Source organism: Bacillus sp. NEAU-CP5 (assembly GCF_026420705.1).
In the GTDB taxonomy this organism is placed as follows: Bacteria; Bacillota; Bacilli; order Bacillales; family Bacillaceae; genus Bacillus; species Bacillus velezensis.
This window is the reverse complement of the sequence record NZ_JAPMOV010000004.1, coordinates 173,014-403,699: the sequence shown is the minus strand read 5'-3', so window position 1 is coordinate 403,699 and position 230,686 is coordinate 173,014. Positions and strand designations below refer to the sequence as shown.

Genomic DNA, 230,686 nt, shown 5'->3' with positions numbered 1-230,686 from the left:
TGCCAAACAGGAAAACATAAGGGTGCGGCAAACGGATGCAACCGGTTTGCCGCCCTTTTCACCCTTATTTATTCCAGTCTGCCAAGAATTGCTCGATGCCTTTATCCGTTAACGGATGTTTCGCCAGCTGGTGAATGACTTTAAGCGGCATCGTACCGATATGCGCACCGCGTAAAGCGGCTTCAGTCACGTGCTGCGCATGACGGATGGAAGCTGCGATGATTTGTGTATCAATATCATGAATGTCAAAAATCTGTCTTATTTCTGAAATCAGTTCAAGACCGTTATGGCCGATGTCATCCAGACGGCCTAAGAACGGAGATACATAAGTCGCTCCGGCTCTTGCCGCCAAAAGCGCCTGGTTGGCACTGAAGATGAGCGTTACGTTTGTTTTAATGTTCAGGTCGCTCAGCGCTTTTACGGCTTTTAACCCTTCAGACGTCATCGGGATTTTCACCGTGATATTCGGCGCGATTTTCGCAAGTTCTTTACCTTCTTCAATCATCTCTTCAGCATTCAGGGAAATGACTTCCGCGCTTACTGATCCGCTCACGACTTCCGTAATCTCACGAAGTCTGTCATGGAAAGACACGTCAGCTTCTTTCGCCACTAAACTAGGGTTTGTCGTAACTCCGGCAAGAACGCCAAGTTCATAAGCTTCTTTAATCTCGTCAATGTTTGCTGTATCAATGAAAAATAACATAAGGAAAGCCTCCCCAGTAATAAATTTTCAGAACTGTAAAACATGATTGCGCTTTCTAAAGGTAAGACATAAAACCGCCTGTCAATGCTGTCAGGCGGTTTATGGATGTTACATTGGATTAAGCTTGGTTTGAAGAACCGAACTCACGCATTTTGCCGATAACCGTTTCTTTGATCGCTTCACGAGCAGGTCCAAGATATTTACGAGGATCGTATTCGTTCGGCTTAGCTGCCAATGTTTCGCGGACAGCTTTTGCAGAAGAAATTTGGTTTTCAGTGTTTACGTTGATTTTAGCCGTACCAAGTGAGATTGATTTTTTAATGTCGGCAGTCGGAATTCCTGTACCGCCGTGAAGTACTAACGGAAGGCCGGTTGATTTGCCGATATCTTCCATTTCTTTGAAACCGAGGTTCGGTTCGCCTTTGTAAGGACCGTGAACAGAACCCAGTGCAGGTGCAAGGCAGTCGATGCCAGTGCGCTCTACAAGTTCTTGACACTCTTTAGGGTCAGCATAGATTACGCCTTCAGCGATCACGTCATCTTCCTGTCCGCCTACAGTTCCAAGCTCAGCTTCAACTGAAACGCCGTGGAAATGAGCAAGCTCAACCACTTTAGCTGTAGTTGCTACGTTTTCCTCAAACGGGTGGTGAGATGCGTCGATCATTACAGAAGTGAAACCTGCATGAATCGCTTTCGCACAAGATTCAAAGCTTGAACCGTGGTCTAAGTGAATGGCGACAGGAACTGTCACTTTGTATTCTTCCATAAGAGCTTTAACCATGGCAACCACTGTTTTGAAGCCGCCCATGTAGCGTCCCGCGCCTTCTGAAACACCAAGAATAACCGGGGATTTTTCCTCTTCTGCTGCTTGTAAAATAGCTTGAGTGAACTCAAGGTTATTTAAGTTAAATTGTCCAACAGCATATCCTTTTTCTTTAGCTGTATTCAACATTTCCGTCATTGAAACTAAAGGCATGTCGAAAGTCCTCCTTATGTAGCCTGATTTGCTTCTTCTCGAAAAAAGCTTTCCACCTATAGCATGACCATAAAAACCTGTCATATGTAAAACAACAGATCGCTTTTTCTCCATCTCTAGGATACCAACTTTTCGACAAATCGGCAACACAATGACATAATTGTTTCTAATTTTATTAATTCGATTTTAGAGGTAAATATTTTTTTACCGCGTCTCTGATCTCATCAATGTCAAAAGGTTTCGCAAAATGGGTCAGCGCTCCGAGCTCTTTTGATTCCTTAATCATATCGAGTTCTCCGTAAGCGGTCATGATAATGACGCGGATGGATTCGTCGATCATCTTCATGCGCTTGAGAATTTCGATTCCGTCCATGCCGGGGATTTTCATATCTAAAAGCACGAGATCGGGCCGTTCTTTCGTTACGATGTCCAGCGCCTGTATGCCGTTGGCGGCCTGAAACGTCTGGTACCCTTCTTTATGAAACACTTCATTGAGCAATATGCGTATACCGTATTGGTCATCTACGATTAAAATCTTTTCATTCATCATTTTACACCCCAATATTATCATTTTCGTCAAAAGGAAGCAGTTGTTTATGTATTCTGTTTGATTTTCACATTTCCTTTAATTATAATAGTCTACTTTCCGACATTTTCTGAGCATTTTCTCTTTTGTTGTATACTGTTCTTGTATGTGTAAAGGAGGTTTCACTCATGTTAAAGATATTTACGACGCAGCTTGCAGGCATTTTTTCCCGCATTCAGGATAAGGAATCCGAAGCAATAGAAGACGGCGCGCGCCTGCTGGCGCAGGCAGCCGTCAGCGGTCATACCATTTATTTATACGGCGCAAATGAGATGCAGGGCATTTTGTGCGAGGCGGAACTCGGCTCAGAACCGATGCCTTCCGTCAAAGCGTTTCCGGATACAGCTGATTCGATTACAGAAAGCGACAGGGTGCTGATGTTTTGTTCAGGTCCGGGCACGGCTGAAGAACAGGCGCTGGCTCAAAGGCTTTATGAAAAAGGGATCGGCCTCGTTGGCGTATCTCCTGTCATCAAAGATCAAACCGGGATTGAGGCATTTTGTGATGTTCATATTGACAGCAAATTAAAAATGCCGCTTCTGCCTGATGAAGACGGGACAAGATACGGCTTTCCTTCATTAATGACAGGCCTGTATGTCTATCACGCACTGTCCTTTACGTTAAAGGAAATGATGCAGGAATATGCCTGATGCAGAAAAAAGACTTGCCGCTTTTAAAGGAGGCAAGTCTTTTTTTATTACTTCTGTTCTGCAGCTTGTACGGAAGCGCCGATAAAGTCTTTGAATAAAGGCTGAGGTCTTGTCGGTCTTGATTTGAACTCAGGGTGGAACTGGCAAGCGACATACCAAGGATGGTCTTTCAGCTCGATGATTTCCACAAGACGGCCGTCAGGGCTTGTTCCTGAGAACACAAAACCGTTCTCTTCCATTTGCTGTCTGTATTCGTTGTTGAATTCATAACGGTGGCGGTGGCGTTCGTATACCACTTCATCCGCATACGCTTCGAAGGCTTTCGTGGCTTCCTGAAGCTTACAAGGGTACAGTCCAAGACGAAGCGTTCCTCCAAGATCCTCGACATCTTTTTGTTCTGGCAGAAGGTCGATGATCGGATAAGGAGTGGACGGATCGATCTCCGCAGAGTGAGCCCCTTCCAGACCTAATACGTTTCGCGCATATTCAATGGATGCAATCTGCATACCGAGGCAGATGCCGAAGAACGGAATTTTATTCTCACGCGCATACTTGGCGGCGATGATTTTCCCTTCTACGCCGCGGTCTCCGAAACCGCCGGGCACGATGATTCCGTCTGTGCCGCCAGTCAGCTCTTGAATATTGCTTTCTGTCACTTCTTCGGCGTTAATCCATTTGATCTTCACATCAGCGTCAAACGCATAGCCGGCGTGGCGCAGTGATTCAACGACTGAGATGTAAGCGTCCTGAAGCTCGACGTATTTACCGACGAGGCTGATTGTAATGGTTTTAGACAAGTTTTTCACTTTCGTGACAAGGTCTTTCCATTCCGTCATATCCGGGTCTTTGCATTCTAATTTCATATGATCGCAGACAAGCTTATCGAGTCCCTGCTCCTGAAGGTTAAGCGGGATGGAGTAAAGGTTGTCCGCATCTTCGCACTCGATGACCGCTTTCGTGTCAATATCGCAGAAGAGCGCGATTTTATCTTTCATATCTTGAGAAATCGGCATTTCCGTGCGCACGACGATGATATTAGGCTGAATACCGAGGCTTCTCAGCTCTTTTACACTGTGCTGCGTCGGTTTTGTTTTCAGCTCGCCCGCCGCTTTGATGTACGGAACAAGCGTACAGTGAATATACATCACGTTTTCATGGCCGATGTCGCTTTTCATTTGACGGATGGCTTCAAGAAACGGAAGGGATTCGATGTCTCCCACTGTTCCGCCGATCTCAGTAATGACTACATCTGCGTTTGTTTCTTTGCCTGCACGGTACACGCGGTCTTTCAGTTCATTTGTGATATGCGGAATAACCTGAACCGTTCCGCCGAGGTAGTCCCCGCGGCGCTCTTTTTTCAATACGGCGGAATAAATTTTGCCGGTCGTCACGTTGCTGAATCTGTTCAGATTAATGTCAATGAAACGCTCATAATGCCCTAAGTCAAGGTCAGTCTCAGCGCCGTCATCGGTAACGAATACCTCACCGTGCTGGTACGGGCTCATCGTTCCCGGGTCAACGTTGATATAAGGGTCAAATTTTTGGATAGTGACGCTCATGCCTCTGTTTTTCAAAAGGCGGCCAAGTGACGCAGCCACAATTCCTTTTCCGAGTGATGATACAACTCCCCCGGTTACAAAAATATATTTCGTCATTTCGTTTGCTCCTCTCTTCGGTCTGCGCTACATTCCTTAAAATGTGCCGTTTTATAGAAAATCATTTCACTAAAAACAAATGATGTGTAAAAGAATTTGGGAGATGAAAATAAGAAAGCTCCCTTTCAATTTCTTGAAAGGGAGCGTAGCACTCTTATGAATTCTCTTCTTTTTGAAGAGCCCAAAATACATACTACATAGTTCGACAATGAAAGTCAAGATCGTTTTGCTGATATAAAATCAGTCTTTGCGTTCCTCTTCCTCATCATCATAATCTTCCTCATCTTCTTCAATCATCTCTTCTTCGATCTCAAGCTCGTCGTCATCTTCTTCATCGATATCTTCGTCGTCGAAGCTGTCTGCGCCAAGGTCAATATCTTCTTCTATTTCATCGAGATCGATGTCATCTTCATCAACTTCCTCGAATTCATCAAGGTCGAGATCTTCCTCAACGACTTTTTTCGCTTTTTTCTTTTTCGCTTTTACAGTCGGCTGTGTTTCTTCGTCCAGCTGATCGTACGGATACCAGCTGCGAAGCCCCCACGTCTGGTCTGACAGAGCAATAAAGCGGCCGTCAATGTTCAGGTCTGTATAAAATTGGGCGATACGGTCGCCCAGTTCCTCTTTCGTAACACCGAGCAAGGAGATCATTTCATTCAGCAGCTCCTGGAACGGAACCGGTTTTTTATGTTCTGAGAAAATTTCGTGAGCGATTTCAACTAAAGCCATCTGCTTCAGCTGTTCCTGAGAATATTGTTTGATACTCAAGGTCGGACACTCCCTTTCTATTACTTATATGTATCTGTTTCTATCCTATAATAAGAACGAATTTGTATTGTTTTGTTCATAAACCATACCTCTCATTATAAACAAATTAAAACAGAATATGCTACCCTTAACAGCGTAATTTAAGAAATTTTAGAGCCGTCCCTTCATAAATCGGCTAATGTGCGAAAACAAAGCCGCCGGCATATGCGCCGGCGGCCCGCTTCTTTCTATAAAGACTCTTGTTTTTCAGCGCCGAATACAGACATGGCGAGCAATTCACTGACATCATAAGTGCCGACCGCGTCTTCGGCTTCTTTCGCTTTCGTACCGTCACCGAGCATGGTCAGACAGTAAGGACATCCGGAGCTGATGACCGTCGGACTGACAGAAAGCGCCTGCTCAGTCCGGGCCGTGTTGATCCTCGCTCCCGTTTCTTCTTCCATCCACATGAGCCCTCCCCCGGCGCCGCAGCACATCCCGTTTTCGCGGCTGCGCTCCATTTCCTTCAATTGAACGCCCGGAATGGCTTTTAAGATCGCTCTCGGCGGCTCATACACTTCATTGTATCTTCCTAAATAGCACGAGTCATGGAAGGTAATCGTTTCATTCACCGGGTGAAGCGGTTTTAGTCTCCCCTGTGACACAAGCTCGGCTAATAATTCAGTATGATGATAGACTTCAGCCCGGAATCCGAAATCAGGATATTCATTTTTGAACATATTATAGGCGTGCGGATCAATCGTGACGATTTTTTTGATCCCGTGTTTTTCAAATTCGCCGATGTTGTGTTCCGCCAGCTCTTGGAACAGAAACTCGTTGCCCAAACGGCGCGGCGTATCGCCTGAGTTTTTTTCCTTATTGCCGAGAATCGCAAAGGATACGCCCGCTTCATTAAGCAGCTTTGCAAATGAGACGGCAATCTTTTGGCTCCTGTTGTCGTAGGAACCCATTGAGCCGACCCAAAACAAATAGTCGAACTCTTTGTCTTGTTTTTTCATTTCTTTCACTGTCGGAATCTCTGTATCAGCCTGCTCCCGCCAGTTCTCCCGCTCTTTCCGGTTTAAGCCCCACGGGTTTCCCTGTCTTTCAATGCTTGTCATGGCCCGCTGCGCGTCGCTGTCCATCTTCCCTTCCGTAAGCACAAGATAGCGGCGCAGATCGATAATTTTATCAACGTGTTCATTCATGACCGGACATTGATCTTCACAGTTGCGGCAAGTGGTGCATGCCCAAATCTCCTCTTCCGTGATGACCTCGCCGATTAAGCTCGGGTTGTAATCAATGGCTGCCGCCGCTTCACGCGATCCTCCCCCTGAGGAAGCCGCGGCGAGCTGATTCGCCTTCGTGTGCTGAAAAACGGGCGCGGGCACCCACGGAGATTTTGACGTCACGGCAGCGCCTTTCTCCGTCAAATGGTCTCTGAGCTTTAAAATGAGGTCCATCGGCGAGAGCATCTTGCCCGTACCGGAGGCCGGACACATATTTGTACAGCGGCCGCATTCGACGCAGGCGTAAAGGTCGACAAGCTGAGAGCGGCGGAAGTCTTCAATCTTTCCGACGCCGTAGCTTTCTTTCGTCTCATCGGTGAAATCGATTTTTTCCAGCTTTCCTTTTGAATCCAGCCTGCTGAGGAACACATTCGCCGGACCCGCAATTAAGTGCGCATGCTTTGATTGCGGCACGTACACTAAAAAGCTGAGCAAAAACAACAGATGAAGCCACCATGAAACATAAAACACGGCGGCGGCCGCCGGCGCTGAAAGACCGCCGAGCACAAACGCAATGGAGGAAGCGATCGGTTCCGTCCAAGACAGAGAATGATCGTGCCATAAAAGGTTCATGGCGTTCCCGAGAAGCACCGTCACCATCAGTCCGCCGATAAACAGCAGGACAAGCCCCGCTTTAAACCCGCGTTTCAGTCTGACGAGTTTTTCAATGTAGCGCCGGTAAAACGCCCAGACTACGGCGATTAAAATCAGAAACGTGACGATTTCCTGAAAAAAGGTAAACGCCGGATAAAGCGGACCGAACGGCAGATGGCGGTCAGGAAGCAGCCCTTTCAGAATAAAATCAATTGCGCCGAACTGAACGAGTATAAAACCATAAAAAAACAGAACGTGGATGATGCCGCTTTTTTTATCTTTCAGCAGTTTTTTCTGTCCGAACACATTCACCCATATCTTCTGAAGACGTTCTTTCAGGCGTTTATCAAATTCTTCCCTTTGGCCGAGCTTAATATAAGCGATCCTCGTTCTGATCAGGTAAACGAATAAATAAACGGCGTAAGCGGTTACAGCTGAAAACAGCAGCGCGTTTACCATGAGAAATGCGTTCATCTTGTCTCCCCCTTTGTTCTGATACCCCTCTTCATTGTCATATCTTTACTTTATCATAAATAATGAATGAGTGTTCAGTCAATAATTAAATTCACATTCTCAGGGCACACTACGAATACTTCGGAAAGGAGCGTCGGTATGAAGGTCATTTTTGTGTTGCTTGTCATTTTTATCATATTGATCGCACTTATGCTGCTTGATATGCTGCTTGGCCGGGCGGCGTACAAAAAACAGGCGTATGAGCCCGTTTTTGACCCGAAAAAGAGTGATATCACACTCATTCACTGCGGCAGCGAGCTTGTGCGGCAGATGACGGCCGATATCCGCCAAGCCGTCTCTTCTATTCATATGATGTTTTTTATTATGAAGAACGACCAAGTCAGCCATGAGGTGTTTGATTTATTGAAAGAAAAGGCCCAGGCCGGCGTCTCCGTATATCTGCTGCTCGATTGGGCGGGCAGCCGCCAAGTGAAAAAGCCTTCCATTCAAACGATGAAAAAAGCCGGCGTTCACGTTCATTTTCTAAATAAACCGGCATTTCCGTTTCTTTTTTTCAGGCTGCAAAAACGGAATCACCGGAAAGTGACCGTCATTGACGGCAAAATCGGGTATGTCGGCGGTTTTAATATCGCTGAAGAGTACCTCGGCAAAAAAGCGAAGTTCGGAAACTGGGAGGATTATCACCTGCGGATGACCGGCGAAGGCACGGCGGATCTTCAGACTCTTTTTGTAAGCGATCTGAAACGAAACACCGGAAAAGCACCCGGATCACCCGGGGTTTATCCGGCATTATCCGAAGGGAATATCTCTCATAGGACATATGCATCTGACGGGTTTTCTCTTGAATCGCATTATGAAAACTGCATCCATAAGGCGGAGAAAAAAATCATTATCGGCACGCCTTATTATGTACCGAGCAAAAAGCTTCAGGAAGCGCTTATTTCAGCCTGCCGAAAAGGCGTCAAAGTCATCTTGATCGTTCCGATGAAATCAGACCACCCGCTCGTTCGGGAAACAGCTTTTACCTATTATCCCGAGCTTCTGAAGGCCGGCTGCCTCATCTATCGGTATTATCAAGGCTTTTATCATGTCAAAGCCTTCATTATAGATGACCGCATCAGCATTATCGGCACGCCGAATTTTGATAAACGGAGCCTGTTCTGGAATGAAGAGGTGAATGTCATCATTCATGATGAAGCCTTTACAAAGGAAGTGCTTTCAACCATAAAGCAGGACATCGAAAAATCCGAGCTTCTCACATTAGAAAAAGTGAAACAGCGCTCCGTCAGACAGCTTCCTGCAGAATGGCTGGGAAAGGCCATATCTTACTTTTTATAAAGGAGAAACCATATGCTGTTCAGATTCGGATTCGTCGCAAACGCCATGTGCCTTTGGGACGTGTCACCCGCAAAAACCTTAACATATGCGCGCTATACCAAGCTTTCCCGCAGTGAGCGGAAAGAGGCCCTGCTTTCTGTGACGAAAGCCAATCTCACCAATACGCTGCGCACCATCCACTATGTGATCAGCCACGGCATCCCGCTGTACAGGTTCTCAAGCTCGATTGTGCCGCTGGCCACCCATCCGGATGTGCTGTGGGATTTTGTCACGCCGTTTCGCCAGGAGTTCCGTGAGATCGGCGAGCTGGTCAGAAAATATGACCTAAGAACGAGCTTTCATCCGAACCAATTCACGCTTTTTACAAGCCCGAAACAGGAGATCACCGCCAATGCGGTCAAGGATATGGCCTATCATTATGACATGCTGGACGCAATGGGCATCGCGGACCGTTCCGTCATCAACATCCATGTCGGAGGCGCTTACGGTGACAAACAAAGCGCCCTTTGCCGTTTCCGCGTGAATCTGAAAGAACTTCCCGATGTCATCAAACAGCGGATGACTTTAGAAAACGATGATAAAACATATACGTCCGAGGAAACACTCAGTGTATGTGAACAAGAAGGCATTCCGTTTGTGTTTGATTATCACCATTTTTACGCCAATCCGACCGATGACGCTGATTTAGATGACATTCTTCCGCGGATGATCAAAACATGGCAGCGGATCGGCTTAAAGCCGAAGGTCCATCTCTCCTCGCCAAAATCGGAATCAGCCGTACGCAGTCATGCGGACTATGTGGATGCGAATTTTATTCTGCCGGTGCTGGAGCGGTTCAGACAATGGGATACGGACATCGACTTTATGATTGAGGCGAAAGAGAAAGACCGGGCGCTGCTCCGGCTCGTCGAAGAATTAAGCGCCATCCGCGGAGTCAAACGCCTGGCGGGCGGAGTGCTGAAGTGGAAGGCATAACCAGGTTTATCACCCGTTTATATGGGGAATTTCCGAAATAACAGACCATCAGACGGAGGAGAAAACATATGAAAAACATTACATCTTTGAAAATAGCCGCTAAGAAGTTCACTTTACGAAACATGCTTCAGCTTTATCAGCTTTGCCACACGGGAGGCCACGAGCTGTATATCTACTCTAAAAAAACGATGTGCAAAATCAAAGATATCATTGAGCTGGAAACGTTCAGAATGGCCCATAAAGAACAAGAATATTTAATTGTAGTGGAAGGAAAGAAAGCGGTGCAGCTTGTTGACCGTTTCAAACATATCATCGAACCTGCGCAAAAAGAAGCCCATTAAATACGGACTACATAAAAAAGGATAGACAGGAGGCTGCCCGGCCCCTTTTGTCTATCCTCTTTCTTTTATTGATGTATCAGCTCGCCGAATTGGGCCTGATGGAGTCTCTGGTACATGCCGCCGGATGCCAGCAGTTCCTTATGATGACCTTGTTCAGCAATGCCTTCTTTCGTGACGACGACGATCCGGTCCGCATCCTTAATCGTAGCCAGCCGATGGGCGATCACAAGCGTTGTGCGTCCTTCAGACAGCTCTTGCAGCGATTTTTGAATGGCGGCTTCCGTTTCTGTATCGAGGGCTGATGTAGCCTCGTCTAAAATTAAGATCGACGGGTTTTTCAAAAACATTCTGGCGATGGAAAGCCGCTGCTTCTGCCCGCCTGACAGCTTCACGCCGCGCTCGCCGATCACCGTGTTTAAACCGTCGGGATACCCGTTTACCAAATCCTCTAAATGCGCCCGGCGGACGGCCTGCCAGATTTCTTCCTCAGACGCGTCCAGCCGCCCGTAAGCAATGTTTTCCCGCAATGTGCCGGAAAACAGAAAGACATCCTGCTGGACGACGCCGATTTGTCCGCGCAGAGATGACAGCGTCATGTCCTTAATATCGATTCCGTCGATGGAAATCACGCCTTCAGACGGCTCATAAAAGCGCGGCAGCAGACTTGTCAGCGTTGATTTTCCTGCTCCCGAAGGCCCGACGAATGCGACTGTCTCCCCGGCATGAATGGACAAATTTATTCCCGACAGAACCGGACTGTTTTCTTCGTAACCGAATGACACACGATCATAACGGATATTCCCTTTTAAACCGGACACATGTCTCGCGTTCGGGGCGTCCTTGATATCAGGCTCCGTTTCCAGTATTTCTATAAAGCTTTTAAAACCGGCAATGCCTCTCGGATACATCTCAATAATCGCGTTGATTTTATCAATCGGACGGAACAGAACGTTCGTCAGCAGCACAAAAGCAACGAATTCCCCGTAAGATAGCGATCCGCGGATCACGAACCATGTCCCGCACAACAGGACGAACAGCGTGACGAATCTTGTCAGCATGTAACTGATCGAGCCGTTTTTCGCCATGATTTTATATGACGTCAGCTTTGTTTTGCGGAAACGCTGATTGTTCACGTCAAACCGCTGCGTTTCAAACGCTTCATTGCTGAAAGCCTGAACAAGACGGATGCCGCCAATATTGTTTTCAACCCTCGCGCTGAAGTCCCCGACGTCTTTGTTCAGTTTTGTAAACGCAGAGGTCATTTTTTTATTAAAATACAAAGCAAGCCAAATGACGACCGGCATAATGATAAAAGTCAACAGCGCAAGCTGCCAGTTAATAAACAGCATCACACCGAACGCGCCCAAAATCGTCATAATCGCGATAAACAGGTCTTCAGGCCCGTGGTGGGCGGTTTCTCCGATATACATCAAATCATTGGTGAGCTTGGACATTAAACTGCCCGTTTTGTTGTTATCGTAAAATTTGAACGAAAGCTTTTGCAGATGGTCGAAAAGCTTTTTCCGCATATCGGTTTCAATGTTAATGCCGAGCATATGGCCCCAATACGTCACAACATACTGAAGCGCCGAGCTGAGGGCGTAGACCCCGAATAAAGCCGCTGAAGTCAAAATAATCAGACTCCAATCCCGCCCCGGGAGCAATGTATCGATAAAGTAATTGACAATCAGAGGAAAACTCAGCTCCATCAATCCGCCGGCGATGGCAGAAAAGAAGTCGAGAAAAAACAGCTTTTTGTACGGTTTATAATAAGAAAAAAATTGTCGCAGCACGATTCCGTCCTCCTTGTGCCTCGTTCTTAATGATAATATTTCTCAATTATACTATACACAAGGAGTTTTAAAAGCGTTTTTTATAAAACGCCGGAAAATAACCGTGCGAAGGATTCCTTCGTTCTTTCCCATAATGTGCGCTTATAGAAACGGACGGGGCTGATTTTTTCAGACTCCTTCATATCCTCCAGATAATGCGCTTCAAGATCTTCGATCGCCTCTTGATCTGTAAAAAAGACATTGACTTCAAAGTTCAGCTGAAAACTTCTCATGTCCATATTCGCCGTCCCGACAGAGGCGAGGTTTCCGTCAGTGATGAGCACCTTTTGATGCATAAAGCCTTTTTGATAAGAATAGACTTCGATTCCTTCGCGAAGAAGCTCGGGGAAATACGATCTCGTCGCGTACTGGGTTAAAAACCCGTCATTGGTTTCCGGCACCATGACACGCACCCGGACGCCTCTGGCAGCAGCCTCCTTTAGCGCTGTGCGGATCGGCTCATTCGGCACGAAATAAGGCGTCGCGATCCATACAGACGATTCGGCCGCCGCTATCATGGCGTAATACAGATCGCTCATCCGCTCCTTCATATCGGGGCCCGTCGGAACGACCTGATAGACGCCGCCGCTTTCTGCCGCAACCGGGCGGGTGTATGCTTTCTGATCAATCAGCACCTCATCCGAAACGTATTCCCAATCAAGCATAAAAATGCTGTGGAGCGTCTGAACGATTTCTCCTTCGACTTTCATATGGGTGTCCCGCCAAAAGCCGACATCTTGGTCTTTGCCGATATACTCCTTGCCGACATTCAGCCCGCCGACAAAACCGACTTTCCCGTCAACGATGACGATCTTGCGGTGATTTCTGAAATTGAATTTTTGGTTGAAAAAACCGTATTTCAGCGGCAGAAACGGGACGATGTTCACCCCCGCGCGTTTCAGTTTTTTAATATCTTTTCCGGCCAGCTTCAGGCTGCCGGCCGCGTCGAACAAAAACCGCACTTCCACGCCTTGACGCGCCTTTTCCATCATAATGTCCATCATCTTGTGCCCAAGCATGTCTGATTTGAACATGTAATACTCAATATGTATAAATGACGCGGCCTCCCGGAGCGCCTCAAACAGCTCAGGAAATGTTTCGTCCCCGTTTTTGAGCACCTTCAGCCTGCTTTTTGTATTGATATTCATATGGGACGCCTTGATTGAATATTGAAAGAAACGCTTCTGATTTCCTTTCAGCCCGGTCAGATCGGGAGTCTGTTCCATATCAAATATCGTTCTCAGCTTTTCCCGGTTGTATGTCCGTTTCGACCTGAACAGCTTGCCTTTTTCATAAAGCTGGCCGGAAAAAAGGTAAAATAAGTACCCGGCGATCGGAAAAAACACAAGAATATGAATCCATAACAGCGTGTGCTGCGAGGTGCGGTTTTCAAGAATTAACGAATAGATGCTGAACAAAATAATGCTTGCATAGCAAAGCACCCCTCCGTAAAACTCAAGCCTGGAAACCGGAAAAAACCATATAACATATGCTCCGATAAGCATCATATATAAAAAGCAAAATTCCAGTCTCCTTTTCAGCATCCCGACTCTCTCCCATCTGATCCGATATCTCTGTATACCCTCTGTTTTCCGGCTTGTAAACATATGAAAAAGCCTCTCCGCACGAGCGGAAAGGCTTATGATGAAGCTTCCTGTGATTGGCCGGGTGTGATGTTCTGAAGCAATGCCGGATTGAGCGAGCAGCTGCCTTTGATTTTATTTTTGAAGATGCCGATGATCAGACCGGTGACCGCTATCGACACTAAGGAGAAGAGCCCTTTCAGCAATCCGACGGAGAAAATGCCGGCCAGCACGACGCCAAAATCGAAGAGAAAATTAACGGCACCCGGATTCCATCCGCAGCGCTTTTGCAGAAATAAAGCGAGGATATTGGCGCCGCCGAGCGATGCCTGATGATAAAACATGAGCGACAAGCCCAACCCGATCAGCGCCCCGCCGCAAATCGCCCCGGCAAACGGTGAAACAGAGACCGGCGGCAGCCAGTGATCCGCGCCTGTAAACAGAGTCAGCACTGTGACTGCAAAAACGGTGGATAGAGTGAATTTGATTCCCATTCTGATGAGAGAAAATATATAAAACGGGATATTAATCAGAAAGAAGATAATCGCAAACGAGGAATGAAACACGTATGACAGGCTTAGTGACAGTCCCGCTGTGCCGCCGGTTAATACATGAGAATGTCTGAGTGTCAGGACGCCGGCGCTTGTCATCAGACAGGCGGCTAAAATGAGGAAAATCCGCTTCATTCTTCACTCTCCTTTCGTTGATGTTATTTCTAAATAAAACATAACAGGAATCCCCGTCGCCCAGCCATTACCTTGGCAGAAAATATCTTATGTTTTTATTTTTTCACCATAAAAAATCCCCCTCTTGCAGGGGGGATTTTTACGTGCGTTTCCGATAGACAACATAGCTGCGGGTCAAATACTTGAGCGGCAGGCTGAACACGTGAACCAATCTTGTAAACGGCCAGAGGATAAAAACGACGTACCCTATGATGATATGAAACTTAAACCATAGCGGGACACTTTCCATCAAAGAAGCGGCAGGCCGGAACAAAACGATTTCCCTGAACCACGGCCCGACTGTTGCCCTGTAATCAAATCCTTTCGAGTCAATGTTGAGGAACGTGGCCGCAACGCCCGACAGCATCATAAAAAGCAGCAGGATGAGCGTCAGGATATCCGATGGCGAGCTGGATTTGCGGATTCTTTTGTCAAACAGCCTTCTGTACGTCAGGATGACAAGTCCGGTACATGCCGCGATCCCCGCCGGCAGGCCTGCGCCAATCGCCATTTTGTGATACATATGCTCGGAAATGCCAAGAGAAGCATACACGCCTTCAGGGATCAAAATTCCCATGACATGTCCGCCGACAACGCATAGTAAGCCCCAGTGAAAAAGTGTGCTGCCAGCGGCGAGTTTTTTCTTTTCTAACAGCTCGCTTGATTTCGCCGTCCAGCCGAATTGGTCATGCTGATAGCGGTAAATATGCCCGCTGATAAAGATCGTCAATACAATGTATGGCATAACGCCCCACAGGATCTGCCCGCTCATGCCTGAACAGCCCCTTCTTCAATGCTTTCACGCACACCGATGTTTTCCAGCGCGGCCTGCAGCACGTGCAGCAGCTCAGCATAGATGCTGTCATTTTTTTCGAGGCGGGAAGCCAGCTCCCTCACATTGGACAGGTATTTCTCAAACACGCTTCTCGCCGCTTCAATCTCCGCAACCGCGGCGAATTCCAGCATCAGCGGCAGGTAATCTGGCAGTTCTTTATCTGTCGGCAGGAAACCGGATTGCTGGTAGGTGTTTTTTAAATGCAGCAATTCGATGCCGCGTTCCCTCTGCTCGCCTGAGTTAAAGTAGGTGACGTACATATTCGTTTTTTTTCCGAAATCGAACGTATACACATAGTGTTCAATCAGCGCTTGCGGAGAAAAGCCGGCTGCCGCCTCTAAAAAGTGCAGCAATTTCTCCCGGATTTGCTGATTGGTGATGTCATGGATAAGAGCCTTCCAATCGGGAAGCCCGGCTCTCCACTCTTCATCCGGATATGAGAGAAGAACGGAAAGAGCGGAGAACGTCATTTGCCGGTCTGTGGTGTTCATGTTATTACACCTCATTTATGAAAAATTAGAAACAAGAGCCCGGGCCGCCTGAAAATGATAAGCCGCAGCTCCCTTGTTCAGCGTATAAATCAGACACTTCTTCACGATGACTGCTCGGGATCACAAAGCGGTCATCATATTTGGCGATTGCCAGCAGCCGGTACATGTCTTCAATTTGCTGTTCTGTTAAGCCGACACTGGAGACCAATGCCGGGTCGATGGATTTATTCGTCTGCACCGCCCTCATATACTGGCGCATGACAGACATTTTCTTTAACGTGGACCGAATATGATCCGTATCCCCCGCCGTTAATAACTGCGCCAAATAGTCAATCGGAATTCTCATTTGGTCGATAGCCGGAAAAATCGCTTCCGCCGTTTGCCGGCTGCCTTTTCCTTCAAAGAGATTCATAATCGGGCTGAGCGGCGGAATGTACCAAACCATCGGCAGTGTACGGTACTCAGGGTGAAGCGGAAGCGCAATCTTCCAGTCAATGATCATTTTATAGATCGGCGATCGCTGCGCAGCCTCTATCCATTCAGCCGGGATGCCTTGTTCTTTTGCCAGTTTGGCAATCTCAGGATCATTCGGATCAAGAAAAACGTCCAGTTGGGAATGGTAGAGATCTTTTTCATTTTCAACCGATGCCGCTTCCTCCACTTTGTCCGCGTCATACAGCATGACGCCGAGATAGCGGATTCTGCCCACACACGTTTCAGAGCAGATAGTCGGCAGCCCCGCCTCCAATCGCGGGAAGCAGAGTGTGCATTTTTCCGCTTTGTTCGTTTGCCAGTTAAAATAGACTTTTTTATAAGGACAGGATGACACGCAATACCTCCATGAACGGCATGCGTTTTGATCAACGAGAACGATGCCGTCTTCATCGCGTTTGTACATGGCGCCGGACGGGCAGGAGGACACGCACGCCGGATTGATGCAGTGTTCGCAAATACGCGGCAGATACATCATAAAAACCTCATCGAATTCTGTTTTGATCGATTCCTCCATCTTTTGCACGTTTGGATCTTCAAGACCCGTAATATGCCCGCCCGCGAGATCATCTTCCCAGTTCGGGCCCCATTCGATATTCATGAAATCCCCCGTCAAGGACGATTTCGGCCGTGCCACCGGCTGGTGTTTTTTCTGCGGGCTGTTTGTTAACGTTTCATAATCATAGTTCCAAGGTTCATAGTAGTCATCAATCGTCGGCTGGTTCGGGTTATAGAAAAGGCCTGCAAGCCGGTTTGTTTTCGAGCCTGATTTCAGTTCAAGCTTTCCTTTTTTCAACGTCCAGCCGCCTTTATATTTGTCCTGGTCCTCCCATTGCTTCGGGTAGCCGATGCCAGGCTTTGTTTCTACATTATTGAAGTACATATATTCCGCACCGGAACGGTTTGTCCACGTGTTTTTGCAGGTGACGCTGCACGTGTGGCAGCCGATGCATTTATCCAAGTTCATGACCATCCCGATTTGCGCTTTAATCTTCAAGCCAATCGACCTCCTTCAGCTTGCGGATGACGACATTCAGATCGCGCTGATTCCCCGTCGGACCGTAATAGTTAAAGCCGTAACTGAGCTGGGCATAGCCCCCGATCATCTGGGTCGGCTTGACGTGGATCCTTGTCGGGCTGTTATGGGTGCCTCCGCGGTTATTCGTCAGTTTTGTGCCGGGCACGTTGATGTGACGGTCCTGGGCATGGTGCATAAACGCCATTCCTTTAGGAATCCGATGAGACAAAACCGCTCTCGCGACGACAACACCGTTTCGGTTGAAGCATTCAATCCAATCGTTGTCTTTGATATCCGTATCCGCAGCATCATCTTTATTCATCCACACGGTCGGCCCGCCGCGGAACAGCGTCAGCATCGGCAGAGAATCAAAATACATGCTGTGGACGGACCATTTATTATGCGGCGTCAAATAATTAAGAACGATCTCTTTGCCCTCTTGATCAGGCCGCTTGCTTAGGAACGGACGGTGCTGGAGGATCGGTTTAAATGTCGCCATCGTTTCACCGAATTCCATCATCAGTTCATGATCGACATAATAGGATTGTCTGCCTGTCAGCGTCCGCCACGGAATTAATTTTTCCACATTCGTCGTAAACGGCGAATACCTGCGCCCTCCTTTTTCTGAGCCGGTAAAGGCCGGAGAGGTGATGACCGTTTTCGGCTGGGCTGTAATTTGCTCGAACGTAAAGCATTCTTCCTCGCGCTCTTCCGCCAGGTCTTTCAGCTTCAGGTTTGTGATGTTTTCAAGTGATTCCCATGCTTTCACGGCGACTTTTCCATTGGAGGTGGACGACAGGGTTAAAATCGCTTCCGCCGCCTGCTTCGCTTCACTTATATTCGGGCATCCTTTGGCAACGCTGTTTGAATCGGTTTCTCCCAGTCTCTGTTTGAGTGATTCATATTCATCCGCAATCGACCAGCTCATCCCTTTTGTCCCGCTCGGTTTTAAAGCCGTATGAGGGCCAAGCGCGGTCATTTTATGAAAAATGTGTTTGTAATCCCGTTCAACGACATGGATGTTCGGCATCGTTTTTCCCGGAATGGCTTCACATTCACCCTTGCTCCAGTCATTGATTTTGCCGAACGGCTGGGCCAATTCCTGCATCGTGTCGTGGAGGAGCGGCGTGGCGACTACCTCTTTCACCGGCTCCATATCGACTTCTTCCGCCAGATCGGAAACGGCTTTTGACAGCGCCTTGAAAATATCCCAGTCTGACTTCGATTCCCACGGCGCCGAGATGGCCGGAGCAAATGGATGAATAAACGGATGCATATCCGTGCTGCTGAGATCGTGTTTTTCATACCATGTCGCCGCCGGCAGCACGATATCGGAATACAGCGCCGTACCCGCCATTCGAAAATCAAGATTGATTAACAAGTCGAGCTTTCCTTCCGGCGCCTGCTCCCGCCATTTGATTTCTTCAGGGCGGATGCTGTCGCTGTCGTCATTCATCAAACCGTTCGTCGTCCCCAGCAGATGCTTAAGAAAGTATTCATGCCCTTTTCCTGAGCTTGAGATCAGATTTGCCCGCCATACGAAGAGATTCCTTGGGAAATTCACTTCATTGTCAGGGTCTTCAATCGCGAATTTCAGCTTTTTCTCTTGAAGCCGTGAGGCCACGTACGCACCTACGTCTTCAGGTGTCGCCGCCCCCGCCTTCTCAGCTTCTTTGTACAGATCAATGCCGTTTTGATTGAATGTCGGGTAAGACGGAAGCCACCCTAATCGCGCCGCCAGCACATTGTAATCGGCGTGATGCTTGTAGCGGGATGAAGAAGCGATCGGTGAAGCCAAGTCACTGATTGGCTGGTCTTCATAACGCCACTGGTCTGTCGCAAAGTAGAAAAACGAGGTGCCATTTTGCAGCTTAGGCACGCCTTCCCAGTCCTTTGCGGTTGCAATCGTCTGCCACCCTTCAGCGGGACGGAGCTTTTCCTGCCCCACGTAATGGGCCCAGCCTCCGCCGTTTACGCCTTGGGCGCCTACGAGTAAAACAAGATTTAACACCGCGCGGTAAATCGTGTCGGAGTTGAACCAATGGTTAATGCCGGCCCCTACGATAATCATGGACCGGCCGTCTGTATCGATCGCATTTTGGGCAAACTCCCTGGCAATCTGTATAACGGCTTCTCTTTTAATTCCCGTGATCTGTTCCTGCCAGGCAGGTGTGAACGGACGGGGATCATCATAAGATGCGGCTGATTGTCCGCCGATGCCCCGGTTCACGCCGTAGTTGGCCAATATCAAGTCAAACACGGTCGTGACGTACGTCTCCTCACCATTCAGATCCAATTTTTTAATAGGAAGATTCCGCTCAAGCACTTTGTTTCCGTCATTTGAAAAATACGGAATGCGCACCATGCCGATTTCGTCCTCTATTCCGAGCACGGAGAGACGGGGCTTAATCTGTTCCCCGGTGTCTTCGTCGATCATGTGCAGATTCCATTTCTGCTGCCCGTCCCAGCGGGAGCCCATTGTTCCTTGCGGTATGGCAAATTCGTTTGTCTGTTCATTCCAGACCGCAGGCTTCCATTGATCATGCTTTGTCTGCCGCCCGATGTCTTTCGCATGCAGAAACCGCCCGGCTGTATACACGCCGTTCTCTTTTGACAGAGTGACGAAGAATGGAAAATCGGTGTATTGCTTCGCGTACTCAATAAAACGTTCAGTTTCTTGGTTCACGTAAAATTCCTGCAAAATGACGTGACCCATCGCCATCGCAAGCGCCCCGTCAGTCCCCTGGCGGATACTCAGCCAGTCATCCGCAAACTTTGAGGATTCCGCAAAATCGGGACTGATCGAAATAACCTTGGCGCCTTTATAGCGGGCTTCCGCCAGAAAATGCGCATCAGGCGTTCTCGTTAACGGAACGTTGGAGCCCCATGTGATGATATAGCCTGAATTGTACCAATCACTGCTCTCCGGAACGTCCGTCTGGTCGCCCCAAATTTGCGGGGACGCCGGCGGAAGATCCGCATACCAGTCATAAAAACTGAGCATTGGGCCGCCGATTAACGACATGAATCGCGAACCTGATGCGTGGCTGATCATGGACATGGCCGGAATCGGAGAAAAACCGACGTTTCGGTCAGGCCCGTATTTCATCACTGTATACAGCAGAGAGGCTGAAATCAGCTTCAGCACCTCCGGCCATTCCGCGCGGACAAACCCGCCTTTCCCTCTTGCCTGTTTATAAGACTTCGCTTTTTCGGGGTTTTCAACGATCGATTTCCAGGCATCCAGCGGATTTTGATGCGCCTGCAATGCTTCCCGCCACAAATTGATCAGCACACCGCGTACATATGGATATTTCACACGGAGCGGGCTGTAGATGTACCAAGAAAAACTGGCCCCCCGCGGACAGCCTCTCGGTTCGAAATCAGGCATATCCGGGCCTGTTGATGGATAATTCAAGTTTTGTCCTTCCCACGTGACAATTCCGTTTTTCACATAAATATTCCAGCTGCAAGAACCTGTGCAGTTGACGCCGTGGGTGGAGCGAACGACTTTGTCGTACTGCCATCTGTTTCTGTATACATTCTCCCAATCACGATCTTCGCTTGTCGTTTGGCTATGGTTATTTGAATGATGTTCGATAGGAGAAAAATAGTTTAATCTCCTGAGCAACGGACTCATTTTCTTTTTCTTCATGATCGTTCACTCCTTCCGAGTCAGGTGATGCTATGTACACTATAAACAGAGACGGCGCATCACCTTGTGAACTATGTCACACACTCTGCTTTTTTCACAAAACGTTCACACAGAGCAGCAGGAAGGATTTTCAAACGATATGGGGACGCCCGGCGTCATCAAAAAAAACCGGTTCTGTTTAAGAACCGGGTTCGGCGTTTTCATCCCGTGATGTATGCAGATACCGCAAAAACAACTGATAGGAACAGAAGACATTTTGCTGAAGCATCGCCAAAAAGTTCATTTGCAGCCGCGGATGGTAAGACATCATTTGCTTAAATACGGAATATGGAATATGGAGTACCAGAATATCCGGTGAGGCATTGACTGAGATAAAAGGCGATAAAGAGAGCCCGCCTTTTTCATCAATCGGAAACACATCGCCTTTTTCCCACAGCGCAACGGTTTGCGACCCTTCAGGGAGTCTGCTGTCCGTAAAACAGATATTTCCTTTTAATACAATATAAACGGATTGTGAATGAAGAAAGGATGGAGATTGGTCAGATGAGCCGCGGATAAACGTCCCGTTTTTCAGCAAGGTTTCGACAATGGACAGAGGCACTTCATTAAACATAGGAAGTTGTTTCAGAAATAATAAATAGTCACACTGATTCATAGGAAAGCCTCCTGTGCTAAGGATAGCTTTAGTGTAGCCCGATTGAGCTCGCGCGGCAGTGACGTATTTCACAGCTTGTATGATAAAAGTCACTTATCAGGAGAGTGTTTGCACTTATAATGAAATAAAGAGGAGGGTTTCGATGAAGGCGATGATTCCGAAGCAGCACGGCGCATGGGCGATGCTGCTGATTCCATTTTTACTCGGCATGGTCAAGGGAGGCCCGGTTTTCTGGCATATTCCGCTCTTTTTGGGCTGGCTGTTCCTTTACTTGACGGTTTATCCCGTTTCGCTCGCTTTGAAAAAGAAACAGCTTCAGCCCTATCAAAAGTGGATATGGTATTACGGTTTTCCGGCCTGCTGCTTTTTGATCATTTCTGTCTTTCATAAGCCGCAGCTCGTCTGGATCGGCGTTTTTTTATTGCCGCTGTTTCTCATACATACGCATTATGCCCGCCGAAAAAACGAGCGGGCGCTCACGAATGATATTGCAGGTGTTCTGTTCTTTTGTTCAGGCGGGCTTGCGAGCTGCTGGCTGGGAACGGGAACCCTTGACGGCTGGGCTTGGTTTCTATTCTTGCAATCCGCTTTATTTTTTGTCGGGAGTTCTTTTTACGTGAAATCGGTCATACGGGAGAGAAAAAACAGAACCTTTGCATACTGGTCGTGGGGATATCACCTCTTGCTCCCCTTTTTATCGGCTCTTCTCGGGGCAGGCTGGGCGTTTCTCGCTTTTATCCCAAGCAGTCTGCGGGCCTGGTTTTTTCACGGAAGAGACTGGCCGGTGAAAACGATCGGCATTCTGGAAATCGTAAATGCCGGCTTCTTTCTTGCCGTCATGTGCCTGTTTATCACAAGGTAAAAAAAACAAGGACACCGCTGTCCTTGTTTTTTTCAGTCAATATTGCAGATCTCCAGCGGACAATTTTCACACTCGATCTCGCATCGTAAATAGTCCCGCTTGTGCAAAATAATTTTTCCGGTTTCGTCTATCGAAATAACCCCTTGTTTGCGGAGGTCTCCCAGCATGCGGTTGACGCTCTCCCTTGCCGCCGCGCAAAACTTAGCCAAATCCTGATTTGTCAGCACAATGTTAATCAGAATCCCGTCGCTTCGTTCCACCCCGTAGCTGTTTGATAAGCGGATAAGGGTGGAATAGAGCGCCCCCTTTTTGCCGTGAAGAAGCAGGTCCCTGATCTTGGACTGGATTTTTCGAAGATGGGTGCTCATCCATTTCATAAATTCAAACGTCAAAACACCGTTTTGGATCAATTCCTTTTCCAGCTTGTTTTTATTAATGACGAGCACCTCGCCATCCTCTAACACTTTCGCACTGAGCATATATCTCGGCTCATCTGTGAATAGCGTCAATTCCCCGACAATATCGTTTTTTTGGCAGATTCTAAGCGTCAGATCTTTTCCGTCAGACGTCAGCTTGCCGATTTCAATGAGTCCTGATTGAATCAGATAAAGCTCTTTTGCATCCATTCCTTCTTGAAACAAATACGTGTGTTTTTTCATTTTCCTTTTCGTACTGATCGATTCCAGCAATTCATGCAGTTCGCGGGAAAGAAGTTCTTTATCAGATTTTCGGACAGAGAGAATATTCATGAGCTCACCTCGAAGAAAGTCACGTTGCGTATGTATATTGTAACGTGACTTGATTTGCACTCACCCAGAAAAAACTAACAATCTTGTGAATGGATCATTATGAATTGAGGCTCTGACTGTTTCTCTCCGTATGTGTTTTCATTTTTTCCTGCCAATACATCCAGATCACAAGGACAAAGCTGGCTAACGCGACCTCTGAAAGCGCCATAAACCCGATCGCGTATTGGCCTGTTGCCTGAAATACACTTGCCAGAATCAGCGGAGGGAAAAAACCGCCCAGTCCGCCCATAGCTGACACAATACCGTTGGCAATCCCCGCTTGCTTCGAAAAGTAGAAAGGCACCAGTTTAAATACAGTCCCGTTTCCAATCCCTGAGCAGACTGCCACCGTCAGCGATCCGAACGCATAAAGGCCGATCGTCGGGGAGAATGACAGCATGACGCCTGACAGCGTAAGCCCTGCGAAAACGAACATCAGAATACGGAGCGGGCTCAGTTTATCTGCAAGAAACCCTCCCACAGGCCTGAGCAGTGTAGAGACCGCAATAAAGCCGGCCGTCCGCAGACCGGCGTCCGCAGGGCTCAGCCCAAAATGCTCAACCAAAAAATTCGGAAGATAGATGGTAAAGGCGACAAAGGCGCCGAACGTAATAAAATAAAACAGGCTCAACATCCACAGCACATGATTTCGGTAAACGGCTTTCATTTGTGTCTTTATGGAAACTTTGACTTTCTTCTCATGCCGGTCGCCGAACAAAACGTGCAGTAATGCGAAAACAGCCAGCAAAACAAGATACATCTGCACGGTTGCTTTCCATCCCGCGGCTTGAGCGATAACCGGCGCCGCAAAGGTAGTAACGGCGGTCCCGATGTTTCCGGCACCGTAAATCCCATTGACGACACCGTGCTTTTCTTTCGGATAATATTTCGGAAGGGACGTCACTCCGATGGAGAATACCGCTCCCCCGATCCCTAAGAAAAAGCCGCCCGCGATTAAATCAAATAAAGAATCCGCGATACTGATCCAAAATACAGGAAACAAAAGCAGGATGAAGCTGATCATAAACATCAGCCGCGCGCCATACCTGTTCGTTAAATATCCTAAAGGAATACGGAGAAGCGATCCGAGAATAACGGGAATCGCCGTCACCAATGAAATCTCGCCTTTGCTTAAATGAATATCTGATGTCATTTGAGAAATGAGCGATGAAATCAGCACCCACACCATAAACCCTGCCACTAAGCTTAATGACTGCAACGATAATTGAATATGTTGACGATTGATCATTCGGCTTGCCCCTTTCACTGATTCAATATCAGTCTTATCATACAAAAACTCAGTGTGCGGGATTGTGAATTACATCACACGCTTTATATACAAAAAAAGAACAAAGCCCGAAGACTTTGTCCTTTGATCATCATTACATTTTTTCCGGAGCGGATACGCCGATCAGCTGAAGCGCATTGTTCAGCGTAATTTGCGTCGCTTTCATTAAAGCGAGACGCGCGCGGCTCTTCTCTTTATTTTCCGGATCGATGACTTTCTCCGCATTGTAGAAGCTGTGCAGAGCGGAAGCCAGATCATAAATATAGTTTGTGACACGGTGAGGAATACGTTTTTCCGCCGCTTCTGCCACTGCCTCAGGGAAGCCGCCGATTGTTTTCAGCAGGTCATATTCTTTTTCTGATTGAATATGGCTGAAATCAAGATCTGCCGCCGGTTTAAGTCCCTGCTCCTCCCCTTGGCGAAGCATGCTGCAAATACGTGCATGTGCGTATTGCGCATAATACACAGGGTTTTCGTTAGATGTGGATACGGCAAGATCCAAGTCAAAATCCATGTGCGTATCAGCGCTGCGCATCGCGAAGAAATAACGGACCGCGTCAAGGCCGACCTCTTCAATCAGGTCGCGCATCGTTACGGCTTTCCCCGTACGTTTGCTCATCTTCATTTTTTCGCCGTTTTTGTATAAATGAACGAGCTGAATGATCTCAACTTCCAATGTGCCTTTCTTGTAACCGAGCGCTTCAATTGCCGCTTTCATACGCGGAATATACCCGTGGTGATCCGCGCCCCATACATTGATGAGCTTGTCGAATCCGCGGTCAAGTTTGTCTTTATGGTATGCGATATCCGGCAGCAAATAAGTGTATGAGCCGTCTTTTTTGATCAGCACACGGTCTTTATCGTCGCCGAACGTTGTGGAACGGAACCATGTCGCGCCGTCCTCTTCGTATACATGGCCCTTTTCGCGAAGCGCCTCGAGCGCCTGATCAATTTTTCCGTTTTCGTACAGTGACGTTTCAGAATACCATACGTCAAACGGCACGCGGAAATTTTCCAGATCGGAGCGAAGTTTATCAAGCTCGTACTTTAAGCCGTATTCACGGAAAAACGCCTGACGTTCGCTCTCCTCTTCATGTACGAAACGGTCGCCGAAATCTTCGGCAAGCTTTTTCCCGATGGCGATAATATCCTCGCCGCGGTAGCCGTCTTCCGGCATCGGTTTCTCGAGACCGAGCGCTTCAAAATAACGGACTTCAACGGAAAGCGCCAGGTTGTTAATCTGGTTGCCCGCATCATTAATATAGTATTCGCGGCTCACATCATAGCCCGCTTTAGAAAGCACGCTGCACAGCGCGTCACCTACCGCCGCGCCGCGCGCATGGCCTAAGTGAAGATCTCCCGTAGGGTTGGCTGATACGAATTCGACCTGAATCTTTTCGCCTTGTCCAATGTTTGTCTCTCCGTAGTGTTCACCCGCTTCAAGCACGGACGGAATCAGTTTTGTTAAGTAGCTGTTGTTCATGTAAAAGTTGATAAAGCCGGGTCCCGCAATATCCATCTTTTCAATGGAAGCTTTGCCTTTATCAAATGACGCCACGATCTCCTCAGCGATTTGGCGCGGCGCTTTTTTTGCGATTCTCGCCAGCTGCATCGCCATGTTTGTGGAATAATCACCGTGTGTTTTTTCTTTCGGCGTTTCTAACAGTACGCTTGGAATCTGGCTTTCGTCCGCCAGGCCCGCTTTCAGAACGGCCGCTTTGATCTCTTCCTTCAGCACGTCCTTCATTTGTTCCGCAATATTCATGCGTGAGTTCCTCCCTCATACGTGATCGTCATATTATGTAAATGCTGCTGCTCGTCTCCGACATGCATGTCATATGCGATGCTGATTCGGCCTTTTTCTTCACCGAGATCAGATTGAATCGATTTTGTGCTTGTTTGCAGCTCAAGCTCACCAAATGACATTTTATATTTCGCAATTGTGGAAGCTCCCGTTATGAAACGCTGATTCATTTTAACAGCGCCTGACCTCATGATCAGGACTTCGCCTTCGCTCACCTTCACAATCGTTTTTACTTTGCCCAGGTCGTGTTCTTCATAATAAGATAGATACACTTTTTGTTGTTTTACATAGTAAAATCCGGTAGTACGGAATTCGATGACTTCCTCATTTCCGTCATCCTCGATCACAGACTTCACATGGAGTGTTATCGGTGTCTCTTGTTTCATTTTGACACGTCCTTTTCATCATTCCGCTTTGACTTGAATAGTATAATCCTTCAGTTTGTAAACTTCAACTGCTTCTATCTTACCATCATTGCTCATTAGATTTGAAGATAAACCTCATAAAAAGCAGTTCCTTATGAGAAGAGAAAATCATATCACTATGTCACCCAATCCGTGAAAAACATGACAGCAGCTTTTCAGAAACCCAAACAGTCTCATCGAAGCTGCTGCGACTTCCAGCAGCATAGATTGTGCAGCAGAAATGCCAACGATGTCAAAGCGCTGCGTGACAGCTATAAAAACGTCCGCCAAACACACGTGATGGCTGCTGTATTATGCCAAGTCATCATATTCGGCTGCGTGTTCGAAATCGTCAAAGCCGTCCCTTTCCGCTTTCACACGCCCCTTGCCATATCAATGGGACTCGCGGTGTTACTGATTTTGTATTTATTGTATTTTATGCGGACGTACTTGCTGCAGCTTTTCCAGCATGGCAGCCTGTTCAAAAAAGGGCTTGCGGGAGCGCTGGCAGCAGCCGGGATTTGGTGGATGCTCAGTTTCTCTATAAGTGAACTGCTGTTTCTGATTATCCTGGCTGCCATCCAGCAGATCGGCTCATTTATAAACGATTTTTTTATCGCAGCTCTGCTTCTCTCAACCTGTGAAATAAGCTACATCGCAATCGCTGACGGACCAGTCCCAACCGGAATCACCGTCATGGCTGTATAATCACTCGTGCGGTACACGGTTACGGTATTGTCGTCGGGCTGTGCTGCATAAATGTACTGATTATCAGGTGTTACGGCGAGGTCAAAGGCGCCGGGCAGAGACACGTTTGCAATGATACTCTGTCCAGCCGTATTAACTACGTATAAGTTATTAATGAGAAACGGTTCACTATATGGCTCTAGAAAATAAGCCCTAGTGCTATCGCGAGAAAATACAATCGTCCTCAGAGTTTCAAATAAACGGTTGAAGTCGCCTCCCCTGCTTAATGGTGACAAACTGATCTCCGTTACACCTTTCGGCAGCAGCTCACCATTCAACACATACGCAAAATTTCCAGCGTAAGGAGTGGCAATTAAACTGGGAAATTCAAATGTATCTATGATACTTTCTACCAACTGCCCAGTATTTACATCATATTTATCAACCGACCAACTGCTTCCATTAGCGGTATAGACATACTGTCCATTCGGATCAAGAGCAAAGTCTAAAGCGCCGGGTATCGGAATGACATCAATGACCGATTGAGAGGCCATGTTGATCATATATATAGATCCGGCGGCCATCACGTACGCGAACTCATCTGTTGAATCAAATTCAACCTTTCTCGGCCCTCCTCCAACAGTAATGGTATTTATGATGGTTAATGTTTTATTATCAATCACTGAGACAAGGTTGGTATTCCCATGGAGAACATACGTGAATGCTTTATCGAAAGTAACGCCTAGATTAGTTGGCACGTCAGAAAAAGGGATTGTTTTTACAACAGTGTTTAAATCTGAATCAATAACCGAAACCGTGCTGTCTCCTGAATTGGCTGTAAACACATACGATTGAGGGTCTGGCGATGGCGGTAAAACAAGTGTCCCGGTCACCGTAAGCGGACTGCCGTAGAAAGGCGGTACAATGAGAAGATCTTCCACTGTTATCTGACTGAAATCAGGACAGCGGCCAGACTGCGCTGCATAATAAACAACTTGATCAATCTCTTCAGTATGAATCACAGAAACAGACCCGTCCCCTTGTCCATATTGATTTCGTACAGGCGACACACTGACAAGAAGCGTAACGGTCCCTTTAACTCTCACAGCATATCGAACACCGATATCTTCTGGTTCCGGCCCAGTCTGGATTAAGCAAGGCTCACTGATACATAATAAATGACCAGTACTCCATGTAACCGTCGCAGCTGCTTCGGCAGAATCAATGGTGAACCCCTCGGGAATGTCAATCGGCACTTGAAATGGTGCTTCTCTGCTAATTTCCTCATCACAAAAACAGAAACAATTTTCCTGTAAAGCAGACAGATCATTCTTTTTCATGAATTCACGTCCTTTTAGAAATGTACAGCATGCAGTTGGTTAAATCACAATCTCTCCCGGTGAAACCCCAAGAGATATCACAGTTTCCACAGAATAATCATCCGTGTTGTAAACAGTGATGTTCTGCTCTAAAAAATGAGCAGCATACAGAAATTCGCCATTCGGAGTAAACGCAAAGTCTCTTGCCGATTGCGGAACATTACCTATAACGCCTGCACCATTCGGACTGACAGCATATAAATTGCCAGTGAAGCTGTCATATAAATACACCTCTGATCCACTCGCAAACATTACATATTGGCCATCAGGCTCCAGCTCTTGGGTAATGCTGATCGTAAACGTATTTAAGTCAATAACCGTCAAATAATTGAATAAGAATTCTTGTTCTAAGACATACGCATACCGCTCCGGCCAATTTGTTTCTATGGATGATACGATAAGCTCTCGTTCAATCGTTCGTGTGACTTCACCGGTGAATAGGTCCACTTTTTGCACTAAACCAAAATCAAGAACATAGGCGAATAACCCATTGGGATCAATTGCAAAATCAAATCCTTCCACAGGAATCGACCTATCCACAGTTAACGTATCAATTCCAATCACATAAATCGCAGTATCGCCGAGAACATAAGCAAACTCATGATTTGGGATACATTTTATCGATCCAGGCGGCTGATCCAGCAGTATGGATGCTGTCACTGTTAAAGTGTCATAATCGATGACAGAAATCACGTTATTGTTGAAGTGCAAAACAAACACTGCGCTTTTATCCGGAGTTATTTCAATACCTGTCGGCCGGTACGGAAGAGCAATTTTTGACACAACGGTGTGAGTGTTTGTAACTATCACAGAAACCGATTGATCGTTTGGATTCGCTGTAAACGCATAAACGGGTTCCGGTTCGGGCACAAGCACAATCGTGCCCGTCACCGATAAAGGACTGCCATAGAATGGCGGAACGACAATAAGGTTCTCGATCGTAATGTCACTGACATCCGGGCAATCATCAGGCTCATCGGAATAATAGACGACTTGGTCAATCTCTGCATTGCGGATGACAGAAACAGACCCGTTCCCTTGTCCATATTGATTTCGCACTGGTGAGACACTGACGAGAAGCGTAACAGTTCCCTGCAGGCGCACTGCGAATTGAACACCGATTTCATCAGGCTCTGGCCCCGTCTCAATGAAACAGCGTTCAATGACACAAGAAAGGCTGTCTGCATTCCACGTCACGTTTGCAACAGCTTCAGCCGGATCAACGACAAACCCCTCAGGCAATTCAATCGGCGCTTGAAACATCGCTTCACGGCTTGCTTCTTCCTCGCAAAAACATAAACATTCTTCTTGTGCGGCTCCTGCTTTTTCTTTAAAGGAAAGTTTGTTATTTCTCATATCTTCACTTCCTTTTCAGACATACACTGCTCACGCAGATACAACAGAATATGGGAAGGTGTATTTGTTTGCTTGTACAAATTGTGGGGATAATAGTGGATTTTTGAAATGATATCCGCAGACATGCGGTTTTAACGAAAGAAAACATTGCGGTATTTTTGCGCTATCCTTCCGAATGAAAATGATAAAATATGTCATATACATAACGTGGAAGGGAGGGATTGGGAATAGTGGCGAGTGTTTTATCATCTTCAGCGGTTGGAGAAAAAATCAACGAATGGTATATGTACATTCGAAGGTTCAGCATCCCGGACGCCGAGTACTTGCGGAGAGAAATCAAAGAAGAACTTGCAGGTCTGGAAGATGATCAGGATCTTCATCTATACTTTTCTCTCATGGAATTCCGCCACAATCTGATGCTCGAATACCTCGAACCGCTGGAATCGCAGCGGATAGAAGAACAGCCGAGACTATCGGATCTGCTCGCGGATATTGATAAAAAGCAGGCCCGGCTGACCGGACGTCTTGATTATTATTTTAATTTTTTCCGGGGGATGTATGAGCTGGAATGCCGTGAATATCTTTCAGCGATTCAGTTTTTTAAGAAAGCTGAATATAAGCTTGATTTTGTCAAAGATTGTATCGAGAAAGCTGAATTTTATTTTAAGATGTCAGAGTCCTACTATTATATGAAACAGACTTATTTTTCTATGGATTATGCCCGGCAGGCTTATAAAATTTATCATAAGCAGGAGGCATATAATATAAGGGTGCTTCAGTGCCATTCATTGTTCGCTACCAACTTTCTTGACTTAAAGCAATATGATGAAGCAATTCAGCATTTTAAAAAGGCTTATGCCATGGCAGAGGCAGAACAGCAGCCTCAATTAATGGGCCGGACTCTATATAATATCGGACTTTGTTTTAACAGCCAAGAAAATTACAAACCAGCCATTGATTACATAAAACGGGCAATAGCTGTTTTTGAAGATGGGAACATCATCACTTCTCTCCCGCAAGCCTATTTCTTAATCACACAAATACATTATAAAATCGGAAATATGGCCATAGCCAGACAATATCATGACAATGGGGTATCTTATGCAGAGGAGGCAGAAGATTCCCTATATATCGCCGAGTATGAATTTTTAGAATCTTTATATGTCGGTGAGCCTGATGAAGAAGCAATCATGGAATGTTTTGACTTTCTCAGAGATAAATCGATGTATGCTGATCTTGAAGATTTTGCCTTAGATGTGGCAAAATATTATCATGAAAGAGAAAATTTCGAGAAGGCTTCCGCATATTTTTTAAAGGTGGAAGAAACAAGACAGCAGATTCAAGGAGGTGTGAAGTTGTATGAAATTGAAGTATAAATTAGCACTTACTTGCTTAGCGATAGGCACTATTTTTGTTTCAGCCGACATTGCAAGTGCACCGGAACATCAATTTGAAGTTGCTCAGCGCGGAATGATTTAAATGATGATTACTTTTAGGCTTGCAGGTTAAACTGCAAGCCGTTTTTTATATAAACAACTAATTTGCAAAAACAAAAAGTATACCTTAAAATTCAAATGTGTAAAAAGTATTTGACACATATACATATATTATTTAAAATAAATATATATAAATTTGAAAATTTAAAATAAAAACAAAAATATTTAAGGAGGGTTTTAGTGGATAACAATATAAAAAAACTTAGAACAGCAGCTGATATTTCACAAAATGATCTGGCTAAGCTCTGCAATGTGACCAGACAAACCATCAATGCAATTGAAAATAATAAATATGACCCAACTTTAAGTCTGGCATTTTCGATAGCTCACGCATTAAATACGGGAATAGATAAAGTATTCAACTATAACGCCAAAAAAAATTAAGGGAGCGGTTCTTATGAAGAAAATGGATGAGATGCAAAAACACCAATCGGGTATAGCCGCCAGAATAGCATTTAGTTTTTATACTGTCGCTTTACTGATATGGTCATTAATAGATTATTTTAAAAACGGAAATACAGGATGGCAATTTCCAATACTTTTAATAGGCTGCGCGCTCTATTTATGGATTCAAGTTTATCATAATCGAAAAACAAGGTAACAATTCCAATACACTTCCGGAGGATTTTACAGCAATGTACGAATATAAGTTCATAAAAGTAGAAGTAAACCGATGGAAAGGAAAGCCTAAAGAAGACTATAAAGAAATTATTGAAAAGTATTCGCAGCAAGGGTGGAAGCTGGTTCAAATATTTGCTCCTCCTATTTCAGGTTATGGGGCAGCCGATTATTTTGATATTATTTTTGAAAAAAAAGTATAAATGTTTCAGTACAAAGAAAGCCGGATCATACATATGGTCCGGCTTTCTTTGTACTGAAATAAGTCAGCAGATACCTTAACGGATTTCACCTCTAAATATTTTTTTCGGAAATCCGCAATTCAAATAGCTTCCAATATATTTTATTATTTAACTTGCTGGGGATATTGAAAAAATTGGAGGAAAAAATGAGTCTACTTTTAAAAACACAAAATAGTAAAGCGATTTTTACATTAGTAGCATCAGGTATCATTGTTCTCGCTCTTTTCAGTATAAAACATAATCATTTAAGCATGGATGTCATCGATATTTTAAACAGAGCTGGAATAATAGCTCCTAGTTGGATTGTCAGTGCTATCACCGCAACGGGTTCAGTCCTGGCTATCATTACTGTTTTAGGATCTCTTGGTGCAGGCTTGCCATTAGCCGTTTTAGAACAATTGGCTGCAGCAAGTACAGCAGCAGCTTAACATAAAACATTAAATTCAATATCCCTGGCAGTCCCTTAAACGAATGGATGAAAATACTTTGTTTAAAAAGAACGTTTTAGTCAAATTGTACATAATCTGTCTGATCTTATTTTTAATTGCTTTATTTACAGCATATTTTTATACAGCTCCCGCTTCAAATGTAAATAATCTAAATCGAAATATCCGTCCGGATTTTTTTCAGATTTTCTTTAATAATATTAAAGTAGCGAGTCTGCTTGTTTTTTTAGGCCCGTTGACGCTGTCACTTGGCACGATTGCAGTTTTAATTATTAATGGATTAATTTTAGGAAATGCCATAGGAAGCATCAAAGACAATTTAAACCTTTTACTGCTTGTTATACCCCATGGAATAATTGAAGTCCCGGTATTGCTTCTTGCAGCTTCTGTAGGAATGAAATTAACTTTGGATTTATTACTCCTCAAAATAAATTTAAAATTCACTTTTAAATATATTGGTATTATATTTCTCGGTTTAATTATAGCAGCTATGTTAGAAACATTTATTACACCTATCTTTATAAAAGGAGTCTCTTAGGATTATGCAAATTGAATTATCTTCATTTAAGGACCGAAACATTAATTTTTTGTCCTCATTTTTGTTTTATATTATCGGGTTAGCTTTTTATTTAAGTTCCCTATTACCTTTTATGAAAAGTTTAATTCCCAAAAACATCCCTATACAAGTTGTTGAGCAAGTAAAACATTTAGATTATATCATTGCGATAGCCGCACTGTTACTTTTAATGTTCGGGGTGATTTTTGAAGGATTTGTATTATTTCTCATTATAAATTTTCTTGGCGCTCAAATTAAGATTAAAACCTTTTATTCCCTATTTATGTTTTCTAACATCCCGGTCGCAATTAAGTTTTTTCTTATATCATTCAAAAACATTTTCGCAGAACATCCAAACACTAGTTTATTTTTCACAAGTAATCATTTGATTTTTTCTATCTTTGATTTGTTCAATATTGCATACTTATTTCTTTTGTTTATTCTTCTGAAATGGAGAACAAATTTGAACTACCTGACAATCTCAGTTTTTATTTTCACGGCATTCCTGTATAGAATGTTTTTTTAGCATATATAAATAAACCCCCTCAATAGGGGTTTTTCTTTCATTTCGTTCACTGTATACAATTCCTTTTATATGCTTCCGAAACAATACCCACTCTAGTACTCACATTCCACTTTTTACAGAGACCGGCTATGATATATTCGACATTACGCTGCGAGTAGTTTAATGACTTAGCGATCTCTTTATTAGGTTTTTCAGCAATTATCAGTTTAATTACAGAAATTTCAATCTTTTTTAATTCCAATTCATTTTCTACTGCTGTTTTCATTCTAACTTCCTTTCTAAAGATGTATTTACTAAATAATACCCTATTATATAATTTTTATCAATAACATCAATTATTAATGGTAAAATAATATGTTGCTTTTACTAACTTCTAAGTAGTTTATATACAATATAAAAATCCCCCGCCATGTTTCAAGCGGGGGAAATTCTTTTATTTCACAAACCCAAGCAGCATTTCACGAATCATCTTGCTTGCCGTGTTTGCGGTTTGTTCTGAGTGGTCATAGACCGGCGCGACTTCTACGAGGTCAGCGCCTTTTACGTTGACTTCTGAGCGCGCGATTTCATGGATGGACGCGAGTAATTCTTTAGACGTGATGCCTCCTGCGTCAACCGTGCCCGTTCCCGGCGCATGAGCGGGATCAAGAACGTCGATATCGATCGTGACATAAACAGGGCGTCCCGCAAGCTGCGGCAGCACTTTTTTCAGCGGCTCAAGCACTTCAAACTTAGAAATGTGCATGCCGTTTTCTTTCGCCCATTCAAATTCTTCCTTCATTCCGGAGCGGATGCCGAATGAAAATACGTTTTGCGGCCCGATGAGCTCGGCCGCTTTGCGGATCGGAGTAGAGTGGGAAAGCGGTTCGCCTTCATAATCCGTGCGCAGGTCGGTGTGCGCGTCAAAATGAATGATGGCAAGGTCCGGAAACTTCTTATACATGGCTTTTATGACAGGCCATGATACAAGGTGCTCCCCTCCCATGCCGAGCGGGAACTTTCCTTTTTCTAAAATGCTGTCCACGTATTCTTCAATCATATCAAGGCTTCTTTGCGGATTGCCGAACGGAAGCGGAATGTCTCCGGCGTCAAAGAAATTCAAATCAGCCAAGTCACGGTCGAGATACGGGCTGTATTCTTCAAGACCGATAGACACCTCGCGGATTCTCCCCGGGCCGAATCGTGAACCCGGACGGTAGCTGACCGTCCAATCCATCGGCATGCCGTAAAGGATGGCGTCCGCCTCTTTCCAGTCGGGGTTGCTTGCGATAAATACTTTTCCTGAATATGCTTCCTCAAACCTCATGATAAAACCCTCGCTTTCCTGTAAAAAAGCGCAAGATTCGCTCCTGCGCCGTACGTTTTTATTTGATTAAGTCGCTCACAAATTTCGGAAGAACAAATGCCGCTTTGTGAAGCTCTTTCGTGTAATATTTCGTGTCGATGTCAAAGAAACGGCTGTCCTCCACTTCAAGCGGATCGTACTTTTTAGAACCGATCGTAAATGTCCACAGGCCGCTCGGATACGTCGGGATATTAGCCGTATACAGACGGGTGATCGGGAAGATTTCTTTCACGTCACGCTGTACGTTTGTAATCAGCTCCGGTGTAAACCACGGGTTGTCCGTCTGCGCGACGAAGATGCCGTCTTCTTTTAACGCCTTGGAAATTCCGGCATAGAAGCCTTTTGAGAACAGATTGACGGCCGGTCCGACCGGTTCTGTTGAATCAACCATGATGACGTCATACTCATTTTCTGATTTCGCGATGTGCATGAAACCGTCATCGACTCTCACGTCGACGCGCGGATCATCAAGCTTGCCCGCAATGGACGGAAGGAATTTTTTAGAGTATTCAATAACCTTGCCGTCAATGTCGACAAGCGTCGCTTTTTTTACGCTTGGGTGCTTCAGAATCTCTCTGATGACACCGCCGTCTCCGCCGCCGACAACGAGGACGTTTTCCGGATTCGGGTGCGTAAATAACGGGACGTGCGCAACCATTTCATGATAGACGAATTCATCTTTTTCAGAAGTCATGACCATTCCGTCTAAGAACAGCATGTTGCCGAATTCTTCTGTCTCCACCATTTCCAGATGCTGAAATTCCGTCTGTTCCGTATGTAATGTTTGTTTCACCTTTAATGTAATGCCGAAATTCTTCGTCTGCTTCTCCGTATACCAAAGCTCGCTCAATTGTCATCTCCCTTTCAAGGCTTATTTCATTTATTGTAAGCGTCTGTATCGCTTTTATTCCGGTTAAAATCTCATTTTCACCTAAGGAAAAAGTATAGAGGATGGAGGGAAAAAAGTAAAGAAGTGTCCGGTTTGATATGTTTAAAAAACCCCCTTTTTTCACATAATAATAGAATCATGAAAAAGGGGGTTCCCAAAAGTGGATAAAGTATCTGGAAAACAGCTCAGAATCACATTCAAAATCATCCGCGCCTGCATCTTTCTGACACTGATCGGCGGAATGCTGGCCGGCGTCTGCTTCACATCCGTTCTTCTTGCAGCGAAATGGCAGGGGGCCCCCTCCGTCCGGGTTCCTCAGTCTACGATTCTTTATGCAAATGACGGCTCAAAGCTAGGTGAGACCGATTTCGGGGAAAAGCGCTACTGGGTCCGGTTAAAAGATATCAATCCGATAGCGGTGCAGGCCGCCATTGCGGTGGAGGATCAAAACTTTTACAATCACCACGGTTTTGATTACCGGCGGATGGCCGCCGCCGCGCTGGCTGACATAAAGGCAATGGCCAAGGTTCAGGGCGCAAGCACCATCACCCAGCAATACGCGAGAAATCTCTACCTTGAGCATGATAAGACATGGAAACGAAAATGGAACGAAGCATTTTACACGATCCGCCTTGAACAGAACTATTCTAAAAACGAGATTTTAGAAGGTTATGTAAATACGATATATTACGGACACGGCGCATATGGAATTGAAGCCGCCTCCCGCCTGTATTTCGGCAAACACGCCAAAGATCTGAACGATGCGGAAGCCGTGCTTCTGGCGGGCATACCGAAAGGCCCGTCCGGCTATTCGCCATATGTCAGCGAAAAGAAGGCCAAACAGCGCCAGGAAACCATTCTCCGACTGATGGCCGGACAAAAAATGATCTCAAACGAAAAGGCGGAAAGGCTTAAGAAAATGCCGCTTGCCTATCAGCCGCTGAAAAACAGAACCGCAGCGAAAACGGCGCCTTATTTTTACGATGACGCGATGAAAGAACTCGAGAAAAAGCTCGGCATGACGCGCGAACAGCTCGCAACGAGCGGATTGCGTGTTTATACGACGCTTGATAAGCGCATGCAGCGGATTGCGGAAAACACTGTGGCACATACGATCCGTACCGGCTCTGACATTCAGGTCGGCTTTTCCGCGATTGATCCGGCAACAGGGCGCGTGCTTGCGCTTCTCGGCGGACGTGACTACGAAAAAAGCCCGTTTGACCGGGCGACACAGGCGAAACGGCAGCCGGCTTCCACGATCAAGCCGCTTTTGTACTACAAAGCGATTCAAAGCGGCTTTACACCGGTCACGCTGATGAAAAGCGAAGCCACAGAGTTCCAGATTGACGACAACGGAGATACTTATTCTCCAAGCAATTACAACGGCTACTACGCCAATAAACCGATTACGCTGCTTCAGGCGCTTGCGTTGTCAGACAACATTTATGCCGTGAAGACCCATCTCTTTCTCGGCATGAATAAGCTCGTGTCGGCGGCAAAGGAATTCGGCATCAGCGAACATTTAAAGCCCCTTCCGTCTCTGGCGCTCGGAACTGAGCCCGTGCGCCCGATTGAGATGGTTAATGCCTACGCGATGCTCGCAAACGGGGGAAAACAAATCACCCCTTCCTTTATCACAAAAGTGACGGATACCGCCGGCAACGTCTTGTATGAACAGCCGCGCGGACATCAGCAGACGCTTGATAAAAAAGCCGCTTTTGTGACGGCGAGCATGATGACAGGCATGTTTGATCAGGATTTAAACGGCTATACTTCCGTCACGGGACGCACCATTTCTGACCGGTTGACCCGAACCTATGGCGGTAAATCAGGCACGACCAGCGCAGACAGCTGGATGATCGGCTTTAACCCGGCTCTTGCCGCCGGTGTATGGACAGGCTATGACAAAAGCAGCACGATTGATTCAGTAGAAGAAAAAAGCTATGCGAAGACGATTTGGGCGGACTTTATGGAGAAGGCGCTCGAAGGAGAACCGGAAATAGCGCTTAAACCGCCGAAGGGCGTCACGGGCGTCTATATCGATCCCGCTTCCGGCTACACTTCGGGACCCGGCTGCGCCGCAAAGCATTATACGTATTTCATCGCAGGCACTGAGCCCGCGGATGTGTGCTACGGAGCGGAACCGTCTAAAAAAGAAAAGGAACACGCCCCCGCCCGCAAAGAAGCTCCGCGCAAAAAATGGTGGGATAAGTGGCTCGGCAAAAAAGACTGAGCCCGGTGCATTGCGCGCCGGGCTTTAATCCGCGTCTTCCTCAAGCACCCATGGGAGCAAGAGTGAAAAGTCGAGATGGATAATAGGGTCAGGAAAACCCTTCGGTATAAAAAATGTTGTACTCGGCAATGAAAACGAAAAGCGGATATCTCCCGCCCTCTCGATATGAAACTTCGGCCAGCCTTCCCTAAACCTGCCGACAATCGGATAGCTGCCCGCATAATGATGCAGGCCGTTTTCCTTTCCATGCTCCCCCAAGTCGTGACAGACAGCCGGACGAATCCCAAACTGCGTAAACAGCCTTGTTTTCTCGGCAGGAAGGAGATTCACCGCCTCGGAAAAGTTCCGGCAGTGCCCGCAATTGCAAGGATCAGGCCATGATTTTTCGTATTGTTTTCTCGTTTCCGCCGCATCTGCTTCAATGACCCTAGGCCCGATTTCAAAGACGGTGAACATGATGAAACCTCCGCGTAAACATGAAAAACCCCGAGTCTTGGTTCGGCTCGGGACTTTCCATGTCCTGATTCTGTATCAACAGTTTACTCAGTACAATTGCAAAATAGTGCAAATATTTATAAAGTTCACAAAAAGTTCACAAATTATTTTTCTTCCGGAAGCAGACCTTTTTTCAATTCATCGGATGAACGTTCCCATAGCCCTTGGTCATGCTTCTGCAGAAATTCAGCAAGCACCTGCTTTGAGCTGGCGTCCATTTTGTCCACGATAATGCAGCGCTTCATTGATTTATCCATTAAATTCACATGCTCCGGCAATGACTTATAGCCTCTGCGGATACTTCTGTCCACGGTCATTTCACAAGCCGTCACACCCGCGTAATAAGGGCCTTCTTCTTTTCTGTCGATGGTGACCCACACGAGCCAGTACGGTTTTCCGTTCGGCACTTCATCTTTGTTCGGCAGGAATTTGATGCCTTTTTCAACGACACTGCGGGCATGCATTGCGCCGATGTCAACGAAGGCTTCCTTCTCTTCCACATCGACAAATACCGGAGAAATATTGTCAAGGCTCAGCGCCCCGGCGCCAAAACCGCCATGTCCGTCGGTCGGATCACTTTTAATAATATTAAATCCGATTGTTTTCTTCTTTTTTTCTTCCATGAAAATACCCTCCTACAAAAGCGGTTGAAATATAATGGCAAATACCTTGAGAATCCAGTCTCTCCCCTCGCTTAACAGCGGCCACACGACATAGGAGCCGACCGGTGTCACAAACAGCACGAGAAACACGATAATCCCGTAGCTCTCAAACTGAGTCATTTTGGCGCGCACCCGCGGCGGCACGAGATCCTCAATAATCCGGTAGCCGTCAAGCGGAGGAAGCGGCAGCAGGTTGAATAAACACAGCGCGAGATTCAGCTGAATCCAAATAGAGAAAAAGCGGTCAAGGCCCATGCTGAATGCAGAAAGCAGCTCCATTCCGTAAGCATGCATCAACACTAGCAAAAAGAAACCGATAAAGGCAAGAAGCAGGTTGCTTACAGGCCCGGCGACGGAAACCAGCACTCCCGCCAGCCGCGGTCTTTTAAAGGCGCGGCGGTTCACCGGCACCGGACGGGCCCAGCCGAAACCCGCGACCAAAATTAGAATCGTTCCGAAAACATCAAGATGTTTAATCGGATTGAGCGTTAATCTGCCCTGTCTCGCCGCGGTATCGTCTCCGAACCGATACGCGACATACGCGTGCGCCAGTTCATGCATCGTAAATGCCACGATAAGCGTAATCACGACATAGGGCATAAGCTCCAGCGGATAATATAAAAATCTGTCCAAATGTAAAAATCCCCTTTTTTAAAAAATGCAAGATTGTCCTTCATTCAGTATACTATAAGTGACCTCTCTTCCAAAGAGAGGAAACGATAAAGGAGGATCAGCACCATGCCGCTCGTAACCGTTAAAATGCTTGAAGGCCGCACAGATGAACAAAAACGGAATCTGGTTGAAAAAGTGACAGAAGCCGTAAAAGAAACGACAGGCGCAGCCGAAGAAAAGATCATTGTCATGATTGAAGAAATGAGAAAGGATCATTACGCCGTCGCCGGCAAACGGATCAGCGATACGGAGTAATCCTTGATAACGGCCGGCGCTGCTATGTCAGGCCGGCTTATTTCATTACTTTTTCAACGAGGCTGAAAAAGGTGTTCTTTTCTTCCTCTGTCAATGCTTCAAACAGCTCGTCAATGAGCATCTGCCGGTTTTCAATCATTTGCATGGCAGCCATTTTTCCCGATTCGGAAAGCGTCATCCATACCGTGCGCCGGTCTTCGTTATTTCTCGACCTTTCCACGAAACCCTCTTTTTCTAAATGATTCAGAGCGGTTGTCGTGGCCGAAGGCGATAATGTGACTTCCTGCAATATATCTTTAATCGTGCACGTGCCGTGCCGGTAAATAATCCTGAGAATAAATCCTCTGATATTGTTTATACTCTTCGGAATTGTCGCCTCATCAAGCTTTTTAGTGCTCTTTAAATATTTCGTGAGCGCGTAATCCAGTACATTTGCTTGCAATATATCGTGCTCCATGCAGAAACTCCCCATTTCAAGATGCATCCATCATCATTTGATTGTTTTTTATTACATTTTACTGATACCTCGCGGGGAAAGTCAAAATTTCGGCCGGAAAGCCCGCAACTTTTATCCTGCCCTATACAGACTATTATCTCCTACTTTTTCACCTATCCCTTTTATGCAATGCTGGTTTTATAGACATGATTCAGGTAAAATCATTAAGGGTGACTGCGTTTGACGGAAAGGATAATCTGATCGGATGCGGCAGACAATATGACTGGAAAAGAAACGGAACAGACGGGGAAACAGAACACAGGATTGTCGATTACACAGAAGATGTGACACGGGTAAAAGCCAAAGAGCCCCTCTTGGCTTTTGCTTTTGGATGGAGGGATGCGTGTTGCGGAATATCCTACAAAAAAAAGACATCACCCAGCTGCTTGAACAAAGCAGAAACAGGCAGACTGCCAAAACGATGGGTGGATTTGATTTAACTTTACTGGGCATCGGCGCCGTCATCGGGACGGGCGTCATGGTTCTTACAGGCATTACGGCCGCGAAAAATGCCGGGCCTTCCGTAATCTTTTCTTTTATCATTGCAGCCGTTGTCTGCAGCCTTGCAGCATTATGTTACGCCGAAATCGCTTCTGTTCTCCCGGTTTACGGAAGCGCCTATATTTACTCTTATACCACCATGGGAGAAATTGTCGGCCATTTAATGGGCTGGACGCTCTTATCCGTTTATATGGTGACGGCGTCGGCGGTGGCAAGCGGCTGGTCAAGTTATTTTAATAATCTGTTAGCCGAAATCGGCATGCCTTTGCCGGACAGTCTGCTGCACGTGCCGAGCCAGGGGGGCATCGTCAACCTTCCTGCCATCATCATTACTCTATTAATTGCCGTCGTTCTGTCACGCGGCTCCAAAGAGAGCAAAACCTTTAATAATATAATGGTTCTCGTAAAAATCGGAATTGTTTTGCTGTTTATCATCACAGGAAGCTTTTTTGTAAAGCCGGGCAATTGGCATCCTTTTATGCCTTTTGGAATCAAAGGCGTCATTACAGGGGCTTCTGCCGTCTTTTTTGCGTTTCTCGGATTTGACGCGATTTCCGCTTCGGCTGAAGAAGTCAAAAAACCGCAGCGCAACCTGCCGATCGGTATTATCGGTTCACTGGTGATCTGTACATTTGTATACGTCATCGTCTGTCTCGTCATGACGGGTATGGTTCCGTATTCACAGCTTAATGTGCCGGAAGCCATGTCATATGTGTTACAGACTGTAGGACAAAACGCGGTGGCGGGCGTTATCGCTGCCGGTGCGGTGATCGGACTGATGGCCGTCGTTCTCGCCCATACCTATGCGGCGACCCGTATATCTTTTGCGATGGCAAGAGACGGAATGCTGCCGAAAGTCTTTACCATTGTCGGAAAGAAATCGGGAGCTCCGATCTTTAATACGTGGCTGATCGGACTGATCAGCGCCTGCATCGCGGGTTTTGTTGATCTGAAAGAGCTGTCAGATCTCTCAAACATCGGCGCGCTATTGACATTTGCCATGGTCAGTCTGTCCGTGCTGATTCTGCGCCGCACCCATAAGGATCTGCCGCGGGGATTTAAAGTGCCTTTTGTACCAGTACTGCCGATTTTGGCCATTATCTGCTGTTTGTTTTTAATGGTCAATCTGCCGCTGAAAACGTGGCTTTATTTTGCCGTCTGGCTGATCATCGGCGTCATCGTTTACTTTTTATATTCGTACAAGCACAGCAAATTGAGACAATAAACAAAACCAGGCCCGCTTTATCGCGGCCTGGTTTTTTCATCAAAAAAGACGAAAGCCATCGCCTTTAACAAATGTGTTTCAGCTCTTCTATGTAGTGAAGCGCCTCATCATATTCTTCATCTGTATATTTCTGTTTGCTTTTTATCGTAAACACTTTCTCTTTCTTTTCCTCAGCTTCAAGGCCGTCAAAATACAAAATCGTAGACACCAGCTCCAGAAACCGCGATGAGCGGCTGTTGACGCTGTCGATGTACTTCTTCATATCCGGCATCGTAAGCTCCGCATGATGTAAAAACTCGGCTCCCGTCTCCGTCAGCGAGTACCGGTATTGAAAGTAGCCGCCCTTTTTTTCCTTCACCTCATCCAGAAACCCAAGATTGCACAGCTCTTCAATTCGAAGCGTCAGTTCTTCGGAATACGGGCCGTAAAAATGAAAATCATATTTTTCGTAGAAAGGATACTGCATTTTCTTCGCGATATAAATGATTTTCTGCAGCTTTTTCCGCCCGATGATTTCTCCAGAATCCGAGAACACCTTCATCAGTTTTGCATGTTCTTTCAACAAATTCCCGACATCTCCTTTTCCTTCTTTACCAAAATCCTTCTATGTCAGTCCCAGCAGCTGCCGGATTTTTAATTTTGCTTCAGGGTTTTCTGAATCGTCACAAATGAGGTCCATCGGATAGTAGAGCTTATGGTCCGTCCGGCGTTTGCCCGAAATGGATTCGACAATGGCGGACTGCCTGGACAGCTCTTTGATCTGGCCGTTCTGCGTTAACAGGTGAATCGGCAGACGCTCCTCCTCTTCACCCGGCCGGTAAAAATCATACGGCAGATCCGATGAAGAATCGACCACTAAATAGTAATTGGGATCAATTCCCGCCTCTTTAAACAGAGCGGTCAGTTCAAAATAAGCCGACATTTCCTCATTGGGGTTAAATTCGGCATATTGAAACAGCTGGCGGTTAATGAAGCGGCGGCACAAGTCGGACAGAATCGGGTCCTCTTCTTCCTCCCAAGCCTGGAAATAATATAAAATGATGGCTTCATCAAGCTTCAGATAATCCGCAAGCGTCAGCTTCCCTTCAAAAATGGAATAAAAATGAACGGGAGCATGAGTGAATATATACCCTTCTTCATGGAGCTGCTTCGCACGGTGGAGAATTTTCGTCAAAATGACTTCAGCACTTCTCGTCACGGGATGAAAATACACCTGCCAGTACATTTGATAGCGGCTCATAATATAGTCTTCGACGGCGTGCATGCCGCTTTGCTTAATGACGATCTGGTCCTCACGCGGACGCATCACCCTTAAAATCCGTTCCATATCAAAATGTCCGTAGCTGACGCCCGTATAGTACGCGTCCCGCTGAAGGTAATCCATCCGGTCGGCGTCAATCTGACTCGAAATCAGGCTGACCACCTGCTTGTTTTTGTATGTTTTGGCAATGACTTCGGCAACATCCTGCGGGAATCCCGGCCCCGCCTTTCTGAGAACCTGATTCACCTCAGTATCGCCGAGGATGATTTCCCTCGTAAAGTCTTCATGATCCAGATGAAAAACCTTTTCAAAGGAATGTGAAAACGGCCCATGTCCCAAATCGTGCAAAAGCGCAGCGCTGAGACAGAGTTCGCGTTCATTGTCATCCCATTCAGGACGCCCTTTAAAAACATCATCAACCATTCGTCTGACAATCTCATAGACGCCGAGAGAATGGTTAAAACGGCTGTGTTCCGCGCCGTGAAACGTCAAATACGTCGTACCGAGCTGTTTGATCCGGCGCAGCCGCTGAAATTCACGGGTGCCGATCAAATCCCAGATCAGCTTGTCCCGCACATGAACATAGCGGTGAACGGGATCTTTAAACACTTTTTCTTCTGATAATTTTCCGTTTGGATACGCCATCGTCATTCCCTCTTTTTTTTAGCCGTGATTCTATTATATCGGCTCTGTAATTTGAAAACATCCTTGAATTTGTCCGGCGTTTTGTTCCAGTTTTCCGACATTGATTTTTTGAAGCAAAAAAGCCTGACCCATCGGGCGAGGCTGTCGTAAAATACACATTTACTTTTTGATCTTCTTTTTCACTTTCTCAATCAGCTCGTCCTCAGTCGGCGCCGACAGCGGGCGGTTGTTTACGAAAGCAAACGATTTTTTGCGTCCGGGCCCGCAATATGACTGACATCCGACCTCCACTTTTGCATCCGGGTCAGCTTCTTTCAAACGCGGCAGCAAAGTCTTAATATTGGTGGCCTGGCAATCATCACACACTCGGAATTCATTAGCCATGATGTACGCTTCCCTTCATTCAATGTTCCTCTATGTTAAAACTTAATTTTAAAAACGAAAAAAATCACATCACATCTCATTGTACAAGGATTCATCTTATCCTGCAAGGCTCTGCGTATCTCTCATTCTTTCAGCCAATTTGTATAAATATTTTCCAATCTGGACATTCTAATACCATCAAAGATATTGGGGGTTGAGAACATTGACAAAACAAAGACAGGACGCCTGGTCGGAGGAAAACGACCTGCTGCTTGCGGAAACCGTGCTCCGGCACGTCCGGGAAGGAAGCACGCAGCTGAACGCCTTTGAAGAGGTAGGCGATAAATTAAACAGAACGTCGGCAGCGTGCGGATTCAGGTGGAATGCCGTCGTGCGCCATCAATACGAAAAAGCGCTTCAGCTCGCCAAAAAACAGCGGAAACAGCGGATGCGCGCGCTCGGAAACGGCCAGCCGGCCAAGAAGAAACTATTATATCAGCCGCCTGCGCCGGATGCGGACATCATGCAGGAAACCGCAGCCGAAGAGACGGTTCAAACGGAAGCGCCAAAAGAGGATCGGCAAGCCGTCATGTCCGGCGAACATATGCCTTATGTCGATGAAAGCTTCAAGGAAGAGTTAGCTAGTTTATCACATTTGCTGGCGCCTCAGCAGCCGAGCCAAAAGGCGGAGCTCACAATGGCAGACGTCATTCAATTTCTGAAGAGCTATGAAGGCAGCGGAAAGCAAACTTCCGCCCTGCAAATGGAAAATGACCGTTTAAAACGGGAAAACCAAGAACTTCAGTCTAAAACCGAGCAGCTGGAAGCGGCCGTCGAAAAGCTTGAAAAAGATCAAAAAACCATTCAGGAAGACTACGAAACCTTGGTGAAAATTATGAACAGAGCCAGAAAACTAGTTTTATTTGAAGACGACGAACATGCTTCTCCGTCCTTCAAAATGGACCGGAACGGCAATTTAGAAAAAATGGCCGAATAACGGAAAAACCCCTTTCCTTGTCATGGAAAAAGGGGTTTTTGCCATTTGTCAATGACGCGCATCCTGATCTATATTAATGTAAACATTGTTCAGGAGGCCTTCTTCCCGCAAGGGCTGCGCATCTCGGTCCCCGCCCGCACATAAGCATAAAGATTCAATTCCTCATCCCAAATGGTTCTTGGGAATTATTGATCGATTAGCTACTGTGCAATACACTGTATAGAGAATACAATTATTAGATATGATGGGAATGATAGTAAATGAGTAGCCAATTACGAAAAGGAGCGTTGGAACTTTGTGTGTTGTCCCTGCTTCTTTATGAAGATTTATATGGTTATGAATTAATCAAGATCATAAGTGAAACGTTCCCTGTATCGGAGGGCACCATCTACCCCATATTACGAAGACTCACAAAAAATAACTACCTAAAAACGTATACAGCAGCTTCCGATCAAGGCCCATCACGCAAATATTACAAAGTAACAGAAGAAGGCGCCTTATATCATCAAACATTAAAATCGGAATGGCTTGACCTGTCCGAAAAAGTGAACAGCATCATTAAGGAGGGAAAATGAATGTGTAAAGACCAATATTTAAAACATCTCCGGCGGGAAATAAAAGATCTGCCGGAACTTGAGCAAAAAGAGATACTCGCCGATATCGGCGAAATATTCCAAATGGGCGGCGCTGAAGGAAAAAGCGATGAACAAATCGCCGACAATTTAGGAAACCCCAAAACACTTGCGCGCGCCTTAAAAGCGGATATTTTCATTAGTGATGCCGAGGAGCAGAAAACATGGCGCTCCTTTTTCAAAGCATTCGGCCTGATGCTGGGGATGGGCATGTTCAACTTCATGTTTATGCTGACACCGTTTCTTTTTGCCTCTGTTGCGGTGTTAAGTTTGATGGCGATCGGCCTGATGCTGATGACCGGATCATTCTTTCTCCTCGTAAAAGTGCCGATTGCAACAGCCATTTTTAACGGATGTATGGTTCTTGGAGCGGGTATGGCGGTGTTTATGGCCGGATTTGATCTTTCGAAACTGATATTCCGCATCTTTTTGCGCTATTTCAAATGGAATGTCAGCGTTGTAAGGAGGGAAACCATTGAATCGAAAAATGTGGTATAGCATTGCTCTCATTTTAATCGTTGCCGGCCTGATCGGAAGCATGTTCTTCGGTTTTGACGGCTTTTACCCTAAATCATAAGGAAGGTGTGCAAATATCATGACTGAACCAGCCCTGATATTAAAAGATGTCTCTAAAACAATCAATCATACCCCTATTGTACAGTCAATTTCTTTCGATGTGAGAAAAGGCGAGATTTTCGGCCTTTTAGGGCCGAACGGCTCAGGAAAAACCACTATTTTCAGAATGATCGTACAGCTTATTAAAAAAACAGAAGGAGCCATTTCATTCAGAGGCAGACCGGACAGCGACTTTGAATATTTTATGAGACATATCGGGGTTATCATTGAAGGCCCGGATATGTATCCGAATATGACCGCTTTGCAAAACCTAAAATATTTTACTAAACTGCGCAGCACCTCGCTGCGAACGGATGACCTTATGAATACCCTTGCAAAAGTCGGGCTAGAGCAGGCTGCCCGCAAAAAAGTGAAACATTTCTCATTAGGTATGAAACAGCGCTTGGGGCTCGCTTATTCTCTTCTTCACAATCCCGGATTATTAATTCTGGATGAACCGATGAACGGCCTCGATCCTAAAGGAATGAAAGAATTGCGCACCATTCTTTCCGATTTAGCGAAGCAAGGGGTTTCCATTTTATTATCAAGCCATTTATTGTCGGAAATGGAGGAGATTTGCGATAGGGTTGCCTATATTAAAAAGGGACGGATTTTAGGAATTGAAGACATGAAGAACAGACATGACCTTGGTCAGAAAAAACTGTTTACCGTCACGGTAGATCATCCGGCAAGGGCGAAAGAAATATTAGAGCAGGACGGTATTCTTCAAGTACAGCAAAAAGACAGCCGCATCATTGAATTGGAAGCGGAAGAAGATACCATCCCGTATGTCATTAAATCTTTGGCAGAGAAAGAGATTCTGATTTCCCGCGTTTCTGCAAGAACTTTATCATTGGAAGAGAAATACATGATGATTACAGATCAGGAGGACGCGGTATGAGCATATTTCATCTGGCGCAGAACGAATTCATAAAAATAACCCGAAAAAAAGGCACACTTTTATCTCTTTTTTTCCTGTTTCTCATCGTTTTGCTGGCCGGCCTTATTATGAATCATGAGTTAGATGCTTCCTCGGATAACAATTGGAAAGAACGGCTTCTCGCCGAAAAAAAACAGGAAGAAATTGATAAACCCGCTGAAACGACAGGCGTTTATTATTCTGCTGATGTTAAGAATAAAGACTATTATTTGGAGCATAACATCAACCCCTATGAATGGAACGGCTGGAGGTTTTTCGGCACGGTTACTTCAAACGGGCTTGAGATTTTCGTAAGCTTAACCGCGATTTTAACCGTCAGCGGGATTGTTTCTAAAGAGTTTGCCCTTGGAACGATTAAGTTTATCGCTACAAGCCCGAACCGAAGATGGCGGATTTTAACATCGAAATTTCTGGCCTCCCTTCTGTTTACCGGTATGATTTACTTATTTTACTGTGTGAGCTGTTTGCTGATCGGCGGCGTGTTATTCGGTTTTTCCAATGCTTCATATCCGCTCGTCTATACTCATTTAAATGACAGTCTGTATACCATCAGTTCAATCAAAGCATCCGGAATCATTCTGCTTTTGCGTTTCATATCAATTATAAGCATTGTCACCATTGCGTTCACTTTGTCAGTATTGTGCAAAAGCCAGGCGCTCTCCCTTTGCTTATCGATTTTACTGCTGTTTGCCGGCAGTATATTGGGCGGAACTGATTTGCTTGCCCAATTTACGTGGTATAAATTTACGCTCTTTCCGCATTTAAATCTCGTTGCTTATGTAAATAAAAGTGCGGGTGATGCGATTTCAACGTTAAACATCCCCTATTCCATGACGGTTATAGCGATCTACTTTCTTATTTGTTTATTGATTTCTTTTTCCGTCTTTCAAAAGAGAGACATTACAGCATAGACAGAGAGGCGGCGGCATAATGAGCGGACGGCAGGAAATATTGACGGTCCAGCAATTTGCCGCTGACCGCCCCTTGGTCCATCGCTAATGGATTCAAATAACCGAAGCTCCCGCTGCTTCGCTGCTGAAAGCGTAGAAATTCCCGCCCTTCCCGTATAAAAAGCGCCTCATCGAATTGGAGAAATTTCATAATGGCTGTGTATTTTGCAACGGCGTCAATGTGATACTTTCTGCACTCGGCTAACATTAAACCTGAAAAAGCAAAGTCTGATGTTTTGTACCATTCCGTGAGAAAAGGCTGCAATTCTTTCATTTGCAAATAAGTGACGGCATAAAGGGCATCCGCCTGTTCTTCCTGCATGCCGCCCGGTGCCATGAGCAAATCGGCCTCACGTTTCATCCCGGTTTCTAAGAACACGATCAGTTCTTCCGGAGTCACCGCCCCAAAATAAGCTCCTAACACCATGAGGATCATAGAGGACGGCTCTGATTTCAGTTCCTCTTGTAAACCGCGGACCATTTGTTCAAGTCCGTTATGAAAAAAGATGCTTTTTGCGGCATCTATCCTGCGGTACACATGATACGCATACGCGAACAGGACCGGATGGCATTCGTGCGTTTTTTCTCCAAAATAACGATCTAAGAATAGAATGACTTCTTCTGTATCCTTTCTTTTTTCAAAGTGATGACATGCCGCTAAACCGCAAAACAGGTGCATGAGATCATCTGCTTCCATTTCTTCCGGCTGCAGCTGAATGTTCTTCCAAAAACCCAGCAGCCATTCTTCTGTTTTTTTTATATTAAAATGTTCCTTGACTATCTGCATGTTCCACACTCCAGATTCAGAATCTCAATCGCCGGCAGAAGAGCCGGAGCACAATGAATGGATGGATTCTCGTTATTTATATGATGAAGAGCCGCTTGACAGCCATAAAAAAATGGATCGATACACGATTGGATAAATAACATATTGCACAGCTGTTTCATTTTTCGGCTGCCGAGACAAAACACAAGCCATTTTTGAATGGACGCCTTCAAGCCGGGATGAAGCAGATGCTCTCCCTCATTCAAATGAAGAAGACAGTACTCGACAAACTCCAGCTCGTTTTCAGCTGTTCTTTTCCATGCGTCATGGAGCAAAGGCTGAAACATCGAATTCTTGTAAAAGCGCACTTTTTCATGGTCAGTTGACATTCCCAGCTCGCTCAGCAAACCGACGAATTCGGCGTATTTAAAATAAGGCCATTCTTTTTTTATAAGATAGCCGTTTTGCAATCCGTGACGTATGACCTGATCATCCGAATCCATTCCCTGCTTCTTTTTATAAGCTTTTGCCGTTAAATAGATATGAATCAACTCATTGACAATGGCCGTGTTACAGTGAAACAGATCTTCCCAGCATGACTTATCAACGAAAGCGGAGGCAATCCTTTCAGTATGTTCTTTTACAGCGGAAGAATGGCTCGTCTTCCTGTAGTACTTGCAGAAGCCGGCAAACAGCTGAATGCTCTTTTGATCCGGAAGCGATTGTTCAGCAAAAGATAATAAAAATTGATCTGTCTCTTCAGCTAATCTATTCAAGTTAATCGTTCCTTTCTGCTCTAAGACAGGCATGCGCGGCACCAGCGGCGACAAGTGTTGTATGATAGCAATGTTTGAACACATCTTCTCTTCGCTGTTCACCTGTCAAACCGGGTTTATGTTGATAGGTGATGCTCGGGACATTCCCCTCTTTCATTCGGCCCTGATAGATTTTATTCCAGGCTGCTTCATAGAGCGGTTTATGGTTGTCCTTATCCATGTTGATATGTAAAAAAGAGCTGCACATCAATAATTCACTGGTAATATCTAAATTCTCAAGACAGATATAGATCCCGAGAAATTTCAGGACCTTTTCTTTTAAGGACGGCAGATGATACTCTTTATCCGTAAGCGAAGAACATCCCATGTCTGTTATATAAAAAATCGTATGAGTGATGCTGTACGCATCATGATCCGTCATATATGTATTTGGGATATCCTGACCAGCTGCTGTGTAGTGATATAAGTCAGAAAAATCCGTTATTTCCGAGGTTACACCTGCTCTTTGCAGACTGTACTTCAGATCCATTTTCCGAAAGGGAACTTTAGCAAGGCTGCAATCAAAACGCGCTGCCGTGAATTTTTCCAGCTCCCATATCACCGAAGCCCGTGACGGATGATCAGTCAAGGTAAGAAATTCACCCGCAATAGCCAATCCGGCGAGACCGTCCGGATCAAAATGAATAAATTCTTCAAGCTGATCATTACGGAGCCTTTCTGTAATAAACTCCGTTATAACAGCAACTTCCTTATCATCTGCCTGATTTCTGATCAGGTAATTGGTAAGAAAAATGAGTTCTATAAATGTTTTAAGGCGCCATCTGAAATCATTCGCTACTTTATGATTCATATCAAAATAATGGATATTTTTAACAATCCATGACAGTGCTCCCCGCTTAATTTCTCTTATATACTCTTGTGTCAAACTCTCACCGCCTCGTCTCAGATGTGTAGGCTCCAAACAGTGATTATCCTACTTTTGAGCGGCTAAATCAGAGAAATTCAAATTCGGGTTTTGATTGTCTTCTTGGCTCGGCACTACAAGCACCCAGCCGCTCCAAGCGAAAGAATTGCCTGATTGTTCCGCATCTCCGGCTAACAAATGTGTCGGGATCGTGATTCTTTTTTCTTCTTTTATTTTTTTAAAGTTCATATCTCCATCTCCTTCAGTTTATAGAATTATTTGGAACCTACATAAATATATTAATCAAATAAGGTATATAATGTAAACTAGTTTTGATATAACGATTCTTTTTCACTATAACTAAATAGTATATAATTACCAAAAACAAAAAAGCCCGGACTTAGTCCAAGCTTTCCTGCGTGCCGAACACCTTCTCATTCCGTTCCAGCATTCGGGTCAGATTTTTTTCAAATACCATTTCCTCTTCCGGCGATAATCCGGCTGCATACAGGCGTCCGCTGAGTTCCTTCAGTTCAGTCAAAAGCGCCAGCATTAAGTCTTGCACGGTAATGTCCGTTTGCAGCAATTCGCTTAATGAAGCCATCGTTTCGGGCCGGATATCGGGATATACGCCTTTTGTATCGTTGCTTTTGTCTTTTAAAGCGGCTTGATAGAAACGTCTGATCAGATCGGCGCGTTCGCTTCCGCTTTTATCGGCGCAAAGGTAAATCTGAACCGCGGTTCCGCCCCGCAGGCGTCTTTGTGAGATTCCCGCGAATTTTCGTCCGCCGATGCTGAGATCATAGCTGCCCGGACAGTACGATCCTTTAATTTCATATGCTTCAATTTCGGCATGGTGTGGACGCAGCATCCGCCGCACCAGCTCTGTCATCGCCTCGTAGCCTCTGTCGATGTCGATGCCTTTTTTTTCGTCTTCAAAAATAAGGGAGATATTCAATACGCCTTCGTCCAGTACGACGGCGAGGCCTCCGGAATTGCGGACAATAACACGGTAGCCTTCGTCCTCCAGCAATTTCACGCCGTCCTCTAAAAACGGCAGGCGCGTGTCCTGAATGCCGAGCACGATCGTCCGGTGGTGCACCCAAGAGCGTGCCGTCGCAGGCGATTCCCCTTTGCCTACGGAGGCGCACAGCGTATCATCCATTGCGAATGACTGCTTCGCATCAAAATAAGGGCCGAGGCTGGATTGGTCAATGATTCTCCAGCTCGGCTGCATCAGTAAATCAATCGGTTGCTTTCCCATCTATATTAAATCCCTTTCGTCATAGGCTTTCCATGCATTTATTATATCACTCCGCTTGTGATGATTGAAATTGGCTTTTCAATAGAGCGATGAAGATTTCTTTGTTTTTTGTGTTCTCCATAATGGAAGATTGGATGATAGACAGTTTCCGTTTTAAGGAGAACCCTTTTACCTCAAGCACGGAAATGCTGCCGTGAAGCAGATCCTTTTGCAGCACGCTTTTTGACAGAACGGAAAGACCCATTCCGCTGATCACGGCTTCTTTGACGCCCTGGTTGCTGCTGATCGTCATCATGGATTTCGGCCGCAGTCCGTTTGATTGAAGGACATGGTCTAAATATTCCCTCGTTCCCGAACCCTTCTCCCTCGTCACCCACGCTTGATTTTGCAATTCGGCAGCCGGGATGTTTTTTCTGCCGGCGAGCGGGTGTCCGTTCGGTGCGGCAATGCACAATTCATCCTCCATAAACGGCTGAATGTCCAGCTCGTTTTTCCCCGTATGCCCTTCAATTAATCCGATATCGGCTTGAAGCATCCGAACCGCTTCGCTGACCTCCTCCGTGTTTCCGATCATGACGTCCAGGTTCAGCTCGGGATACTCGTTATGAAGCTTTGCGAGAAGCGGCGGCAGAATATATTCGCCGATGGTAAAGCTCGCGGCGATTTTGAGCTTCCCTTTGACATAATGATGATGGGCGTAAATTTCGGATTTCGCCTGTTCGTACAAAAAGACCATCTGCTTGGCGCGCTGATAGAGAATGTCCCCCGTCGGCGTAGTCGTAAAGTGCTTCGGAGAGCGGTTCAGCAAGGCGGTTTGAAATTCTTTCTCCAGGTTTTTAATGTGAAGGCTGACGCTCGGCTGAGAAATCATCAGCTTCTGCGCCGCCTTTGTAAAGTTTTTTTCTTCCACGACGGCAATGAATGTTTTCAGTTCCCCATAATACAAAAAGCATCGCCCCTAATCATTATTTTTCCTAATCGTTTAGATCATATAAATATATTTTACTAATGATTAAGACCGCAGTAAAGTGGAGTTATCAAGATAATGGGAAGTGACTGAGATGAAGATGGTAAAAGGTGTTTCAGTTACCGCAGGAATTGCGTTTGCGGCTTTCTATGTCAGCCGCCTGCCGTTTTTGCATATGTTCGGAATGCTTGTCCTTGCAATGCTGATCGGCATGCTCTGGCGCGCCGTATTCGGACAGCGGGCGGCATTAGAGCCGGGGATCGCGTTCTCAAGCAAATACTTGCTGAAAGCAGGCATCATCCTGCTTGGTATGAGACTGAATCTGGCGGATATCTATCATGCGGGCTGGCACGTATTTGCAATTGCCGTCTGCTGTATGATGTTTGCGGGTGCCGTTGTATACGGACTGTCCCGGCTGTTCCGTATAGATCAGACACTCAGCACGCTGACAGCCTGCGGCACAGCGATCTGCGGGGCGGCTGCCATTGCCGCGATCGCGCCGCAGATCAGATCAAATGAAAATGCAGCCGCCATCAGCGCGGCCGCCGTTTCGTTATTAGGAACCGTTTTTACTGTTGTATATTCTCTTGCTTATCATGGATTGGGCTTTTCTCCTGCGGCTTACGGAGCCTTTTGCGGGGCAACGCTTCACGAGGTGGCGCATGCGGCGGCGGCCGGCAGCGCCGGAGGAAAAGCAGCCGTCGAGATGGCGGTGATCGTCAAACTGACCCGGGTCGCGCTGCTCGTCCCGGCCGCATTCATGCTCGGAATGCGGGCGCGCCGCAGCGGAAAGTCAAAGACGGCTTCTGCCGCTTCGCTCCCCATCCCTTGGTTTATCTTCGGATTTCTCGGAATGAGCGCCATCCATACATCAGGCGTTATTTCAGCTTCGTTTCTTGTTCAAGTGTCTTATGTTTTAATCGGCATGGCGATGGCGGGTCTCGGTTTGAAAGTCCATATATCGGCGTTTCGCCATAACGGCTGGCGGGCGCTCGCAGCAGGCTTGATCGGTTCTCTCTGTTTGTCCCTGTTCGGCTGGGCCGCAGTGACGTTCTTTCTATAAAAAAATGCCGGCCCTCGTAAAGGCCGGCTTTTGCGGATTACAGCGCTTGAGCAGCCGTAATTAACGCAAGATTGTAGACGTCTTCCGCATTACATCCTCTGGAAAGATCGTTTACAGGCATATTCAATCCTTGCAGAATCGGTCCGACCGCTTCAAAGCCGCCTAAGCGCTGAGCGATTTTGTAGCCGATGTTTCCTGCTTCAAGGCTTGGGAATACAAATACATTCGCGTCTCCTTTAATGTCGGAGTCCGGCGCTTTTTTCTCCGCGACAGACGGCACAAATGCAGCGTCGAATTGGAATTCGCCGTCAAGCGTAAGCTCAGGCGCTTTTTCCTTCGCAATTTTCACGGCTTCAGCCACTTTGTCCGTCTCGTCTGATTTCGCCGATCCTTTTGTAGAGAAGCTGAGCATGGCAACGCGCGGGTCAATGTCAAACATTTGAGCCGTATTGGCGCTTTCAATGGCGATTTCGGCAAGGTCCTGGCTGTCAGGAGCAATGTTGATCGCGCAATCAGCGAACACATACTGCTCGTCACCGCGGGCCATGATGAAGACGCCTGATGTTTTTTTCACGCCTTCTTTTGTTTTGATGATTTGCAGTGCAGGGCGCACCGTATCGGCTGTAGAATGTGCAGCTCCGCTGACAAGTCCGTCTGCGAGACCTTTGTACACAAGCATCGTGCCGAAATAGTTTTCGTCCAGCAAAGCTTTGCGGGCCTGTTCTTCCGTCGCTTTGCCTTTGCGGCGTTCTACGAAAGCCTGAACGAGTTCTTCCATGCCTTCATATGTATGCGGGTCAAAAATGTCCACGCCGTCAAGCGTAAGATTTAATTCTTTCGCTTTTGCTTGAATGTCTTCTTTATTGCCGACTACGATCGGCTTTAATACCTTGTTGCCCGCCAAGTTGTTGACCGCAACCAGGATACGTTCGTCCAACCCTTCAGGAAATACGATTTTCACATCTTTTCCTGCGACTTTTTCTTGTACTTTTGTAAATAAATCTGCCACGATATACCCTCCTCTATGTTGACAAAAAACGCTTACTTTTACAGCATACTCTTCTTCCAGCTAAATTCAAATAACCAACTTCTATTATAGCGCTTTCAAAAAGAAATCTTATTTTTCTAACTAATTTAATTGACCGTTTGTTCACGGCATAGTTTCTGACACAAGGCTTCGGATTATTCAAGGTTTCTCCACAGCCGAAACGGTTAAACTGTGATATAGTGAAGGCATCAATGTAATGAAAAGATATAGGAGTGAAGATACATGAGTGAGCAGCAAAAAACGAACGAAGCCGCCCAAACGCTTGACGGCTGGTACGCGCTTCACGATTTCCGCACAATGGACTGGACGTCATGGAAGATGTTATCCAGCGATGAGCGCCTGTCGATTATTCACGAATTTACGGGACTGCTTGAAAAATGGGGTGTCGCCCAAAAAGAAGGCAAAGGCTCGCAAACCATCTACAGCATCGTCGGACAGAAAGCTGATTTTATGCTGATGATTCTTCGCCCGACAATGGAAGAGCTGAACGAAATCGAGCTTGAATTTAACAAATCAAAGCTTGCTGAATTTACAATCCCGGCTTATTCTTACGTGTCCGTGGTTGAGCTGAGCAACTACCTCGCAAGCGGAGAAGGCGATCCGTATGAAAATCCGCATGTCCGTGCCCGCCTGTATCCTGAGCTGCCCGAAGCGAAATACGTCTGCTTCTATCCGATGGATAAAAGAAGAAGCGGCAATGACAACTGGTACATGCTTTCTATGGATGAACGCAGAAACCTGATGAGAAGCCACGGCTTGATCGGACGGAGCTATGCCGGCAAAGTCAAACAGATTATCACGGGATCTGTCGGTTTTGACGATTACGAATGGGGCGTCACGCTCTTCAGCGATGATGTGCTTCAGTTCAAAAAACTTGTTTACGAAATGCGCTTTGATGAAGTCAGCGCGCGCTACGGCGAATTCGGTTCATTTTTTGTCGGAAACCGCTTGTCTCTTGACACGCTTCCGAAGTTTTTGCACGTGTAACAACCACCCGCCTGTCCGGCGGGTTTTTCCTTTGTCAGAATTTAAATAAAATTTGCTATTTTTATCATTTTTTTTTACGATGTAAAGGAGATTCCATTTTGGTAAAGGGGTGCAGACAGTTGTCAAAACGAACCGCGTTTATTATGGGAGCCAGTCAGGGGATCGGCAAAGCGATCGCTCTGAAACTGGCGGACAATGGCTTTCATACCGTCATTAATTCTCGAGTTCCCGAAAATATCGAATCGGTAAAAGAAGAGATCCTCGCCAAACATCCGGATGCGGGCGTCACCGTTCTGGCCGGGGATATGTCGGATCAGAAGACAAGAGCCGGCATTTTTGAAGAGATCAGATCACAATGCGGACGGCTTGATGTATTGATCAACAACATTCCGGGCGGCTCGCCGGATACCTTTGAAAACTGCGATATAGAGGATATGACAAATACCTTTACGAATAAAACAATCGCTTATATCGACTCTATGAAAACGGCCGCAGCAATCATGAAACAGCACGAATTCGGCAGAATCATTAATATCGTCGGAAACCTATGGAAAGAACCCGGCGCCAATATGTTTACCAACAGCATGATGAACGCCGCTTTAATTAATGCCAGCAAAAACATCGCCATTCAGCTTGCGCCTTTTCACATTACTGTCAACTGTCTGAATCCCGGGTTTATCGCCACAGACCGTTATCACCAATTCGTGAAGAATGTCATGAAGCAAAACGGCATTTCTAAAGCGGAAGCGGAAGAACGGATTGCATCAGGCGTCCCGATGAAGCGTGTCGGAACTCCGGAAGAAACCGCGGCGCTGGCTGCCTTTCTTGCCTCTGAAGAAGCCTCCTATATTACCGGACAGCAAGTGTCAGCCGACGGCGGCAGCATGAAAAGCATATAATAAAAACATCCCGCTCTCAGCGGGATGTTTCTTGTAATGAAGGAAAGGACAAACCGAGCTTTTGAATCCGCAGCACGAATTCCCTTAAATCACCCTGTTTTGCCACCATTGATATTCTGACATAACGCTTTCCGCCGCTGCCGAAAATCTCGCCGGGCGTCACGACAACATGGGCATGCTCCAGCAGATAGTCCGAAAACTGGTGTGAAGACTCGAATTCATTCGGAATTTCAGCCCATACATAAAAAGTCCCTTTCGGTTTTTCAATGCTCCAGCCTAATTCCTTTTCACATAACGCCGTGAAAAAGTCAATCCGTTCTTTATATGTGCGCTTCAGACGCTCCGTATGCTCAGGACTTCCTGACAGCGCCGCCGCTGCCGCCTGCTGAAGACCGCCGAACATGCCGACGAAGACGTGATCCTGAAACTCATTGACCGCCTGAATGATTTTCTCATTCCCCACGGCAAATGCCATTCTCCAGCCTGCCATATTGAAGGTTTTCGAAAATGAATAAAGCTCCGCGCCGACCGTTTTCGCTTCTTTCGCCTGAAGAAAGCTGGCCGGGTTCTGATCAAATTCGAACGCGCCGTATGCAAAATCGTGAATAAGGTGGATGTCATGTTTTTTTGCAAACGCTGCCGCTTTTTCATAAAACGCCTGATCCGCAGTCGCGCCAGTCGGGTTATTCGGGTAATTCAAAAACATCAGCTTGGCTTTTTTCAGGACGGCGGGATCAATCCGCTCAAAATCCGGCAAATAGCCGTTTTCCGGATGAAGCGGCATCTCATGCAGCTCCGCTCTGGCCATTGTAATTCCCGATAAATACTCAGGGTAGCCGGGGTTCGGGACTAAGGCGATATCGCCGGGATTCAGCAGGCATTGCGTCAAAACGTACAAACCAGCTTTCCCTCCGCCGAACAGCGCGACTTCTGTCTCCGGATTGACCGATACCCCGTACTCTCTCTCATAAAATTCCGCGATGGCTTCTTTCAGAAACGGATAGCCTCTGAACGGGCCGTATCCGTGATACGAAGGATTCAGCGCAGCCTCCCGCAATGTTTCAACGATATGCGGCGGTGTGGGGAGATCGGGATTCCCCTGCCCGAGGTTAATGATCTGAGCTCCCGTTTTCTCCATCTCTTTTACCTTTTGAAAAACGAGCGAAAATTCCTGTTTCGGAAGTGTCTTGATGACGTCGGACGGTATGATTTCCATCTGAAAGGCTCCTTATAAATGAATTTGCTCTGATTCGTTATTCCGTTCTGAAAAGGATTTATTGACCAGTTTTGTATGCAGAAACAGCCCGCTGACCAAAAGGACGATAAACGCCATGATGACTGCCGCGTCTACAATATTGATCAGCATGGAACCGACAGCGATGCACAATCCGATGGACGCCTCCGCCACCGAAAAGATCCGGCCCTGAATCTGGTTCGCCGCGTTCTCCTGAACTTTGACCTTCGCCAGCACTTCACCGTATTCCATTGCGATAAAGAAAAGAATAGCGGCAATGACTGACACGGCGAAAATCGGGGTAAACAAAAACAGCGCAAGCGAGACGATCGATAACACTGTAAAATACATCAGCCCTTTATTGTTGTTAAAGCCCCATTTGCTGACAAGAGCGGCGCCGATAAAGCCGCCGAAGCCGATGCAGAACGTCAGGATGAAATTGCCGATTTCCCCGTCGCCTAAAAAGCGGCTGACAATCGGGAAATAGCTGTAGACGACACCCCACAAAAGCGCCATCGTAATCATCGTGAACATGGCGTTTAACACAAAAGCATTTGTTTTGATTTCCTTCAGGCCTTCTTTAAACGACTGAAAAGCTTCCCTTACGTTTTCTGACTGAATCGGCACGTATTGAAGCTTAATGCGGCTGATGAAAAACGCGGAGACAAGATAGGTCACCCCGTTAAACGCGACGGCAAGCTCCACAGAACCGCCTAACAGAAAAAGTCCGCCGGCTGCAGCGCCGACAATAATCGAAATCGTCGTGGCTTTTGCAAACAAAGTGTTGATATTTTTAATATCCGCTTCTAAAGACGACATGACCGCGAGACGTGCCGGGTTAAAAAACACGCCGCTTCCGTAAGAAACAAACAGCAGCGCCAGAAAAAGCAGCGGATATTCGCCTTTCGGGAGAAATGTCAGCCCCAAAAAGATGACGCCTCTGATCACATCCGTCCACAGCATGATTTTCACCCTGTCGAGCCGGTCCACGAGCACGCCTAAAAACGGCTGAAACACCATCGGAATACTGCGGACCGCGATGACGCCGGACGTCACCCAGTAGTCGTGATAGTATGTAGACAAAATGAGCAGAGCCGGGAGAACGCAATAGTCTCCCATAAACGAAAGCGCCTGCCCGAAAAGCAAATACTTAGAGTTCGGTTTCAGCTGTTTCATACCGGTAACGCATACTTTGCAGTCAGCTTCGCCTGCTGCTGAATTTGTTTGATTGATTCGGCCACGTCACCCGAATTGCTTCCTTTCAGCTCGAACGCCGCAATGCTGTTGAACGCTTCGAACAGCCGCAGATCCACGGATGTACCCGCCTCGGCCGCCGAGAAAGAAACGATTTCGGTGTCTCCCTTTAAGACGCCGCCGGGAATGTCAATGCTTTCAATGACGAAATCGACAGCCGTCTCAGGCAGCTGGCCGTTTTCTTTGAAATGCTGAGGATACAAGTGGCAGTCGGCGACATAGCATGGCTCCTGCTCCAATAATCCTTTCGGCAGATCGGCTTCTTTTCCGAAACAGAGAACATCCAATAACAGCTGCGCCATATCGACGCCGAAGACCTTTTTAATATTCGGAATCATGTTCCAGCCCGCAAATCGTGCCGCTGATTCAATCAGTCCGGCTTCCCGGTTTTTCATTAATTTAATCTCTGTATGTGTTGCGCAGTTTTCGAGGCCGAGTCCTTCATTCGCCTTTTTGGCTGCTTCGACGATTTTCCGCTTCGCGTCATCATCCAGGATGGACGGCGTAATATGCGATGTCTCCGTGAATCCGATTTGCGGTGTTTTATCATGAATTGCGACAGGGAAGTATTCTCCGTCGGCCATGATGCCTTCTATGCTGATATAGTCGGAATAACCGCTTGTTTCGTACCAGTCGTCATACTCGCCCTGCAAAAATTCTTCCGCGATAAACGGCGCTTCAAACGTGACCGCTTTCGGTACGTTAATCGACTTCAGATATTCATTGACTCTGTTAAACTCGGCTTCGGCCGTTTCCATCTCTTTGATAAGCGTCACGCCGATGGAGCTCGCCAGATATGTAGGCTTCAGAATGAGCGGCGTTCCGATTTCCTGAAGCGCGGCGCGGAAATCTTCCAGCGTCGTCACCCGTTTGTTTTTGATAGACTTGACGCCGGCCCGGTTGAAGGCGGCTCTCATTTTGTTTTTATCTCTGGCATTTTCAGCGGCCTGTACGCCCGCTCCCCGCAGGCCGAGACGTTCACACGCTTTTGCCATCGGAGCGATAAACAGTTCATTGTTGGTCGTAATGGCGTCAACCGCGAACATGCCGGCCACCTTGACGATTTCTTCGACGACTTCTTCCTCAGGTTTATCATGATCTTCATGAGCCCAGTAAATCGAATCGGGATGCTCAAAATCAGCCAGACTCTTAAAATAGTCTTTATCTTTAATGACCGCGACCGAGTATTTTTCAATCAAAGCTGCATGAGAGGCTGTAATTGCAAAAGGTCTCGGAATAAAGCTGACGAGGTTGTATTTTTCGGCTGCGCTTTTGTAAAACATATGCGGCGGGCATCCCCCAAGGTCAGCGATAACCAATACTGTTTTTCTCTCCATATGTAAACACTCCTTCTCTATTGTGCGGTGTATCCACCGTCTGCGGTGATCGCGCTTCCGGTCATATAGCTGGATAAATCCGACGCGAGAAACAGCATGACGTTCGCTATTTCTTCAGGCTTGCCGAGTCTCAGCAGCGGATTGACTTTCGCTTTTTCTTTTTTGATTTCTTCAAGCGTGCCTTCGTTGTTTTCAAGGAACGACTTTTCATTCAAAGGTGTGTCAATGATTCCCGGGCACACGCAATTGACGCGGATGTTGTGTTTGGCGTAATCGACGGCCATCGAACGCGTCAGCTGCAATACGCCGCCTTTAGAGGCGTTATACGCGGGAATGTCGGGCCATGCAACGACTCCTCCGACGGAGCACGTGTTAATGATATTGCCCTTGCCGCTTTTGAGCATATACTTGAGCGCGTGCTTGCTCATAAGAAACATACCCGTCAGATTGACGTTGAGCACCTTGTTCCAATCGCTCAGCTCCATCTCATGAATCGGGGCGACAATTTCGATGCCGGCGTTATTGATTAACACGTCCAATCCGCCGAACTTGTCCGCCGCTGACCGGATGGCGTTTTGACATGCCGGTTCATCTGTAATATCCGTCCGGACAAAATGCAGCCTGTCATTGTTTTCTTTCCGGATCATCGCTTCTCCCTGCGCCTCATCAATATCCGCGACGACCACATTCGCCTGCTGATTCAGAAACGCCTGAACCGCGGCATAACCGATGCCTGATGCGCCCCCTGTGATGAGGACGGTTTTATCCGTCAGGTTCATGACTTTTTCGCCTCTAATTTTTTCGCTTTTGCTCTGTTATAGCGCGGAGGGAAAAAGATATTGACTGATTTTGAATCTTTTTCAAATCTGTTGATGGCGCCGTGATCTTCTCTCGGATCGCAGAAATAAGCTGTGCCGAATGTCATATCCACTTTGCAGCCTTCAATGGTCATATCATAGCCGCCGCCGATGCAGATGCCGATCTGTTCATTGCGGTGTTTATGGAACGGCATTTCTCCCCCGTTGCCCGGAATGTTGGCAAGCATGATTTCCACCCAGTCTTCCACGAAGAACGTGACTTCCATCCCAGGCAATAAGTCTCTCGTTTTAAAAATATTCAAAAAATAGTCCTCGGGGCTTGTGTAGGTTTCACCGGCTTTCAGGCGTTTAATATCAATGGCGATCACTTCTTGATCCGTCTCATTTCTTGCGCCGTGAGGCACGTTAGGAGGCGCGATATAGGCTGATTCCAGCGCTGTCATCTTTCTTGTGACATCTCCGACAGTCATGGACAGCTCGCCGGAAACGACAAGGCCGATTTGGACTTCCTTATGCTGATGCGGTTCCACGTTTGTATGCGGCGGAACGTAAGAAAGCAGAACTTCCGTATCCCCTCTGACGGACGAATATTGTCTTACTCCGTTATCCCATTCTATTAATTTAGGCGTCGGGAAATAAAGTTCCTGCAAATCTTGTTCAGTTTTCATCATGAATCTCTCCTTTTCCGAATAATGACCAGCTCATGGGAATGCTTTTAAATGTTTTGACAAAGTGAAGGCCGTACTTTTGTCTGGCCAGCTCATTTGTCAGCGCGATGTCGGACAAACCGTCCTTCACTCTTTTCGCGGCTGCGCTCGTCGAGTTCACCAGATCAAACGTGACATCTTTACGGGTAAAATACTTAATCAAATTGATAGGAGACGGGTGGGATACGATGACAGTCTTATCAAGCATGTCATCCGTATATTTAAAACCGGGCCGGACAGCCAGGCCGTACATCGGGGTGTCGCACCTGAAAATTTGCAGAAGCTGCAGATCCGGTCTCATGTAGAAGTGCTTAATGCCGTCATACGCGTGAGGCACAATTGTGTATTCCAGCGGACTTTGAAGCGTTTTTTCAATGCACGATTCAAATGTATCATGCAGTGATAATTTGCTGTTCACCCCTTGGAGAAGGGTAAAATTGGTGATGAAGTTTTTTGCTGCGTACTCACTGCTTGTCCCTTCAGGACCGAGCGTGTTGATCGTAATCAGTTTAGATATTGAATAAGCCTTGCTTTTTGTTTGAATGCTATTATCCAATATAATCATGAGCACCAACCAATCTGTTAAATTTTAAGTAAATATTATCCATAGATGTTCAAGCTGTCAATATTATTTGAAAATATTGATAATTATTCCTATATATTAGAAAACACCTTAAGATATAAGGTGTTAAAAATTAACATTTATAAAATTATAGAAACTTTATTTTACCGATACAATGATTGGTCGGCCTGATGCTCATATTTCCCATACCTTCTGTATGCGAAAACGCTGAGGACAAAGCCGATGAGGGTGACGGCCGCACAGATAAATCCGACAGCTGCATATCCGTATCCGACATAGACCGGACCCATGACAGCAGAACCCAAGGTGACGGCCAAATTGGACGCCAGGCTGTAAAATGCCATGATTTTGCCCCGGCGGCTCTGTGAGCAATCACTTAAAATGGTGCTGAGCAAAGTCACCGTCAGGCTTTGCATCAATCCCCAGACGAATAACCCGATGACCAAAAACGGCATTGATGACGGCGCATAGGCGAGACAGGAAAGCCATATGCTGATCACGGCCAATGCCGCGATCAAAGAGCGCATTTTCCCCGCCTTATCTGCGATTTTTCCGGTGAACACGCTCATGGAAAAACCGATTCCGTACACCATGATCAGCAGCCCTGAAGCTGTATTTCCCCCCGGCAGCACGCGGTGAAGATAGGTGCCGAGAAATGAATACATGCCGTAAAAACCGATCATGTTGCAAAAAGTGATCGTGAGGTATACAGGGACACGTGGCACCTTCAGCGCATCCCGGAAAGTGCCTCCCTGCCGTCCGTTTTCCTCTTCTGTTTTATCCCCATCCGCCGTGCTGCGGCGCGCCTCAATGAAAATGAGCGAAGCAACGAGGACAGACATCAGGGCGAAAATCCAAAACGTCCACCGCCAATTCAAAACGCCGCCGATAAAAGAGCCGATCGGAACGCCGAAAATCAAAGCGAGCGACCAGCTTGACACGATCAGACCCATCACCTTGCCGCGGTACGCATAAGGCACACGGTCGCCGACCACCGCATAAGCTGTCGGCACAAACGCACCCGCCGCAAGCCCGGAAAGCGCCCTGCCCAGAAAGAAGAAAAAGAGATTGTGCGCCAGCGCGCAGATCACCGTGCCGGCCGTAAATATAAGCAGCCCCGCCATCAGGCTGAGCTCCCGGGAATATTTATCTCCCAGCGGAACGAGAAGCGGCGCCCCGATAAAAATCATCACTCCGTAAATACTGATGGAAAGCGCCAGCACACTGACATCCGAGCTGAAAGCCCGCGCTAAATCCGGAAGCAGCGGAGAAATCACCAGCTCTTCAGAACCCGCGGCAAATACGCCTAATGTCAAAGCAAGCGCGAGACAGATCGGAAATCGGCGTTTCGTTTCGATGTGATCGGTTTGTTTGCTGTTCATGCTCTTTGAACACCTCTTCCGTAGAACTTTTCTATCTTTTGTTGTTTTATAGTTTAGCATCCTTATGTTTCATTTTACATTTCACATGAAAACTAATTCTTACTTTTTATTTACATTCAGATTTTAAATAAAATATTTAGTTTGTATTTAATAAATGATATAAAATACGCCGTCCGGTTATGCTATAGTGATAGAATCATTTGTTAAGGTGGGGGTCATGGAATGAATAACGCTGATTCAAAGGCCGCCCGCGCAGGCCTTGGCATGGTACTGATTCTCGGGACGCTCGCTTCATTCGGGCCGCTTTCGCTCGATATGTATCTGCCCGCTTTGCCTGAAGTGGCGGCCGATCTTCATACGACAGCGTCACTTGCGCAGCTGAGCCTGACGTTTTGTCTTTTGGGGCTGGCGATCGGGCAGATCGTTGTCGGGCCGCTCAGTGATATGATCGGGCGCCGGAAGCCGCTGATTCTGTCATTGCTGCTTTATACGCTGTCTTCTTTATTATGCGCCTTCAGCCCTTCTGTTTCGTTTTTAATTGTTATGAGGTTTATTCAAGGATTCACCGGGGCGGCCGGAATCGTCATCGCACGGGCTTCCGCGCGCGATATGTATTCCGGAAAAGAATTAACGGCTTTTTTCTCATTACTGATGCTCGTCAATGGGGCGGCGCCGATTTTAGCGCCGATTACAGGGGGATTTATCCTTCAGTTCGCCGGCTGGAAAATCGTATTTGTCGTGCTGGCGGTGATCGGCTGTATCATTTCCGCCGCCGTGCTTACGGCGTTGCCTGAATCACTCCCGCCGGAAAAGCGGACAAGCGGCGGACTCCGGGAGACGCTGATGACGTTTCGCGGCCTGCTTGGCGACCGGATGTTTATGGGATTTGCGCTCAGCCAGGCATTTGTGATGACCGGCATGTTCGCATATATTGCCGGGTCGCCGTTTGTACTGCAAAACATCTACGGCGTATCAGCGCAAATGTTCAGCCTGCTGTTCGCCGTAAACGGTGCGGGAATCATATGCGCCACCCAAATCACCGGACGGATGGCTAAAACACATGATGAACGGAAGCTGTTTGTCTCCGGTCTGTTGATCGCCGTCATCGGAAGCATCGCTTTGCTTTTATCACTTGCGTTTGTTTTAGGCCTGACGGCGGTCTGCATTTCTTTATTCATCATTGTTTCTTCTGTCGGGATCGTCACGACGACGGGATTTTCTTTGGCTATGCAGAAACAAGAGAAAGGCGCGGGAAGCGCTGCGGCTCTTCTCGGACTTCTGCCCTTTATCGGGGGTGCGGCTGCCGCTCCCCTTGTCGGTATTGCCGGAGAAGAAAATGCCTGGCCGATGGCCGTCAGCATTTTCGGTTTTCAGTTCTGTGCCGTTCTATCCTATGTGCTGTCGGCCAAACGAAAAACAAAGTAAAGCCCGCCGCTTTTTGCGGAGGGCTTTTTTTCTTATCCGGCAGCGCCTTTTTCCGAAGAAGCCGCCTCACGCTTCAGGCGTTTTTTGATACCGAAGTGATAATACGCGTAACAGATGATCATCAGCGGGACGCCGCAGTACAGACCGATACGCTGGTCGGGGATAAAGATGAGACTGATCAAGATAAGCCCGTAAACCGAAAATCCGAGAATCGGCACGATCGGATAAAAAGGCGTTTTAAATGCCAGGTCTTTCAGATTTCCTCCTTCAGCGAGAAAGCGCCTCCGGAAAACGAATTGTGAAGCGCAGATTGACATCCACGCGACGACGGTAATCATACCGGAGATGGAAATGAGCCACACATACACCGTTTCAGCCGCGAATACACTTGTCAGCAGGGATAAACCGGAGATGGCGATGGTGATGGAAAGAGCTTTCAGAGGCACGCCTTTTTTCGTCAGTTTCGTTAAGGAAGCGGGACCCATCTTAGTTTTTGATAGGGACCACATCATTCTGGACGAAGCGTACAGCCCGGAATTCGCCACCGACAGCATGGCGGTCAGAATGACAAAGTTCATGATATCAGCCGCATAGGGAACGCCGATTTTATCCAGCACAGCCACAAACGGGCTTTCGATGACGCCTGCCGTTTGGTACGGCAAAATGGACACGAGAACAAACATCGCCAGCACGAAGAAAAACAGCGTCCGCCATATGACGTTTCGGATTGAGCGGGGAAGCGTCTTTTCCGGATTTTCGCTTTCTCCCGAGGCGATTCCGACCAGCTCGGTGCCCTGGAATGAAAAATTCACCATGACAAGGGTAAACAGCACGGCTTGGGCGCCGTTCGGGAAAAGCCCTTTGTCCGTCGTAAAGTTTGACAGATACGGAGCCGTCTGCCCGCCGTTAAAACCGACAAAGCCGAATACCGCAGCGCAGCCGAGAATAATAAACAATACAATGGCCATGACCTTAATGCTGGAAAACCAAAATTCCATTTCCGCAAAACTCCGCGCAGACAGCGCGTTAATGGAAAAAATGACGACGCCGAATACAAGGCACCACACCCAAATCGGAACGGCCGGAAACCACCGCTGCATTAAAATCCCCGCCGACGTCAGTTCAAGCCCCACTGTATTGGCCCAGCTGAATGCGTACATCCATCCGATCGTAAATCCTGTCGACGGCCCGAGAAACTTTGCGGCATACGCCTGAAATGATCCTGCGACCGGCATGGCGACCGCGAGCTCCCCCAAACAAAGCATCACCAGATACATTAAAACTCCGCCGATCACATAAGCCAATATCGCGCCGATCGGTCCCGCTTCACTGATCGTAAAACCGGAGCCCAGAAAAAGCCCCGTCCCGATCACGCCACCGAGGGCGATCATAAACAAATGCCGGCCCTTCATCGTGCGCTGCAATTCAGTTTGATTGGTATCTCCCTGCATATACATCCCCCTTATTCCGTTATGTCAGCCATTTGTGCGTATGTCTAATCGGTAGCTGTGCAAAAGGTGCATTGTCGTCTGCTGAATGAGTTCCGGCAGCACATGGAATGTGTACGGCTTGTACACGCGTTCCGTCCATTTATGGCCGTCCTTTCCGTATACCCCTATATTGACCGACGGAATATTCAATTCCCTGATTTCTTTAAAAGGAATCGTCCCAATGACATCCCAGCCCGGAAAATTATCGGTAAAGGCGGAGACCTCCTCGTCTGTTTCATGCAGCGATAAAAAGCTTCCGTCCGCTAAATAAGGAAAAAACTTTTTAAAGACGAATGTTTCTCCGGTTGATGCCGCTGTTTTATCGACCGCTTCTTGAATGACATGCTGCAAAAGCCGGTCCCGTGTGCTCTCTTCTTTCAGATAATTGTGCGGAAGGTAAGGCGGCGCATAGAAAATAATGACCTTGGCTCCCTGCTCAGGATCGAGTTTTTGCAGTTCCTCGACGGCTTTAAAGCATCTCATCCGCAGTTCAAGATGTTCATATGTTTTAAATGTCTGCTCGATACACTGTGCAGGGTCTATCCCGCGGTTTCTCAGCCTTTTCAGGTAATCTTCCAGACTGTACACTTGAACGTTCCATGACATCTCTTTTTTCGGCAGGCTCGTTCTCTCGCAGTATTCGTCATAATAATCAGATAATTTTCGCTCTGTCTCTCTGCAGGCCTCGTCAGCCACGGCAGTCAGCTGATCCATGACTTCTTTGGCGGTTTTCTCGTAAATAAAATAATTAAAATAGACATAGCTGCTGACGGCGGTCTGCACGTTATACGCTTCCTTATTGTCACGCTGGTACAGGCAGGTCGGCGGAAGCACAAGCTCCCCTTCAATGTTTTCCGCCATATGAATATTGTTGTGAATTCTTCTGGTGATTTCTGATGCGATCAAATTCGGGTCGATGCCGGACAGCGTATCACCGACATGCACCTCCCGTCCGTAAATCGCAAAGCAAGGCAAAAGCTTCCCTGCCGCGCCCGTGTAGATGTACCTTGTCGTGTCACCCTCATACAGCGGCGTGATAAAATCGTTATTAATCGCTGCTAAATAACGAAGATGCTTTTCTTGTTTCAGCCGTTTTAATTCAGAAATGCTGGTTAAAATGCCGGAATGCTGGCTTTCTTCATCCGGGTTTGCCATGAACAGAATATGGCCCGGCAGCTGATCGCGCCGTTCAGAAAAGTGAAGCAGATTGGCGAGATGAACGGCAATACCGCTCTGCATATCAACCGAACCCCTTCCGAACATCCACTCGCCTGAGCGGGCGTCCCGCTGCACATCCCGATCAAATTCATAGTTTGAGAAATACTCCGCGAGACGGTCGGAATCAAAAGCGATATCTTTTAAAGGGCCGAAATCCTCGATGCCGACCGTATCAAGATGAGCGTGATAAATGACCGTATTCAGGCTTTCGCCGTTTCCCTCAATAAATGCGAAAATATTTTTGCGGCCGTAAGGGTCCTCAGGAATCGCCTGCTCCCACACATGTAACGGATTCTCCTGAAAGTAGGGAAAGCTCTTGATCATATCTTTGATATAGTCGGCTTTTTTTCCTTCTCCCAATGTGCCGTTGATGCTGTTTAACGCCACCAGTGATTTCGTAATGGCTTCTATTTTCTCCTCCGGAAGCATTTTGCTGAGCTGCTGATACATATTCCATCCTCCTTACCCTCATATAGAGAAAATAGCGCGACTCTCTTTTTCATCGCGCTATTTCCGAAAGATTAATAGGCTTCAGACGTTGTTTTTGCCTGCATATGAAGAATCAGATAGTCAGGACCTCCGGCTTTTGAATCGGTTCCTGACATATTGAAGCCGCCGAACGGCTGGTATCCGACAATCGCTCCCGTACAGCCGCGGTTGAAGTATAGATTCCCGACGTGAAAATCTTCGCGGGCGCGTTCAATGTGCGCGCGGGTTTTCGATAACAGAGCGCCCGTCAGTCCGTAATCGGTATTATTGGCAATCTCAAGCATATGGTCGAAATCACGGGCTTTTGAGATCGCGACGACCGGCCCGAAAATTTCCTCCTGCATCAGGCGGGCGTTTTCATCAACATCCGCAAAAATGGTCGGCTGAATAAAGTATCCTTTTGAATCATCACCTTCGCCTCCCGTCAGGAGTTTTCCTTCTGTTTTGCCGATTTCGATATAACTCATGACTTTATTATAAGATGCTTCGTGGATGACTGGCCCCATGTATGTATCAAAATCTTCCGGACTTCCGACGGTGAGTGATTTTGTTAAAGCGACGGCTTTTTCAACAACTTCATCATAGACGTCCTGATGAATGACCGCACGGGAACCGGCTGAACATTTTTGGCCTGAGAATCCGAAGGCGGAATACACGATTGAGGAAGCGGCAAGATCAAGATCAGCATCTCTGTCTACAAGCACCGTATCTTTCCCTCCCATTTCGGCGATGACCCGTTTCAGCCACTTTTGGCCCGGCTGTACTTTTGCGGCGCGTTCATAGATGCGGCATCCGACCGCGCGGGAGCCTGTAAACGACACAAATCTCGTCTTTGGATGCTCAACCAGATAGTCGCCGATTTCTCCTCCGTCGCCCGGTATGAATTGGAGTACGCCGTCCGGCAGGCCCGCTTCTTTCATCACTTCAACGAATTTCGCCGCCACGACAGGCGCCGCATCCGCCGGTTTCAGCAGTATCGTGTTGCCTGTTACGATGGCTGCCGCCGCCGTTCCCGCCATGATCGCAAGCGGGAAGTTGAATGGAGAAATGACGATTCCCACCCCAAGCGGCTCATAGTGATACTGATTATATTCTCCGTCACGGCTCTTTACAGGGGAACCGTCGTTCAGTTTCAGCATCTGACGGGCGTAATACTCTAAAAAGTCGATCGCTTCCGCCGTATCAGCATCCGCTTCCTTCCACGGTTTTCCCGCTTCTTTCACTAGATACGCGGAGAATTCGTGCTTTCTTCTGCGGATGATCGCCGCCGCTTTAAACAGCACATTCGCGCGGTGTTCCGGCCGTACTTTTTTCCATGTTTGAAATGCCTGCAGCGCAGCCTGCATGGCCTTTTCCGCAAGTTCTTTTCCGGCGGCCGATACAGAACCGATCACTTCTTTTTTATCTGCCGGATTGACGGAAATGATCTTTTTATCCGTTTCAATCGCTTCACCGTTGATGATAAGCGGATAATGCTTGCCGAGCTGTGAATTCACATAAGCCAGCGCTTCCTGAAACGATTGTTTATTTGTCTCTTCCTGAAAATTTGTAAATGGTTCGTGTGCGTATGAAACTGTCATTAGAATTCCTCCCCGTATTTTGTAATGTGTGCTCACGCTTTATGAAGATGCAAGAAGCATACCAGCATAGCAATTTGTGATAAAAATAAGAAAATCTTTGCCGAAAGCGGACGAAGCTTGTCCGAATCTGTCAGCTGCAATCTGAAAACGCAAAGAAATTTTGCGATCTGCTATATAACTGATGCAAAATCTCTTTGCGGATAACACTTATACCCAGCCGCGGAACCGGGCCGCTTCAGCCGACTTTCTGATGCCCGTCATATAGGCGGCCAAACGCATATCGACTTTGTGGGTATGCGCTGTCTGATAAATGGATTCAAACGAATTCACCATGACGCTGCGCAGTTTTCCGGCGACTTCCTCCTCAGACCAGTAAAAGCCTTGATTATTTTGCACCCATTCAAAATAAGACACCGTCACGCCGCCGGCGCTTGCCAAAATATCCGGCACGAGAAGCACGCCTCTTTCATTCAGGATTTTCGTGGCGTCTATCGTTGTCGGCCCGTTCGCCGCCTCCACAATGATTGAGGCTTTAATGTGATGGGCGTTTTCAGCCGTAATCTGATTGGAGATTGCGGCAGGCACGAGAATATCACAGTCCTTTTCCAGCAGCTCCCGGTTCGTTATGACATCCGAGAAGAGATTCGTCACCGTGCCGAAGCTGTCCCGCTTATCCAGCAGGTAATCAATGTCAAGGCCGTCAGGGTCATACAAAGCGCCGTGGGCGTCTGAGATGCCGATCACCTTGGCGCCGGCGTCATGCATAAATTTAGCGAGAAAGCTCCCCGCATTTCCGAACCCCTGAATGATGATCCGTGCATTTTCCAATGGAATCCCTTTTTTCTTAACGGCTTCCTCAATACAAATCGTGACACCTTGCGCGGTCGCTGTCTCCCGCCCATGTGAACCGCCGAGAACAATCGGTTTGCCCGTAATGAATCCCGGTGAATCAAATTCTCTCAGGCGGCTGTATTCGTCCATCATCCATGCCATAATCTGTGAGTTGGTATATACGTCAGGAGCCGGAATATCCTTTGTCGGACCGACGATCTGGCTGATCGCGCGCACATATCCGCGGCTCAGCCGTTCCAGCTCTCCGAATGACATCGTCCGCGGATCACAGATGATGCCGCCTTTTCCGCCCCCGTAAGGAAGATTTGTGATGCCGCATTTTAAAGTCATCCAGATGGAAAGCGCCTTGACCTCTTCTTCACTGACTTCCGGATGAAACCGCACGCCCCCTTTTGTCGGGCCGACTGCGTCATTATGCTGTGAGCGGTAGCCCGTGAAAACCTGTACTGAGCCATTGTCCATTTTGACAGGGATGCGGACGGTTAAAAGCCGCATCGGCTCTTTCATCAGTTCATACATATTGTCAGGATAGCCCAGTTTGCGCAGGGCTTCTTTTATGATCGATTGTGTTGACAAGAACAAATTAAGAACTTCTTTTTCTTCATCTTTCTGATTGCTTTTAGAAAGCGGGTTGGCTGACATGTTTTATCACCTCATCGTATTTTACGTGTAAGCTTCAATTACCGGCAGAACAAAATGTAAGCGCTTTTACACCAAAACCCATCAATCCCTTTCACATTGTCGTTACGCCCTTTTTATATGCAAGATTCATGCCAGCCTTTTGCGTATAAAAAAAAGAGACTGTTGTCAGCCTCTCAGATTAAAGAGAAAGGGGATTTGAAGCCGTATACAGAAGAAACCTTACTGCTTTTATTAAAATTTAATACGTCTTAAACGTACAGAAAACGTTGTTTCTTTGAAGGGGACACTATTTAGAGATATACTTCCTTCCATTTGCTCTACTAATCTCTTAGTAATCGTCAGCCCCAATCCGCTTCCCTGATAATTGGTATTTCTCGAGTCCTCCAATGTGTACATTCGTTCAAAGACACGGTCTTTATGCATTTCATTTATTCCTTTTCCTTTATCTGATATTTCTACAAAAACATCATTATCAGTTATTCTGATCTTTAAACCCACCATCTTACCATCGGAACCATATTGAATTGCATTCGTAATTAAATTATTCAGAACCCTCTCAATTGCCTCTTCATCTCCGCTAACAAAGACAGAATCATCGGGTATATCAATCACTACTTCAAATTCTTTGCTGATTAAAATTTCGTAGTAATCCAAAATTATTTTTCGGCTGACTTCACATATGTCAATTCGTGAAGAATTTAATTTTTTATCTCCTGACTCTAATTTTACAAGTTCAAAAAAACGGTTTATTAACGCTAATACCTCGACCGTTTTTAAATTAACTGTTTTTAGTAAACTCATAACCTTTTCCGAAGTCAGACTTTTATCGTTATTTATAATTTCAATATAACCTAGTATAACTGTTAAAGGCGTCTTTAAATCGTGTGAAATATTTGATAACATTTTTCGCATGGACAGTTCAATACTATTGCAGTTTCCTTTGATCTTTTGATTATGGTCTAAAAGACGGTTTATTTGAATTAACAAGGATTTTATATATTTATCTTCCGTGTTAAGCAATAATCTTTCGCCTGTCTCTTCATTAACAACTTTTCGAAGTTTATTTCTTATATATTTAATCTCAGTCCTTAGATTTAATCGGCTTCGGAAAAGAAATATATTTACTGCTGCAGAGCATATGAATAAAATAACCAACATATAAAACAATTTAAAAATCTCCCAACTTATAACCGATTCCCCACAACGTTTTTATGTACATTGGATGAGATGGATCGTCCTCAATTTTCTCTCTAAGCCGTCTAATATGAACATTAATTACATTCTCATCTCCATGATACTCATCTTCCCATACGGATTTATAAAGTTGAGACTTAGTATATACTTGTGAAGGATTAGAAATAAAGAGTTTTAAAATATTAAATTCTTTTGCCGTGAGATTAATCTTTTCATTGAATTTTTTAACAGAAAAGCCATGCAGGTCAACACTTAAATCACCTATTTTAATGATTTTTTCTTCCTTTGAAGACAGGGAGCTCTTATAGTGTCTTTCTCTTCTAATGGTTGCTTTAATTCTGGCTATTACCTCCAGCATAGAAAAAGGTTTAGAAATATAATCATCAGCCCCGAGACCGAGACCAAGTGCCTTATCTACATCTTCATCTTTTGCAGACATGATAAGAACGGGAACCATACTTTTGGAACGAATCATTCTTAAACATTCCATCCCATCTATCTTCGGAAGCATTAAATCCAACAATATAACCTCAAACTTTTGGGTGTTCAATATGTCTAAAGCTTCTTCACCATCAAAAGCTGCTGTTACTTCAAATCCTTCTTTCGTTAAGCTTTCGCTTACCATATCGCTTATGAATTGGTCGTCTTCTACAATTAATATTTTGTAACCCAAGCTTTCCGCTCCTTAAATATAAAACTGATATTCTTAATTCACTGTTTATTTCAATCATTATACAGATAATTAATCTCATTATAATTATTTTTTATACAAAAGGAGATAAATATTCCAAAACATTTTAAATACAAACAAATAAGACAACCATTCTTCAATAGCGGGAATTGTTGTCTTGTGTTTTTCTCTTTTTATCTCACCTTTATCGAACCATCTTCACTAGATAGACTTACTTTATTACTTCCCGCGCCAATTTCATCTTTTTTCAGTTTTACGCCATCATGGCTCTTATTAAGCCCATCTAGATCAAACGTTACATCAGAATTACTCTGAGCAAAAACAGCAAGTGAAGTTGGCGCTTTTTTATAAGATACACCTATATCTCCTGATTTCGTATTTACTGATAAAGATTTTCCTTCTGTTATGTCCTTGATTGAAACCGCTCCATCTTTAGAAGTAACCTTTACATTGGAACTATGTATTTCCTTCATCTCATTATCGCCGCTTGCAGATGTTATATTTAATTTCTCAAAAGAACTATTTTCAACGCTTAACGCCCCATCCTTGGATGAAAACTTTCCAGTATGAGCCGAAACATTATTGATTTTTTCATCACCGGAATGATTATCAACGACAATATTTTCAGCTGAAATTTCACTTAATTGTATATTCCCATCTTTATTGGTTATTTCAATATTGTTCATACCTGAATCGGGAACATTAATATAGATTGTGCCGCCCTGCTTCCCAAAAGTAAATCCATCCAAAAAGCCGCCATTCTTTTGTTCTTTTTGACTAACGACCAAATCCCCCCCATCTCCTTGAAATGTAACTGGAGCCTTATCTTTCTGCTTCCCCTCAGCAGATATTGTTGCCTTATTTGAATTACTCTTTTTAAACTTCACATCCCATGAGTCAGTATATACTTTGTATCTGTCTTATAAAGGCTTAAAACAATTCCGCCGATTACGATTAACACTGCACATGATGCTATAACCTTCTTCATTGTATAATTTCTCCTTTTATCTACAATAAATCTTCCTGATCCACCTTACGGTAAGAAAGATAACCCACTAAAAAACCAAATAAACAAAGTATAATTGGAATGATAATAAATTGACTTAAACTGACTGTTTCTCCTCCGTCGGAAACTGTTGCATTGATAAAGACCCCGATTATGACAGCCCAAGTGATTGTAGCAGAAGTTGATTTTTTTCTCATGCCGAAAAATAAAGGAATCAGACTCACTCCTCCCATCATAAAAGCGGTGAGAAGAGTCGATGGCATAGCGGAAATAACTTCACTCATTTCAACAGGCTTCTCGAATAAATATAAGTGCGGACTCACGAAGAGAATTAACAAGTTAATAACAAACGTAGCAATAACAATACTTACAAAGCAGAATAGGAAGACAATAGATAGTTTAGCTTGCATTAATTTTTTTCTTTGTAAAGGATAAGTAAACAGCAATTGTATTGTTTTATTTTTATATTCATCAATAACTAAACGGGATAAAATCACAGCAGAAAAACTAATAAACACAATTCTAATTAAAATATTAGTTAGAGATATAAAATCTGGATAATCACGAAACATAAGTTCATTTTCATTTTTAGATTCCCATCCCATAAAAGCCGCTAAGGCAAAGATGATGAATATCCAAAGTGCCACCCATTTAAAATACTGTGATAAGTGATGTTTTTTGTACTCTAATTTCATAAGTTTTAACATGCTAATAGCCTCCAGCAGAAGAATTTAAGACAATGCAAATAGGTGCATAACACAGACGGGCAATCTATTTAGTGTGTATTCCCTCCCCATTCATAGAATTTAAGAAGTATTCTTCTAAAGAACTGTGTTTTTTATTTATACTTTCTATACCAATGTCATTCAGAATAAGTGCTTTAGAAATTTCTTGTTGTGTAACTGCTGTTTCATAGATACGAATTAATTGTTGATCAATCATTTTAAAATTTCTTATCCCCAGATTTTGCTCTAAAATATATAACGCTTTTTTTATATTTTGGACTTTTACCTCTATATACTCTGTTTGTTTTCCGTTTATACTCTTCATAGAAACTTCTTTTATTAACTTGCCATTCTGTATGATACCAACAGTATCTGACATTTGTTCCATTTCGGCTAAAATGTGACTGGAGACTAATAATGTAATTCCATATTCTCTGCAAAGTAACTTAAAGAGATCCCTCAACTCTTTTATACCTATTGGATCCAGGCCATTAATCGGCTCGTCTAAAATGAGAAGTTCTGGTCTTGTAGAAATAGCTCTGGCTATTCCTAACCTTTGTTTCATTCCTAAAGAAAACTCTTTCACTTTTTTATTATCAATATTATGTAACTTTACAAGCTCGATAGCGTGGTCAATGGATTTTTTATCGTAATAGCCCATATATTCACAATGGAAATCTAAATTTTCTTTAGCAGTGAGGTTGTCATAAAAAATGGGGTATTCAATAATGGTGCCCATTCTTTTTAAAACTTCAAATGACGTATCTGTTAATTTCTCACCGAAAATTTCTATTTCACCACTTGTAGGCTTGATTAAATTTGTAATCATTTTCATAATGGTTGTTTTACCTGCACCATTGGGACCCAAGAATCCATAAATCTCCCCTTTTTTCACGTGCATATTAACCCCGGAAACAACTTCTTTTCCTTTAAATGTTTTTGTAAGCTGACTCGTTTTTAAGATGTATGTCATTCGCTTTCCCCTTTCCATATATACTCCTACTATATAAAGGAAAGTTCTCTTTTCTCTTAAGCAAATATTACTTTTTTCTTAAGATTTTTCTAATTAAATCCTATCCCCATTCTATAAATCATTTTTTGTTTTTTAGGATGCATGATGTCCATAGGAGAAGAAAGGGAAGATCTCTTAAATTTCAGGTCCCTAACTGACCGACATCTTCCAAGACATTTTTGATGAAATTGTCCTTCAGGCCAGCAATCATGATATAGTGGGCGGTCGTATCTTATTCACTGGCTCTACTCATATCAAAGTCAACAAAAACACAAAAACGAAGACATCCGCTGTCTTCGTCTTGTGCGCTATCGGTGAGCCGTCTGCCAGTCAAATCCGATGGTTTCATCATTCCACGGAATTCTTTTTTCGTCAGGCTGATCCGGATTGTAGGACATTGTAGTGAAATAAATAATGGTCAGCGGGGTTTCGCCCAGCACTCTGTACCCGTGTGCGACGCCTTTGGGAATGAGAAGGAGCATCGGATTGTCTTCTCCCATGTAGTAGACATCCGTTTCTCCCTTGGTTGCCGACTCTTCGCGAAGGTCATGGAGCACGACCTGGGCGTGGCCCGTCGGGAAAAACCACAGGTCATCCTGTTTCTCATGATAGTGAAACGCTTTAATGACGCCGGGATAGCTTTTGGACCAGGAAGCCTGCCCGAAACGCTCTAAGAGATGTTCATCGTCACGGACGAGTTCTGAGAAAAAACCCCGGTCATCGCTGTGTTTGATCAGCTTTTTGATTTTTACGCCTTCGATCACTTGCACTGTCCCTCCCCTTGTAAATAATCCTGCAGCGCTTCCCGCCAATGCCTCATGCCGAGCCCCTGCCGTTCAATCGACTCAAGACTCAACACCGAGTAAGCGGGGCGCGGCGTCTCGTTTCCGTATTCCTCCGTCGTGACGGGCAGCACGGAGGCGGTTCTGCCGCTTTCTTCAAAAATAGCCTTGGCGAATTCATACCAGCTGCACACTCCGCTGTTTGCGGCGTGGTATAAGCCCGGCGGCCTGTCAAACAGACCGATCACCGTTTCGGCTAAATCTTTTGTATACGTCGGCGCTCCGACTTGATCGTTAACGACACGCACCTGATCATGTGTATCCGCAAGTTTCAGCATCGTATTGACAAAGTTGTGCCCGCCGCTGCCGTACACCCACGATGTTCTGATAATGGTGTGGTTTTTTCCCGTTAACCGGATCAGTTCTTCGCCGAGTTTTTTGCTTTTTCCGTAAATCGTGCCCGGATCTGCGGGATCATCGGTCTGGTATGGCCGTGTTCCTTTGCCGCTGAAGACGTAATCGGTGCTGATGTGAATGAATTTCGCGCCGGTGTTTTCAGCCTCAAGCGCGGCATAATAAGCGCCGATTCCGTTTATTAAATACGCTTTGTCGAGCTCCGTTTCACATTTGTCAACGGAGGTGTATGCCGCCGTATTGACGACGATATCCGGCTTGTAATGGCTGAACGAGTGCCGCACCGAACGCTGGTCGGATATGTTCATCATCGCTTTTGTCAAGGCGATCACTTCATACCCTTCCCGCTTCAGCTGGCGGCATAACTCCCGCCCCAGCTGGCCGGCCGCTCCGGTTACTAATACCTTCGTCAATCGGATCCCCTTCTTTCCGATTAGTCTTGGCTGTCTGTATACCAGCGAATGGTTCTTCTCATTCCTTCTTCAAATGTGACGTCCTGCCGCCACCCCAGCTCATTTTTCAGCTTTGAAGCATTGATGGCGTAACGGCGGTCATGCCCTTTTCTGTCTTCGACATGAGCAAACCGTTCCTCGACACCGAGCTCCTTCATGATAAATGACGCAAGCTCTTTATTCGTCCGTTCATTTCCTCCGCCGATATTGTAAATGTCACCGAGTGTTCCTTTTTCCAGCACGAGCTTAATGGCGCGGCAATGATCTTCGGCAAACAGCCAGTCTCTGATCTGCATCCCGTCGCCGTACAGCGGAACCGGCGTGCCGTTTACGGCATGCCTGATAATGGTCGGAATCATTTTCTCATGATGCTGGTACGGCCCGTAATTGTTGCTGCATCTTGTAATAATGGCAGGAAGCTTATGGGTTCTCACATAAGACATGACGAGCAGGTCTGAGCTTGCCTTGCTGGCCGAATACGGATTGTTCGGAGAAAGCGGCGTCGTCTCTGTAAAAGCGGGATCATCCGGCGCCAAATCTCCGTACACCTCATCTGTGGAAATGTGAATCAGCCTGCCGGCTTTTCCCTGTAACACTGCGTCCGCCAGTCGGTATGTGCCCATTACATTTGTTGTGATGAACGGCTCTGCCTGATTTATGCTTCTGTCCACATGGGATTCAGCCGCAAAATGAATGACAGCGTCATACATTTGGGAAAAGACTTTGTCAATGTCCTCTTTTTTAGAAATGTCACCTTTGATAAAACGAAAACGGCCGTTCTTTTTTAAGGCTTCTATTTCAAGCGGCCTGCTTGCATACGTGAGATTATCCAGGACGGTAATCTGCGCATCTGTTTCTTTCAGCATCATCTTTGTGAAGGTAAGGCCGATAAATCCGGCGCCCCCTGTAATTAAATATGATTTTGGCATGATTAATGCTCCTGTCCTTTCTGTAATGCCTGATGCGCCAGGCTTCCGGCGAGGTAGAGCGATTCATGCGTGCCCGCATCCACCCACCAGCCCGTTAACACATCATACGTCAGCTCACTGTGTTCAATGTATAAATTATTGACATCCGTAATTTCCAGTTCGCCGCGTTTTGAAGGGGAAATTTGTTCAATATAAGAAAACACTTCTGCGTCGTACATGTAGATCCCTGTGACGCATAGTCTGGTCGGCGGCTGCTCCGGCTTTTCAATGATCGACTTGATCCGTTTGTTTTCCTCATCAATCTCGGCGATGCCGAAGCGCTCCGGATCGTCCACTTCTTTCAGCAGCACTTTTGCTCCTTTTCCCTGCTTTGCGAAACGCTCCGTATAAGGTTTTAATGAATCTTCAAAAATATTATCTCCCAAAAGCAGAACGAACGGATCGCGCCCGGTAAACCGCTTTGCGTATGATAAACCGTCGGAAATGCCGGATGCGGCTGGCTGAACCTGATATGTGATTGAGACGCCGAGCTCTTCTCCGGTTTCGAGAAGTTTATGAAATTGCGGAATATATTCTTTTTGCGTAATCAGCAAGATATCTGTAATCCCCGCTTCTTCCAGCTTCATGATCGACCAGTAAATCATCGGATATGGACCGACAGGGAGTAAATGCTTATTGACCGCTTTTGTCAGCGGCATAAGGCGTGAGCCGGTGCCTCCGGCTAAGATAACACCTTTCACATGAACACTTCCTTACGTGTGGTTTTATCACAAATCATAAAGAATCGCCGCCGCCCGTTTGATGCCCCTGCCGTCAACCAGCGGCTTTCCGTTTTGATGAAGTCCGGTCCGCAGCGGATAATCAGCGGCCATGTCAGACATATGCCGTGCGAGAACGTCCGCTGATATGCATTCACCAAGGCCGAGGTGAACGGCGGCCCCCCGTGCGGCGAATTTTTCCGCCGTCTCAGTTTGATGCTCCACTTGAGAAAGTACAATGCAGGGCACACCTGTACAAATGGTTTCATATAAAGTGATCCCGCCGGACACGACGGCCATATCAGCCCTCGAAAGAAGCGCGGCCATGTCATTTGTCTGCCTTACCATCTCGGCATACGGCATTTGTGTAAGATGCGCGCGCACGTTATCAGCATGAGGCGCGGCGCCGCCCATGACGATGATCACTCGTTTTCGCTGAATGACGGGGATGCGGCGGCATGCTTCCATCACTTTAAAGACAAGCTTCTTCGGGTCGCTTCCTCCTAATGAAACCAATATGGTCCGGCATTCTTTTCTCAGCTGATAAAGCTGTTTGGCTTTTTCAAAACCCGGATGAAGAATGATATATTCCGGGCCTTCATATACCGCGGCGCTGCCCATTTGAACCGTCCGGCTTTTCAGCCCTCCGTAAATGCCGTTTATAACGGCATCGCATAAATGAATGACATGTTCCCGTTTTTCTTCAAATAAGACGATGCGCGCCGATGAATGCTTTTTGATTTCCTCTAACCGGTCACACGGCATATCGAGCAGATCGAATATGAGAAGGTCAGGAGCCTGCCTGTTTATTTCCCGGACAATAAATTCCTTTTGTCCCTTGTCAGGCTTGATGATCACTTCCCATTGATCAGAAGACAGATAAGAAGAAGCCTCTTTATTTGTGTAGAACGTTATTGAGCAATTGTTCTTAATGGCACCGGCAAGCAGCTTCATCCGCACCGCGTGCCCCATGCCGATGTCACGGCCCCCGTCCGCGAAAATCAAAACCCGCATGCTAATCAGCCTCTTTTTGCTGGATCATTTGATTAATGGCCCTGAGCTCCGGGTCACGATTCAGCAGATGGATCAATTCTTTTGCCGGAATATCAGGACGCGAGCCCGCTTTTACGTACAGCTCGCGGGCCAGCCTGTAGTCCTCTTCTGTATCGACGGTCATCCGCAAGTGAGGAGCCCGGAGTTCCTGCGGGGGCTCAGGAAAGAGAAGCCGGTACCTCTCAGGAGATTCTCTTATCAAAAGGGTGACATGTTCCTGATATTTGTCCGCCAGCGTTTTGTCGGCATTGATCTCTGTTAAAAGGCGCGCGTTTACCGCCTCGCCGCCGATGCCGAGCGGTGTACCGCAAATATACGTGTAGTCTGCGTGCTGATCTAAATGCGATTGAATCAGAAAATCAAGCAGCGAAGGGTCGACAAACGGGTTATCCCCCGTCAGTCTGACTGCGATGTCCGGTTTTACTTGTTCGATGACTTGTGCAAACCGGTCAAGCACACACTGTTCGCTGCCGCGGTGCACACGGTAGTTCTTGCTGAGGCAGTGCGCAGACAGAATGTCGTCGGTCTTGCTGTCAGACGAGGCGACAATCAGATTATCCCGTGATTGATCATAATACGCGCTTTGCCGAACCCTTTTGACAATCATATCGAGGATCGTATACCCGCCGATCGGTTTCAGCACTTTGCCGGGAAGACGCCCGCTTCCCATCCGCGCCTGAATGATAAACAAAATGTCAGTCATCATATGGGCTGCCTTTCGTCAAAAGGTCATCCCAAGTGATGCCCGTGTCGGCGGGGATATCCCTGACCGCACGCGCGCCGTCAGTTAAAAGCTCAAAATATCTCGGGTGGAGCCCCTGCGGTTTTTGACCGGGACGAAGGACGGCAAGGTTTTCAGCCGTAAAATATTCGCCTTTTTGAATCGGCTCTGTTGAAAAAATGCCTCTGTAAGCGAACCTTCTGATATCTCCTTCAATCGGTGTCGTGGTTTTATGGGAGCTTCCCGACAGCACTTCCGGCACCGGAGCGTGATGCCCCTGCCGCAGCTCCGCTTCAACCGAGCGGATCGCCGCAACCATTTCTTTTAATTCATCCGGATTGAGGGCGAAGGAGTGATCAGCACCGGGCAGGTTTTTATCGATCGTAAAATGCTTTTCAATCAGTTTCGCTCCGAGCCTGACCGCCGCGCACGGCACATCATACGGATGGGCGCTGTGATCGGAGAAACCGATCACTGCATCCGGGAATGCGGCGGCAAGCATGGGAATGACGCTCAGATTGCTGTATTCAGGCGGCGCGGGATATTTCGCCACACAATGCATGATCGCAATTTCTGTGTTCCCCTCGCCGGTAATGGTTTGATAAGCCTCCTGAATATCTGAAATATCAGCGCCCGCGGTGGAAAAGACAATCGGTGTCTTCAGTCCTGCGACATATTTCAATAACGGCAGATGGTTCAGCTCGTAGGAGGCGATTTTAAAGGCTGAAGGCGAAGTCGCATACAGTAAGTCGGCAGAGCCTTCGTCACATACCGTGCTTAAAAACAGCACGCCTTTTTTCTTACAATATTCAAGCAGCGGTTCGATCCATTCGGCGGGCATTTCCATTGATTGCACCAAAGAAAAAATAGAGACGTTTTTTCCCGCAGCGGTTTTGTACAAGCCTGGGTCTTTCTGATACATTTTGTCAGCCTGAAACATTTGGAACTTGACCGCGTCCGCGCCGGCCTCACTGGCCGCATCTATCAATTCAAACGCCTGGCTCAGTTTTCCGTCATGATTAATTCCGGCTTCGGCGATGATGAATACGGGCGAACCTTCGCCGATTGACTTCGTTCCGATTTTGCATGATGCCATCAGTCCGCCTCCTTTCCGGGCCACACATGATAGTAGTAATAGGACGCATCCGCTTTAAATCCCATTCTTTCATACAGGCGGATGGCTCTTACATTGTGGAGCTGCGTTCCCGCTGATACAGTCTTATGCTGAAAGCGCAATGATTGTTCAATCACGTGCGCCGCTAAATGGAATCCCGCTCCTTTTCCTTCAAATCCCGGCTTTACCGCCATCAGATCAAGGACGAATTCATCGCCTTTAGACAGCCCCTGAACAAAGCCCACGGTCTCTCCCTTATATGTGGCGGCGAATTGTAACGAAGCTCTGCCTTCCGCGTTATTCCGCGCCCACTCTTCAAACAGGCGGTTTGCACTTTCATAGCTGAGATGGGGGTCTTGGTAATACCTGCTTTTTGTAAAGGCGTCGCGGGCCAGCCGGCTGATCGCTTCTGTGTCGCCGGGTCCGGCTTCTGTAATCTCAAACGGCGGCGTGCTGTTATATACACGCACCGGACTGACGAGCTTGAGCAGACTCCCTACAAAATAAGCGTTCGGAAGCTGCTGAACGACCTGCATCGCCCCGATATCTTCAGCCGGTATTTTAATAAATATAAAATCAGTGCCGGCCGCCCGCCTTGCCGCGTAAAATTCCTGAAACAGCCTTTTGAGCTGTCCGGTGCTGTTTGCGGCTGCAAGCTTCACATTGATGATATTTTTTCGGAACAATTGACTTTCCCACGAAGAGTTTTCATATAAAATCACGCCTTGAAGGCTGTTTTCTTCCAATAAACAGAGTGACGATTCATAGGCTTCCGGCTGGATGCCCTTCTGATGCAGGAAGGCATGAATCATGTCCTGCGCAAGATTTTCCCTCAGTCTGTACACCTAATCAGCCCCTTTGACGATATCCGTAACGGCTGCAATGACGTATTCAACGTCGTCATCTGTCATTGACGGATAAAGAGGGAGTGACACGGTGCGGTGATAATACGCTGCCGCGGCCGGAAAGTCAGTTTCCTTATACCCGTACGTTTTTTGATAATACGGATGGAACGGAACCGGAATAAAATGAACACTTGTGCCGATATTATATTGGTCTTTTAAAGCGGAAATCAGATCGTTCCGGCTGATCCCGGCCTCCTGCTCCTCTATTTGAAGAACATACAGATGCCATGCATGCCGCCCGTCATCACTGACATGCGGGATGGTCAGCCCTTTCATGTGTTTGAAGGCGTCCTGGTAGCGTCTCGCAATGTCGGCTCTTCTTTGCTGCATGCTGTCAATCCGTTTCAGCTGATGAAGCCCAAGCGCTGCCTGAAGATCAAACATATTCATTTTATAGCCGGGCGTTTCGACCTCGTAGTACCAGCTTCCGTTTGAAGAATAGCGGTTCCACGCGCCTTTGCTCATGCCGTGAAGGCTGAGCACCCTGATTTGATCGGCAAGCCCGTCATCGTCCGTCGTCAGCATGCCGCCTTCACCGGTTGCCAGGTTTTTTGTCGCGTAAAAGCTGAATGCCGTCGCATCACCGATTGATCCGATCATTTTCTGTTTATACGTGGTATACACGGCATGTGCGGCATCCTCTAAGACAAACAGCTGATGCTTTTCGGCGATGGCCAGAATCCGATCCATATCACATGACTGGCCGGCGAAATGAACGGGTACAATCGCTTTTGTCCGCGGGGTGACGGCCGCCTCAATTTTTTCAGGGTCCGCATTCAGCGTAAGCGGATCGATGTCAACAAACACCGGAACGGCGCCTGTGTGCACGATTGTATTGGCTGTTGAACTGAACGTCACGGCAGACGTGATGACCTCGTCGCCGGGACCGATCCCTTTCGCTTTCAGGGCCAAAAACAAAGCGGCGGTACATGAGTTCAGCGCGATCGCGTGCTTTGCTCCCGTCCAGGCAGCAAAGGCTTTTTCAAACGCCTCTACTTTCGGTCCCTTTGAAAGCCAGCCCGATTCAAGCGTATCAATAACCTCCTGAATTTCGTCCTTCCCGATCATGGGCAATGAATAGGGAAGAAAAGCTGATCTTTTTTGCACCATTTTCTTTGCGCTCCTATCTTTTTTATGAAGGGTCAACCCGTCTGAAGCTGACTCCGGTTTTTTCCTGAAGCACTTGGCATAAAGCGGCAAGCGAATCCTGAACCGGGTAGTTCGCGGCGACAAAAGCACGGCGCGCCTGTTCCGCTTTTTGATATTCTGCGGGGCTTTCGCATATCCGGATTAATTCCTGAGCGAGTGCCTGCGGGTCCTCAAAGACAAATTCTCCAAGTGAGTGATAATAAGGGTATCTGCGGGTTCCCGCTGATTTTCCGATCAGCACGGGCTTTTGAAACAGCATCGCTTCAAGACCGACCGTTGATGTCTGAGTCACCGCAGCGTCAACATACGGGAGAATGTCATACAGCTCCATCTCTTTTTTGATGATTTTTCCTGCTTTATATTTCCGCAGCACCTGATTGTAAGCATCCAGCTTGTTTTTGCCGATTTCCCACGGATGCGGTTTAATAATGAGCTGCATGTTCTTTTGGCCGGCAAGCTCTTCAAGCACTCCCGTATAAAATTCATCAGAAAACGGCTGCGTGGCGATCAGCACCGTCCGCTGTGACGGGAGAAAAGAAAGTTTGCGGTAAAACGTATCCTGATCTATCGGTTCTCTTGAGAAAATCTCGTCGAAACGGGGATGGCCCGTGATGATGATTTGTTCATCCCTGCACCCTTTTGCTTTATACCACTCCGCTTCATAAGCCCCGAATACAGCCTGATAGTCCGTAAATACGGGCAGAAACGCTTCATCTCCCATGAGCGCTCCGTGCTGGAGACAGATGCTGACGGCGTTTTTTTTCGCGGACATCAGCGCCAGCACACGGCTGTAAATATCCTCTGTCGTGCCGACTACAACGGCGGAAATCTTCTCGGCCGTAAACAAAATATCAACGGCATCAATCGCTTCAATAAATAATGGAATGTCTTTATACAAACGTTCCTGAAATTCTCTGTTTCCGAAAGCGGGATGGCTGTGAAGCTCTTTCAAAATGGAATGGGCTTTTTCAATATAAGGGACGGGGTTCCCTTTTTGCCCTATTTCCGTCAGCTCCAATTTGCAGATAACGGGCAGCCCGTAATGGTCAGGCAGACTCCATCTGGCCAGTACCGCTGTTTTTGCCGGATCAAACTGCCGGTAGTTTCCCTCGGTGAACCGAAGATGATCGAAATGCAGAATGACTTTTCCGTTTACCGGTTTCTCATCTGTTTTCTTAATGTTTTGCCTTTTTTGATCATAATATGGCTGTATACCGGTTTCAGTAATATGCTGATCAGCCGGACCGAAAAGCTCTGGGTTCTGCTCCATGCTCTCCCGAAGCGCCGGACTGATATATTGATAAAAATTACTGATCAATGCGAGCGGGATGTCTTTGTAGCGAAGTGACTGAAAAAGGTCAATATACTGCCGGTACAGCACCCAATAGTTCGCTAAGTATGCCGACAAGCCCTCACCCCTTTCCAAGCTTTTTTAATGATTCCCTCAGCTCCCGGCACGTGGTCTGCTGCGGAAGGCTGTTCACAAACTCGTTTTTCTCCGCCGCGAAAAGCTGATAATGGATGGATTGATCGGTAATATAATTGATATCAAGCTCCTCAGAAATCGGGTAAAACGGATAAAAATGATTCACTCTCCAGAAGAAACGGGCGTCACCGATCCGGTAAAACGCGGGGCTTTCATCCCAATAGGAACCGAATGCCGATTTGACCTGTTCCAGCACGGAAAACCGGTGCATGACCGAACAATGGTCAATGGCGCACGGCGCGTTCCACACGATCCGTTCGGCGGGCCTGGCCGTCTCCTTCACCGTCTCTTTCCGCTGATTCAGATGATAGGTTTTGGAACTTGAATACACGACGGCTTTTTCCGGGTCTTCATCAAGCTCTTTCACCATTTTCTCAAGCCGTTCCGGCACATACGTGTTGTCGTCGGTCGCATACGTCACGTACTCGCCCTCCGCCATTTCTATTGCCTGATTAATCAAGGCGGCGTAGCGTGTTTTTTCCGTTCTTTCTTTGACGCCCGATACATCGCTTTGATAAAACCGGACGCGGTCATCCGTGAGAAAAGGACGTATTTCCGCCAATGTCGCTTCATTTGAGTTGTCATCCATAATGAACAGCTCAAAGTCCGTAAACGTCTGAGACAGAATACTTTTAATAGAGCGGGCCACATAGTCACTTTTGTTATAGCTCGTCATGATCACTGACACTTTAGGCAACTCGTCACCCCCTTTTCGCACCTGAAACTACCGCTATCATATGTTCCTTATGCGGAAGATGCGATAGGAATACAGACTATTATGTGAAAAGTCAGCATTGCGCGCACAAAAAAAGCCGGCTCTGATGTCCGGACTTATTGGAGCGTATTTTCTTTTTCCGCATAAATCTTTCTTTGGGCTCATATGGTGGAATAGATAAAAACAGCAGCCTCTCTGTCGGCTGTCTGATACTTTTCAGGAGGTTTCAGCATCAAGAGGTTTTCATCAAAGGAGGAACAATATGAAACCGAAAAAGAATCAATATCAGCAAATGCAAGGGATGGGGATGGGAATGGATATGCAAGGATACCAGCCGCAGCTCGGGCCTAACCCTTATCCGCAGCCACAGGGCCAAGGATCACAAATGATGCCGATGCAGCAGCAAATGACAATGCCGATGCAGCAAGGCCAGCAGAGCTTCGGCGGGGGGTTCCCCGGTCAGCCGCAGCAGCAGGGCGGCGGCAGCTTTCAAATCCCGTCAGGTCCATCATCGTCACAAAACGTTCCCGGCATGCTGCCGATTGAAGAGTCATACATTGAAAATATTCTGCGGTTGAACCGGGGCAAAACGGCGACGATTTATATGACATTTGAAAACAGCAAAGAATGGAATTCAAAGATTTTCCGCGGTGTGATTCAGGCGGCGGGACGTGACCATATCATCATCAGCGATCCGAAAACGGGCACCCGCTATCTGCTTTTGACCATTTACCTTGATTACATCACGTTTGATGAGGAAATCGCTTATACTTATCCGTACTCCATGTCTTCTTATTCTCCGAGATAAATCAAAAAGCCAATCGCTCACTTGACAGAGGATTGGCTTTTTTTCTTTATAAATATTTGACGGCCGCGACGATAATCATAATCCAAGAGATGATAAACGCCACCCCGCCGAGCGGTGTAATCGCGCCGAGAATGGAAATCTGCGTCACGCTCAATACGTACAGGCTTCCTGAAAACAGAACGATGCCCGCAAACATCAGCCAGCCCGCAACAGAAACACTGCCTGCGCCAGAGAGCTTTTCGGCCAAAAACGCGACAGCCAGAAGACCGAGCGCGTGATACATATGATATTGCACGCCTGTGTGCCACACCTGCAAATATTTATCGGGGATTTTCCCTTCAAGCCCATGCGCGCCGAAAGCGCCCAGCGCCACGGCCAATAAAGCGTTAATCGCACCAAGAATAATAAACACTTTCATCTATTTTTCTCCCGCCTTTTCGTTAAAGTTTCCAATTCAATCATAACCCAACATCGGCAAAATTCAACGTCCGCCGTCCGATGACACGAGATTGTCGGATTTTTTCTTTTTGATAAGCTGGATTCGGTCAATCGCTATCGCCAGCAGCGTCCCGAGCACAAGACCGTTGCTTAAGAGCGAAATCAGGATCGGGTGCATCCCCGATAACGCGCTCTCCGGCACAAACATTACGCCGACCCCCGTCAGGAGCGCCAGACCGATAATGGAGCGGATTCGTTTTTGCTCCGCTTTCTCATAAGAGTCAAACTCTGTAAAGGCAAGACCCGCCATCGTGGAGAAAACGACGAAGTTTACCGCAAATCCGACCGGTGAGGGCAGACTCGCGAACGCATTCATAAATAGCGGGATCATACTGATGATCATGACAAATACACTTCCCAAAAGAAACGGCTTTTTCGAAGGAAGCTTCGTCGTCTCAATAAAACCGGCCGCCCCTGAAATCGGCACAGGCGCAATACCCCCTGACAGTCCGCTCAAAAGGTGGCTGATCGAAGCCGCAAACCCTGCCGGACGCTCACGCCGCTTCCCGACGGTGCCGCCGAATTTTTTCACCGCCGCTTCTACAACCCGGATGCTTGCGAGCATGTTGACAATCAAAAGCACGGTAATGAAGAGTGACGTAATGATCAGGCCGCTGTCAAACACGGGTTTTCCAAACGGAAAAAGAGCCGGCAGCTGAATCACGCGGTCCGGTATTTGAATCGGTTTGGCAGCGCCGAAGACGGCGAATAAGATCCATCCGCCGGCAAGCGAAAGGAGAATCGCATACTGTCTTAAGAACGTAACATTCGATCGGGACATGATGAACATCGCCGCCGTCACAACCATGGCGAGCCCGAATACAAGGCCGTCGACGCTGTTTTTTAAATAGCCGATGCCCAAAAGGCCTTTCACAATCGGCTGACTCAGCTGCATGACCAACAGCAGCAGATACACACCGGTCACAACCGGCGTAAACAGCACGGCCAGCCGTTCAATCACTTTAAAAAGGCTGAACAAAAAGAAAAAGACAGCGCTTAATAACAGCGCCCCCTGCAGCGCCCGCAGCGTCTCGCCGAATGTCGCGAACACCGTGCCAGTCAGTCCGCCGTAAATCGTGTATACGCCCCACCATAAGCCTGCCGGGCTTTCATTAATCGGCAGACGATGTCCCTGGAGACATTGGATGACCGCGGCGACGCCAAGCACAAAAAATGTGCTCTGAATCAATGCGGCAGAATCGGCATGGTTCAAGTGAAATGATTGTGCGATGGCGACAGGAACTACAATCGCAGCCGCAATCATAAATGCCGTCCATTGCAAACCCCCGAGTATCAGTTTCAAGTCAATCAACCTCTCCTGTTAAAAATCGAAAATGGAATCCCCGTTTCCGTCTTCCTCACGTTCGTCTTTCGCTTTTTTCTGATATTGGTTCAGCCCGGCGCTGCCCATCATTTTTTCAAGCAGCAGCGGGTCTGTCGAAGGAGACGCGGAAGGTTTCGGCGCCGCTTTCGGAATCGGATTCTGCACAGGCGCCGGAGCGGTGTGCGTCTGAGTGCCGAGCACGACATCACACAGAGAGCGGATGGCGGCCGCGTGCATTTTGACCTCCTCGGTGCGGGTCGCCGTTTTCGCCTGCCTCAGTTCTTCTTCCATCTTCTGAATCAAAGCAGAGATATGTATGTTCATGAGTAAATCCTCCAGCAGTAATTTGTCTTCTTCCTGCATTTTATCAAATTTCTGAGCGAATCGCAGAATTGAGTTTGTTTTCTGACGGCAATATCGCCCTGAACGCCAAAAAAGGCGCTTTCCGCCGGGCGGAAGCGCCTCAAAAAAACCGTTTATTGCGGCAGGTCGGGGATGCACCAATCGATCGGCTGCTCCCCCATTTTTTCAAGGGCGGCGTTTGTACGGGAAAACGGTCTGCTCCCGAAAAAACCGTTCCTTGCCGAAAACGGGCTCGGATGAGTCGATTCAATAATAATGTGTTTCGATGTGTCAATGCGCTCTTTTTTCATCTGCGCGTGACGCCCCCACAGGATAAAGACAATCGGCTTCTCTCTTTCATTCACCACATCAATGATGCGGTCAGTGAGCCGCTCCCATCCCTTGCCTTTGTGGGAATTGGCCTGACCGCGGCGAACCGTAAGCACTGTGTTTAACAAAAGCACTCCCTGCTTCGCCCAGCTGACGAGCGATCCGTGGTTCGGTACGGAGCAGCCGATATCGTCCTGAAGCTCTATGAAAATATTTTTCAAAGACGGCGGCTGTCTGACCCCGGGCTGAACGGAAAAACTAAGCCCGTGCGCCTGTCCTGGCCCATGATACGGGTCCTGTCCGAGAATGACCGCTTTTACATCCTCATAGGGCGTATAATGCAAGGCGTTAAAAATATCATGGCTGTCAGGATAAATCGTTTGGCTGCTGTATTCTTGTTTCAGCATTTCTCTCAGCTCTTGATAATACGGTTTGTCAAATTCATCTTTCAGCTGATTCCACCAGCTGTCTTTTAAAAGCTGTTTCAAACTGTCCGTCCCCCCTATGAATTTTGCAGTCTTGAATGGACGGGCTTTCCGTCCCACACAATGTCAGTCGGCGCCTCCCGCCTCTTCATGTCCGGCTCTTCAAGAAGAACCGCGAAGTTTTTCGTCGGGAGCTCCCCAAGCCCGTGCTTTTCGCTTAACCGGTCTAAGTACCGCTTCCGTTTGCCGCCGAGATCCGCGGACTGATTGCCGCCTCCCTCAAAAAACGCATATATGACGCTCGCGCAAGGAACACGCTTCACACGGTGCTGTTTTGCGGCGCGCAAATAGAAGTCCCAGTCCCAATAATTATGGACATCCGGATCAAAATACCCTAACGTGTCATGCAGAGAACGCCTGTACATGCTGCCTGACGGAACGTACGTGGAAAATACCCGCATATCCGCATAATCCGCCGTATAAGCGAACGGCTTCCGTGACACCGGGTATCTCGTGCCGCCCCGTTCTTCAAATGACACAATTTCCGCGTCAGAATGGACAAAATCCGCATCAGCAAGTGCAGCCGCCATTCTTTCCAAATGGCCCGGCGTAATGAAATCATCATCATCGGACAGCATGATATAATCACCCGACGCTTTTTTCACACCTGCGTTCCGCGCTTCCACATGTCCGGCATTCTGTTCTAAATCAATAATCTGAATCGGCAGATCGCTGTACAGCTGCTTCGCTTGTTCGACCGATTCCCCGGCATCATTTACAATGATCACTTCATAAGGCTTTATGGTCTGCATGGAAATCGACTCCAGCAGCTCACACAAAGCCGGAATCCGGTTATACGTGACTATGACAATTGATATATTCATGACCCGCTCCTTCTGCTTTTTCTCATGTTCTATTAAAACATAAAGCGGCGGAGAGATCAGGGGGGATTTTTGATTTCGGCCCATTCAGAAACAAATCCAGGTCATGCCCGCCAGCAAAACGAGAATGATCAGAAGGTCTCCCCAAACAGTGCATACCGCCTTGGCATTAAATCTGCCCGCCTCCATGGCGTTCCAAAGTTTTGATTGATAAACAGGCACCAACACCATCGCATAGCATGTGCACAAGCAGACAAAAGCCGGCGGGACAAGCGCACATCCATCCTCATCCCAATCATGAATCAGTTCCGGTATACTCACCCCGCTGTCAATGTACAAGTATAATATACCCGCCAGCGGAATGAGCGAACTGATCTGCAGCTCGAAAAGTTTCACCTTCCACTCACGCGCAAACGAAACGGCCCAAATCCATCCCAGCGCATAAAACAATAGAAGAAGCAAAATACTGAAAACAACAAAAATAGCGTCCTGCATCCCATTCAGAACCATAATAAAAAGACTTACAACGGGCAATGCAAGAACCAAGCCGCAGACGGTAAATACGGTAACGGCTATTTGGGCGCACGCGCCGTACATCCACGAACCTAATCTCATTTCAACACCCCTATATAGATTACCTATGTATATAGTGAAAAAGATCAGGCAAGCCTCTGCCTGCCTGCGTAAAAACCTATTTTGCCGCAAAACGGAAAACATACCGTCACAACGGCGCATACTGCCGCAAAACTCGGTGTGACCGCCGAAGGAAACAGCCCAGCCGGAACCAGATTGAACAAAAAGACAAACATAAAACATAGATTCGGCACCATTGAAGCCCATACCGTCTGGAACCAATACAGCACATAACTGATCATAATCAGCCATACTGACACGGAAATCCCTTTCCACAGCGCGTCAACAGCGGGATGAATCCGCCACGCGTGCATCATCGTAATCATCGCCCCCATCACAAAAAGACCGCAGTTGCAGAACAGATAAAAGAGCATAAAAGTCCGCGCGGGCATCGCCGAAGCTTTTTGAAAAGCAGAGATAATCTCAGACGGAGTCCCCACTTCCCGCAGAATAAGCGCCATCGCTTCGCTTTCAGTTTTGCCTTTTTCCAGATGATCACAAATGGCATGATGAATATGGCTTTCGATTTCTTTTAATAATTCACGGCTTCCGGACTTGCCCTCGAGCCCTTTTCTGATTTCCTGCACATAAAGGTCTTTATCCATTCTGCCCGCCCCGCTTCAGCATCCGGTCCATCAGAGCAGAGAACAGATTCCATTCCTTCGTCCGTTCGGCTAGAATGGTCTTTCCTTCATCGGTGATCCGGTAATATTTTCGGTCCGGCCCTTTGGTCTGCTTTTCCCAGTAAGAAGAAATATAGCTTTGTCGTTCAAGCTTATGAAGCGATGGGTACAGCGTGCCTTCCTTCATTTGCAGTTCATTCCCGCTTCTTTTCTCCATTTCTTTCACAAGTTCATACCCGTACATGGGCCGTTCATTCAGCAGCGTCAGCACCAGAATGACCGTGCTTCCCTTTACAAGCTCCCTGTTGAGCATTTATTTTCTCACCCTTACCTAGTATTCTTATGTAGGTATTGTACGCACATCCCCCGCGGCTGTCAAATCATTCCTCCAAGCCTTCCGTATTGTGATCGGAAGAAAATCTAACTATAATGAGATATAAAACACTGATGGAGGCCATTGATATGTCAATGCACAAAGCACTTACTATTGCCGGTTCTGATTCCAGCGGCGGCGCGGGAATTCAGGCCGATTTAAAAACATTTCAAGAAAAAAACGTATACGGAATGACGGCTTTGACCGTGATCGTAGCGATGGATCCGGAGAACAGCTGGGATCATCAAGTATTTCCGATCGATGCCGATACGATTCGCGCACAGCTGGCGACGATTGTTGACGGAATCGGCGTAGACGCCATGAAAACGGGAATGCTCCCTACCGTGGAGATCATAGAGCTTGCGGCGAAAACGATTAAAGAAAAACAGCTGAAGAATGTCGTTATCGATCCTGTCATGGTCTGTAAAGGAGCGAACGAAGTGCTGTATCCGGAGCATGCCGAAGCGCTTCGCACCCAATTGGCCCCGCTGGCAACCGTCATCACGCCAAACCTGTTTGAAGCAAGCCAGCTGAGCGGTATGGATGAATTAAAAACAGTGGAAGACATGAAAGAAGCGGCCAAGAAAATTCACGAACTCGGCGCGAAATATGTATTGATTACAGGCGGAGGCAAATTGAAACATGAAAAAGCGATCGACGTGCTGTATGACGGAGAAACCGCGGAAGTATTAGAAAGCGAAATGATTGATACACCTTACACGCACGGAGCCGGATGCACATTCTCCGCCGCCGTGACGGCAGAACTGGCCAAAGGCGCTGAAGTGAAGGAAGCCATCTATGCGGCAAAAGAATTTATCACCGCGGCAATCAAAGAATCCTTCCCGCTGAACCAATACATCGGACCGACTAAACATTCGGCGATGCGCCTTAGCGGAAAATAAAATAAATATCCCCCTCATGATCGAGGGGGATTATTTCATTTTTTTCGCGGATGACCGCAAAAACATCTCAATAGACTGCACAAATAGCGCATATTCCTTCATCTGTTCATATGTATGCATTAGCCGATCACTCCATTCATTGTGCGGCTCAGCTCTCTTGAGCATGCGATTCAGCTGAAGCAATACTTCTTTATATTCTTCCCGCTTATCTTCCACTTGCTCTGCGGCTTTGACAAGTAAACATTTCGGCGTCATCTTCTGATTTTTCAAAACTGAGAAAACAACTCCTTTTATTCCTGGAATCATAGGCTTTCGTTTGAAGAATAGCACAGATGGCATAGGTTTCACATAAGAAAAAAGAACGATTTTCTACAAAAGTGTCCAAATTGAGCCATTTATTTCCGTTTTTCCTACCGAAGTGACGGTTACGTCATCATTTCCCGGGAAAGGAAAATATCTGGCGCTGAATACCTCTTCTCCATCATTCAAAAACAATTCAATCGAGGATGCATCCAGAAAGAGCTGCACGGAATGCACCTCGCTGATGGCGCAGCTTCTCGTTTCTTTTTCTTCTCCGCTGAAAGCGGTGCGTTCCAGCACAGCCAGTCCCTCTTCCTGATGAAATATAAACCGGGCTGCGCCCCGAATTGAGATTTCAAAACCGGATTCGCAAGTGATGTCTTCCAGCAGCACTTCAGCCCGGGACGCATCTTTCACCGGGAGGCTTACAGACGAGCAATTCAATTGAAGCCGGCGCTTTTGTTCATCCGTGCGGCGTGATTTCATTTCCGGGAGCGGGCGCTGTATGATTCTGCCGTTGGACAGTGACAGCTGTCTCGGCATCGTTAAGCAGTGAATCCAGTGATACGCATGTGTCGGATGTTTGTCCTCATGCTGATCCGGAACGCCCATCCACGCGAACAGAATTCTCCGTCCCTTATCATCTTCCAGCGTCTGCGCCGCATAAAAATCAAATCCTCTGTCAAGCTCCGTAAATTCACCGTGCTTAAACTCTGGCGGCTCTGTATGCAGCCTGCCGAGGAAATAGCCCGCCTGGTGGCTGTTATGATATTTTATCCCGTCGGCTTCAAGCCCCTGCGGACATACGAGCAGCACGTCGGTTCCGTCAAGGGAAAACAGGTCGGGACATTCCCACATATAGCCGAATGACCCGAGACCGCCGGAGTCCGCCCCCGCAATCGCACCGAGAAACGTCCAATCCGTCAAGTTCTCTGATGTAAACAATACAGCGCTTCCGGTGAGCTTTTCTGTCTGCGCGCCGAGCACCATGTAATACGCTCCGTCTTTCTTCCACACCTTCGGATCACGGAAATGAGCGGTATAGCCTTCCGGGAGACGCGCGACGACTCCTTTTTTTTCAAATACGATCCCGTCTTCGGATACGGCGAGGCATTGATACGTTTCCCGATTGCCTTCTTCGTCACGGACATTGCCTGTGTACATCAGGCAGAGCCGCCCGTCTTTTTCGATGGCGCTTCCGGAATAACAGCCGTTTTTGTCATACCACTCACCCGGCGCAAGCGCGATTTCTTCCTCTTTCCACTCAACGAAATCCTTCGTCGTCACATGCGCCCAAAATTTCGCGCCATGCCCCGTATGAAATGGCTGCCATTGAAAAAACAAGTGATATACGCCGTTCCATTGGATCACGCCGTTCGGATCATTTAAAAGCCCGACCGGCGCCATAATATGATAGTTCTGGCGGTATGGATCTGACGCGGCTGTTTCTCCCCGCTTCTTTTTCGCTTCCTCAGCCTGCAGGCGCAGCTCTTGATCCGGTGTCCTCATTTGACGGCCTCCTTTTCTTTAGCTCCCATAATATAAGCGGCAATAAACGCCGAGACAGAGGCGATGCCCATTCCGATCAGATAGTTTATAAGATTTCCTAAACCGAGCGGAGCCGTGATGGCAATCATCGGAATTCCGGTCAGACCGTAGGCATTGGCGGCGACGCCGGTCACCACGACATAGGCTCCTCCCAGCGCTCCGCCGATCATTCCCGCGATAAACGGCTTACGGTACCTTAGGTTCACACCGAAAATGACTGGTTCGGTTACGCCGAGAAAAGCGGAGAATGCGGCTGGCAGAGCGATTTCTTTCATTTTCGCTTTTTTCGTCAGGAAAAATACAGCCAGTCCCGCCGCGCCCTGAGCGACATTCGCCATCGACCAGATAGGAAGGATATAGTTTCTGCCCAAATCAGCGATGAGGCCGGCCTCAATCGCATGAAAGCTGTGATGCACACCGGTAAGCACAATAAGCGGATAAAGACCGCCGAAAAGCAGTCCGGCAACAATGCCCGCATGATCATATACATATGTCAGCGAGACGGTAATGCCTGATCCGATCGCCCTGCCAAGCGGACCGATTGCGATAAAGGTAATAAATCCTGTGACAATCACCGTGACAAACGGCGTGACCAATAAATCGAATGCGTGAGGCACAATTTTTCTCGTGCCCTTTTCCACTTTGCTCATAATGTAAACGGCTAACAGTACGGGGATGACCGTCCCTTGGTAGCCGAGCAGCGCAATGTCGAAGCCGAAGAGCTGCATAAAATCAGGCGATGCATCCGCAAGCCCCCACGGATTCAAAAGCGCCGGATGGATCATAATTCCCCCGAGCACGGCACCGAGATAGGCATTACCGCCAAATTCCTTCGCCGCGCTGAACCCGATGAATACGGGCAGGAAGATAAACGCCGCGCTTGAAAACATGTCTAAAAGCTTAAACAGCGATGATTGTTCAGACACCCAGTGAAAAGCCTTCATCATGCCAAGCAGCCCCATTAAAAGTCCGCTTGCCACGATAGCCGGAATGATGGGAACGAATATGTTAGACAGTGTCTTCGCAAATCTTGCGGCCGGATTCAGCTTTTTTTTCGCTGCGTCCTGATGTGTCTCACGATCTTCCCGCCCCAAATCGGCTTCTTTTGAAAAAGCGTCATACACTTTATTCACGAGGCCGGTGCCGAATATAATCTGATATTGCCCCGAGCTGCTGAAAGCCCCTTTTACGCCTTCTATTTCTTCAATGCCGGCCTGGCTGATCTTCTGTTCATCTTGAATGACGAGCCTGAGCCGCGTCGCGCAATGTGTCGCGCTGATGACATTTGATTCCCCTCCGATATGTTTGATAAGCTGTTTTGCCGTTTCTTGATAATTCATGATGTATCCCCCTTTCTAAAATCAAAAAAGACCTAAAATTCGCCAACGAAAAAGGTCAGCATAATCCCTTTTTCATGTACGCAAATTTTAGGTCTTGCCTGCATTACCAGTCACAATCCCGCCGGATTCAGTTTTTTAATGCGCTTTCATTCTATTCCATGATAGCGCTTTCGTCAATATGTTTTCAAAAAAAAAGTCTGTTTCTCGAAACAGACGCGTTATTCCGGGTTTTTTTGCAGACGCTGGACATGCAGCGTGATATAGCCGGCCTCGGATTCCGGCAGCTCCAAATCATATTCAGTTTTTAAAAACGCCGCCAGTTCAAGCGCACACCGATAAGCAAACGGATACTTTTTTTGGATGAAATAAAGCATCTCCTCGTCCATGGAATGGAGTGCTTCATTTGAGTCCAACCGGCTGACCGCATACCGTAAGTGCGTGACGAGGCGCTGATAGGAAATACTGTCTTCATCCACCTTCTGTTCGAAAAAGGATTCGATCTTTTCGATCATTTCTTTGATCATGGTTGTATGCTTCATCGCCGAATACATGCTTTTGGCATCCGCCTTGGCAGTGTGGATATGAAGCGCGATATACCCCGCCTCATCATCAGGCAATGATATACCGAGGGTTTGTTTCACGTGTTCAACCGCCCAGCGGCCGATCTCATATTCTTTTTTATAAAGCGCCTTAATTTCATGAAGCAATCGGTTATGCACCTGAAGGCCGTTTTGAATCCTTTCGATCGCAAAGGATAAATGGTCCGCCAGCGCAATGTGGATGTGATCGCTCAAAGGTGCCGCAAGCTCTCCCTCCGCATGGCTGATGATATCTTCAGCCGCCTCTATATGCTCTTCGGGAAGCGTTTCTAACACTTGTTTGAACTTTTCATTTTCGTCGTGCACGACAAATATTTTTTCAATTTTATGTTTTTGAATCACATCATTTTTTCTCTTTTGAAAAGCGATTCCGGGACCCATTACGATCTTTTCCCGTCCGTCTTCTTTTATTAACGCCGCATTGTTATTTAATACTTTGTCTATTCTCAAGAGGTTCGCTCCCGTTCATATGTTTAGTGGGATTGTACCCTCTTTTTCATATGATGTAAAGGTGCCGGACCCGCGCGCTCCCGTTTCGGCAATTCTTTGCGGACAGGCATCCATCGGTTTTTATCCAGCCTGCCGCGGGCCGATTTCGTTTCATCGGTCAAATCCGCCGATCGGACACGGCTCACAAACGAAAAAGCCCCAGCCGTCCGCTTCGCTTTCTTATGATAAGCCGCTTGGTTTCCGTACACGGCGGCTAATGGATATCTTCCGTTACCCGGCGCCATCCAATTCATCAGAAAGACCATCCACACCCGTAAAGATACTAGCAAACGTTTCATTGCAAATCATCCCTCCGCTTCTTTTTGACAGACAGCTTGTTCGCAGGCCTGTTTTTCTCTCCGCTTTAACGGAAAAGGCGGCCGATCCTTCTCCGCTAAAAACTAGCGGGTCTAGCAACCCTATGACTCTATGATAGACGCGGCCGGGCGAATTGTTTGTCACAATATGAGTGAAAAAACAAACTAGTTTTCAGAAGTTTTGTTGAAAGCTGATGGAAATGACCTGAAAAATGGAAAAGCCGATAAAAAAAGTTATACACACCTTATCCCTTGGTTAAGCACAGCTTAAACACAGGGTATATCCACATATCCACAAATTCGATCTATATTTTGTATAGGAACACTCGTTCCCAACAATATATATACACAAATTTATTCAGTTATACACAGGATTCTGTGTATAACTCCCTCCTTATTCACAGACCAATTTCCATAAATGAGTCATATGTCACAAGGATTATTTTGAATTTTCAAGAAATATATACTAGATTTCTAATTTAGATAAAGAAAAAGGGGGAAACACGATTGAAAAAAGGAATCATCCGTTATCTGCTTCCGGCTTTTGTCTTATCCTTTACCTTATCCACAAGTTCACAGGCTGCGCCGGCTTCAAAACCGCAAACTCCTGATCTTGAGAAGGCTGAGGTGTTCGGTGACATTGATATGACCACCGGAAAACAAACGACAGTCATCGTGGAGCTGAAGGAAAAGTCACTGGCGGAAGCAAAGGAACTCGGCAAAGCACAGACAAAGAGCAGGCTGAAAAGCGAACGCTCAAAAGTGAAAAAGAAAGCGCTCAAAACCATTAAACACGGAAAAATCAACAGGGAATATGAGCAAGTGTTTTCCGGCTTCTCCATGAAACTCCCGGCAAATGAAATCCCAAAACTGCTGAGTGATCAGGATGTCAAAGCGGTTTATCCGAATGTCACCTATCATACCGATCAGCTCAAAGATAAAGACATCACCCTATCTAAGGATGCCGTGTCTCCGCAGATGGATGACAGCGCGCCTTATATAGGGGCAAATGACGCGTGGAAGCTCGGCTATACGGGTAAAGGCGTCAAGGTTGCCATTATTGACACCGGTGTCGAATATAAACACCCTGACTTAAAGAAAAATTTCGGACAATATAAAGGATACGATTTTGTGGATAACGACTACGATCCTGAAGAAACACCGTCCGGTGATCCGAGAGGCGCGTCGACTGACCACGGAACCCATGTCGCGGGCACGGTAGCGGCAAACGGAACGATCAAAGGCGTCGCGCCGGATGCTACACTCCTTGCCTACCGTGTGCTCGGTCCGGGCGGAAGCGGAACAACGGAGAACGTCATCGCCGGCATCGAACGCGCCGTACAGGACGGAGCGGATGTCATGAACCTTTCTCTCGGCAATTCTGTGAATAACCCAGACTGGGCGACAAGCACGGCGCTTGACTGGGCGATGTCAGAAGGCGTCACGGCCGTTACATCAAACGGAAACAGCGGGCCGAACAATTGGACCGTCGGCTCTCCGGGAACGTCCAGAGAAGCCATCTCCGTCGGAGCGACCCAGCTGCCGCTGAACGAGTACGCCGTGTCCTTCGGTTCCTATTCCTCAGCGAAAGTAATGGGCTACAACAAAGAAGATGACATAAAAGCACTGAATAAAAAAGAAACAGAGCTCATAGAGGCGGGTATCGGCGAGCAAAAGGATTTTGAAGGCAAAGATCTGAAAGGAAAAGTCGCGGTCGTCAAACGGGGCAGCATCGCCTTTGTGGATAAAGCAGACAACGCCAAAAAAGCGGGCGCGATCGGTATGGTTGTGTATAACAATGCCCCGGGAGAAATTGAAGCCAACGTACCGGGCATGTCCGTGCCGACGATTAAGCTTTCATCAGAAGACGGCGAAAAACTCGTCAGCCAATTAAAAGCGGGCGGCACAAAAGCGACATTCAATTTATCCGTGGCTAAATCGCTCACTGAACAAATGGCAGACTTTTCGTCACGCGGTCCGGTTATGGACACGTGGATGATTAAACCTGACGTCTCCGCTCCCGGCGTAAACATCGTCAGCACCATTCCGACCCATGATCCGGCCGACCCGTACGGCTACGGATCGAAGCAGGGAACGAGCATGGCTTCCCCGCATGTAGCCGGCGCAGCTGCCGTCATCAAGCAGGCTAAACCGAAATGGAGCCCGGAACAAATAAAAGCCGCTCTCATGAACACGGCGGAAACCTTAACGGACGCGGACGGTGACGTATACCCGCATAATGCGCAAGGCGCCGGAAGCATCAGAATCATGAAGGCGATCAAAGCAGACTCCCTTGTCGCCCCGGGAAGTTATTCTTACGGAACGTTTATGAAAGACAAAGGCAATGAAACGAAAAAAGAAACCTTTACGATTGAAAATCAATCGTCCATCAGAAAATCATATCAGCTCGAGTACTCTTTCAACGGCACGGGCATTACCGTTTCGGGCACAGACCGGGTCGTGATCCCCGCTCATCAAACCGGAAAGGTCAATGCGAAAGTAAAGGTCAATGCCAAAAAAGTAAAGGCAGGCACCTATGAGGGAACCGTCACAGTGCGTGAAGGCGGAAAAACAGTCGCAAAAGTGCCGACGCTGCTGATTGTAAAAGAGCCGGACTATCCGCGCGTGACGTCAATCGACGTGCAGGACGGCACAACGCAGGGAACCTACCAAATTGAAACCTATCTTCCGGCGGGAGCCGAAGAGCTTGCCTTCCTTGTATATGACAGCAATCTTGACTTTGTCGGCCAAGCCGGCATCTACAAAAAGCAGGATAAAGGCTATCAATATTTCGACTGGAACGGCAAAGTCAATGCTGACACCGCACTGCCGGCAGGAGAATATTATATGCTGGCCTATGCCGCGAACAAAGGGAAATCAAGCCAGGTGCTGACTGAAAAACCTTTTATCATTGAATAACCGAACAACCCTGCTGGAGCATCAGCAGGGTTTCTTTCTGATCATTCGGCAAAAGCTTCACGAAGCAGCCGGTATGACTGAAGTTTATCTTCAAAGTGATGAGTAATGGTCACAGCCATCACTTCTTCCGTTCCGTATGCTTTACTGAGAGCCAGAATCTGTTCTTTCACTTGTTGCTTCGTTCCGATGATCATTCGATTCCGATTATCGGCAATTCGTCTTTGTTCATACGGTGTGTACGTATTGCCGCGGACGGTTTCGTAAGACGGTACGCCGTGAAGCGGAATCCCCTGTTCACCCGCAAGCAGCGTATAATCCATGACGGCCGCGAGTTCCTCCGCTTTCTCCTCCGTGTCCGCGCACAGCACAAACACCGCCACGGCTGTTTTTGGTTCTTTTCCTAATACTGAAGATTTAAATCTGCGCTTATATTGTGCTGTCGTGCTTTCTCCGCCTTCACCATTAATAAAATGGGCAAACATATAGCCTGCTCCCATTTCTGCGCTCAGAAGCGCGCTTTCCCCCGAAGAACCGAGAAGCCAGACTTCCGGCGCAGTCTTAATAAGGGGTGATGCGGTCAGATTCGGAAAACGGTGATTGTCATCAGCTGCATCATGCAAATACATCGCCAGCTCACGAAGCTGCTGCGGATATTGATCAGCGTTACGCTTCCCGCCGTCATTCAGCGCCCATGATGCGATCGGCATTCCGCCCGGCGCTCTCCCTAATCCGAGATCGATTCTGCCCGGCGTCAACCCTTCGAGCACGCGGAAATTCTCCGCCACCTTATATGCGCTGTAATGCGGAAGCATGACACCGCCCGAGCCTACACGAATCTCATTCGTTTTCGCCGCAATATGGCTGATCAGCACTTCAGGGCTTGAACCCGCCAACCGCTCTGAAAAATGATGCTCTGACACCCAAAACCTCTTATATCCAAGCTTTTCCGCCTCCTGCGCCAGTCTTACTGTATTCCGCAGCGCGCTTTCCGCGGAACTCCCTTCTGATACAGGAGATTGATCTAATATGCTTAATGAAATCATCACTGTCACCTCATCAACATCGTACCACTGCTAAGCCGTTTTTTCTTTCTGTATGCTTATAAGCATCCCTGATGATAAACATTTATATACCTTGTTCCATTTTGTCGAAATATGTTACACGTGAAACATAAAAACCTCTCCCGGTCAGGAGAGGTTTTTTCTTAATTCTTTTGAAAACCTTTATCTTTTACATATTGATTTAAATAGGTTCTCGGTTTTTGTTTCATGAACTGCAGGATTTGATCAGACCACGTTTCAACCCGCTTGCCGTTTGTCCGTTTATCATAATAAGCGGAAATGGTTTCATCATATTCCTTCATATAACTGCGGAAGTGTTCTTCATTCGTATCGTACGTGTTTTCATGATATACGGCTTGTTTCGGCAGGCGCGGCTTTTGACCGGACGGATGAGCGGGATGACCGACTACCAAGCCGAACAGCGGCAGCACATGGTCAGGTGTACCAAGCACTTCTGTCACCTGATCAAGTTCATTTCGAATGCCTCCGATATAACAAATGCCAAGTCCCATTGATTCCGCGGCAACACTTACGTTTTGTGCGGCAAGTGCGGCATCAATGACGCTGACCATAAACATTTCTGTATTCTCAAGAAGCTCGGTAATGTTTTCGCCTTTTTCCTCAGCAAGTTTTTTATGGCGGTACAAATCAGCGCAAAACACAAACAAGTGCCCGTTATTTTCGACGTAAGGCTGGTTTCCGGCCAGTGCCGCCAGCTTCCGCTTTTTCTCCTTATCGGTTACGCCGATGATGGAGTAAGCCTGCACGTAACTGGACGTTGACGCCGCCTGGGCGCTTTTCACTAATGTATCTATCTCTTCTGCTGTCAGAAGCTCGTCAGTAAATGATCGGATCGACCGATGATTAAGTATGGTTTCAATGGTATTGTTCATATAAAAGCCTCCTTCTCTCTATATCATATCCGAAAGGGAATCATGTCAAAAGCGAAATGCTCTAAACAAAAAAAGACAGCCCGAAAAACGAGCCGTCTCACATTAAGAATTGAACAGGTAGCTTTTATATTTCGTCAGCTGCACACTTGCGTTATATACGATCCCGAAGCTGATTAATGTAGAAAGCACCGAGCTCCCCCCATAGCTGACAAACAGCAGCGGAATACCGGTAACCGGCATAATGCCGATATTCATCCCGATGTTCTGGAAGGTGTGAATCACGATAAGTGCAGTAAATCCTACGCAAAAAAACGCGCCAAATCGGTTAAACGCATGCAAGCGGTCAATCAGCACCACAAGTCTGTAAATTAAAAAGAAAAACATGACAACCGCAATGGCGCAGCCTAAAAATCCAAAACTTTCACCCAAAATCGCAAAGATAAAGTCGGTCTGTCCCTCAGGTACGTACACCTTCAGATTATGAACGCCGTTTCCGGTAATGCCGCCCGATCCGATCGCCATAACGGCCTGATCCACCTGCCAGCTTTTATCGCTCTCTGCCTGAGTCGTTGCCGCACTGGAGTCAGACATCCACGATGTAATCCGGTTAATTTGATAATCCGCAATGCCGATTGAATTCGCCACATGGGGAAATTCAATCACGAGAACTAAGAAAAGGCCAAGCACAAGTGCGGCCGAACCGCCGATAATGGTGATCAGCTTCCAGTTTACACCCGACATAAACACCATCACCATAACGATAAACAGACAGATCGCACCCGTTCCGGCATCCTGCAAAACGATCATCCCGATCGGAATAACCGTCCATGCCGCAATTTTCAAAAGCAGATTCACATCTTCCCGAAGTGACCTTTGATCCTTCGGGCCCGCCTTCGATATAATGGACGCGACCATCATCATAATTCCTATTTTCGTAAACTCTGAAGGTTGAAGAGTGAAGCTGCCGATTTTAAACCAGCTTTTCGCTCCGTTTTTAATCGGCGCGATGGATTCCGGCGCCACACGCAAAAGGAGCAGCGACAGCACGCCGGCAATCAATACGTACAGACTCAGTTTTTCAAGCTGCTCTAAATCAAAATACATGATACTGACCATGAGACCGGCTCCGATGACATAAAAGACGATCTGTCTTATCCAGGCATCACTTCCGTACTGCCCGAACTGTCCGGCCGCATAAATCGCCGCAACACTAATTATTAAAAACACACCAAATATAAAAATCAAATCCCCCTGATAATAGGGATTTTGCTGTTTCTTATATCGACTCATTCTATCCCGCCTTACATTTTCATCGGAAGTCACTATTGTTTATTATACATGAACACCGTTCAAGAAAACATGATGAGGTTGCTTCCTTTTTATTTTTTACGGTTTGGGGACTACACGACATATGACGTGTCAGAAAAGGAAATGTTTCGGTCATGATGAAACTTTTCCGATAAAAAACCCCTTCTCGTCAGAAAAGGGGTTTCAGCTTATGTTTAACGTCATAAACAAGCTGTTCGGGTCCTCTTTATAATGTGCAAACGGATCACAATATTGAAACCCGGCTTTTTCATACAGGCGTCTGGCGGGGAGAAAAGCCTCCATAGAACCGGTTTCCAAGCTGATCCGCTGATAGCCCCGCCGCCTTGCTTCTTCAAGCATATGGCGGAGGATCCGGTTGGCAACGCCTTTTCTGACATGATGCGGAGAGGTTTTCATTGATTTGATCTCACCGTGCCGGCTGTTTAGCTCCTTTAAGGCACCGCAGCCGAGCAGGATGCCGTTTCCCCTCGCACTCCAAAACGTAACGTCAGGCTGACGCAGCCGGTCCGCATTGAGCGCATGTATACTTTCCGGAGGAGAATGCATGGTCATGCTCTTCAGATGATCCTGCAAAAGCGCAAAGACATCCGGCGCTGTGACATCTTCTTTCCTTACGTCCACTTCAAACCACCCTTGCTGTGCATATTTTCTTTGACCATAGCAAAGGTTCACAGCCTGCGCCATTCCATTGTCCGGAAATGTGACAGGGTATTTGGCCTTTCCGGTTTCTTGTACCTATCCAAAAATGAGGCAATAGTTGCAATACATTTCTCGAAAAAGCGGTATCAAAAATTGGAAAACATGGTATAATAATTGTAACAAAATGTTCAAAAAACGACCACAAAACAGACACATTTCATTCTCTGTATTTCATTTTGGAAACGCTCCCATAAAATGAAAGGAGACATGTAAGATGGACATGTTTTTTGCTTATTTACTGGTCGCGAGCGCAACACCCCTCTTTATCTGGCTGGATAACAAAAAAGTCGCTCTTTCGGCCATACCGCCAATTATTCTCATGTGGGTTTTCTTCTACTTTTACGCAACCAGCAGCCTATCCCCTCTCGGCCACACACTCATGATCATCCTGTTTGCCGTCAACGTCATCGTTGCCCATATCGCCGCCTTTATCATTTACGGCCTTCCGCGCCTGCGCCGGAGAAGAAGCCAATAAAGGCACAAAAAACCCTCTTCGCCTGAACGAAGAGGGTTTCTTTTTATTCCTGATGTTCGGAATGATGCTTCGCACCGCCAGGAGGGTTTCCATCCATATGGTCACCGTGATGGTAGTGCGCCGCAAAGATCCAGATGGAACCAAGGATGATAACAATCGCTCCGAAAAATCCGAAGAGCGTGTTTCCGACTTGAATTCCGCCGTTTTCGCTTTCTGTCATGTGCATGAACATGAGAAGCTGAAGACCGGCTTGGATAAATGCGAATCCGAAAATGATCCAGAGTTTTGCTGATGAGCTTAAATCCGTATATACTGCAACCCAAAGGGCCAGCAGGGTCAGAATAATAGACAACGCAAAACCTACGATATGCTTCCACGGAAAGTGGCTGTGTTCAGCAGATTTGTTTGCCATATTATAGTCCCCCCAATCCGATGAGATAGACGCCTGTAAAGATGAAGATCCAAACAACGTCTAAGAAGTGCCAGTATAAACTTGAGATAAAGATTTTTGAAGACGTCTGCGGCGTTAATCCGCGTTTCTTCAATTGCAGTAAGATGCCGGCAATCCAGAAGATACCGATCGTTACGTGCGTTCCGTGCGTTCCCAGAAGGACGAAGAATCCAGACCAGAAAGCACTTGTACCGAGAGATGCTCCTTCATGTACATAGTGGATGAACTCGTTAAGCTCACATCCGACGAAGCCCGCGCCAAGAAGAAGCGTAATGATCGTCCAAATGACGACGCCTTTTAAACTTCCGCGACGCATTTCATGAACAGCGATCCCGCAGGTGAAACTGCTGATCAGAAGCAGGAATGTCATGATCATGACAAGCTTCACTTCAAATAATTCAGCCGGTAAGACTCCTCCTGCTGTTCTTCTTTGAAGAACGAAGAAGGTTGCAAATAGTGTTGAGAACAACACAATCTCTGCCCCTAAAAAGATCCAAAACCCGAGAATATTGAGTCTGCCGGTTTCAGATTGATATTCCATAGGCGCGTTAGAATTGCCGTGTTCTGCATGTTCCATAAATCACGCCTCCTTTATTCGGAAATCTTTCTTTCCGTCTCTTTTATTTCTTCAACAGGTATATAGTAGCCATTGTCATATTCAAATGAACGAAGCACCATGCAAAGCAGAATGCCGATCAAGCCGACAATGCCCATCCAGAACCATTCAAATACAAGTCCGAAGCCTGCAATACCGAACGCCACTGACATAATAAGCGGTCTTCCGGAGTTGTGCGGCATATGGATTTTCTTGAACTTGCTTTCCGGATGAATATCCGTTTTGTCTTCTTTCAATTGCAGGTACGCATCTTGAGATTTCACTTCAGGAAGCACCGCAAAGTTGTAATGCGGCGGAATCGCAGATGAAGTCGCCCACTCAAGCGTACGTCCCACGCCCCATGAATCTCCGCTGATCTCGCGAGTAGAGTAGCGGAAGCTGTAGTAGATGTTGTAGCAAAGGATTAAGAATCCGACACCCATCATGAAGGCTCCGACAGTTGAAATAAAGTTTAATGCAGTCCATCCGTCATTCGGTCCGTAAGTGTAAATACGGCGAGGCATACCTTGCAGCCCCAAGAAGTATTGAGGGAAGAAACATACATTAAATCCGATCATAAAGATCCAGAAGAACCATTTTCCGATTCTTTCGTTCAGCTTGTGACCGAACATTTTCGGATACCAGAAAATAAATCCTGCGAAACATGCAAATACCGTACCCGCGATCAGCACATAGTGGAAGTGAGATACGAGGAAGTACGTATTATGGTATTGATAATCCGCTGCAGCCATCGCAAGCATAACCCCTGTTACCCCGCCGACAACGAAGTTCGGAATAAACGCGAGCGCCCACAGCATCGGTGTTGTAAAACTGATCCGGCCTTTATACATCGTAAAGAGCCAGTTAAAGATTTTAACCCCGGTCGGAACCGAAATCGCCATCGTTGTAATCGAGAAGAAAGAGTTAACGGACGCACTGTTCCCCATTGTGAAGAAGTGGTGAGTCCATACAAGGAAACTCAGGACGGAAATGGCGATAATTGAGCCGACCATCGCTTTGTAACCGAATAACTGCTTTCTTGCAAACGCTGAAATAATTTCAGAGAAAATACCGAATGCCGGTAAGATAACGATATATACTTCAGGGTGTCCCCAAATCCAGAACAAGTTAGCCCAAAGCATCGGCATACCGCCGGCTTCCAGCGTGAAAAAGTGAGCGCCGAACAAACGGTCAAATGATAACAGCGCCAATGCCACTGTCAAAACAGGGAAGGCGAATACGATAATAACCATTGTAATCAGCGTCGTCCATGTGAACATCGGCATACGCATCAGCGTCATGCCTTTCGTACGCATTTTCAGGATCGTCACCATAAAGTTGATACCCGTCATCAGCGTACCGATACCGGCAATCTGAAGACCGAGCAGGTAGAAGTTCTCACCAGGCCCGGGACTCATGTCGTTGCTTGCCAGCGGCATGTAACTCGTCCAGCCTGCGTTCGGAGAACCTCCGATAACGAAAGAAATATTGAAAAGCATCGCACCTACGAAGAACGTCCAGAAACTCAGGTTGTTCAAGTAAGGGAATGCTACGTCGCGCGCACCGATCTGCAAAGGTACGACAACGTTGATCAGACCGATTAAAAACGGCATCGCCATGAAGATAATCATGATCGTACCGTGAGTCGTAAAGATCTCATTATAGTGGTTTGAGTCTAAAAAACTGTTATTAGGAAGCGCTAACTGGGCGCGCATCATCAAGCCGTCGACCCCGCCGCGGAACAGCATGATAACAGCAGAGATAATGTACATGATTCCAAGTTTCTTATGGTCTACAGACGTCAGCCATTCAGACCAGAGCCATTTCCACTTTTTGAAGTATGTGAGTACAACGATGATAGCGATAGTGGAAAGCGCAATGGAAACTTGTGCGCCCAGAATTAATGGGTCACCTGTTACAAAAAATTCATCCCATCTCAATTTCATTCGGGCTTCCTCCTTTCTTGTTCAATTTCAATCTTGTTTATCGTCGGATACTTTAAATTCGTTTTTCTTTACATTTTCCCACGCATCTGTTTTAGAGTGCGGTGATACGGCTTTGTAGCCAAGGCGTTTTCGCGCCTCCATCGCATATTCGGCATCTTGGCCGTGGTCAACGTATTTTAAGTGTGTAGAAGAGAACGTTAATTTACCGACATTCTCCGGAAGCATCAGTTCGTCATACTTCTCTTTCGTCAGCTTTGGAGAATCGCTTTGGGCTTTTTTCACCCAGCTGTTAAAGTCTTTTTGCGTAACAGCTTTTACGTTGAATTTCTGGTCGGCAAAGTGTTCGCCGGTGAAGTTCGCGTTGCGGCCTTCATATGTTCCCACTTTGTCAGCCTGTAAGTATTGATCCATCAGCATTCCCGCCATCGCGTATTTTTGTCCCCCAAGCTGAGGAATCCATAGCGATGCCATTGAATCGGCTGAAGAAATTTTAAATAAAACCGGACGGTCTACAGGAATGTTCAGGTAGTTAACCGTCTCAATATCCTGCTCAGGGTAGCTGAATACCCATTTCCAGTCTACCGAAGTAGCATAAACAACAAGAGGCTCTTTATCCTTTGTCGCTTCAGGCGCTTTTTCTAACGAATATATCGTCTGTACGGTAGGCACAGAAAGTGCAATAACAATTAAAATTGGGATCACTGTCCAGACTACTTCTAAGAACGTGTTGCCGTGCATCTCGGGCTTGTAATTTCCGCTGTCTTTGCCTTTGCGGTCGCGGTATTTCACTAAAATGATTGTAAATAGTACGAAAACGACGCCGACAATGAACAGCATAAATCCGATTGACAAGAGAATCAGATCTTTCTGCTGGTCTGCTACAGGTCCTTTCGGATCTAAAACGGAAATGTCGCTGCATCCGCCCAGTACGAAAACAACAGCCAACATCGCTAATAAAAGTAACGGTTTAAATGCTCTGAACAAGAAGATCACCATCCTTCCTATTGATGTAGTGAATCTGAAATGTACTTTCTCAAAATCTTTTCTCTATCTACCTTGTTATGCTATCAAAATCTGCCCTTATTAGCTTTATTTTTTTCTAAAGTTCATCTTTTTTTCGACCTAATGTCACAAAATCGTCAAAAAATGCATGAACTTTTTCCACTTGCGCAAATCAAACATAAAAAGTTTTAGATCATTTAGCATATATAGAGAAAAAAGATAGTGAGAACGAATAATACCAAATAAAGGTTTACCATAATAAAAAACGCTGGTCAACAAAAAGTTTCATTTTGTTAAACATTCTACAAAAGAAATATTTTTTCCTTTGCTCACACCTTTTCACACGGTTTCCATTTTAACGCAACGCATTGTGAAAAAAAAGACCGGAACGCGCCTTGATATGTTCATTATAAAAAACGCATTCATATGTTTAATATGGACAAAACGAAGGTAACATATAGGCATAAATAAATAAAAAATAGGAAGTGATATTTATGGGTTTTATCGTATCTCTGATTGTCGCTATTATTATCGGCTGGATCGGAAGTTTATTTGTAAAAGGCAGTATGCCCGGAGGAATCATCGGGTCAATGATCGCTGGTCTGATCGGCGCATGGATCGGGCACGGACTGCTCGGCACATGGGGTCCTCACCTTGCCGGCTTTGCCATCATTCCGGCAATCATCGGAGCTGCGATCGTGGTATTCTTATTCAGCCTGATCGCCAGAAGCAGAGGATAAAAAAAAGCCTCGTCCCTTATGGGATGAGGCTTTTTTCCGGTAGAGCGCCCAAATGGCGGATAAACCGCCGGAAAGCCGCTCTGCCTTCTTCTGTCTGTTTAAAGACGCCGGCATGCTCCAGTATCCGCGCAAAGGCATGGCCGATTTCCTCTTTCAGAATCTGTTCCGCGTTTTCTTTCGTTATCTTCCGCTTATGCAGCACACTGAGCGCCCAATCTTTATGCGCTGCCGCAGAAGGGTCTGCCGTTAAGACCGCTTCCGGATTCGGTGAGCACAGCGCTTCAGCCGTGTATTTCATTTCTTGTTCAAGGCGGCCCGGCAGAATCGCAAGCCCCATTACCTCAATCAGTCCGATATTTTCTTTTTTCAGGTGATGAACTTCCTGATGGGGATGAAAAATTCCGAGCGGATGCTCATCAGAGGTGCGGTTATTTCTGAGGACGAGATCTAATTCGAATAAACCGTTTCTCCGCCGGGCAATCGGCGTAATTGTATTGTGCGGTGTTTCTCCTGAATAGGCGAGGAGATCAGCCGCCTCATCGGAATAACCGCGCCATGCCCGCAGGATGGCATCCGCCACGCCGGAAAGCTCAGACGCGCTCTCGCTTTGCAGGCGGATGACCGACATCGGCCACTTCACAATTCCCAACACCGTTTTCGGATAGTCAGGCAGCCTGTACCGGCTTTCTGTCTCCGCCCGCGCCATCGGGAATTCATAATTGCCCCCCTGAAAATGGTCGTGGCTTAAAATACTGCCGCCGACAATCGGCAGATCAGCATTGGAACCGAGAAAATAGTGAGGATACTGGCTGACGAACGACAGCAGCCGGTCAAACGTTTTTTTACTGATCTTCATCGGTTCGTGCCGGTCTTTCAAAACGATGCAATGCTCCCGGTAATACACATACGGAGAAAATTGCAGAAACCACTGCTCATCGCCGAGAATCACCGGAATGACACGAAGGTTTTGACGCGCCGGGTGATCCGGCCTCCCCTCGTACCCGACATTTTCTTTACAAAGAACACATCTCGGATAATCGGATTGAGGCTGCTCTTTGGCAGCGGCAATTGCTTTCGGATCTTTTTCCGGTTTTGAAAGGTTGATCGTGATGTCCAGCTTTCCGTAAGCCGTCTCAGCCGTCCACCCGACATTCCGCTGTATTCTGTCCGAACGGATATAATACACATCCTCTGAAAACCGGTAAAACGCCTTTGTCGCCTGCTCCGGCCCGTGCACCGCCTTTGTTTCTTCAAAACGACGGACAATCTCGGACGGCTGCGGGGCAAAGCAGCCCATGATCTTCGCGCTCAGCAGGTCGCGATAGGTATCTGTATCGGCTGCAATCCGGCCCGTTTCTGCCGCCCATTCATAAATCGGGGCCAATATGTCCGGCAATGATGCCGCCGATTCATTTTCTTTCTGTTCTGAAACTTCCGGATGGGTGATATGCAAAGCTTCATATAAACGGTTTCTTGTATATTCAATATCAAGATAGGAAATCAGCTCTTTTTGCAATCCGTACCGGATTAAACGTTCCACATGCCGCTCAATTGCCATCGTCATCCCCCTTTAGTTCTCTCGCTCCGGCTCCGACATCCGCCGTGTAAAAGTCAGCTTTTCTCCCTGTCTTTTCCTCATAGCGGGCCCCTGCCGTTTCAATAAAATCCGAAACCGCATCGTCCTTGACGATACTGACAGTACAGCCGCCGAAACCGGCTCCCGTCATCCTTGATCCGATCACCCCGCCGTGGCGCCAGGCCGCTTCAGCCAGTGTATCCAGCTCATGACTCGTCACCTCGTAGTCATCGCGTAAAGAGAGGTGAGAATCCCTCATTAATTCACCGATATGATGAAGCTGATTGTTACTGAACATGTCGGCTGCCTCTATTGTGCGGTGATTTTCATAGACGGCGTGTTTCGCCCGGCGTCTGTTCACTTCATTCTGAATCAGCTCCGCATGAGCGTCAAAAGCGGAAGGGGTCAGCTCTCCCAGTGATTGAACGGAAAGATGCTTCTGAAGATCACAAAGCGCTCCCCCGCACTCCTTGAGCCTCGTATTATAGCCTGAGTCTGCAAGCGTTCGTTTTTTATTGGTATTTGCAATAACGATCGACAGCCCCGACAGCCCGAGTTTTGTATATTCAAAGCTGAGCGTCCCGCAATTCAGCAGAATCGCATGATGTTTCTTTCCCATTCCGATGGCGAATTGATCCATTATTCCGCAGCTGACGCCGATAAAGGAATTTTCCGCCGTCTGAGCGAGCTTCACCAAGTCGAGCATATCCGCCTCAAGCTCATGGCATTCCTTGAGAATGACCGCCGTAACAAGTTCAATCGAAGCCGAAGATGACAGCCCCGCTCCGTTCGGGATATTTCCCCAGAACACAATATCGAAGCCGTGCGGAAGGGAAAAACCGCTGCCGAGACATTCCGCCATGACCCCTTTCGGATAGTTGGCCCACCCGTCCTCTTTTTGATAACGGATATCATCGAGACTGCATTCCTTTATGCCCGCTTCCTTAAATTGATGAGAGTACATTCTGACGAGCCTGTCCCCTCTCTCCCGGACGGCTGCATATGTACCGATCGTCAGCGCGCACGGAAAGACGTGGCCCCCGTTATAATCCGTATGCTCTCCGATGAGATTCACTCTGCCGGGCGCAAAGAAAATGCGCAGGTCCTCCGATTCACCGAATACATCAGCAAACGCTTTCTTTATTTTGTGCTTCATACGCATCCCCTTTCACCATTACACTTTCCCCCGGGGCGCGGAAAGAAACCGTTATGACACGCCCTCTTCTTTCGCTTTTCTGAAGACAATCCACTTGCTGGCCGCATAGTTGACGACTACGATAATGACGTTATCGGCGATTTTCGCCAACGTTTCGTTCATATGAAATTGACTGACCAGAAGAATCATCATGGCGAGATCGATGGCGAGAGACAATACCCGCACGCTGAAAAAGGCCGTCAATTCTTTCATCAGACTCCGCATCCCCGCGGTCTTTTGCTGAAATACATACAGTTTATTCGTGACATATGCAAATAGAACGGACAGAACCCAAGCAGCGACGGTCGCCGCCTTGTAATCCATCTCAAAGGCCGACGTCAGAATGTAAAAACTGACGATATTCACGATGGTCGTGAATATCCCCATAATGATATACATCATAATTTCTCTGTAGCGCATGGCAGTTCCTCGCTTTCTGAAAGACTTTTCTAAACCTTTTGTCAAATCAAGAAGAACGTTACCCCGATTTTCTGCCGCTGACAAAAACATAGAGCGCGTCAAACATGCTGCGGAAAGTAACCGGCCTTCCCAGCACATTGGATTGCTTAATCATCCCGTCGATGAGCGCGCACATCATGTTAGCGGTATGCTCGGTATCTATATGGTCTTCTATTAAATTTCTCGATTTAAGCCAATTTATGTACATGGTGCTTTCTTCTATCCATAACTTATAAAGACGGATATAAGCTTCATATTCACTGACAACTTTGTAAGTAGGCATATGAACGGCAAAAGACACAACATTCCAGGCAGGCTTGCTGTTTACAAACCGCATCAACAGGCTGGCCGCGCTTGCCGCAGCTTCACAAAGCGTCAACGGCCGTGCTGTTTGCTTTTCTAATTCGTCGAGATAGCCAGTGATGATTCTTTTTTTAATCTGACGCCTGTCTAACAAATGCTTCAGAAAATCTTCCTTGCTTTCAAAATGAACGTAAAACGCGCCTTTGCTGAAACCCGCCGCTTTACTGATGTCATCGATTGAGACTGAATCGTAAGCTCTTTCAATCAGGAGATGAAGGCCTGCGTCAATAAAACTTTCAAATGTTTCTTCTCTCTTAATTTGAAATTTGTTTTTTTTCATTTTTTACCCCAGCTGTTTGATCATTCACTTTATCTTACACCGAATCATTCTTTTGCGGTATTTTTTATGCAAAAAGAATATGCTAGTCGACGCTTTGAGGGTAAATATTAATAGGTCATATGATTTATTTTTATTTGCATACTATCCAGTCAGTATTTATTTGTTTATTATTATACGTAAGAATTCTTGAAGGATTTTGGTTATTTCAGTCATTTTCTTAGGGAATAGGTAGGTGAATTCATCTTCAATTTGGGATTACCGGCCAACTATGTGTGATATTTGTTATACATTGGCTGCTGTAGCTGGGCAAATCAATTTTTCAATTGGAGGTTCTTATGAAAACTCATGTAATGAAAGATATAGATCAAGATTGGCAATTGTTAATTCAAGAGGCTAGAATCATGGGTTTGCACATTGACGATGTGAGGCGCTTCTTAAATACTGAAAAAGCGGTGAAGAAAAAAACACCAATGAAAAACACCATCCGCCAGCGGTAAGATTACAGGCGGATCCTTTTACTATATGACCTGCCACAGTCCGCCCGCACCCGAGTTTTCAAAGGAACATCCGCAATAAGAGGGGAATCAGAGAACAAACCGTATACCGGACAACCATTCCCGTCCGCATTCCGCAATTGAACAGCCAAACATGGTGATATGAGATCCCCCCGCTGCATATCTTGTGTATATGCCCATTTATGAGGTGATACACAGATGGATACGAATCCCTATTATGATGAAAAACAACAGAACTACTACGAAGGCCTGAATCCTTATTTATTGAACAAAATAGACGAAAACTGGCGGACAGTGCTTGATGTCGGCTGCGGCACAGGCAATTTAGGAGCGGCGATCGAACACCGCGGAATAACGGTTTACGGCATTGAAGCGTATCCCGAAGCCGCAAAAAAGGCGGAAAGCAAATTGAGCCACGTGCTTTGCGGCGACATTGAATCCGCCATTCTTCCGTACGAATCAGAACAATTCGACTGCATGCTGTTCGGAGACGTTCTTGAGCATCTTATCGACCCGTGGTCCGTGCTGAAAAAGCTTCGCCCGTATGTAAAAAAAGACGGCACGGTGCTTGCATGCATACCGAATGTCGGCCACATCTCAGTGGTGCTGGAGCTTTTAGCCGGCAAATGGACTTACAGGGACGCCGGATTAATGGATCAGACCCACCTGCGTTTTTTTACCCGTGAAGAGACGCTTTCATTATTTAAAGCCGCCGGCTATGAGGTGAAACGCATTGAGGCGATCCGCGTTGATCACCCCTCTTATCACAAAGCCATCGCATCATTGCACGAAGTATGCGTACAGCTTGGCATAAGGCATGACTTTATGACAGAAGCATCGGCGTATCAATATGTGATTGAGGCCGAGAGGAGCATGTAATGGATTCACATTCATTTCTGTTTGTCGTCTGTGTGAATGACGAGTCGCTGTACTCCCGGTGCAAAAGCCATATCATGCAGCTTACCGTCCCCCCTTCATACTCCGTTGATATCATGCCGATATACGATTCAGCAAGCATGGCCTCGTCCTACAACAAAGCGCTGAGACACCCCTCCAAATATAAAATTTATCTGCATCAGGATACCTTTATCATTCATCAGCATTTCCTTCATGACATGCTTCATATCTTTCAATCTCATCAGGAGCTCGGCCTTCTCGGTGTCGCCGGCTGCAAAACCCTGCCGCCGAACGGCATTTGGTGGGAAAGCGGAGAGCGGATGGGAAAAGTGATTGAATACCGGGGGAATGCTTATCACCCGCTGGTCTTTGAGCACGGTGATGAAGACGGCCTGTTTACGCCCGCTGACGCCATTGACGGCTTGTTAATGGCGGCTCAATATGACGTGGAGTGGCGGGAGGATTTGTTTCGCGGCTTTCATTTTTACGACACATCACAGTCGCTTGAATTTCAAAAACACGGCTATCAAGTCGGCGTCGCCTGCCAAAAAGACCCTTGGTGCCTTCATTTTTGCGGCGACTCATTTGACGCCGCGGCTTATGAAGCTGACAGACAAACATTTGTCAAACACTATATGGCAAAGCCCTCTCGCTGATCGAGAGGGCTTTTTACGGGTTAACGTTTATTCAGTTCCCGCTCAATGATTTGTTCAAAGGTTTCCTTCCCCGCCGCGCCAGGGATTCTCTCATCGCCGATGATAAACGTCGGCACTGCCGTAATGCCGGCTTCCTCATAAGCATGGCGGAGCGCTTCCCGCTGTACGTGTCTGTACGCTCTTGTCTCAAGCGCCTCTTTGAAGGCAGCGCCGTCAAGTCCGGCTTCTTCCGCAAGCTTTGTCAGCACGCCAACGTCACCGATATTTTGTTCTTCCTGAAAGAACGCCTGAAAAACGCGTGTATGGTATTCGCTTCCTTTCCCATGTTCCTTTGCGAAATGAAAGCCTTCAAATGCCAAATCCGTGTAAGGATGCGGTGACACGCGGGGGAACGTGATTTCAACGCCTAAAGACTGCGCCATCGGCTCAATGGAGTTTTTCCACATCTGCCGCTTGGCGGGATCATTCACCGGATCAAGTTTCGGCGAGGGGCTCGGACGCAATTCAAACGGCATCCATTCCACCTGTACGTCCTTGTCCTTGATTGCTTCTTCAAACGCCGCTTTGCCGACAAAGCAAAACGGACATACATAATCAGAATATACTTTAATCTGCAGTGTCATTGTAAGTCTCCTTTCCTTTTCATTTTAAGTTGTAACATATATAGTTACAAGTGTTTTTTTAAAAACACCCTCCATATGGAAGGTGTCACGATTCCAGCAGCCTTTGGGCGATATATTCTCCTTTTTTACAGCCGCCGGGACAGGCGAATAAGGAAGAGCCGATCGTTTGTGTGTATTCATTCAGCGCATCCTTTTCCGCCAAAGCCTTCAGCATCGGGATAAATTGGCGGTCCGGGTCTTTTTGAAAACAGATAAACAGCAGGCCTGCGTCAACATAGCCCGTCTTCGGATCAATTCCGTCCGTATAGGAAAATGCCCGGCGCAGAATCTGTCTGCCGGTTGATTTTGCCACGCTGACATGCGAGTCGGCGGGAATTTGATTCAGCTTCACGGGATCGGTTTCCTTTTTTTGTCCGAAAGGCGCGCCCGAGCTTTTCACCCGCCCGAACGTGTCCTCTTGTTCCTTCAAGGATGAACGGTCCCATATATCTAAAAACATCTTAATTTTCCTAAACGCCATGTACGTGCCGCCCGTCATCCAGTCCGGCTCACCTGATTGAACCCAAACGATCGAATTCATCAGGTTTTCATCCTTTGTGCTTTGGTTGCCGGTGCCGTCTTTGAATCCGAAGAGGTTGCGCGGCGTTTCCCCGTTTTTCCCGCCGCTTAAGAAACCTTTATTGAGAAAGCGGACTTCGCACACGCCTGCTGCCTGTTTCATCAGGTTGCGCACCGCGTGAAACGCCGTTTGTTCATTATCCGCGCAGACCTGTATGACGATATCACCGCCGCCTTGTTTCTTATCGAGCTTGTCGTTAGGCATCGGCGGAATATCGGCGAGGTGCTTCGGTTTTTTATCTTTCAGTCCGAAGCGGTCCTTCCCGTCTTTCTCGAAAAACCCGGGGCCGAAGCCGAAGGTAACGGTCAAATTCGCCGGGGCCAGATCCTGCGACTCCCCGGTATCCTGCGGAGGTATATATTTATTTTTCTGTTCGCCCGACGGGACGGCGCCTGAAGTCAGCAGCTGCGTCAGGCTTGTCCATTGTTTGAAAAGGGAGATGACATCGGCTTTGTCGCTTGACATGATATCAAGCGCTGCAAAATACACATACGTCTGATGCGCCGTTGTGATTCCTGCTTGGTGCTTTCCGTAAAAAGGAACGATTTGATCACGATCACGTTTTTCATCATTCTTCTTTGAAGCGGTGGCCGCCGGTTTGAAGAGCGGCGCGAGTCCTCCGAGGCCGCTCGCTCCGACAGCGACGGCGGCGCCAGCGACGGCGCCCCACTTCAGGACATCCCGTCTGTGGATCTGTTTTTCCTTGTTTTGTTCATCGCTCATGCTGCGTCTTAACTCCTTTTAAAGCACATCGCCAATCTTCGACATGGTTTCAGAAAGGGCCGTCAGCTTCGTGCTTATCTCCCTGATTTGATCTGTACTTAATGTATCACAAGACGTATACGATTGATCGCACGTTTTGTATTTCGACATCAAAACCTCAAATTCGCTGAATTCCGCATCAAGTTTTTCCGTGACCTCGAAATGATCTCTCACTGCGCGCTTTTCACTGGTTCATAGAGGGCTTTTAAGCCTTCAGCGCCGGCGGTGATTGGTTCAGGCATCACTTTGAGCAAAGCGATAGAGCCGTCAAACACTTCGGTCGATATTGCAAGCTGATTGCCCTGTTCTTGACATACGGCTTATATTCTCCAAGTCCGTCACTGCCTTTTTGCGCACAAAGAAAAAGGGCCGCCCTATCGGGACAGCCCTGCTTTGAAGTGCCGAATTTCCTCTGAAAACTTGCGCGCCGCCGCTTTTGGATCTTCAGCTTGGCTGATGGCGCTGATCATGCTGACGCCGTCTGCACCCGCTTCAATGACGGGCGCCGCGTTGTCAGCCGTAATGCCGCCGATTCCTACAATCGGAATGCTGATGCCCTGACGCCGCACCTCTTCAATCAATGTAACGCCCTGCACAGCTTCAGCATCTTTTTTTGTTTCGGTCGGATAGACCGGGCCCATTCCGACGTAATCGGCTCCGGCTTCTTCCGCCCGCTTCACCTCGGAGACGTTATGTGCTGACACACCGAGAATCATATCGCCGATTGCCGCTCTCGTTTCTTCGGCGTCTGCGTCATCCTGTCCGATATGCACTCCGTCCGCCTGAAGGCGCAAGGCCAATTCGACATCATCATTAATGATGAAAGGAATCCCGGCCTGCCTGCAGACATCCTGCACCTGCTTCGCGAACAGGACACGTTCATCCCCTGTTAAAGAACCGCTCCCCTTTTCCCGAAATTGAAAAAGCGTAGCGCCGCCCTCAATGGCTTTTTTCACCACAGAAACGGGGTCTGCGCTTGTATTGTTTGATCCCATAATAAAATAAACCGATAACATATCCTTCATCATTTCCCGAGAAATACGCGTCATTTTTCTGTCACCCTTTCAATTGCAGCAAGCTCGGCCGCTTCTTGTTCTGAGATGCTTGCCAGCTTGTTTAAAAGCTCAATCTGGAAGCTGCCCGGCCCCTTATGGACGGTGTCCAAAGCGGCAAGCTGAGCGGCGCTTCCGTATACAGAAACGGCTGAAACGGCCGCTTGCAGAACGTCCTGCTCCGCTGCGCAGAAGGCTCCGATTACAGACGTCAGCAGGCATCCCGCCCCCGTCACCTTCGTCAGCAGTTTATCACCGTTATGTACGGCGTATGTGTCGGCGCCGTCGGAGATGACGTCGGTTTTTCCGGTAATCGCAATGACCGTCTTCAGCCCGCTTGCAGCCATCTTAGCGAGCTGAACCACATCTCCTCCGGCTTCCCCCGCATCCACGCCTTTTATCTTCCAATCAGGGGCGCCGGCAATATTGGCGATTTCCGCGGCATTTCCGCGAATGACGGACAAGCGGACCGCCTGTATGATCTTGCGGGCTGATGCCGTCCGAAACGGCGTGGCGCCGGCGCCTACCGGATCAAAAATGACCGGAACACCGTTTTCATTGGCCGATTTTCCGGCTGCGATCATAGCTTCAACCGACGCCGAACTGAGGGTGCCTATATTCAGGACGAGCGCTCCTGCGATTTTCGCCATGTCGGCGGCCTCCTCAATTGCATAAGCCATAACGGGCGATGCGCCGAGCGCGAGCAGTCCGTTAGCGGTGAAGTTCGTGACGACATTATTGGTGATACTGTGAACGAGCGGGTTTTGATCCCGCACTTTACTCAAGTGTTGAGCTGCGGTTTGTGCGTCCATGCTTAATCATCCTTTTTTCTCTTTTTCGGATTCCATAAATACGATTTCGTATGCTCCAGCCAGGCTCTGGCGGCAAAGGACATATAGCGGTCTTTCCGCCAAATGATGGCTAAATGCCACGGAATAACCGGATGAACGAGCGGAATGGTTCTGACTTTGTCAGGATCAAGACCGCGGCAGATTCTTTCCGGCAGCAGGCCGATACCGAGATTGGCGGATACCATTTCGCTGATAAAGTCCCACTGTGACGTTTCATAAATGACGTGCGGCCTGAATCCGGCTTTCACGCATTCCGTCATAATTCGATTATGAAGGACAAAATCCTCCCTGAAAAATATGAACGGCTCTTCTTTCAATTCGTGAAGACTGCATTCCTTCTCGTCCGCGAGCCGATGTGACGGATGGACGACGAGCATAAGGGTTTCCTTGACGATTGTGAACGTATGAAAAATCTCTTTATTCGCGGGAAGCACGACGACCCCGATATCAAGCGAGCCGTCCTCCACTCCTTGCTGCACTTTAATAGAGCCGTCCTCAACAAGCTGAAACGTCACATCGGGATATGTGACGCGGAAGTCACCGAGCACTCTCGGAAAAAAGCCGGACCCGATCATCGGCGGAAGACCGATGCGGACGTGCCCTTTCTTCACTTCCATAATATCGTTCAGCTCTGACGTCAGGTTTTGGAATGACTTTGTGATTTCCTGCGCCTGCACATACATGCTCTGCCCGGCGTCAGTCAGTTCAACTTGCCGGCCATTGCGGTAAAACAGCTTAATGCCGAGCTCCGTCTCCAGGTTTTTAATCATCTTTGAGATTGTCGGCTGTGAAACATACAGCGACTGTGAAGCCTTCGTAAAGCTTTTCAAACGGGCCACTTCCAAAAAATACGTTAAGTGCCGGATATCCATTACATTTCATCCTTTCTATAGACAAAAGGAATACACATTATTCTTTATATGTATTTTACCTATAGCAAAACCTTCTGTACAATATAAATATAAGGGAGGCATCATTATGAAAAAATTGCTGCTTACCGTTATTCAAATCGCTCTGCTGTTTATATTTGCGCGTCTGATCAATTGGGTCACGGCGGCTCTTCATATAAATATTCCCGGCAGTATAATCGGGATTGTGATTCTTTTCACATTATTGCATTTCAAGATTATCAAACTTGAATGGATTGAGCTTGGCGCAGCATGGCTCCTCGGTGAGCTGCTGCTGTTTTTCATCCCGTCTGCCGTCGGAGTGATTGAATACGGAGATATTATGTCTAAATTCGGCGTAAGCATTTTACTTGTCGTCGTCATCAGCACATTTGTCGTGATGGTTTCAACAGGTACGCTTACACAGCTGATAGCAAAAAGAAAGGAGAAAAAACAAACGTGTTCATCGGAATCATAAGTTTATTCTTAACTGTCTTAGTATATTTGGGCGCGAAAAAACTCTACACTCGTTTTCCGCGGGTGTATACGTCGCCGCTTCTGATTACGCCCGCTGTTTTGGTCGTACTGCTGCTTCTTGTCAATGTCCCGTATCAGACATACAATCTCGGCGGCGGACTGCTGACCGATATGCTTCAGCCGGCAACAGTGGCGTTCGCTATCCCGCTTTATAAATATTTCCCGATTTTAAAGAAATACGCCGTGGAAATTATTTTGAACGTTGCGGTCGGTTCATGTATCGCCATTCTGTCAACGGCCTTTATCGCGAAATGGTTCCATCTCGGCAGCAGCTTAGTCGACAGTCTCGTGCCGCGATCCGTGACGACGCCGATTGCCATGAACGTTTCAGAAATGATCGGCGGGATGCCGGCCGTTACAGCGGTTTTCGTCATTTTAACGGCTTTATTGGGAACGATCATCGGGCCGATGGTCATCCGCTATTTCCGCATTGATAACGAAATTGCCCGGGGCGTGCTGCTCGGAACCAGCGCGCACGGAGCGGGAACATCTAAAGCATTTGAGCTCAGCTCCGTATCAGGAACGATCTCAAGCGTGTCCATGATTCTCGCCGCGATTATGACACTGTGCGCGGCCCCGATTTTGCTTTCGTTTATGTCATAAAAGACTGCTCCTTACAGAGCGGTCTTTTTTTATTTGCTATGAAGGATTGATTCGTCTGTCCTTCATAAAAAGACGAAAACACGATATGATAAGATATGAAGTGAAAAGACTGAAGAACGGATGTGTCATATGAACGGCCAGCAGCGAAGCAGCATCAGAAAAGGACTTGAAGTCGATATCGTCCTGAAAGCCGATCAGCGTTCAGGAAAGCTGACAAGAGGAATCGTGAAGGATATTTTGACGAACTCAAGCTTCCACCCGCGCGGCATTAAGGTCCGCCTTGAAGACGGGCGAATCGGCCGGGTCCAGCACATTATTGAATAGAAAAAAGCCGGAGCTTCACGCCCGGCTTTTTTTCTTTAATTTCAGCAATGAAATCCTCATATGTTCCCCTTTATATACAAAAAATCTTTAACCAACTATTGACTCTTACGTTGCGTAATACTTTAGAGTAGCCATTAAGGAGGCGGCAAACGTGATGGGTATGAAAGTAAAAGAAGTAGCTGAACTGATTGGAGTAAGCATACGTACTCTCCATCATTACGATCAAATTGGATTATTGACTCCTCAGGAAACGACCGATTCCGGTTATCGGCTTTATTCTGAAGAAAATCTTGAACAGCTGCAGCAGATACTATTTTTCAAGGAGCTCGATTTCTCCTTAAAAGAGATTAAAGAAATCATTAATAGTCCTTCATTTAACCGAAGGGAGGCATTAATTTTACAAAAGAAAATGTTGATTGAGAAACGGAATAGAGTCGATAAAATGATTGAAACCATCGATAAATCAATCAAACATATGATGGGAGAGATTTGCATGACGAACAAAGAGCGGTTTGAGGGAATGAACTTCAATCATAATCTTTATGAACAAGAAGCTCGCAAACGGTGGGGTGATCAACCTGTCGATAAGGTAAATATTAGATTGAAAAGCATGACTGATGGTGAGCAAAAAGATTTATCTGATAAGTGGACTGCAATGTTCAATAAATTTGCACTCCTTATTAACCAATCTCCCAAGTCCCCAGACGTACAAACAGCTATCAAAGAGTGGTTTGATTTTCTCAATGAAAATTTTGGTGAATATTCTTTTGATGCCTTTTACGGATTAGGTCAACTCTATATTGAAGATAAACGCTTCACTAAGAACATCGACCGGTATGGTGAAGGGCTGGCGAAGCTCATGAGTGATGCCATTACAATTTATATAGATCATCAAAAAAAGGGTGGTACCCATTAAAATCATTATCGAGGATACAATTGGGCAATACGAAACGCTATTTTCAATGATTGAAAATAGAGAAGATTATTATCGGTATTCAATGATGAAACCTTTTGAAGATATGTGGAAAAAGATTAATGTCCCCTTAAAGGCAAAGCAACCTAACGGATATGATGTAATCATGGCTACAAATATGCTGGGCTATCTGAGCATATTTGATACAGAAACCGGAAGAAAAGCATTAGAGAATCTAAAAGAAATTCAAGCTCTTCAAATTGCATATGGCACTTTAACTCATTGTGTAGAATTTATCAAACAAAACCGCTTAAAAATAAATGCTGATGAAATAAGGTTTGGGATGTATCTGGCCAATCAAAAAAAGCTTGAATTACATAGAGGGTATTGTGGATTCGGAGGAATTCCGGGATTTATTCAAGTTTCAATATTCCCCAATTCATATAACATACCGAGACTGCCTGCTGTAATCGCACATGAATTTCATCATAATATTCGTTTTTCGTATTTCAATTGGGATTATGGGAACGTAACGGTTGGTGATTACTTAATTATAGAGGGGCTGGCAGAATCGTTTGCCAAAGAACTTTACGGAGAAGCTCTGTTAGGTCCCTGGGTTACTTCTTTTGAAAAAGAAGACTTAGAATACTCAAAAGAAATTATCAAAGACTCATTAAATGTGAAAGGGTTTGCTGAGGTCAGCAGTTACATGTTTGGTGACACCTTTGCAGCCGAACAAGGTTATCAGCCTGTCGGCTTATCACCGTTTGCAGGTTATGCGGTTGGCTACCAAGCAGTGCAATCCTTCATGAAAGCCAACAATGTGGGGATTAGTGAGGCCACTTTACTTGGCACAGATGAGATACTAAGTAATAGCGGGTTATTTCTTTAAGAATGAAGATTATTTTATCCCGTATTAAAGCGATGGAAGAGGGTTTTCTTTTCCCCTCTTTCCACGCTATAAATGATCATCCTATTTTTTCCGCAAGAAAACAACCTTCAAATAGTTCCCTTCTTTAAACGCGGGAATCGTTTTGAAATCTTCCGGAAGCGTATATTCTTCCAAAATGTCGTAACGCTCATTTGTTTCTTTAAAGGCGGTCTCTATAAAGCCTTTAAATTTCTTCATATTGAAGGCGCTGCTGTTTGTCGAAGCGACGATGATGCCGTTTTTTGCGGTGATGGCGATCGTTTCCTTCAGCAGGTTTTTATAATCTTTCGCCGCGCTGAACGTCCGTTTTTTTGTGCGGGCGAAAGAAGGCGGATCAAGGATGATGAGGTCAAACTCCAGCCCTTTTTTTGCCGCATAGCCGAAGTATTTGAAAACATCCATAACCTTAATGTCATGCGCCTCATAATCAATTCCGTTGGCGCTGAACTGTTCAATCGTTTTTGCGAGACTGCGGTTGGCGACATCGACGCTGGTCGTTTTCTCAGCTCCGCCAAGCGCCGCCGCGATGGAAAATGCCCCCGTATAAGAGAACGTATTCAGCACCCGTCTGCCGTTTGCATACTTATCCCGAATCGCTTTGCGCACATGACGCTGGTCTAAGAAAATGCCCGTCATCGCCCCGTCGTTTAAATCCACCGCGTACTGTATGCCGTTTTCTTGAACAATGACCGGAAAATCTCCTCTTTCGCCTTTGACAAAATCGTCGTCTTCCACGTATTGCCCGGCCGTATCGAATCGTTTCTTTTCATAGATCGCTTTATAAGAAAGCTCCAGTCCGTCAATCGCCTCAATCATGCTGTCCTTATAAGCGTAAATGCCTTTACTGTACCATTGAATCAGCAGATAACCGTCATAAAAGTCAATCGTGACGCCGCCGATGCCGTCGCCCTCGCCGTTGAAAAGCCGGAACGCCGTCGTATCGGGCGCCTTAAACAGATGGGCTCTCGCTTCAGCCGCTTTTTTCAGCTTGTCCAGAAAGAAACGTCCGTCGATCCGTTCATCTCTCGCGCGGGACAGCACCCAGCCGACTCCTTTATTCTGCAAGCCGTAATAGCCTTTTCCGATAAACTCACCCTTCTCGGATGTCACATCAAAAAGATCGCCCTCTGTTAAATGAGCCGAGCTTCCGGACAGAGCGTCTTTTTCAATCAGGGGGAATCCTTTTTTCAGCTTTCCGGCAAATGTATCTTTCACTGTAAGTAGCTTCATTGTGCATTCCTCTTTCGTTTTGCTTTCTCTTATCGTACCATAAAACATGATCAACACCGCATTGTCCCGAAAAATTCAAAACAGGGGGAAAACCATGACAGCCAAAAGAATCGACCATACAGGCATTATGGTCAAAGATATTGAAACATCCATCGCCTTTTATCAAGACGTTCTCGGTATGCAGTTAAAGGATCGTATCACTCATACGAACGGCATTATTGAACTTGCCTTTCTCGGCTTTCAAGAAGGGCCGGAGACAGAAATTGAGCTGATTCAGGGCTACAGCAGCGAGCTTCCCGCAGAAGGAAAAGTCCATCATATCGCTTTATTAACTGAAGATATCGCGGCGGAGTTCACGCATGCGAAGCGTCAGGGCGCCGTATTTATCGATGAAGAAATCACAACGCTTCCGAACGGGTACCGCTACTTTTACATTGAAGGACCTGACGGCGAATGGATCGAATTTTTCCAACGTTAAAAAAAAACGGGCGAAAGCGCCCGTTTTTTTTTATGTTTCTTCAGTGACGTTTTGTTCCGCCGCCCGTTCCTCTCTCCATTTTTGAAGATCCCAAATTCGGAAAAACGGATAATAGATGATAAATGTAATCAGGAGATTGATCAGCTGCATGACCGAACCGGAGATTTTCCCGCCCGTCGCCAAATAACCGGAAATCAGCGGCGGCATCGTCCACGGCACGGCGATTCCCGCCGGTTTTGCCACCATCCCCGTGCTCATCCCGATGTACGTCGCTGTAATGGTCAAGAGCGGCGCAATGATAAAGGGCACGATTAACAGCGGATTCATGACGAGCGGCATCCCGAAAATAATCGGTTCGTTAATGTTAAAAATCGCGGGCCCGATGCCGAGACGGCCGAGCTGTTTCATCTGTTTGCTTCTGGAGCGCACAAGCATGGTCAGCACAAGGGCAAGCGTCGCTCCGCTTCCGCCGACATTAATCCATATTTGAAAGAACTGTGTCGTAAAAATGCTCGGCAGCGCTTCTCCCGCCTGAAAAGCCAAACGGTTGGCATCCATCGCCCCGTACCAGATCGGCGACATGACGCCGCCGATAATGGACGCGCCGTGTATACCGCACGACCAAAGCAGCATTTGCACGAATTCGGCGATAAGACTTCCGCCAAGACTTCCGCCCAGAATAGACAGCGGGGTGCCCAGCAGATCGCCTACGACATTGTGGAGGCTTTTAAAAGGAGTTATTTCAATAAACAGACGGGCCAGCCATACAAGCGTAATAATAATGAAACCGGGGATGAGCGCAACGAACGATTTGCTGACCGCAGGCGGCACTCCGTCAGGCATCTTAATAACGATATTTCTTTGTATGATAAACCGGTACACTTCCGTAGACAGCATTGCAATGATCATCGCGACAAACAGACCTTTGCTTCCGAGCAGCGAAATCGGAATGCCGCCTCCCACCATAATCTCTGTTGCCGAGCCGTCAGGAATAAACGGAATCTGATACGGCGTCGCCAATAAAAAGGCGGCAAGGGCAATGGCTCCCGACGACAGGGCATCCACCTCATAGCTTTCCGCAAGCCGGTAAGCAATCCCAAAGGCGGCGACAAGCGCCATAATGTCAAAAGACGCATTCACGGGATACCCGAGCTTTTCAACCCAATTTTCACCGAAAAGACCAGCCATAAAATCGGCATAACCGGGAATCGGAAGACTCGTCAGAATCAGAAAAACCGATCCGATGATGATAAGCGGCATAGTCAAAATAATGCCGTCCCGCAAAGCTCTTAAGTGCCTTTGACCGGCGACTTTTCCGGCGACAGGCATGATTTTTTCTTCCATGACCCGATTGAACGTACTCATTTATCAAAAACCCCCTTTTTGAGTTTATTGCGCAGATGTCTTAAAGCATTTTCTCCATCATATTTTGGAAACGCTTACATTTGCATACAGAAATTTTCCTTATCCCTTAGGAAAAAAAGAATTCCGCACTGCCGATATATAAAGAAAAAGGGGGAATTGCAATGTATCACACCCTGAAACCGATAATGGCCGCGGCCTTGTGCGTCAGCCTGTTCTCCGCCGCGGCACCCGCGCACGCCGAGACGCACGACCGGGACGTTATCGTGGTGTACAAAAATCAAGACGGCAAGGAATCCGCTATAGACAGCGGAGCGGATGTGGAACAGACCTATCAGCATCTCCCGGCAGTCGCCGTGTCAGCCGATTCACAAACGGTGAAAGACCTGAAACAGGACCCTGACATCTTATATGTAGAAGACAATGTATCTTTTCAGGCATCAGGCGGTTCTGATATCCGCCCGTTATCAGCGGCCCAAAGCAGCAGTTACGCGCTGCCGCAATGGGATATAGAACCGACTCAGGTCAAGCAGGCGTGGAAAGAAGGCTTGACGGGAAAAAAGGTGAAAGTGGCTGTCATTGACAGCGGCATTTACCCTCATGATGACCTTTCCATTGCCGGAGGCTATTCCGCAGTCAGCTATACTTCCTCATACAAAGATGACAACGGACACGGGACACATGTCGCCGGAATCATTGCGGCCAAACATGACGGATACGGCATTGACGGCATCGCGCCGGATGTCCGGTTATATGCGGTTAAAGCATTAGACAGAAAGGGTGCAGGGGATCTTAAAAGCCTTCTTAAAGCGATCGACTGGTCGATCGCCAACAAAATGGACATCATCAATATGAGTCTCGGAACTAACGCAGACAGCAAAATTCTTCACGACGCCGTAGACAAAGCATACAAAAAAGGAATCGTGATCGTAGCCGCCGCAGGAAACGACGGCAACAAAAAACCCGTCAATTATCCGGGCGCCTACAGCAGCGTAACGGCAGTCTCAGCGTCAACTGAAAAAAACGGGCTCGCGGCTTTTTCCACGACCGGAAAACAAATTGAATTTGCCGCACCCGGCACCAATATTACGAGCACGTATCTGAATCAAATGTACGCCACGGCTGACGGCACATCTCAAGCCGCACCGCACGTCACCGGCATGTTCGCGCTGCTCAGGCAGAAATATCCCGAGGAAACAAACAAACAGCTCCGGCAGCAGATGCAGCAAAACATCAAAGATCTGGGCGCTCCCGGACGTGACAGCCGATTTGGGTACGGCCTGGTGCAATATCACGTAAAGCAAAAGAGCTTTGCCGAACGGGCCGTAATAAAAGCGGAAAAGACGAAAAAACAGGCAGATATCAATCAAGCAAAAACGGCCGTCAGCAAGCTGTCCAAGTCAAAGGGAAAAACCGCTCTCGAGTCCCGGATCAATAAAGTTCAGACGGCAAGAAATGTGACGGACGCAAGAGACAAAGTCCGGACTGCCGAAAAACAAAAGAAAAAAACCGCCGTCAATGCCGCACAAAGCGCCATTCGCAAATTACCGGCCGGTTCAGAGAAAAAAGGACTGCAAAAGCGGCTGAACGCTGTCAACTCAAGCCTTTTGAAAACAGCTGAGGCCAGCGTCAAGCAGGCGGAAAAAAAGACAGCTGAGGCCAGCACCGCAAAAGCCCAAAAAGCAGTCAGCGAAATCCAGCCGGGAAAAGAAAAAACCGCTCTGGAAAAACGGCTTGGCCGGATAAAAGATAAACTCAACCGGCAGCAGGCTAGAGACAAAGTAAAAGCGGCAGAAAAAACCAAGACGAAAAAAGCAAAATCAGCGGCGCAAACGGCAGTCAGCCGATTGAAGCCGTCTGCCGAAAAGACCGGCCTGCAAAAACGCGTGCGTGCGATTCGGGTGAAATAATAAAAAAAACGCTTATGAGCCGGATAACGGCTTCACAAGCGTTTTCATCACACCTGCCTATTGGTTCATGGCCGGGCGGTCGATCGTGTTCCATTTCGTAAAGGACATATATCGGAAATAATGATCACGATACGGGTGCGAGGTGCCTGTATTCCAAGGCTTGTCGCTGCCGCAGAAATGGACGATGGCCGGTTCGGCACGTGTTTCTCTGTAACGTATACGGTCGATCAGTTCAGGAGGCGTTTTCTCGTTCATGATAATATGCGTCTGCGCGTTCCAGCGCGGATGCAGTTCATGCCATTGATCATATAAGATCGCGTTAAGCGCGTCCTGATCATGGAACACGAGAAAATCCTCCGAGCTGTTTTCGTTGATAAAATCAATCACCTTTTCGGAAATATTTTGTTTTCTCCAAGGTTCGAAATCTATAATCATAATGCCGGAATTAAAATACTTGGCAGTGTCGCTGATATTCATTTTTTTCAGTCTTTCATGCTGTCCGGCGTCTTCTACCGCCGCAACTATTGCCGGGGAAATATCCAAATCCCATAAAACCGAAATATCTTCCATCACAATTGCATCGCAATCAATGTAAATCATCCGCTTTACGGACTCATCCTTAATTAAATCAGGGATGGAAATGCGGTAATAAGCCGCTTTTGTAATGTGGCTGCTTTCGACTGCATGCTTGTATTGATCAGCGTCTACTTCTAAAAATTCAAGCGGGGTCCCGAATGACATCGCGGTCTGTTCAAGCTTGTCCTTGTTTTCGGCAGTAATTCCGCCGTCGATCACATATAATTTGGCATTCCTTGTTTTATCCATATTCATCAATAAAGAAGCGAACATCCCACCCAAATGACGAGCATAATGATCATCGGCACATGATACGATATGCATTGTTTCATTCTTTCCCACTGATATTCATCTCCCTTTTTGTTGTACAAATGTCTTTCCCTTTTTTTTAAAAGTAAACCTCAATCTTACACATTTTTTCTGCGGGAATGTGCTGTTTGCGATTTGATATCTAATGCATTCTCTGTTAAAATTCATTTCATAGCTAATGATTCTGACAATAATAAGGAGCATGACGCCATTGACGAATCGCAACGATGCCGGATCAGACAATAAGAAGCCGAACAGGCCTTTTTCCGATCTATCCGGCCGAAACAAAGAGGCGGCCTATATTGCCGCTGCACTCTATCGGTCCGCCCAGCAGCTCCGTGTAAAAATGGAGAAAGAGGTGCTGTCGGCACACAAATTATCATGGACGGCGTTTTCCATCCTGTATGACCTTTGTGAATGGGAAACGCTTGATACAAGAAGGATAGCCGCTCTATCCGGAATTACCTCGGCGACGGCGAGCAATGTCCTGAACACTTTGGAGAAGAAGGGCTTATGCAGCAGACAAACGAACAAAAGAGACCGCAGGCTTGTATTCGTCAGTATTACCGATGAGGGCAGAAAGGTTATTGAAGATCTGTACCCCGACTTTCATCAGGGGGAAATTGAACTGACGGCCTGTCTGGATAAACAGGAACAAAAAACGCTGTCCGCCCTGCTGCAAAAAATCGCTGACAATTTCATAACGTAGCAGCTATGACGGGAATCAGTAACGGATTGTCTCCCTGTTCCAGAGAGCCGGCGGATGGTGCAAGCCGGCACAAAGACAAACGTGAATTACCTCCCTGAGCTTTCTTTGTGAACTTCAGTAGCAAAGAACGGGAAACCGTTATTCGAATGAGCGGAAGACGTCGTCTTCAATCAGGGTGGTACCGCGTGCATACAGCCACGTCCCTTTTGGGATGCGGCTTTTTTGTTTGGCTAAAAAAAGGAGGATGTAAAAGATGGAACCAATCACTTTAACGAATGATCAGGAAAAAGAAGTGCAAAGGCAGCTGGATTTGTACATGACCGGCGCCGCGGACGTCATACCGCCTGAAGAATTGAGAAATAAAATCGCCAAATCAGTGGCATCCGGCAAGCCGCTGAACATTAAACTCGGCCTTGATCCGTCCGCACCCGACGTCCACTTGGGCCATACCGTCGTGTTAAACAAACTGCGCCAATTTCAAGAAAACGGCCATATCATACAGCTTGTTATCGGGGACTTTACCGGAAAAATCGGTGATCCGACGGGGAAGTCGCAAGCCAGAAAACAGCTGACTGATGAAGAAGTCCAGCACAATGCCAAAACCTATTTTGAACAGTTTGGCAAGGTGCTGGATCAAGACAAAGTTGAACTTCACTGCAACTCAAAATGGCTGAAGACATTGAATCTGGAAGATGTGATTGAATTAGCGGGGAAAATTACTGTCGCCCGTCTGATGGAGCGCGACGACTTTGAGGAGCGCATCGCCATGCAAAAACCGATCTCACTTCACGAATTCTTTTACCCGCTGATGCAGGGTTACGATTCTGTCGTTCTCGAAAGCGATATCGAACTCGGCGGTACGGACCAGCATTTTAACGTGCTGATGGGCCGCCATTTCCAAGAACGCTACAAAAAAGAAAAGCAGGTCGTCATCCTCATGCCGCTTTTGGAGGGTCTTGACGGCGTTGAAAAAATGTCTAAATCAAAAAACAACTACATCGGCATTGACGAGCATCCGAACGACATGTACGGCAAAACGATGTCATTGCCGGACAGCCTGATGAAAACATATATTCATTTAGCGACAGACTTAGAGCCTGCGGAGAAAAAACAGATGGAGAAGGATTTGGAATCAGGAAAGCTTCACCCGAGAGATGCCAAAATGATCTTAGCGGGTACAATCGTCAGAATGTATCACGGCAGGAAAGCGGCGGATGCGGCAGAACAGCATTTCAAACGTGTCTTCCAGCAAAACAGCCTGCCTGAAGATATGAAAACCGTCATATGGGACGGAGAAAAGACCGTGCCCCTTATTGAGCTGCTCGTCACGATTGGACTCTTTTCTTCAAAAAGCGAAGCACGCCGTATGATTCAAAACGGCGGAATCAAAGTGAACGGGGAGAAAACGGATGCCCTTCATACCGTCATTACCGCAGAAGACGGCATGACGATTCAGGTGGGTAAGCGAAAATTTGTACAGCTGCGCATAAACGGATAAATAAACAGCCGGACTGCACATAAAAGCGGTCCGGCTGGTTGTGATGGGTCAATCGTTTAATCGACTTCTTTCTTAATCCCAAGCATCTTTTCGTCTAAATAATGGGCGATGTCCGCCGCTTCCTTCAGCTCGTCGGTCAGATGCTTTGGGACTTCGTTATTTAATTTGTAATAAATTTTATGTTCAAGACTCGCCCAAAAATCCATGGCGATGGTGCGGATTTGAATTTCCGCCTTCACATATTCCACACGATTCGTCAAATAAACGGGAATTTCAATAATCAAATGCAGGCTGCGGTAGCCGTTCGGCTTCGGATGTTTGATATAATCCTTCACCTTTACGATCTTCAGGTCCTTATGCTGCTTCAAAACCTCAGCGACATTATAAATATCGGAAATAAAGGAACAGATAATCCTGACACCCGCAATATCATGAATATGCTCTTTCATTTCCTGCGTCGTCACATCGCAGCCTTTGCGCATCAGTTTATTGACGATACTCTCAAAACTTTTCACGCGTGATTTTGTATGCTCGATCGGGTTATGCCCGTGAATCAAATTATATTCCTGGCTGATGATAGAAAACTTCGTATCCAGCTCATCTAAAGCGAATTTATAAACTAATAATTCATTTTTCCAATCTTCCATGACCGTTTTCAAATCATCCATATGGGCTGTTGACAAGTCCATTTTTTTCATCTCCTTGCTTTGCTGTCCATATATGAGACGTGTCAGTCTGCGGTCAGGTTCTTTACAATATCGTGAAGATTATGTCATAAAAAAAAAAAGCAAATGCCGGTTATGGCATTTGCCTTTTCATTTGATCAGCGGAAATAACTGATCAGGAGTCCGATGGAAAGCAGGAATCCGAAGAATGTATTGGTTTGCGCCGTTGATTTCATCGCAATAATCATGTTCATCGGCATTTCGTTTTTCACAAAGCCTTTCACGGCCTGAACGGGTTTCGGCACGCTCAGGAAGACCAGGAACAGCCACGGGCTTGTGTAACCCATGATGACAAGACCGACGATCCAGATGTAAGCGATGGCAAAAGATGCGGCCAGTATCATAACGGCCCCTCTATGCCCCATCAAAATGGCCAGGGTTTTACGTCCGCCCTTTTTATCTTCCTCAATATCACGGATATTGTTGGACAGATTAATGGCTCCGACCAAGATGGCGATCGGGATGGAAATCAAAATGCTCTGTTCATTAATTCTGCCTGTCTGAATGAAGAAAGAAATAAGGACAAATACAGAGCCCATGCAAATGCCGGAGAACAGTTCCCCGAACGGTGTATACGCAATCGGCAGCGGGCCGCCCGTATACAGATAGCCGATCAGCATGCCGGCAAGGCCGATAGCCGCAAGCCACCAGCTGCTGCTCATGCAGATATAAACACCGAGCACGAGGGCAATCGCATAAGAGCCGAGCGCCAGCTGCAGAATTGTTTTCGGCTTCATGCCGTGACGGACGATCGCTCCGCCGATACCGACGGAATCCTCCGTATCTAAACCGCGTTTAAAATCGTAATATTCATTGAATAAGTTCGTGGCGATCTGGATCCAAAGGCAGGAAAACAGCATGGCCAAAAACAGCAGGAAATCAACCTTTACGTAAAACATCGCCAATACGGTGCCGAGAAGTACGGGCACAAACGATGCCGTCAATGTATGAGGGCGGGTTAGCTGCCACAAAATGCGGCCCATGCTTTCTTTCTCGGGCGTCTTTTGGCTGCCCCCCATATTGTTTTGATTCATTTTCCTCTTCCTTTCTATTAAAAGGCTTTCACAGTCAGCCGATAACAGTAGTGTTGAATTGGGGTTTTCACGTTTTCTGCTACCTTATCTATCATAATAATTTCTTCCTCATTTCACAAGATGCGGCGCTTTATCGGCTATCCTGCCGGAAACGGCTTTTCGCCCTTCTCCATTGGGGTTCGGCACAAGCCTGCTTAAGAAAAAGCCGCCAAAATTTTTTTACCTCGTTTATATTTACGATAAGTTAAAAATCCCGCCTGAACAGCGCCTTTTTAGTATGATCATTTGCCAATTTATACATGCGTGTTTTCCATCCTTTTGTTTCTCATTCATTTTTAAGGAAATTTTAAGCTTAGGATATTAGACATATTTTGAAACTTTTTGTTAATCTAATCGTCATATACTGGTGTAATTATTGAATACGCGGGGAAGGAATTTTGAATATGATGCAAAAATTAAAACGTGCTTATGAAAATACATTGATCAAATGGACGTTTCATACGGGCTTTTATTTTCTGATATTAGTATTGCTCTTTTGGATGTATGGATTTCATACAGCGAATACCGGCACTTATATTTACAACGATTTCTAATCGGGGAGGATAACTATGAAACTACTTGATGCTATAAAAACATACGCAGACGCCAAGCCGCAGGCCGAAGCATTTCGTTCCTTAGATCATTCCCTCACTTACGGGGAATTATGGGATTTGTCGGAGCGGGTTGCGTCCGGCATTCAAAAACATACAGCTGACGGTTCGAAAGCGCCTGTCCTGGTTTACGGACATATGGAGCCGAATATGATCGTTTCTTTCTTAGGAAGCGTCAAAGCGGGCCGCCCTTACATCCCTGTCGATGTTTCCATTCCGGCGGAACGGATCGTCAAAATCATTGAAAGCTCAGGCGCAGAGCTGCTTATCAGCGTATCGGGCGATGCAGTCGATACGGGAAGCAATCTGATTAAAACCGTTACGCCCGAAGAGCTTGCAGCTGACGGAGATGCAGACCTCAGCCGTGAGAACTGGGTAAAAGAGCTAGATACATTTTACATTATTTACACGTCCGGCAGCACGGGAAATCCGAAGGGCGTGCAGATATCGGCTGATAACCTGCAAAGCTTCACTGACTGGATCTGCAGGGATTTTCCTGTGGGCGGGGGTAAGACTTTCTTAAACCAAGCTCCGTTTTCTTTTGATTTATCTGTCATGGACATTTTCCCGTCGCTTCAAACGGGAGGTACGCTGCACTGCGTAACGAAAGACAAAATCAATAAACCGAAAGTACTATTTGAAGAGCTGGAGAAATCCAAACTGAACGTCTGGACATCGACGCCGTCTTTCGTCCAAATGTGTCTGATGGACCCCGGCTTTACGCAGGAGCTCCTGCCTGAGGCAGAAGTATTTATGTTTTGCGGAGAAGCGCTTCCGGCTGCCGTGGCACAGGAGCTGTTAAACCGTTTTCCGAAGGCCCGCGTATTCAATACATACGGCCCGACTGAAACAACGGTTGCCGTCACCTCCGTTGAAATTACGCAGCAGATCATCGATGAAAATGAATCCCTGCCCGTCGGTTTTGCAAAACCCGATATGGATATCTTCATCATGGATGAAAACGGGAATAAGCTTCCGGACGGAGAAAAAGGGGAAATCATCATCGCGGGCCCGAGCGTAAGCAAAGGCTATCTCGGAGAACCTTCTCTGACGGAAAAAGCGTTTTTCCCGATCGACGGCCAGTGGGCATATCACACGGGTGATGCCGGTTATGTTCAGGATGGTCAGATTTTCTGCCAAGGACGCCTTGATTTCCAGATTAAGCTTCACGGCTACCGCATGGAGCTGGAGGAAATCGAAGTACATGTAAGGCAGTCTCAATATGTGCGCACGGCGGTTGTCATCCCGTATCAGCCTAACGGACCTGTCGAATATCTAATTGCCGCCATCGTGCCTGAAAAACATGATTTTGAAAAAGAATTCCAGCTGACAAGCGCCATTAAGAAAGAACTGGCCGCTTCGCTTCCGGCCTACATGATTCCGAGAAAATTCATTTATCAGGATCACATTCAAATGACTGCGAACGGAAAAATCGACCGTAAACGCATTGGCGAAGAGGTTCTTGTATGACGCCTTACAGCTCGTTTTTCTTCTTTATCTTACTTGGAATCCTTCTTTTGCCGACGATTATTTTAGGGCTGAACGGCAAGAGATTCCAAGGATACAACATGTTTATATCCATCATCGTATTGGCTTTGATTTTCGCGCATGATCTGCACGGCGTGATCGCACTATGTATCTTTACGCTGTGGCAGGTGCTTTTAATCAGGGGTTATCTCGCTTACAGACTGAAAGCCAACAGCGGCTTTGTCTTCAGTATGGCCGTGATCGCGTCCATTTTACCCCTGTTTTTATCTAAATTATGGCCGTTTTTCTTTCCGCCGGCGCCTCATCACCCGGTTCATAACCTGATCAGTTTCTTAGGAATTTCTTATTTGACATTTAAAGGCGTCCAGCTGATCATGGAAACGAGAGACGGACTGATTAAAGAAAAAATGCCGCTTCACCGCCTTTTGTACTTTATTATGTTTTTCCCGACCATTTCTTCCGGTCCGATCGACAGATACCGCAGATTTGCCAAGGACGAACAGAAAGTATGGACAAAGGGAGAATACGCTGATTTACTGTATACCGGCATTCATAAAATTTTTATCGGTTTCTTATACAAATTCATTATCGGATATGCGATTAACACGTATTTCATTATGAATCTGTCTCATATCACCCACAGCAAACTGTGGGGTAATGTGCTGTACATGTACGGATACAGCTTGTACCTGTTTTTTGATTTTGCGGGTTACACGATGTTTGCCGTCGGTGTAAGCTATATCATGGGTATCAAATCTCCGGAAAACTTTAATAAGCCGTTTATCAGCAAAAACATTAAAGACTTCTGGAACCGCTGGCACATGTCCTTATCCTTCTGGTTCAGAGACTACGTATTTATGCGCTTTGTTTTCTGGATGACAAAGAAAAAATGGATAAAGAACCGGATGGCCGTCTCGAACATCGGGTATTTCCTGCTGTTCATGCTGATGGGCGTCTGGCACGGACTCGCTCTGCAATATATTGTATACGGCCTGTACCACGCCGTATTAATGACCGGGTATAACTTTTTTGAGAAATGGAATAAGAAATACAAGTGGCTGCCCGCCAATCGTTTTACGGCCTTTTTAGCCATCGTCATCACATTCCATTTCGTATGTTTCGGATTTTATATTTTCTCAGGAAAACCATTTCATCACTAAAGGAGATTGAAAACACATGGAATTTAAACAGGAAGTATTAGACGTATTAGCTGAAGTTTGTCAGGAGGACGCTGTGAAAGAAAATCCTGATATTGAAATCTTTGAAGAAGGACTGCTTGATTCTTTCGGAACTGTAGAACTGCTGGTCGCCATCGAAAACCGCTTCGGCATTACAGTGCCGATCACTGAATTTGACCGTGACGAGTGGAATACGCCAAACAACATTGTAAACAAACTGACTGAGTTGAAGTAAATGAAAAAGCGTTTCTTTGGACCAATTATTTTAGCGTTCGTCCTGTTTGTCGGAGCTATCGCAGTTCCGGCTTCATGGCTTACGCGCTTCATTCCTGAAAAACGTGTCGAAGAGTCGGCGGCAGCCTTAAATCCGAATATGTTCCAGGGACTCTATCTTCAAAACAAAATGTTCGAAGACTCGAAGTATCTGCCGATTTTCGGTTCTTCCGAGCTTTCAAGACTGGATGAGTTTCACCCGTCCAACTATTTCCAAGTGAACAACCAAGGCTTTACGCCTTATCTTGTCGGAAAAGGCGGGGACCAATCCTTGATACACGCCGTGAACTTTGCGGCGCATTATCAGCAGCTGAAAGGCAAAAAGCTGGTATTCATTGTTTCTCCGCAATGGTTTATCAAAAAAGGTTCTGATGAACAGCACTTTGCACCGAATTTTTCATCACTTCAGGCATTGGATTTAGCATTTAATAACCAGATTGATCCCGCAGTCAAAAAGAACATGATGAAGCGCATGCTCCGTTTTAAAGTCGTTCAGCATGATGCCGTCCTTTCTGAATTATACAAGGGAATGATCAACGGACAATCATGGAAAGTGAAAGCGGTCATGCCGGCTGCCAAAGCTTATTATTCTCTGCTTGAGAAAAAAGATCTTTATTATTCAATGGGAGAAACCAAGGGCCCTGAACGGACGATCTCTGAAAACCTGAAAGGGAAATCGTGGTCAGAGTTAAAAACAGCCGCCGCTCAATTAGGAGAACGGAGCTCCAAGTCCAATCCTTTCTATATCGATGACGCTTCTTATAAAAAGATTAAGAAGAAAGTAAAGAGAGTGAAAGGAATCAACAAAGGAAGAACATACGCCAAATCAGTCGAATATCACGACTTTGAGGATATGCTGGACATTCTGAAAGATGCCGGCGCTGAACCGATGTTCGTGGTTATTCCGGTCAACGGAAAATGGTATGACTACACCGGCTTCCCGAAAAAAGGCCGGACTGATTACTACAAAAAAGTCACTAAGCAAATTAAAGCGAAGGGCTTTCAGGTTGCCGACTTATCCGGGCACGAATATGATCCGTACTTTATGAAAGACACCATCCATATCGCCTGGAAGGGCTGGGTGTACGTCGATAAAGCAATGGAGCAGTTTTACAAAACCGGCAAGGTGACGGTTCACTGAGCACGGTGATGACAGAATACGTAAAAACGAACACGCAGGGGGCATTCTCTCCCCTGCTTTTTATGTGATTTGATTTTTTCACAAATTTGAGGAAAACTATTGCGAATATTTGTTGAAGGTATACAATAGAATATAAATTATTTTCAAATAAGTTTGACAATAACACCAATAGGGAGACAGAACAATATGAAACAAGACATTCGTGTTGAATTGACTTCAGCCAAAAAACCGAAACCGGACCCCCATGACCTTGCGTTCGGCAGAATTTTCACCGACCATATGTTTGTTATGGATTACGACGCCGATCAAGGCTGGTATGATCCGAGAATTATCCCTTATCAGTCCATCTCAATGGATCCTGCGGCCATGGTTTATCATTACGGCCAAACCGTTTTTGAAGGGCTTAAAGCGTATGTAACGAAGGATCAGGAAGTGCTTCTGTTCAGACCGGAGAAAAATATGGACCGCCTGAACCAGTCAAATGACCGCCTTTGCATCCCGCTCATTGATGAAGAGCTTGTTCTTGAAGGCCTGAAACAGCTCGTAGCCATCGACAAAGACTGGATTCCGAAAGCGGAAGGCACTTCCCTTTATATCCGTCCGTTTATCATTGCGACTGAGCCTTTCCTCGGTGTAGCGGCATCCCATACGTACAAGCTGTTTATCATTCTTTCCCCGGTCGGCTCTTATTACAAAGAAGGCATTAAACCGGTAAAAATCGCCGTGGAAAACGAATTCGTGCGCGCCGTCAAAGGCGGCACCGGAAACGCGAAAACCGCCGGCAACTATGCATCAAGCCTGAAGGCGCAGCAGGTTGCGGAAGAGAAGGGATTTTCCCAGGTTTTATGGCTTGACGGCATTGAGAAAAAATACATCGAAGAAGTCGGCAGCATGAACATCTTCTTCAAAATCAGCGGCGAAATCGTGACGCCGGAGCTGAACGGAAGCATTCTTGAAGGAATTACGAGAAATTCCGTCATCACCCTTCTCAAACATTGGGGACTGACTGTGTCTGAGCGGAAGATTTCGATCGATGAAATCATCCAGGCGCATCGTGACGGCCGATTGGAAGAAACATTCGGAACCGGTACGGCTGCGGTCATTTCTCCGGTCGGCGAACTGATCTGGAATGATGAAAGTCTTGTCATCGGCAGCGGTGAAACCGGAGAGATCTCGAAGAAATTGTATGATACCATTACAGGCATTCAAAAAGGCGCGGAAGCCGACGTGTTCGGCTGGACGACGGAAGTCGCCTCACTAAGCGAATCAAAATAAGCAAAAAACCCGGAATCGAATCCGGGTTTTTTTACTGCTCTTATGCTTCAATCGACTTAAAGAAATGAGGCAGATGTTCTTTGTGGGCCTCAAGCATTTCATCCAGAATGGCCTTTGCCACGGAGTCTGACGGGACGAGAGGGTTGATCGTCATCGCAAGTAGCGCCGTTTGATAATCTCCCGTGACGGCTGCTTCAGCGGCGACGCGCTCAAATGATTTGATTTGCTGGACGAGTCCGCGGACAGACACCGGCAGATCACCGACGGCGATCGGTTTCGGACCGTCTTTCGTCATAACACAGTTTACTTCGACCGCTGAGTCATTCGGAATGCTGGCGATCGCGCCGTTGTTTATCGTATTGACGGGCTGGATATCATGTTTGTCGTTATAGATGGAGCTGATCAGGTTGCAGGCCGCGTCACTGTAGTACGCTCCGCCCCGTTTTTCAAGCTGCGGCGGTTTAATGGCGAGATTCGGATCTTTGTACAGTTCGAACAGTTCTTTCTCAACCTTCTGTACGACCTCGGCGCGTGTGCCCTCCGTCTGTGACGCTTCTATTTCATGCTCGAGCATTTCTTTCGTTTTGAAATAATAGCGGTGGTAGCCGCAAGGAATCAGATCGAGCGCCTTCAGGAATTCAGGCTCCCATTCCGCCCCTGAAATATTTTTCATCGTCATGGCGTTTTCCGGGTCTCCCATGGCTTCAATGACTTGATCTTTCACGCTGACGCCGTCTAAGAAAACATCTAATCCGAAGACCATATGATTCAGCCCGGCAAATTGCACTTCGATCCGGCTGACATCCACGTCCAATGCTTTTGCGACGCCCATTTTAATGCCGATCGGCACATTGCAGAGGCCGACGACTTTTGTGAGATTCGAGTAGCGGAGCAAGGCCTCGGTAACCATGCCGGCAGGGTTTGTGAAATTCACGAGCCATGCATTCGGACAAAGCTCTTCGATGTCTTTCGCGATTTCCAGAATAACCGGGATGGTGCGCAGCCCTTTGAATAAACCGCCCGGACCGTTTGTCTCCTGGCCGATTACGCCGTATTTTAACGGAATCCGTTCATCTTTGGCGCGGGCCTCAAGAAGGCCGACGCGGAATTGAGTCGTTACGAAATCCGCATCCTTCAAGGCTTCTCTCCGGTCAAGCGTCAGGTGAATCTCTATCGGAACACCCGCTTTTTCGACCATGCGTTTTGCAAGCGTGCCGACGATATTGAGTTTTTTCTCGCCTTCGGGAATGTCGACGAGCCATAATTCTCTGACAGGCAGTTCCTCATAGCGTTTAATGATGCCTTCCACAAGCTCCGGTGTATAGCTTGAGCCTCCGCCGATCGTTACAATTTTAATTCCTTTTGTCATATTTTCGCTCCCCCTTGCAGACTCACTTTTTCGTAAATCTCAACTAACTCAGCGGCCAAGTCTTTCACGGTCATGGCATTCATTAAATGATCTTGCGCGTGCACCATTAAAAGCGTCATGTCTGTTTTTTCTCCGCCGGCTTCATTTTGGATCAGTTCTGTCTGATAATGATGGGCTTCGGTCAGTTCCCTTGCGGCTTCCTGAAGCTTTTCTTCCGCCATGGCTCTGTCCCCCCGCTTTGCGGCGGCAATGGCTTCCATTGATGCGCTTCTGCCGTTGCCGCCATGCAGGATGATCTGAAAAATGGTCTGTTCCATTTTTTCATTCATGTGTTTCACTCCCTTTCTCTACAGCACGGCTTTTTCGTCTCTTTGTACGGCTGGCGCCTGCGATTGTTCAAGTTCGTTTTCTTCTTTCAGCTTTTGCGAATCCCACATTCTGAAGAACGGATAGTACACGATAAAGGCTGTGATGATGTTAATCGCCTGCATGACAGCCCCTGATATTTTTCCGCCCGTGGCAAGATAGCCGGAGAAAATCGGCGGCATCGTCCATGGGACGGCAATGCCGGCAGGTTTGGCGACGAGGCCAGTGCTCATGCCGATATAGGTAAGGACCAGTGTGACAAGCGGTGTGATAATGAACGGAATGAGAAGCATCGGGTTCATGACGATCGGCATTCCGAAAATAATCGGCTCATTAATATTAAAGACGGCCGGCCCGATGGCGAGTTTCCCAAGCTGCTTCATCTGCTTGCTTCGCGAACGGAGAAACATGGTGACCACGAGCGCCAGTGTCGCGCCGCTTCCGCCGATGTTGATCCAGATTTCAAAAAACTGCTGGGTGAAAATATTCGGAAGCGCATCGCCCGCCTGAAACGCAATCCGGTTGGCATCCATCGCTCCGAACCAGATCGGCGCCATGACGCCGCCGACTATGTTCGCCCCGTGTAATCCGCACGCCCACAAGAGCATTTGAACCGCTTCGGCTATCAGGCTTCCGCCGAGACTTCCCCCAAGAATCGAGAGCGGTGTCCCCAGTACAACGCTTACAATGTTATGAAGGCTTTCAAACGGTGTCGCTTCGACAATTAAACGCGCGCCCCAGATCAGAAAGATGACGGCAAAACCGGGAATTAAAGCGATAAACGATTTGCTGACCGCAGGAGGCACGCCGTCCGGCATTTTGAAGACGAAATTCCGCTGGATGATCAGGCGGTAAATTTCCGTCGACAGCATGGCGATGATCATCGCGACAAACAGCCCTTTGCTTCCCATGAGAGACAGCGGGATGCCGCCGCCGACCATGATTTCCTCTTTGGCGCCGGAAGGCAGAAACGGAACTTTGTACGGCGTTGCCAAGAGAAACGCCGCCAAAGATATCGCACCGGCCGATAAAGCGTCCACCCCGTATTTTTCGGCCAGGCGGTAGGCGATTCCGAAAGCGGCGACAAGACCCATGATTTCAAAGGTCGCATCAACCGGATATTGCAGTTTTTGAGACCAGGCGCTTCCGAACGTCTTTGCCATGAAATCCGCATATCCCGGAATCGGCAGGTTGCCGATGATCAGAAAAAATGAACCGATGATAATAAGCGGCATGGTGAGGATGATCCCGTCACGCAATGCTTGCAGATGCCGCTGGGAGGCAATTTTTCCGGCAATGGGCATGACTTTCTCTTCTAAAAACTGGTTCACCTTATTCACACGGCCCGCCCCTTTCTACGATGCGTTTCCGAGCTGTTCCGCTGATTTCAGAACCTCCGCTCCGTTGCATGTGCCGTAATGGACGGTATTGATGACTTCAACCGGCACTCCTTTTGATTCACCCAATTTTTTCAGCTGCGGAAGCAAATAACGGACTTGAGGCCCAAGCAGCAATACGTCCGCTTTATCAATATGCTGGTTGACTGAATCGCCTGACACCGCCCAGATTTTATATTCTTTTCCTTGTTCCTGCGCGCTTTTTTCCATCTTGGTGACGAGTAAGCTTGTTGACATCCCTGCTGCACAAACGAGTAATATATTCATGTAAAAGACCTCCTGAAAGTTTGATATTTTGTATGTCTCGATGTTAGTACCATCATATTATGAAATCGCTTTCATAACTACTCAGGCTTTTTCCGCTGTTAACGGAAAAAAGGTGTATCCCGGTCTTTCTCTGATCGTTTGTCTCTGAATACTCGTAAAACCTCCTGATAGGTTGTGCATTTTAAGAGACGGCTTACCGCGGCCGGATCATCTAACATCCCGCCGAGCCATTTGTACATATGCTGGAGGTCGGCTTTGCTTTCTTTCTCGACGCAGAGCAGGCAGACAAATTGGACACGCTTATCCGCCCAGTCAATCGGCTTCTTCAGCGTGCATACCGCCCAAAACGTCGTGTCTGTCTGCGGAACGAGCGGGTGCGGAATCGCCGTAAGATTGCCGAAACTCGTAGGAGAAATCGCTTCCCTTTCAAAAATAGAATCGGTCAGAGAATCAGAAGCGAGGCCGGCTTCTGCAACCTGCTGTCCGAGAAAACGGATGACGTCCTCCTTCGTCTCCAGATCCTGCTGCAAAAATACCAGCTCCGGTTTCAGAAAGTTCAATTGTTCCCGCTTTTCTTCCAGCATGGCGTCGATTTTTGTAAAATCCCCGCCGCCCAACAGCGTATGAACCTTTAATACGGGAACGGGCAGGTCTTTTTTGATCGGCACTGTGCTGACCACAAAATCAATCGACTCAAAGGAAAGCTGGTCAAGGCTGCAGTAATCAGCCGTTCCGACGATTTCAAGACGCTTTGCGAACCGGGAACGGAGCTTTTCTCTTAAAAGCTGCGCGCTGCCGGCGCCGGACGCACAGACAATCAGACAGCGCTTAGGCGGCCGTTCCGTCTTTCTCCTTTCAATGGCGGCTCCGAAATGAAGCGCCAAATATCCGATCTCATTCTCATGAATATCAATGCCGGTTTGCTCCTTGATCACGATTCCCGCAATCACTCCCGCTTCAAATGCGAGCGGATAATTTTCCTTTATGGCGGAGAGCATCGGGTTTCTCAGGTTCATTCCGTACCGGTTTCGGTTAATCGCCGGCTTGATGTGGAGCGCAAGACCCGCTTTCAGCTCATTGTCGTCCGTAATTCCGAGCTTCAGCTCCCGCTCAATGGCTTCGATCATGGCCTCCGTCAAACGGCTGGTTTCCCCGTCTATCAGCCTTGTAAGCTCTTTTCCTTCCAGTTGTGACTGGGTCATGCGCTTTGTCCCGAGCAGGTGAATGGCGATATAGGCGGTTTCCTGTTCGGGAAAGGTGACCGAAAGCGCCGATTCAAGCTCTTTTACGATGGCTTCCGCTGACTGATATTCTGTTTCAAGCTTAATATCATGAAGATCTTCCGGAATGAGAGATACATAGTTTTCTGTCCGGATTCGTTTGCAGGCAATGGCGATATGGATGATGAGATTGTTCAGGCCGAAGAAAGAAAGCGGGATCTTATGGTTTCGAACCTGCTTCATAATGGCTGTGCGGATCACATGAATGTCGTCTTTCGGCAGAATACCGGCCTTTTCACTCAGGAGATCAGGCTCAGGCTCGCGGTCGTCCACTAAGTATTCCGCCATACAATAACGGAGGCGGAGCTCTTCGCCGCGCAGCTTAAAGCCGTAGTTCGGCCTTGTTTCCAAAATGATGTCATAGGGGCGGAGCCGTTTTTTGACTTCTTTTAAATCAGATTGAAGTGTGGATTTACTGATGAACAGTTCTTCCGCCAAGTCATCCAGCTTGAGGTAGCCGTCGGTCAGAAGCATTCTTTTCATAAGGTAATCTATCCGTTCATCGGGAAAAATCGGCACGGTGCTGTTCTGCTGGAAATTGTCCTGAAGCCAGTTTTTAAATGGCTGTTCATTCCGGATCAGCAGCTTATAGCCGCTCCCTCTGACAGATTGAATGGATGCGCCGTGTTTTTCTACAATGGTTTGCAGTTCCTTTATGTCATTGCGGACCGTCCGCGTCGTTACCTTTACATTTGCAGCGATGACTGAGCTTGTAACCGGTGTTTCAGCAGCTAAAAGCAAGCGCAAAAGTTCACGAAGCCGCCCATGAAGCATGAGAAAAACCTCCTATCAGATCAGATGCAGACGTGAAAAATGGGCAAAAAGAATGAGGAAGGGGTAAATGTATGTAAATTCTATAATGGGGAGGATTTCAAGTCAATGCGGCAATCCGATGCCAAGCCCGTAAAAAAACAGCCGGATCAGCCGGCTGTTCGGGATGCGGACATGCGGTTCCGCTTAGATGCCTTCCGTTCTTTTATGATTTTTCTGATGATCGGATAGATGACGGGCGCCCATTTGATAATCGTTTTGAAAAATTTTTTCAATGTCTGAATCCCCTTTCTTTTACCTTGTCTTTCCCCTGTTATCAGCGTTTATAAACATGGTCAGCGTGAGACATACCGGTTCCCTGTCACCCAATAGCGCCACGGATAATCCCGGGCTTCTCCGCTGTTGTCAATCCCGATTCTCGGGCCTGTTGATATATGCTCAGGCGTAAAACCCTCCGTAATATACAGCGGCGGTTCCGTGATCATGCCGCCGTAGTCGTTCATTGAAATGCCCATCGCCTTCGTCAGTTTTCCCGGGCCGTTTGTCCACTCTCTCGGGGGTCTGCCCGGTCTCCTGCTCTCCATCAGGAACTGCCCTTCATGAGGCTCCGCCGCCCTGATTAACACGGCCTGCGGAATGCCGATGTCCGCGGCGACGACGTTCATTAATGTATGAGTGTGCATGACGTATGTATAAATGCGGCCCGCCTCATGGAACATAATTTCCGTCCGTTTCGTGCGCCGGTTGCCGAAGCTGTGCGCCGCCCGGTCTTCCGCTCCCATATAAGCTTCCGTTTCCACGATAAAACCTGAAGCCGTTCCCTCATCCGTCTCCTTCACCAAGAGACAGCCGAGCAATAAAGGGGCAAGCTCCACTGACGGTCTCTGGTAAAATTCAATCGGCAAAGGCTTTCGTTCTCCCGCCATTTGCCTCCCTCCTTTCTGAATATAGCGATTTCCTCTTTCACGTTTTTCACTTCTTTTTTACAATATAAACATGAGAGAAAAAAAGGACATTATTGTTGAACGCTCTATTGCGTTTTGAAAATCGGCTCGGTATAATATGATGGTTCAAATGAAAATGATTCTCATGTTCAATAAATACCGGACAATGATCATAAAAGTAGGTGAATTGATTTTTGAGCGATTCTGTCAGGTCCGCAAACCGTCTGATCAGCATCTTAAAAAACGGGGTTTTCTTCCTGATCGCTGTGATCGGGCTGCTTGTATCTATTTTTTTCGCCGTCTCATTCGGTGCGAAAGACATTACTTTACATACGGTTTGGTCGGCTGTTGCTGATTACAATCCGAATATAACGGGCCAGCAGATCATTCATGAATTGCGTCTTCCGAGGGTGCTCGGGGCGGCCGTTACAGGAGCCGCTTTTGCCGCAGCCGGCGCCCTCATGCAGGGTGTCACGAGAAACCCGCTTGCCGATTCGGGTGTCTTAGGCGTAAACGCGGGCGCCATGTTTGTTGTTGCGCTCAGTTTTGCTTTTTTCCCTCATTTATCATACGCCCTGCTGATGGTGATGTCATTTTTGGGAGCACTGGCAAGCACCGGCTTGATTTTCTTTATCAGTGCGGCGGGAAAAGGCAGCATGACACCTTTAAAAGTAACGCTTGCCGGGGCGGTCGTAGCCGCTCTTTTACATTCACTCAGTACCGGTGTGGCGATTTATTACGATTTAAGCCAGGATTTGGCCTTCTGGTACGCCGGCGGGGTGTCAGGGATCAAGTGGGCTCATTTACAAGTCCTTGTTCCCGTGATTGCGGTCTTCATCATTCTCGCGACATTCATGGGCCGGTCCGTCACCCTCCTCTCAATGGGAAATGACGTGGCGGCGAATTTAGGGGTGAACACGGCTCTGACGCGTGCCGCCGGATTAATGATCGCCGTCGTTCTTGCCGGTGTGTCTGTTTCCGCTGCCGGCGCGATCGGCTTCGTCGGGCTGGTCATTCCCCATATCGCGCGAAAGATCGTCGGCGTTACGTACAGGCTGATTATTCCGATGTCCGCGTTACTCGGCGCGATTCTATTGATTTTGGCTGACCTGGCCTCGCGCACGGTCAGTCCCCCGAGGGAATTGGCGATAGGCATTATGGTCGCACTTGTCGGTGTCCCTTTCTTTCTTTATATTGCCCGCAAGGAAGGGAGAGACTTATAAATGAAAGTGCAGAAAGAAACAAAAAAAGCGGCGGCGGCAGGACTCATTCTGCTGGTCATCGCCGTTTGCATTATTCTGATCGGGCTGCATACGGGCTCATTCCGGCTTTCTCCTCTCACGGTGGGAAAAACGCTGTTCGGATACGGCACGTTTCAAAGCACAACCGTTTTATTCGATTACCGGCTTCCCCGGATTCTGGTGACGATGCTGGCCGGCATCGGTTTAGGAGTGTCGGGCGCTATTTTGCAGGGTGTATCCCGAAATCCGCTTGCCGATCCGGGCATTCTCGGACTGCATGCCGGCGCTTCCTTCGGTTTGATGATGTATATCACGTTCTTTCATTCCCTGGAGGCGCAGGCGTCGATGTTCATCCCGCTGTTTACGTTTGCGGGCGGAACACTCGCCGCCCTGCTGATCGTAGTGCTTACGTACGACAGGCTGAACGGTTTTTTAACGATCCGCATGCTGTTAGTCGGGATCGCCGTTTCCGCGGGCTTCAGCGCCGTTACATTGTTTATGTCGCTGCGCCTGAATGAAGAAACTTATACATTCGCTTCCCGCTGGCTGGTGGGAAACGTCTGGGGCAGGGATTGGATTCACGTGTGGTCGCTATTGCCCTGGATCGGCATTCTCGCACCGCTTGCATGGCTTAACGCCCGCTCTTTGAATATTTTAATGCTCGGTGACCAGGCAGCCGCGGGGCTCGGCGCACACGTGCAGAGAAAAAGGATCATGCTGATCGCCATAGCGGTCGGCTTGTCCTGCGCGAGCGTCGCGATGGCCGGGGGAATCGGCTTTATCGGCTTTGCCGCCCCTCACTTGGCAAGACGGCTCGTCGGCACCATGCATCAGCATATTATCCCGATTGCGGGATTAATCGGACTTGTCATTCTTGTCGCGGCAGACACCATCGGCCGGTCATTGTTTCAGCCGAACGCCATTCCGGCCGGCGTGGTTGCGGCAGCCATCGGCGCGCCGTATTTTCTCTATCTCGTCATGAAAATCAAATCATAAAACAAGGAGTATTCCCATGAAAAAAATAATTGCGCTCGTCAGTTTCATGTGTATTTTCTTATTGGCTGCCTGCCAATCCGATTCAACACAGCCGGAGTCAAAAAAGAAATCCGGCGATCATAAAATCGCTTCGATGTCCATTCACCTGACAAATGATCTGCTGGCTCTCGGCGTTACACCTGCCGGTTCCGTCGTGGGCGGAGAATTAAAAGATTTTCTCCCTCATGTGAAAAATCAGCTGAAAGACACGAAAAAACTCGGACCTGCCTCAGACCCGGATATGGAAGCTTTACTTGAGCTGAATCCAGACAACATTTATCTTGATAAAGAATTTGCGGGAAAAGATGTGTCAAAATACAAGAAAATCGGAAACACACACGTTTTCGACCTTGATAAAGGCACTTGGCGCGATCATTTAAAAGATATCGGAAAAATCGTCAACCGTGAAAAAGAAGCGAAAACATTTATTCAAGATTACGAAGATGAAACAAAACAAGTCAGATCCATGATGAATAAGGAATTAGGGAAAAACGCCAAAGTCATGGCGATCCGCGTGAACGCAAAAGAGCTTCGCGTCTTCAGCACACGCCGTCCGATGGGACCGATTCTGTTTGACGATCTGAAGCTGAAACCGGCTGACGGCATTAAAGAAATGAACACCTCCCGCCCTTATGAAGTCATTTCTCAAGAAGTGCTGCCTGATTACAACGCAGATGCGATTTTCGTCGTCGTTAACAGAGACGACAAGTCACAGCAAGCCTATAAAGAATTGCAAAAAAGCGCTGTATGGAAAGGGCTGAAGGCCGTGAAAGCAAACCACGTCTATAAAATTGCCGATCAGCCTTGGCTTGATTATTCAGCACTGGGAAATAAATTAGCAATGGATGAAGCGAAAAAACTGTTCCAAAAATAAACATGAGCCGGTTTTGCAAAAAGTGCAAGGCCGGCTTTTTTATATTGTCGTTTACTTATATAAACATCTGCTTATATAATAGTGTAAAAAAGGAGTGAGCGCATGGAACGGAGGCATAATGCTTTAAGTTCCGAAGGGATCAGCCAGTGCCTCAAACTTCTAAGCGACCCGACGAGGCTTTTGATGCTGAAGCTTCTGAAGGATAAGGAATATTGTGTCTGCGAGCTGACAGCTATTTTTCATATAAGTCAGCCCGGCATCAGCCAGCACTTGCAGAAATTAAAGAACGCCGGCCTTGTGCGGGAAAGACGCGAGGGTCAGTGGCGGTACTATGCCATTCATCCGTCCGGTCCGGAATACGCGCTGGTTTGCTCGATTCTGCAGCAGATAGATGAAAAGGACGAAGTTTTACAGACATTGCGGCAAAAAGAAGTCACTGTTACATGCCGGTAAGGGGGATATATTCTTGGGAGTTGCGGTTTTATCAGCGCTGATTTTTGTGCTGACACTTGTGTTTGTCATATGGCAGCCGAAACATGTATCAATCGGCTGGTCTGCCTGCGGCGGGGCGGTCCTCGCTTTGATCGCCGGAGCAGTCAGCCTGCACGATATCGCGGAAGTGACGGGAATCGTCTGGAATGCGACACTTGCCTTTATCGCCATTATCATCATTTCATTGATTCTTGACAGTATCGGTTTTTTCGAGTGGGCCGCGCTGCATATGGCCATGGCGGCCAAAGGCAGCGGGCTGCGGATGTTTCTCTATGTGTCGGTCTTAGGGGCTGTAGTCTCCGCCCTGTTTGCCAATGACGGAGCGGCGCTCATTTTGACGCCGATCGTACTGGCGATGGTGCGGGCTTTGAATTTACCTGAAAAGCTGATTTTTCCGTTTATTATCGCCGGAGGATTCATAGCCGACACCACCTCGCTTCCGCTCGTTGTAAGCAATTTGGTCAATATTGTATCCGCCGATTACTTTCATATCGGGTACATTGAATATGCATCACGCATGCTGGTGCCCAACCTTTTTTCTCTGGCGGCAAGCATTTTGGTGCTGTATCTCTATTTCAGAAAAAACATTCCGAAACGGTATGACACCGGTCTTGTGAAACATCCGGCATCCGCGATTAAGGATGAACGCCTTTTCCGGTTATCGTGGGCTGTGCTGGCCGTTTTATTGATCGGATATTTCGTCAGCGAACTGCTGTCGATACCCGTTTCCTTCGTTGCCGGCTCCATCGCGGTCATTTTTCTCATTCTGGCCCAGCGAAGCCCCGCCGTCCCTGCGAAACAAGTCATCAAGGACGCCCCGTGGGCCATCGTGTTTTTTTCTGTCGGCATGTATGTTGTCGTGTACGGCTTGCGGAATGCCGGACTGACGGATCTTCTTTCTCAGCTTATACAGAAAGCGGCGGATCACGGTTTGTTTGCGGGCACACTCGGAATGGGGTTTATCGCGGCGATCCTCTCCTCCGTTATGAATAACCTGCCGACGGTGATGATTGACGCCATAGCCATCAGCGGAACGGACACTCACGGGCTGATGAGAGAAGCATTGATTTACGCGAATGTTATCGGTTCGGACCTCGGGCCGAAAATCACGCCGATCGGGTCGCTGGCGACGTTGTTATGGCTCCACGTGCTGAGCCGGAAAAACGTGAAAATTTCCTGGGGAATGTATTTCAAGACAGGTCTGATATTAACCATTCCGACGTTATTCATCACCTTGATCGGACTTTATTTATGGCTGTTATGGCTCGCTTGAGATGAAAAACCTTTTAAGTTGAATCTTAAAAGGTTTTTTTGTGTCAAAAATCCGAAAAGTAAAACTTTATATTTTAAAAGTATAGACATTTAATTTCAAAAGATTATAATATTCATGAAAACGTTTTAACTTTACGAAAGAAGGGATTCCTCATGAAAAGAATTTTATTAGCCTGCAGCTCAGGCATGTCCACCAGCCTTCTTGTTACGAAAATGCAGAATTACGCCCGCTCCATCGGTGAGGAAGCCGAGATTTGGGCAGTCGGACAGGATAAAGCAAAAGAAGCGATGAAAGACGCAGACGTCGTACTGATCGGCCCGCAGATGAGTTTTTTAAAAGGTGAGCTTCAAAAAGATGCGGACCCGCTTCACATCACCGTTGATGTGATTGACATGATGGCTTACGGCATGGGAGACGGCAAAAAAGCATACGAACAGGCCGTTGCCTTGATAGAGAACAAATAAAGGAGGCGATAAGCATGAAAACGTACACGGATGAACAGATCAGTTTTCAGCTGATTCTTCACAGCGGCAATGCCCGCAGCAATATTATTCAATCGATACGCGCTTATAAAGACGGCCGGACAGATGAGTCAGACACCTTTCTGACAAAGGCTGAAGAAGAACTGGGGAAAGCGCACGACATCCATTTTCAGATGATTCAAAAAGAAGCCGGCGGCGCCAAAACGGATGTCTCTCTGCTTTTTATGCATGCTGAAGATCACTTAATGTCAGCGCTTTCAATGAAAGAGCTCGTCAAAGAAATGCTCGACTTATTTCAATCAAAGAATTTATAAAAAGCCGGGGGTGAAGACGTGTTTGAGAAAATCAGCCAATTCCTTGTTCCGATTGCGGGCAAATTAAACAATAACCGCTACTTGCAAGTCTTACGGGATGCTTTTATGCTGGCGTTTCCGCTGACCATTTTCGGTTCGGTGTTCGTCGTGCTGACGAACCTGCCGTTTTTAAACAAAATCATGAGCAGCTCCGCCCTGTCTGTCTTTCAATCCGGATTTGGCGGCGCTTCGACGGCGACGATGGGGATTATGTCCATTTTTGTCGTCTTCGGGATCGGCTATTACCTTTCCAAAAGCTACGAAGTGGAGGCCGTATTCGGCGGAGCGATCGCATTGGTTTCTTTCCTGCTGCTCACCCCGTTCGTTTCAGAGCCGGAAACGGGCAAAGCGGTCGCAGGCGTCATTCCGGTTGACCGGCTTGGAGCAAAAGGGATGTTTCTCGGCATGATGACCGCGTTTTTGTCAGGTGAAATCTACAGAAGAATCGTTCAGAGAAACTTAACGATTAAGATGCCTGCCGGTGTTCCTCCGGCTGTTGCTAAATCGTTCGCCGCATTGATTCCGGCTTTTATCACGCTTACCGTCTTCCTCTTGATCAATGCGGCTGTCACCCAGATCTTTCACACCAATCTGCATGATGTCATTTATCATACGGTTCAAGCCCCGCTTGTCGGACTTGGAAGCGGCATCATTCCTACATTAATCGCTGTTTTCTTTATTCAGATTTTATGGTTTTTCGGACTTCACGGACAAATCATTATCAATTCCGTGATGGACCCGATTTGGAATACATTACAGGTCGAAAATTTGGCAGCGTATACAGCGGGAAAAGAGATTCCCCATATTATTTCTAAGCCGTTTATGGAGATTTACACCGTCGGAATGGGCGGAACCGGAATGACATTGGCCATAGTGATCGCCATCTTGCTTTTTATGAAAAGCAAACAGATGAAACAGATATCCAAACTCGGTCTCGCGCCGGGCATTTTCAACGTCAATGAGCCGGTTATTTTCGGTTTGCCGATCGTGATGAACCCGATCATTATCATTCCGTGGGTGATCGCGCCGATGGTTGTCACCCTTGTCACCTACCTGGCCATGTCGGCGGGGATCGTGCCCCCTCCCACCGGCGTGACTGTGCCTTGGACCGTCCCCCTTTTCATTAACGGGATTATGGCGACCAATTCCGTCATGGGCGGCATTATGCAGCTGGTCAACCTCTGTATTGTGTTTGTCATCTGGTTCCCGTTTCTTAAAGCGCTGGACAAATTAAACATGGCAAAGGAAAAAGAAGCTGAGACCGAGCAGCATGCCCGGGATGACAGCATGAGTATGTAATCAAAATCGCAGTAAGGGAGAGAAATCAATTGACTGAATCAAATATTCAATATCGTTTTCCGGAAGGATTCTGGTGGGGGTCTTCCGCCTCCGCCACCCAAACAGAAGGCGCCGCTGACAGAGATGGAAAAAGCCAAAACATATGGGATTACTGGTATGAAAAAGAGCCGAGCCGTTTTTTTAACGGTGTCGGCCCCGGCGACACGTCACGTTTTTATGATCAATACAAGGAGGATATCCGGCTGATGAAAGAAATCGGCCATAACTCCTTCCGGCTGTCTATTTCCTGGTCAAGATTGATTCCGGACGGAACTGGCGAGGTCAATCAGAAAGCGGTCGCGTTTTATCAGGACGTCATCGATGAAATGCTTGCCCATCGCATTGAGCCGTTTGTCAATTTGTTTCACTTTGACATGCCGCTCGCCCTTCAGCGTAAGGGGGGCTGGGTCAGCCGGAACACCGTTGACGCGTTTGAACATTACGCCAAAACCTGCTTTTCGCTATTCGGTGACAAGGTGAAAAAATGGTTCACTCACAACGAGCCGATTGTGCCGATTGAAGGCGGCTACTTATACGACTTTCACTACCCGAATCACGTTAATTTTCAAGAAGCGGTGCAGGCCGGCTTCCATACCCTGCTGTCGAATGCAAGGGCTGTCAAAGCCTACAGAGAATTGAAACAGGATGGACAAATCGGAATCATTCTGAATCTGACGCCTTCTTATCCGAGAAGCTCACATCCTGAAGATATCAAAGCGTCCCGGATTGCCGACGCCTTTTTCAACCGTTCATTTTTAGATCCCGCCGTAAAGGGCGAATTTCCTGAGGAGCTTGTCGAGATTCTCAAGGCGGAAGGCTTTCTGCCGCATTATGAGAAAGAAGATCTCCGCCTCATTCAGGAGCATACGGTCGACCTGTTAGGCGTGAACTACTACCAGCCGAGGCGCGTCAAGGCAAAAGAACATGTTCCGAATCCGCATGCCCCTTTCCTGCCTGAGCGTTTCTTCGACCCGTATGTCATGCCCGGCCGGAAAATGAACCCTCACCGCGGGTGGGAAATTTATGAAAAAGGAATCTACGACATTCTCACCAATCTCAGAGAACATTACGGAAATATCGAGTGTTTTATTTCTGAGAACGGCATGGGGGTAGAAGGCGAGGAACGCTTCCGCGATGAAAACGGCATCATTCAGGATGATTACAGGATTGAATTTATCCAGGAACATCTCAAATGGGTGCATCGGGCCATCGGAGAAGGTTCAAATGTAAAAGGCTATCACCTGTGGACTTTCATGGACAACTGGTCTTGGACAAATGCTTATAAAAACCGCTACGGCTTTGTATCTGTCAATCTGGAAAACGGGGGCGAACGGACCGTCAAAAAAAGCGGCCGCTGGTTCAAATCCGTTTCCGATCAAAACGGATTTTAACAGATGAGGAGGGACGGCCATGCTTGGAGGTATTGAAGCCGGCGGCACGAAATTTGTCTGTGCCGCCGGACAAAGAGACGGCACCATTCTGGACAGAGTAGAGTTTCCGACGGGAGAACCGGATGACACACTCAGACAGGTCATCCGTTACTTTAAAGATTTCCCGATAGAAGCCATCGGCATCGGGTCGTTCGGACCGATTGATATCCGTCCTGACAGTCAAACATACGGGTGCATCACCGCGACGCCAAAGACAGCCTGGCGGAACTGCCCTATTCTTCAAACGATCAAAAGCGCTCTGGGTATTCCCGCAGGCTTCACCACCGACGTTAATGCGGCGGCGCTCGGAGAAGCTTCTTTCGGCGCGGCCAAAAACGCGGACAGCTGCCTCTATTTGACGGTCGGCACAGGCATCGGCGCGGGCGCCATCATGAACGGCAGATTTGTTCAAGGGCTGTCTCATCCTGAAATGGGCCACATTTATGTCAGAAGACATCCGGACGACGGCTACAAAGGCAATTGCCCATACCATACAGATTGTCTGGAAGGCCTCGCGGCAGGCCCCGCCATTGAGAAACGCTGGGGGAAAAAAGCATTTTTGCTCACGGATCAGCAGGAAGTGTGGGAGCTTGAGGGCTATTATATTGCCGAAGCGCTTGTGCAGTATATTCTCATACTTTCGCCGGAAAAGATCATTCTCGGCGGGGGCGTCATGAAGCAGCGGCAGCTGTTCTCTTCTATCCGTCAGCACGTGAAAAAGCGGCTGAATCAATATATTGATCTGCCTGATATTGAAAAATACATCGTTCCCCCTCAATTAGGGATTCACTCCGGCGCGGCCGGTTCGCTCGTATTGGCGGAGCAGGCCTTAGAAGCGGCAAACCGGGAGGCCGGAAAATGACGAAACTCTTATTTTTGGAACCGGTTTTTAAAGAAAGATTATGGGGCGGGACGAAGCTGCGCGATACATTCGGGTATGAGATTCCTTCTGAGCGGACGGGAGAGTGCTGGGCGATTTCAGCTCATCCGCACGGCACATCCATTGTGCGGAACGGGCCTTTTTCCGGAACATCATTACAGCGTCTCTGGAGTGAACACCCTGACCTGTTCGGACATCCGAAAGAAGAGGCTTTTCCCCTGCTCACAAAAATTCTTGACGCAAATATGGACTTATCCGTACAGGTTCATCCGGATGACGCATATGCACATCGGCATGAAAACGGAGAACTCGGAAAAACGGAATGCTGGTACGTGTTGGACTGCAAAAAAGACGCGGAGCTCATTTTAGGGCATCGCGCCCAAACGAGAGAAGACTTCGTTCGGCTCATTGAACGAAACGAGTGGGATCACCTGCTCCGCCGCATCCCCATTAAGCCCGGCGACTTTTTCTATGTCCCGAGCGGCACACTGCACGCTTTATGTGAAGGTACCCTCGTTCTTGAAATCCAGCAAAGCTCTGATGCCACCTATCGGCTTTACGACTATGACCGGACGGATGGGAACGGGAATAAACGCGAGCTTCATCTTCAGAAAGCAATTGACGTAACAGAGATTCCGCATACCGATGAAAAAGTAAAAAGCACAAAGCATCGGATCGGAGATGCTCTCATTACAATACTCGCAGAGACACCGTTCTTTTCAGTTTATCAATGGAATGTGAGCGGGAAAGCATCATTCCCCGCCCCCGGCCGGTATTTACTCGCAAGCGTCATTAAAGGACGCGGAGAACTGGATGGATGCCCCATTCACAAAGGCGATCACTTTATCGTGCCGGCGGATTCCGGAGATTTTGTTATAGAAGGAGATTGTGAGGTTATCGTTTCACATCCTTCATCACCCTAAAAATCAGGAGGTCTTTTATATGCTCAAAAAGTTAGCAGTCTGCCTGTCTATCGTTTTATTACTCTTAGGAGCCGCCAGTCCGATATCGGCTCACACCGTTTATCCCGTCAATCCAAATGCCCAGCAGACGACAAAAGATATCATGAACTGGCTGGCGCACCTGCCCAACCGTTCAGAAAACAGGGTCATGTCCGGGGCGTTCGGCGGGTACAGCGATGTCACTTTTTCAATGACAGAGGAAAACCGTTTGAAAAACGCGACGGGACAGTCTCCCGCCATCTACGGCTGTGACTATGGGAGAGGATGGCTTGAAACAGCGGATATCACCGATACTATCGATTACAGCTGCAACAGCAGCTTAATCTCATACTGGAAAAGCGGCGGCCTCCCTCAGGTCAGCCTGCATCTCGCAAATCCGGCTTTTCCATCCGGAAACTATAAAACGGCCATCTCAAACAGCCAGTACAAAAACATCCTGGACCCTTCAACTGTTGAAGGAAAACGCCTTGAGGCGCTGCTCAGCAAAATCGCCGACGGCCTTACTCAGCTGAAAAATCAAGGCGTCACCGTTCTGTTCAGACCGCTGCATGAAATGAACGGCGAGTGGTTCTGGTGGGGGCTGACAGGCTACAACCAAAAAGACACGGAAAGAATCTCGCTGTACAAAGAGCTTTACAAGAAGATATACCGCTATATGACAGAGACAAGAGGATTGGATAACCTTTTGTGGGTGTATTCGCCGGATGCCAACAGAGACTTTAAAACAGACTTCTACCCAGGCTCATCTTATGTGGATATTACCGGTCTGGACGCTTACTTCACTGATCCGTATGCGATAGCAGGCTATGATGAAATGCTGTCTCTGAAAAAACCGTTTGCCTTTGCCGAAACCGGTCCGTCCGGCAATATCGGAAGCTTTGATTATGCTGCTTTTATCAATGCGATCAGGCAAAAGTATCCCGAGACCACGTACTTTTTGACATGGGATGAACAATTAAGTCCGGCGGCCAATCAAGGCGCGCAAAGCCTTTATCAAAACAGCTGGACGCTGAACAAGGGCGAAATATGGAACGGCGGGTCCTTGACGCCGATTGCGGAATAACTGCTTCTTTTAAAAATCGGTTTTAAGAAACGGCTCTGCTGGGCATATTGTTACCGTTCAAAAAGGAGGGTTCAACAATGGAAAATAACAAAAACAGCGAAGAAACGCTTTCCAGTAAGACGACCGGTAAAGACGAGTCAGAAGACACGCTGACAAACCGGCAGGGCCATCCGGTCACTGACAACCAGAATGTCAGGACAGTCGGCAATAGAGGACCGACGACATTGGAGAATTATGATTTTTTGGAGAAAATCAGCCACTTTGACCGCGAACGAATTCCCGAGCGCGTCGTTCACGCGCGCGGCGCCGGGGCACACGGATACTTTGAGGCGTACGGAAGTTTTGGAGACGAGGAGATTTCTACATACACAAGAGCGAAAGTGTTTCAAAAGAAAGGAATGAAAACTCCGGCGTTTGTGCGGTTTTCTACCGTCAACCACGGAAAGCATTCCCCGGAAACATTGCGTGATCCCCGGGGTTTTGCCGTTAAGCTTTATACCGAAGACGGCAACTGGGATCTGGTCGGCAACAACCTGAAAATCTTTTTTATCCGTGATCCGCTGAAGTTTCCGGATCTTGTGCACGCATTTCAGCCTGATCCGGTTACGAACATTCAGGACGGCGAGCGTATTTTCGACTTCATTTCCCAATCACCGGAAGCGACTCATATGATCACTTTCTTGTTTTCGCCGTGGGGCATCCCGGCCAACTACCGGCAGATGCAGGGCTCAGGCGTCCATGCCTACAAATGGGTCAATGAAGAAGGAAAAGCCGTGCTCGTCAAATATCACTTTGAACCGAAACAGGGCATCCGCAACCTGACACAGAAGGAAGCGGAAGAGATTCAGGGGAAAAACTTTAACCATGCGACACAGGATTTGTATGAAGCGATTGAAAAAGGCGATTACCCTGAATGGGAAGTGTATGCGCAAATCATGACTGATGATGAACACCCCGAGCTGGATTTTGATCCGCTTGATCCGACCAAGCTGTGGTATAAAGACGATTTCCCTTGGAAGCCGATCGGTAAATTGGTTCTGAATAAAAACCCGGAAAACTACCATGCCGAGGTGGAACAGGCCTCATTCGGAACGGGCGTGCTTGTGGACGGCCTTGATTTTTCAGATGACAAATTACTTCAGGGGCGGACATTCGCCTATTCAGATACCCAGCGGTACCGGGTCGGCGCAAATTACCTGCAGCTTCCGATCAACTCGCCGAAAAAGCATGTCGCCACCAACCAGGAAGGCGGGCAAATGCAGTATCGGGTCGATCGGGCAGAAGGACAAAACCCGCACGTCAACTATGAGCCGTCCATTATGGGAGGACTCAACGAAGCAAAGCAGGATGGGAAAGACCATACACCTCATGTCGAAGGCGATGTGAAGCGGGAAGCGATCGACCGGTCGAATAATTTCGGCCAAGCCGGTGAAACGTACCGCAGATTTTCGGAATTTGAACGGAACGAATTGATCACAAACTTGGTCAATACGCTTTCTTCCTGCCGGAAAGACATTCAGGATCAAATGATTGAGAATTTCACAAAAGCAGATCCGGACTACGGAAAACGTGTTGCGGAAGGGCTGAAAAAAGCCTCCGAAAGCAACAGCGGCGGGCCGATCGGCACTACAGATACGGCACAAGCCGCAAAACAGGCTGAACAGGAAAGCCATCCGTCTGATCCGTATTAAATAAAAAAACAGGACAATCGCGTCCTGTTTTTTTTGAGCTAATTCAGCTCCTGTATATTCTGCTCCGCCGCGGCCGCAAATACTTTCGGCTCCGGACGGTCAAGATCTTCATGGAATAAACTTACTTTGTGAATCTGCCGGTTGTCGTACAGATGAAAGTAGTAGTTCCCGGTGTCACAGCACATGACCGACGTATACTGCGTATAATCAATTTCATTCTCCTCTGTGATCACCGCGCCTTTTGGAATATTCACATTGGACAGCACGTGAAAAGCGGCCGTAACGCCATCCGTTTCATGAGGGGCAGGCTCTAAATGCTCTTTCAGATAAGCGGCTCTGATGAATCGGGATGGCGGCGTGTAATCACCGGGAAGCCCGATTGTTCCAGATCCTTGGCCGAAAGCGGTTAATGTCATTCCGCCCAATGTTTTGCTTTCTGACTGCTGCGGCCTGATTCCGATATAATGGCGCAGATTGGTCACATGCCAAGGAAATTCCGGACTGTTGGTCATCACTCCGGGTTGGTTGTCATATACTTTCATTCCCTCCGGTGTCGGCTCGATGACAATGCAGCCGCCCGTGCGGTCTGATAAAATCCAATGAAGAGGCAGCACCGTATCCAATAACATTAACTTCTTCTCTACAATCGTCAGCATTGAGAGCTTTTCCTTTATGTCTTCAAGAGATTCACAGTTTGATAAGGCCCAGGTGACAAACTCATGAGGAGCGATGTGACAGGTGCCCTCCCGTTCCGCTTTCTCGTATCCCGCAAAGCCCGGAAAATACAGCGTCGCACACGACAGCCCTTTTTCATTCACGCCATCGGCAAACAGAACATTGCCGAGATTTCTCCCCATGCCGATAAATGCGTATTTCGTCCTTTGCATCCTGCCGTCAGCTTCGCTTTTCCAGCTGTACTGACGAGGGTAAAGCACGACGTCCGTACCGAGCTGAAATGCAAAATCCATCGTTCGCGCCAATAGGTGATTACCGTCTGTCGTTTTCAATGTAAGACTTGTACACATATCATCAATCCCCTTTTCATTAATGAAATTTACACAAAGTAAACTATTCTTTCAGCTTAACGAATAATGGCTCCATTCGTCAAAAGATTGACACATTTCTCCTTAATACATATTAGTCCGTAAGCATATCCATGCCTTTTAAACCTTGGCAAATCGTTTTGGCGGCAGTGTTTGTACCGTTTTTCAAAAAAACCTTTGAACGGCTGTCAGCGAGGCTTTACAATGTTTTTCCTGCATGCTGGAATTTGTAAACGGCAGGTCAATCTGTTAAGCTATGTCTTTATGTTAAAGAAGAACATACGGAGGAGATTATCTATTGAAAGTAGAAAGGCGAACGATTGAACATATTCCGCATGACGAAAGACACGGAAAGGCTAAAGATTTATTCCCCGTCTGGTTCGGGGCTAATATGCATATTACGACGTTAGTCACAGGCACACTGCCCGTTACAATGGGACTCGATCTCTTTTGGAGTATCGCCGCCATTATTATCGGGACCTTTATCGGCGCGATCTTTATGGCGTCTCATTCCGCACAAGGACCTCAGCTCGGAATTCCGCAAATGATTCAAAGCCGCGCGCAATTCGGCGTGATCGGAGCGATTCTGCCCCTCTTTTTGGTCATGTTTATCTACCTGGGCTTCTTTGCGAGCAGTACGATTCTCGCAGCCGGTACACTGAGCAGCTTTGTACCGATTCCGGCTTCATGGTGTATTATCGGCTTAAGCGCCATCTGTTTTTTACTCACGATCTACGGTCATGATCTGATTCACAAAATGCAGAAAATCCTCTCTTGGACCTCCTTTGCCGTTTTTTTTGCTGCAACGATTCTTATTTTTCAACTGCCGATTCCTTCAGGAAGCTGGGTGCCCGGCTCATTAGACCTGCCTGTTTTTCTAGTGGCGGTCAGCGCGGTGGCCACATGGCAGCTGGCATATGCACCATATGTCGCAGATTATTCCCGTTATCTGCCGGTCAAAACACCGGCATCGCATACCTTTTGGTACAGCTACGCAGGTACGTCAGTCAGTTCCATCTGGATGATGCTTCTCGGCGCCATTTTGACGACGGCGCTCCCGGAATTTACCGCTAATGCGGGAAATGAGATTGTCCGATTGTTCGGTCCGTTTTCCTTTATTATGCTGATCATTGTCCTGTTCGGGCAAATGGCGATCAACGTCTTTAATTTATACGGAGCCTTTATGTCAACGACGACTACTTTGGAGCCGTTTTTAAAACTGAAGGTGACGCCGAAAACGAGAGTGGTAATGATCCTTTGTGTGACGGCAGCGGGTACTGTATTAAGTCTCTTGGGCCAAAGCAATTTCATGGAACTGTTTTTAAATTTCATCTTTTTCATCAGTTATTTCTTAATTCCATGGACGGCGATCAACCTCGTGGATTACTATTTTATCCGACGCGGAAAATACCACGTCAAATCGATGTTTGACGTCAACGGACAATATGGCAGGGTCAATTGGATTACAGCGGCCGCCTTCGTTTTGTCGATTATATTAGAAATCCCGTTCATCAATACATCCTTTTACATCGGGCCGCTCGCTGAAATATTCGGCGGAGGCGACATTGCCTGGGTCATCGGCCTGGCCGTTCCGTCGCTGCTGTATTATGTCCTGATGAAATCAAGGGTAAAACAACAAGAGGCGCCTTCCCTATGAAGACGCCTTTTCTTTATTCATATTCCTTCCATACACGCGGCAGCAGTTCAGAAAGTTCGTGCGCCAATAAGGTATGGGCGGAGCGCTCTTTCGTCCATAATTCCGCACATTCGCCGTGAAGGCGGACGGCGTTCAATACGGCATGTTTCGGGTCTTGATGACAGCACAGCATGCCGAGAATCATTCCCGTCAGCGTGTCGCCGGTCCCCCCTTTTGCAAGCGCGCCGTTTCCGGTTGTATTTCTGCGGCATTCCCCGTCGGGAAAAGCGATAATGGTTTCGTTTCCTTTCAGGACAATCGTGGCGTGAAGCCGCTCCGCCCATTCCGCGGCATATCCCGCTCTGTTCTGCTGAATCTCTTGAATCGGAAGGCCTGTCATTCTGGAAAATTCGCCGGGATGAGGCGTCAAGATCACAGGGGCTGTCCTCTTTGGATAGGTTCTTTTCGTAATGGCGCCCGCGTCCAGTATGACGGGATAATCGGCAGAAAGCAGCTGATCAGCCGCCTGCTGCACTTCGTCATTTTGAGGAAGGCCCGGCCCGATGGCAGCGGCCCGGATGGTTTCCCCGGGCTGGCCCGCCGCGGCTTTTTTCCAGCCGTCACGCCAGTACGTCGCTTCCGGCAGCACCGGGACGATAAGCGGGATGACGCCTGCCGATGTACCGATGACGAGCTTGCCGACACCGCTTCTCATCGCGCCCAATCCGGCCAGAAGGGCGGCTCCCGGCATGTCATCGCTCCCGGCCAGCAATAACGCCGTCCCGAACGTTCCTTTATGGCTGTCTGCCTCCCGTTTCGGCAGCGTATCTTTCACATCCTGTTCCGTCCAATCCATTATATTCATCTCTGTACCTCCTCTTCTGTCTCCTATTTATATTCCAAACAAGAAGAGATTTTAAACCGCACAAAAAAACAGCCGCTCGTTTGCGGCTGTTTATGTTCTGATCGGAACATCAAGACGGTAAAGCTTCCGGTACCGTTCGTTTTCTGCAAGCAGCTCTTGATGGGTTCCTTCCATTTCTGCTTTTCCATTTTCTAAAAAGACGATTTTATCAGCTGTTTCCACACCCGCTAAATGGTGTGTAATCCAGAGGATCGTTTTCTCTTTAAAGACATCAAAAATCGTATCAAGCAATTCGCGTTCAGTGACCGCATCAAGGCCGACCGTCGGTTCATCAAGGATAATGACCGGCGTGTCTTGGAGCAGAATACGGGCAAGCGCGATCCGCTGCCGTTCCCCGCCTGAGAAACGAATCCCCGTCTCCTGCACGGACGTTTCATATCCGTCAGGCAATGATTCAATATAATCATGCAGCTTCACTTGCCGAGCCGCACGCTTAACATCTTCATCACTCGCCTTGCCGTTTCCGAGCCGGATATTGTTCATAATGCTCGTGTTAAAGAGATGAGGTTTCTGATTCAAAACGGCCACCGCTGAGGAAATCTGCTCCTGCACGGCCGCAGTTTCCAGCCCGTTCAGCATCACTTTGCCCGAATCGGGAACTAAGGCGCCTTCAATTAAAGCGAGAGAGGTCGACTTACCGGAGCCGCTCCTGCCGAGCAGCGCCATTTTTTCACCTTGGCGGAGAGTGAAGGAAAAACGGTCAAGCACATGACTGTGCTGATCATAAGAAAACGTCACGTTATCAAATGTAAGTGTCACATCCGATACATCCAGTTTCTCATCTGTCTGCTTCACCTCACCACTTCGCAGCTCCGGAGCCGCCTTACTCATTCTTTTGATGGAATCCTGATAAGAAGGCACTTCCGTCAGCGCATCCGAAAGGGGCAGAAACGCCTCCGTCAATGGAAATACGACAAGCACAAAGGCCGCGATCATCGTGTTGGCGATGCTGCCGTCCGCATACTGACCCGCCGTCCAGAACAGCATGATCAATATGAAGCCGCCGACAAGACATTGCGCGGCGAGATCACGCCATCTCGTAAACCGCTGACGTTTGCTTTCAAGGTCAAACCACGCCTTCTCTTTCTCTTCATAAGAGGAAATAAAGGCCGCCTGGCGTCCCGAGAACATCCAGTCGCTCACGCCGAGCACGGCATCTGTCAGCCGGCTGTAGAGCGTATTCCGGCCGCTTTTCAGCCTCATGTTTTTCGCTCTCGTCACAAGAAGCGACACAACCGGAAACAATACAACCAATATAAACAGGTAAATCGCCGCAAAAGCGGCAAACGGCCAGGAAAAAAAGCCGAGTCCGATAACGGAGGCCGCATACAGCAGCAAAGCGGAAACCGCCGGGAAAATCGTTTTTAAAAACGCATCCTGCAAATGCTCAATATCCTCAGCCAAAATGCCGAGCATGTCGCCCGTCCGAAAACGGGATGAAAGCATGAGCGAGGCCGGCTCCAGCATATTGTAAAGCCGCACCCGCATGTCGGACACGATTTTCAAAATGATATGGTGCCCCGTCAGACGCTCGGCGTACCGTGAGACTGAACGGGCAATCCCGAAGGTGCGCACGGCCACAATCGGAACGTACACCAGCAGGATATTCTCAGGCTTGGTCGCCGACTTAGAGATCAAAAAACCGGAAGTGAACATGAGAAAGGCCGCCGAAAAAATCGTCACCGCGCCTAAAAAAATCACAAGAACAAACAAACGGGCATTTTGCTTCATATACGGCAGAATCCATTCTTCTTTTCTCATGTTCTTTCCCCCAGTTGCGCCTTTACAAGTTTGGCGTATACGCCTTGTTTCGCCATCAATTCGTCGTGGGTGCCGATTTCCGCCACCGCGCCGTCATCAAGCACGATAATTTCGTCCATCTCAAGCATCCAGTGAAGACGGTGAGTGGCCAGAAAAACAAGCTTATTTTCAAACAGATCTTTCATCGTTTCTTTTATTTCATATTCTGTTTCAATATCAAGGTGAGCGGTCGGCTCATCCAAAAGGAGAATCGGACGGTTTCCTAAAAAGGCTCTGGCCAGCGCGACACGCTGAGCCTGTCCTCCGCTGAGCGCCCGTCCGCCCTCGCCGATCCGGCCGTCAAGACCGCCGGGCAGATCACGGATCAGTTCGGCAAGACCCGCCGAAGCAGCGGCCTGCGCCGTTTCCTCACGGGAAGCATCAGGATGATAAAACCGGATATTATTCAAAAGCGTGTCATCAAAAATGTACGGGTGCTGCGGAATATAAAGCAGCTGCTTCTGCCAGCCGTCCGACTGCAGATGCGAGCGGGATTCACCGTTTACCTTGATCTCACCGGACGCAGGCTCTAAAAAGCCGCCCAGCACATCAATGAGTGTCGATTTTCCCGCACCGCTTTCCCCGATAATTCCGATTTTCTTCTTCCCTTTAAAGGACAGATGAAATTCAGACATCGATTCTCGGACGGACAAACGCGTAAGCTGTAATTCATCCCCGTCAGTCCACGTATCAAGTTCGAGCGGCTTTTCTTCTTTAAAACCGGGCTGCGCCAAAATCGCTTGAATGGTTTTCCCCGCCTCCTGCCCGTTTAACGTCGCGTGGTAATCATTCCCCACTTCGCGGACCGGGAGAAAATATTCAGGCGCAAGAATGAGCGCGGTCAATGCCGGCCCGAGCAGAATTTGTCCGTCTATCAGCCGCAAGCCGAGAAACACCGCCACTGTCGCCACCGACAGCATCGTAAAGAAATCCAGGGCGAATGATGATAAAAACGCGACCCGGAGCGTGCTCATCGTCGCCTTGCGGTATCTCTCACTGACATGAAAGATGTTTTTACTGTGTGATTTGCTTAATCCTAAAAACCGCAATGTCTCCAGTCCGCGGAGCGAATCCACGAAATGATTGGAAAGCGTCTGATAGGACTTCCATTGGCGATCGGCTTTTTTCTGTGCGACAAGTCCGAGCAGAATCATAAATACAATCAAAATCGGAAGCGCAAGAATCAGAATCAATGCCGACGTTTTATCCTGAAAAAACACGTAAATAACAACGGCCGCCGGCACAATCGCCATGCTGACCATTTTCGGCAGAAACAGCTCTAAATAACGGCGGAACTGGCTGATGCCTTCCATCGCCAGCGTCACCATCCGGCCCGTCCCCTCTTTTTTCGCGAAGCGGGGGCCGAGACGGAACAATTGCTCAAGAAATCTTTTTCTTAAGTCTGCGCCGGTTTGCGCGGCATATTGGTACACGATTTTCTGCCGGACCGTTGTCACCGCATGCCGGACCAAAAACGCAAGCAGGAAAAAGCCGATAACCGGATAAAGAGAAGCAATCCGCTTCCCGTTAAATAATCCGGTTACCGCCTGACTCAGCCATTCCGCCTGCAAGATAATGGCGGCCGTTTGTATAATCGTTAATCCCGTAATGATCGCAAGAATCCGCTTCATTCCTTTATAAAGAAACAGGTCTTTTCCCATTAATAAGTCATAGGCTCCTTATGGCTGACGCGTTTCCGGAAGACATAATAGCTCCAGATCTGACTGCCGATGACAAACGGCAGCAGAGTCAGTGCGACAATTGTCATGACCTTAAGTGAATAATCACCGGAAGACGCGTTAGCTACTGTTAAGTCATACGCGCTTGTCAGCGAGCTGACCATGACGCGCGGGAACAGAGAGATAAAAATCATCGCAACTGTCAAAGCAAGACCCGCGCCGGTCATACCGAATGCCCAGCCGTCTTTTTTCTTGCTCATGAACACAACGGCAAGAACGTTGCAGATGACAATCAGCACGAATACCGGAATCGTGATATTTGCCCGGCGTGTAAACATATCCGTATCGTATGCAGACATCGCAAAGAAAGCAAGTACAACAAGAAAGATAACACCGATTACGCGTTTTGCCATTTTTCTCGCACGCTCTTGTAAATCACCGATCGTGCGCAGGGTGATAAACATTAAACCGTGCAGGAATGAAAGAAGGGTGACGGCTGCTCCGCCAAGAACGGAATACACGTTCACAATATCTGAAAAACCTGCGTGAATGTTCATATGTCCGTCAATCGGCACACCGCGGAACAAGCTTGTGAAAATAAGTCCGAATACAAATGGCGGGATAAGGCTGCCGAAGAAAATCACCCAGTCCCATGTTTTGACCCATTTCAGATTATTCACTTGGCCGCGGAATTCAAATGCCACGCCGCGCCCCATCAAGGCAAGAAGAATGATGATAAACGGAATGTAATATCCGCTCAGCATCGTCGCATACCAGTTCGGGAATGCCGCGAAGATCGCTCCCGTACCTGTGATAAGCCACACCTCATTCGCATCCCAGAACGGGCCGATGGTGTTAACCAGCACTCTGCGTTCTAATTCATTATGGCCAAGAAATCGGGTCGAAATGCCGACACCGAAATCAAAACCCTCTAAAAAGAAAAATCCGACAAACAAAACTGAAACGAGTATAAACCAAAGATCATGAAGTGACCCCATGGTAGACCTCCTGACTGAACGGATCCGTTGACACAGGAACATCCTTATGATCATCATGGTCCGCACCTTTTTTAATTTCACGAACGAATAGGAAAACAAGCAGCGCGCCTAAAATCAAGTACATGACGCCGAAGCTGATAATTGAAAACAGCAGAGATCCCGTCGTTACGTTAGGAGAAACGGATTGTGCGGTCGTCAATTGCCCCATGACCGTCCACGGCTGGCGGCCGATTTCAGTCATAATCCAACCGGCAGAGTTCGCAATGAATGGGAATGCGATCAGTGCGATCATGCCCCGTAAATACCACTTGCTCGTATGAAGCTTTTTGCGGCGGTTCAGAATAAAGCCGGCAATCGCGGCAAAAATCATCAGCGCGCCCGCGCCCGCCATAATGCGGAAACTCCAGAACGTCGTTTTAACAGGCGGGATATAGTCGCCTTTTCCGTACGTTTTTTCGTATTCTTTTTGAAGTGTTTTCATCCCTTTCACACTGCCGCTGAACTTCTGGTAAGCCAAGTAGCTGAGTGCGTAAGGAATTGAAATTTCTGATGTGTTTTTTTCTTTATTCGTATCAATATTCGCAAAAGCCGTCCACGCGGCAGGATCACCGCTGTCATCCCAAAGCGCTTCACTGGCAGCCATTTTCATCGGCTGCGATTCCATTAAATGCTCAGCCTGCATATGTCCGCTGAACGCAACGCCGATACCGGCGATCAGACCGACAATCATCGAAAGCTTGAAAGATTTATGGAAGAAAGGCACTTCTTTTTTCTTCAATAATTTAAATGCGCTGACACCAGCGATAAAGAAAGCACCCGTCGCAAGCGCCCCGAAAATGACGTGAGGGAATTCAACCCAAAGCTGAGGGTTTGTCAGAAGCGCCCCGAAATCATTCATTTCCGCGCGGCCGTTTTTAATCGCAAAGCCGACCGGCTCCTGCATGAATGAGTTTGCCGTCAAAATCCAGAAAGATGACATAATCGTTCCGAAGGACACAAGCCAAATGCAAAGCAAATGCACTTTTTTAGATAAACGGTCCCAGCCGAAAATCCATAATCCAATAAAAATAGACTCCATAAAAAACGCCAAAAGCGCTTCAACCGCAAGCGGAGCTCCAAATACGTCTCCGACAAAACGGGAATAATCAGACCAGTTCAATCCGAACTGGAATTCCTGAAGAATCCCTGTGACGACGCCGACAGCGAAGTTAATTAAAAAGAGATGCCCCCAAAATTTAGCCATTTTGAGATAGGTCTCTTGTTTTTTGACAACATAAAGCGTCTCCATCAAAGCAACCATAAACACAAGCCCGATAGACAAAGGCACAAACAAGAAGTGAAACAATGTTGTAGATGCAAATTGAATGCGGGCTAATACCAACTCACTCATGATGTTTTTCCTCCAATCTGGTAAAATGCTCAACATTTCACAAACATAGCGAAATCATTGCTCGGTATTTCACAAAAAATGATATATTTGCTCAATGTTTCACAAATTCGTCAAAACTATTGAAATATCAGCCTGTACACCCCGGGGGACAGCGGCTGTCATAGAAATGATTCAATATCATTACTTTACAACGATTCAGCCTAAAAAAAAAGATCAATATACCTAAAATAAGGCTGAAATTGTGACCGATTATTGTCGGATTTGTAGAGATTTTATGTCAGCACCTAGGATATTTGTCCCTTTGATATCGTACCTCTTTTTTATTCGTGTGGCGAACAAAATGCTTTTCTCGGTGAAAAAGCCCGCCAGATCGCCATTTTGAGAAAGAACATGTGAAGAAAACATGTCCTCTAGTAAATTCATAATATATGAACAATTTAAATTTTTTAGTATACTTTAAATGGGGATATTTTTTCACTACATAACGACTGGGGGAACAAGCATGGGAGAACTTCAACCAAAATTGCAAACGGATTCAATCCAAAAACAGGAACGGACTGATAACTGGTTTGCCAGAGCAATGAATATAAGAATCGGCATTATTCCTCTTCCTATTTATATCCTGCTTTTCTTGCTTATTACGGTGTTTGTCATGAGCCGTGATGTAAAAAGCGACATTCTGACATCAATTGCCGTCATGAGTTTTTTCGGATTTACCTTCGGCCAGATCGGAAAATCCATTCCGATCGTGCGGTCCATCGGCGGCCCTGCGATTCTCGCAACCTTTATTCCATCCGCTGTCGTCTACTACCACCTGCTTCCGAAAGACATTATTACTTCAACAACAAAATTCACGGAAAGCTCCAACTTTCTCTATCTATTTATTGCCGGTATCGTCGTCGGCAGTATTCTCGGGATGAAAAGAGAGACGCTCGTCAAAGCTTTCGTCAAGATTTTTATTCCGCTGATCGCCGGCTCGATCGCGGCCGCCATCGTCGGCTTATGCGTCGGGACGCTGCTCGGGCTCGGCTTTCAGCACACGCTGCTTTATATTGTCGTTCCGATTATGGCGGGGGGTGTCGGTGAAGGCGCGATTCCTTTATCCATCGGCTACTCCGATATTATGCCGATGTCCCAGGGAGACGCCTTTGCGCTTGTGCTGCCGTCCATCATGCTCGGCAGCCTGTGCGCCATTATGTTATCGGGTTTGCTGAATGTCATCGGGAAACGCAAACCGGAATGGACGGGCAACGGGAAGGTTGATAAGTCTGATCATTCCGCTCCCGCATTGGAACAGCCGGCCAATGATAAAACGTTTGATTTGTCCTTTTTCGCTTCGGGCGGTATTTTAGCGGTTTCCCTCTATTTGGTCGGCATGCTGGCGCATGATTTCTTTCAGCTTCCGGCTCCTGTCGTGATGCTCGTCCTTGCCGTTCTCATTAAGCTGTTCAGGCTGGCGCCGGCTTCGATTGAAAACGGAGCCTTCGGCGTCTCGCGCTTTTTCTCGACAGCCGTGACCTATCCGCTCTTATTTGCGATCGGCGTTTCAATGACACCGTGGGACAAGCTGATTGCGGCGTTTACGATCAGCAACATCATTACCATTTTATCAATCGTCGTCACGATGATGGCCGTCGGTTTTCTGACCGGAAAATGGCTGAATCTGTATCCGATTGAGACGGCGATTATTAATGCCTGCCATTCCGGCCAGGGCGGCACCGGCGACGTCGCGATCTTGAGCGCCGCTGAACGGCTTGAGCTTATGCCGTTCGCCCAAGTGTCGACCAGGATCGGCGGAGCGATTACCGTGAGTGTCACCCTTCTGCTGCTTCATCAATTCTATTAAACTGAAAAAAGCCTCCGCATATGCGGAGGCTCTGTTATTTCATCACATTTTGAATATAAGAGCCGAATGCCGCGCCGGACATGCCCGGCGACACACGGACGCGGTGAAGCCCGTAAAGCCCCTGATCTCTTGACGCCGCTCCCGGCTCCGTCGTGACCGCCATACGGTAGCCTGACGTGGCGGCGGCTTTTAATGTTTCCTTATTATATCGTCCGACAGGGTAGCTGATCATAGACGTCCGCTGCCCGAACATTTGATCAAATAAACGCTTAGAGTCCCTCATTTCACGTCGCTGCTGCTGCGGTGTGAGCCCGTTCAATTCGAGATGGTTCATCGTATGGCTCTGAATGGAAATGCCGTGGGCGGCCATCTCCTTCATCTGCTTCTCAGTCAGATGATTCTTATGCCCGATAAAGTTTCCGATCATAAAGATTGTCGCTTTCATCTTGTATTTCTTTAAAATGGGATAGGCCGCTTTCACATTGTCGGTATAGCCGTCATCAAATGTGATCAGAACACATTTTTCACGCGGCTCCTTATCCTCCGTCAGCATCAGATAGGCCTCTTCAGGAGTCATCGTATAATAGCCGTGATCATGAAGCCACTTCATATGCTGCCGGAATTCTTCCTTCGGCACGCGCAGGCTGTTTCCCTCAGAAATGCTGTGGTACATCAGAATCGGCAGTCTTGCCGTTCCTTTCGTTTGAACCCAGGCGGACGTATCCGGCTGCTTTTTGATTTCGCGCTTTACAGATTTTTTATCGTGGTGCGCTTCTGCCTTCGGAATGCTTTGTTCGGCGCTTGCCTCATGGCCCGAGCAAGCGGCAAGCGTAAACACGGCAGCCAAAAGGCACATGCACATGATCATGCGTTTCATCGTTTTCCTGCTTTCTGTCTTCTATTTTCTTTTTATATCGGTTATGCGTCATAAATTGTTACATCAAAAAAGCCGGACATCCAGCTGTCCGGCTTTGCGTTATGAGCGGATTCTGATTTCTGTTTCACTGTCAAAAAAGTGAGCCTTATTCATGTCGAAAGCGACGGTCAATTCCTCACCAGCACGAATGTCATGGCGGGCGTCAATCCGGGCGATAAAATCCTGATCCCCGATCCGGGAATAAACCATAATTTCTGACCCGAGCAATTCCGCGACATTGATTTTAGCTGTGATGGATGAATTCTTATAGGATTCTACTACAATCAGCTCGTCATGTATGTCTTCCGGGCGGATGCCGAAGATAACATCTTTTTCGGCATACCCTTTTTCCCGTAGCATTTTCATTTTCCCTTCCGGCACGCTGAGAGCGGCTGAACCGATGTGAATGGCGCCGTCCGTCAGCTTTCCTTTGAAAAAGTTCATCGCTGGGGAGCCGATGAACCCGCCGACAAATACGTTTTCCGGATGTTCATACACGTCTTTCGGGGTGCCGATCTGCTGAATTTTTCCGTCCTTCATGACTACGATGCGTGTCGCCATCGTCAGTGCTTCTGTTTGGTCGTGCGTCACATAGATTGTGGTTGTTTGCAGCCTTTGATGCAGCTTAATAATTTCTGCCCGCATCTGCACCCGAAGCTTTGCGTCCAGATTTGACAGCGGCTCATCCATTAAGAACACTTTGGCATCCCTGACAATCGCCCGTCCTAATGCAACCCGCTGCCGCTGCCCGCCGGAGAGCGCCTTCGGTTTGCGGTGCAGATACTCTGTGAGCCCCAGCATTTTCGCCGCTTCTTCGACCCGTTTTTTTATCTCCGGTTTCGGCATCTTCCTCAGCTTCAGACCGAAAGCGATATTATCATAGACCGTCATGTGCGGATATAACGCATAGTTTTGAAACACCATAGCGATATCCCTGTCTTTAGGAGCGATGTCATTCACTCTCGTGTCACCGATATAGAAATCACCCTTCGTAATATCCTCCAGCCCGGCAACCATCCGCAATGTTGTCGACTTGCCGCAACCCGACGGACCGACAAACACGATAAACTCTTTATCTTTAATATGAAGGTTAAAATCATCGACAGCCGCTTCTTTTTGATCGTAATACTTATAAATATGCTCCAGCCGAAGTTCCGCCATGTCATCTCCCCTTTTTTGTAAACGCTTTCTTAAATAGGATTGTAACAGCGTCAGGCAGCGGCGGATATAGGCAACGTTCATAAAAAAAGTCCGCTGCCTTCGTGCACATTTCCCATTTAATGTGATTTTTCATACTGCAGACAAATGAAATAAGCCAGCAGGGCGCCCCGATATGTCTTAATATCAATACCTGAGCGTTCCGCGAATTTATCAATCCGATATTGAAGACTGTTGCGGTGCAAATGCAGTCTTTTCGATGTGAGCGACATGTTCGAGTTATGTTCAATAAAAGTCTGAATCGTATGCTTCAGCTCCGGTTCTTTCTGAAACAGCAGCGCCGCTTCTTCGTGAAGCAAGGCTGAGAGCTTTTCTCTGCTTTCTTCCATGAGCATGGCCGGAAATACCGTTTCCGCGGTCAGCGTGCTCAGCTGCGGGAGATGACGCCGGCCAATCTGACAATATTGCTGTTCTCTCCGATAATGAAGGCGCAGACGTTCTCCCTTGCAGTAATACCTTCCGATGAAAAAACGGACACTGAAATAAAAATCGCCTTCGAGAATCTTCACAAAAGATGCGATGTCATCCGAATCTGGCGCTTCCAGCTTTTCTTCCTCCACAATCACGCCTTGATCCCTTCCCGTCCGGACAACTGTATATGAAACCGGCCAGAAATGGCGCAGCGCTTCCGTAAATGCCCCCCAGTCCCGTTCTCTCAATAAGTCATAATGGATAAAACGGACACGAGGCTCCTTGACATCAGGCACCGGACCCTCTTCCAGCAGAAACCGCCGCCACCTCTTTGCTGCCGCCGTCTCCGGAAAAACATCGCCTTTTTCTTCAGCGGGCGTCAAAAATGATTCCAGAAGCAGTTTCTCCTTCGGGGTAATATCCTCCTTCGGAATGGTGACATAGACCCGTTTTTTCTCATCATAAAAGCAAAAGACATCCTCCGCCGTACAGCACGTATCAGACAACACAGCCCTCGGGTAAATTGCCAATAACGGGTTCATATGCGCTCCTCTCTATCGCTCTATCATATTTTCAGTATAAAACGTCCGGCCGATTGTATCCACTTCGTTTTAAGAAACAGCTTTCAGGCTATTTCCCGGGAAACGGATCATAACAGCTTCTGCCGGCATAAGAAAAAACCCTCCGCGCCGGCAGAGGGATCCTTTTTATTTAGAGATATCGACGAAGCCTTCACCAAAGACGTCACGCACATCATGAACAATGACAAACGCTTTTGTATCACAGCTTTTAATAATTTTTTTGAGCATGGAAAGCTCTTGTTTCTGGATGACGATATATAAAATTTCCTTCGACTGCCCCGTGTAATTTCCTTTACCCGACAGCAGCGTAACCCCTCTGTCCATAAGCGTGTTGACCTGTTCAGCGATTTCGTGCTTATGCTCAGATATAATCGTCACCGCTTTTTTCGTATTCAGGCCTTCAATGATAAAGTCCATCACCTTCGTTCCGATGTACAGCATGACAATGGTAAACATCATTTTTTCCGCACCGATGATGAAATAAGAACTGAAGACGACAATCAGATCAAAGAACAAAAGCGCATAGCTGATATTCCAATCGAGATATTTGTTAGCAATCCTCGCCAAAATGGCAGAACCCGCAGTCGTGCCTCCGACTCGAATAATGATCCCGATTCCGACACCGGCAAACACACCCGCAAAAATAGTATTAATAATGAGTTCATGTGATGGCGAGTGCCAATCATGCGTCAGATGCAGAAACAGTGAGTTGGCAACAACGGTAATGATCGTATAAAGCGTTGTTTTTCCGTCTAAAAATTTATATCCGATAATCAATAAGATCCCGTTCAAAATGATATTCGTCACCCCGGGCGACCATTCAAACACATAGTACAAGATCAGGGTGATTCCCGTTACCCCGCCCTCTCCAAGATCATTCGGAATGGCGAATAAATTAACGGCTAAAGCAAAGATAAAAGCTCCAATAATCAGCATCAGCACATCCAGCAATCTCTTTTTCATCCCAGACACTCCTTTTTTATAAAATCAAAAAAGCCCGGGAGAGCACTCTTCATCAAAAGAGCAGAAACTCCCGGGCTTTTATCCCAACGTGTCACAGCAGGAACCTGCTGTGTGTTTTCTCTCGGTCCAGACCAATTCAGCATTGCGGAACCCTAGAAAACCACTGTTTTTTATGTTCAGTTTTTGTATATCTTTCAAGATTATACGGGAAATCACGAACATGTTCAACACTCTTTTTTCAATAAACCTATAAAAAATTCGAACGATCTGCCGATACTAAAAAAGCTCCTTAAAATACATGACTAAAAAATCATTAAAATACTTTTTTTCTCAAAATATTATTGACTATAGGTTATTTTACAGGCATTATAGTATGTAGTTTTCAAGAAATAGTTTACATAGGAGGAAATATTATGGCAGGCAACCTGGTGTCTTGTAAGGCATGCGGCAAAGAAATCGCTAAAGGCGTTAAAAAATGCCCAAACTGCGGTAAAGATCAGAGAAACTTTTTTATGAGACATAAAATTATCACATTGCTTCTGGCAGTAGTGGTTATTATCATTCTCGTAAACATCGGCGGCGGAGGCGATTCTTCATCATCTAAGGTCGCATCTTCAAGTTCTGCGGAATCTAAAGAAAAACTGTATAACATCGGTGACACTGTTAAGACTGAAAAAACTGAAGTGACTCTTACAAAAGTAGAAAAAAGAGACTCAGTAGGGACACAATATATCCAGAAAAAAGCGTCTGACGGCGGCGTTATCGTAGCTGTACAATACACAGTTAAAAATGTTTCAAAGAAGCCTATTAGCTCTTTCTCCATTCCGAGCGTGAAATTAGTAGATTCTGAAGGAACTTCCTATGATCCGGATATTGACGCTTCATCGACTTATGCAACGGAAACAAAAGTGAACAACAGTAAAATTTTAAGTGACTTGAACCCGAACATTAAGGTCACTGGAGTGAAAGCCTTTGAAGTTGATAAAAACGCATACTCTAAAGGCACTTGGAAATTAAAGTTCAGCAACGATGTTGAAGTAAAAGTTAAATAATGATCATAACAAAAGAGACCTTCATCATTTGAAGGTCTCTTTCTTTTTACACCTTTTGGTACCCGTTCACATTGGAGGACTGCCACTTCCAAGAGTCGGCGCACATTTCTTCAAGCCCGCGCTTTGCTTCCCATCCTAATTCAGCCTTCGCTTTTGCCGGGTCTGCGAAGCATGCGGCGATGTCTCCCGGGCGCCGGGCGGCAAAACGGTACGGCACTTCTTTTCCTGATACTTTTTCAAACGCCTTGACCATCTCAAGAACGCTGTAGCCTCTTCCCGTGCCGAGATTATAGGCATCCGCGCCTGTTGTGTTCAGCACCTTCTCAAGCGCTTTGACGTGGCCCTCGGCAAGGTCAACGACATGGATGTAATCCCGCACGCCGGTGCCGTCCTTTGTCGGATAATCATTGCCGAACACCTGCAATTGCTCAAGCTTGCCGACAGCGACTTGTGCGACGTACGGCATTAAATTATTCGGGATGCCGTTCGGGTCTTCTCCGATCCGCCCGCTCGGGTGCGCGCCGAACGGATTAAAGTAACGGAGCAGCGCAATGCTCCATTCAGAGTCCGCTTTATGCAGATCGCGTAAAATCTGTTCCAGCATCAGCTTTGTCTGCCCGTAAGGATTGGTCGCGCTTAATGGAAAATTCTCAGTGATCGGCGTTGTTTCCGGAACGCCGTAAACCGTCGCTGAAGAACTGAAGACGATCTTTTTCACACCGTGTGCCTGCATGGCTTCACATAAAATAAACGTCCCCGTCAGATTATTATGATAATAACGAAGCGGAACAGCCACAGACTCACCGACCGCTTTTAATCCCGCAAAATGAATGACGGCTTCAATCTCATTTTCAGCAAACACCCGGTGAACGGCGTCACGGTCAAGGAGATCCGCTTCATAAAACACAAGCCCTTTTCCGGTAATATCTTTCACACGCTCCAATGCTTCCGGTGAACTATTTGACAGATTATCCAGAACCACGATGTCATAGCCGCCGTTTAACAGCTCGACACATGTGTGGCTTCCGATATAACCCGCTCCGCCTGTCACTAAAATCGCCATGAAGAAAGCCTCCCCTATTGAATGAATTGACCATATTATATCGGTTTTTTCTTCCTCAATCATCCATTTCCAAAAAGTTTAATCGTTTAGTCATCGTTTCTTCATAATTTATTTTCATTCGCGTAAAAAACAGAGCCCTCGATTCAAAACGGTTGCGAAATAGAAATCCCTCCCCCGCGCATGGTAAGATAAGACAAAGGAGATGACGGTATGAAAAATGAAATCATTGAACGCTTTACCTCTTATGTAAAAGTCGATACACAGTCTGACGAAAACAATGAAAACTGCCCTTCAACCCCCGGCCAGCTGACATTGGCCAACATGCTGGCAGATGAATTAAAGTCGATCGGCATGACAGACATCACAGTCGATGACAATGGGTACGTCATGGCGACTCTGCCGGCGAATACGGATAAAGACGTGCCGACTGTCGGTTTTCTGGCTCACGTGGACACCGCGACCGATTTTACCGGAAAAAATGTGAATCCTCAGATTATTGAGAGCTACGACGGACATGATATCGTTCTGAATGACAAACTCAATGTCGTCCTGTCGCCTGAGCAATTTCCGGAGCTCTCCCGCTATAAAGGCCAGACGCTGATCACAACAGACGGCACGACGCTGCTCGGAGCCGACAACAAAGCGGGCATTGCCGAAATCATGACGGCAATGGCGTACTTGATCAAACATCCGGACATCAAACACGGAACGATCCGGGTCGCGTTCACGCCTGATGAAGAAATCGGCAGAGGCCCTCACAAATTCGATGTCGGCCGCTTCAACGCCGCATTCGCCTACACGATAGACGGAGGCCCACTCGGCGAACTGCAATATGAAAGCTTTAACGCAGCGGCCGCAAAGCTTACTTGTTACGGAAAAAGCGTCCACCCCGGAACGGCGAAAAACAAAATGGTCAACGCTTCAAAAATCGCGATGGAATTTCACCACGCGCTGCCGAAAGAAGAAGCGCCGGAATATACGGAAGGGTATGAAGGCTTCTATCATCTACTTTCCATGAACGGAGACGTTTCTGAAGCCGCCCTGTCGTACATCATCAGAGACTTTGACAGAGACCGCTTTGCAGAACGAAAAGAATATATGCAGAAAACCGCCGATGCGCTGGCGGCCAAATACGGCAAGGAAAGCATCAAGCTTGAACTGCGTGATCAATATTACAACATGAGAGAAAAAATCGAACCGGTCAAAGAGATAGTCGATGTCGCCTATCAAGCCATGAAAAACCTCGACATCGAACCGATTATCGAACCGATCCGGGGCGGAACCGACGGATCACAGCTCTCTTACATGGGACTGCCGACACCGAACATTTTTACGGGCGGCCAAAACTTCCACGGAAAATATGAATACATTTCCGTCGATCATATGGAAAAGGCGGTAAACGTCATTGTTGAAATCGCCAGGCTCTTTGAAGAGCGCGCTTAAAACCAAAGCCCCCTGCTTTGGTTTTTTTCTTTCACATGAAACCTTTCCTTCTTTCTTTCCGTATATAAGGTATGAATTGGAAAGAAGGAGTGAAGACTATGGCAAGAGGGACTGTAGCGAAAGAATTGAAAAAAACCTTAAAAGACCCGCGTGTTCTGGAGACAAAATCAAACCCTTTTAAAAAACTGCGGAAAATGTTCAAACGATTTTTTTAAGATAACATCTCGTTTTCTTTAAAAAAATAAAGAAAGCGCTGTCAACTCGCAGTCATCTGTTAGAAGCAGTTATTTTGCATATTATAAGGTTTTTTAGGGTACTGAATAACACAAGGCAAACGAAAACACTGAAATAGTTATTTAGACACTTACAAAAAATAGTGAAAAAGTTATATAAACGATCATCATTCATCAGCCGATACAATCTATAGAACCACAACAAGAGCAAAATTTCTTCAACCCATAGTTATTTTTACGGAAAATGACGTTATTTTTTAAAAAAGTGACAATTGTTTGAATACTTTTCGTTTGTTTTTTCGTACAATAATAATACCAAAACTTTTTTTGGGAGGTATGTAAAATGATGCTACTTATTTTTGCTGCTTTGACAGGGTATCTTGTTTTCTCTTTCAGTAAGGACAACCGCCGGAAAACGCCAAAGACAAGCCCGCTGGTGACAGCTGCCGACACGAATAACATCATTGATTTAAATGCAATCCGTCAAAAACGCCGGATGCCGCTATCATAAAAACGACAGCTGCCGCAAAATCGGCAGCCTTTTTTTATGCACCCGGCCGATATGAAACCAACCGCCTCCTTTTTTCGTACAACATAAAAAAGGAGTTTTTTTATGTACCATTTTTACATCAAAGAGCGAATGTTGACGTTTAAGAATCGTTTTCAAGTGTTTCTTGAAAGCGGAAAAGAAGTCTACAATGTTGAAGGAAAGCTGTTTTCATTCGGTGATGAACTGAAGCTGACTGATTTGGACGGCCGCACGCTCGCCAGCGTCAATCAGAAACTGATGTCGCTCGTTCCCCGTTACGAGATTTCCGTCAGCGGCAAACCCGTCTGCCAAGTCATCAAGAAAGTCACGTTTTTCAAACCGAAATTTGAAATTTCCGGACTCGGCTGGGATCTTACCGGCGATGTGTGGGGCCGGAATTTTCAAGTGACAGACGGAAAATCAAACCGGATGACTGTCACCAAATCATGGATGAGCTGGGGCGATTCCTATCATTTGCAGATTGAAAAGGAAGAGGATATCGTTCTTTGTCTCGCGATCGCCATTGTGATAGATATGATTCTATTTGAGGGTGATAAATAAAAATATTTATCGAAATATATTGACAATATGAGAAAACATACTAAGATTAAGAGTATTACAGTTTATTCTGAAAAATAGCATATTTCCTTATCAAGAGAGGTGGAGGGACTGGCCCTATGATACCCGGCAACCGCTGTTCAGCAGAATGGTGCTAAATCCTGAAGATAAGGTTGAGATTTGCGGACGCAAGCTCTTCCCTATCCGAGGGAAGAGTTTTTTTATATTTCATCAGGAAAGAAGGAATCGTTCATGTCACAGCAAAACACAGAACAACCATTGCATACGCTTCTAAGAAAAAACCCGCCGTTTCGCGCGGATCAGGTCGGAAGCCTGCTGCGGCCGTCGGCTGTGAAGCAAGCCCGCCTGCAAAGAGCGGCGGGTGAGATTTCGGCAGAACAGCTGCGCGAAATCGAAAACAAAGAAATCATCCGCAGTGTGAAAAAGCAGAAAGAAACCGGCCTCAATGTCGTGACTGACGGCGAATTCCGCCGGGCCTGGTGGCATTTTGACTTTCTCGAAAATTTAGACGGCGTTGAAGCGTTTACGCCTGAAAGCGGCATTCAGTTTCACAACGTACAGACGAAAGCGCGCGGCATTAAAGTAACGGGAGATATCGATTTTTCTCAGCATCCGATGCTCGAAGATTATAAATTCCTGCACAGCATTGCCGGCGATGCTGTTCCGAAAATGACCATTCCCAGTCCGAATATGCTGTTTTTCCGCGGAAAATTGGAAAAAGCGTCCTACCAGAATGATTACAAACAATTTCAGCACGATGTGTCAAAAGCGTATAAAAAAGCGATTCAAGCTTTCTATGACGCCGGGTGCCGCTATCTTCAGCTCGATGACACCGCATGGGCCGTTTTCTTATCAGAAGCGGGGCTTCGTCAGATTGAAGCTTTCGGCACGACGCCGGATGAACTGCGCAAGCTGTTTGCCGCTTCCATTAATGACGCCATCAAGGACCGCCCTGACGATCTGAAGGTTACGATGCATATCTGCCGCGGCAACTTCCAATCCACATGGACGGCTGAAGGCGGCTATGATGCAGCGGCTGAAACAATTTTTGACGGGCTTGACCTTGACGGATTGTTCTTGGAATATGATGATTCCCGCTCCGGCGGCTTTGAACCGCTCCGTTATGTCAAACGCTCTGATCTTCAGCTTGTGCTTGGCTTGATTACGTCGAAACATGGCGAACTTGAAGACAAGGACGCGATTAAACGCCGGATTGAAGAAGCTTCACAATATGTCAGCCTGGACCAGCTTTGCCTCAGCCCGCAATGCGGATTCGCCTCCACTGAGGAAGGAAACCTGATCACAGAAGAACAGCAATGGGCGAAACTGCGCCATGTCGTCAACATTGCCGGTGAAGTCTGGAAATAAAAAAAGACACGCGATTAGCGTGTCTTTTCCGTTTTACAGCGGATCGGTTCCGATTAAAATATCGATATCTATCGTGACAGCAGCCTCTTTCCGGCTGATGAACCGCCGGATGCTGTCATCAGTACATTTCCATGTTAAGGGCGTCATTTTCACAAGCCGCTCGAGGTCAGGCTGCGCTAAGGTCTTCGTGTAACACAGCCGTTTGCGCTCAAAGGTTTGAAAGCCCGCTTGGAATCGTCCGGCCGCAGAATCGGCGGTGTCATTCCGCCGAGGGCTGTCTCCGAAGAAGAATTCCCTTACTTCCTTCAAATAATCACGCCGCGGCACCGCTTTAATGACTGTGCCGCCCTTTCGTAAAAGCCTGCTGCATTCCTTGTAATTCCAAGGTGATAAAACAGACATCACGACATCAAAACAGCTGTCGGCAAACGGCGCATCCGCCACATCAGCGACGGCAAAAACCAAATGATTCCCGAAGGCCTTTGCGGCATGCAGCACACCTTCTTTCGAGAGATCAATGCCGATTCCCGTCACGGAAAAAGCGGGCTGAAGCAATTTGCATACGGCGGCTAAATGAGAGCCTTCTCCGCATCCCGCATCCAATATCGCCGCCGGTTTTTGCGGAGGTTGAATATGGGTGATGATGGCGGCGATCTCCTTTTGAACCGGAGCAAAAAATTCCCGGCTGTCAAAAAGCTCGCGTCTCGCTTCGAACAGCTGCCTGTCATAGCGGGTTTTGACCGATTTATTGAGGAAATTCACATATCCCTGCTTTGATATATCAAATGTATGCCCCTGTCCGCAAATCAAGCTTCGGTATCGTGAGACCGCCATGGCCGACCGGCATAGCGGACACCTGAACACGGATTGGCATGATTGCAGTAATTCCGCGCGTTTTCTTTTTATAGACGTCAAAAAAAACACCTCATTCATTCGTTATTCCGATGAAATGAAAAAGGCATAGACAAATAAACCTTGCAAAATTGGAAGGTTTTACCTATTTATCTATACCTCTCATTATCTGTAACGAATGAATTGGATGATCACGAAAATGCCCCCTTTTCTGCCGTCTTTTGAAGGCTGTGCCCTCAGGTCCATTTTATCAGCTGCATCCCGTCTTTACAATGAACCGGAACGGTTTTGGGGGTGTTTTATACCTTTATTATCCAATTACTTATAGACATCCTTTATTTTCTTTATTTATAATATAAATTTATTATTTTGAAAATATCTAAAAAGGTTGATTTTCAAAAATTGAAACGATAAAATACTGCTATCTCATGTAATATCGTTATTCTTGTATATGATCAGTAATATGGTCTGATTGTTTCTACCTAGTGCCGTAAAAGACTAGACTACAAGAAAGTTTGCATAAATTTGAACGAGTGAAAAGCATATGACGCTGTCTATTCTTTTCTTTTGGCTCTTATTTATCACACTTTCTGGCTTTCAGGAATTTGTGACGAATAAGAGCTTTTTTTATTTCCATAATACCCTTATAGGAGTTGCTCACATGTACTTTTTATTGAACATTGTCGGTCTCATTGTTGTCATGGCTGTTGTTTTCTTATGCTCTCCCAACAAGAAGAAGATTAAATGGCGTCCGATTGTCATGCTCCTCGTCTTTGAGTTTCTGATTACTTGGTTTATGTTAGGGACAAAAATCGGCGGCTTTGTCATCGGGAAGATCGGCGCGTTCTTTACATGGCTGATTTCCTGCGCCAGTCAAGGGATTGCGTTCGCTTTTCCGTCTGTCATGGCGAACCCGACGGTTGATTTTTTCTTCAGCGCATTGCTGCCGATTATCTTCGTCGTGACCTTCTTTGATATGCTGTCGTATTTCGGTATTCTGCCGTGGCTCATTGATAAAATCGGCTGGCTGATTTCTAAAATATCCCGTCTGCCGAAACTGGAGAGCTTTTTCTCCATCCAGATGATGTTTTTAGGAAATACGGAAGCTTTAGCCGTCATCCGCCAGCAGCTTGCCGCCGTCAGCAACAACCGGCTTCTGACATTCGGGCTGATGAGCATGAGCAGCATCAGCGGCTCGATCATCGGATCGTACTTGACGATGGTTCCGTCCACTTATGTGTTTACAGCCATCCCGCTGAATTGCTTAAACGCCCTTTTAATCGCCAATATGCTGAATCCCGTGGACGTTTCTAAAGAGGATGATATTATTTACGTTCCTTCAAAAGCGGAGAAAAAAGACTTCTTCTCCACGATTTCTAACAGTATGCTTGTCGGCATGAACATGGTCATTGTCATTTTAGCGATGGTAATCGGCTATGTGGCGTTAACGGCCGCGTTAAACGGCGTACTCGGACTGTTCGTGCACGGTTTGACCATTCAAAAGATTTTCTCATACATCTTCAGTCCGTTTGCCTTCCTTCTCGGATTAGGCGTACATGACGCGATGTATGTCGCACAGCTGATGGGCATCAAGCTCGCGACGAATGAATTTGTGGCAATGGCCGATCTGAAAGGGCAGCTGAATTCACTTCCGCCGCACACGATTGCCGTGGCTACGACATTTCTGACATCATTCGCAAACTTCAGCACCATCGGTATGATCTACGGATCTTATCAATCTCTGCTTGATGGTGAAAAATCAGCCATCATCGGAAAAAACGTCTGGAAGCTGCTTGTCAGCGGAATTGCCGTTTCCTTATTGAGCGCGGCGATTGTCGGATTGTTTGTCTGGTAACAGAAAAAAAGCGATACCGCTCCGTTTTGGAGTGATATCGCTTTTTTTATTGATAGACGGATGCAGGTACAAAAACGTCCCGGATTCCTGCCGCGTACGGTCCGAGATCATATTGTCCGAACACAACGGCAATGCCGTTTTTCGTAAAGAAGAAAGGTCTTTCGTTATTCAGGATGATCTCTTGTTTTTTGACGTCCTGGTCAAACAGATCGTCATGTTTCTTGATGTAGCCGTAAAGATAGTCTCTCGTCTTGTTAGCTTTCGTTTTTGTATTCAGCACATTATCGAGTGTGACCCGTTTTTTTGCGGCCAAGTCGTAATTAAAGGTCTGAACGGATGTCAGCCCGTGTGCGCCGCCTGTGTAACTGTAGTCTTCCGTCTGAATGCTGAGCTTGCCGTCTTGATTATACTTCACCTTGAAATCTGCCTGGTATTCCGCTTTGTAGCCTTGTTTCTCACCGTCTTTTTTGTTTTTCACATATTCTTGATACGATTGTTCAATATAGCGTTTGAAGTCCTGATTGATTTTCTTTTCAAAAGATGCGTTTCCCGTATTTGTGACCTCGGGGTATGTCAGCTGTTTTACATGCTTATACGTATGGCTTTTGACAACGGGCTTTGCGGTTTGCGCGGCCTCGGCTGAAGGCGCGAAACCTCCGAACGGCGCGGCTGTCAGCACGGTTAAGAGCACGGCCGCCATCATTTTGAATGCCTTTTTCATCACAACTCCTCCTTTTCATTACCGTTCCCTTTTTGAAAACGGGTTACACTCTATAGACAGCGCGGATCAGCAAATTGTTTCTGGGCCTTCTTTCACATTTTCTCCATGAAAAAAAGAGACATGGAAAATCCACGCCTCTTTTACCGTGAAGGTCTTTGCGCAATGGCTTCATAAACGGCTTCCGCCAAATCGGAGTTGCCGAACATCTCCAAAACGCCGATGACGGTTTGATCAGGAATCGGTTCTGATTCCTCCTTCGGCACGACAAGTTCTTCAGCCGTTTTTCGCAGCTCTTCGTTTAAAGGCTGTCCGGGATAAGCCTTGCTGTAAATGGCCATCGGGTCAAGGTCATGATTGACGCACCATTGGGCAAACACCAAAATCATCATGTTTTCGTCACGCCGGTAATATTCTTCAAGTTGTTTTTCGGTAAACGGCTTCACTATCATTCGCTCCTCCAGAAAATCTACCCCTAAGATACACAAACACAGAGCGGAAGTAAACCAAAGAGGGTGAAACATATTATTTCATCAACCCGCCTGCTTTAAATGGCGCATGCCCTGACTCTCTAAAACTGTTGTCTGAATGTCCCGGACAGCGGAAGGTACGGATTTGCACGGAAGCAATTTTCGTTTTCTCCTCAGATATTTCACTTTCACAAGAAAAAAGCGCCCCTCTCATAAAAGGCGCTTTTTCATTCTTATATGTTTCTGTCCCAATGCCGATGCTCAGCCACGGCTTTCAGAAATTGTTCGCAGTTTCCGTCCGGAACAAGACCGGGGCCGCTTTCGGTTCCGGCGGCGAGGGCGAGAAGTTCTTTTCCTTCAGCGGAGGCGCCGATCGCTTTGTAATGGCTGAAAGCTTCGCTGACGAAGTCTCTGGCTGATTTTTGGGCTTTGAGGCTGTCTGTGCTTTGTTTTCCGCCCGGAATGAAAACAGCGTCGTACAGGACGGAATCCGCTGTCAGGAAAGTGGCTGACGCTTCCAGCTCCGTACCGTTTTCTCCCTTCACGGTTCCCAGCGCGGGGCTGATGATATCGGCTCTGACTCCCGCCTGTTTGCATGCGTCAAGCACTTGTTTGACTTTCTCATCAGAAAACCCGTGGTCTGTTAAAACCGCGACCTGCCTTGTCGCTGCCGTCTTCACCGTGTTTTCCTGGCTTAAGGCCGGGGAAGTGAACGTTTCATCAGATTCACGGTCCTTCGGCGGCGGGTTCACGCCGATTCCTTTCGCAACACGCTCGGCAAGCCCGGCGTCGACATGACTGAAGACATCAACCACCTGCTGCTGCACATCCTTGCTGTTCACTTTTCCGACTTCAAAACAGAACGCGGAGATGATATGTTCTTTCTCGGCGGGAGACATGCTGTTCCAGAACATCTTGGCCTGAGAAAAATAGTCATTGAAGCTCTCACTGCGCTGGCGGATTTTTCTGCCTTCTACTTTTTCCTGATAATGAACGTATCCGCCTTCTTCTTCTGAGGCCGGCGACGGATCATTGTTCTGCAGAGAATTTTTATGATAGGCGACGGGACCCTTATTAATCGTCATCCGGTGGTAGCCGTCGTATTGGTTGTTATGGAACGGGCAGACCGGCCGGTTGATCGGAATCTCGTGAAAATTCGACCCGCCAAGACGGATGAGCTGTGTATCCGTATAAGAGAAAAGCCGGCCTTGAAGAAGCGGATCATTGGTGAAATCAATGCCCGGCACGACATTTCCCGGGTGAAAGGCGACCTGTTCCGTTTCCGCAAAGACATTGTCCTGATTGCGGTCAAGGGTCATTTTTCCGATCAGCTTGACGGGAACCAATTCTTCCGGCCACAGTTTTGTCGGATCAAGGATATCAAAATCAAATTTGAACTCGTCTTCTTCGTCTATCATCTGAACACCGAGCTCATACTCGACTTTGCCGCCGTTTTCAATCGTTTCCCACAGGTCGCGGCGATTGAAATCGGGATCTTTCCCGGCAATTTTCTGCGCTTCATCCCATACGAGGGAATGAACGCCGAGCACGGGTTTCCAGTGGAATTTTACAAAGCGCGCTTTTCCTTTCTCGTTGACAAAACGGAACGTATGCACGCCGAAGCCCTCCATCATCCGATAGCTTCGCGGGATGCCGCGGTCAGACATCGTCCACATGACCATGTGCGCGGATTCAGGATTGTTTGCGACAAAATCCCAGAACGTATCATGAGCCGTCGCAGCCTGCGGCATTTCATTGTGCGGTTCCGGTTTTATGGCGTGAACGAGATCCGGGAATTTGATCGCGTCCTGAATGAAGAACACCGGAATATTGTTTCCGACGAGGTCATAGTTCCCTTCTTCAGTATAAAACTTCGTCGCAAATCCCCTGGCGTCACGGACGGTGTCGGCTGATCCCTTGGAGCCCGCCACTGTTGAGAAACGGACGAAAACAGGCGTTTTGACGGACGGGTCCTGCAAAAATTTCGCCCGTGTATATTCCGTCATCGGTTCGTACACCTGAAAATGCCCATGAACGCCGTACCCGCGCGCATGAACGACCCGTTCCGGAATCCGCTCGTGGTCAAAGTGCGTCATTTTTTCACGAAAATGAAAATCCTCCATCAGCGTGGGGCCGCGGACGCCCGCTTTTAAAGAATGCTCATCCTCAGACACGCGAAGCCCCTGATTGGTCGTCATTTTTTTGCCGCTGTTATCAGACCGGTACTGCTCCAGCTGTTCGTCCTTTGAGTGTTCATTTACTCGTTTGTTTTGATCATCACTCATGTCAGTTCCCCCTTTTAAAACGAAACATTCTACAGCACATTTACCCGCGGCGTTCTTCATATAAACTGCTGGTCCGCTCATTAGGATTTTAGGTCTGCATTTACATATGCGGTCATACACATTTTGAAATAAGCCATTTTCACAGAAATAATTTGTGAAAGCGCTTACCAATACAGCTGTTGAACAGGGGAGGTCATATCGTGCTTGCCATACTCGGTTTTGTGATGATGATTGTCTTTATGTATCTTATTATGTCTAACCGGCTTTCCGCTCTTATTGCTTTGATTGTCGTTCCTGTTGTGTTTGCCCTGATCAGCGGATTTGGCAAAGATCTCGGCGAGATGATGATTCAAGGCGTTACAGACCTCGCTCCAACCGGGATCATGCTGTTATTCGCCATCCTGTATTTCGGCATTATGATTGACTCAGGTCTGTTTGATCCCCTCATTGCCAAAATCCTATCGCTTGTCAAAGGGGATCCGTTAAAAATCGCCATCGGCACAGCGGTTCTGACGATGACCATTTCGCTGGATGGAGATGGAACAACAACGTATATGATTACGATTGCGGCAATGCTGCCCCTTTACAAACGGCTCGGCATGAACCGTTTGGTGCTGGCGGGGATTGCGATGCTCGGTTCGGGGGTCATGAATATTATTCCGTGGGGCGGGCCGACGGCGAGGGTTTTGGCTTCCTTGAAATTGGACACGTCAGAAGTTTTTACGCCGCTGATTCCCGCTATGATCGCCGGCATTCTCTGGGTGATCGCCGTTGCTTATCTCCTCGGAAAAAAAGAACGGAAGCGGCTCGGCATCATTTCAATTGAACACACGCCGTCTTCTGATCCGAAGGCAGCGCCGCTGAAGCGTCCCGCTCTCCAATGGTTTAACCTGCTGCTGACTGTTGCTCTGATGGCCGCGCTGATCACCAGCCTGCTGCCGCTCCCTGTTCTTTTTATGATTGCGTTCGCCATCGCCTTGATGATCAACTATCCAAATGTCAAAGAGCAGCAGAGACGGATTTCGGCACATGCGGGTAATGCGTTAAACGTTGTCTCAATGGTGTTTGCGGCAGGCATATTTACAGGCATTCTCTCAGGCACAAAAATGGTCGATGCGATGGCGCATTCTCTCGTTTCCCTCATCCCTGATGCCATGGGCCCGCATCTGCCGTTGATCACTGCGATTGCCAGCATGCCTTTCACCTTTTTCATGTCAAATGACGCCTTTTACTTCGGTGTGCTTCCCATCATCGCCGAAGCCGCTTCCGCTTACGGAATAGACGGCGCTGAAATCGGAAGAGCCTCCTTGCTGGGGCAGCCTGTGCATCTGCTCAGCCCGCTTGTGCCATCCACCTATCTACTGGTCGGAATGGCGGGCGTCAGCTTTGGCGATCATCAAAAATTCACTATTAAATGGGCCGTGGGGACAACGATTGTGATGACGGTTGCGGCGCTTTTGATTGGGATTATTTCGTTTTAATTAAAAAAGGATTTCCGATGGCGGAAATCCTTTTCTGTACATTATTTTTTTGTATAGCGCACCCAGTCATAATGAGCGTATAGCGGATTTACACCATTGTAGGAACCGAGCCAGTCATCAACACCTATCCCATTCCACAAGTTCATCATGATTTTTCCCGGTGTTGTCGGGATTTGGCTTGTCGCAGTATGTTTTAATTGCCCATCGACATACCATTTAATAGAGTTTGGCTGCCAATCGAACGCATACGTATGATAGGCATTGGCCGCATCAAATCCGAGATCCGCGACCTTCTCATGATTTCCCTTTCCATTTGTATAATAATTAAATTGAACCTTTGTCGTGTCTTTTCCTAAAAATTCGATATCAATCTCATCCCAAGGGGTACCATCCGTTGGACCTGTATAAGTGAAGAACGATGAAACGATCCCTGTGTTTTTAGCCGGTTTCATTCTGACTTCATAAAGTCCATAGCCATAGGTTTGAGCGGAGCGGTTCTCCCCGCAGTCAAACTTGTTATAAGACGGGCTTGTCAGCGCCAATCGCATTTCACCTGATGACGTCACGGACACATTATTTGCACGCCACGTGCAGTTGAACATATCTCCATTGGAGTAACCATTTGCTTTTTGCCATAATCCGGAGTTATAGCTGTTAAAAGGTTCAAAAAACGATCCGCCTGTTTGAGCTGATGCAGTAGAAGTGATCGCACACAAACTCAAAAACAATCCAGTGACAAGAAGCAGCAGCACTCGTTTCATACGATAAAACATGTTGGCATTCCCCTTTCTTTGAAAGCGATTTCTTTATCGATCATACATGATTCTGTAAAAGGGAACATCAGTCAGAATAATGATAAAAACGAAACTTAAAAAGACCTAAATTACCATCAGCACAAACAGAGATGATCTGCGCTCATTGTAATTTAGGTTTTGCCTGCCTTAACCAAGTCATATGTGAATGTAAGACAAAATAAATACAAGGAAACTAAAATGGAATGCCCCGGCCCATGATGACCAATTCCTGATTGCCTTCTTTGAGCACACTGACGACATTATTATTAATGACTTTCGCAATCTTCAATTCTGTCTCCCTCCCGCCTGGCCATTTACCTGCTACACCTTGATTGTACATCCTTTTTGAACTAGTTCACTATCTCCAAGTCAATCAGAAAACGCCGTTCAGAAATCTTTGTCCAACGATGCGGATGAGGCACATATAATGCAGAGAACCGGTTTTTGGGAAGGAGCGTGTGTGATGAAACGGTTTTCGAAAGAAGAAAGCAGCTGGATGCTGTATGATTGGGCCAATTCAGCTTATTCGGTCATTATTATGACGGCTGTTTTCCCCTTGTTTTTTAAAGCCGCAGCGGCGGAAAACGGTGTCAGCGCGGCTGATTCTACCGCTTATTTGGGCTATACGATTGCCGCCGCGACTTTTATTTTGGCGATGCTCGGCCCCGTCTTAGGAACGATTGCCGACTACAAAGGATGCAAGAAACGGTTTTTTGCCTTCTTTCTTCTGATCGGTGTGGCGGGCACAGCCGCGCTGGCTTTGATTCCCGGCGAATCTTGGATGCTGTTATTAATTTGTTATACGATTTCCACGATCGGCTTTGCCGGCTCTAATGTGTTTTATGATGCGTTTCTCGTTGATGTGGCCGCAAAGGAGCGGATGAATATGGTGTCCGCCAGGGGATTTGGACTGGGCTATATCGGCAGCACGATCCCTTTTCTCCTCAGCATTGCCGTCATTCTTTCAGCACAAGCGGAGGTGATTCCGCTGTCCGCCCAGGCTGCCGGCCGCATTGCCTTTTTGATTACGGCGGCATGGTGGGGGCTGTTTTCGATCCCGCTCCTTCTCCGCGTCCGCCAGCGCTATTATATCGAGAGGGAGCCGCGGCTTGTACTCAGCAGTTTTATACGGCTGGCCGGCACGCTGAAGCAGATCAGGAAGCACCGGGCACTGTTTTTGTTTCTGCTCGCCTATTTCTTCTACATCGACGGGGTCGGCACTATCATTACGATGTCCACGTCATACGGGGCTGACCTCGGCATCAGCGCGGCAAATCTGCTGATTGTTTTATTTGTCACACAGGTCGTCGCCGCGCCTTTTTCGATTTTGTACGGACGGCTGGCCGAACGGTTTAAAGGAAAAACCATGCTTTATGCCGGCATCGGCGTGTATATGATTGTCTGCACGTATGCTTATTTTATGGATTCCGCTTTTGATTTCTGGGTTTTGGCTATGCTTGTCGCCACTTCCCAAGGAGGTATTCAGGCGCTGAGCCGCTCTTACTTTGCCAAGCTTGTCCCCAAACAGAACGCCAATGAGTTTTTCGGCTTTTATAATATCTTCGGCAAGTTCGCTTCAATTATCGGCCCGCTTTTGATTGCCGTGACCGCCCAGCTGACCGGAAATTCGTCAGCCGCCGTGTTCAGCCTGATTTTGTTATTTGTGATCGGGATTGGCATCCTTGCGTTCGTGCCTGAGGAGACGACGTAAAAAAAGCCTGCGCGCGGCAGGCTTTTTTTTATTTCTTGGCTTTATGGACTTTCAGTTTTTTGCCTTTGACCGTCGTATTTTTCATGATGTCAAGAACGTGCGGGCCTTTGCCGTTCAGAATCTCGACGTACGATGCGTTGTCCAGAATCGTGATAATCCCGATATCATCGGCTGAAACGCCGTCGATTTTCGCAATCGTTCCGACAAAATCGACCGCTCTGAGTTTTTTCTTTTTCCCGCCGTTAAAGTACAGCTTCATGATGTCTTTGTTTAACTGTTCGCTTTTGTCTGTTTTGACATCGGGGCGGGCGTTCAATTTTTCCGCAAAAGCCGCTTTCCGTTCCGCTGTTTCTTTCTCAGACGGCGCCTCCCGCTTTTTGATGCGGAAACCGATATATGTCTCAATGTCATTCAGAAACCGTGATTCAGACGGCGTCACAAACGTAACGGCCAGTCCGCGGTGTCCGGCGCGGCCCGTTCTGCCGGTGCGGTGTACATAGCTTTCTTTTTCAAGCGGAATATCATAATTGATGACGAGGCTGATGTTTTCAATATCAATTCCTCTGGCGGCAACATCGGTCGCAATGAGATAGCGGAACTCGCCGCGCTTGAATTCATTCATGACGTCAAAGCGGTCTTCCTGCACCATGCCGCCGTGAATTTTATCGCAAGGATAGCCCAGCCTGTCCAGCTCATCGGTTAACTGGATGACTCTTTCTTTTGTCCGGCAGAATATGATGCAGCTGTCCGGGTTTTCGGTGATCAGGACATCACGCAGCAAAGATGTTTTGTCCTCTTCTTCTGTTCTGGTGACAAAATGCTCAATGTCTTTTGTCGTCAGGCCTTCCGCTTTTACTTCAATCAATTCAGGGTCTTTCATATATGTGCGGCTCAGCTTCTCGACGTCATCCGGCAGCGTCGCTGAAAACAGCATAGTGACTCTGTTTTTCGGCAGATGCTGAATGATGGCTTCCACCTGTTCAATAAATCCCATATTCAGCATTTCATCCGCTTCGTCAATCACTACATACGCCAGCCGTTCAAGCGGCAGCGTCCCTTTCTCTATATGATCAAGCACACGCCCCGGCGTTCCGGCAACGACGTGGCTTTTTTGCTTCAGTTCGGTTTTCTGTTTGTCAAAAGAAGCTTTTCCGAAAACCGCCGTGGCTTTTATCCGTTTGAAACGGCCGATATTCGTGATATCTTCTTTAATCTGCGCCGCAAGCTCACGGGTCGGCGTTAAAATCAGCGCCTGCGGTTTGTTTTCCTCCCATTCCGCAAGCTCGCAGATCGGAATGCCGAAAGCCGCGGTTTTGCCGCTGCCCGTCTGCGATTTGACGACGAGGTCTTTTTTTTGCAGGGCGGCGGGGATGACGCGCCGCTGCACTTCAGTCGGCTCGGTGTATTGCAAGCCATTCAGCGCCCGTCGGATCTCGGGGCTGATCGCATATTCATTAAACTCATTCATGACTAAACTCCTTCTCTGTCCGGCTCCCCTCATTATACGCGAAATGCCGCCGCTTTACCCTGACGTTTTGCCGGGCCATTCGGGGGACTGCTTTTTCTTCATGTCAAGCACGACCCATTTGGCGCAATAAAAGCTCATGCTTCCTTCCCCGTCATCGACATAGTAGCGGATCGATTCCCAGCCGCCGTCGACCGGGCTGATATCCAGATGGATGTCGGTGATGCTTTCAAGATCATCCAGCCGGGCAGCCCTCACACCCTCAAAACGCAGCACGGCATCATACTGTCCATCAGTCAGCTTCAGCTCAAACACCGGGATTTTATCATAATACTCGTTATACCCGGTATAGGACGTAAACTCCGTCAATTCAAAACAACCCGGCGAATCCGGCCCCAGCAGAACTGCTTTCTCATGTTTGTGCCACTCCATTTTGTGCCTCCTTTTTTTCGAAACGGATAGCTGATCACAATAGGAGTATTGATCGCCGTCCAGCACATATTCTGCAACAGTACGAATTCTGTCCTGTCCAATCTGATAATGACCGATGACACAGCAATCTTCTCCCTCGAAACAAACATACAAATCAGATTTTATCGATTGTACGGCATAGCATTCATGCATCATTTCTTTAAAATCGTCTTCAAAATAAAACGTTCTGTCTTCTGCATGAAAAGCAAATATCGCTTTCCCTTGAGGGTTTCTTTCATCATACATACCCTCGTCCGTTAATCCGATCCATAATAATCCATCCTCACCCAGATGAAATACATTGGCGCTTAATAGAAAAGAACAAATCGGATTGATTTTATTACTGTTTATGCAGTATACGGCTAATTGACACGTATGATTTTCCAGGTAAACGATAACGATTGTGTTATCATACGAATCAACGAAATAGAAATGGGCATCTTCAGAAAATCCGTGTAACTCTTTTTTGATTAAAAGAGAGCTGCCTTTCATAACCTCCAATATTACTTTGTGATCGTGCACGGACACAATAAACACTTGATCATCCCTGCCCGCATTGAAATAGATGATGTGCTCTCTTTTATATGACCCAACACGCTCCGCGGTAAGTTCCAACATCAACACCACTCCATAGATTAAGAATCTGGAATTTATATTAAATTAATCAATGATATATAAATCTGCTGCATCGTATTCAAACCAAATGATTTTTTCATTGTTTTCAGTAGTTACATCAACCTTTTGAGTGTTCAGGTTCATGTAGGACTTATTTTTGGCAGGATTTGCTATTATAACAACAAAGTCATTGATCGATGCTAAAAAATATAATTCATCTAATAAGTGATCTGCCATCAATTCTTCTTTGGTTAGGGCACATTCAATATGAATGAACTTTTTCGATACAGTATTCATATATATCATTTTCTTTTCAACCTTCTTCTTCCATTCTTCAATAAAAGAAGGAAATGCCATTACTTCTATTAGAGCTGTTTCGAACTCTAAGTCATTCATTAATTGAGAAAAAGTATCTTTACTCACTAGATCACATGAATAAATCGAATTGTATTTAAGCGGATTAATCACATCCAGATTCTCTATAGCCCTCAATGATTCTTTTTGTAAATTTAAAGGAGTGTTCATGTTTGCCTCCGCGAACGATTTCGTTATGTAAGAAAAGAGAGGCTGGGAACCTCTCTTATTTGTTTATTTATGATTTCGAATGATACGCATAAAATGATTGGTCGTCAAAGCGAACTGTTTCAGCTTCTATAGCAATCAGCATTCTGTTCATGTCAATGAGAAAATTAGCATTTGATTGATACTCAGGAATTACAGCATTTGATAGATTTCCGATTCCTTCCGGGTGGTAACTCATCTCAAATACTTGCCAATTGTATTCTTCAGGATCTATTTTTTCTAATCTCATATCACCAATATCTGCACTGAAATAAACAGATGCTACATTTTGAAAAAGAATGTTATGCGTATATTCGGCTTTATTTTCAACGACCTGAATCTTAAGTGAAAGTTCTTTTTTAAACACTTGAAAATCAAAATGAAGGACAGCGCACCCCCCATCTATGTAATCTACCCATTCATTTATTGTTTTGTACATCGTTTATCTCCCCTTACGTAATCTTTTATTGATATTTCTATATGAATGCCATCTTAATTTAATATGAGTCTCAGCCTGTTTATTTGAATAGTGTCCCTTTGCGTTCATGGCCCCTTTTTTATGATGACTCATTCGATAATAAGGTCTTTTCCTTTGTCCTGAATTCCTTCCCATTAATCTTACTGTATGTTTTTTAGTAGTAACTACCCAACCTTTTTTATTTCTAGCTCTTTTAATTACACCTTTGTTTGCTTTTGCAACTTTTCTAGCGTTCCAATACGTTTTAGATAATTTTCCAGCCTTATATAGAGTACGTCCTACTCGTAGATAGTTTCCTCCGATTGCTCCGCCAGCAGCACCTAAGGCTACAGATCCAACTAACCTCCAACCTCTTGCCCCCTTTGCTTTTGCTGCTTTATAAGATGAAATTCCGCCAATTAAAGCTCCTGCTACCATCCACACCCAATGCCCATCCGGATCGACGTTCATGACTGGGTTGTTGTTTCCGTATGCATATCCATTCTGATCCAATGAATCCCCATCGCTGCCCGGGTCTGGGTCGAGTGATAGGAATACGCCGTTTCTTGGCTCGTAGTAGCGGGCCATGAGATAGTACAGGCCGGTTTCTTCGTCGTATTGGTAGCCTGCGTAGCGGTAGCGGTTGTCTTTTACTTCGTCGCTCGCTTCGGTTTTTGTCGGATTTCCCCACGCATCGTACTGATATTTGGCAACGGTTTTTCCGGTGCTGTCTGAGATGGCGATGACGTCACCGTGTGCGTTGTAGTGATAGAAATATTTCTTGCCGTTCTCTGTATAGGATAACAGCTGGCCGCTGTCACCGTACGTGTATGATTTTGTGACGTTGTTGTCTGCGTCTGTTTCATACAGGACGTTCAGGCTGTCTCCGTCGTAGAAGTAGTTTGTGACGTTTCCGTTGACGGTTTTTTGGATTCTGTTTCCTTTTTCATCGTATTTGTATGTTGCGAACGGCTTGTCTTCGCCTTTTTTCGTGACGGCGGTCAGGTTGTCTTCCGCGTCCCACGTATATGTGAATTTGCCGTCAGATGTGCGGTTGCCGTTTTTATCGTAGGACAGTTCTTCGTCATTCACCTTCGTCAGCTGATTCATGATGTTGAAGGATGCGTTGACTGATTTGCTTGCGCCGTCCTTTGTGGCGGTGACGTTTGTCCGGTTGCCGAAGCCGTCGTACGTATATTGAATGACGGTGCCGTCTTCATGAGTTTCTTTGACGAGCTGGTTGAGCTTGCCGTATTCGTACTGCACCTTTCCGCCCGCTGAGCTGTCGATGACCGTGCGGTTGCCGTTGGCGTCATATTCATAGCTTTCCCGGAAGATGCTGCCGCCGTTTTTCGCTCCGATATGAAGAGAGCTGACGAGATTCCGCTCATCATATGAAAAACTCGTGCCGACTTCATTGCCGCTGATGAATGTCTGGACATTACCGTTTTCATCATAATCAAATGTATAGGCTGAAGTGCCGTCTTTCATTTCAATCATTTGATCAAGTTTGTTGTACGTAAAGCTGTTTGTTCCTTTTTGGCCGCCCTGGCTCCATGAGAAAGTTTTCAGCTTATCCGAATCAGCCGGATACGTCCAGCTTTGGCTGCCGCCGCGGTCGGTTAATTCGGTCAGGCGGTTTTTGTTGTCAAAGGTGCGTTTTTTCGTTATATTTTGTTCTTTGTTTGTGACAGACGTTTCATTGCCGTTTTTGTCATAGGTAAAGTTATATTTTTCAGTGCCGTTATACGCTTTTGACTTAACCCGATCGGTGCCGTCATAGGTCAGCGACACTTCATTTCCGTTGGCGGAAACGGTTTTCGTCAAGTTGCTGTTGGCGTCATATTCACTCTTCAGTACATTGCCGAGCGGGTCGGTTGTTTTGACGAGCTTGCCCATGACGTCATATTCATATTGATAGGTCTGATCTGCGCCGGCCCGAATCGTTTTTGTCAGCTCATTTCCTTCCTTGTCATAGCTGTGAAGGATGGATGTGCCGTTTGACAGGGTCAGCTTTGTCAGCTGGTCGGCCTGATCGTATTCGTAGGCGGTTGTTTCGCCTTTCGCGTCGGTTTCAGATGTTTTCTTGCCAGTCTCGTCATATGAAGCAGTGCTTGCATAACCTAGTTCGTCTTCTTCTTTTGTGACGTAGTTTCCTTTTTCGTCATAGGTGTTTTTCGTCAGGATGCTTCCTTCGATTAAACGGATATCATCAAACCACGCCGTTCCTGTGGCGCTTTTTTGGAACAGAATGCTGATTTCGATTTTATTGATCGGCTTTGTTTTCGGGATGACTGCCGCTGCCCGGTTCCATTCCTGTGTCCCCTGCGGGAATTTGGCGGTGTAGACGCCCGTCGTGCCGTCCGCATAAGTGACGCCGGCCTGAAGAGCGTAATCATTGTCGTTCGTTAATTTTACGCCGTCAGCCTTGGACATCCCTGTCAGCGTGATATATACCGGCTTATCGTCCGCGCTTTGGCCTAATGTGACGGTTTGTTTTGCGGCCGCATTGGCTTGTGATGCATTTGTGCGGGACGCTTTTAATGAGCTGTCATCATCGAAGCCTTCATCAAGGTCAGCGGCGGCTCCGCTTGTGCTCCAGCCGTCTGCTTTAGCCGTGAAACTGCTGTTTTGCACCGGGTTATAGCTTGAAGAGACTTCGCCTTTTTCCAGCTGAACCTGATCAAACCACGCTTTTCCTTTGCCGTCCTTGTCGTTATGGTCCACTTCCATATAGACGATGGCTTTTCCTGCATTGGCCGGTGTTGTAAAGGTGATCTGCCGTTTCGTCCAGTCATTCTTTCCGGCTAATGCGCCTGATTCATTGTGAATCCATTGAATGCGTTTTTGGTCTTTGTCACGCAGATCAATGTTGAAATACGCTCTTGCCTTTGTCAGATCCGTTTTGATCTGGCCGCTGAGTGTATACGTCGTATTCGGCTCAAGCTGCACTTCCTGCGTTGCGGACGCATGGCCGTGCTCTGTTCCGGCTGAAGCGGATTGTGAGGAGATCTCCAGTGCTTTTTGTCCGGACAGCGCGCCGCTTCTTGCTTTTACAGATGCAATACTTCCGCTGTCTCTCGTAGCGGTGAGATTCCAGCCCAGCTTTGTTCCTTCAAAGCTGCCGTCTTTCAGCAGGCTTGCCGAAGCTGCCAGCTCTTTGCTTGATTGAATGAGATTTCCATACTTGTCATACACGGCGGCGGATGAGGATTTTCCGCTTTGATCCGTCTCAGAAACGGCATCAAGTCCGTCGTACGCAATATCAGTGACGTTCCCCTCGGTATCCTTCATTTTCGTTACGTCATTGTTTTTGTTGTACTGATACGTTTCGGTGCCGTAGTTGTCTTTTACGGCTGTGACGTTTCCGTCTTTATCATATTGATAGCTTTCTGTCGCTTTGCCCGCATCCGCATCGTTCGGATCGGTGTCCTGAATGACGTTGTTGCCTTCGTATACAGTGTTGGTCGTGATTTTCAGCCCTTCGGCATCATCAATCATCTGAATCGGGTTGCCCGCCTCGTTATAGCCGTACTGCACTTTGCGGCCGTTCGGCTGCGTCATGAGCAGCGTTTTTTTGTCCGCGTCATAGCTGTAGTCGTACGTTTCTTTTTTCGCATTGAAGGTTTTGGTCAGACGGTGGCCGCTGTATTGGTATTCAGTGAACAGCGGTTTGTCATCCGTGCTGTTTGCGGAATACTGCTTGACGAGGCGCCCTTCGGCATCGTAGTCGTAGCTTGTGACGCTGCCGTCAGTATCCGTCACCTTTTTGAGAAGGTCTTTGTCATATGAATACGAAATCTTTTTGTTTTTTGGCCCTGTAAGAGATGTGACATGGCCGTTTTCATCATAGGTAAATGTCAGCTTGCGCCCTGATGCGTCTGTTATGGCTGTCAGCTGATTACTGTCGTTATATTCGTATACGGTTGTGTTGTTGTGTCCGTCAACGATTTTTTGGAGCTTTCCGCCTTTTTTGCTAAAATAAGCGTTCGTCTGATCTTTTGTTTTTAATACAAATTGATCGCTTGTTTCCGTCAGTTCGAGATAAACGCCCGTCGGCGGCTGATACGTGCCGTCAGATTTTTTCGTGAAGACATGTGTTGTCGCGTCCTCATCAATATAAACGGCTCTGCCGTCTTCAGAAAGAATCGACGTTTCCGCATCGGCATACCAGCCTTGGCCGAACATATGGTCAGAGCTGTCAAGGCTGTTGAAGGTCCGGGAGAGTCCGAGCCCCGGTCCGCGTCCGTCGATTGACATATCTTCTTCATTGATGATGACATTTCCCGTTGCGCCATTCAGCTGTCCGTCCGGAATGTCAATAATGGACCAGAATTCTTCCGTTCCGAGGAATTCCGCCCCTTCATGGAAAACAGGGTTAAAAGGTGCCGTCGGTATGCTGTCACCGTTTGCGTCATAGGCGGTCAGCGTGAAGGAATAGTTCTTCTTCCCTTTGTAATTGCCGTTTGCGTTTTCGTAAACAGGTGAAGGGTCAAGCGCCAGTTCGCCGCCCTTTCCGTCCGTGTGAAGCTGGAATCTTCCCGCTTTCACTTCATCGGCTGAAGGCCAGATGTGTTTGTTTTGGGTCGTCCAATGATCGGTATCACCGACATCGAATGATTGATAGTCTTTTCCGTTGTAGATGTTGATTTTGTAGCCTTTCGCGTTTTTCACCTTATCCCATATGAGATTGACATAACCCGTTTGGCTCGATTTCGTGTTCGTATAGACATAGCCTGTCAGGTTTTTCGGCTTTGCGATATCAGGCAGCGCCGGACTCGCTTCCGGTGAGGCGATCGCTTCTCCGTCTTTGTTATAGGCAATGACTTTAAATCCGTAGGTTTTCCGATTTGCATCTCCGCCGGCATTTTTATAAACGGGGCCCGGGTTGATCGGCAATTCCGCACCTTTTTTGTCTTTCAGGTGAAGCGCATATTTTCCGGCGCTGATTTCCGCCTTTGTCGGCCAGATGTTTTGATTTTTTGTGGACCAGGATGTTTTATTTCCGAGGTCAAGCGTTTCAAAGCTTTTGCCGTTAAAGACTTGCATTTTATACCCGGCTGCGCCTGATACGGCTTTCCAGGAAAGATCAAACCAGCCTGTGGCGTTGTTGTTATTAAAGCCTTTCGTACTTGGTTTCTGAACTCTTCCAATATTCGGAATGACGGGCTTGGCGGCCGCAGACATGGCGCCTTCTCCCTGGTCAAACACCGCGCTGACCGCGACCCAGTAATTTTTACTTGCCGGATAGCTGCCGCCGGAGTTTTTATAGACCGGCGAAGGATTAAGCGCTAATTGACTTCCGCCTTTTCCGTCTGTATGCAGCTTATATTTGCCGGAGTCGATTTCCGCTTTTGTCGGCCAGATGTTTTTTCCTTTTGTGCTCCAAGAGGTTGCATTGCCGACCGGAATGGCCTGATATTCTTTCCCGTTATAAAGCCACACTTTATAGCTTTTGGCGCCTTCAGCTTTTTTCCAGCTGATATTGAAAAATCCTGTCGAATCTCCGTTATGATACGCTTTGACAGACGGCGTGTCCGCCTTCGGAATCGTGTATGTCACTTCAATGTATGGTTTTTTAGCAGAGTTTGCTGATGACATCAGCTTCTTCCAATATTCTTTTCCGTTGCCGTTTGCATGAAGCTTAAAGCCGTAATTGGCGCCGCCGCTGTTCCACGACTTGACTGCGGAGGTGACATCGAAGCTTGCCCATTGGCCTTTATAGACCTCGGCTTTGCCGATGTTTTTGGAGCCCGGCTTGTTCTTCCACGTAATCTTGGCATTGTCGTAATTGCTGTTAACGGTGTCGAGCCAAAGCCCCGTCGCTTTTGATCCGTAATAGGAGTGGGCTGTGTACGCTTTGAGCGTCGCTTTCGTCACCGTCATGTTTTTGATCGGCTTTAGATTATCAAACTTCATAAATGCGTAGTTCGTTCCGGTTGTGCCGTCATAATATCCAGTTTTCAGCACGTACGCTTTCAATCCGGCGTCCCATTTCTGCGAAGTGGCAGAGTAGTTTGTCGTCGGATACGCGCTCATGACAAAGGTATCGGATGACACAGATACTGATGTTGACGGGTCAATAGATACCGGATAAACCCGCTTGGGATCTTTCAGCCATTTTTCATCGGCCGTTACATGGAGCAAGTAGCCTTCGCTGTTTTTTTCAAGATTGAAGCTGACATCTTCTGACCTGCTGACTTCACCTGACTTTTCGTCGAGATCTGAGTCGGTCATAAAGGGCTTCGGCACGGTGTAGACGACATTGTCTTTATCATCAGAAAACGCGATAGAGCCGTCTTCCTGTTCTTTAGCCTGAAGGTCAGTTTTGATTTGAAAGGTGAAGGAATTGTAGCCTTCATATTTGTGAAGCACAAGGTCTTCCTTTATGTTTTCGTTAAATGTGTAGGTTTGTAAATCAATAGCAGGAAACACTTGCTGATACGTAAGCTCGTTGCTGTCTTCCTTGACTTTTGCTGAGGCATCTGTCGGAGTGATTGCAGCCTGATCGGGGCCTTTTGCGCCGGTTAATGAGTATGTGAGCTTATGATCATCATGTTCAAATGTGGCGTATAATCCGTTTTTCATTTGCTTCAGAAAATCGGAATTCAGCACTGTATTCTCCGTTCCGACTTCCTTTGAGCCGGTTTTCAATTCAGGAGAAACGTCTTCCCAGTCTGCATTGGCGGTTTCTTTCGTATGAATGGGGTCTGTGTAGATTTCCTGTTTGTACACACCCTCGCCTTCATAGTAAAGCTTTGAATTCTCAGTTCTTTCAGACGTGACCTCACCGTCTTGATTGATATCTTTTTGATCAAAAGGCATCTGCTCAGATGCTTTTTCCGCCGGAAGATCTTTTTCCGGGTCTGCGGCCGGAATGGCGGCGGTTTTCGCTTGATCTTGTTTTTCACGCGTTTCTGCCGCAAACACATCGGCAGGCGCAATGGAAATCATCAGCGTGGCCGCAAGAGTGCCGGCCAACCACTTTTTCCACTTGTTCTTTTTTCCTATTTTCATAGGTTCTCCTCCTTCTTTTGTAATATAGGCTTAACAATAGTAATATTATTGAAATTGTTTATCAATATTTTCCTAGGTATTTAAGGTTATTTTAAGGATTATAGGTATTTTGAACCTTTTATTCATATAAAAAAACCGCCGGCTGCCGGCGGTTTTTCGTATTATGGATAGCGGAGATTTGTATTTTGCGCTCCCGCGTAGGATTGTGCGAAGTTTTTAGCATCCTGGGCTGAAAGCGTGCCGTAGCTGTAATTTGATCTCGGATTCCAGCCGGTGCGCGGTGATTTCGGGGCTTTGAGCGACGGGAATGAACCGATGTCGGTGAATTGGGCAGTCCCGTAGTCGTCTATCATTCCGCCTTTTTCATTTCCGTTACCGAAATAGTTGGCTTCTGAGAAGACAGTCGCGTTTGTATGAATGGTGAATCCTAAATTGAAATTGGTCACATAGTTGTTTTTCGCGTGAAAATAGCCGTATCTCATCAGGCCCGGTGAACGGACATAGACGTTATTAAAATAGTTGTTGGTGATCGTCATATGCGGATAGCCGATATAATTGCGTCCTTCGTTATCATCATTCGGATAACCGAGAATCAGGCCGTACAGATGGTCTGTGAATTTAGAGTTAGACAGCGTCACAAAATCCGCTTTGGCGCCGACATACAGAAGCTTTCCCAAATCGCTGTGGCTGTTCGGATTGTAGCTGTGTCCTTCAAACCACACGTGATCAATCCAGTAATTCTGTCCGTTCGCTATGTACATCGGAATGTCGTTGTTGCCCGTAATGGCGGCACTATGGCTGATAATGAGATTTTTGAAAATCACATTGTTTGAGCCGGAGCCGGTGGTCAGATAGATGTTGGTCAGCCTGTGGCTGGTATAAGAGCCGACGATGGTTTTATTGGCGCCGACTGTCACAACGGCTTTACCCGGGGAAGAAATATCACTTGTGATGACGATGGTTTTGCGGTCCGTTCCTCCCGCATTGTTTTTCAGATCATTAAGATTGCTGACGTAGACGACGGGGCCGCCCTGGCCTCCCGATACGGCGGATTTTGCTTTTCCGTTATGATCCTTCGCATTTCCCGCGAATCCGGTAAGTCCCTGCATCACATCCGGATAAGCCGCTGCCGCTTCTGCCTGCTTTGATGCGGAACATACGATGGCCAGACAAAGCGCAAAGCCGAGTGCAGCCAAGAAAGCGAGATGACGCGTCTTCTTTATCATACCCTTCACTCCTTTAATTTCTTAAATTGTAAACACAAGAAGTATTATACAATTACCATCCTCTTTTTCCATGATCTGTTTGTCTGCTTTTTCGTTATGGCTGAAAAGCCCCAAAACAAAAAAAGCAGCCGGTACGGCCGCCTATATACGGGTGCTGTCTGCCTGAGTTTCCGCCGGCACGGCTTTTTGCTTTCGAATCAGGGACAGCGCCATTCCCGCAAAAATCAATACAATCCCCAAAGATTGATAAAGGTCGGGGCGAAATCCCGTAAATACGGTGTCAAGCACAATCGCCACCGCCGGATCAAGAAATACGATGATTGAAATAAACCGGGTGGATAAAAACCGCAAACTGTCAAAAAAGAGCAAATACACAATTCCCGTATGAATGATACCGGTTGACACAATCATGATCCAATTCACATGCGACAAATCAGAAAAAGCGCCGAAACGGACGAACGGAAGAAGAATGATAACGCCCAATCCAGTCTGCAAACAGGTGACCGCATATGGACTGAGACTGTTGATGCCTTTCCCGGCCAGTGTCGTAAAGGCATAAAAAAGGGCGGCCAGCACGGCCCAAATAATACCCGATCCCATCAGCTGAGAAAAAGATGTACTTCCGTTGATGCCGGAAATCAGGGCGGTGCCCAGAAAACAAATCACGATGGAAGTGACAGACACAATATGCAGTTTCTCCCGATATATAAGGCTCCCTAGAAGAAGGACGAGAACCGGAGCCAGATGATAAACGGAAATCGCTATCGTCACTGATGTCTCCTCAAATGATTTAAATAAAAACACCCAGTTCAGCACGAGAAAAAATCCGCAGGCCACTGTCTGCAGCACCTCACGCCGGTTCCATTGTTCGGTGCGGTACCGTCCGGAACCAAACCAGCAAACGCCCAGAAACAATGAGGCGCACAGACATCTCACAAAGACCAGTTCAATTGAAGGCACATTCGTATGTTCCGAGAAAAAGCCGATTGATCCGAAAATGACCATGGAAATGACCATTTTGATGACGGCATTTGATGTTTGTTCAGCTTGCATTGATTTGCTTCCTCCATATCATTGACTGTTTATTCAGACAAATACTAACAGCCATTTTACTTGATTCAGAGGAAGATTTCATCCTATTTTTCGAAAGACGGCGGTCTTTTCTCATTAAAAAAACCCCGCATCAGCAGGGTCTTCTGTTTAATGAACGATCAGTACAGGACAAGGAGACAATTGTGAGACCTTATGGCTCACGCTTCCGAGCATCATTTCTTTAAATCCGCTGATTCCGCGGCTTCCGACGACAATCAGATTGAAATGCTGTTCTTTCGCTATGTTTAAAATTTGATGCGCAGGTTCGCCTTGGACGTACAGGCTTTCCGCGTTTACCCCGCTTTCAGCCGCTTTCTGCTTGGCCTCTTCCAGAATGGCCGCTCCTTTTTGCTCGACTTCATGTTTAATGTCTTCAATGAAGTTTTCCGGAACATAGACAATCCCTGTTAAGGCTGATGTGGAGACAACGGCTTCACGTCCCGCATAGAGAATGGTGAGTTCAGCCTCCTGTTCTTTCGCCAGATGGATCGCTGCGTCCAAAGCTTTGCCGCTCATGTCTGAACCGTCTACTGCTGCAAGAATTTTTTTAAACATATGAATCCCGCCTTTCTGCTTTTATTGTCCTCCTCTCTTTGCTGAATGTCAATTTTGCCGGCTTGCTTTGGAACATTGCGTTTACAGACTTTATCCGTTTGTGGCGATGACGTCTTTATACCAATAAAAACTTTTCTTTTTCTTTCAAACGTGCCTTTTCCGTCATTACCGCGGTCGACATAGATATAGCCGTAGCGTTTTTTCATTTCTGCCGTTGAGGCGCTGACGAGGTCAATCGGCCCCCACGACGTGCAGCCGATCAGGTCGACGCCGTCTTCAATCGCCTCTCTTGCCTCTATTAAATGATCACGCAGATAATTGATGCGGCAGTCATCCTGAATGGTTCCGTCCTCCTCGGGCTGATCAACCGCGCCGAGCCCGTTTTCGACGATAAAGAGCGGTTTCTGATAACGGTCGTACAGCGTATTTAAGGTGATGCGCAAGCCCGCTCCGTCTGCTTTCGCATTGTCATACAGATTAAAACGAAGCCGCGTCATGCAATGGATGACACTCTGCACATTCTCCTTCCCGCCGACAAGTTGTAATATCTCTTTTGATTCTCCTTAAATATGGGGGAACTGCCGGACGAAAGGCGGCCGCCTTTCTCCGGCTTTTTTGTTATGAAATCAGCATCACCTCCGAAAAAAGGGTATAAAAAAACCTAAACTGCACAGAACACGGGGTTTCCCTGTCTGACGCAATTTAGGTTTTGCCTGGCGGTTTGCAGTAACAATCCTGGGTGAATGATATTGGGCTGATATGTATACTTAGCACTGGTTTTACGGGGTGTCAACGCTTACATTTTTAAAAATGTACTAGTCAAATATATAAAGGCATTAAAATATTGTTCCCATCTACTAAATTAACTAAAAGACCCCTCATGTTAAGTACCTCTGGTAAAGTAGCTTTAAGTTAAATTGCGCCCTAATTCCTCTTCTCTAGTTTGTCCACAACGGTTAAAGTGGTACCTGCTTCCAGTTGATAAGAGCAGACACTAGATCATGCAGTCAATTCATGCCCATTACCTCAACAGTAACCTCATTTCCAATGTAAGAATACTCCATACTCCACCAAACTACCTCAGCGTTATTTTTTTAGCGCTTAATAAATAGGACTTTATTCTCTTCTTTTTTAGTATTACCTATTGGTAAGAGTAGTGATAAAATGGAATTATTGATATAAAAAAGGAGATTATGATGAGAAATCATAGAGGCTTCCATGAGGAAATTCAGCAACAACAAAAACTTTATCCAACATCACATCGCATTCAACCGGTCAGCCCAAAAGAATATGCAGAGGTTTTGACTTTACATACGGCAAAACAACTGAGCGAGACATTTCAAACACTTGTGGAACAAGATCAATATGAACAAGCGATTCAGCTGAGCGAGAAGATTGCTTCTCAGCTTGGACAACATACGAATTTTTCATTACCACTTTCCACAGTGCTTTATAGTTTAAATGAAATGGAACTTCCTATTTCAGAGGAATTTTCTCTCCACCGTCTGAAACTGTTGGGAAATCATCAAACTCATGATAACTTTTTCAAAGCATTAAAACACGAGATGTTAACGGCGGATCGGGTAGACTTTATGGTTAGTTTTACAAGGTGGTCTGGTGTTCAGCTTTTGATCTCTCCGCTTCAGGAGCTTGCTAAAAGACATGTCCCTGTACGCATCATTACATCTACCTATATGGGTATTACAGAACCGAAGGCGTTAAGACATCTTCTTCAATTTGAAAATGTTGAGTTGAGAATTGTAAATGAATATAAAAAATCTTTCCATACGAAAGCATACTTATTTGAACGCTGTTCTGGACAGCATAGTGTCATTGTAGGATCTTCAAATCTATCACAAGCTGCACTTACGACAGGGTATGAGTTAAATGTTAGACTACCCGAAACCAGATATCTTCCTGTTTATCAACAAACAAAAGATTTGTTTGACACGGTTTGGAATGAAAAGACACAGCCTGTTGACGAACAATTTTTACAAGCCTATGAGGAATTCCAAGCAGGAAGCCAAAAGGTAAGTGCTTCTTTTGCTGCTCAAAACTCTCTTTACAAAACGAAAATGTCCCCGAATGCCATGCAAAAGGAAGCGTTACGAAACCTTAAAAAAACAAGAAACGAAGGGGAGACAAAAGCAGTCATCATCGCCGCCACTGGAACCGGAAAAACATTTTTAGCAGCATTTGATTTTGAGCAATTTAAACCAAATAAATATCTTTTTCTTGCCCACCGGGAAGAATTACTTACAAAAGCAATCGAAACATTTCAGAAAGTCACCAATAATCATGAAGATTTTGGTTTATTGACTGGAACGAAAAAAGAAAGAGATAAACGTTTTCTATTTAGCACAGTACAAACGCTACATAAAAAAGAAACGTTGGAATCCTTTTCAACAGATGAATTTGACTACATTGTGATTGATGAATTCCATCATGCAGAAGCATCTACCTATCAAGCTGTATTAAACTACTTTACACCAAAGTTTTTATTAGGTTTAACTGCAACTCCAGAGCGCCTTGACGGTAAAGACGTCCTTCAGATTTGTGATCATAATGTTGTTTACGAAATTAGACTCCGCGATGCTCTAAAGGCAGAGCTACTTGCGCCATTTCACTATTTTGGAATTTCAGATCATACTGTAGATTACGAAAAAGTAAAAGTGAAAAATGGGCTGTACGAAGAGAAATCGCTAGTAAATCATTTAAAAACTCATAAACGAGTAGAATATATCATCAAGATGATCAACATGTATGGATTCCACGGCGAGAAAATGGTTGGCTTAGGTTTCTGTACAAACGTCGAACACGCAATATACATGAGTGATGAATTTAACAAATTGGGATTTTATACAACTTACTTAACAGGAAATGATTCTCCTGCAAAAAGACAAGAGGTCATTCGTCAACTAGAGGACCCTCACCACAGTTTAGAAATTATATTTACAGTAGATATTTTCAACGAAGGAATAGATATTCCAAAGCTCAATCTACTATTGTTCCTTAGACCAACAGAATCACCAACGATTTTCATTCAGCAATTAGGACGGGGACTTAGAAAAACTGACGACAAAGAGTTTGTAACGATACTGGATTTTATCGGAAACTATCAAAAGTCATTCGTTATTCCACTCGCACTATCTGGACAAACAAGCCAAAAATCGTTTGATAAAGATTCCCTCCGAGTGGCCGTGACGCATGAGTTTTCAGATTTACCTGGAGGATCTTATGTTGACCTTTCAGCCGTAACGAAGAAAGAAATTTTAAATAAGATCGATCATATTAAACTAAATTCAGATGCCATGCTGAAAACGTTATACAAGCAATTTAAACAAGAGCTAGGACGCTCTCCAGAATTAATTGATTTTCTATACTCTGAACAGGCACCTGGGCTTACCTTTTTTATAAAGAAATACAAATCGTGGGTACAGACCAAAAAGAAAATGGACGATTTGAATGTTACAGATGAAGGGATTCTCAATAACCCCTTGGTTGTAGGGATAGTAGCAAAATTAGAACAGCAATTACCTATTAAATGGCCTTATGAATGGTTAATTTTACAGAGCGGTTTTCACAAAAATATCATCACAATAGAAGATGTAAAAGAATCGTTAGAAAAACAGTTTCATATTCAAATCACAACAGATACACATGATGACCTCATTCAGCGAGCAATGGAGCGTTTAACGAAATCAGATCAAAAACAGAATTGGCGCTTTGGTACATTACAAGGTGATACATTCAAGTTAGATCCAGAAGTGAGCGAGATTTTAAACGATCCATTATTCGGACCGTATATTAAGGAGCGCGTCCACTATGGACTGATTGAATTTAGACGTATGAACAATATAGAAGCCCTTGCTTCAAAAGAGATTAAGCTAACATTGTATCAGACCTATACAAGAAATGAGCTCATTTATCTTTTTCAGTCAACTGATCAGGAAGGGACTTGGCGAGAGGGCTTAAAAAGAGTCAAAAATCAGTATTTAATTTTTGTCACTCTTAATAAATCAGAGGATGTTGAAGACCATCTACTTTACAAGGATTATTTTATTGATCCTAGTCACTTTCATTGGCAAAGTCCTAACCATACCTCTCATGAAACTAAGGGTGGTCAAAGTATAACTCATCATAAACAAAAAGATTATTGTTATCATTTGTTTGTAAGGAAATGCAAGAAAATGCATAAAATCACCTTGCCATTTACTTATTTAGGAGAGGTAGACTATGTATCAAGCCACGGAGACAAGCCAATGAATGTCAAATGGAAGCTCCATCAGCCTGTCCCAGAAAACTTGTATGTGGATTTAACGAATTAAAGCAGATACGGTCGGAAGATCAGCGGGTGCCCACTCTAGTGATTCTAGCTCACGTATAGGCACCCATCTGAATTCCGCATGCTCTTTTGCTACCGGCTCTCCTGATACAATCTTCGCTTTTATTGAAATTAAATTGACGATGACCTTCTCATATTCATGATGAATATCGGCTATCACATCGCCCGCAACAATTTTACAGTCAAGTTCCTCTTCAATTTCTCTTACAAGTGCTTCCCGAGCATTCTCTCCTTCTTCAAGCTTTCCACCAGGAAACTCCCACAGATTAGGAAGAGACATTGTTGGAGAACGTAGAGCACATAGAATTTCATTGTTTTCATTTTGTATAACTGCGGCGGCTACTTTTATTGTTTTTTTCAAAATTAAACTTCCTTTCGTTTTTTCATAGGTATGTATTCAAATTTTTGTTTTTAATTTTATACTATTCACTACAAATGATAGAGGTTGAGTCCATCATAATTCAATTAGTTTATTAAAAGCAATAGAAGGTCATTCTCCTAATTAGCAAGAAAAAAGCACCCTCCAAACTGGAGTAGGTGCTTTTTCACTTCACTCCCCAAACAGCCTCCCCATCACCGCTCAGCACACTAAACGTCACAACTTCTTTCTCTCTCGCTGAGTCCCATTCTTTCAGGAAGACGCCGTCATAATTTGTGCCGTTCAGGTTGATTCGGGCTTTGCTGCTGTCCGTTATTGTCCAGGTTCCGGTCATTTCCCCGGAAATGGTGCCGTCGTTGTTAAGCCGGATGTTTTTTGGGGTTTTGATCGTAGCTGTAATGTCTTTTCCGTGCTGGATGAGTTTGTAGGTTCCGGATGCGGCGGCCGCCGATATGTGTGTATCCGGTTCTCCCGCATAGCGGTATGGCGCTGCAACGGGCCATCCGTCTTTGTTCATGTACAGCCGATGCACTCTGACTTCGTGCTCTTCGCCTCTGTTCGGGAAACGGGTGTGGAAAATGAGGTATGATCGTTTCGTTTTCCCGTCGTAAAACACGGAGTTGTGTCCCGGCGATACGTAGCCCGTGCCTTTTTCAGATTGTGAGGCGAAGCTGTAGCCGCCCATGAGTTTGACCCCGTACGGTTCAATTGCTTTGTCGTCAAAGAAACTGCCGTCTTTTCCTTTGGCATCAAGCATGTTATGGCCTGCGGCGTCATAGTACGGACCGTCCGGATTTTTAGAGCGCGCCACACGCATATGATAACCGCCGGCTGCGTCAAGTCCGCCGAATGACAGATACAGATAGTAATATTTCGTTTCCGGATTGTAGCTGATGTACGGGCCTTCGATTCTGCTGTGATTTCCGCCGAGCAGTTTTTTTCCGTAGCCTTGGTTCGGGAGCGGGAAACCGGTTTTCGGATTCATTTCCATTATGAAAATCCCGCCGGAGTAAGAGCCGTACACCATCCAGAGCTTGCCTTTATGGTCAAAAAACGTTTGCGGATCTACGACGTTCGGGTGAACGTTTGCATTATACGTCGTGCCGTCTTCGCTTTTTCCTTCCATGCCCGATTTCAAAAAGATGCCTTTGTTTTTGTAGGGTCCTTCGATCTTGTCACTCACGGCGACACCGAGAGCGGATCGCGGCGAGTCTCCTTTACAGGCGTTATAGTACATGTAATATTTCCCGTCAGACAGCTGGGCGACGTCCGGCGCCCACAGCGTATCAGACTGGGCCCAGTCGAATGTCTCTTTTAATTCGGTGTAGACGTTCGGGATCAGGGGATTATTGGGATTGACGCTTGAAGACATCTGCTGCCACTGCATCAGGTTTTTCGACTTGGCGGAAGCCAAATGCGAGCCGAATACATAATATGTATCGCCTGTTTTGATGACGGACGGATCATGCACGCTGACCTCTGAAAAAACCGGATGCTGGGCTTTTGCCTGCGGCAGAGTGAACCCGATGACCGCTGCTGAGACCAGGCACACACGAAAGAAACTGGTTTTCATTTTCTGAAATCTCCTCGCTCTCTTCTTTTCTTAAAACGCTTTCAAGACAACGCTCCATTTTATGATGCGGATGGCGGAAATATGTGATCAACAGCGCCGGCTTCGCGATGTACCGCTTTACTTCGATAACAATCTGATTTGTGAAAGACTGGAAAAAAAGTTTTGACTTCTGATTCGCAAACACTTAATATAAAAAACAGTTACTAGTTATCAGAATATTTAAGAATTGAGTGAAGCATATATGACCTTACACAAAGACCGCCGCATCGGGCGACTGTCCGTCCTTCTTCTGCTTCATGAGACTGAAGAAAACCAGCAGATCAGCCGGCTGGAACGGGACGGCTGGAAAGTCTGTCTCGGCAGGGTGGGTTCAATGGATGCGCATAAGGTGGTAGCCGCAATTGAAACCGCTTCCAAAAAGAGCGGCGTCATTCAATCTGAGGGTTATCGCGAATCACATGCGCTGTATCATGCCACAATGGAAGCTTTGCACGGAGTGACGCGGGGCGAAATGCTGCTTGGCTCGCTGCTTCGTACCGTGGGCCTGAAGTTTGCCGTCTTGCGGGGAAATCCGTATGAAAGCGAGGCGGAAGGCGATTGGATCGCCGTTTCACTTTACGGCACGATCGGGGCTCCGATTAAGGGGCTTGAGCACGAAACATTCGGAGTCGGAATTAATCACATATGAATCAGCCCATAGATTTCAGATGATAGGGGGCTATGCGTGAAATATCATTTTCATGGCATAGCTCCTTTTTGTATGGGCGCTTTACCAAAGTAAAGGAAAAGGGGTTGAAATGATGGTGACGTTAGACGGTTCCTCACTGACAACCGCAGATGCCCAGCGTGTGCTGTTTGATTTTGAAGAGGTTCAAGCATCTGCCGAAAGCATGGAACGCGTGAAAAAAAGCAGGGCGGCGGTTGAACGGATCGTTCAAGAAGAGAAGACCATTTACGGGATTACGACGGGATTCGGCAAGTTCAGCGATGTGCTGATTCAAAAAGAAGACGCCGCGGATCTGCAGCTGAATCTGATTCTTTCTCACGCGTGCGGCGTCGGTGATCCGTTTCCGGAATCTGTATCGCGGGCCATGCTGCTTTTGCGAGCCAATGCCTTGCTGAAAGGCTTTTCCGGCGTGCGGACTGAGCTGATTGATCAACTGCTCGCGTATCTCAATCATCGCATTCACCCGGTCATCCCGCAGCAAGGGTCACTGGGGGCGAGCGGGGATTTGGCGCCGCTTTCTCATCTCGCACTGGCGCTTATCGGTCAAGGCGAAGTCTTTTACGAAGGGGCCCGGATGCCGACAGCTCATGCTTTAGAACAGACAAACCTTCAGCCGGCCGTCCTGACCTCTAAGGAAGGACTCGCGCTGATCAACGGAACGCAGGCCATGACCGCGATGGGGCTGATCGCTTACCTCGAAGCCGAAAAGCTGGCCTATCAGTCGGAACGGATCGCGAGCTTAACGATCGAAGGCCTTCAGGGTATTATCGATGCGTTTGACGAGGACATTCATGCCGCCCGCGGTTATCAGGAACAGATGGATGTCGCAGAGCGAATCCGCTATTACTTGTCAGACAGCAAGCTGACGACCGTCCAAGGGGAGCTGCGTGTCCAGGACGCCTATTCGATCCGCTGTATTCCTCAAGTCCACGGCGCATCATGGCAGACATTAGCGTATGTAAAAGAAAAATTAGAAATTGAGATGAATGCCGCGACAGATAACCCGCTCATTTTCGAAGACGGCGCCAAAATCATCTCAGGCGGAAACTTTCACGGACAGCCGATCGCCTTTGCCATGGATTTTCTCAAAGTGGCGGCGGCCGAGCTTGCGAATATTTCTGAACGCCGGATCGAACGGCTTGTGAATCCGCAGCTGAATGACCTGCCGCCCTTTCTGAGCCCTCAGCCCGGCTTACAATCCGGAGCGATGATCATGCAATATGCGGCGGCCTCCCTCGTGTCAGAAAATAAAACCCTGGCCCATCCCGCCAGTGTCGATTCCATTCCTTCATCGGCAAACCAGGAGGATCACGTCAGCATGGGAACCATCGCCTCAAGGCACGCCTACCAGATCATTGCGAATACGAGACGGGTGCTTGCCGTTGAAGCTATTTGCGCGCTGCAGGCCGTGGAGTACCGGGGTGCGGAACATTGCGCCTCGTACACAAAACAGCTCTATCACGAAATGAGAAACATCGTGCCGTCCATACAAGAAGACCGCGTGTTTTCTTATGACATCGAGCATCTGAGTGACTGGCTGAAGAAGGAGTCTTTTCTGCCGAATGAGCATCACCACAAACTGATGACCAATGAAGGGGGACTTACAAGATGACTGATGTAAAGAAATCAATCCGCGCCGGCCGCGGCACCGAACTTGAATGCTTAGGATGGGAGCAGGAAGCCGTGCTCCGCATGCTCCGAAACAACCTTGACCCGGAGGTTGCCGAAAAGCCGGAGGATCTGATCGTATACGGCGGCATAGGCAAGGCCGCACGAAACTGGGATGCTTTTCACGCGATTGAGCGTTCCCTCAAAATGTTAAAAGATGATGAAACACTGCTGATCCAATCCGGAAAACCGGTCGGATTGTTCCGCACGCACAGCCGCGCGCCCCGCGTCCTGCTAGCCAATTCGGTTCTCGTGCCGAAATGGGCGGATTGGGAGCATTTCCATGACCTTGAGAAAAAAGGGCTGATGATGTATGGGCAGATGACGGCTGGCAGCTGGATTTATATCGGCTCACAAGGTATTCTGCAGGGCACCTATGAAACCTTTGCGGAGCTTGCGAGACAGCATTTCGGCGGCAGTCTGAAAGGAACCCTTACGCTGACGGCCGGACTTGGCGGAATGGGAGGCGCCCAGCCGCTGTCCGTCACGATGAATGATGGCGTCGTCATCGCCGTTGAAGCGGATGAAACACGGATTGATAAACGGATGGAAACAAACTATTGCGACCGTAAAACCGCATCAATTGACGAAGCGCTGCGCTGGGCCGAAGCAGCCAGACAAGCCGGAGAACCTTTATCGATCGGCCTTCTCGGTAATGCGGCTGAGGTGCATCATGAGCTTTTGAACCGCGGCGTCCATATTGACATCGTGACCGATCAGACTTCCGCTCACGACCCGCTGATCGGCTATATTCCGGCAGGATACTCACTTGAAGAGGCCGACCGCCTGCGCCGGGATCAGGCTGAATTATACGTAAGGCTTTCCAAGCAGAGTATGAAAAAGCATGTGGAAGCCATGCTCGCCTTCAAGAAAAAAGGTGCCGTCGTCTTTGATTACGGCAACAATATCCGCCAGGCTGCCAAAGATGAGGGTCTCGCCGATGCTTTTGATTTTCCGGGATTCGTTCCCGCCTACATCCGGCCTTTATTTTGTGAAGGAAAAGGGCCGTTCCGCTGGGCCGCGCTGTCGGGTGACCCTGAAGATATATACCGCACGGACGCTTTATTAAAAGAGCTGTTTCCAGAAAATCAAGCCCTTCACCGCTGGATTGACATGGCACAGAAAAAAGTCACATTCCAAGGCCTGCCGTCCCGTATTTGCTGGCTCGGCTACGGTGAACGGGAAAAGATGGGGCTCGCCATCAATGAATTGGTCAGAAACGGCGAGCTGAAAGCCCCGATCGTCATCGGAAGAGACCATTTAGACTGCGGATCTGTCGCCTCTCCGAATCGGGAAACAGAAGCGATGAAAGACGGCAGCGACGCGGTCGGCGATTGGGCGGTGCTGAACGCGCTGATCAACACGGCCTCAGGCGCAAGCTGGGTTTCTTTTCACCACGGCGGGGGCGTCGGCATGGGGTATTCCCTTCATGCGGGAATGGTCGCGGTCGCTGACGGCAGCATCCTTGCGGAACAACGGCTTTCCCGCGTTCTGACAAGCGATCCGGGAATGGGCATCATCCGCCATGCAGACGCAGGTTATGAAAAAGCGGCTCAAGTCGCCGAGGAACAAGACATTATGATACCGATGAAAAAGGAGCGGTAACATGCCGAAACAAATAGATACCATACTCACCAACATCGGCCAGCTGCTGACGATGGAATCCGGCGGCCCCCGATCAGGCGGAAGCATGCAGAATCTTCGTGTCACGGAAGATGCTGTCATCGGCATTTCCGACGGGCGCATTGTTTTTGCCGGACATCAAGGAGCGGAGGAAGGATACGAGGCAAGAGACATCATCGACTGCGGGGGACGGCTCGTCACCCCCGGCCTCGTCGATCCCCATACCCATCTTGTATTCGGGGGGTCCCGGGAAAAAGAACTGAATTTAAAAATTCAGGGCATGTCCTATTTGGATATTTTGGCGCAAGGCGGCGGTATTTTGTCAACGGTCAAAGACACGAAAGCCGCTTCCGAAGAAGAACTGATTGAAAAAGGGCTTTTTCACCTCGGACGCATGCTGTCATACGGCATCACGACGGCAGAAGTAAAAAGCGGCTACGGACTCGACAAAGACACGGAGCTGAAACAGCTGACCGCGGCGAAAAAACTGGGCGAACGCCAGCCGGTCGACCTTGTCACAACTTTTATGGGGGCACACGCCATTCCGCCTGAGTACCGGAACAGCCCTGACGAATTTCTGAATCGCATGCTGCAGCTTTTGCCTGAAATAAAAGAAAAAGGCCTCGCGCAATTTGCCGATATTTTCACAGAAACAGGCGTCTTTACCGTCAGCCAGTCGCGGGACTACCTGAAAAAGGCGTCTGAAGCTGGTTTCGGCCTGAAAATCCATGCTGATGAGATTGACCCGCTCGGCGGCGCGGAATTGGCGGCAGAACTGCATGCTGTTTCTGCCGATCATTTGGTGGGGGCGTCTGCCGAAGGCATCGAAAAACTAGCGGAGTCCGGAACAATCGCCGTCCTGCTGCCGGGCACAACTTTCTATCTCGGCAAACACACTTATGCGAGAGCCCGGGAGATGATTGATGCGGGCGTACGGGTCAGTTTGGCGACTGACTTCAACCCGGGCAGCTCACCGACGGAAAATCTCCAGCTCATTATGTCGATTGCCGCGCTTCATTTAAAAATGACCGCAGAAGAAATCTGGCACGCTGTCACCGTTAATGCCGCGTATGCGATCGGAAAAGGCGAAGAGGCCGGACAAATTAAAGCCGGACGGGCGGCTGACATTGTCATTTGGGAAGCGCCGAATTACATGTATATCCCGTATCATTACGGCGTCAATCATGTACACCGTGTCATCAAGAACGGAAAGACGGTTGTCTCAAGGGAGGGAGCCGCTCTTGGATAAGTATCCGTTTCTGCAAAAAGCCGGCTCCCTCTTCAACGACCGCCATGTGACAAGGATCGGCGATGTGACGGAAGCGTGGGCGGGACAAACGATCAAAGGGCCGGCTTTGATCGGCGTTCCGCTTTCTAAGTCGTCAATCAGCCATTCCGGCGCCTGCTTTGCACCCGGTGCGATCCGCCGGGCGCTCGGCGGGATTTCCGCTTATTCCGCGGAGCTGCGGGAGCATGTCATTAACCATCTGTACGATATCGGCGATATTCAGATTCACGTCACGGATGTCGTTAAATCTCATGAACACATTTATCGGACCATTCATGACATTCTGACGGACCAGCCTGACTGGGTGCCCGTCATTCTCGGCGGCGACAACTCCATCAGTTATTCCACCATTAAAGCCATTGCGGAAACGAAAGGAACAACGGCCGTGTTTCAATTCGATGCCCACCACGACGTCCGCAACACAGAAGACGGAGGACCGACAAACGGCACGCCATTCCGCCGGCTGTTAGATGAAAATATCATAAGCGGACAAAACCTGATTCAGCTTGGGATCAGGGAGTTCAGCAACAGCTCGGCATACGAACAATATGTAAAAGAACGGCAGGCAGACGTGCATACAATGGAAATGATCCGGGAGAAAGGGCTCCTCCGAACGATACAAGAGGTCTTGCCGGCCGTTCAAAAAAGAGCCGACGCCATCTTTATTTCGGTTGATATGGATGTGCTGGATCAAGCCCATGCGCCCGGCTGCCCCGCGATCGGCCCCGGAGGCCTGTATACCGAAGAACTGCTTCAGGCGGTCCGGTTTTTAGCCAGTGAGGCTGACATCTCGGGTATTGAGATCGTTGAGGTTGATCCGACACTTGATTTTCGCGATATGACAAGCCGGGCAGCCGCACACGTCATTTTACATGCATTAAAGGGATTTAGATTGTCACGTTAAAGTCAAATCCGGCACGCGTGCTCTCGGCTGCCGGAAGATTCTCACGCCACGCAAAAAGGGGGAGATCACGATGGATGTTGATCAAGGCGGCAATCAACTAAAGCGCACGATGAAAAGCAGGCACTTATTTATGATTTCATTGGGAGGAGTCATCGGCACGGGGCTGTTTTTGAGCACAGGGTATACATTGAGCCAGGCCGGGCCGGGCGGGACGATCGCCGCTTACCTGATCGGGGGCTTGATGATGTATCTTGTCATGCAGTGTCTCGGAGAATTGTCAGTAGCCATGCCTGTGACCGGTTCATTTCAAACGTATGCGACAACGTTTATCGGGCCGTCCACGGGTTTTATGGTCGGTATCATGTATTGGGTGAATTGGGTGGTGACGGTAGGATCGGAGTTTACAGCTTCCGGTATCCTCATGCAGCGCTGGTTTCCCCACAGCAGCGTCTGGATGTGGAGCGCGATTTTCGCGGCTCTCCTTTTTGCCGCCAATGCATTCTCCGTTAAATTGTTTGCAGAAACAGAGTTTTGGTTTTCCAGCGTCAAAATCGTTACCATCCTTTTATTTATCATCTTAGGCGGCGCCGCGATGTTCGGTTTGATTTCATTGCACGGTTCGGGTGAAGCTCCGATGCTGTCGAATTTCACCTCGCACGGCGGACTGTTTCCGAACGGCTTTCTTGCGGTTTTCATTGCAATGATTTCCGTAAGCTTCGCCTTTTCAGGGACGGAGCTGATCGGAATTACAGCGGGTGAAACCGCCAATCCGGCAAAAGATATTCCGCGTTCGATCCGAAATGTCGCCTGGAGAACGGTCATCTTTTTTATCGGCGCCATTTTTGTGCTGTCCGGACTGATCTCCTGGAAGGAAGCCGGTGTGATTGAAAGTCCGTTTGTCGCGGTCTTTTCCCAAATCGGTATCCCATACGCCGCCGATATCATGAATTTCGTGATTTTAACGGCTTTGCTTTCGGTCGCCAACTCCGGACTGTATGCTTCCACCCGGATGCTGTGGTCTCTTGCGAATGAAAACATGATCAGCGCCCGGTTCAAAAAAGTCACGCCGAAAGGAATTCCGCTGAATGCTCTGCTCGCCAGCATGGCCGTTTCCTGCATATCCTTGATCTCAAGCATCGCCGCCCCGGGCACGGTCTACGTGGTGCTTGTGGCAATAGCCGGATTTGCCGGCGTCGTGGTGTGGATGAGCATCGCCCTGTCTCAGCTGTTATTTCGAAAACATTATGTGAAAAACGGCGGACGCGTCTCGGATCTGACCTTCCGCACACCGTTATACCCTCTCGTTCCGATCGCCGCTGTGATCTTATGTTTCGCTTCATGCGTAGGCCTTGCATTTGATCCCAATCAAAGAATCGCCCTCTTCTGCGGAATTCCTTGTATGATCCTGTGCTATCTCATTCGTTTTTTGAGAAAGAAACAGCCGAAACAATCCGTCCGTGACATTCATTTGGATAAAACCATGCCATAAAAAAAGGCACATACTGTTGAGGTATGTGCCTTTCTTGTCTTATTCCGTAATCAGCGTATGAATCAGTTTCGGCGCTTCCGCTTTTTCTGAGATGCGGATGTTGTCATAGACTTTGGCAGTCACGTCGTCAACGTTTTCGCGGTTGGCGTAAAGGGTAACGAGCGGCTCGCCTTTTTCGACGTTGTCACCGACTTTTTTGCGAAGCATAATGCCGACGGCAAGATCGATTTCGTCCTCTTTTGTCGCACGTCCCGCGCCCAACAGCATCGCTGCGACGCCGATTTCGTCAGCGACGATTTCTGAAACGACACCCGCTTCTTTTGCCGGAACGTCAATTTTGTACGCCGCCTGCGGAAGTTTGGACGGATCGTCAACGACAGAAGCATCTCCTCCCTGATTGCTCAGGAACTCTTTGAACTTTTCAAGCGCTTTGCCGTTTTTCATGACTTCCTGCAGCTTCGTTCTCGCTTCTTCCAATGTCTCAGCTTTTTTCGCCAATACGACCATTTGGCTGCCGAGCGTGAGGACGAGTTCGTTTAAGTCTTCAGGCCCTTCCCCTCTTAATGTATCAATGGCTTCTTGTACTTCCAGGGCATTCCCGATCGCAAAACCGAGCGGCTGCGACATATCAGAAATCACGGCCATCGTCTGGCGGCCGACGTTGTTTCCGATGCGGACCATTGCTTTGGCGAGGTTCACGGCGTCTTCATCCGTTTTCATAAACGCGCCGGCTCCCGTTTTGACGTCAAGCACGATGGCATCTGCTCCGGCGGCGATTTTTTTACTCATAATTGAGCTTGCGATCAGCGGGATGGAGTTCACCGTACCCGTTACATCACGCAGCGCATACAGCTTTTTATCAGCAGGCGTCAAATTGCCGCTTTGTCCGATGACGGCTACTTTGTCGCGGTTCACAAGCTTGATGAATTCATCTTTTGATAATTCCACGTGAAAGCCTTCGATCGCTTCCAGCTTATCAATGGTTCCCCCCGTATGGCCGAGACCGCGGCCGGACATTTTAGCAACGGGAACGCCGAGCGCCGCGACGAGCGGTGCGAGTACGAGAGTTGTCGTGTCGCCGACCCCGCCCGTAGAGTGCTTGTCGACTTTAATGCCTTCAATGGCGGAGAGATCAATCGTTTCCCCTGAATTCACCATCGCCATTGTCAGATCGGCGCGCTCCTGATCTGTCATATCCTGAAAGTAAATCGCCATAGCCAGTGCGCTTGCCTGATAATCAGGGATGCTTCCGTCCGTGTATCCTTTTACGAAAAATTGAATTTCTTCTGTTGTCAGTTCTTTTCCATTTTGTTTTTTTACAATAAGATCTACCATTCTCATGATCTATCACCTGTCCTTCATTTATGTTCAGTGAATCAATCCGACGATCGCCGCTGTCAGGAAGCTGACGAGCGTTGCGCCGTACAGCAGCTTCAGCCCGAACCGCGCGACGACGTTTCCTTGTTTTTCATGCAGCCCTTTCACCGCACCGGTAATGATTCCGATAGAGGAGAAATTCGCGAATGAGACAAGGAATACAGATACCACTGCCTGTGTATGCGCACTGAAATGGAAATCGCCGGATGAGAGTGTCTGCATCGCCACAAATTCATTCGATACCATTTTCGTCGCCATAATGCTTCCGGCGCTCACCGCTTCATTCCACGGAATACCGGTTAAAAACGCAAACGGCGCGAATACATATCCGAGCAGCGCCTGGAATGTAATGCCGAAGACCGCATTAAAAACGCCGTTGACCAGAGCAATGAGTGCGACAAATCCGATCAGCATCGCCGCTACAACGACGGCGACTCTGAATCCATCCATTATATACTCACCGAGCACTTCAAAAAAGGATTGCTTTTCTTCTTCAGGAACGACGATCAAATCCTCTTCTTTGCTGACGGTGTACGGGTTGATGATAGAAGCGATGATAAATCCGCCGAATAAGTTCAGCACAAGCGCCGTCACGACGTATTCAGGCTTCAGCATCATCATGTAAGAACCGACGATCGACATTGAGACCGTCGACATTGCGGATGCGCAAAGCGTATATAAGCGCTGTTCAGTAAGATAACCGAGCTGTTTTTTCAAACTGATAAAGACTTCTGATTGCCCTAAAATCGCAGATGCGACAGCGTTGTAAGATTCGATTTTCCCCATTCCGTTCACCTTGCTTAACGCAAGACCGATATACTTCGTGATGAAGGGGAGGACCTTCCAATGCTGCAGAATTCCGATTAAAGCGGATATAAAGACGATCGGCAGAAGCACGCTCATGAAGAACGTCGTCTGTTTCGCATTCACAAGCCCGCCGAATACAAAGTTAATCCCTTCTGAGGCATATTCCAGCAAGTAGTTAAATCCTTTTGCAAAACCGCCGACAAGAAAATTCCCGATACCGGTGTTGAGGAGAATATAACCGAGAATCAGCTGCAGCACGAGCATGACGGCGATCGGCCGGATTCTGATTCTTTTTTTGCCGTTGCTGGCAAGCCAGGCAAGACCTAAAAACACAATGATTCCGATAATTCCGATGAGATACTTCATATGTGTTCTCCTTTTATTTGTATTCGCTTACAATTTTTTATGCATCAACAAAGAAAGAGGATGGCGGAAGCTTTCAGCTTCCGCACTGCTGATTAATAGTCGCTGCTGCCGCTGTCTCCGCCGCTCACGATAGAGACGCCCGCACTTGCGCCGATCCGGCTCGCGCCCGCAGCGATCATGCTGTCAACATCGGCTTTTGTTCTGATGCCGCCTGATGCTTTGACCCCGATGTCCGGTCCGACTGTTTTTCTCATGAGAGCGATATCTTCAGCCGTTGCCCCGCCTGTAGAAAAACCGGTAGACGTTTTGACGAAATCTGCGCCTGCGGATACCGCCAAGCGGCACGCGCGCTCTTTTTCTTCATCTGTCAAAAGGCATGTTTCGATGATCACCTTGACGAGCGCTTTTTTATCAGCTGCTTCAACTACCGCGCGGATATCAGCTTCAACCGCTTCATCATCGCCGTCTTTTAATGCGCCGATATTGATGACCATGTCAACCTCAGTTGCCCCTTTTGAGATGGCATCCTTTGTTTCAAATGCTTTTGTTTCCGATGTCGTTGCGCCGAGAGGAAATCCGATAACGGTGCAAACGTCAACTCCCGTGCCCTTCAGTTCCTCCGCTGCAAGTTTGACCCAAGTCGGGTTTACACAAACGGAAGCGAATTTATATTCTTTTGCTTCATTTATCAGTTGTAAAATATCCGCTTTTTGTGTATGCGGTTTCAAAGCAGTATGGTCTATTTGACTTGCAATTGACATTGTATGCACTTCCTTTTTCCTAGGATACGTTTAGAATAACCGAATTTTGAACATATGTAAATTGGTAATTGAAATTATGTTCATGAATTGTCACAATTCTTGAATGAGTTTTTTGGCCGTATGCTGATCGGTAATCAAAACGTTGGCGTACTTTCCTTTCAGGGCACCGTGAATGGCCTTGCATTTTCTGCTGCCGCCCGCCACCAGAATCGAACGCTCTTTCATTTTCAAGTCGCTGAGCTCGACTCCGATCGTCCGGCCGTTAATGCTGCTGCTGCAAATCCTGCCTTCCTCGTCAAAAAAGCGCGAACAAATATCGCCGACTCCGCGTGCTTTCAGCAATTGTTTCTCTTCTTCCCGGAAATAGCCGAGTCTGAAAAGCAGCGCCTCATCCCGGACGGTTCCGACCGTAAACAGGGCGATATTGGCTTGTCTGCCCATTTCAATGATCCGCTTAATATGTCTGTCCCGTTCGACCATCTGTTTCACATCGGCGCTGTCAAATATAACCGGCAGCGGCAAATACCTCGGCATGGTCTGAAATGCTTCGGCGAACAGCTGAATCGTTTCTGACGAGTACGTATTAACATTGGAATGACTGATGCCGCCTTTCAGCTGCACGACTTCAACGCTCTTTACCTGCTTCGGCTCCATGCGACTTGCGATCTGGTACATCGTCGTCCCCCAGCTTACGCCGAGTATATCGCCGTCCTTTACGGTTTTATGCATATAGTCTGCGCCATAGCGGCTTAAGTAATGTGTAATGGCCTGGTAATCGTCACTTGGAGAAAAGACGACGTGCGCCTCAAGCAGCCCGTATTTTTCTTCCAGCTTCGCGCCGAGTTCGTCCAGATCCTCAAACGGGTCCATGACGCGAATTTGAACATACCCTTTTTCCTTTGCGTACTGAAGCAGCCTTGAAACGGTGGGGCGTGACAGATCAAGCCGTTCGGCGATCTGCTGCTGGCTGTAATCTGATTGATAATATAGTTTTGCCGCTTCTATGCTGAGCTGCTGTTTTTCACGATCCATGTCGCGCCTCCCCTCTCCGCTTATCATATCACCAAAACACGCGGTAAAAAAGCACCCTCTGATGGGGTGCCTATTTTTTCAGCACAAGCTCCTGAATCGCATGCGCCACGCCGTGTTCGTTATTTGATTTCGTTTCAAAATCAGCAATCTCCCTTACTTCCGGGATGGCATTGGCCATTGCCACACCGCAGCCGGCCCACTGAATCATGGACATGTCGTTGCCGTTATCGCCGATTGCCATGACGTCTTTCTGTTCAATGCCGAGTTTTTCGGCCAGCAGCTTGACCGCGTTTCCTTTACTGACTTTCGGGTGAAGAATCTCATGGAAGAATGGCGCGCTTTTGACCATTGTGTATGTTTCCTTGAATGATTCCGGAATGGAAGCGACCGCTTTCTCCAACTTGTCCGGATCGTCAATGAACATGACTTTCGGAATCAGAATATCCTTCGGCACTTCATCGATCGTGCGGAAATGAAGCGGCACTTTCGTAATGTATGATTCGTATACCGTGTATTCACTGATATCCCGGTTCGGCGTGTACAGATTGGCTGTGTCAAAGTAATGCATCGGAGTATCCAGCTGTAAGCTCAGCTCGTAAAGCGACTTCAAATCCTCATAACCTAATGACTGCTCGGCCACGACACCGTTTGTATACGTATTTTGGACGAGTGCGCCGTTATAGGCAATCACAAAGTCGCCTTCTTCCTGTAAGTTCAGCTCTTCCAAATACCGACGCACGCCGCCGATCGGCCGGCCCGTGCACAGGACGATATTGACCCCTTCCGCTTTGGCGGCATCAAGCGCCCCGCGGACTTCAGCCGTCACTTCATGATGATCGTTTAGTAGTGTTCCGTCCATATCTATTGCGATTAACTTGTACATCCTGCATCTCCTTTGTATCCTTTTCTTCTTATGCTTTCATCATATCGTTTTTTCGTTTCAATGAAAAATCAAACGGACAAGTTTCTCCGCCTTCTCTTCGTAAACCGGGCCTGCCTCCGGATGCGGGGCCGTCTTTTCCCCTTGTCAGCTTGTTCGCCGCCGTCATCTGTTTTCTGCTTCAAGAGCATCAGCCCCGCCGCAAAGAAAGGGATGGCCGCTATGTCCAGAAGGGCAAGCTTTATTCCCATCGCTGCGGGAAAGTATGCCCATAATGAACGGCTGTTCCGCCTGATCATGATATAAGAAACGATTTCCAGCAGGATAAACAGAGCGTTCACCCACAAGTAAATGAGCAGCGCCGCAAACAGAAACAGCAGGAGCGTATTCCGCAGCGTGCCGGAAAACAGAAGAGCGCGCATCATATCAAAGAATGAAAAAGATTGCATGCTTCCGTTTACGACATTGGGATTGTAAATGGTAAAACGCCCGAACTGATCAAAAAGCATAAAAAATAACCATAACAGTGAAAACCATTGAATGATATGTACGATGACACCCGTCAAAACGAGTCTGTCGGCAGCCTTATTTCTCATGTGCATCCTCCCCGCCGGTTTTTATTCTTGTCATTGTTTTTGTTTCTCCGTATATCTTCCAAATGAGCGTATCGTTTTTTCCTCTTTTCAACGTGCTTTTGACGGGGTGCGGATGTCCGAGGTATTCAATCTCGATCGTCCCGTCCGTGTTCTGAGAGATCACCTTGTACACATCTGAGGGCATGGCAACCTCGCCGCGGCCTTGAATGACCTGCTTTGTCAGCACGCTGTCTTTCGTAAACGTGACGGTTTCAGATCTGACCCCGTCCATCGGGCCCGGTTTCAGCCCCGCATCCCATGTCCCGTAATAAAAAGGGGGTTCGTCTGCTTTCTTTTGCGAGCAGCCTGTTATCATGACGCATCCGAAAACAAGAACCGTCATGATGAAAATCCGTATGTTCCGCAACATGATCACCTTCCTTTGAAGCTTTTTTACGTCTGTAACTTAGGCGGATGCCGTGGCACTGTGCAATTGACTACATAGTGTATAAAGACTTCACTAGATAAGGAGAATGATGAATGAACCCATATCAGTACTACACCCCGCCTGCCTATTTCCCTCAGCAGCAGGAATACGAAGTGAACCGCGTTGAGTATGAGCCGTATCAGCAGCAGGAAAGCTATTATTATGCGCCCCCTCAGTCCGAAGAGCGGCAGCCGACAGGTTTAGAACGGAGAGTCGCCCAGCTTGAAAGACAAAACGCCGAGCAAACGAGAGAGCTCACCCGCCTCTCACAAGAAGACCAGCGCCAAAACCGGGAAATCACGCGTATGAATGAGCAGATCAGACGGCTGAGCCAGTCCATTGAAATCCATACCCGCCGCTTAAACCGTTTGAATCAGCGCCTGCGCGCAGTCGAAAACAGACTCAATATTCCTTTTCACGCTACAGAAGGCGGCTTCTGAGAAAAAGGGCCGGAATACAAAGCTCGACAGGCCATCCCGAGCCTTGTATTCCGCTCTGTACATAACAGGTAAATATTTGAATCCTTTTCTTGCATGAATGCCTCTCCTATTCTTTCACATGATAAATGTGTAAAATCAATCACTCCAGGAGGTTTTCATGATGTATCAAAACCAATACAGCGGAAATCAGCTGCAGCAATGCCGCCAAACAGCACAGCAGCTTATTCAGCAGACACAGCAAAGCAGTCAGCAGTACAAGCAAATGCTCCAGCAGGAACAGCAAAACATTCAAATGCTTCAGCAGATGCTTCACCATGAACAGCATGCCGTTCATACCATTCAGCAAGCGCTGCAGGGGCATGAAGCGGCCATTCAAAAATGCCAGCAAATCGTGAATGTGTGCAATCAGCTTCAGCAGGAAGTAAGCGGACACATGCCTGCACCGATGGCAAACGCTAATGTTTCTTCATTCCCGCAAACACAGCATCACACACCGTTTCAGCAGCATTCATACCAGCAATAGGCCGGTCATGCAAATGACAAAGCGCGAGATACCGGCTTTGTCATTTGTTTTTATCTCTGTTTTGTCAGATCAATGCGATGAGCGGGTTTTCCGCCGAATTTTGCTTCAGCCTCATGCCTTACCGCTTCATACGCTCTTGCTTCGACGTTTTGTTTAAACACATCAAGCTGTATCAAATAAGCCGCCCGCACTTTCAGCCCGTGGATGATGGAGATGACCCATAAAGGCAGCACGATATACACGCCCGGCGTGCTCGGCAGCACAAAAGCAATTGCTAAAATAATAAAATAGATAAGTCCGTATTTCAGCCATTTTTTGTTCTTAGCCCGGTAGCCGATATAGAAAAAGGCCAAGAAAGCGGTCAGCGCAAACGGAGCAAAAGTCAGCAGCAGCCACCAGCTGTGCAGCACTTCCCACCAAGTCCCTCTTTTCGTAATCAACATTCATTCCTCTTCCTTTACTACTATAACATGGATAATCAAGGAAGGTTTTCTATAAAAAACATAGACGGAATGACGTCTTCCTGCTATATTAATAATGATAATCATTATCACTGAAATAGGGGGATCATTATGAAGAAACAATCATGGCTGATCGGCCTGGCACTTCTGCTTGTTTTCGCATTAAGCGCTTGCAGCGGCGCGAAGGAAAACAACGGATCGGCATCAGGCAAAGGAAAGACAGACATGCGTACATATGAATCAACAAAAGGAAATATTGACATACCCGCACATCCGAAACGGATCGTCACTGACTTTTATGCAGGTGAGCTGCTGTCCGTTGACGCAAATGTCGTCGGGGCGGGCTCATGGGCTTTCAAAAATCCGTTTATCAAAAAACAGCTGAAAAACACCACGGACATCGGCAATCCCGTCAATGTGGAGAAAGTGATGCAGCTGAAGCCTGATTTAATCGTGCTGATGAAGGATGACCAATACGAGAAACTATCGAAAATCGCACCGACGATTGTCATTCCTTTTAACACCGCAAAGAACACGAAAGATACGGTCAGCCTATTCGGCGACATTGCCGGGGCGAAGGATAAAGCCAAAAGCTTTATGGCAGACTTCAACAAAAAAGCCGAAGCGAATCAAAAGCGCCTCAAAAACGTGATCGGCAAAGGCGAGACAGTCGGCCTTTATGAAACGACGGATAAAGGCGAAATCTGGATTTTCAATGACAATTCCGGCCGCGGCGGCCAAGCCGTTTATAACGCGCTCGGATTGAAAGCGCCGGCCAAAATTGAAAAAGACATCATGAAAACGGGCGCCATGAAACAGGTTTCCCAAGAGGTCATCCCTCAATATGCGGCTGATTATATGTTCATTACCGATTACAATCCGAATGGAGAAAGCAAAACATTTGAGCGTCTGAAAGATTCATCCGTTTGGAAAAATCTCGATGCCGTAAAAAACAATCGTGTCTTTATCAACGATTTCAACACCTTCTATCCGTATGACCCGATTGCCGTAAGCAAACAGATGGATATCATCACCGACATGCTGATCAAACGGGCTGAAGAAAATAAAAAATAAAAAAAGCGGCACAGTCATGACACTGTGCCGTTTTTCATGTTCACTTTAATTTTGACTGTACGGAGCCCGGCATATCTTCAAACCTGACTTCTTCCCAGGTCTCGACATACTTTCCTTTCGCCTTCACCTTCAAATACGCGTTCTTCCGAAGGTCTTTCCCGGCGAAAAAGGTCACTTCTTCTTTTTTCCCGGATGCGTTGTATCCGTCTAATGTATACTCAGTACCGCCCGGGCTAAGATGTTTGCCATCTCGATCAATCTGCACATAGACATCTTGCTGGTGAATAAACGGATTAAATCTGTCTGTAACATCGTTATGAAAAAAGAGAAGTCCGAATATGACGGCAGCGGCCGCCAAGACGGCCAGGATTGCCAATGCTTTTTTCATCTGTGCACTCCCTTTACTTGTTCATTTTTTTCAAATAGCTTGACCGCACTGTGAGGAAGAACAGAAGCTGAAAAATGAAAAACCCTCCGATAGTGAAACTGAGCGGCCCCGCTACATCGGAATAGCCTTCCACGGCCAATGTTCTCAAGGCAAACAGTGTATGCATGACGGCAATGACGAAAGGAAAGAAAAAGAGAATCGCCAATTGTATCGTCACGCTTTGTGCCATTTCACGCTCACTCAGACCGATTTTGGCCAATGAACGGTAGCGCTCCCGGTCTTCATCTAAATCTGTGAACAGCCTGAAATATAAGAAACTTGCTGCCGCGACAAAGAATACAATTGCGATAAACAGGCCGATGAATAAACTCAGGCTCGGCAGCTGCACCGTATCATAGTACGTCCCGGCTTTTGCCATAAAATCAGAATGCACGTCGATATAGTTTCCGTAAATCTCATCTTTCAAGGATTGGCTGAACCCAAGACTGTCTTTCCAATGATCATAGCTGTAGCCGTATAATGACGCTTTTTCACCGAGTGATTTAAGCTGATCAAAGGTTTGATCGTTCACCGCGATGACGGCATTTAATGAAATCAGCGGTTTTTCGACTTCTTTTACCGTCAGTTTTTGGTCAGACGGCTTGCCTTTTTGGTTCAGCAGCTTCAGCTGATCCGGTGCTTCGTTTTTGAAATTGCGGTCATACGTGCCCGGGAAATAGACAGCCTCATCATGTTTCAGGCCGCTCAGCTTGACATGGAAGTATGTTGACACATCCGATTCGCTGATCATGTAAACAGGCGGAACAGTATCTCCTTCCTGATAGCGAATATAGGAAACATTTATTTTGTCTTTCTTATACGTAAAGCCGTGTGTTTTCAGTTCATGGTCAATTTTTTTCAAATGAGTCTGTTCTTTTGGGTTGCCGCTGTAAGATAAATACTCCATCTCATATGCGGAC

At 47.1% G+C, this 230,686-nt stretch carries 222 protein-coding genes, 6 pseudogenes, 3 riboswitches and 1 other annotated feature (1 of these 232 cut by a window edge); of the genes and pseudogenes, 81 read left to right on the top strand and 147 right to left on the bottom strand.

What is annotated here, in order from left to right; translation table 11 throughout:
- Positions 1–64: 64 nt before the first annotated feature.
- The 3 genes from fsa to spo0F all read right to left on the bottom strand — a co-directional run bounded on the left by fsa (position 65) and on the right by spo0F (position 2,229).
- Entirely contained in the window at positions 65–703 is a 639-nt protein-coding gene (fsa, locus tag OTK50_RS14765; protein ID WP_007407613.1) for a fructose-6-phosphate aldolase, read from the bottom strand.
- A 118-nt stretch (positions 704–821) separates the two neighbouring features.
- Positions 822–1,679, bottom strand: coding sequence for a class II fructose-bisphosphate aldolase (locus OTK50_RS14760; protein WP_003151102.1), 858 nt, complete (start codon positions 1,677–1,679; stop codon positions 822–824).
- Positions 1,680–1,854: 175 nt separating this feature from the next.
- Positions 1,855–2,229: a sporulation initiation phosphotransferase Spo0F gene (gene spo0F / locus OTK50_RS14755; protein ID WP_012118670.1), complete on the bottom strand. Its 375-nt coding sequence runs from the start codon at positions 2,227–2,229 to the stop codon at positions 1,855–1,857.
- Between the two features lie 164 nt (positions 2,230–2,393).
- Between spo0F and OTK50_RS14750 the strand changes: the two genes are divergently transcribed.
- Positions 2,394–2,915, top strand: coding sequence for a DUF2529 domain-containing protein (locus tag OTK50_RS14750; protein WP_044802907.1), 522 nt, complete (start codon positions 2,394–2,396; stop codon positions 2,913–2,915).
- Between the two features lie 47 nt (positions 2,916–2,962).
- On the opposite strand, the gene pyrG is transcribed toward OTK50_RS14750, so the two are convergent.
- From pyrG to OTK50_RS14735, 3 genes are all read right to left on the bottom strand, one after another.
- On the bottom strand, positions 2,963–4,570 hold the full coding sequence (gene pyrG, locus OTK50_RS14745; protein WP_224223883.1) for a glutamine hydrolyzing CTP synthase: 1,608 nt from the start codon (positions 4,568–4,570) through the stop codon (positions 2,963–2,965).
- A gap of 240 nt (positions 4,571–4,810) precedes the next feature.
- Positions 4,811–5,338 carry a DNA-directed RNA polymerase subunit delta gene (gene rpoE, locus OTK50_RS14740; RefSeq protein WP_044802906.1) on the bottom strand — a complete coding sequence of 176 codons (528 nt, stop codon included), beginning with the start codon at positions 5,336–5,338 and terminating at the stop codon, positions 4,811–4,813.
- Between the two features lie 227 nt (positions 5,339–5,565).
- Entirely contained in the window at positions 5,566–7,674 is a 2,109-nt protein-coding gene (locus OTK50_RS14735) for a heterodisulfide reductase-related iron-sulfur binding cluster (RefSeq protein WP_032875925.1), read from the bottom strand.
- Between the two features lie 138 nt (positions 7,675–7,812).
- Between OTK50_RS14735 and cls (OTK50_RS14730) the strand changes: the two genes are divergently transcribed.
- From cls (OTK50_RS14730) to OTK50_RS14720, 3 genes are all read left to right on the top strand, one after another.
- Positions 7,813–9,012: a cardiolipin synthase gene (gene cls / locus OTK50_RS14730; protein WP_088461797.1), complete on the top strand. Its 1,200-nt coding sequence runs from the start codon at positions 7,813–7,815 to the stop codon at positions 9,010–9,012.
- A 12-nt stretch (positions 9,013–9,024) separates the two neighbouring features.
- Positions 9,025–9,987, top strand: coding sequence for a UV DNA damage repair endonuclease UvsE (gene uvsE / locus OTK50_RS14725; protein WP_088461798.1), 963 nt, complete (start codon positions 9,025–9,027; stop codon positions 9,985–9,987).
- Between the two features lie 68 nt (positions 9,988–10,055).
- Positions 10,056–10,328 carry a hypothetical protein gene (locus tag OTK50_RS14720; protein ID WP_003151087.1) on the top strand — a complete coding sequence of 91 codons (273 nt, stop codon included), beginning with the start codon at positions 10,056–10,058 and terminating at the stop codon, positions 10,326–10,328.
- 65 nt (positions 10,329–10,393) lie between these two features.
- On the opposite strand, the gene OTK50_RS14715 is transcribed toward OTK50_RS14720, so the two are convergent.
- The 8 genes from OTK50_RS14715 to OTK50_RS14680 all read right to left on the bottom strand — a co-directional run bounded on the left by OTK50_RS14715 (position 10,394) and on the right by OTK50_RS14680 (position 21,614).
- Positions 10,394–12,121, bottom strand: a complete 1,728-nt coding sequence (locus OTK50_RS14715; protein WP_088461799.1) for an ABC transporter ATP-binding protein — start codon at positions 12,119–12,121, stop codon at positions 10,394–10,396.
- Between the two features lie 80 nt (positions 12,122–12,201).
- The gene (cls, locus tag OTK50_RS14710) at positions 12,202–13,704 is read right to left on the bottom strand and encodes a cardiolipin synthase (RefSeq protein ID WP_088461800.1); all 1,503 of its coding nucleotides are present in this window, start codon (positions 13,702–13,704) and stop codon (positions 12,202–12,204) included.
- Positions 13,705–13,799: 95 nt separating this feature from the next.
- A complete protein-coding gene (locus tag OTK50_RS14705) occupies positions 13,800–14,429 on the bottom strand; it encodes a YitT family protein (RefSeq protein WP_088461801.1) in 630 nt (209 codons plus the stop codon).
- Positions 14,430–14,568: 139 nt separating this feature from the next.
- A complete protein-coding gene (gene narI, locus OTK50_RS14700) occupies positions 14,569–15,240 on the bottom strand; it encodes a respiratory nitrate reductase subunit gamma (protein ID WP_088461802.1) in 672 nt (223 codons plus the stop codon).
- Positions 15,237–15,794, bottom strand: coding sequence for a nitrate reductase molybdenum cofactor assembly chaperone (gene narJ, locus OTK50_RS14695; RefSeq protein WP_088461803.1), 558 nt, complete (start codon positions 15,792–15,794; stop codon positions 15,237–15,239). The genes narI and narJ overlap by 4 nt, the downstream gene beginning before the upstream one ends.
- 25 nt (positions 15,795–15,819) lie before the next feature.
- Positions 15,820–17,283 carry a nitrate reductase subunit beta gene (gene narH / locus OTK50_RS14690; protein WP_224223884.1) on the bottom strand — a complete coding sequence of 488 codons (1,464 nt, stop codon included), beginning with the start codon at positions 17,281–17,283 and terminating at the stop codon, positions 15,820–15,822.
- Positions 17,273–20,959: a nitrate reductase subunit alpha gene (locus OTK50_RS14685; protein ID WP_224223885.1), complete on the bottom strand. Its 3,687-nt coding sequence runs from the start codon at positions 20,957–20,959 to the stop codon at positions 17,273–17,275. The genes narH and OTK50_RS14685 overlap by 11 nt, the downstream gene beginning before the upstream one ends.
- Positions 20,960–21,137: 178 nt before the next feature.
- The gene (locus tag OTK50_RS14680) at positions 21,138–21,614 is read right to left on the bottom strand and encodes a Crp/Fnr family transcriptional regulator (RefSeq protein ID WP_038460203.1); all 477 of its coding nucleotides are present in this window, start codon (positions 21,612–21,614) and stop codon (positions 21,138–21,140) included.
- 142 nt (positions 21,615–21,756) lie between these two features.
- Here OTK50_RS14680 and OTK50_RS14675 point away from each other — a divergent pair, with 142 nt between their 5' ends.
- Positions 21,757–22,476, top strand: coding sequence for a YwiC-like family protein (locus OTK50_RS14675; protein WP_022553930.1), 720 nt, complete (start codon positions 21,757–21,759; stop codon positions 22,474–22,476).
- Between the two features lie 32 nt (positions 22,477–22,508).
- Here OTK50_RS14675 and OTK50_RS14670 read toward each other — a convergent pair whose 3' ends face one another.
- The 4 genes from OTK50_RS14670 to OTK50_RS14655 all read right to left on the bottom strand — a co-directional run bounded on the left by OTK50_RS14670 (position 22,509) and on the right by OTK50_RS14655 (position 26,742).
- A complete protein-coding gene (locus OTK50_RS14670; RefSeq protein ID WP_007407631.1) occupies positions 22,509–23,225 on the bottom strand; it encodes a Crp/Fnr family transcriptional regulator in 717 nt (238 codons plus the stop codon).
- Positions 23,226–23,322: 97 nt separating this feature from the next.
- Positions 23,323–24,513 carry a nitrate transporter NarK gene (gene narK, locus OTK50_RS14665; protein ID WP_032875893.1) on the bottom strand — a complete coding sequence of 397 codons (1,191 nt, stop codon included), beginning with the start codon at positions 24,511–24,513 and terminating at the stop codon, positions 23,323–23,325.
- Positions 24,514–24,646: 133 nt separating this feature from the next.
- Complete coding sequence (gene argS / locus OTK50_RS14660) at positions 24,647–26,317, bottom strand: arginine--tRNA ligase (protein WP_007407633.1); 1,671 nt, start codon at positions 26,315–26,317, stop codon at positions 24,647–24,649.
- Positions 26,314–26,742, bottom strand: coding sequence for a DUF1934 domain-containing protein (locus OTK50_RS14655; protein WP_032869448.1), 429 nt, complete (start codon positions 26,740–26,742; stop codon positions 26,314–26,316). Before OTK50_RS14655 ends, argS begins: the two co-directional genes overlap by 4 nt.
- Positions 26,743–26,895: 153 nt before the next feature.
- Between OTK50_RS14655 and OTK50_RS14650 the strand changes: the two are divergent.
- A pseudogene (locus tag OTK50_RS14650) lies at positions 26,896–27,404 on the top strand (bacteriocin biosynthesis protein AlbG); the annotation flags it as partial.
- Positions 27,405–27,410: 6 nt separating this feature from the next.
- Here OTK50_RS14650 and OTK50_RS14645 read toward each other — a convergent pair.
- Positions 27,411–28,787, bottom strand: a complete 1,377-nt coding sequence (locus OTK50_RS14645; protein WP_224223886.1) for a YncE family protein — start codon at positions 28,785–28,787, stop codon at positions 27,411–27,413.
- 39 nt (positions 28,788–28,826) lie between these two features.
- Positions 28,827–30,182, bottom strand: a complete 1,356-nt coding sequence (locus OTK50_RS14640; RefSeq protein ID WP_224223887.1) for a YncE family protein — start codon at positions 30,180–30,182, stop codon at positions 28,827–28,829.
- A 230-nt stretch (positions 30,183–30,412) separates the two neighbouring features.
- Here OTK50_RS14640 and OTK50_RS14635 point away from each other — a divergent pair, with 230 nt between their 5' ends.
- The 7 genes from OTK50_RS14635 (at position 30,413) to OTK50_RS14605 (ending at position 33,522) form a co-directional block, all read left to right on the top strand.
- A complete protein-coding gene (locus tag OTK50_RS14635; RefSeq protein ID WP_224223888.1) occupies positions 30,413–31,558 on the top strand; it encodes a tetratricopeptide repeat protein in 1,146 nt (381 codons plus the stop codon).
- Positions 31,542–31,661, top strand: coding sequence for a PhrC/PhrF family phosphatase-inhibitory pheromone (locus OTK50_RS14630; RefSeq protein ID WP_021494790.1), 120 nt, complete (start codon positions 31,542–31,544; stop codon positions 31,659–31,661). Before OTK50_RS14635 ends, OTK50_RS14630 begins: the two co-directional genes overlap by 17 nt.
- A gap of 197 nt (positions 31,662–31,858) precedes the next feature.
- The gene (locus OTK50_RS14625; protein ID WP_003151064.1) at positions 31,859–32,062 is read left to right on the top strand and encodes a helix-turn-helix transcriptional regulator; all 204 of its coding nucleotides are present in this window, start codon (positions 31,859–31,861) and stop codon (positions 32,060–32,062) included.
- A 13-nt stretch (positions 32,063–32,075) separates the two neighbouring features.
- Complete coding sequence (locus OTK50_RS14620; RefSeq protein WP_007407641.1) at positions 32,076–32,279, top strand: hypothetical protein; 204 nt, start codon at positions 32,076–32,078, stop codon at positions 32,277–32,279.
- Positions 32,280–32,313: 34 nt separating this feature from the next.
- The gene (locus OTK50_RS14615; RefSeq protein ID WP_029972879.1) at positions 32,314–32,499 is read left to right on the top strand and encodes a DUF4177 domain-containing protein; all 186 of its coding nucleotides are present in this window, start codon (positions 32,314–32,316) and stop codon (positions 32,497–32,499) included.
- A 185-nt stretch (positions 32,500–32,684) separates the two neighbouring features.
- Entirely contained in the window at positions 32,685–32,966 is a 282-nt protein-coding gene (locus OTK50_RS14610) for a hypothetical protein (RefSeq protein WP_007407643.1), read from the top strand.
- Positions 32,967–33,009: 43 nt separating this feature from the next.
- A complete protein-coding gene (locus tag OTK50_RS14605; protein WP_224223889.1) occupies positions 33,010–33,522 on the top strand; it encodes a stage II sporulation protein M in 513 nt (170 codons plus the stop codon).
- 590 nt (positions 33,523–34,112) lie between these two features.
- Here OTK50_RS14605 and OTK50_RS14600 read toward each other — a convergent pair.
- The 3 genes from OTK50_RS14600 to speE all read right to left on the bottom strand — a co-directional run bounded on the left by OTK50_RS14600 (position 34,113) and on the right by speE (position 36,261).
- Positions 34,113–34,331, bottom strand: a complete 219-nt coding sequence (locus tag OTK50_RS14600; protein ID WP_003151056.1) for a helix-turn-helix transcriptional regulator — start codon at positions 34,329–34,331, stop codon at positions 34,113–34,115.
- 168 nt (positions 34,332–34,499) lie between these two features.
- Positions 34,500–35,372, bottom strand: coding sequence for an agmatinase (speB, locus tag OTK50_RS14595; protein ID WP_020957975.1), 873 nt, complete (start codon positions 35,370–35,372; stop codon positions 34,500–34,502).
- Positions 35,373–35,430: 58 nt separating this feature from the next.
- Positions 35,431–36,261, bottom strand: coding sequence for a spermidine synthase (gene speE / locus OTK50_RS14590; RefSeq protein WP_003151052.1), 831 nt, complete (start codon positions 36,259–36,261; stop codon positions 35,431–35,433).
- A gap of 199 nt (positions 36,262–36,460) precedes the next feature.
- Between speE and OTK50_RS14585 the strand changes: the two genes are divergently transcribed.
- Positions 36,461–38,533 carry a transglycosylase domain-containing protein gene (locus tag OTK50_RS14585; protein WP_101670745.1) on the top strand — a complete coding sequence of 691 codons (2,073 nt, stop codon included), beginning with the start codon at positions 36,461–36,463 and terminating at the stop codon, positions 38,531–38,533.
- A gap of 24 nt (positions 38,534–38,557) precedes the next feature.
- On the opposite strand, the gene OTK50_RS14580 is transcribed toward OTK50_RS14585, so the two are convergent.
- The 3 genes from OTK50_RS14580 to OTK50_RS14570 form a co-directional block, all read right to left on the bottom strand.
- Positions 38,558–38,989: a hypothetical protein gene (locus tag OTK50_RS14580; protein WP_224223890.1), complete on the bottom strand. Its 432-nt coding sequence runs from the start codon at positions 38,987–38,989 to the stop codon at positions 38,558–38,560.
- 143 nt (positions 38,990–39,132) lie between these two features.
- Positions 39,133–39,651, bottom strand: coding sequence for a YwhD family protein (locus tag OTK50_RS14575; protein ID WP_082998252.1), 519 nt, complete (start codon positions 39,649–39,651; stop codon positions 39,133–39,135).
- 12 nt (positions 39,652–39,663) lie between these two features.
- Positions 39,664–40,323 carry a site-2 protease family protein gene (locus tag OTK50_RS14570; protein WP_003151043.1) on the bottom strand — a complete coding sequence of 220 codons (660 nt, stop codon included), beginning with the start codon at positions 40,321–40,323 and terminating at the stop codon, positions 39,664–39,666.
- A gap of 105 nt (positions 40,324–40,428) precedes the next feature.
- Between OTK50_RS14570 and OTK50_RS14565 the strand changes: the two genes are divergently transcribed.
- Entirely contained in the window at positions 40,429–40,617 is a 189-nt protein-coding gene (locus OTK50_RS14565; RefSeq protein ID WP_003151042.1) for a 2-hydroxymuconate tautomerase, read from the top strand.
- 37 nt (positions 40,618–40,654) lie between these two features.
- Here OTK50_RS14565 and OTK50_RS14560 read toward each other — a convergent pair whose 3' ends face one another.
- Positions 40,655–41,074 carry a MarR family winged helix-turn-helix transcriptional regulator gene (locus OTK50_RS14560; protein WP_007407650.1) on the bottom strand — a complete coding sequence of 140 codons (420 nt, stop codon included), beginning with the start codon at positions 41,072–41,074 and terminating at the stop codon, positions 40,655–40,657.
- Between the two features lie 385 nt (positions 41,075–41,459).
- On the opposite strand from OTK50_RS14560, the gene OTK50_RS14555 reads away from it, so the two are divergent.
- Entirely contained in the window at positions 41,460–42,839 is a 1,380-nt protein-coding gene (locus OTK50_RS14555; RefSeq protein WP_032864567.1) for an amino acid permease, read from the top strand.
- Between the two features lie 64 nt (positions 42,840–42,903).
- On the opposite strand, the gene OTK50_RS14550 is transcribed toward OTK50_RS14555, so the two are convergent.
- The 3 genes from OTK50_RS14550 to OTK50_RS14540 form a co-directional block, all read right to left on the bottom strand.
- The gene (locus tag OTK50_RS14550; RefSeq protein ID WP_007407653.1) at positions 42,904–43,404 is read right to left on the bottom strand and encodes a YwgA family protein; all 501 of its coding nucleotides are present in this window, start codon (positions 43,402–43,404) and stop codon (positions 42,904–42,906) included.
- A 39-nt stretch (positions 43,405–43,443) separates the two neighbouring features.
- A complete protein-coding gene (locus OTK50_RS14545) occupies positions 43,444–44,745 on the bottom strand; it encodes an HD domain-containing protein (RefSeq protein ID WP_032875878.1) in 1,302 nt (433 codons plus the stop codon).
- A gap of 159 nt (positions 44,746–44,904) precedes the next feature.
- Positions 44,905–45,129 carry a DUF1450 domain-containing protein gene (locus OTK50_RS14540; RefSeq protein ID WP_003151034.1) on the bottom strand — a complete coding sequence of 75 codons (225 nt, stop codon included), beginning with the start codon at positions 45,127–45,129 and terminating at the stop codon, positions 44,905–44,907.
- Positions 45,130–45,331: 202 nt separating this feature from the next.
- On the opposite strand from OTK50_RS14540, the gene OTK50_RS14535 reads away from it, so the two are divergent.
- From OTK50_RS14535 to OTK50_RS14515, 5 genes are all read left to right on the top strand, one after another.
- Positions 45,332–46,105 carry an RsfA family transcriptional regulator gene (locus OTK50_RS14535; RefSeq protein WP_007407656.1) on the top strand — a complete coding sequence of 258 codons (774 nt, stop codon included), beginning with the start codon at positions 45,332–45,334 and terminating at the stop codon, positions 46,103–46,105.
- Positions 46,106–46,365: 260 nt separating this feature from the next.
- Positions 46,366–46,680, top strand: a complete 315-nt coding sequence (locus tag OTK50_RS14530; RefSeq protein ID WP_020957979.1) for a PadR family transcriptional regulator — start codon at positions 46,366–46,368, stop codon at positions 46,678–46,680.
- On the top strand, positions 46,681–47,235 hold the full coding sequence (locus OTK50_RS14525; protein WP_020957980.1) for an HAAS signaling domain-containing protein: 555 nt from the start codon (positions 46,681–46,683) through the stop codon (positions 47,233–47,235).
- A gap of 97 nt (positions 47,236–47,332) precedes the next feature.
- Positions 47,333–48,253, top strand: coding sequence for an ATP-binding cassette domain-containing protein (locus OTK50_RS14520; RefSeq protein ID WP_020957981.1), 921 nt, complete (start codon positions 47,333–47,335; stop codon positions 48,251–48,253).
- Positions 48,250–49,203, top strand: a complete 954-nt coding sequence (locus tag OTK50_RS14515; protein ID WP_025285429.1) for an ABC transporter permease — start codon at positions 48,250–48,252, stop codon at positions 49,201–49,203. Before OTK50_RS14520 ends, OTK50_RS14515 begins: the two co-directional genes overlap by 4 nt.
- Here OTK50_RS14515 and OTK50_RS14510 read toward each other — a convergent pair.
- From OTK50_RS14510 to OTK50_RS14485, 6 genes are all read right to left on the bottom strand, one after another.
- A complete protein-coding gene (locus tag OTK50_RS14510) occupies positions 49,193–50,029 on the bottom strand; it encodes a hypothetical protein (RefSeq protein ID WP_020957983.1) in 837 nt (278 codons plus the stop codon). The genes OTK50_RS14515 and OTK50_RS14510 overlap by 11 nt on opposite strands.
- The gene (locus OTK50_RS14505; RefSeq protein ID WP_020957984.1) at positions 50,020–50,817 is read right to left on the bottom strand and encodes a hypothetical protein; all 798 of its coding nucleotides are present in this window, start codon (positions 50,815–50,817) and stop codon (positions 50,020–50,022) included. Before OTK50_RS14505 ends, OTK50_RS14510 begins: the two co-directional genes overlap by 10 nt.
- Positions 50,786–51,709, bottom strand: a complete 924-nt coding sequence (locus tag OTK50_RS14500; RefSeq protein WP_007407663.1) for a DUF6895 family protein — start codon at positions 51,707–51,709, stop codon at positions 50,786–50,788. The genes OTK50_RS14505 and OTK50_RS14500 overlap by 32 nt, the downstream gene beginning before the upstream one ends.
- Before the next feature lie 48 nt (positions 51,710–51,757).
- The gene (locus tag OTK50_RS14495) at positions 51,758–51,937 is read right to left on the bottom strand and encodes a hypothetical protein (RefSeq protein ID WP_003151018.1); all 180 of its coding nucleotides are present in this window, start codon (positions 51,935–51,937) and stop codon (positions 51,758–51,760) included.
- 151 nt (positions 51,938–52,088) lie between these two features.
- A complete protein-coding gene (locus OTK50_RS14490; protein WP_007407665.1) occupies positions 52,089–52,952 on the bottom strand; it encodes a lipoate--protein ligase family protein in 864 nt (287 codons plus the stop codon).
- A gap of 46 nt (positions 52,953–52,998) precedes the next feature.
- Positions 52,999–53,898: a LysR family transcriptional regulator gene (locus OTK50_RS14485; protein WP_020957985.1), complete on the bottom strand. Its 900-nt coding sequence runs from the start codon at positions 53,896–53,898 to the stop codon at positions 52,999–53,001.
- Positions 53,899–54,013: 115 nt separating this feature from the next.
- On the opposite strand from OTK50_RS14485, the gene OTK50_RS14480 reads away from it, so the two are divergent.
- Positions 54,014–54,982, top strand: a complete 969-nt coding sequence (locus OTK50_RS14480; protein ID WP_221663925.1) for a YeiH family protein — start codon at positions 54,014–54,016, stop codon at positions 54,980–54,982.
- Positions 54,983–55,019: 37 nt separating this feature from the next.
- Here the strand turns inward: OTK50_RS14480 and pta are convergent, their stop codons facing one another.
- Positions 55,020–55,991, bottom strand: coding sequence for a phosphate acetyltransferase (gene pta, locus OTK50_RS14475; RefSeq protein WP_003151012.1), 972 nt, complete (start codon positions 55,989–55,991; stop codon positions 55,020–55,022).
- Positions 55,992–56,252: 261 nt separating this feature from the next.
- Between pta and hemQ the strand changes: the two genes are divergently transcribed.
- Both hemQ and OTK50_RS14465 read left to right on the top strand, forming a co-directional pair.
- Complete coding sequence (gene hemQ / locus OTK50_RS14470; protein WP_003151011.1) at positions 56,253–57,017, top strand: hydrogen peroxide-dependent heme synthase; 765 nt, start codon at positions 56,253–56,255, stop codon at positions 57,015–57,017.
- A 119-nt stretch (positions 57,018–57,136) separates the two neighbouring features.
- Positions 57,137–57,916: an SDR family oxidoreductase gene (locus tag OTK50_RS14465; RefSeq protein ID WP_020957987.1), complete on the top strand. Its 780-nt coding sequence runs from the start codon at positions 57,137–57,139 to the stop codon at positions 57,914–57,916.
- Between the two features lie 16 nt (positions 57,917–57,932).
- Here OTK50_RS14465 and OTK50_RS14460 read toward each other — a convergent pair whose 3' ends face one another.
- The 7 genes from OTK50_RS14460 to OTK50_RS14430 all read right to left on the bottom strand — a co-directional run bounded on the left by OTK50_RS14460 (position 57,933) and on the right by OTK50_RS14430 (position 65,231).
- Positions 57,933–59,132 carry a pyridoxal phosphate-dependent aminotransferase gene (locus OTK50_RS14460; protein WP_020957988.1) on the bottom strand — a complete coding sequence of 400 codons (1,200 nt, stop codon included), beginning with the start codon at positions 59,130–59,132 and terminating at the stop codon, positions 57,933–57,935.
- A 12-nt stretch (positions 59,133–59,144) separates the two neighbouring features.
- Positions 59,145–60,326, bottom strand: coding sequence for an MFS transporter (locus OTK50_RS14455; RefSeq protein WP_007407671.1), 1,182 nt, complete (start codon positions 60,324–60,326; stop codon positions 59,145–59,147).
- Positions 60,323–61,741 carry an ATP-grasp domain-containing protein gene (locus OTK50_RS14450; protein ID WP_221663923.1) on the bottom strand — a complete coding sequence of 473 codons (1,419 nt, stop codon included), beginning with the start codon at positions 61,739–61,741 and terminating at the stop codon, positions 60,323–60,325. Before OTK50_RS14450 ends, OTK50_RS14455 begins: the two co-directional genes overlap by 4 nt.
- 17 nt (positions 61,742–61,758) lie before the next feature.
- The gene (gene bacC / locus OTK50_RS14445; RefSeq protein ID WP_044802445.1) at positions 61,759–62,520 is read right to left on the bottom strand and encodes a dihydroanticapsin 7-dehydrogenase; all 762 of its coding nucleotides are present in this window, start codon (positions 62,518–62,520) and stop codon (positions 61,759–61,761) included.
- Positions 62,517–63,227: a cupin domain-containing protein gene (locus OTK50_RS14440; RefSeq protein WP_221663943.1), complete on the bottom strand. Its 711-nt coding sequence runs from the start codon at positions 63,225–63,227 to the stop codon at positions 62,517–62,519. Before OTK50_RS14440 ends, bacC begins: the two co-directional genes overlap by 4 nt.
- Positions 63,217–63,831: a bacilysin biosynthesis protein BacA gene (locus OTK50_RS14435; RefSeq protein ID WP_038460245.1), complete on the bottom strand. Its 615-nt coding sequence runs from the start codon at positions 63,829–63,831 to the stop codon at positions 63,217–63,219. The genes OTK50_RS14440 and OTK50_RS14435 overlap by 11 nt, the downstream gene beginning before the upstream one ends.
- A 161-nt stretch (positions 63,832–63,992) precedes the next feature.
- A complete protein-coding gene (locus tag OTK50_RS14430; RefSeq protein WP_224223891.1) occupies positions 63,993–65,231 on the bottom strand; it encodes an MFS transporter in 1,239 nt (412 codons plus the stop codon).
- Between the two features lie 222 nt (positions 65,232–65,453).
- Here OTK50_RS14430 and OTK50_RS14425 point away from each other — a divergent pair, with 222 nt between their 5' ends.
- Positions 65,454–66,656: a multidrug effflux MFS transporter gene (locus OTK50_RS14425; RefSeq protein WP_224223892.1), complete on the top strand. Its 1,203-nt coding sequence runs from the start codon at positions 65,454–65,456 to the stop codon at positions 66,654–66,656.
- Positions 66,657–66,688: 32 nt separating this feature from the next.
- Here OTK50_RS14425 and OTK50_RS14420 read toward each other — a convergent pair whose 3' ends face one another.
- The 20 genes from OTK50_RS14420 to OTK50_RS14325 all read right to left on the bottom strand — a co-directional run bounded on the left by OTK50_RS14420 (position 66,689) and on the right by OTK50_RS14325 (position 88,015).
- Positions 66,689–68,107: an amino acid permease gene (locus OTK50_RS14420; RefSeq protein ID WP_224223893.1), complete on the bottom strand. Its 1,419-nt coding sequence runs from the start codon at positions 68,105–68,107 to the stop codon at positions 66,689–66,691.
- A gap of 24 nt (positions 68,108–68,131) precedes the next feature.
- Complete coding sequence (locus tag OTK50_RS14415; RefSeq protein ID WP_130571363.1) at positions 68,132–69,814, bottom strand: M20 family metallopeptidase; 1,683 nt, start codon at positions 69,812–69,814, stop codon at positions 68,132–68,134.
- 71 nt (positions 69,815–69,885) lie between these two features.
- Positions 69,886–71,433, bottom strand: coding sequence for an L-glutamate gamma-semialdehyde dehydrogenase (gene pruA, locus OTK50_RS14410; RefSeq protein WP_224223894.1), 1,548 nt, complete (start codon positions 71,431–71,433; stop codon positions 69,886–69,888).
- A gap of 207 nt (positions 71,434–71,640) precedes the next feature.
- Entirely contained in the window at positions 71,641–72,927 is a 1,287-nt protein-coding gene (locus tag OTK50_RS14405; protein WP_007614496.1) for a Glu/Leu/Phe/Val family dehydrogenase, read from the bottom strand.
- A 231-nt stretch (positions 72,928–73,158) separates the two neighbouring features.
- Positions 73,159–74,094: a sensor histidine kinase gene (locus OTK50_RS14400; RefSeq protein WP_082998236.1), complete on the bottom strand. Its 936-nt coding sequence runs from the start codon at positions 74,092–74,094 to the stop codon at positions 73,159–73,161.
- A gap of 1 nt (position 74,095) precedes the next feature.
- Positions 74,096–74,794 carry a response regulator transcription factor gene (locus tag OTK50_RS14395; RefSeq protein WP_014419158.1) on the bottom strand — a complete coding sequence of 233 codons (699 nt, stop codon included), beginning with the start codon at positions 74,792–74,794 and terminating at the stop codon, positions 74,096–74,098.
- Positions 74,795–74,985: 191 nt separating this feature from the next.
- Positions 74,986–75,699: a DUF4097 family beta strand repeat-containing protein gene (locus tag OTK50_RS14390; RefSeq protein WP_266121913.1), complete on the bottom strand. Its 714-nt coding sequence runs from the start codon at positions 75,697–75,699 to the stop codon at positions 74,986–74,988.
- Positions 75,700–75,820: 121 nt separating this feature from the next.
- Complete coding sequence (locus OTK50_RS14385) at positions 75,821–76,525, bottom strand: ABC transporter permease (RefSeq protein ID WP_266121912.1); 705 nt, start codon at positions 76,523–76,525, stop codon at positions 75,821–75,823.
- 64 nt (positions 76,526–76,589) lie between these two features.
- Positions 76,590–77,516, bottom strand: a complete 927-nt coding sequence (locus OTK50_RS14380; protein ID WP_088461961.1) for an ABC transporter ATP-binding protein — start codon at positions 77,514–77,516, stop codon at positions 76,590–76,592.
- A gap of 347 nt (positions 77,517–77,863) precedes the next feature.
- Positions 77,864–78,319, bottom strand: coding sequence for a dTDP-4-dehydrorhamnose 3,5-epimerase family protein (locus tag OTK50_RS14375; RefSeq protein ID WP_033574365.1), 456 nt, complete (start codon positions 78,317–78,319; stop codon positions 77,864–77,866).
- The gene (gene rfbD / locus OTK50_RS14370) at positions 78,316–79,164 is read right to left on the bottom strand and encodes a dTDP-4-dehydrorhamnose reductase (protein WP_038460264.1); all 849 of its coding nucleotides are present in this window, start codon (positions 79,162–79,164) and stop codon (positions 78,316–78,318) included. Before rfbD ends, OTK50_RS14375 begins: the two co-directional genes overlap by 4 nt.
- Positions 79,165–79,184: 20 nt before the next feature.
- On the bottom strand, positions 79,185–80,132 hold the full coding sequence (rfbB, locus tag OTK50_RS14365; protein WP_020957994.1) for a dTDP-glucose 4,6-dehydratase: 948 nt from the start codon (positions 80,130–80,132) through the stop codon (positions 79,185–79,187).
- Between the two features lie 2 nt (positions 80,133–80,134).
- Positions 80,135–80,872, bottom strand: coding sequence for a sugar phosphate nucleotidyltransferase (locus OTK50_RS14360; RefSeq protein WP_003150981.1), 738 nt, complete (start codon positions 80,870–80,872; stop codon positions 80,135–80,137).
- Between the two features lie 27 nt (positions 80,873–80,899).
- Complete coding sequence (locus tag OTK50_RS14355; protein WP_088461833.1) at positions 80,900–81,904, bottom strand: PseG/SpsG family protein; 1,005 nt, start codon at positions 81,902–81,904, stop codon at positions 80,900–80,902.
- 1 nt (position 81,905) lies between these two features.
- The gene (locus OTK50_RS14350) at positions 81,906–82,646 is read right to left on the bottom strand and encodes a cytidylyltransferase domain-containing protein (RefSeq protein ID WP_170930480.1); all 741 of its coding nucleotides are present in this window, start codon (positions 82,644–82,646) and stop codon (positions 81,906–81,908) included.
- Entirely contained in the window at positions 82,639–83,760 is a 1,122-nt protein-coding gene (locus tag OTK50_RS14345) for an N-acetylneuraminate synthase family protein (RefSeq protein WP_088461835.1), read from the bottom strand. The genes OTK50_RS14350 and OTK50_RS14345 overlap by 8 nt, the downstream gene beginning before the upstream one ends.
- Positions 83,760–84,623: a GNAT family N-acetyltransferase gene (locus OTK50_RS14340; protein WP_032875796.1), complete on the bottom strand. Its 864-nt coding sequence runs from the start codon at positions 84,621–84,623 to the stop codon at positions 83,760–83,762. The genes OTK50_RS14345 and OTK50_RS14340 overlap by 1 nt, the downstream gene beginning before the upstream one ends.
- Positions 84,624–85,793: a DegT/DnrJ/EryC1/StrS family aminotransferase gene (locus OTK50_RS14335; RefSeq protein ID WP_088461836.1), complete on the bottom strand. Its 1,170-nt coding sequence runs from the start codon at positions 85,791–85,793 to the stop codon at positions 84,624–84,626.
- A 22-nt stretch (positions 85,794–85,815) separates the two neighbouring features.
- Positions 85,816–87,240 (bottom strand): CDP-glycerol glycerophosphotransferase family protein, encoded by a 1,425-nt coding sequence (locus OTK50_RS14330; RefSeq protein ID WP_224223895.1) that lies wholly within the window; start codon positions 87,238–87,240, stop codon positions 85,816–85,818.
- Between the two features lie 4 nt (positions 87,241–87,244).
- Positions 87,245–88,015, bottom strand: coding sequence for a glycosyltransferase family 2 protein (locus tag OTK50_RS14325; protein ID WP_003150972.1), 771 nt, complete (start codon positions 88,013–88,015; stop codon positions 87,245–87,247).
- A gap of 280 nt (positions 88,016–88,295) precedes the next feature.
- On the opposite strand from OTK50_RS14325, the gene gerQ reads away from it, so the two are divergent.
- Positions 88,296–88,841, top strand: coding sequence for a spore coat protein GerQ (gene gerQ, locus OTK50_RS14320; RefSeq protein WP_007614539.1), 546 nt, complete (start codon positions 88,296–88,298; stop codon positions 88,839–88,841).
- A gap of 46 nt (positions 88,842–88,887) precedes the next feature.
- Here the strand turns inward: gerQ and OTK50_RS14315 are convergent, their stop codons facing one another.
- From OTK50_RS14315 to OTK50_RS14280, 8 genes are all read right to left on the bottom strand, one after another.
- Positions 88,888–89,259: a DUF423 domain-containing protein gene (locus tag OTK50_RS14315; protein WP_003150969.1), complete on the bottom strand. Its 372-nt coding sequence runs from the start codon at positions 89,257–89,259 to the stop codon at positions 88,888–88,890.
- A gap of 63 nt (positions 89,260–89,322) precedes the next feature.
- Positions 89,323–90,642, bottom strand: coding sequence for a purine/pyrimidine permease (locus tag OTK50_RS14310; protein WP_021494757.1), 1,320 nt, complete (start codon positions 90,640–90,642; stop codon positions 89,323–89,325).
- An 18-nt stretch (positions 90,643–90,660) separates the two neighbouring features.
- Entirely contained in the window at positions 90,661–91,167 is a 507-nt protein-coding gene (locus tag OTK50_RS19865) for a YwdI family protein (RefSeq protein WP_317985572.1), read from the bottom strand.
- Positions 91,140–91,823: a uracil-DNA glycosylase gene (locus OTK50_RS14300; protein ID WP_012118732.1), complete on the bottom strand. Its 684-nt coding sequence runs from the start codon at positions 91,821–91,823 to the stop codon at positions 91,140–91,142. The genes OTK50_RS19865 and OTK50_RS14300 overlap by 28 nt, the downstream gene beginning before the upstream one ends.
- A gap of 14 nt (positions 91,824–91,837) precedes the next feature.
- Positions 91,838–92,644 carry a glycosyltransferase family 2 protein gene (locus OTK50_RS14295; RefSeq protein ID WP_224223896.1) on the bottom strand — a complete coding sequence of 269 codons (807 nt, stop codon included), beginning with the start codon at positions 92,642–92,644 and terminating at the stop codon, positions 91,838–91,840.
- A gap of 84 nt (positions 92,645–92,728) precedes the next feature.
- Complete coding sequence (locus OTK50_RS14290) at positions 92,729–93,256, bottom strand: hypothetical protein (protein WP_038460283.1); 528 nt, start codon at positions 93,254–93,256, stop codon at positions 92,729–92,731.
- A gap of 44 nt (positions 93,257–93,300) precedes the next feature.
- Complete coding sequence (locus OTK50_RS14285) at positions 93,301–93,879, bottom strand: permease prefix domain 1-containing protein (RefSeq protein ID WP_224223897.1); 579 nt, start codon at positions 93,877–93,879, stop codon at positions 93,301–93,303.
- Entirely contained in the window at positions 93,872–94,210 is a 339-nt protein-coding gene (locus OTK50_RS14280; protein WP_007614551.1) for a PadR family transcriptional regulator, read from the bottom strand. The genes OTK50_RS14285 and OTK50_RS14280 overlap by 8 nt, the downstream gene beginning before the upstream one ends.
- 149 nt (positions 94,211–94,359) lie before the next feature.
- Between OTK50_RS14280 and OTK50_RS14275 the strand changes: the two genes are divergently transcribed.
- Positions 94,360–95,172: a bifunctional hydroxymethylpyrimidine kinase/phosphomethylpyrimidine kinase gene (locus OTK50_RS14275; RefSeq protein WP_003150959.1), complete on the top strand. Its 813-nt coding sequence runs from the start codon at positions 94,360–94,362 to the stop codon at positions 95,170–95,172.
- Positions 95,173–95,202: 30 nt separating this feature from the next.
- Here the strand turns inward: OTK50_RS14275 and OTK50_RS14270 are convergent, their stop codons facing one another.
- The 5 genes from OTK50_RS14270 to OTK50_RS14250 form a co-directional block, all read right to left on the bottom strand.
- Positions 95,203–95,478 (bottom strand): hypothetical protein, encoded by a 276-nt coding sequence (locus tag OTK50_RS14270; RefSeq protein ID WP_042635591.1) that lies wholly within the window; start codon positions 95,476–95,478, stop codon positions 95,203–95,205.
- A gap of 63 nt (positions 95,479–95,541) precedes the next feature.
- Positions 95,542–96,981, bottom strand: a complete 1,440-nt coding sequence (locus OTK50_RS14265; RefSeq protein WP_224223898.1) for a sucrose-6-phosphate hydrolase — start codon at positions 96,979–96,981, stop codon at positions 95,542–95,544.
- The gene (locus OTK50_RS14260; protein ID WP_020958006.1) at positions 96,978–98,360 is read right to left on the bottom strand and encodes a sucrose-specific PTS transporter subunit IIBC; all 1,383 of its coding nucleotides are present in this window, start codon (positions 98,358–98,360) and stop codon (positions 96,978–96,980) included. The genes OTK50_RS14265 and OTK50_RS14260 overlap by 4 nt, the downstream gene beginning before the upstream one ends.
- Before the next feature lie 218 nt (positions 98,361–98,578).
- Positions 98,579–99,409 (bottom strand): PRD domain-containing protein, encoded by an 831-nt coding sequence (locus tag OTK50_RS14255; protein WP_007407705.1) that lies wholly within the window; start codon positions 99,407–99,409, stop codon positions 98,579–98,581.
- Positions 99,410–99,432: 23 nt separating this feature from the next.
- Positions 99,433–99,747, bottom strand: a complete 315-nt coding sequence (locus tag OTK50_RS14250) for a hypothetical protein (RefSeq protein ID WP_003150952.1) — start codon at positions 99,745–99,747, stop codon at positions 99,433–99,435.
- Positions 99,748–100,272: 525 nt separating this feature from the next.
- Here OTK50_RS14250 and OTK50_RS14245 point away from each other — a divergent pair.
- Positions 100,273–102,684 carry a S8 family peptidase gene (locus tag OTK50_RS14245; protein WP_185650174.1) on the top strand — a complete coding sequence of 804 codons (2,412 nt, stop codon included), beginning with the start codon at positions 100,273–100,275 and terminating at the stop codon, positions 102,682–102,684.
- A gap of 41 nt (positions 102,685–102,725) precedes the next feature.
- Here the strand turns inward: OTK50_RS14245 and OTK50_RS14240 are convergent, their stop codons facing one another.
- From OTK50_RS14240 to OTK50_RS14225, 4 genes are all read right to left on the bottom strand, one after another.
- Positions 102,726–103,727 (bottom strand): LLM class flavin-dependent oxidoreductase, encoded by a 1,002-nt coding sequence (locus OTK50_RS14240; protein WP_020958008.1) that lies wholly within the window; start codon positions 103,725–103,727, stop codon positions 102,726–102,728.
- Between the two features lie 161 nt (positions 103,728–103,888).
- Entirely contained in the window at positions 103,889–104,638 is a 750-nt protein-coding gene (gene nfsA / locus OTK50_RS14235; protein WP_007407708.1) for an oxygen-insensitive NADPH nitroreductase, read from the bottom strand.
- 102 nt (positions 104,639–104,740) lie between these two features.
- The gene (locus tag OTK50_RS14230) at positions 104,741–105,928 is read right to left on the bottom strand and encodes an FtsW/RodA/SpoVE family cell cycle protein (RefSeq protein ID WP_020958010.1); all 1,188 of its coding nucleotides are present in this window, start codon (positions 105,926–105,928) and stop codon (positions 104,741–104,743) included.
- A gap of 201 nt (positions 105,929–106,129) precedes the next feature.
- Positions 106,130–106,588: a GNAT family N-acetyltransferase gene (locus OTK50_RS14225; protein WP_266121911.1), complete on the bottom strand. Its 459-nt coding sequence runs from the start codon at positions 106,586–106,588 to the stop codon at positions 106,130–106,132.
- A 292-nt stretch (positions 106,589–106,880) separates the two neighbouring features.
- Between OTK50_RS14225 and ywcE the strand changes: the two genes are divergently transcribed.
- Positions 106,881–107,141, top strand: a complete 261-nt coding sequence (ywcE, locus tag OTK50_RS14220) for a spore morphogenesis/germination protein YwcE (RefSeq protein ID WP_003150937.1) — start codon at positions 106,881–106,883, stop codon at positions 107,139–107,141.
- Between the two features lie 43 nt (positions 107,142–107,184).
- Here the strand turns inward: ywcE and qoxD are convergent, their stop codons facing one another.
- Genes qoxD through qoxA form a run of 4 tightly spaced genes read right to left on the bottom strand, consistent with a single transcriptional unit; the run spans position 107,185 to position 111,126 of the window.
- Positions 107,185–107,553, bottom strand: a complete 369-nt coding sequence (gene qoxD / locus OTK50_RS14215; RefSeq protein ID WP_007614576.1) for a cytochrome aa3 quinol oxidase subunit IV — start codon at positions 107,551–107,553, stop codon at positions 107,185–107,187.
- A gap of 1 nt (position 107,554) precedes the next feature.
- Positions 107,555–108,169 (bottom strand): cytochrome aa3 quinol oxidase subunit III, encoded by a 615-nt coding sequence (gene qoxC, locus OTK50_RS14210; protein ID WP_003150930.1) that lies wholly within the window; start codon positions 108,167–108,169, stop codon positions 107,555–107,557.
- A 14-nt stretch (positions 108,170–108,183) separates the two neighbouring features.
- Positions 108,184–110,133, bottom strand: a complete 1,950-nt coding sequence (gene qoxB / locus OTK50_RS14205) for a cytochrome aa3 quinol oxidase subunit I (RefSeq protein WP_012118743.1) — start codon at positions 110,131–110,133, stop codon at positions 108,184–108,186.
- 27 nt (positions 110,134–110,160) lie between these two features.
- Positions 110,161–111,126 (bottom strand): cytochrome aa3 quinol oxidase subunit II, encoded by a 966-nt coding sequence (qoxA, locus tag OTK50_RS14200; protein WP_266121921.1) that lies wholly within the window; start codon positions 111,124–111,126, stop codon positions 110,161–110,163.
- Positions 111,127–111,629: 503 nt separating this feature from the next.
- Between qoxA and OTK50_RS14195 the strand changes: the two genes are divergently transcribed.
- A complete protein-coding gene (locus OTK50_RS14195; protein WP_003150926.1) occupies positions 111,630–111,875 on the top strand; it encodes a GlsB/YeaQ/YmgE family stress response membrane protein in 246 nt (81 codons plus the stop codon).
- A 16-nt stretch (positions 111,876–111,891) separates the two neighbouring features.
- On the opposite strand, the gene galT is transcribed toward OTK50_RS14195, so the two are convergent.
- From galT to OTK50_RS14175, 4 genes are all read right to left on the bottom strand, one after another.
- Positions 111,892–113,433 (bottom strand): UDP-glucose--hexose-1-phosphate uridylyltransferase, encoded by a 1,542-nt coding sequence (gene galT / locus OTK50_RS14190; RefSeq protein WP_266121910.1) that lies wholly within the window; start codon positions 113,431–113,433, stop codon positions 111,892–111,894.
- On the bottom strand, positions 113,423–114,607 hold the full coding sequence (locus tag OTK50_RS14185; RefSeq protein ID WP_266121909.1) for a galactokinase: 1,185 nt from the start codon (positions 114,605–114,607) through the stop codon (positions 113,423–113,425). The genes galT and OTK50_RS14185 overlap by 11 nt, the downstream gene beginning before the upstream one ends.
- A 51-nt stretch (positions 114,608–114,658) precedes the next feature.
- The gene (locus OTK50_RS14180) at positions 114,659–115,045 is read right to left on the bottom strand and encodes a GtrA family protein (protein WP_025649414.1); all 387 of its coding nucleotides are present in this window, start codon (positions 115,043–115,045) and stop codon (positions 114,659–114,661) included.
- A 79-nt stretch (positions 115,046–115,124) separates the two neighbouring features.
- Complete coding sequence (locus tag OTK50_RS14175) at positions 115,125–115,748, bottom strand: TetR/AcrR family transcriptional regulator (protein ID WP_007614590.1); 624 nt, start codon at positions 115,746–115,748, stop codon at positions 115,125–115,127.
- Positions 115,749–116,083: 335 nt separating this feature from the next.
- Between OTK50_RS14175 and OTK50_RS14170 the strand changes: the two genes are divergently transcribed.
- The 3 genes from OTK50_RS14170 (at position 116,084) to OTK50_RS14160 (ending at position 117,816) form a co-directional block, all read left to right on the top strand.
- Complete coding sequence (locus tag OTK50_RS14170; RefSeq protein ID WP_003150917.1) at positions 116,084–116,245, top strand: anti-repressor SinI family protein; 162 nt, start codon at positions 116,084–116,086, stop codon at positions 116,243–116,245.
- A gap of 216 nt (positions 116,246–116,461) precedes the next feature.
- Entirely contained in the window at positions 116,462–117,142 is a 681-nt protein-coding gene (locus OTK50_RS14165; protein ID WP_088461844.1) for a class I SAM-dependent methyltransferase, read from the top strand.
- Positions 117,142–117,816: a glycosyltransferase family protein gene (locus tag OTK50_RS14160; protein WP_044802421.1), complete on the top strand. Its 675-nt coding sequence runs from the start codon at positions 117,142–117,144 to the stop codon at positions 117,814–117,816. The genes OTK50_RS14165 and OTK50_RS14160 overlap by 1 nt, the downstream gene beginning before the upstream one ends.
- A gap of 20 nt (positions 117,817–117,836) precedes the next feature.
- Here OTK50_RS14160 and OTK50_RS14155 read toward each other — a convergent pair whose 3' ends face one another.
- The 6 genes and pseudogenes from OTK50_RS14155 to cidR form a co-directional block, all read right to left on the bottom strand.
- Complete coding sequence (locus tag OTK50_RS14155) at positions 117,837–118,439, bottom strand: DsbA family oxidoreductase (protein ID WP_012118748.1); 603 nt, start codon at positions 118,437–118,439, stop codon at positions 117,837–117,839.
- Positions 118,440–118,524: 85 nt separating this feature from the next.
- On the bottom strand, positions 118,525–119,781 hold the full coding sequence (gene efeB, locus OTK50_RS14150) for an iron uptake transporter deferrochelatase/peroxidase subunit (protein WP_088461845.1): 1,257 nt from the start codon (positions 119,779–119,781) through the stop codon (positions 118,525–118,527).
- 18 nt (positions 119,782–119,799) lie between these two features.
- A pseudogene (locus OTK50_RS14145) lies at positions 119,800–120,119 on the bottom strand (Efem/EfeO family lipoprotein); the annotation flags it as partial.
- 75 nt (positions 120,120–120,194) lie between these two features.
- The gene (gene thiE / locus OTK50_RS14140) at positions 120,195–120,869 is read right to left on the bottom strand and encodes a thiamine phosphate synthase (protein ID WP_239033902.1); all 675 of its coding nucleotides are present in this window, start codon (positions 120,867–120,869) and stop codon (positions 120,195–120,197) included.
- Positions 120,866–121,684 (bottom strand): hydroxyethylthiazole kinase, encoded by an 819-nt coding sequence (gene thiM / locus OTK50_RS14135; RefSeq protein WP_239033901.1) that lies wholly within the window; start codon positions 121,682–121,684, stop codon positions 120,866–120,868. Before thiM ends, thiE begins: the two co-directional genes overlap by 4 nt.
- A 2-nt stretch (positions 121,685–121,686) precedes the next feature.
- Entirely contained in the window at positions 121,687–122,595 is a 909-nt protein-coding gene (gene cidR / locus OTK50_RS14130; RefSeq protein WP_044802418.1) for a cidABC operon transcriptional activator CidR, read from the bottom strand.
- A 106-nt stretch (positions 122,596–122,701) separates the two neighbouring features.
- On the opposite strand from cidR, the gene OTK50_RS14125 reads away from it, so the two are divergent.
- The 5 genes from OTK50_RS14125 to OTK50_RS14105 all read left to right on the top strand — a co-directional run bounded on the left by OTK50_RS14125 (position 122,702) and on the right by OTK50_RS14105 (position 125,879).
- Entirely contained in the window at positions 122,702–123,088 is a 387-nt protein-coding gene (locus OTK50_RS14125) for a CidA/LrgA family holin-like protein (protein WP_007407725.1), read from the top strand.
- Positions 123,070–123,750, top strand: a complete 681-nt coding sequence (locus OTK50_RS14120) for a CidB/LrgB family autolysis modulator (protein WP_007407726.1) — start codon at positions 123,070–123,072, stop codon at positions 123,748–123,750. Before OTK50_RS14125 ends, OTK50_RS14120 begins: the two co-directional genes overlap by 19 nt.
- 129 nt (positions 123,751–123,879) lie before the next feature.
- The gene (locus tag OTK50_RS14115) at positions 123,880–124,074 is read left to right on the top strand and encodes a YwbE family protein (RefSeq protein WP_003150901.1); all 195 of its coding nucleotides are present in this window, start codon (positions 123,880–123,882) and stop codon (positions 124,072–124,074) included.
- A 154-nt stretch (positions 124,075–124,228) separates the two neighbouring features.
- Positions 124,229–124,990 (top strand): MerR family transcriptional regulator, encoded by a 762-nt coding sequence (locus OTK50_RS14110; RefSeq protein ID WP_038460933.1) that lies wholly within the window; start codon positions 124,229–124,231, stop codon positions 124,988–124,990.
- Between the two features lie 46 nt (positions 124,991–125,036).
- Positions 125,037–125,879 (top strand): DUF2268 domain-containing protein, encoded by an 843-nt coding sequence (locus OTK50_RS14105; RefSeq protein WP_266121920.1) that lies wholly within the window; start codon positions 125,037–125,039, stop codon positions 125,877–125,879.
- A gap of 81 nt (positions 125,880–125,960) precedes the next feature.
- On the opposite strand, the gene OTK50_RS14100 is transcribed toward OTK50_RS14105, so the two are convergent.
- A complete protein-coding gene (locus OTK50_RS14100) occupies positions 125,961–127,148 on the bottom strand; it encodes a class I SAM-dependent rRNA methyltransferase (protein WP_017418634.1) in 1,188 nt (395 codons plus the stop codon).
- Positions 127,149–127,242: 94 nt separating this feature from the next.
- Here OTK50_RS14100 and OTK50_RS14095 point away from each other — a divergent pair, with 94 nt between their 5' ends.
- Positions 127,243–127,626: a VOC family protein gene (locus OTK50_RS14095; protein ID WP_032875731.1), complete on the top strand. Its 384-nt coding sequence runs from the start codon at positions 127,243–127,245 to the stop codon at positions 127,624–127,626.
- A 30-nt stretch (positions 127,627–127,656) separates the two neighbouring features.
- Here OTK50_RS14095 and celB (OTK50_RS14090) read toward each other — a convergent pair whose 3' ends face one another.
- The gene (gene celB, locus OTK50_RS14090; protein ID WP_007407728.1) at positions 127,657–128,991 is read right to left on the bottom strand and encodes a PTS cellobiose transporter subunit IIC; all 1,335 of its coding nucleotides are present in this window, start codon (positions 128,989–128,991) and stop codon (positions 127,657–127,659) included.
- A gap of 161 nt (positions 128,992–129,152) precedes the next feature.
- Between celB (OTK50_RS14090) and OTK50_RS14085 the strand changes: the two genes are divergently transcribed.
- A complete protein-coding gene (locus OTK50_RS14085) occupies positions 129,153–130,898 on the top strand; it encodes a S8 family peptidase (protein ID WP_088461851.1) in 1,746 nt (581 codons plus the stop codon).
- Between the two features lie 57 nt (positions 130,899–130,955).
- On the opposite strand, the gene OTK50_RS14080 is transcribed toward OTK50_RS14085, so the two are convergent.
- Positions 130,956–131,816, bottom strand: coding sequence for a glycosyltransferase family 8 protein (locus OTK50_RS14080; RefSeq protein ID WP_029325753.1), 861 nt, complete (start codon positions 131,814–131,816; stop codon positions 130,956–130,958).
- Positions 131,817–131,994: 178 nt separating this feature from the next.
- Here OTK50_RS14080 and OTK50_RS14075 point away from each other — a divergent pair, with 178 nt between their 5' ends.
- Both OTK50_RS14075 and tyrS read left to right on the top strand, forming a co-directional pair.
- Positions 131,995–132,492: a MarR family winged helix-turn-helix transcriptional regulator gene (locus tag OTK50_RS14075; RefSeq protein WP_038460323.1), complete on the top strand. Its 498-nt coding sequence runs from the start codon at positions 131,995–131,997 to the stop codon at positions 132,490–132,492.
- Positions 132,489–132,700, top strand: a binding site (T-box leader). (Overlaps the previous gene by 4 nt.)
- Before the next feature lie 45 nt (positions 132,701–132,745).
- Positions 132,746–133,990, top strand: coding sequence for a tyrosine--tRNA ligase (tyrS, locus tag OTK50_RS14070; protein WP_266121908.1), 1,245 nt, complete (start codon positions 132,746–132,748; stop codon positions 133,988–133,990).
- 56 nt (positions 133,991–134,046) lie between these two features.
- Here tyrS and OTK50_RS14065 read toward each other — a convergent pair whose 3' ends face one another.
- Together OTK50_RS14065 and OTK50_RS14060 are read right to left on the bottom strand one after the other, a co-directional pair.
- Complete coding sequence (locus OTK50_RS14065; protein ID WP_007407732.1) at positions 134,047–134,679, bottom strand: GTP pyrophosphokinase; 633 nt, start codon at positions 134,677–134,679, stop codon at positions 134,047–134,049.
- A 134-nt stretch (positions 134,680–134,813) separates the two neighbouring features.
- The gene (locus OTK50_RS14060) at positions 134,814–135,749 is read right to left on the bottom strand and encodes a 1,4-dihydroxy-2-naphthoate polyprenyltransferase (protein ID WP_003150884.1); all 936 of its coding nucleotides are present in this window, start codon (positions 135,747–135,749) and stop codon (positions 134,814–134,816) included.
- Positions 135,750–136,192: 443 nt separating this feature from the next.
- Between OTK50_RS14060 and OTK50_RS14055 the strand changes: the two genes are divergently transcribed.
- From OTK50_RS14055 to OTK50_RS14030, 6 genes are all read left to right on the top strand, one after another.
- Positions 136,193–136,342 carry a teichoic acid D-Ala incorporation-associated protein DltX gene (locus tag OTK50_RS14055; RefSeq protein ID WP_003150882.1) on the top strand — a complete coding sequence of 50 codons (150 nt, stop codon included), beginning with the start codon at positions 136,193–136,195 and terminating at the stop codon, positions 136,340–136,342.
- Between the two features lie 15 nt (positions 136,343–136,357).
- Positions 136,358–137,869 carry a D-alanine--poly(phosphoribitol) ligase subunit DltA gene (gene dltA, locus OTK50_RS14050; protein ID WP_032867834.1) on the top strand — a complete coding sequence of 504 codons (1,512 nt, stop codon included), beginning with the start codon at positions 136,358–136,360 and terminating at the stop codon, positions 137,867–137,869.
- Positions 137,866–139,047 (top strand): D-alanyl-lipoteichoic acid biosynthesis protein DltB, encoded by a 1,182-nt coding sequence (gene dltB, locus OTK50_RS14045; RefSeq protein WP_012118762.1) that lies wholly within the window; start codon positions 137,866–137,868, stop codon positions 139,045–139,047. Before dltA ends, dltB begins: the two co-directional genes overlap by 4 nt.
- A gap of 16 nt (positions 139,048–139,063) precedes the next feature.
- Positions 139,064–139,300: a D-alanine--poly(phosphoribitol) ligase subunit 2 gene (gene dltC / locus OTK50_RS14040; protein WP_003150875.1), complete on the top strand. Its 237-nt coding sequence runs from the start codon at positions 139,064–139,066 to the stop codon at positions 139,298–139,300.
- Positions 139,301–140,479: a D-alanyl-lipoteichoic acid biosynthesis protein DltD gene (gene dltD, locus OTK50_RS14035; protein WP_221663915.1), complete on the top strand. Its 1,179-nt coding sequence runs from the start codon at positions 139,301–139,303 to the stop codon at positions 140,477–140,479.
- A gap of 186 nt (positions 140,480–140,665) precedes the next feature.
- A complete protein-coding gene (locus OTK50_RS14030; RefSeq protein ID WP_042635599.1) occupies positions 140,666–141,754 on the top strand; it encodes a branched-chain amino acid aminotransferase in 1,089 nt (362 codons plus the stop codon).
- 40 nt (positions 141,755–141,794) lie between these two features.
- Here the strand turns inward: OTK50_RS14030 and licH are convergent, their stop codons facing one another.
- The 7 genes from licH to OTK50_RS13995 all read right to left on the bottom strand — a co-directional run bounded on the left by licH (position 141,795) and on the right by OTK50_RS13995 (position 148,130).
- The gene (gene licH / locus OTK50_RS14025) at positions 141,795–143,123 is read right to left on the bottom strand and encodes a 6-phospho-beta-glucosidase LicH (protein WP_003150870.1); all 1,329 of its coding nucleotides are present in this window, start codon (positions 143,121–143,123) and stop codon (positions 141,795–141,797) included.
- Positions 143,120–143,452, bottom strand: coding sequence for a PTS lichenan transporter subunit IIA (gene licA / locus OTK50_RS14020; protein ID WP_003150867.1), 333 nt, complete (start codon positions 143,450–143,452; stop codon positions 143,120–143,122). Before licA ends, licH begins: the two co-directional genes overlap by 4 nt.
- A gap of 18 nt (positions 143,453–143,470) precedes the next feature.
- Entirely contained in the window at positions 143,471–144,829 is a 1,359-nt protein-coding gene (gene celB, locus OTK50_RS14015; protein WP_020958025.1) for a PTS cellobiose transporter subunit IIC, read from the bottom strand.
- Positions 144,830–144,844: 15 nt separating this feature from the next.
- Positions 144,845–145,153 carry a PTS lichenan transporter subunit IIB gene (licB, locus tag OTK50_RS14010; protein ID WP_003150863.1) on the bottom strand — a complete coding sequence of 103 codons (309 nt, stop codon included), beginning with the start codon at positions 145,151–145,153 and terminating at the stop codon, positions 144,845–144,847.
- A 98-nt stretch (positions 145,154–145,251) separates the two neighbouring features.
- Complete coding sequence (gene licR, locus OTK50_RS14005; RefSeq protein ID WP_020958026.1) at positions 145,252–147,207, bottom strand: transcriptional regulator LicR; 1,956 nt, start codon at positions 147,205–147,207, stop codon at positions 145,252–145,254.
- Positions 147,208–147,353: 146 nt separating this feature from the next.
- Positions 147,354–147,488 (bottom strand): hypothetical protein, encoded by a 135-nt coding sequence (locus OTK50_RS14000; protein WP_369719122.1) that lies wholly within the window; start codon positions 147,486–147,488, stop codon positions 147,354–147,356.
- Positions 147,489–147,539: 51 nt separating this feature from the next.
- A complete protein-coding gene (locus OTK50_RS13995) occupies positions 147,540–148,130 on the bottom strand; it encodes a DNA-3-methyladenine glycosylase (RefSeq protein ID WP_007407743.1) in 591 nt (196 codons plus the stop codon).
- A gap of 242 nt (positions 148,131–148,372) precedes the next feature.
- Between OTK50_RS13995 and OTK50_RS13990 the strand changes: the two genes are divergently transcribed.
- From OTK50_RS13990 to katX, 13 genes are all read left to right on the top strand, one after another.
- On the top strand, positions 148,373–149,371 hold the full coding sequence (locus tag OTK50_RS13990) for a FecCD family ABC transporter permease (RefSeq protein WP_042635747.1): 999 nt from the start codon (positions 148,373–148,375) through the stop codon (positions 149,369–149,371).
- Positions 149,372–150,385 carry a FecCD family ABC transporter permease gene (locus OTK50_RS13985; RefSeq protein WP_007407745.1) on the top strand — a complete coding sequence of 338 codons (1,014 nt, stop codon included), beginning with the start codon at positions 149,372–149,374 and terminating at the stop codon, positions 150,383–150,385. It begins immediately after the preceding gene.
- Between the two features lie 16 nt (positions 150,386–150,401).
- A complete protein-coding gene (locus OTK50_RS13980; protein ID WP_007407746.1) occupies positions 150,402–151,298 on the top strand; it encodes an ABC transporter substrate-binding protein in 897 nt (298 codons plus the stop codon).
- A 102-nt stretch (positions 151,299–151,400) separates the two neighbouring features.
- Positions 151,401–151,751, top strand: a complete 351-nt coding sequence (locus OTK50_RS13975; protein WP_007407747.1) for an ArsR/SmtB family transcription factor — start codon at positions 151,401–151,403, stop codon at positions 151,749–151,751.
- Positions 151,752–151,764: 13 nt separating this feature from the next.
- Entirely contained in the window at positions 151,765–153,063 is a 1,299-nt protein-coding gene (locus OTK50_RS13970; protein WP_020958027.1) for an arsenical efflux pump membrane protein ArsB, read from the top strand.
- 152 nt (positions 153,064–153,215) lie between these two features.
- Positions 153,216–153,527: a PTS sugar transporter subunit IIB gene (locus OTK50_RS13965; protein ID WP_020958028.1), complete on the top strand. Its 312-nt coding sequence runs from the start codon at positions 153,216–153,218 to the stop codon at positions 153,525–153,527.
- 14 nt (positions 153,528–153,541) lie between these two features.
- On the top strand, positions 153,542–153,859 hold the full coding sequence (locus tag OTK50_RS13960; protein ID WP_020958029.1) for a PTS lactose/cellobiose transporter subunit IIA: 318 nt from the start codon (positions 153,542–153,544) through the stop codon (positions 153,857–153,859).
- Positions 153,860–153,877: 18 nt separating this feature from the next.
- Positions 153,878–155,197, top strand: a complete 1,320-nt coding sequence (celB, locus tag OTK50_RS13955) for a PTS cellobiose transporter subunit IIC (protein WP_007407751.1) — start codon at positions 153,878–153,880, stop codon at positions 155,195–155,197.
- 29 nt (positions 155,198–155,226) lie between these two features.
- On the top strand, positions 155,227–156,627 hold the full coding sequence (locus tag OTK50_RS13950; RefSeq protein ID WP_020958030.1) for a glycoside hydrolase family 1 protein: 1,401 nt from the start codon (positions 155,227–155,229) through the stop codon (positions 156,625–156,627).
- A 19-nt stretch (positions 156,628–156,646) separates the two neighbouring features.
- The gene (locus OTK50_RS13945) at positions 156,647–157,528 is read left to right on the top strand and encodes an ROK family protein (RefSeq protein WP_020958031.1); all 882 of its coding nucleotides are present in this window, start codon (positions 156,647–156,649) and stop codon (positions 157,526–157,528) included.
- Complete coding sequence (gene manA / locus OTK50_RS13940; protein ID WP_239033899.1) at positions 157,525–158,469, top strand: mannose-6-phosphate isomerase, class I; 945 nt, start codon at positions 157,525–157,527, stop codon at positions 158,467–158,469. Before OTK50_RS13945 ends, manA begins: the two co-directional genes overlap by 4 nt.
- A gap of 19 nt (positions 158,470–158,488) precedes the next feature.
- Positions 158,489–159,571 (top strand): glycosyl hydrolase, encoded by a 1,083-nt coding sequence (locus tag OTK50_RS13935; protein ID WP_045209292.1) that lies wholly within the window; start codon positions 158,489–158,491, stop codon positions 159,569–159,571.
- A 77-nt stretch (positions 159,572–159,648) separates the two neighbouring features.
- On the top strand, positions 159,649–161,262 hold the full coding sequence (gene katX, locus OTK50_RS13930) for a catalase KatX (RefSeq protein WP_044802405.1): 1,614 nt from the start codon (positions 159,649–159,651) through the stop codon (positions 161,260–161,262).
- A gap of 38 nt (positions 161,263–161,300) precedes the next feature.
- Here the strand turns inward: katX and OTK50_RS13925 are convergent, their stop codons facing one another.
- Positions 161,301–162,287 carry a choloylglycine hydrolase family protein gene (locus tag OTK50_RS13925; protein ID WP_224223899.1) on the bottom strand — a complete coding sequence of 329 codons (987 nt, stop codon included), beginning with the start codon at positions 162,285–162,287 and terminating at the stop codon, positions 161,301–161,303.
- Positions 162,288–162,603: 316 nt separating this feature from the next.
- On the opposite strand from OTK50_RS13925, the gene OTK50_RS13920 reads away from it, so the two are divergent.
- Positions 162,604–163,962: a purine-cytosine permease family protein gene (locus OTK50_RS13920; protein ID WP_015240847.1), complete on the top strand. Its 1,359-nt coding sequence runs from the start codon at positions 162,604–162,606 to the stop codon at positions 163,960–163,962.
- 13 nt (positions 163,963–163,975) lie between these two features.
- On the opposite strand, the gene OTK50_RS13915 is transcribed toward OTK50_RS13920, so the two are convergent.
- From OTK50_RS13915 to OTK50_RS13895, 5 genes are all read right to left on the bottom strand, one after another.
- A complete protein-coding gene (locus OTK50_RS13915) occupies positions 163,976–164,806 on the bottom strand; it encodes an NAD(P)H-hydrate dehydratase (protein WP_224223900.1) in 831 nt (276 codons plus the stop codon).
- A gap of 90 nt (positions 164,807–164,896) precedes the next feature.
- Positions 164,897–166,627: a thiol reductant ABC exporter subunit CydC gene (gene cydC / locus OTK50_RS13910; protein WP_224223901.1), complete on the bottom strand. Its 1,731-nt coding sequence runs from the start codon at positions 166,625–166,627 to the stop codon at positions 164,897–164,899.
- Positions 166,624–168,327: a thiol reductant ABC exporter subunit CydD gene (gene cydD, locus OTK50_RS13905; RefSeq protein ID WP_224181330.1), complete on the bottom strand. Its 1,704-nt coding sequence runs from the start codon at positions 168,325–168,327 to the stop codon at positions 166,624–166,626. Before cydD ends, cydC begins: the two co-directional genes overlap by 4 nt.
- On the bottom strand, positions 168,327–169,343 hold the full coding sequence (cydB, locus tag OTK50_RS13900; protein ID WP_007614694.1) for a cytochrome d ubiquinol oxidase subunit II: 1,017 nt from the start codon (positions 169,341–169,343) through the stop codon (positions 168,327–168,329). The genes cydD and cydB overlap by 1 nt, the downstream gene beginning before the upstream one ends.
- Positions 169,327–170,733 (bottom strand): cytochrome ubiquinol oxidase subunit I, encoded by a 1,407-nt coding sequence (locus tag OTK50_RS13895; protein ID WP_007614697.1) that lies wholly within the window; start codon positions 170,731–170,733, stop codon positions 169,327–169,329. The genes cydB and OTK50_RS13895 overlap by 17 nt, the downstream gene beginning before the upstream one ends.
- A gap of 502 nt (positions 170,734–171,235) precedes the next feature.
- On the opposite strand from OTK50_RS13895, the gene OTK50_RS13890 reads away from it, so the two are divergent.
- Positions 171,236–172,579 (top strand): 2-hydroxycarboxylate transporter family protein, encoded by a 1,344-nt coding sequence (locus OTK50_RS13890; RefSeq protein ID WP_032869366.1) that lies wholly within the window; start codon positions 171,236–171,238, stop codon positions 172,577–172,579.
- Positions 172,580–172,613: 34 nt separating this feature from the next.
- Here OTK50_RS13890 and OTK50_RS13885 read toward each other — a convergent pair whose 3' ends face one another.
- The 4 genes from OTK50_RS13885 to OTK50_RS13870 all read right to left on the bottom strand — a co-directional run bounded on the left by OTK50_RS13885 (position 172,614) and on the right by OTK50_RS13870 (position 176,668).
- A complete protein-coding gene (locus OTK50_RS13885) occupies positions 172,614–173,456 on the bottom strand; it encodes a polysaccharide deacetylase family protein (RefSeq protein ID WP_088461865.1) in 843 nt (280 codons plus the stop codon).
- Positions 173,457–173,555: 99 nt separating this feature from the next.
- Positions 173,556–174,656 carry an ABC transporter ATP-binding protein gene (locus OTK50_RS13880; protein ID WP_221663942.1) on the bottom strand — a complete coding sequence of 367 codons (1,101 nt, stop codon included), beginning with the start codon at positions 174,654–174,656 and terminating at the stop codon, positions 173,556–173,558.
- A 116-nt stretch (positions 174,657–174,772) separates the two neighbouring features.
- Complete coding sequence (locus OTK50_RS13875) at positions 174,773–175,666, bottom strand: PucR family transcriptional regulator (protein WP_221663904.1); 894 nt, start codon at positions 175,664–175,666, stop codon at positions 174,773–174,775.
- Between the two features lie 165 nt (positions 175,667–175,831).
- Positions 175,832–176,668: a YitT family protein gene (locus tag OTK50_RS13870; protein WP_003150818.1), complete on the bottom strand. Its 837-nt coding sequence runs from the start codon at positions 176,666–176,668 to the stop codon at positions 175,832–175,834.
- 65 nt (positions 176,669–176,733) lie between these two features.
- Positions 176,734–176,835: riboswitch (guanidine-I (ykkC/yxkD leader) on the bottom strand.
- Between the two features lie 345 nt (positions 176,836–177,180).
- On the opposite strand from OTK50_RS13870, the gene OTK50_RS13865 reads away from it, so the two are divergent.
- Positions 177,181–177,720, top strand: a complete 540-nt coding sequence (locus OTK50_RS13865; RefSeq protein WP_221663940.1) for a DUF4352 domain-containing protein — start codon at positions 177,181–177,183, stop codon at positions 177,718–177,720.
- Positions 177,721–177,766: 46 nt separating this feature from the next.
- Here OTK50_RS13865 and galE read toward each other — a convergent pair whose 3' ends face one another.
- On the bottom strand, positions 177,767–178,783 hold the full coding sequence (gene galE, locus OTK50_RS13860; protein ID WP_007614717.1) for a UDP-glucose 4-epimerase GalE: 1,017 nt from the start codon (positions 178,781–178,783) through the stop codon (positions 177,767–177,769).
- 210 nt (positions 178,784–178,993) lie between these two features.
- On the opposite strand from galE, the gene pepT reads away from it, so the two are divergent.
- The 4 genes from pepT to OTK50_RS13840 all read left to right on the top strand — a co-directional run bounded on the left by pepT (position 178,994) and on the right by OTK50_RS13840 (position 182,935).
- Positions 178,994–180,226: a peptidase T gene (pepT, locus tag OTK50_RS13855; RefSeq protein ID WP_053285308.1), complete on the top strand. Its 1,233-nt coding sequence runs from the start codon at positions 178,994–178,996 to the stop codon at positions 180,224–180,226.
- Between the two features lie 576 nt (positions 180,227–180,802).
- Positions 180,803–180,970, top strand: coding sequence for a hypothetical protein (locus OTK50_RS13850; RefSeq protein WP_003150808.1), 168 nt, complete (start codon positions 180,803–180,805; stop codon positions 180,968–180,970).
- Between the two features lie 102 nt (positions 180,971–181,072).
- On the top strand, positions 181,073–181,549 hold the full coding sequence (locus OTK50_RS13845) for an LURP-one-related/scramblase family protein (RefSeq protein ID WP_025650049.1): 477 nt from the start codon (positions 181,073–181,075) through the stop codon (positions 181,547–181,549).
- Positions 181,550–181,633: 84 nt separating this feature from the next.
- Positions 181,634–181,720: riboswitch (SAM riboswitch) on the top strand.
- 78 nt (positions 181,721–181,798) lie between these two features.
- A complete protein-coding gene (locus OTK50_RS13840) occupies positions 181,799–182,935 on the top strand; it encodes a 5-methyltetrahydropteroyltriglutamate--homocysteine S-methyltransferase (protein ID WP_045209309.1) in 1,137 nt (378 codons plus the stop codon).
- 33 nt (positions 182,936–182,968) lie between these two features.
- Here OTK50_RS13840 and OTK50_RS13835 read toward each other — a convergent pair whose 3' ends face one another.
- Positions 182,969–183,850: a methyltransferase domain-containing protein gene (locus OTK50_RS13835; protein ID WP_038460945.1), complete on the bottom strand. Its 882-nt coding sequence runs from the start codon at positions 183,848–183,850 to the stop codon at positions 182,969–182,971.
- 362 nt (positions 183,851–184,212) lie between these two features.
- Positions 184,213–184,313: riboswitch (purine riboswitch) on the top strand.
- Between the two features lie 135 nt (positions 184,314–184,448).
- Here OTK50_RS13835 and OTK50_RS13830 point away from each other — a divergent pair.
- Entirely contained in the window at positions 184,449–185,642 is a 1,194-nt protein-coding gene (locus tag OTK50_RS13830; protein WP_032875637.1) for a NupC/NupG family nucleoside CNT transporter, read from the top strand.
- A 46-nt stretch (positions 185,643–185,688) separates the two neighbouring features.
- Here the strand turns inward: OTK50_RS13830 and OTK50_RS13825 are convergent, their stop codons facing one another.
- The 3 genes from OTK50_RS13825 to OTK50_RS13815 all read right to left on the bottom strand — a co-directional run bounded on the left by OTK50_RS13825 (position 185,689) and on the right by OTK50_RS13815 (position 189,115).
- Complete coding sequence (locus OTK50_RS13825) at positions 185,689–186,363, bottom strand: DUF3298 and DUF4163 domain-containing protein (RefSeq protein WP_132106608.1); 675 nt, start codon at positions 186,361–186,363, stop codon at positions 185,689–185,691.
- A 140-nt stretch (positions 186,364–186,503) separates the two neighbouring features.
- Positions 186,504–186,812, bottom strand: coding sequence for a hypothetical protein (locus tag OTK50_RS13820; RefSeq protein ID WP_015418528.1), 309 nt, complete (start codon positions 186,810–186,812; stop codon positions 186,504–186,506).
- A gap of 251 nt (positions 186,813–187,063) precedes the next feature.
- Positions 187,064–189,115: a catalase gene (locus tag OTK50_RS13815; RefSeq protein ID WP_224223902.1), complete on the bottom strand. Its 2,052-nt coding sequence runs from the start codon at positions 189,113–189,115 to the stop codon at positions 187,064–187,066.
- A 200-nt stretch (positions 189,116–189,315) separates the two neighbouring features.
- Here OTK50_RS13815 and citH point away from each other — a divergent pair, with 200 nt between their 5' ends.
- Positions 189,316–190,596, top strand: coding sequence for a citrate transporter CitH (citH, locus tag OTK50_RS13810; RefSeq protein WP_224223903.1), 1,281 nt, complete (start codon positions 189,316–189,318; stop codon positions 190,594–190,596).
- A gap of 41 nt (positions 190,597–190,637) precedes the next feature.
- Here citH and bglS read toward each other — a convergent pair whose 3' ends face one another.
- Positions 190,638–191,369, bottom strand: a complete 732-nt coding sequence (gene bglS / locus OTK50_RS13805) for a beta-glucanase (protein ID WP_032875626.1) — start codon at positions 191,367–191,369, stop codon at positions 190,638–190,640.
- Between the two features lie 217 nt (positions 191,370–191,586).
- A pseudogene (locus OTK50_RS13800) lies at positions 191,587–191,679 on the bottom strand (CAT RNA binding domain-containing protein); the annotation flags it as partial.
- Positions 191,680–191,850: 171 nt separating this feature from the next.
- Between OTK50_RS13800 and OTK50_RS13795 the strand changes: the two are divergent.
- Positions 191,851–193,101: an MFS transporter gene (locus tag OTK50_RS13795; protein ID WP_224223904.1), complete on the top strand. Its 1,251-nt coding sequence runs from the start codon at positions 191,851–191,853 to the stop codon at positions 193,099–193,101.
- Positions 193,102–193,129: 28 nt separating this feature from the next.
- On the opposite strand, the gene OTK50_RS13790 is transcribed toward OTK50_RS13795, so the two are convergent.
- The 11 genes and pseudogenes from OTK50_RS13790 to OTK50_RS13745 all read right to left on the bottom strand — a co-directional run.
- Positions 193,130–194,569: a DEAD/DEAH box helicase gene (locus OTK50_RS13790; RefSeq protein ID WP_038460394.1), complete on the bottom strand. Its 1,440-nt coding sequence runs from the start codon at positions 194,567–194,569 to the stop codon at positions 193,130–193,132.
- A 54-nt stretch (positions 194,570–194,623) separates the two neighbouring features.
- Positions 194,624–194,998, bottom strand: coding sequence for a hypothetical protein (locus OTK50_RS13785; RefSeq protein WP_044802388.1), 375 nt, complete (start codon positions 194,996–194,998; stop codon positions 194,624–194,626).
- 9 nt (positions 194,999–195,007) lie between these two features.
- Positions 195,008–195,655, bottom strand: a pseudogene (locus OTK50_RS19860) (hypothetical protein); the annotation flags it as partial.
- 42 nt (positions 195,656–195,697) lie between these two features.
- Positions 195,698–196,177, bottom strand: coding sequence for a hypothetical protein (locus OTK50_RS13780; protein WP_224223905.1), 480 nt, complete (start codon positions 196,175–196,177; stop codon positions 195,698–195,700).
- Positions 196,178–196,244: 67 nt separating this feature from the next.
- Positions 196,245–196,652: a hypothetical protein gene (locus OTK50_RS13775; protein ID WP_015387499.1), complete on the bottom strand. Its 408-nt coding sequence runs from the start codon at positions 196,650–196,652 to the stop codon at positions 196,245–196,247.
- A 3-nt stretch (positions 196,653–196,655) separates the two neighbouring features.
- On the bottom strand, positions 196,656–203,687 hold the full coding sequence (locus OTK50_RS13770) for a DNRLRE domain-containing protein (RefSeq protein ID WP_224223906.1): 7,032 nt from the start codon (positions 203,685–203,687) through the stop codon (positions 196,656–196,658).
- 161 nt (positions 203,688–203,848) lie between these two features.
- Positions 203,849–204,913 carry a polysaccharide lyase family 1 protein gene (locus OTK50_RS13765; RefSeq protein WP_044802374.1) on the bottom strand — a complete coding sequence of 355 codons (1,065 nt, stop codon included), beginning with the start codon at positions 204,911–204,913 and terminating at the stop codon, positions 203,849–203,851.
- Positions 204,914–205,054: 141 nt separating this feature from the next.
- Complete coding sequence (locus OTK50_RS13760; protein WP_088461880.1) at positions 205,055–205,966, bottom strand: DMT family transporter; 912 nt, start codon at positions 205,964–205,966, stop codon at positions 205,055–205,057.
- A gap of 147 nt (positions 205,967–206,113) precedes the next feature.
- On the bottom strand, positions 206,114–206,560 hold the full coding sequence (locus OTK50_RS13755; RefSeq protein WP_007614788.1) for a universal stress protein: 447 nt from the start codon (positions 206,558–206,560) through the stop codon (positions 206,114–206,116).
- A gap of 90 nt (positions 206,561–206,650) precedes the next feature.
- Positions 206,651–207,015 (bottom strand): annotated as a pseudogene (locus OTK50_RS13750) (family 1 glycosylhydrolase); the annotation flags it as partial.
- A pseudogene (locus OTK50_RS13745) lies at positions 207,001–207,108 on the bottom strand (PTS transporter subunit EIIB); the annotation flags it as partial. The pseudogenes OTK50_RS13750 and OTK50_RS13745, both read right to left, overlap by 15 nt.
- A 648-nt stretch (positions 207,109–207,756) precedes the next feature.
- On the opposite strand from OTK50_RS13745, the gene OTK50_RS13740 reads away from it, so the two are divergent.
- On the top strand, positions 207,757–210,888 hold the full coding sequence (locus OTK50_RS13740) for a DUF3427 domain-containing protein (protein WP_239034010.1): 3,132 nt from the start codon (positions 207,757–207,759) through the stop codon (positions 210,886–210,888).
- Here OTK50_RS13740 and OTK50_RS13735 read toward each other — a convergent pair.
- Both OTK50_RS13735 and OTK50_RS13730 read right to left on the bottom strand, forming a co-directional pair.
- Entirely contained in the window at positions 210,877–211,266 is a 390-nt protein-coding gene (locus OTK50_RS13735) for a (deoxy)nucleoside triphosphate pyrophosphohydrolase (RefSeq protein ID WP_021494688.1), read from the bottom strand. The two genes, OTK50_RS13740 and OTK50_RS13735, sit on opposite strands and share 12 nt — an antisense overlap.
- Positions 211,267–211,450: 184 nt before the next feature.
- Complete coding sequence (locus tag OTK50_RS13730) at positions 211,451–212,857, bottom strand: glycoside hydrolase family 43 protein (protein WP_266121907.1); 1,407 nt, start codon at positions 212,855–212,857, stop codon at positions 211,451–211,453.
- Positions 212,858–213,098: 241 nt separating this feature from the next.
- On the opposite strand from OTK50_RS13730, the gene hutP reads away from it, so the two are divergent.
- The 6 genes from hutP to OTK50_RS13700 all read left to right on the top strand — a co-directional run bounded on the left by hutP (position 213,099) and on the right by OTK50_RS13700 (position 220,556).
- Positions 213,099–213,545 (top strand): hut operon transcriptional regulator HutP, encoded by a 447-nt coding sequence (gene hutP / locus OTK50_RS13725; protein WP_004393292.1) that lies wholly within the window; start codon positions 213,099–213,101, stop codon positions 213,543–213,545.
- A gap of 112 nt (positions 213,546–213,657) precedes the next feature.
- The gene (hutH, locus tag OTK50_RS13720; RefSeq protein ID WP_038460422.1) at positions 213,658–215,196 is read left to right on the top strand and encodes a histidine ammonia-lyase; all 1,539 of its coding nucleotides are present in this window, start codon (positions 213,658–213,660) and stop codon (positions 215,194–215,196) included.
- Positions 215,193–216,857: a urocanate hydratase gene (hutU, locus tag OTK50_RS13715; protein WP_038460425.1), complete on the top strand. Its 1,665-nt coding sequence runs from the start codon at positions 215,193–215,195 to the stop codon at positions 216,855–216,857. The genes hutH and hutU overlap by 4 nt, the downstream gene beginning before the upstream one ends.
- Before the next feature lies 1 nt (position 216,858).
- A complete protein-coding gene (gene hutI, locus OTK50_RS13710) occupies positions 216,859–218,124 on the top strand; it encodes an imidazolonepropionase (RefSeq protein WP_266121906.1) in 1,266 nt (421 codons plus the stop codon).
- Positions 218,117–219,067: a formimidoylglutamase gene (gene hutG / locus OTK50_RS13705; protein ID WP_038460430.1), complete on the top strand. Its 951-nt coding sequence runs from the start codon at positions 218,117–218,119 to the stop codon at positions 219,065–219,067. Before hutI ends, hutG begins: the two co-directional genes overlap by 8 nt.
- A gap of 70 nt (positions 219,068–219,137) precedes the next feature.
- Positions 219,138–220,556, top strand: coding sequence for an amino acid permease (locus OTK50_RS13700; RefSeq protein ID WP_007407815.1), 1,419 nt, complete (start codon positions 219,138–219,140; stop codon positions 220,554–220,556).
- 39 nt (positions 220,557–220,595) lie between these two features.
- Here OTK50_RS13700 and OTK50_RS13695 read toward each other — a convergent pair whose 3' ends face one another.
- The 7 genes from OTK50_RS13695 to OTK50_RS13665 form a co-directional block, all read right to left on the bottom strand.
- The gene (locus OTK50_RS13695) at positions 220,596–221,897 is read right to left on the bottom strand and encodes a pyrimidine-nucleoside phosphorylase (protein ID WP_007614811.1); all 1,302 of its coding nucleotides are present in this window, start codon (positions 221,895–221,897) and stop codon (positions 220,596–220,598) included.
- A gap of 27 nt (positions 221,898–221,924) precedes the next feature.
- Positions 221,925–223,106, bottom strand: a complete 1,182-nt coding sequence (locus OTK50_RS13690; protein ID WP_004393280.1) for a NupC/NupG family nucleoside CNT transporter — start codon at positions 223,104–223,106, stop codon at positions 221,925–221,927.
- 92 nt (positions 223,107–223,198) lie between these two features.
- The gene (gene deoC / locus OTK50_RS13685; RefSeq protein WP_038460434.1) at positions 223,199–223,867 is read right to left on the bottom strand and encodes a deoxyribose-phosphate aldolase; all 669 of its coding nucleotides are present in this window, start codon (positions 223,865–223,867) and stop codon (positions 223,199–223,201) included.
- A gap of 90 nt (positions 223,868–223,957) precedes the next feature.
- Positions 223,958–224,899 (bottom strand): sugar-binding transcriptional regulator, encoded by a 942-nt coding sequence (locus OTK50_RS13680; RefSeq protein WP_007407818.1) that lies wholly within the window; start codon positions 224,897–224,899, stop codon positions 223,958–223,960.
- A 70-nt stretch (positions 224,900–224,969) separates the two neighbouring features.
- Entirely contained in the window at positions 224,970–225,782 is an 813-nt protein-coding gene (gene yidA / locus OTK50_RS13675) for a sugar-phosphatase (protein ID WP_094031410.1), read from the bottom strand.
- A 68-nt stretch (positions 225,783–225,850) separates the two neighbouring features.
- On the bottom strand, positions 225,851–226,375 hold the full coding sequence (locus OTK50_RS13670) for a hypothetical protein (RefSeq protein ID WP_043020881.1): 525 nt from the start codon (positions 226,373–226,375) through the stop codon (positions 225,851–225,853).
- The gene (locus OTK50_RS13665; RefSeq protein ID WP_025285528.1) at positions 226,365–226,784 is read right to left on the bottom strand and encodes a DUF3255 family protein; all 420 of its coding nucleotides are present in this window, start codon (positions 226,782–226,784) and stop codon (positions 226,365–226,367) included. Before OTK50_RS13665 ends, OTK50_RS13670 begins: the two co-directional genes overlap by 11 nt.
- A gap of 110 nt (positions 226,785–226,894) precedes the next feature.
- On the opposite strand from OTK50_RS13665, the gene OTK50_RS13660 reads away from it, so the two are divergent.
- On the top strand, positions 226,895–227,281 hold the full coding sequence (locus tag OTK50_RS13660) for a hypothetical protein (RefSeq protein ID WP_007407822.1): 387 nt from the start codon (positions 226,895–226,897) through the stop codon (positions 227,279–227,281).
- A 160-nt stretch (positions 227,282–227,441) separates the two neighbouring features.
- Positions 227,442–227,804 (top strand): hypothetical protein, encoded by a 363-nt coding sequence (locus OTK50_RS13655; protein ID WP_232518270.1) that lies wholly within the window; start codon positions 227,442–227,444, stop codon positions 227,802–227,804.
- Between the two features lie 50 nt (positions 227,805–227,854).
- On the opposite strand, the gene OTK50_RS13650 is transcribed toward OTK50_RS13655, so the two are convergent.
- Entirely contained in the window at positions 227,855–228,247 is a 393-nt protein-coding gene (locus tag OTK50_RS13650) for a hypothetical protein (RefSeq protein WP_043020880.1), read from the bottom strand.
- A gap of 129 nt (positions 228,248–228,376) precedes the next feature.
- Between OTK50_RS13650 and OTK50_RS13645 the strand changes: the two genes are divergently transcribed.
- Positions 228,377–229,339 carry an iron-hydroxamate ABC transporter substrate-binding protein gene (locus OTK50_RS13645; RefSeq protein ID WP_094031412.1) on the top strand — a complete coding sequence of 321 codons (963 nt, stop codon included), beginning with the start codon at positions 228,377–228,379 and terminating at the stop codon, positions 229,337–229,339.
- Positions 229,340–229,379: 40 nt separating this feature from the next.
- On the opposite strand, the gene OTK50_RS13640 is transcribed toward OTK50_RS13645, so the two are convergent.
- Positions 229,380–229,727: a YxeA family protein gene (locus OTK50_RS13640; protein WP_094031413.1), complete on the bottom strand. Its 348-nt coding sequence runs from the start codon at positions 229,725–229,727 to the stop codon at positions 229,380–229,382.
- A gap of 13 nt (positions 229,728–229,740) precedes the next feature.
- Positions 229,741–230,686, bottom strand: the 3' portion of a protein-coding gene (yxdM, locus tag OTK50_RS13635) for an ABC transporter permease YxdM (protein WP_094031414.1). Its footprint extends 923 nt past the window's final position; 946 of the gene's 1,869 nt are visible here — the last part of the coding sequence; the start codon falls outside the window, past its right edge — the gene reads right to left on this strand; its stop codon occupies positions 229,741–229,743.

Bases quoted from the DNA above. Each gene is read 5' to 3' on its own strand.
- fsa (WP_007407613.1), bottom strand. From the start codon at position 703: ATGTTATTTTTCATTGATACAGCAAACATTGACGAGATTAAAGAAGCT.
- OTK50_RS14760 (WP_003151102.1), bottom strand. From the start codon at position 1,679: ATGCCTTTAGTTTCAATGACGGAAATGTTGAATACAGCTAAAGAAAAA.
- spo0F (WP_012118670.1), bottom strand. From the start codon at position 2,229: ATGATGAATGAAAAGATTTTAATCGTAGATGACCAATACGGTATACGC.
- OTK50_RS14750 (WP_044802907.1), top strand. From the start codon at position 2,394: ATGTTAAAGATATTTACGACGCAGCTTGCAGGCATTTTTTCCCGCATT.
- pyrG (WP_224223883.1), bottom strand. From the start codon at position 4,570: ATGACGAAATATATTTTTGTAACCGGGGGAGTTGTATCATCACTCGGA.
- OTK50_RS14735 (WP_032875925.1), bottom strand. From the start codon at position 7,674: ATGAACGCATTTCTCATGGTAAACGCGCTGCTGTTTTCAGCTGTAACC.
- cls (WP_088461797.1), top strand. From the start codon at position 7,813: ATGAAGGTCATTTTTGTGTTGCTTGTCATTTTTATCATATTGATCGCA.
- uvsE (WP_088461798.1), top strand. From the start codon at position 9,025: ATGCTGTTCAGATTCGGATTCGTCGCAAACGCCATGTGCCTTTGGGAC.
- OTK50_RS14720 (WP_003151087.1), top strand. From the start codon at position 10,056: ATGAAAAACATTACATCTTTGAAAATAGCCGCTAAGAAGTTCACTTTA.
- cls (WP_088461800.1), bottom strand. From the start codon at position 13,704: ATGCTGAAAAGGAGACTGGAATTTTGCTTTTTATATATGATGCTTATC.
- OTK50_RS14705 (WP_088461801.1), bottom strand. From the start codon at position 14,429: ATGAAGCGGATTTTCCTCATTTTAGCCGCCTGTCTGATGACAAGCGCC.
- narI (WP_088461802.1), bottom strand. From the start codon at position 15,240: ATGAGCGGGCAGATCCTGTGGGGCGTTATGCCATACATTGTATTGACG.
- narJ (WP_088461803.1), bottom strand. From the start codon at position 15,794: ATGAACACCACAGACCGGCAAATGACGTTCTCCGCTCTTTCCGTTCTT.
- OTK50_RS14685 (WP_224223885.1), bottom strand. From the start codon at position 20,959: ATGAAGAAAAAGAAAATGAGTCCGTTGCTCAGGAGATTAAACTATTTT.
- OTK50_RS14680 (WP_038460203.1), bottom strand. From the start codon at position 21,614: ATGAATCAGTGTGACTATTTATTATTTCTGAAACAACTTCCTATGTTT.
- OTK50_RS14675 (WP_022553930.1), top strand. From the start codon at position 21,757: ATGAAGGCGATGATTCCGAAGCAGCACGGCGCATGGGCGATGCTGCTG.
- OTK50_RS14670 (WP_007407631.1), bottom strand. From the start codon at position 23,225: ATGAATATTCTCTCTGTCCGAAAATCTGATAAAGAACTTCTTTCCCGC.
- narK (WP_032875893.1), bottom strand. From the start codon at position 24,513: ATGATCAATCGTCAACATATTCAATTATCGTTGCAGTCATTAAGCTTA.
- argS (WP_007407633.1), bottom strand. From the start codon at position 26,317: ATGAATATTGCGGAACAAATGAAGGACGTGCTGAAGGAAGAGATCAAA.
- OTK50_RS14655 (WP_032869448.1), bottom strand. From the start codon at position 26,742: ATGAAACAAGAGACACCGATAACACTCCATGTGAAGTCTGTGATCGAG.
- OTK50_RS14645 (WP_224223886.1), bottom strand. From the start codon at position 28,787: ATGAAAAAGAATGATCTGTCTGCTTTACAGGAAAATTGTTTCTGTTTT.
- OTK50_RS14640 (WP_224223887.1), bottom strand. From the start codon at position 30,182: ATGAGAAATAACAAACTTTCCTTTAAAGAAAAAGCAGGAGCCGCACAA.
- OTK50_RS14630 (WP_021494790.1), top strand. From the start codon at position 31,542: ATGAAATTGAAGTATAAATTAGCACTTACTTGCTTAGCGATAGGCACT.
- OTK50_RS14620 (WP_007407641.1), top strand. From the start codon at position 32,076: ATGAAGAAAATGGATGAGATGCAAAAACACCAATCGGGTATAGCCGCC.
- OTK50_RS14615 (WP_029972879.1), top strand. From the start codon at position 32,314: ATGTACGAATATAAGTTCATAAAAGTAGAAGTAAACCGATGGAAAGGA.
- OTK50_RS14610 (WP_007407643.1), top strand. From the start codon at position 32,685: ATGAGTCTACTTTTAAAAACACAAAATAGTAAAGCGATTTTTACATTA.
- OTK50_RS14605 (WP_224223889.1), top strand. From the start codon at position 33,010: ATGGATGAAAATACTTTGTTTAAAAAGAACGTTTTAGTCAAATTGTAC.
- OTK50_RS14600 (WP_003151056.1), bottom strand. From the start codon at position 34,331: ATGAAAACAGCAGTAGAAAATGAATTGGAATTAAAAAAGATTGAAATT.
- speB (WP_020957975.1), bottom strand. From the start codon at position 35,372: ATGAGGTTTGAGGAAGCATATTCAGGAAAAGTATTTATCGCAAGCAAC.
- OTK50_RS14580 (WP_224223890.1), bottom strand. From the start codon at position 38,989: ATGTTCACCGTCTTTGAAATCGGGCCTAGGGTCATTGAAGCAGATGCG.
- OTK50_RS14575 (WP_082998252.1), bottom strand. From the start codon at position 39,651: ATGGAAGAAAAAAAGAAGAAAACAATCGGATTTAATATTATTAAAAGT.
- OTK50_RS14565 (WP_003151042.1), top strand. From the start codon at position 40,429: ATGCCGCTCGTAACCGTTAAAATGCTTGAAGGCCGCACAGATGAACAA.
- OTK50_RS14560 (WP_007407650.1), bottom strand. From the start codon at position 41,074: ATGGAGCACGATATATTGCAAGCAAATGTACTGGATTACGCGCTCACG.
- OTK50_RS14545 (WP_032875878.1), bottom strand. From the start codon at position 44,745: ATGGCGTATCCAAACGGAAAATTATCAGAAGAAAAAGTGTTTAAAGAT.
- OTK50_RS14540 (WP_003151034.1), bottom strand. From the start codon at position 45,129: ATGGCTAATGAATTCCGAGTGTGTGATGATTGCCAGGCCACCAATATT.
- OTK50_RS14530 (WP_020957979.1), top strand. From the start codon at position 46,366: ATGAGTAGCCAATTACGAAAAGGAGCGTTGGAACTTTGTGTGTTGTCC.
- OTK50_RS14525 (WP_020957980.1), top strand. From the start codon at position 46,681: ATGTGTAAAGACCAATATTTAAAACATCTCCGGCGGGAAATAAAAGAT.
- OTK50_RS14520 (WP_020957981.1), top strand. From the start codon at position 47,333: ATGACTGAACCAGCCCTGATATTAAAAGATGTCTCTAAAACAATCAAT.
- OTK50_RS14515 (WP_025285429.1), top strand. From the start codon at position 48,250: ATGAGCATATTTCATCTGGCGCAGAACGAATTCATAAAAATAACCCGA.
- OTK50_RS14510 (WP_020957983.1), bottom strand. From the start codon at position 50,029: ATGCAGATAGTCAAGGAACATTTTAATATAAAAAAAACAGAAGAATGG.
- OTK50_RS14505 (WP_020957984.1), bottom strand. From the start codon at position 50,817: ATGCCTGTCTTAGAGCAGAAAGGAACGATTAACTTGAATAGATTAGCT.
- OTK50_RS14495 (WP_003151018.1), bottom strand. From the start codon at position 51,937: ATGAACTTTAAAAAAATAAAAGAAGAAAAAAGAATCACGATCCCGACA.
- OTK50_RS14490 (WP_007407665.1), bottom strand. From the start codon at position 52,952: ATGGGAAAGCAACCGATTGATTTACTGATGCAGCCGAGCTGGAGAATC.
- OTK50_RS14480 (WP_221663925.1), top strand. From the start codon at position 54,014: ATGAAGATGGTAAAAGGTGTTTCAGTTACCGCAGGAATTGCGTTTGCG.
- hemQ (WP_003151011.1), top strand. From the start codon at position 56,253: ATGAGTGAGCAGCAAAAAACGAACGAAGCCGCCCAAACGCTTGACGGC.
- OTK50_RS14460 (WP_020957988.1), bottom strand. From the start codon at position 59,132: ATGGAAATCATACCGTCCGACGTCATCAAGACACTTCCGAAACAGGAA.
- OTK50_RS14455 (WP_007407671.1), bottom strand. From the start codon at position 60,326: ATGAAACAGCTGAAACCGAACTCTAAGTATTTGCTTTTCGGGCAGGCG.
- OTK50_RS14450 (WP_221663923.1), bottom strand. From the start codon at position 61,741: ATGGAGAGAAAAACAGTATTGGTTATCGCTGACCTTGGGGGATGCCCG.
- bacC (WP_044802445.1), bottom strand. From the start codon at position 62,520: ATGAACCTGACGGATAAAACCGTCCTCATCACAGGGGGCGCATCAGGC.
- OTK50_RS14440 (WP_221663943.1), bottom strand. From the start codon at position 63,227: ATGAAAACTGAACAAGATTTGCAGGAACTTTATTTCCCGACGCCTAAA.
- OTK50_RS14435 (WP_038460245.1), bottom strand. From the start codon at position 63,831: ATGATTATATTGGATAATAGCATTCAAACAAAAAGCAAGGCTTATTCA.
- OTK50_RS14430 (WP_224223891.1), bottom strand. From the start codon at position 65,231: ATGAACAGCAAACAAACCGATCACATCGAAACGAAACGCCGATTTCCG.
- OTK50_RS14425 (WP_224223892.1), top strand. From the start codon at position 65,454: ATGAATAACGCTGATTCAAAGGCCGCCCGCGCAGGCCTTGGCATGGTA.
- OTK50_RS14420 (WP_224223893.1), bottom strand. From the start codon at position 68,107: ATGCAGGGAGATACCAATCAAACTGAATTGCAGCGCACGATGAAGGGC.
- OTK50_RS14415 (WP_130571363.1), bottom strand. From the start codon at position 69,814: ATGTATCAGCAGCTCAGCAAAATGCTTCCGGAGGAGAAAATAGAAGCC.
- pruA (WP_224223894.1), bottom strand. From the start codon at position 71,433: ATGACAGTTTCATACGCACACGAACCATTTACAAATTTTCAGGAAGAG.
- OTK50_RS14405 (WP_007614496.1), bottom strand. From the start codon at position 72,927: ATGTCAGCCAACCCGCTTTCTAAAAGCAATCAGAAAGATGAAGAAAAA.
- OTK50_RS14385 (WP_266121912.1), bottom strand. From the start codon at position 76,525: ATGTTAAAACTTATGAAATTAGAGTACAAAAAACATCACTTATCACAG.
- OTK50_RS14380 (WP_088461961.1), bottom strand. From the start codon at position 77,516: ATGACATACATCTTAAAAACGAGTCAGCTTACAAAAACATTTAAAGGA.
- rfbB (WP_020957994.1), bottom strand. From the start codon at position 80,132: ATGCCAAAATCATATTTAATTACAGGGGGCGCCGGATTTATCGGCCTT.
- OTK50_RS14355 (WP_088461833.1), bottom strand. From the start codon at position 81,904: ATGCGGGTTTTGATTTTCGCGGACGGGGGCCGTGACATCGGCATGGGG.
- OTK50_RS14350 (WP_170930480.1), bottom strand. From the start codon at position 82,646: ATGACTGACATTTTGTTTATCATTCAGGCGCGGATGGGAAGCGGGCGT.
- OTK50_RS14345 (WP_088461835.1), bottom strand. From the start codon at position 83,760: ATGGCATCATGCAAAATCGGAACGAAGTCAATCGGCGAAGGTTCGCCC.
- OTK50_RS14335 (WP_088461836.1), bottom strand. From the start codon at position 85,793: ATGGTGCAAAAAAGATCAGCTTTTCTTCCCTATTCATTGCCCATGATC.
- gerQ (WP_007614539.1), top strand. From the start codon at position 88,296: ATGAAACCGAAAAAGAATCAATATCAGCAAATGCAAGGGATGGGGATG.
- OTK50_RS14315 (WP_003150969.1), bottom strand. From the start codon at position 89,259: ATGAAAGTGTTTATTATTCTTGGTGCGATTAACGCTTTATTGGCCGTG.
- OTK50_RS14295 (WP_224223896.1), bottom strand. From the start codon at position 92,644: ATGAATATATCAATTGTCATAGTCACGTATAACCGGATTCCGGCTTTG.
- OTK50_RS14290 (WP_038460283.1), bottom strand. From the start codon at position 93,256: ATGAGATTAGGTTCGTGGATGTACGGCGCGTGCGCCCAAATAGCCGTT.
- OTK50_RS14285 (WP_224223897.1), bottom strand. From the start codon at position 93,879: ATGGATAAAGACCTTTATGTGCAGGAAATCAGAAAAGGGCTCGAGGGC.
- OTK50_RS14280 (WP_007614551.1), bottom strand. From the start codon at position 94,210: ATGCTCAACAGGGAGCTTGTAAAGGGAAGCACGGTCATTCTGGTGCTG.
- OTK50_RS14275 (WP_003150959.1), top strand. From the start codon at position 94,360: ATGTCAATGCACAAAGCACTTACTATTGCCGGTTCTGATTCCAGCGGC.
- OTK50_RS14270 (WP_042635591.1), bottom strand. From the start codon at position 95,478: ATGATTCCAGGAATAAAAGGAGTTGTTTTCTCAGTTTTGAAAAATCAG.
- OTK50_RS14265 (WP_224223898.1), bottom strand. From the start codon at position 96,981: ATGAGGACACCGGATCAAGAGCTGCGCCTGCAGGCTGAGGAAGCGAAA.
- OTK50_RS14260 (WP_020958006.1), bottom strand. From the start codon at position 98,360: ATGAATTATCAAGAAACGGCAAAACAGCTTATCAAACATATCGGAGGG.
- OTK50_RS14250 (WP_003150952.1), bottom strand. From the start codon at position 99,747: ATGAAACGTTTGCTAGTATCTTTACGGGTGTGGATGGTCTTTCTGATG.
- OTK50_RS14240 (WP_020958008.1), bottom strand. From the start codon at position 103,727: ATGATTTCATTAAGCATATTAGATCAATCTCCTGTATCAGAAGGGAGT.
- nfsA (WP_007407708.1), bottom strand. From the start codon at position 104,638: ATGAACAATACCATTGAAACCATACTTAATCATCGGTCGATCCGATCA.
- OTK50_RS14230 (WP_020958010.1), bottom strand. From the start codon at position 105,928: ATGAGTCGATATAAGAAACAGCAAAATCCCTATTATCAGGGGGATTTG.
- ywcE (WP_003150937.1), top strand. From the start codon at position 106,881: ATGGACATGTTTTTTGCTTATTTACTGGTCGCGAGCGCAACACCCCTC.
- qoxD (WP_007614576.1), bottom strand. From the start codon at position 107,553: ATGGCAAACAAATCTGCTGAACACAGCCACTTTCCGTGGAAGCATATC.
- qoxC (WP_003150930.1), bottom strand. From the start codon at position 108,169: ATGGAACATGCAGAACACGGCAATTCTAACGCGCCTATGGAATATCAA.
- qoxB (WP_012118743.1), bottom strand. From the start codon at position 110,133: ATGAAATTGAGATGGGATGAATTTTTTGTAACAGGTGACCCATTAATT.
- OTK50_RS14195 (WP_003150926.1), top strand. From the start codon at position 111,630: ATGGGTTTTATCGTATCTCTGATTGTCGCTATTATTATCGGCTGGATC.
- galT (WP_266121910.1), bottom strand. From the start codon at position 113,433: ATGGCAATTGAGCGGCATGTGGAACGTTTAATCCGGTACGGATTGCAA.
- OTK50_RS14185 (WP_266121909.1), bottom strand. From the start codon at position 114,607: ATGAAGCACAAAATAAAGAAAGCGTTTGCTGATGTATTCGGTGAATCG.
- OTK50_RS14180 (WP_025649414.1), bottom strand. From the start codon at position 115,045: ATGTATATCATTATGGGGATATTCACGACCATCGTGAATATCGTCAGT.
- OTK50_RS14175 (WP_007614590.1), bottom strand. From the start codon at position 115,748: ATGAAAAAAAACAAATTTCAAATTAAGAGAGAAGAAACATTTGAAAGT.
- OTK50_RS14170 (WP_003150917.1), top strand. From the start codon at position 116,084: ATGAAAACTCATGTAATGAAAGATATAGATCAAGATTGGCAATTGTTA.
- OTK50_RS14165 (WP_088461844.1), top strand. From the start codon at position 116,462: ATGGATACGAATCCCTATTATGATGAAAAACAACAGAACTACTACGAA.
- OTK50_RS14160 (WP_044802421.1), top strand. From the start codon at position 117,142: ATGGATTCACATTCATTTCTGTTTGTCGTCTGTGTGAATGACGAGTCG.
- OTK50_RS14155 (WP_012118748.1), bottom strand. From the start codon at position 118,439: ATGACACTGCAGATTAAAGTATATTCTGATTATGTATGTCCGTTTTGC.
- efeB (WP_088461845.1), bottom strand. From the start codon at position 119,781: ATGAGCGATGAACAAAACAAGGAAAAACAGATCCACAGACGGGATGTC.
- thiE (WP_239033902.1), bottom strand. From the start codon at position 120,869: ATGACGCGTATTTCTCGGGAAATGATGAAGGATATGTTATCGGTTTAT.
- thiM (WP_239033901.1), bottom strand. From the start codon at position 121,684: ATGGACGCACAAACCGCAGCTCAACACTTGAGTAAAGTGCGGGATCAA.
- cidR (WP_044802418.1), bottom strand. From the start codon at position 122,595: ATGGATATCCGGCACTTAACGTATTTTTTGGAAGTGGCCCGTTTGAAA.
- OTK50_RS14125 (WP_007407725.1), top strand. From the start codon at position 122,702: ATGAAAAAATTGCTGCTTACCGTTATTCAAATCGCTCTGCTGTTTATA.
- OTK50_RS14115 (WP_003150901.1), top strand. From the start codon at position 123,880: ATGAACGGCCAGCAGCGAAGCAGCATCAGAAAAGGACTTGAAGTCGAT.
- OTK50_RS14110 (WP_038460933.1), top strand. From the start codon at position 124,229: ATGGGTATGAAAGTAAAAGAAGTAGCTGAACTGATTGGAGTAAGCATA.
- OTK50_RS14105 (WP_266121920.1), top strand. From the start codon at position 125,037: ATGATTGAAAATAGAGAAGATTATTATCGGTATTCAATGATGAAACCT.
- OTK50_RS14100 (WP_017418634.1), bottom strand. From the start codon at position 127,148: ATGAAGCTACTTACAGTGAAAGATACATTTGCCGGAAAGCTGAAAAAA.
- OTK50_RS14095 (WP_032875731.1), top strand. From the start codon at position 127,243: ATGACAGCCAAAAGAATCGACCATACAGGCATTATGGTCAAAGATATT.
- celB (WP_007407728.1), bottom strand. From the start codon at position 128,991: ATGAGTACGTTCAATCGGGTCATGGAAGAAAAAATCATGCCTGTCGCC.
- OTK50_RS14085 (WP_088461851.1), top strand. From the start codon at position 129,153: ATGTATCACACCCTGAAACCGATAATGGCCGCGGCCTTGTGCGTCAGC.
- tyrS (WP_266121908.1), top strand. From the start codon at position 132,746: ATGGAACCAATCACTTTAACGAATGATCAGGAAAAAGAAGTGCAAAGG.
- OTK50_RS14065 (WP_007407732.1), bottom strand. From the start codon at position 134,679: ATGGACTTGTCAACAGCCCATATGGATGATTTGAAAACGGTCATGGAA.
- OTK50_RS14060 (WP_003150884.1), bottom strand. From the start codon at position 135,749: ATGAATCAAAACAATATGGGGGGCAGCCAAAAGACGCCCGAGAAAGAA.
- OTK50_RS14055 (WP_003150882.1), top strand. From the start codon at position 136,193: ATGATGCAAAAATTAAAACGTGCTTATGAAAATACATTGATCAAATGG.
- dltA (WP_032867834.1), top strand. From the start codon at position 136,358: ATGAAACTACTTGATGCTATAAAAACATACGCAGACGCCAAGCCGCAG.
- dltB (WP_012118762.1), top strand. From the start codon at position 137,866: ATGACGCCTTACAGCTCGTTTTTCTTCTTTATCTTACTTGGAATCCTT.
- dltC (WP_003150875.1), top strand. From the start codon at position 139,064: ATGGAATTTAAACAGGAAGTATTAGACGTATTAGCTGAAGTTTGTCAG.
- dltD (WP_221663915.1), top strand. From the start codon at position 139,301: ATGAAAAAGCGTTTCTTTGGACCAATTATTTTAGCGTTCGTCCTGTTT.
- OTK50_RS14030 (WP_042635599.1), top strand. From the start codon at position 140,666: ATGAAACAAGACATTCGTGTTGAATTGACTTCAGCCAAAAAACCGAAA.
- licH (WP_003150870.1), bottom strand. From the start codon at position 143,123: ATGACAAAAGGAATTAAAATTGTAACGATCGGCGGAGGCTCAAGCTAT.
- licA (WP_003150867.1), bottom strand. From the start codon at position 143,452: ATGAATGAAAAAATGGAACAGACCATTTTTCAGATCATCCTGCATGGC.
- licB (WP_003150863.1), bottom strand. From the start codon at position 145,153: ATGAATATATTACTCGTTTGTGCAGCAGGGATGTCAACAAGCTTACTC.
- licR (WP_020958026.1), bottom strand. From the start codon at position 147,207: ATGCTTCATGGGCGGCTTCGTGAACTTTTGCGCTTGCTTTTAGCTGCT.
- OTK50_RS13995 (WP_007407743.1), bottom strand. From the start codon at position 148,130: ATGGCGGGAGAACGAAAGCCTTTGCCGATTGAATTTTACCAGAGACCG.
- OTK50_RS13985 (WP_007407745.1), top strand. From the start codon at position 149,372: ATGAAAGTGCAGAAAGAAACAAAAAAAGCGGCGGCGGCAGGACTCATT.
- OTK50_RS13980 (WP_007407746.1), top strand. From the start codon at position 150,402: ATGAAAAAAATAATTGCGCTCGTCAGTTTCATGTGTATTTTCTTATTG.
- OTK50_RS13975 (WP_007407747.1), top strand. From the start codon at position 151,401: ATGGAACGGAGGCATAATGCTTTAAGTTCCGAAGGGATCAGCCAGTGC.
- OTK50_RS13965 (WP_020958028.1), top strand. From the start codon at position 153,216: ATGAAAAGAATTTTATTAGCCTGCAGCTCAGGCATGTCCACCAGCCTT.
- OTK50_RS13960 (WP_020958029.1), top strand. From the start codon at position 153,542: ATGAAAACGTACACGGATGAACAGATCAGTTTTCAGCTGATTCTTCAC.
- OTK50_RS13945 (WP_020958031.1), top strand. From the start codon at position 156,647: ATGCTTGGAGGTATTGAAGCCGGCGGCACGAAATTTGTCTGTGCCGCC.
- manA (WP_239033899.1), top strand. From the start codon at position 157,525: ATGACGAAACTCTTATTTTTGGAACCGGTTTTTAAAGAAAGATTATGG.
- OTK50_RS13935 (WP_045209292.1), top strand. From the start codon at position 158,489: ATGCTCAAAAAGTTAGCAGTCTGCCTGTCTATCGTTTTATTACTCTTA.
- katX (WP_044802405.1), top strand. From the start codon at position 159,649: ATGGAAAATAACAAAAACAGCGAAGAAACGCTTTCCAGTAAGACGACC.
- OTK50_RS13925 (WP_224223899.1), bottom strand. From the start codon at position 162,287: ATGTGTACAAGTCTTACATTGAAAACGACAGACGGTAATCACCTATTG.
- OTK50_RS13915 (WP_224223900.1), bottom strand. From the start codon at position 164,806: ATGAATATAATGGATTGGACGGAACAGGATGTGAAAGATACGCTGCCG.
- cydC (WP_224223901.1), bottom strand. From the start codon at position 166,627: ATGAGAAAAGAAGAATGGATTCTGCCGTATATGAAGCAAAATGCCCGT.
- cydD (WP_224181330.1), bottom strand. From the start codon at position 168,327: ATGGGAAAAGACCTGTTTCTTTATAAAGGAATGAAGCGGATTCTTGCG.
- cydB (WP_007614694.1), bottom strand. From the start codon at position 169,343: ATGGGGTCACTTCATGATCTTTGGTTTATACTCGTTTCAGTTTTGTTT.
- OTK50_RS13895 (WP_007614697.1), bottom strand. From the start codon at position 170,733: ATGAGTGAGTTGGTATTAGCCCGCATTCAATTTGCATCTACAACATTG.
- OTK50_RS13890 (WP_032869366.1), top strand. From the start codon at position 171,236: ATGGGAGAACTTCAACCAAAATTGCAAACGGATTCAATCCAAAAACAG.
- OTK50_RS13885 (WP_088461865.1), bottom strand. From the start codon at position 173,456: ATGAAACGCATGATCATGTGCATGTGCCTTTTGGCTGCCGTGTTTACG.
- OTK50_RS13880 (WP_221663942.1), bottom strand. From the start codon at position 174,656: ATGGCGGAACTTCGGCTGGAGCATATTTATAAGTATTACGATCAAAAA.
- OTK50_RS13875 (WP_221663904.1), bottom strand. From the start codon at position 175,666: ATGAACCCGTTATTGGCAATTTACCCGAGGGCTGTGTTGTCTGATACG.
- OTK50_RS13870 (WP_003150818.1), bottom strand. From the start codon at position 176,668: ATGAAAAAGAGATTGCTGGATGTGCTGATGCTGATTATTGGAGCTTTT.
- OTK50_RS13865 (WP_221663940.1), top strand. From the start codon at position 177,181: ATGAGACATAAAATTATCACATTGCTTCTGGCAGTAGTGGTTATTATC.
- galE (WP_007614717.1), bottom strand. From the start codon at position 178,783: ATGGCGATTTTAGTGACAGGCGGAGCGGGTTATATCGGAAGCCACACA.
- pepT (WP_053285308.1), top strand. From the start codon at position 178,994: ATGAAAAATGAAATCATTGAACGCTTTACCTCTTATGTAAAAGTCGAT.
- OTK50_RS13850 (WP_003150808.1), top strand. From the start codon at position 180,803: ATGATGCTACTTATTTTTGCTGCTTTGACAGGGTATCTTGTTTTCTCT.
- OTK50_RS13845 (WP_025650049.1), top strand. From the start codon at position 181,073: ATGTACCATTTTTACATCAAAGAGCGAATGTTGACGTTTAAGAATCGT.
- OTK50_RS13840 (WP_045209309.1), top strand. From the start codon at position 181,799: ATGTCACAGCAAAACACAGAACAACCATTGCATACGCTTCTAAGAAAA.
- OTK50_RS13830 (WP_032875637.1), top strand. From the start codon at position 184,449: ATGTACTTTTTATTGAACATTGTCGGTCTCATTGTTGTCATGGCTGTT.
- OTK50_RS13825 (WP_132106608.1), bottom strand. From the start codon at position 186,363: ATGAAAAAGGCATTCAAAATGATGGCGGCCGTGCTCTTAACCGTGCTG.
- OTK50_RS13820 (WP_015418528.1), bottom strand. From the start codon at position 186,812: ATGATAGTGAAGCCGTTTACCGAAAAACAACTTGAAGAATATTACCGG.
- OTK50_RS13815 (WP_224223902.1), bottom strand. From the start codon at position 189,115: ATGAGTGATGATCAAAACAAACGAGTAAATGAACACTCAAAGGACGAA.
- bglS (WP_032875626.1), bottom strand. From the start codon at position 191,369: ATGTTTTATCGTATGAAACGAGTGCTGCTGCTTCTTGTCACTGGATTG.
- OTK50_RS13790 (WP_038460394.1), bottom strand. From the start codon at position 194,569: ATGAATGAGTTTAATGAATATGCGATCAGCCCCGAGATCCGACGGGCG.
- OTK50_RS13785 (WP_044802388.1), bottom strand. From the start codon at position 194,998: ATGGAGTGGCACAAACATGAGAAAGCAGTTCTGCTGGGGCCGGATTCG.
- OTK50_RS13780 (WP_224223905.1), bottom strand. From the start codon at position 196,177: ATGAACACTCCTTTAAATTTACAAAAAGAATCATTGAGGGCTATAGAG.
- OTK50_RS13775 (WP_015387499.1), bottom strand. From the start codon at position 196,652: ATGTACAAAACAATAAATGAATGGGTAGATTACATAGATGGGGGGTGC.
- OTK50_RS13770 (WP_224223906.1), bottom strand. From the start codon at position 203,687: ATGAAAATAGGAAAAAAGAACAAGTGGAAAAAGTGGTTGGCCGGCACT.
- OTK50_RS13765 (WP_044802374.1), bottom strand. From the start codon at position 204,913: ATGATAAAGAAGACGCGTCATCTCGCTTTCTTGGCTGCACTCGGCTTT.
- OTK50_RS13760 (WP_088461880.1), bottom strand. From the start codon at position 205,966: ATGCAAGCTGAACAAACATCAAATGCCGTCATCAAAATGGTCATTTCC.
- OTK50_RS13755 (WP_007614788.1), bottom strand. From the start codon at position 206,560: ATGTTTAAAAAAATTCTTGCAGCAGTAGACGGTTCAGACATGAGCGGC.
- OTK50_RS13740 (WP_239034010.1), top strand. From the start codon at position 207,757: ATGAGAAATCATAGAGGCTTCCATGAGGAAATTCAGCAACAACAAAAA.
- OTK50_RS13730 (WP_266121907.1), bottom strand. From the start codon at position 212,857: ATGAAAACCAGTTTCTTTCGTGTGTGCCTGGTCTCAGCAGCGGTCATC.
- hutP (WP_004393292.1), top strand. From the start codon at position 213,099: ATGACCTTACACAAAGACCGCCGCATCGGGCGACTGTCCGTCCTTCTT.
- hutH (WP_038460422.1), top strand. From the start codon at position 213,658: ATGGTGACGTTAGACGGTTCCTCACTGACAACCGCAGATGCCCAGCGT.
- hutU (WP_038460425.1), top strand. From the start codon at position 215,193: ATGACTGATGTAAAGAAATCAATCCGCGCCGGCCGCGGCACCGAACTT.
- hutI (WP_266121906.1), top strand. From the start codon at position 216,859: ATGCCGAAACAAATAGATACCATACTCACCAACATCGGCCAGCTGCTG.
- OTK50_RS13700 (WP_007407815.1), top strand. From the start codon at position 219,138: ATGGATGTTGATCAAGGCGGCAATCAACTAAAGCGCACGATGAAAAGC.
- OTK50_RS13695 (WP_007614811.1), bottom strand. From the start codon at position 221,897: ATGAGAATGGTAGATCTTATTGTAAAAAAACAAAATGGAAAAGAACTG.
- OTK50_RS13690 (WP_004393280.1), bottom strand. From the start codon at position 223,106: ATGAAGTATCTCATCGGAATTATCGGAATCATTGTGTTTTTAGGTCTT.
- deoC (WP_038460434.1), bottom strand. From the start codon at position 223,867: ATGTCAATTGCAAGTCAAATAGACCATACTGCTTTGAAACCGCATACA.
- OTK50_RS13680 (WP_007407818.1), bottom strand. From the start codon at position 224,899: ATGGATCGTGAAAAACAGCAGCTCAGCATAGAAGCGGCAAAACTATAT.
- yidA (WP_094031410.1), bottom strand. From the start codon at position 225,782: ATGTACAAGTTAATCGCAATAGATATGGACGGAACACTACTAAACGAT.
- OTK50_RS13670 (WP_043020881.1), bottom strand. From the start codon at position 226,375: ATGAGAAATAAGGCTGCCGACAGACTCGTTTTGACGGGTGTCATCGTA.
- OTK50_RS13665 (WP_025285528.1), bottom strand. From the start codon at position 226,784: ATGTTGCGGAACATACGGATTTTCATCATGACGGTTCTTGTTTTCGGA.
- OTK50_RS13660 (WP_007407822.1), top strand. From the start codon at position 226,895: ATGAACCCATATCAGTACTACACCCCGCCTGCCTATTTCCCTCAGCAG.
- OTK50_RS13655 (WP_232518270.1), top strand. From the start codon at position 227,442: ATGTATCAAAACCAATACAGCGGAAATCAGCTGCAGCAATGCCGCCAA.
- OTK50_RS13650 (WP_043020880.1), bottom strand. From the start codon at position 228,247: ATGTTGATTACGAAAAGAGGGACTTGGTGGGAAGTGCTGCACAGCTGG.
- OTK50_RS13645 (WP_094031412.1), top strand. From the start codon at position 228,377: ATGAAGAAACAATCATGGCTGATCGGCCTGGCACTTCTGCTTGTTTTC.
- OTK50_RS13640 (WP_094031413.1), bottom strand. From the start codon at position 229,727: ATGAAAAAAGCATTGGCAATCCTGGCCGTCTTGGCGGCCGCTGCCGTC.